Annotated in this window: 199 protein-coding genes, 4 pseudogenes and 1 riboswitch (1 of these 204 running past the window's edge); of the genes and pseudogenes, 96 read left to right on the plus strand and 107 right to left on the minus strand. The window is 60.8% G+C overall.

What is annotated here, in order from left to right:
* The 3 genes in view from rsmD to PFLQ2_RS25565 are tightly spaced (each overlapping or abutting the next) and all read right to left on the minus strand, a layout consistent with a single transcriptional unit that may run on beyond the window.
* A protein-coding gene (gene rsmD, locus PFLQ2_RS25575; RefSeq protein WP_003177469.1) for a 16S rRNA (guanine(966)-N(2))-methyltransferase RsmD crosses the window boundary here: on the minus strand, positions 1-331 show its 5' portion. 281 nt of this gene lie to the left of the window's left edge; only the first 331 of its 612 coding nucleotides appear in the window; it begins with the start codon at positions 329-331; the stop codon falls past the left edge of the window.
* A complete protein-coding gene (locus PFLQ2_RS25570) occupies positions 331-1,821 on the minus strand; it encodes a M16 family metallopeptidase (RefSeq protein WP_003177470.1) in 1,491 nt (496 codons plus the stop codon). The genes rsmD and PFLQ2_RS25570 overlap by 1 nt, the downstream gene beginning before the upstream one ends.
* On the minus strand, positions 1,814-3,169 hold the full coding sequence (locus PFLQ2_RS25565) for a M16 family metallopeptidase (protein ID WP_003177471.1): 1,356 nt from the start codon (positions 3,167-3,169) through the stop codon (positions 1,814-1,816). Before PFLQ2_RS25565 ends, PFLQ2_RS25570 begins: the two co-directional genes overlap by 8 nt.
* A 332-nt stretch (positions 3,170-3,501) precedes the next feature.
* Between PFLQ2_RS25565 and ftsY the strand changes: the two genes are divergently transcribed.
* The 4 genes from ftsY (at position 3,502) to rpoH (ending at position 7,598) form a co-directional block, all read left to right on the plus strand.
* Positions 3,502-4,944 (plus strand): signal recognition particle-docking protein FtsY, encoded by a 1,443-nt coding sequence (ftsY, locus tag PFLQ2_RS25560; RefSeq protein WP_003177473.1) that lies wholly within the window; start codon positions 3,502-3,504, stop codon positions 4,942-4,944.
* Positions 4,941-5,612: a cell division ATP-binding protein FtsE gene (gene ftsE, locus PFLQ2_RS25555; protein ID WP_003177474.1), complete on the plus strand. Its 672-nt coding sequence runs from the start codon at positions 4,941-4,943 to the stop codon at positions 5,610-5,612. Before ftsY ends, ftsE begins: the two co-directional genes overlap by 4 nt.
* On the plus strand, positions 5,609-6,631 hold the full coding sequence (ftsX, locus tag PFLQ2_RS25550) for a permease-like cell division protein FtsX (RefSeq protein ID WP_003177475.1): 1,023 nt from the start codon (positions 5,609-5,611) through the stop codon (positions 6,629-6,631). Before ftsE ends, ftsX begins: the two co-directional genes overlap by 4 nt.
* A 112-nt stretch (positions 6,632-6,743) precedes the next feature.
* On the plus strand, positions 6,744-7,598 hold the full coding sequence (rpoH, locus tag PFLQ2_RS25545; protein WP_003177476.1) for an RNA polymerase sigma factor RpoH: 855 nt from the start codon (positions 6,744-6,746) through the stop codon (positions 7,596-7,598).
* Between the two features lie 197 nt (positions 7,599-7,795).
* On the opposite strand, the gene mtgA is transcribed toward rpoH, so the two are convergent.
* Positions 7,796-8,518: a monofunctional biosynthetic peptidoglycan transglycosylase gene (mtgA, locus tag PFLQ2_RS25540; RefSeq protein WP_003177477.1), complete on the minus strand. Its 723-nt coding sequence runs from the start codon at positions 8,516-8,518 to the stop codon at positions 7,796-7,798.
* A 71-nt stretch (positions 8,519-8,589) separates the two neighbouring features.
* Between mtgA and PFLQ2_RS25535 the strand changes: the two genes are divergently transcribed.
* From PFLQ2_RS25535 to trmB, 4 genes are all read left to right on the plus strand, one after another.
* Positions 8,590-8,970, plus strand: a complete 381-nt coding sequence (locus tag PFLQ2_RS25535) for a DUF423 domain-containing protein (protein ID WP_003177478.1) — start codon at positions 8,590-8,592, stop codon at positions 8,968-8,970.
* 91 nt (positions 8,971-9,061) lie between these two features.
* Entirely contained in the window at positions 9,062-9,262 is a 201-nt protein-coding gene (gene thiS / locus PFLQ2_RS25530) for a sulfur carrier protein ThiS (RefSeq protein WP_033045879.1), read from the plus strand.
* Positions 9,263-9,317: 55 nt separating this feature from the next.
* Positions 9,318-10,112, plus strand: a complete 795-nt coding sequence (locus tag PFLQ2_RS25525; RefSeq protein WP_003177480.1) for a thiazole synthase — start codon at positions 9,318-9,320, stop codon at positions 10,110-10,112.
* 9 nt (positions 10,113-10,121) lie between these two features.
* Positions 10,122-10,847, plus strand: a complete 726-nt coding sequence (gene trmB, locus PFLQ2_RS25520) for a tRNA (guanosine(46)-N7)-methyltransferase TrmB (RefSeq protein WP_003177481.1) — start codon at positions 10,122-10,124, stop codon at positions 10,845-10,847.
* A 129-nt stretch (positions 10,848-10,976) separates the two neighbouring features.
* Here trmB and PFLQ2_RS25515 read toward each other — a convergent pair whose 3' ends face one another.
* The 9 genes from PFLQ2_RS25515 to PFLQ2_RS25475 all read right to left on the minus strand — a co-directional run bounded on the left by PFLQ2_RS25515 (position 10,977) and on the right by PFLQ2_RS25475 (position 17,607).
* On the minus strand, positions 10,977-11,300 hold the full coding sequence (locus PFLQ2_RS25515) for a DUF3392 domain-containing protein (protein ID WP_003177482.1): 324 nt from the start codon (positions 11,298-11,300) through the stop codon (positions 10,977-10,979).
* 19 nt (positions 11,301-11,319) lie between these two features.
* Positions 11,320-12,519 carry a radical SAM family heme chaperone HemW gene (gene hemW, locus PFLQ2_RS25510; protein ID WP_003177483.1) on the minus strand — a complete coding sequence of 400 codons (1,200 nt, stop codon included), beginning with the start codon at positions 12,517-12,519 and terminating at the stop codon, positions 11,320-11,322.
* Positions 12,516-13,112 carry an RdgB/HAM1 family non-canonical purine NTP pyrophosphatase gene (rdgB, locus tag PFLQ2_RS25505; protein ID WP_003177484.1) on the minus strand — a complete coding sequence of 199 codons (597 nt, stop codon included), beginning with the start codon at positions 13,110-13,112 and terminating at the stop codon, positions 12,516-12,518. The genes hemW and rdgB overlap by 4 nt, the downstream gene beginning before the upstream one ends.
* Positions 13,109-13,543 carry a DUF4426 domain-containing protein gene (locus PFLQ2_RS25500; protein WP_003177485.1) on the minus strand — a complete coding sequence of 145 codons (435 nt, stop codon included), beginning with the start codon at positions 13,541-13,543 and terminating at the stop codon, positions 13,109-13,111. Before PFLQ2_RS25500 ends, rdgB begins: the two co-directional genes overlap by 4 nt.
* A 25-nt stretch (positions 13,544-13,568) precedes the next feature.
* Entirely contained in the window at positions 13,569-14,189 is a 621-nt protein-coding gene (gene metW / locus PFLQ2_RS25495; protein ID WP_003177486.1) for a methionine biosynthesis protein MetW, read from the minus strand.
* Positions 14,190-14,196: 7 nt separating this feature from the next.
* Positions 14,197-15,336 (minus strand): homoserine O-succinyltransferase MetX, encoded by a 1,140-nt coding sequence (gene metX, locus PFLQ2_RS25490; RefSeq protein WP_003177487.1) that lies wholly within the window; start codon positions 15,334-15,336, stop codon positions 14,197-14,199.
* Between the two features lie 129 nt (positions 15,337-15,465).
* Positions 15,466-16,056: a YggT family protein gene (locus tag PFLQ2_RS25485; protein WP_003177488.1), complete on the minus strand. Its 591-nt coding sequence runs from the start codon at positions 16,054-16,056 to the stop codon at positions 15,466-15,468.
* A 10-nt stretch (positions 16,057-16,066) separates the two neighbouring features.
* Complete coding sequence (gene proC, locus PFLQ2_RS25480; protein WP_003177489.1) at positions 16,067-16,885, minus strand: pyrroline-5-carboxylate reductase; 819 nt, start codon at positions 16,883-16,885, stop codon at positions 16,067-16,069.
* A gap of 35 nt (positions 16,886-16,920) precedes the next feature.
* The gene (locus tag PFLQ2_RS25475) at positions 16,921-17,607 is read right to left on the minus strand and encodes a YggS family pyridoxal phosphate-dependent enzyme (protein ID WP_003177490.1); all 687 of its coding nucleotides are present in this window, start codon (positions 17,605-17,607) and stop codon (positions 16,921-16,923) included.
* Between the two features lie 53 nt (positions 17,608-17,660).
* On the opposite strand from PFLQ2_RS25475, the gene PFLQ2_RS25470 reads away from it, so the two are divergent.
* Positions 17,661-18,695: a type IV pilus twitching motility protein PilT gene (locus PFLQ2_RS25470; RefSeq protein WP_003177491.1), complete on the plus strand. Its 1,035-nt coding sequence runs from the start codon at positions 17,661-17,663 to the stop codon at positions 18,693-18,695.
* 159 nt (positions 18,696-18,854) lie between these two features.
* Here the strand turns inward: PFLQ2_RS25470 and PFLQ2_RS25465 are convergent, their stop codons facing one another.
* Positions 18,855-19,466 (minus strand): C40 family peptidase, encoded by a 612-nt coding sequence (locus PFLQ2_RS25465; protein ID WP_003177492.1) that lies wholly within the window; start codon positions 19,464-19,466, stop codon positions 18,855-18,857.
* Positions 19,467-19,715: 249 nt separating this feature from the next.
* On the opposite strand from PFLQ2_RS25465, the gene PFLQ2_RS25460 reads away from it, so the two are divergent.
* Positions 19,716-20,144 carry an NINE protein gene (locus PFLQ2_RS25460; protein ID WP_003177493.1) on the plus strand — a complete coding sequence of 143 codons (429 nt, stop codon included), beginning with the start codon at positions 19,716-19,718 and terminating at the stop codon, positions 20,142-20,144.
* Positions 20,145-20,276: 132 nt separating this feature from the next.
* Here the strand turns inward: PFLQ2_RS25460 and PFLQ2_RS25455 are convergent, their stop codons facing one another.
* From PFLQ2_RS25455 to gshB, 7 genes are all read right to left on the minus strand, one after another.
* Positions 20,277-21,548: a dihydroorotase gene (locus PFLQ2_RS25455; protein ID WP_003177494.1), complete on the minus strand. Its 1,272-nt coding sequence runs from the start codon at positions 21,546-21,548 to the stop codon at positions 20,277-20,279.
* A complete protein-coding gene (locus tag PFLQ2_RS25450) occupies positions 21,545-22,549 on the minus strand; it encodes an aspartate carbamoyltransferase catalytic subunit (RefSeq protein ID WP_003177495.1) in 1,005 nt (334 codons plus the stop codon). Before PFLQ2_RS25450 ends, PFLQ2_RS25455 begins: the two co-directional genes overlap by 4 nt.
* 24 nt (positions 22,550-22,573) lie before the next feature.
* Positions 22,574-23,080, minus strand: coding sequence for a bifunctional pyr operon transcriptional regulator/uracil phosphoribosyltransferase PyrR (gene pyrR / locus PFLQ2_RS25445; protein WP_003177496.1), 507 nt, complete (start codon positions 23,078-23,080; stop codon positions 22,574-22,576).
* Positions 23,081-23,162: 82 nt separating this feature from the next.
* Positions 23,163-23,600 carry a Holliday junction resolvase RuvX gene (gene ruvX / locus PFLQ2_RS25440; protein ID WP_003177497.1) on the minus strand — a complete coding sequence of 146 codons (438 nt, stop codon included), beginning with the start codon at positions 23,598-23,600 and terminating at the stop codon, positions 23,163-23,165.
* Positions 23,600-24,169: a YqgE/AlgH family protein gene (locus PFLQ2_RS25435; RefSeq protein ID WP_003177498.1), complete on the minus strand. Its 570-nt coding sequence runs from the start codon at positions 24,167-24,169 to the stop codon at positions 23,600-23,602. Before PFLQ2_RS25435 ends, ruvX begins: the two co-directional genes overlap by 1 nt.
* 213 nt (positions 24,170-24,382) lie before the next feature.
* Positions 24,383-25,279, minus strand: a complete 897-nt coding sequence (locus PFLQ2_RS25430) for an energy transducer TonB (RefSeq protein ID WP_003177499.1) — start codon at positions 25,277-25,279, stop codon at positions 24,383-24,385.
* A gap of 105 nt (positions 25,280-25,384) precedes the next feature.
* Positions 25,385-26,356, minus strand: coding sequence for a glutathione synthase (gene gshB / locus PFLQ2_RS25425; protein WP_003177500.1), 972 nt, complete (start codon positions 26,354-26,356; stop codon positions 25,385-25,387).
* A 224-nt stretch (positions 26,357-26,580) separates the two neighbouring features.
* Here gshB and PFLQ2_RS25420 point away from each other — a divergent pair, with 224 nt between their 5' ends.
* The 18 genes from PFLQ2_RS25420 (at position 26,581) to madM (ending at position 46,761) form a co-directional block, all read left to right on the plus strand.
* A complete protein-coding gene (locus PFLQ2_RS25420) occupies positions 26,581-27,009 on the plus strand; it encodes a response regulator (RefSeq protein WP_003177501.1) in 429 nt (142 codons plus the stop codon).
* 46 nt (positions 27,010-27,055) lie between these two features.
* A complete protein-coding gene (gene pilH, locus PFLQ2_RS25415; protein ID WP_003177502.1) occupies positions 27,056-27,421 on the plus strand; it encodes a twitching motility response regulator PilH in 366 nt (121 codons plus the stop codon).
* Positions 27,422-27,431: 10 nt separating this feature from the next.
* Positions 27,432-27,971 carry a chemotaxis protein CheW gene (locus PFLQ2_RS25410; RefSeq protein WP_003177503.1) on the plus strand — a complete coding sequence of 180 codons (540 nt, stop codon included), beginning with the start codon at positions 27,432-27,434 and terminating at the stop codon, positions 27,969-27,971.
* Between the two features lie 209 nt (positions 27,972-28,180).
* Positions 28,181-30,241, plus strand: a complete 2,061-nt coding sequence (locus PFLQ2_RS25405) for a methyl-accepting chemotaxis protein (RefSeq protein WP_003177504.1) — start codon at positions 28,181-28,183, stop codon at positions 30,239-30,241.
* Positions 30,242-30,419: 178 nt separating this feature from the next.
* Positions 30,420-36,344: an Hpt domain-containing protein gene (locus tag PFLQ2_RS25400; protein WP_003177505.1), complete on the plus strand. Its 5,925-nt coding sequence runs from the start codon at positions 30,420-30,422 to the stop codon at positions 36,342-36,344.
* Complete coding sequence (locus tag PFLQ2_RS25395; RefSeq protein ID WP_003177506.1) at positions 36,337-36,819, plus strand: chemotaxis protein CheW; 483 nt, start codon at positions 36,337-36,339, stop codon at positions 36,817-36,819. Before PFLQ2_RS25400 ends, PFLQ2_RS25395 begins: the two co-directional genes overlap by 8 nt.
* Before the next feature lie 778 nt (positions 36,820-37,597).
* A complete protein-coding gene (locus PFLQ2_RS25390; protein WP_003177507.1) occupies positions 37,598-37,954 on the plus strand; it encodes a DUF6124 family protein in 357 nt (118 codons plus the stop codon).
* 267 nt (positions 37,955-38,221) lie between these two features.
* Positions 38,222-38,851, plus strand: coding sequence for a nucleotidyltransferase domain-containing protein (locus PFLQ2_RS25385; RefSeq protein ID WP_003177508.1), 630 nt, complete (start codon positions 38,222-38,224; stop codon positions 38,849-38,851).
* Complete coding sequence (locus PFLQ2_RS25380; RefSeq protein ID WP_003177510.1) at positions 38,814-39,239, plus strand: hypothetical protein; 426 nt, start codon at positions 38,814-38,816, stop codon at positions 39,237-39,239. The genes PFLQ2_RS25385 and PFLQ2_RS25380 overlap by 38 nt, the downstream gene beginning before the upstream one ends.
* A 249-nt stretch (positions 39,240-39,488) precedes the next feature.
* Positions 39,489-41,159, plus strand: a complete 1,671-nt coding sequence (gene mdcA, locus PFLQ2_RS25375) for a malonate decarboxylase subunit alpha (RefSeq protein WP_003177511.1) — start codon at positions 39,489-39,491, stop codon at positions 41,157-41,159.
* Positions 41,160-42,035 carry a triphosphoribosyl-dephospho-CoA synthase gene (locus tag PFLQ2_RS25370; RefSeq protein ID WP_003177513.1) on the plus strand — a complete coding sequence of 292 codons (876 nt, stop codon included), beginning with the start codon at positions 41,160-41,162 and terminating at the stop codon, positions 42,033-42,035.
* On the plus strand, positions 42,035-42,334 hold the full coding sequence (locus PFLQ2_RS25365; protein WP_003177514.1) for a malonate decarboxylase subunit delta: 300 nt from the start codon (positions 42,035-42,037) through the stop codon (positions 42,332-42,334). Before PFLQ2_RS25370 ends, PFLQ2_RS25365 begins: the two co-directional genes overlap by 1 nt.
* Positions 42,327-43,178 carry a biotin-independent malonate decarboxylase subunit beta gene (locus PFLQ2_RS25360; RefSeq protein ID WP_003177515.1) on the plus strand — a complete coding sequence of 284 codons (852 nt, stop codon included), beginning with the start codon at positions 42,327-42,329 and terminating at the stop codon, positions 43,176-43,178. Before PFLQ2_RS25365 ends, PFLQ2_RS25360 begins: the two co-directional genes overlap by 8 nt.
* Positions 43,175-43,978, plus strand: a complete 804-nt coding sequence (mdcE, locus tag PFLQ2_RS25355) for a biotin-independent malonate decarboxylase subunit gamma (protein WP_003177516.1) — start codon at positions 43,175-43,177, stop codon at positions 43,976-43,978. The genes PFLQ2_RS25360 and mdcE overlap by 4 nt, the downstream gene beginning before the upstream one ends.
* Positions 43,972-44,595 (plus strand): malonate decarboxylase holo-ACP synthase, encoded by a 624-nt coding sequence (locus tag PFLQ2_RS25350; RefSeq protein WP_033045881.1) that lies wholly within the window; start codon positions 43,972-43,974, stop codon positions 44,593-44,595. The genes mdcE and PFLQ2_RS25350 overlap by 7 nt, the downstream gene beginning before the upstream one ends.
* On the plus strand, positions 44,592-45,512 hold the full coding sequence (gene mdcH, locus PFLQ2_RS25345) for a malonate decarboxylase subunit epsilon (RefSeq protein ID WP_003177518.1): 921 nt from the start codon (positions 44,592-44,594) through the stop codon (positions 45,510-45,512). Before PFLQ2_RS25350 ends, mdcH begins: the two co-directional genes overlap by 4 nt.
* Before the next feature lie 66 nt (positions 45,513-45,578).
* Positions 45,579-45,995, plus strand: a complete 417-nt coding sequence (gene madL, locus PFLQ2_RS25340) for a malonate transporter subunit MadL (protein ID WP_033045882.1) — start codon at positions 45,579-45,581, stop codon at positions 45,993-45,995.
* A gap of 1 nt (position 45,996) precedes the next feature.
* A complete protein-coding gene (gene madM, locus PFLQ2_RS25335; RefSeq protein ID WP_003177520.1) occupies positions 45,997-46,761 on the plus strand; it encodes a malonate transporter subunit MadM in 765 nt (254 codons plus the stop codon).
* A gap of 111 nt (positions 46,762-46,872) precedes the next feature.
* Here madM and PFLQ2_RS25330 read toward each other — a convergent pair whose 3' ends face one another.
* Complete coding sequence (locus tag PFLQ2_RS25330) at positions 46,873-47,787, minus strand: LysR family transcriptional regulator (protein WP_003177521.1); 915 nt, start codon at positions 47,785-47,787, stop codon at positions 46,873-46,875.
* Positions 47,788-48,064: 277 nt separating this feature from the next.
* Between PFLQ2_RS25330 and trhA the strand changes: the two genes are divergently transcribed.
* A complete protein-coding gene (trhA, locus tag PFLQ2_RS25325; RefSeq protein WP_003177522.1) occupies positions 48,065-48,682 on the plus strand; it encodes a PAQR family membrane homeostasis protein TrhA in 618 nt (205 codons plus the stop codon).
* On the opposite strand, the gene PFLQ2_RS25320 is transcribed toward trhA, so the two are convergent.
* A complete protein-coding gene (locus tag PFLQ2_RS25320; RefSeq protein ID WP_003177523.1) occupies positions 48,670-49,593 on the minus strand; it encodes a LysR family transcriptional regulator in 924 nt (307 codons plus the stop codon). The two genes, trhA and PFLQ2_RS25320, sit on opposite strands and share 13 nt — an antisense overlap.
* 105 nt (positions 49,594-49,698) lie before the next feature.
* Between PFLQ2_RS25320 and PFLQ2_RS25315 the strand changes: the two genes are divergently transcribed.
* Complete coding sequence (locus PFLQ2_RS25315) at positions 49,699-50,940, plus strand: D-amino acid dehydrogenase (RefSeq protein ID WP_003177524.1); 1,242 nt, start codon at positions 49,699-49,701, stop codon at positions 50,938-50,940.
* A 23-nt stretch (positions 50,941-50,963) separates the two neighbouring features.
* Entirely contained in the window at positions 50,964-51,866 is a 903-nt protein-coding gene (locus PFLQ2_RS25310; protein ID WP_003177525.1) for a transporter substrate-binding domain-containing protein, read from the plus strand.
* Positions 51,867-52,014: 148 nt separating this feature from the next.
* On the opposite strand, the gene PFLQ2_RS25305 is transcribed toward PFLQ2_RS25310, so the two are convergent.
* Positions 52,015-52,734, minus strand: coding sequence for a 16S rRNA (uracil(1498)-N(3))-methyltransferase (locus PFLQ2_RS25305; RefSeq protein WP_003177526.1), 720 nt, complete (start codon positions 52,732-52,734; stop codon positions 52,015-52,017).
* Between the two features lie 171 nt (positions 52,735-52,905).
* On the minus strand, positions 52,906-54,312 hold the full coding sequence (locus tag PFLQ2_RS25300; protein ID WP_003177527.1) for an adenosylmethionine--8-amino-7-oxononanoate transaminase: 1,407 nt from the start codon (positions 54,310-54,312) through the stop codon (positions 52,906-52,908).
* A gap of 224 nt (positions 54,313-54,536) precedes the next feature.
* Between PFLQ2_RS25300 and PFLQ2_RS25295 the strand changes: the two genes are divergently transcribed.
* From PFLQ2_RS25295 to PFLQ2_RS25285, 3 genes are all read left to right on the plus strand, one after another.
* Positions 54,537-56,303: a flavin monoamine oxidase family protein gene (locus tag PFLQ2_RS25295; RefSeq protein WP_003177528.1), complete on the plus strand. Its 1,767-nt coding sequence runs from the start codon at positions 54,537-54,539 to the stop codon at positions 56,301-56,303.
* 301 nt (positions 56,304-56,604) lie between these two features.
* Positions 56,605-57,156, plus strand: a complete 552-nt coding sequence (locus PFLQ2_RS25290; RefSeq protein ID WP_003177529.1) for a cytochrome b — start codon at positions 56,605-56,607, stop codon at positions 57,154-57,156.
* Positions 57,157-57,188: 32 nt separating this feature from the next.
* Positions 57,189-57,785: a YceI family protein gene (locus PFLQ2_RS25285; RefSeq protein ID WP_003177530.1), complete on the plus strand. Its 597-nt coding sequence runs from the start codon at positions 57,189-57,191 to the stop codon at positions 57,783-57,785.
* A gap of 396 nt (positions 57,786-58,181) precedes the next feature.
* On the opposite strand, the gene PFLQ2_RS25280 is transcribed toward PFLQ2_RS25285, so the two are convergent.
* The 5 genes and pseudogenes from PFLQ2_RS25280 to ahcY form a co-directional block, all read right to left on the minus strand.
* On the minus strand, positions 58,182-60,047 hold the full coding sequence (locus PFLQ2_RS25280; RefSeq protein WP_003177531.1) for a DEAD/DEAH box helicase: 1,866 nt from the start codon (positions 60,045-60,047) through the stop codon (positions 58,182-58,184).
* Positions 60,048-60,278: 231 nt separating this feature from the next.
* Positions 60,279-61,089, minus strand: a pseudogene (locus PFLQ2_RS25275) (substrate-binding periplasmic protein); the annotation flags it as partial.
* 55 nt (positions 61,090-61,144) lie between these two features.
* Positions 61,145-62,227: a hypothetical protein gene (locus PFLQ2_RS25270; RefSeq protein WP_003177533.1), complete on the minus strand. Its 1,083-nt coding sequence runs from the start codon at positions 62,225-62,227 to the stop codon at positions 61,145-61,147.
* Positions 62,228-62,310: 83 nt separating this feature from the next.
* Positions 62,311-63,156: a methylenetetrahydrofolate reductase [NAD(P)H] gene (gene metF, locus PFLQ2_RS25265; RefSeq protein WP_003177534.1), complete on the minus strand. Its 846-nt coding sequence runs from the start codon at positions 63,154-63,156 to the stop codon at positions 62,311-62,313.
* A gap of 161 nt (positions 63,157-63,317) precedes the next feature.
* Entirely contained in the window at positions 63,318-64,727 is a 1,410-nt protein-coding gene (gene ahcY / locus PFLQ2_RS25260) for an adenosylhomocysteinase (RefSeq protein WP_003177535.1), read from the minus strand.
* Between the two features lie 23 nt (positions 64,728-64,750).
* Positions 64,751-64,857, minus strand: a riboswitch (S-adenosyl-L-homocysteine riboswitch).
* Between the two features lie 190 nt (positions 64,858-65,047).
* Here ahcY and PFLQ2_RS25255 point away from each other — a divergent pair.
* Positions 65,048-65,452 (plus strand): acyl-CoA thioesterase, encoded by a 405-nt coding sequence (locus PFLQ2_RS25255; RefSeq protein WP_003177536.1) that lies wholly within the window; start codon positions 65,048-65,050, stop codon positions 65,450-65,452.
* Positions 65,453-65,547: 95 nt separating this feature from the next.
* Positions 65,548-66,429, plus strand: coding sequence for a formate/nitrite transporter family protein (locus PFLQ2_RS25250; RefSeq protein ID WP_003177537.1), 882 nt, complete (start codon positions 65,548-65,550; stop codon positions 66,427-66,429).
* 37 nt (positions 66,430-66,466) lie between these two features.
* Here PFLQ2_RS25250 and PFLQ2_RS25245 read toward each other — a convergent pair whose 3' ends face one another.
* A complete protein-coding gene (locus PFLQ2_RS25245; RefSeq protein ID WP_003177538.1) occupies positions 66,467-68,407 on the minus strand; it encodes a patatin-like phospholipase family protein in 1,941 nt (646 codons plus the stop codon).
* Between the two features lie 242 nt (positions 68,408-68,649).
* Positions 68,650-69,810, minus strand: coding sequence for an MFS transporter (locus PFLQ2_RS25240; protein ID WP_003177539.1), 1,161 nt, complete (start codon positions 69,808-69,810; stop codon positions 68,650-68,652).
* A gap of 195 nt (positions 69,811-70,005) precedes the next feature.
* Between PFLQ2_RS25240 and PFLQ2_RS25235 the strand changes: the two genes are divergently transcribed.
* Positions 70,006-70,839, plus strand: a complete 834-nt coding sequence (locus tag PFLQ2_RS25235) for an EamA family transporter (RefSeq protein ID WP_003177540.1) — start codon at positions 70,006-70,008, stop codon at positions 70,837-70,839.
* Between the two features lie 50 nt (positions 70,840-70,889).
* Positions 70,890-71,273, plus strand: coding sequence for an MAPEG family protein (locus PFLQ2_RS25230; RefSeq protein ID WP_003177541.1), 384 nt, complete (start codon positions 70,890-70,892; stop codon positions 71,271-71,273).
* 154 nt (positions 71,274-71,427) lie between these two features.
* Here PFLQ2_RS25230 and mltA read toward each other — a convergent pair whose 3' ends face one another.
* Positions 71,428-72,615 (minus strand): murein transglycosylase A, encoded by a 1,188-nt coding sequence (mltA, locus tag PFLQ2_RS25225; protein ID WP_003177542.1) that lies wholly within the window; start codon positions 72,613-72,615, stop codon positions 71,428-71,430.
* 129 nt (positions 72,616-72,744) lie between these two features.
* Between mltA and PFLQ2_RS25220 the strand changes: the two genes are divergently transcribed.
* Positions 72,745-73,194, plus strand: a complete 450-nt coding sequence (locus tag PFLQ2_RS25220; protein WP_003177543.1) for a c-type cytochrome — start codon at positions 72,745-72,747, stop codon at positions 73,192-73,194.
* A 13-nt stretch (positions 73,195-73,207) separates the two neighbouring features.
* Here the strand turns inward: PFLQ2_RS25220 and PFLQ2_RS25215 are convergent, their stop codons facing one another.
* Positions 73,208-73,603 (minus strand): DUF1090 domain-containing protein, encoded by a 396-nt coding sequence (locus tag PFLQ2_RS25215; RefSeq protein WP_003177544.1) that lies wholly within the window; start codon positions 73,601-73,603, stop codon positions 73,208-73,210.
* 91 nt (positions 73,604-73,694) lie between these two features.
* The gene (gene ligB, locus PFLQ2_RS25210; protein WP_003177545.1) at positions 73,695-75,368 is read right to left on the minus strand and encodes an NAD-dependent DNA ligase LigB; all 1,674 of its coding nucleotides are present in this window, start codon (positions 75,366-75,368) and stop codon (positions 73,695-73,697) included.
* 207 nt (positions 75,369-75,575) lie between these two features.
* On the opposite strand from ligB, the gene PFLQ2_RS25205 reads away from it, so the two are divergent.
* Complete coding sequence (locus tag PFLQ2_RS25205) at positions 75,576-76,196, plus strand: LysE family translocator (RefSeq protein ID WP_003177546.1); 621 nt, start codon at positions 75,576-75,578, stop codon at positions 76,194-76,196.
* Positions 76,197-76,267: 71 nt separating this feature from the next.
* On the opposite strand, the gene metK is transcribed toward PFLQ2_RS25205, so the two are convergent.
* Together metK and PFLQ2_RS25195 are read right to left on the minus strand one after the other, a co-directional pair.
* The gene (metK, locus tag PFLQ2_RS25200) at positions 76,268-77,458 is read right to left on the minus strand and encodes a methionine adenosyltransferase (protein ID WP_003177547.1); all 1,191 of its coding nucleotides are present in this window, start codon (positions 77,456-77,458) and stop codon (positions 76,268-76,270) included.
* A gap of 12 nt (positions 77,459-77,470) precedes the next feature.
* Entirely contained in the window at positions 77,471-78,472 is a 1,002-nt protein-coding gene (locus tag PFLQ2_RS25195) for an ArsR/SmtB family transcription factor (RefSeq protein ID WP_003177548.1), read from the minus strand.
* A gap of 271 nt (positions 78,473-78,743) precedes the next feature.
* On the opposite strand from PFLQ2_RS25195, the gene tkt reads away from it, so the two are divergent.
* The 6 genes from tkt to fba all read left to right on the plus strand — a co-directional run bounded on the left by tkt (position 78,744) and on the right by fba (position 85,107).
* Positions 78,744-80,741 carry a transketolase gene (gene tkt, locus PFLQ2_RS25190; protein ID WP_003177549.1) on the plus strand — a complete coding sequence of 666 codons (1,998 nt, stop codon included), beginning with the start codon at positions 78,744-78,746 and terminating at the stop codon, positions 80,739-80,741.
* Between the two features lie 151 nt (positions 80,742-80,892).
* Positions 80,893-81,963: an erythrose-4-phosphate dehydrogenase gene (epd, locus tag PFLQ2_RS25185; protein WP_003177550.1), complete on the plus strand. Its 1,071-nt coding sequence runs from the start codon at positions 80,893-80,895 to the stop codon at positions 81,961-81,963.
* A 24-nt stretch (positions 81,964-81,987) separates the two neighbouring features.
* Positions 81,988-83,151: a phosphoglycerate kinase gene (locus PFLQ2_RS25180; protein ID WP_003177551.1), complete on the plus strand. Its 1,164-nt coding sequence runs from the start codon at positions 81,988-81,990 to the stop codon at positions 83,149-83,151.
* A gap of 31 nt (positions 83,152-83,182) precedes the next feature.
* Positions 83,183-83,407, plus strand: a complete 225-nt coding sequence (locus PFLQ2_RS25175; protein ID WP_003177552.1) for a hypothetical protein — start codon at positions 83,183-83,185, stop codon at positions 83,405-83,407.
* Between the two features lie 56 nt (positions 83,408-83,463).
* Positions 83,464-83,799 carry an MliC family protein gene (locus PFLQ2_RS25170; RefSeq protein WP_003177553.1) on the plus strand — a complete coding sequence of 112 codons (336 nt, stop codon included), beginning with the start codon at positions 83,464-83,466 and terminating at the stop codon, positions 83,797-83,799.
* 243 nt (positions 83,800-84,042) lie between these two features.
* On the plus strand, positions 84,043-85,107 hold the full coding sequence (fba, locus tag PFLQ2_RS25165) for a class II fructose-bisphosphate aldolase (protein WP_003177554.1): 1,065 nt from the start codon (positions 84,043-84,045) through the stop codon (positions 85,105-85,107).
* A 553-nt stretch (positions 85,108-85,660) separates the two neighbouring features.
* Here fba and PFLQ2_RS25160 read toward each other — a convergent pair.
* From PFLQ2_RS25160 to PFLQ2_RS25150, 3 genes are all read right to left on the minus strand, one after another.
* Positions 85,661-85,942: a hypothetical protein gene (locus PFLQ2_RS25160; protein ID WP_003177555.1), complete on the minus strand. Its 282-nt coding sequence runs from the start codon at positions 85,940-85,942 to the stop codon at positions 85,661-85,663.
* An 816-nt stretch (positions 85,943-86,758) separates the two neighbouring features.
* Positions 86,759-87,427, minus strand: a complete 669-nt coding sequence (locus PFLQ2_RS25155; RefSeq protein ID WP_003177556.1) for a polysaccharide lyase family 7 protein — start codon at positions 87,425-87,427, stop codon at positions 86,759-86,761.
* Positions 87,428-87,713: 286 nt separating this feature from the next.
* Entirely contained in the window at positions 87,714-88,385 is a 672-nt protein-coding gene (locus PFLQ2_RS25150) for a polysaccharide lyase family 7 protein (RefSeq protein WP_003177557.1), read from the minus strand.
* A gap of 322 nt (positions 88,386-88,707) precedes the next feature.
* Between PFLQ2_RS25150 and PFLQ2_RS25145 the strand changes: the two genes are divergently transcribed.
* From PFLQ2_RS25145 to PFLQ2_RS25135, 3 genes are read left to right on the plus strand one after another with little or no spacing between them, the layout of a single operon-like run.
* Positions 88,708-90,831, plus strand: coding sequence for a putative bifunctional diguanylate cyclase/phosphodiesterase (locus PFLQ2_RS25145; protein ID WP_003177558.1), 2,124 nt, complete (start codon positions 88,708-88,710; stop codon positions 90,829-90,831).
* A 41-nt stretch (positions 90,832-90,872) separates the two neighbouring features.
* The gene (locus PFLQ2_RS25140; protein WP_003177559.1) at positions 90,873-91,376 is read left to right on the plus strand and encodes a M48 metallopeptidase family protein; all 504 of its coding nucleotides are present in this window, start codon (positions 90,873-90,875) and stop codon (positions 91,374-91,376) included.
* 4 nt (positions 91,377-91,380) lie between these two features.
* A complete protein-coding gene (locus PFLQ2_RS25135) occupies positions 91,381-91,677 on the plus strand; it encodes a winged helix-turn-helix domain-containing protein (protein ID WP_003177560.1) in 297 nt (98 codons plus the stop codon).
* 95 nt (positions 91,678-91,772) lie between these two features.
* Here PFLQ2_RS25135 and PFLQ2_RS25130 read toward each other — a convergent pair whose 3' ends face one another.
* On the minus strand, positions 91,773-92,225 hold the full coding sequence (locus PFLQ2_RS25130) for a GNAT family N-acetyltransferase (RefSeq protein ID WP_003177561.1): 453 nt from the start codon (positions 92,223-92,225) through the stop codon (positions 91,773-91,775).
* Between the two features lie 258 nt (positions 92,226-92,483).
* On the opposite strand from PFLQ2_RS25130, the gene PFLQ2_RS25125 reads away from it, so the two are divergent.
* A complete protein-coding gene (locus tag PFLQ2_RS25125; protein WP_003177562.1) occupies positions 92,484-93,221 on the plus strand; it encodes a substrate-binding periplasmic protein in 738 nt (245 codons plus the stop codon).
* Positions 93,222-93,341: 120 nt separating this feature from the next.
* Here PFLQ2_RS25125 and yccS read toward each other — a convergent pair whose 3' ends face one another.
* The 12 genes from yccS to PFLQ2_RS25065 form a co-directional block, all read right to left on the minus strand.
* Positions 93,342-95,525 carry a YccS family putative transporter gene (gene yccS / locus PFLQ2_RS25120; protein WP_003177563.1) on the minus strand — a complete coding sequence of 728 codons (2,184 nt, stop codon included), beginning with the start codon at positions 95,523-95,525 and terminating at the stop codon, positions 93,342-93,344.
* A gap of 219 nt (positions 95,526-95,744) precedes the next feature.
* Positions 95,745-96,923, minus strand: coding sequence for an NAD(P)/FAD-dependent oxidoreductase (locus PFLQ2_RS25115; protein WP_003177564.1), 1,179 nt, complete (start codon positions 96,921-96,923; stop codon positions 95,745-95,747).
* A gap of 159 nt (positions 96,924-97,082) precedes the next feature.
* Positions 97,083-98,420, minus strand: a complete 1,338-nt coding sequence (gene dbpA, locus PFLQ2_RS25110) for an ATP-dependent RNA helicase DbpA (RefSeq protein ID WP_256217155.1) — start codon at positions 98,418-98,420, stop codon at positions 97,083-97,085.
* A 148-nt stretch (positions 98,421-98,568) separates the two neighbouring features.
* On the minus strand, positions 98,569-99,996 hold the full coding sequence (gene mdtD, locus PFLQ2_RS25105; RefSeq protein ID WP_003177566.1) for a multidrug transporter subunit MdtD: 1,428 nt from the start codon (positions 99,994-99,996) through the stop codon (positions 98,569-98,571).
* A 195-nt stretch (positions 99,997-100,191) separates the two neighbouring features.
* Complete coding sequence (locus PFLQ2_RS25100) at positions 100,192-101,529, minus strand: TldD/PmbA family protein (RefSeq protein WP_003177567.1); 1,338 nt, start codon at positions 101,527-101,529, stop codon at positions 100,192-100,194.
* Positions 101,529-102,971, minus strand: a complete 1,443-nt coding sequence (locus PFLQ2_RS25095) for a TldD/PmbA family protein (RefSeq protein WP_003177568.1) — start codon at positions 102,969-102,971, stop codon at positions 101,529-101,531. The genes PFLQ2_RS25100 and PFLQ2_RS25095 overlap by 1 nt, the downstream gene beginning before the upstream one ends.
* A 371-nt stretch (positions 102,972-103,342) precedes the next feature.
* Positions 103,343-105,046 (minus strand): choline dehydrogenase, encoded by a 1,704-nt coding sequence (betA, locus tag PFLQ2_RS25090; RefSeq protein WP_003177569.1) that lies wholly within the window; start codon positions 105,044-105,046, stop codon positions 103,343-103,345.
* Positions 105,047-105,259: 213 nt separating this feature from the next.
* The gene (gene betB, locus PFLQ2_RS25085; protein WP_003177570.1) at positions 105,260-106,732 is read right to left on the minus strand and encodes a betaine-aldehyde dehydrogenase; all 1,473 of its coding nucleotides are present in this window, start codon (positions 106,730-106,732) and stop codon (positions 105,260-105,262) included.
* A gap of 79 nt (positions 106,733-106,811) precedes the next feature.
* Positions 106,812-107,432: a transcriptional regulator BetI gene (gene betI, locus PFLQ2_RS25080; RefSeq protein WP_003177571.1), complete on the minus strand. Its 621-nt coding sequence runs from the start codon at positions 107,430-107,432 to the stop codon at positions 106,812-106,814.
* Positions 107,433-107,744: 312 nt separating this feature from the next.
* Positions 107,745-108,923 carry a choline ABC transporter ATP-binding protein gene (gene choV / locus PFLQ2_RS25075; RefSeq protein WP_003177572.1) on the minus strand — a complete coding sequence of 393 codons (1,179 nt, stop codon included), beginning with the start codon at positions 108,921-108,923 and terminating at the stop codon, positions 107,745-107,747.
* Positions 108,920-109,765: a choline ABC transporter permease subunit gene (gene choW, locus PFLQ2_RS25070; protein ID WP_003177573.1), complete on the minus strand. Its 846-nt coding sequence runs from the start codon at positions 109,763-109,765 to the stop codon at positions 108,920-108,922. Before choW ends, choV begins: the two co-directional genes overlap by 4 nt.
* Before the next feature lie 70 nt (positions 109,766-109,835).
* The gene (locus tag PFLQ2_RS25065) at positions 109,836-110,783 is read right to left on the minus strand and encodes a choline ABC transporter substrate-binding protein (protein ID WP_003177574.1); all 948 of its coding nucleotides are present in this window, start codon (positions 110,781-110,783) and stop codon (positions 109,836-109,838) included.
* A 427-nt stretch (positions 110,784-111,210) separates the two neighbouring features.
* Between PFLQ2_RS25065 and PFLQ2_RS25060 the strand changes: the two genes are divergently transcribed.
* Together PFLQ2_RS25060 and PFLQ2_RS25055 are read left to right on the plus strand one after the other, a co-directional pair.
* Entirely contained in the window at positions 111,211-112,587 is a 1,377-nt protein-coding gene (locus PFLQ2_RS25060) for an L-serine ammonia-lyase (RefSeq protein WP_003177575.1), read from the plus strand.
* A gap of 478 nt (positions 112,588-113,065) precedes the next feature.
* Entirely contained in the window at positions 113,066-114,169 is a 1,104-nt protein-coding gene (locus PFLQ2_RS25055) for a GlxA family transcriptional regulator (RefSeq protein ID WP_003177576.1), read from the plus strand.
* A 147-nt stretch (positions 114,170-114,316) separates the two neighbouring features.
* Here PFLQ2_RS25055 and PFLQ2_RS25050 read toward each other — a convergent pair whose 3' ends face one another.
* From PFLQ2_RS25050 to PFLQ2_RS25025, 6 genes are all read right to left on the minus strand, one after another.
* Positions 114,317-114,580 carry a hypothetical protein gene (locus PFLQ2_RS25050; protein ID WP_003177577.1) on the minus strand — a complete coding sequence of 88 codons (264 nt, stop codon included), beginning with the start codon at positions 114,578-114,580 and terminating at the stop codon, positions 114,317-114,319.
* 369 nt (positions 114,581-114,949) lie between these two features.
* The gene (locus PFLQ2_RS25045) at positions 114,950-116,113 is read right to left on the minus strand and encodes a gamma-butyrobetaine dioxygenase (protein ID WP_003177578.1); all 1,164 of its coding nucleotides are present in this window, start codon (positions 116,111-116,113) and stop codon (positions 114,950-114,952) included.
* 20 nt (positions 116,114-116,133) lie between these two features.
* Positions 116,134-116,610, minus strand: a complete 477-nt coding sequence (locus tag PFLQ2_RS25040; RefSeq protein WP_003177579.1) for a thioesterase family protein — start codon at positions 116,608-116,610, stop codon at positions 116,134-116,136.
* 179 nt (positions 116,611-116,789) lie between these two features.
* The gene (locus PFLQ2_RS25035; RefSeq protein ID WP_003177581.1) at positions 116,790-117,755 is read right to left on the minus strand and encodes an L-carnitine dehydrogenase; all 966 of its coding nucleotides are present in this window, start codon (positions 117,753-117,755) and stop codon (positions 116,790-116,792) included.
* Between the two features lie 183 nt (positions 117,756-117,938).
* On the minus strand, positions 117,939-118,826 hold the full coding sequence (locus PFLQ2_RS25030; protein ID WP_003177582.1) for a 3-keto-5-aminohexanoate cleavage protein: 888 nt from the start codon (positions 118,824-118,826) through the stop codon (positions 117,939-117,941).
* A 71-nt stretch (positions 118,827-118,897) separates the two neighbouring features.
* Entirely contained in the window at positions 118,898-119,842 is a 945-nt protein-coding gene (locus tag PFLQ2_RS25025; RefSeq protein WP_003177583.1) for a choline ABC transporter substrate-binding protein, read from the minus strand.
* Positions 119,843-120,011: 169 nt separating this feature from the next.
* On the opposite strand from PFLQ2_RS25025, the gene PFLQ2_RS25020 reads away from it, so the two are divergent.
* Positions 120,012-120,956, plus strand: coding sequence for a GlxA family transcriptional regulator (locus PFLQ2_RS25020; RefSeq protein ID WP_003177584.1), 945 nt, complete (start codon positions 120,012-120,014; stop codon positions 120,954-120,956).
* A gap of 191 nt (positions 120,957-121,147) precedes the next feature.
* Positions 121,148-122,317, plus strand: coding sequence for an alginate lyase family protein (locus PFLQ2_RS25015; RefSeq protein WP_003177585.1), 1,170 nt, complete (start codon positions 121,148-121,150; stop codon positions 122,315-122,317).
* A 273-nt stretch (positions 122,318-122,590) separates the two neighbouring features.
* Here PFLQ2_RS25015 and PFLQ2_RS25010 read toward each other — a convergent pair whose 3' ends face one another.
* A complete protein-coding gene (locus PFLQ2_RS25010; protein ID WP_003177586.1) occupies positions 122,591-123,007 on the minus strand; it encodes a DUF3010 family protein in 417 nt (138 codons plus the stop codon).
* 31 nt (positions 123,008-123,038) lie between these two features.
* Positions 123,039-123,440: a lysozyme inhibitor LprI family protein gene (locus tag PFLQ2_RS25005; RefSeq protein ID WP_003177587.1), complete on the minus strand. Its 402-nt coding sequence runs from the start codon at positions 123,438-123,440 to the stop codon at positions 123,039-123,041.
* A 232-nt stretch (positions 123,441-123,672) separates the two neighbouring features.
* Between PFLQ2_RS25005 and PFLQ2_RS25000 the strand changes: the two genes are divergently transcribed.
* The 9 genes from PFLQ2_RS25000 (at position 123,673) to PFLQ2_RS24960 (ending at position 139,442) form a co-directional block, all read left to right on the plus strand.
* The gene (locus PFLQ2_RS25000; protein WP_003177588.1) at positions 123,673-124,650 is read left to right on the plus strand and encodes a dipeptidase; all 978 of its coding nucleotides are present in this window, start codon (positions 123,673-123,675) and stop codon (positions 124,648-124,650) included.
* Between the two features lie 213 nt (positions 124,651-124,863).
* Positions 124,864-125,394 carry a 4-vinyl reductase gene (locus PFLQ2_RS24995; RefSeq protein ID WP_003177589.1) on the plus strand — a complete coding sequence of 177 codons (531 nt, stop codon included), beginning with the start codon at positions 124,864-124,866 and terminating at the stop codon, positions 125,392-125,394.
* A gap of 15 nt (positions 125,395-125,409) precedes the next feature.
* Positions 125,410-127,470: a dimethylglycine demethylation protein DgcA gene (dgcA, locus tag PFLQ2_RS24990; RefSeq protein ID WP_003177590.1), complete on the plus strand. Its 2,061-nt coding sequence runs from the start codon at positions 125,410-125,412 to the stop codon at positions 127,468-127,470.
* A 162-nt stretch (positions 127,471-127,632) separates the two neighbouring features.
* The gene (dgcB, locus tag PFLQ2_RS24985) at positions 127,633-129,582 is read left to right on the plus strand and encodes a dimethylglycine demethylation protein DgcB (protein WP_003177591.1); all 1,950 of its coding nucleotides are present in this window, start codon (positions 127,633-127,635) and stop codon (positions 129,580-129,582) included.
* Positions 129,582-130,802, plus strand: a complete 1,221-nt coding sequence (locus PFLQ2_RS24980; protein WP_003177592.1) for an electron transfer flavoprotein subunit alpha/FixB family protein — start codon at positions 129,582-129,584, stop codon at positions 130,800-130,802. The genes dgcB and PFLQ2_RS24980 overlap by 1 nt, the downstream gene beginning before the upstream one ends.
* A 15-nt stretch (positions 130,803-130,817) precedes the next feature.
* Complete coding sequence (locus tag PFLQ2_RS24975; protein WP_003177593.1) at positions 130,818-131,588, plus strand: electron transfer flavoprotein subunit beta; 771 nt, start codon at positions 130,818-130,820, stop codon at positions 131,586-131,588.
* A 1,106-nt stretch (positions 131,589-132,694) separates the two neighbouring features.
* Positions 132,695-136,147 carry a GMC oxidoreductase gene (locus tag PFLQ2_RS24970; RefSeq protein WP_003177594.1) on the plus strand — a complete coding sequence of 1,151 codons (3,453 nt, stop codon included), beginning with the start codon at positions 132,695-132,697 and terminating at the stop codon, positions 136,145-136,147.
* A gap of 154 nt (positions 136,148-136,301) precedes the next feature.
* Positions 136,302-138,170, plus strand: a complete 1,869-nt coding sequence (locus tag PFLQ2_RS24965) for a hypothetical protein (RefSeq protein ID WP_003177595.1) — start codon at positions 136,302-136,304, stop codon at positions 138,168-138,170.
* A 27-nt stretch (positions 138,171-138,197) separates the two neighbouring features.
* A complete protein-coding gene (locus tag PFLQ2_RS24960) occupies positions 138,198-139,442 on the plus strand; it encodes a metallophosphoesterase family protein (protein WP_003177596.1) in 1,245 nt (414 codons plus the stop codon).
* Positions 139,443-139,555: 113 nt separating this feature from the next.
* On the opposite strand, the gene gbcA is transcribed toward PFLQ2_RS24960, so the two are convergent.
* Entirely contained in the window at positions 139,556-140,851 is a 1,296-nt protein-coding gene (gbcA, locus tag PFLQ2_RS24955; RefSeq protein WP_003177597.1) for a glycine-betaine demethylase subunit GbcA, read from the minus strand.
* 284 nt (positions 140,852-141,135) lie between these two features.
* Here gbcA and gbcB point away from each other — a divergent pair, with 284 nt between their 5' ends.
* Positions 141,136-142,236, plus strand: coding sequence for a glycine-betaine demethylase subunit GbcB (gbcB, locus tag PFLQ2_RS24950; RefSeq protein ID WP_003177599.1), 1,101 nt, complete (start codon positions 141,136-141,138; stop codon positions 142,234-142,236).
* A 155-nt stretch (positions 142,237-142,391) separates the two neighbouring features.
* On the opposite strand, the gene PFLQ2_RS24945 is transcribed toward gbcB, so the two are convergent.
* On the minus strand, positions 142,392-143,432 hold the full coding sequence (locus PFLQ2_RS24945) for a threonine aldolase family protein (protein WP_003177600.1): 1,041 nt from the start codon (positions 143,430-143,432) through the stop codon (positions 142,392-142,394).
* A 199-nt stretch (positions 143,433-143,631) separates the two neighbouring features.
* Between PFLQ2_RS24945 and PFLQ2_RS24940 the strand changes: the two genes are divergently transcribed.
* The 8 genes from PFLQ2_RS24940 to fdhA all read left to right on the plus strand — a co-directional run bounded on the left by PFLQ2_RS24940 (position 143,632) and on the right by fdhA (position 153,807).
* Positions 143,632-144,336 (plus strand): TraX family protein, encoded by a 705-nt coding sequence (locus PFLQ2_RS24940; RefSeq protein WP_003177601.1) that lies wholly within the window; start codon positions 143,632-143,634, stop codon positions 144,334-144,336.
* A 313-nt stretch (positions 144,337-144,649) separates the two neighbouring features.
* Complete coding sequence (gene glyA, locus PFLQ2_RS24935; RefSeq protein ID WP_003177602.1) at positions 144,650-145,903, plus strand: serine hydroxymethyltransferase; 1,254 nt, start codon at positions 144,650-144,652, stop codon at positions 145,901-145,903.
* Positions 145,904-145,924: 21 nt separating this feature from the next.
* Complete coding sequence (locus PFLQ2_RS24930; RefSeq protein ID WP_003177603.1) at positions 145,925-147,175, plus strand: sarcosine oxidase subunit beta; 1,251 nt, start codon at positions 145,925-145,927, stop codon at positions 147,173-147,175.
* Between the two features lie 14 nt (positions 147,176-147,189).
* The gene (locus PFLQ2_RS24925) at positions 147,190-147,519 is read left to right on the plus strand and encodes a sarcosine oxidase subunit delta (RefSeq protein ID WP_003177604.1); all 330 of its coding nucleotides are present in this window, start codon (positions 147,190-147,192) and stop codon (positions 147,517-147,519) included.
* The gene (locus PFLQ2_RS24920; RefSeq protein ID WP_003177605.1) at positions 147,516-150,533 is read left to right on the plus strand and encodes a sarcosine oxidase subunit alpha; all 3,018 of its coding nucleotides are present in this window, start codon (positions 147,516-147,518) and stop codon (positions 150,531-150,533) included. Before PFLQ2_RS24925 ends, PFLQ2_RS24920 begins: the two co-directional genes overlap by 4 nt.
* A gap of 194 nt (positions 150,534-150,727) precedes the next feature.
* Positions 150,728-151,360, plus strand: a complete 633-nt coding sequence (locus PFLQ2_RS24915) for a sarcosine oxidase subunit gamma (protein ID WP_003177606.1) — start codon at positions 150,728-150,730, stop codon at positions 151,358-151,360.
* Between the two features lie 164 nt (positions 151,361-151,524).
* Positions 151,525-152,382, plus strand: coding sequence for a formyltetrahydrofolate deformylase (gene purU, locus PFLQ2_RS24910; RefSeq protein ID WP_003177607.1), 858 nt, complete (start codon positions 151,525-151,527; stop codon positions 152,380-152,382).
* Between the two features lie 225 nt (positions 152,383-152,607).
* Positions 152,608-153,807 (plus strand): formaldehyde dehydrogenase, glutathione-independent, encoded by a 1,200-nt coding sequence (gene fdhA, locus PFLQ2_RS24905; RefSeq protein WP_003177608.1) that lies wholly within the window; start codon positions 152,608-152,610, stop codon positions 153,805-153,807.
* Positions 153,808-154,385: 578 nt separating this feature from the next.
* Here fdhA and PFLQ2_RS27445 read toward each other — a convergent pair.
* A pseudogene (locus PFLQ2_RS27445) lies at positions 154,386-154,922 on the minus strand (RHS repeat-associated core domain-containing protein); the annotation flags it as partial.
* Between the two features lie 121 nt (positions 154,923-155,043).
* Between PFLQ2_RS27445 and PFLQ2_RS29385 the strand changes: the two are divergent.
* A pseudogene (locus tag PFLQ2_RS29385) lies at positions 155,044-155,174 on the plus strand (formaldehyde dehydrogenase, glutathione-independent); the annotation flags it as partial.
* Positions 155,175-155,295: 121 nt separating this feature from the next.
* Here PFLQ2_RS29385 and PFLQ2_RS28475 read toward each other — a convergent pair.
* The 7 genes from PFLQ2_RS28475 to PFLQ2_RS24885 all read right to left on the minus strand — a co-directional run bounded on the left by PFLQ2_RS28475 (position 155,296) and on the right by PFLQ2_RS24885 (position 161,272).
* A complete protein-coding gene (locus PFLQ2_RS28475; RefSeq protein ID WP_003177610.1) occupies positions 155,296-156,321 on the minus strand; it encodes an RHS repeat-associated core domain-containing protein in 1,026 nt (341 codons plus the stop codon).
* A 144-nt stretch (positions 156,322-156,465) separates the two neighbouring features.
* On the minus strand, positions 156,466-157,557 hold the full coding sequence (locus PFLQ2_RS28480; protein ID WP_003177611.1) for an RHS repeat-associated core domain-containing protein: 1,092 nt from the start codon (positions 157,555-157,557) through the stop codon (positions 156,466-156,468).
* 27 nt (positions 157,558-157,584) lie between these two features.
* The gene (locus tag PFLQ2_RS24900; protein ID WP_003177612.1) at positions 157,585-157,797 is read right to left on the minus strand and encodes a cold-shock protein; all 213 of its coding nucleotides are present in this window, start codon (positions 157,795-157,797) and stop codon (positions 157,585-157,587) included.
* A 179-nt stretch (positions 157,798-157,976) separates the two neighbouring features.
* Positions 157,977-158,249 carry a hypothetical protein gene (locus tag PFLQ2_RS24895; RefSeq protein WP_003177613.1) on the minus strand — a complete coding sequence of 91 codons (273 nt, stop codon included), beginning with the start codon at positions 158,247-158,249 and terminating at the stop codon, positions 157,977-157,979.
* Positions 158,250-159,158: 909 nt separating this feature from the next.
* The gene (locus tag PFLQ2_RS24890) at positions 159,159-159,734 is read right to left on the minus strand and encodes a hypothetical protein (protein WP_003177614.1); all 576 of its coding nucleotides are present in this window, start codon (positions 159,732-159,734) and stop codon (positions 159,159-159,161) included.
* A 106-nt stretch (positions 159,735-159,840) separates the two neighbouring features.
* The gene (locus tag PFLQ2_RS27455; RefSeq protein WP_225970856.1) at positions 159,841-160,314 is read right to left on the minus strand and encodes a DUF3757 domain-containing protein; all 474 of its coding nucleotides are present in this window, start codon (positions 160,312-160,314) and stop codon (positions 159,841-159,843) included.
* A gap of 481 nt (positions 160,315-160,795) precedes the next feature.
* Positions 160,796-161,272, minus strand: a complete 477-nt coding sequence (locus PFLQ2_RS24885; protein WP_003177617.1) for a hypothetical protein — start codon at positions 161,270-161,272, stop codon at positions 160,796-160,798.
* Between the two features lie 245 nt (positions 161,273-161,517).
* Between PFLQ2_RS24885 and PFLQ2_RS24880 the strand changes: the two genes are divergently transcribed.
* The gene (locus tag PFLQ2_RS24880; RefSeq protein WP_003177618.1) at positions 161,518-162,096 is read left to right on the plus strand and encodes a DUF2780 domain-containing protein; all 579 of its coding nucleotides are present in this window, start codon (positions 161,518-161,520) and stop codon (positions 162,094-162,096) included.
* A gap of 244 nt (positions 162,097-162,340) precedes the next feature.
* Here the strand turns inward: PFLQ2_RS24880 and PFLQ2_RS29395 are convergent, their stop codons facing one another.
* From PFLQ2_RS29395 to PFLQ2_RS24875, 3 genes and pseudogenes are all read right to left on the minus strand, one after another.
* Positions 162,341-162,640, minus strand: coding sequence for a hypothetical protein (locus PFLQ2_RS29395; RefSeq protein ID WP_152632653.1), 300 nt, complete (start codon positions 162,638-162,640; stop codon positions 162,341-162,343).
* Between the two features lie 190 nt (positions 162,641-162,830).
* A pseudogene (locus PFLQ2_RS27460) lies at positions 162,831-163,379 on the minus strand (RHS repeat-associated core domain-containing protein); the annotation flags it as partial.
* An 81-nt stretch (positions 163,380-163,460) separates the two neighbouring features.
* Positions 163,461-164,354, minus strand: coding sequence for an acyltransferase (locus tag PFLQ2_RS24875; RefSeq protein WP_003177620.1), 894 nt, complete (start codon positions 164,352-164,354; stop codon positions 163,461-163,463).
* 227 nt (positions 164,355-164,581) lie between these two features.
* On the opposite strand from PFLQ2_RS24875, the gene PFLQ2_RS24870 reads away from it, so the two are divergent.
* Positions 164,582-165,088 (plus strand): ATP-dependent zinc protease family protein, encoded by a 507-nt coding sequence (locus PFLQ2_RS24870; protein ID WP_003177621.1) that lies wholly within the window; start codon positions 164,582-164,584, stop codon positions 165,086-165,088.
* Between the two features lie 164 nt (positions 165,089-165,252).
* Here PFLQ2_RS24870 and PFLQ2_RS30550 read toward each other — a convergent pair whose 3' ends face one another.
* Complete coding sequence (locus PFLQ2_RS30550; RefSeq protein WP_003177622.1) at positions 165,253-166,335, minus strand: RHS repeat-associated core domain-containing protein; 1,083 nt, start codon at positions 166,333-166,335, stop codon at positions 165,253-165,255.
* A 179-nt stretch (positions 166,336-166,514) separates the two neighbouring features.
* Here PFLQ2_RS30550 and creB point away from each other — a divergent pair, with 179 nt between their 5' ends.
* The 3 genes from creB (at position 166,515) to creD (ending at position 170,079) form a co-directional block, all read left to right on the plus strand.
* A complete protein-coding gene (gene creB, locus PFLQ2_RS24865; protein ID WP_003177623.1) occupies positions 166,515-167,195 on the plus strand; it encodes a two-component system response regulator CreB in 681 nt (226 codons plus the stop codon).
* Positions 167,195-168,613 carry a two-component system sensor histidine kinase CreC gene (creC, locus tag PFLQ2_RS24860; RefSeq protein ID WP_003177624.1) on the plus strand — a complete coding sequence of 473 codons (1,419 nt, stop codon included), beginning with the start codon at positions 167,195-167,197 and terminating at the stop codon, positions 168,611-168,613. Before creB ends, creC begins: the two co-directional genes overlap by 1 nt.
* Positions 168,614-168,705: 92 nt before the next feature.
* Entirely contained in the window at positions 168,706-170,079 is a 1,374-nt protein-coding gene (gene creD / locus PFLQ2_RS24855; protein ID WP_003177625.1) for a cell envelope integrity protein CreD, read from the plus strand.
* Positions 170,080-170,260: 181 nt separating this feature from the next.
* Here creD and PFLQ2_RS24850 read toward each other — a convergent pair whose 3' ends face one another.
* From PFLQ2_RS24850 to PFLQ2_RS24810, 9 genes are all read right to left on the minus strand, one after another.
* Positions 170,261-170,890, minus strand: coding sequence for a glutathione S-transferase (locus PFLQ2_RS24850; protein ID WP_003177626.1), 630 nt, complete (start codon positions 170,888-170,890; stop codon positions 170,261-170,263).
* 98 nt (positions 170,891-170,988) lie between these two features.
* Positions 170,989-172,287 carry an MFS transporter gene (locus PFLQ2_RS24845; RefSeq protein ID WP_003177627.1) on the minus strand — a complete coding sequence of 433 codons (1,299 nt, stop codon included), beginning with the start codon at positions 172,285-172,287 and terminating at the stop codon, positions 170,989-170,991.
* A 203-nt stretch (positions 172,288-172,490) separates the two neighbouring features.
* Complete coding sequence (locus PFLQ2_RS24840) at positions 172,491-172,670, minus strand: hypothetical protein (RefSeq protein WP_003177628.1); 180 nt, start codon at positions 172,668-172,670, stop codon at positions 172,491-172,493.
* Positions 172,667-173,797, minus strand: a complete 1,131-nt coding sequence (locus tag PFLQ2_RS24835; protein ID WP_003177629.1) for a PepSY-associated TM helix domain-containing protein — start codon at positions 173,795-173,797, stop codon at positions 172,667-172,669. Before PFLQ2_RS24835 ends, PFLQ2_RS24840 begins: the two co-directional genes overlap by 4 nt.
* 217 nt (positions 173,798-174,014) lie before the next feature.
* On the minus strand, positions 174,015-176,453 hold the full coding sequence (locus PFLQ2_RS24830; protein WP_003177630.1) for a TonB-dependent siderophore receptor: 2,439 nt from the start codon (positions 176,451-176,453) through the stop codon (positions 174,015-174,017).
* 233 nt (positions 176,454-176,686) lie between these two features.
* Positions 176,687-177,661, minus strand: a complete 975-nt coding sequence (locus PFLQ2_RS24825; RefSeq protein WP_003177631.1) for a FecR domain-containing protein — start codon at positions 177,659-177,661, stop codon at positions 176,687-176,689.
* Positions 177,658-178,176, minus strand: a complete 519-nt coding sequence (locus PFLQ2_RS24820; protein WP_003177632.1) for an RNA polymerase sigma factor — start codon at positions 178,174-178,176, stop codon at positions 177,658-177,660. The genes PFLQ2_RS24825 and PFLQ2_RS24820 overlap by 4 nt, the downstream gene beginning before the upstream one ends.
* Positions 178,177-178,401: 225 nt before the next feature.
* Positions 178,402-179,109 (minus strand): 3'-5' exonuclease, encoded by a 708-nt coding sequence (locus PFLQ2_RS24815; protein WP_003177633.1) that lies wholly within the window; start codon positions 179,107-179,109, stop codon positions 178,402-178,404.
* Positions 179,106-181,040 carry a putative nucleotidyltransferase substrate binding domain-containing protein gene (locus PFLQ2_RS24810; RefSeq protein WP_003177634.1) on the minus strand — a complete coding sequence of 645 codons (1,935 nt, stop codon included), beginning with the start codon at positions 181,038-181,040 and terminating at the stop codon, positions 179,106-179,108. Before PFLQ2_RS24810 ends, PFLQ2_RS24815 begins: the two co-directional genes overlap by 4 nt.
* Before the next feature lie 258 nt (positions 181,041-181,298).
* On the opposite strand from PFLQ2_RS24810, the gene PFLQ2_RS24805 reads away from it, so the two are divergent.
* The gene (locus tag PFLQ2_RS24805) at positions 181,299-181,745 is read left to right on the plus strand and encodes a response regulator (protein ID WP_003177635.1); all 447 of its coding nucleotides are present in this window, start codon (positions 181,299-181,301) and stop codon (positions 181,743-181,745) included.
* Positions 181,746-181,967: 222 nt separating this feature from the next.
* Here the strand turns inward: PFLQ2_RS24805 and PFLQ2_RS24800 are convergent, their stop codons facing one another.
* The gene (locus PFLQ2_RS24800; protein WP_003177636.1) at positions 181,968-184,145 is read right to left on the minus strand and encodes a malate synthase G; all 2,178 of its coding nucleotides are present in this window, start codon (positions 184,143-184,145) and stop codon (positions 181,968-181,970) included.
* A gap of 526 nt (positions 184,146-184,671) precedes the next feature.
* On the opposite strand from PFLQ2_RS24800, the gene PFLQ2_RS24795 reads away from it, so the two are divergent.
* Positions 184,672-185,190 (plus strand): glycine cleavage system protein R, encoded by a 519-nt coding sequence (locus tag PFLQ2_RS24795; protein ID WP_003177637.1) that lies wholly within the window; start codon positions 184,672-184,674, stop codon positions 185,188-185,190.
* Between the two features lie 216 nt (positions 185,191-185,406).
* Here PFLQ2_RS24795 and rarD read toward each other — a convergent pair whose 3' ends face one another.
* From rarD to PFLQ2_RS24770, 5 genes are all read right to left on the minus strand, one after another.
* A complete protein-coding gene (rarD, locus tag PFLQ2_RS24790; protein ID WP_003177638.1) occupies positions 185,407-186,294 on the minus strand; it encodes an EamA family transporter RarD in 888 nt (295 codons plus the stop codon).
* A gap of 213 nt (positions 186,295-186,507) precedes the next feature.
* Positions 186,508-187,482, minus strand: a complete 975-nt coding sequence (locus PFLQ2_RS24785; RefSeq protein ID WP_003177639.1) for a serine/threonine protein kinase — start codon at positions 187,480-187,482, stop codon at positions 186,508-186,510.
* A 214-nt stretch (positions 187,483-187,696) separates the two neighbouring features.
* On the minus strand, positions 187,697-189,598 hold the full coding sequence (locus tag PFLQ2_RS24780) for a PhoX family protein (protein ID WP_003177640.1): 1,902 nt from the start codon (positions 189,596-189,598) through the stop codon (positions 187,697-187,699).
* A 66-nt stretch (positions 189,599-189,664) separates the two neighbouring features.
* Positions 189,665-190,429, minus strand: coding sequence for a TOBE domain-containing protein (locus PFLQ2_RS24775; RefSeq protein ID WP_003177641.1), 765 nt, complete (start codon positions 190,427-190,429; stop codon positions 189,665-189,667).
* 57 nt (positions 190,430-190,486) lie between these two features.
* Positions 190,487-191,227: a ComF family protein gene (locus tag PFLQ2_RS24770; protein ID WP_003177642.1), complete on the minus strand. Its 741-nt coding sequence runs from the start codon at positions 191,225-191,227 to the stop codon at positions 190,487-190,489.
* A 90-nt stretch (positions 191,228-191,317) separates the two neighbouring features.
* Here PFLQ2_RS24770 and bioB point away from each other — a divergent pair, with 90 nt between their 5' ends.
* The 11 genes from bioB to PFLQ2_RS28490 all read left to right on the plus strand — a co-directional run bounded on the left by bioB (position 191,318) and on the right by PFLQ2_RS28490 (position 204,365).
* Positions 191,318-192,373: a biotin synthase BioB gene (gene bioB, locus PFLQ2_RS24765; RefSeq protein ID WP_003177643.1), complete on the plus strand. Its 1,056-nt coding sequence runs from the start codon at positions 191,318-191,320 to the stop codon at positions 192,371-192,373.
* 152 nt (positions 192,374-192,525) lie between these two features.
* Entirely contained in the window at positions 192,526-193,704 is a 1,179-nt protein-coding gene (gene bioF, locus PFLQ2_RS24760) for an 8-amino-7-oxononanoate synthase (RefSeq protein WP_003177644.1), read from the plus strand.
* A complete protein-coding gene (locus PFLQ2_RS24755) occupies positions 193,697-194,428 on the plus strand; it encodes an alpha/beta fold hydrolase (RefSeq protein WP_003177646.1) in 732 nt (243 codons plus the stop codon). The genes bioF and PFLQ2_RS24755 overlap by 8 nt, the downstream gene beginning before the upstream one ends.
* Complete coding sequence (gene bioC / locus PFLQ2_RS24750; RefSeq protein ID WP_003177647.1) at positions 194,421-195,233, plus strand: malonyl-ACP O-methyltransferase BioC; 813 nt, start codon at positions 194,421-194,423, stop codon at positions 195,231-195,233. Before PFLQ2_RS24755 ends, bioC begins: the two co-directional genes overlap by 8 nt.
* Entirely contained in the window at positions 195,230-195,910 is a 681-nt protein-coding gene (gene bioD, locus PFLQ2_RS24745) for a dethiobiotin synthase (protein ID WP_003177648.1), read from the plus strand. The genes bioC and bioD overlap by 4 nt, the downstream gene beginning before the upstream one ends.
* Positions 195,911-196,032: 122 nt before the next feature.
* Positions 196,033-196,329 (plus strand): hypothetical protein, encoded by a 297-nt coding sequence (locus tag PFLQ2_RS24740; protein ID WP_003177649.1) that lies wholly within the window; start codon positions 196,033-196,035, stop codon positions 196,327-196,329.
* Between the two features lie 277 nt (positions 196,330-196,606).
* Positions 196,607-198,412: a phenylacyl-CoA dehydrogenase gene (locus tag PFLQ2_RS24735; protein WP_003177650.1), complete on the plus strand. Its 1,806-nt coding sequence runs from the start codon at positions 196,607-196,609 to the stop codon at positions 198,410-198,412.
* Between the two features lie 253 nt (positions 198,413-198,665).
* Positions 198,666-199,955: a GGDEF domain-containing protein gene (locus tag PFLQ2_RS24730; RefSeq protein ID WP_003177651.1), complete on the plus strand. Its 1,290-nt coding sequence runs from the start codon at positions 198,666-198,668 to the stop codon at positions 199,953-199,955.
* Positions 199,956-200,046: 91 nt separating this feature from the next.
* A complete protein-coding gene (locus tag PFLQ2_RS24725) occupies positions 200,047-201,843 on the plus strand; it encodes an acyl-CoA dehydrogenase C-terminal domain-containing protein (RefSeq protein ID WP_003177652.1) in 1,797 nt (598 codons plus the stop codon).
* Between the two features lie 240 nt (positions 201,844-202,083).
* Positions 202,084-203,862: an acyl-CoA dehydrogenase C-terminal domain-containing protein gene (locus tag PFLQ2_RS24720; RefSeq protein WP_003177653.1), complete on the plus strand. Its 1,779-nt coding sequence runs from the start codon at positions 202,084-202,086 to the stop codon at positions 203,860-203,862.
* 344 nt (positions 203,863-204,206) lie between these two features.
* Positions 204,207-204,365: a YqaE/Pmp3 family membrane protein gene (locus PFLQ2_RS28490; protein ID WP_003177654.1), complete on the plus strand. Its 159-nt coding sequence runs from the start codon at positions 204,207-204,209 to the stop codon at positions 204,363-204,365.
* A 131-nt stretch (positions 204,366-204,496) separates the two neighbouring features.
* On the opposite strand, the gene PFLQ2_RS24710 is transcribed toward PFLQ2_RS28490, so the two are convergent.
* The 17 genes from PFLQ2_RS24710 to PFLQ2_RS28510 form a co-directional block, all read right to left on the minus strand.
* Positions 204,497-206,323 (minus strand): S9 family peptidase, encoded by a 1,827-nt coding sequence (locus PFLQ2_RS24710; protein WP_003177655.1) that lies wholly within the window; start codon positions 206,321-206,323, stop codon positions 204,497-204,499.
* Positions 206,289-207,458, minus strand: a complete 1,170-nt coding sequence (gene pqqE / locus PFLQ2_RS24705; RefSeq protein WP_003177656.1) for a pyrroloquinoline quinone biosynthesis protein PqqE — start codon at positions 207,456-207,458, stop codon at positions 206,289-206,291. The genes PFLQ2_RS24710 and pqqE overlap by 35 nt, the downstream gene beginning before the upstream one ends.
* Entirely contained in the window at positions 207,430-207,705 is a 276-nt protein-coding gene (pqqD, locus tag PFLQ2_RS24700) for a pyrroloquinoline quinone biosynthesis peptide chaperone PqqD (RefSeq protein WP_003177657.1), read from the minus strand. Before pqqD ends, pqqE begins: the two co-directional genes overlap by 29 nt.
* Positions 207,702-208,454: a pyrroloquinoline-quinone synthase PqqC gene (pqqC, locus tag PFLQ2_RS24695; protein ID WP_003177658.1), complete on the minus strand. Its 753-nt coding sequence runs from the start codon at positions 208,452-208,454 to the stop codon at positions 207,702-207,704. The genes pqqD and pqqC overlap by 4 nt, the downstream gene beginning before the upstream one ends.
* Before the next feature lie 11 nt (positions 208,455-208,465).
* A complete protein-coding gene (gene pqqB, locus PFLQ2_RS24690) occupies positions 208,466-209,377 on the minus strand; it encodes a pyrroloquinoline quinone biosynthesis protein PqqB (RefSeq protein WP_003177659.1) in 912 nt (303 codons plus the stop codon).
* Positions 209,378-209,457: 80 nt separating this feature from the next.
* Positions 209,458-209,532 (minus strand): pyrroloquinoline quinone precursor peptide PqqA, encoded by a 75-nt coding sequence (gene pqqA / locus PFLQ2_RS28495; RefSeq protein WP_003177660.1) that lies wholly within the window; start codon positions 209,530-209,532, stop codon positions 209,458-209,460.
* A 157-nt stretch (positions 209,533-209,689) separates the two neighbouring features.
* Complete coding sequence (pqqF, locus tag PFLQ2_RS24685) at positions 209,690-212,113, minus strand: pyrroloquinoline quinone biosynthesis protein PqqF (RefSeq protein WP_003177661.1); 2,424 nt, start codon at positions 212,111-212,113, stop codon at positions 209,690-209,692.
* A gap of 48 nt (positions 212,114-212,161) precedes the next feature.
* A complete protein-coding gene (locus PFLQ2_RS24680; RefSeq protein WP_003177662.1) occupies positions 212,162-212,956 on the minus strand; it encodes a carbon-nitrogen hydrolase family protein in 795 nt (264 codons plus the stop codon).
* A gap of 12 nt (positions 212,957-212,968) precedes the next feature.
* A complete protein-coding gene (locus PFLQ2_RS24675) occupies positions 212,969-214,651 on the minus strand; it encodes a flavin monoamine oxidase family protein (RefSeq protein WP_003177663.1) in 1,683 nt (560 codons plus the stop codon).
* Positions 214,652-214,922: 271 nt separating this feature from the next.
* Positions 214,923-215,384 carry an Lrp/AsnC family transcriptional regulator gene (locus PFLQ2_RS24670; protein ID WP_003177664.1) on the minus strand — a complete coding sequence of 154 codons (462 nt, stop codon included), beginning with the start codon at positions 215,382-215,384 and terminating at the stop codon, positions 214,923-214,925.
* A 35-nt stretch (positions 215,385-215,419) separates the two neighbouring features.
* Positions 215,420-217,747, minus strand: coding sequence for a hypothetical protein (locus PFLQ2_RS24665; protein ID WP_003177665.1), 2,328 nt, complete (start codon positions 217,745-217,747; stop codon positions 215,420-215,422).
* Between the two features lie 537 nt (positions 217,748-218,284).
* Positions 218,285-218,992 (minus strand): DarT1-associated NADAR antitoxin family protein, encoded by a 708-nt coding sequence (locus tag PFLQ2_RS27470; RefSeq protein WP_033045890.1) that lies wholly within the window; start codon positions 218,990-218,992, stop codon positions 218,285-218,287.
* A gap of 18 nt (positions 218,993-219,010) precedes the next feature.
* On the minus strand, positions 219,011-219,649 hold the full coding sequence (locus PFLQ2_RS27475) for a DarT ssDNA thymidine ADP-ribosyltransferase family protein (protein WP_033045891.1): 639 nt from the start codon (positions 219,647-219,649) through the stop codon (positions 219,011-219,013).
* A 216-nt stretch (positions 219,650-219,865) separates the two neighbouring features.
* Positions 219,866-222,052 carry a S8 family peptidase gene (locus PFLQ2_RS30800; protein ID WP_225970867.1) on the minus strand — a complete coding sequence of 729 codons (2,187 nt, stop codon included), beginning with the start codon at positions 222,050-222,052 and terminating at the stop codon, positions 219,866-219,868.
* On the minus strand, positions 221,937-223,139 hold the full coding sequence (locus PFLQ2_RS28505) for an AAA family ATPase (RefSeq protein WP_003177670.1): 1,203 nt from the start codon (positions 223,137-223,139) through the stop codon (positions 221,937-221,939). The genes PFLQ2_RS30800 and PFLQ2_RS28505 overlap by 116 nt, the downstream gene beginning before the upstream one ends.
* A gap of 452 nt (positions 223,140-223,591) precedes the next feature.
* Positions 223,592-224,578: a hypothetical protein gene (locus PFLQ2_RS27485; protein ID WP_192814251.1), complete on the minus strand. Its 987-nt coding sequence runs from the start codon at positions 224,576-224,578 to the stop codon at positions 223,592-223,594.
* 133 nt (positions 224,579-224,711) lie between these two features.
* Positions 224,712-225,269 carry a plasmid mobilization relaxosome protein MobC gene (locus PFLQ2_RS28510; RefSeq protein ID WP_003177672.1) on the minus strand — a complete coding sequence of 186 codons (558 nt, stop codon included), beginning with the start codon at positions 225,267-225,269 and terminating at the stop codon, positions 224,712-224,714.
* 448 nt (positions 225,270-225,717) lie between these two features.
* On the opposite strand from PFLQ2_RS28510, the gene virB5 reads away from it, so the two are divergent.
* The 5 genes from virB5 (at position 225,718) to PFLQ2_RS29410 (ending at position 228,861) form a co-directional block, all read left to right on the plus strand.
* Positions 225,718-226,449, plus strand: coding sequence for a P-type DNA transfer protein VirB5 (gene virB5 / locus PFLQ2_RS24660; protein WP_003177673.1), 732 nt, complete (start codon positions 225,718-225,720; stop codon positions 226,447-226,449).
* Between the two features lie 12 nt (positions 226,450-226,461).
* The gene (locus PFLQ2_RS27495) at positions 226,462-226,947 is read left to right on the plus strand and encodes a hypothetical protein (RefSeq protein WP_033045893.1); all 486 of its coding nucleotides are present in this window, start codon (positions 226,462-226,464) and stop codon (positions 226,945-226,947) included.
* A complete protein-coding gene (locus PFLQ2_RS24655) occupies positions 226,944-227,204 on the plus strand; it encodes an EexN family lipoprotein (RefSeq protein ID WP_003177675.1) in 261 nt (86 codons plus the stop codon). The genes PFLQ2_RS27495 and PFLQ2_RS24655 overlap by 4 nt, the downstream gene beginning before the upstream one ends.
* A gap of 2 nt (positions 227,205-227,206) precedes the next feature.
* Positions 227,207-228,292 (plus strand): type IV secretion system protein, encoded by a 1,086-nt coding sequence (locus PFLQ2_RS24650; RefSeq protein ID WP_003177676.1) that lies wholly within the window; start codon positions 227,207-227,209, stop codon positions 228,290-228,292.
* 302 nt (positions 228,293-228,594) lie between these two features.
* Positions 228,595-228,861, plus strand: coding sequence for an antitoxin VbhA family protein (locus PFLQ2_RS29410; protein WP_152632659.1), 267 nt, complete (start codon positions 228,595-228,597; stop codon positions 228,859-228,861).
* Positions 228,862-228,868: the final 7 nt, after the last annotated feature.

Below are 228,868 nucleotides of genomic sequence, written 5' to 3' on the forward strand. Positions count from 1 at the left end.
GGCCGACGGTGCAGCGCAGGGTGCCCAGATGCTCCTTCAGGCTCGAGACCGCCAGGCCGCTGGCGTCCAGGGCCTGGCCCATGGCCGCGCCACGGGACAGCGCTTCGAGAAACAACGCGCCGCTGCCGGCGAACGGGTCGAGCACCCTCGCGCCCGCCACGTAAGGTGCGAGCCAGTTGAAGAGGGTCTCCCGCACCCGGTCCGGCGTCGGCCGCAAGCCCGGGGCGTCGGGGAAACTCAGGCGCCGGCTGCGCCATTGTCCGCCAATGATGCGCAATTGGTTCACACCGTTGTGAACGGGTTTCTTGCTGGAATTCGATGGACGGGCCATTAATGCTCCGGTACCCCGAGCGGTTGCTCGGCAGGTTTGTCAGTGGGGGCCGGTAGCGGCTTCTGCGGCACGGTCGGGCCGGCGGTGACGATGACCATTTTGTCCGTGCTCAGGTGTTTGTTCAGTGCAGCCTTGACCTGCTCGACCGTCAGCGCCTGGGACTGGCGCATGAAGTCTTCCAGGTAGCTGAGTGGCAAGTCGTAGAAACCCATGGCGCCGAGCTGGCCGACGATGTCTGCGTTGCTGGCGGTGGACAATGGGAAACTGCCCGCCAGCTCGCGTTTGGCGTCATCGAGTTCTTTCTGGGTGGGGCCGTTCTTGAGGTAATCGGCGAATACCTCCTGCACCAGTTTCAAGGTGCCTTCGCTCATCTCGGCACGGGTTTGCAGGTTGATCATGAACGGGCCGCGGGCCTGCATCGGCGTAAAGCCCGAATAAACGCCGTAGGTCAGGCCGCGCTTCTCCCGGACCTCGGTCATCAGCCGCGTGCCGAAACCACCGCCGCCCAGGATCTGGTTGCCCAGGGACACGGCGGCGAAATCCGGATCGTCCCGGTCGATGCCCAGTTGCGCGAGCATCAGGTTGGTTTGCTTGGACGGGAATTCGATATGGCCAACGCTGGCCTTGGGTTCCACCGGTGCGGGAGTTTTCACCAGGGCGGGACCCTTGGGCAGCGCCACGGATACTTGGCTGGCAATGGCCTCGGCTTCGGCGCGGGACAAATCGCCCACCAAAGCAATCACGGCGTTGCCGGCGGTATAGGCCTTGGCGTGGAATGCCCGGGCCTGGGCCAGTGTGATCGGTGGAATGCTCTCGGCTGTGCCGTCACTGGAATGGGCGTAGGGGTGTTCGCCGTACAAGCGCTTCATCAGCTCCAGCCCCGCCAGCTTGCCGGGGTTCTGTTTCTGGTACTCGAAACCGGAGAGCATTTGGTTCTTGATGCGGGCGAAGGAATCGGCGGGGAAGGTCGGTTTGCCGACCACCTCGGCGAACAGCTTCAACGCCGGCTCGCGTTTGTCCAGCGCGCTGAGGCTGCGCAGGGACGCCACGGCCATGTCGCGGTAGGCGCCGTTGCCGAAGTCCGCGCCGAGGCTTTCGAACCCTTGGGCAATGGCACCGACATCCTTGCCGGCCACGCCTTCGTTGAGCATGGCATTGGTCAGCAGCGCCAGGCCGGGAGCATCGCCGTCCTGGCTGCTGCCGGCGGCGAACGTCAGGCGCAGGTCGAACATCGGCAATTCCCGGGCTTCGACGAACAGTACCTTGGCGCCCTCGGCGGTTTTCCAGCTTTGCACGTCGAGCTGGCGGTGGCTGGGCGCTTTACCGTCGAGTTCCGCCAGTGATTGCAGCTTGTTACCGGATTGGGCGTTGTCCAGGGCCTGGCTCGCGGTGACGCCAGTGGACGGCGTCAGGTAGAAGGCCACGGCACCGACCAGGGCGATGAGTACCAGGCCAACCAGCACCAGGCGCGGTGATTTGCGCTCACTCATGAGCTTTCTCCTCGGGCAGGACGTGCGCAACGCTCAGGCGCGAGCGGGTGAAATACAGCTGGGCTGCCTTCTGGATATCTTGCGGGGTCACGCTTTGCAGCTCGGCGAGCTCGGTGTCCATCAGCTTCCAGGACAGGCCGACGGTTTCCAGCTGGCCGATGGCGGTGGCCTGGCTGGTGATCGAGTCGCGTTCGTACACCAGGCCGGCAATGACCTGGGCGCGCACGCGTTCCAGTTCGTCGGCAGCCGGGGCGGTGGTTTTCAACTGATCGAGCAGGCGCCACAGGCCGGCTTCGGTCTGGGCGAGGGTTTTGTTTTTCTGGGTGTTGGGCGTCGCCGACAAGGTGAACAGCGTGTCGCCACGGGTGAAGGCGTCGTAGTTCGACGAGCCGCCGGACACCAGTTCTTCACCGCGCTCGAGCTGGGCTGGGATCCGCCCGCTGTAGCCGCCGTCCAGCAAGGCCGAGATCAACCGCAGGGCGTTGACCGAACGTTTGTCCGTCGTGGTGGCGATGCTGGGCACGTTGAAGGCCAGCATCAGGCTCGGCAGTTGGGTCTGCACATGCAGGGTGATCTGGCGTTCGCCGGGTTCGGCCAGCTCCAGGGGAATTTTCGCCACCGGCACGTCGCGCCGCGCAATCGGGCCGAAATACCGCTGGGCCAGGGCCTTGACCTCGTCCGGCGTCACGTCGCCGACCACCACCAGGGTGGCGTTGTTCGGGGTGTACCAGGATTCGTACCAGTGCCGCAGCTCCTGCACGGTCATGCGGTCCAGGTCAGCCATCCAGCCAATGGTCGGCGTGTGGTAGCCGCTGGCCGGGTAAGCCATGGCCTTGAAGCGCTCGAAAGCCTTGGACATGGGCTTGTCGTCGGTGCGCATGCGGCGTTCTTCCTTGATTACCTCGATCTCGCGGCTGAACTCCTCCGGCGGCAGGCGCAGGCTGGCCATGCGGTCGGCTTCCAATTCGAAGGCCACGCCCAGGCGGTCACGGGCCAGCACCTGATAGTAGGCAGTGAAATCATCGCTGGTGAACGCGTTTTCTTCGGCGCCCAGGTCCCGCAGGATCAGCGACGCTTCGCCGGGGCCGACTTTTTCGCTGCCCTTGAACATCATGTGCTCCAAGGCGTGGGACAGACCGGTCTGGCCCGGCGTTTCATAGCTGGAGCCAACCTTGTACCAGACCTGTGAGACCACCACCGGCGCACGATGATCTTCACGAACCACGACCTTCAGGCCATTGTCGAGGGTGAATTCGTGGGTGGGTTGTGGGTCGGCAGCCAAGGCTGAAAAGGGCAGACAAACTGTGCTGAGCAGCAGGCCTGCGGCGCGGCGGGCAAGAGCATTCATTCGTGTTTAAACCTGTTGGGCTGCCTGCTAGGTCTTAGCCTCAGCAGGCGAGGAGGTGCTAGGATACTGATCCGTTTTACTGGCGGCCACGCCTATCGGGCGTTTTGTCGGCCCAGGGTGGTCCGCGAGTGTTGGGTTTTTTCGTGGTTCCCTGCGTTTTCGCCGATGATGCCCTGCCAGTCCTTCGTAAAATCGACGATGGGGTGTCCTTGGGACATTTCGACAATCTGTTGCGCGTGAACGAGCTGGATGAAACGCAGTCTGTTCAGCATCGAATATTTATCACCGAGGCGCCCTCGTGGCGCGTCGCTACCGTGAGATAGCCGTCCTCCATGTTTGGTTCCAACGACGACAAGAAGACCCCAGCTGCGGCTGGCGAGAAAAAAGGCCTGTTCGGATGGCTGCGCAAGAAACCGCAGGAATCCGCCGTCGAACAGCCGCAACCGCTGCCAGAGCCTGCCGTCGAGGCGGTGGCCGAGCAAGCGGAGCCGATCGTCCTGCCGATCGCCGAGCCGGTGCTGCAACCGGTCGAGCCTGAGCCCGAACCTGCGCCAGAACCCGTGGCCGAACAGCCGCTGCCCCCGCCCGTCGAGCAGGCCCCCTGGTTGACCCTGCCAGTGGCGGAAGAGCCAGTGGCGTTTGTCGAGGATGAACAGGCCCCGCACATCACCCCGCCGATTCCTGCCCCGACGCATGCTGTCGAGGCACCAGTCGTCGAACCTGTCGTTGAGCCGCCGGTCGCCGCCATTATGCCCGTGGTTGCGCAAGCAGCGCCCGAGGCGCAACCGGCTGCGCCGGACACGACCGCTCCCATCGAACCCCTAGCTGTTGCCGAGGAAAGCAAAGTCGGCTTCTTCGCCCGCCTCAAGCAAGGCCTGTCCAAGACCAGCGCCAGTATCGGCGAAGGCATGGCCAGCCTGTTCCTGGGCAAGAAAGTCATCGACGACGAATTGCTTGAAGACATCGAAACCCGCCTGCTGACCGCCGATGTTGGCGTCGAGGCGACATCGGTGATCATCCAGAGCCTGACCCAGAAGGTCGCGCGCAAGCAGTTGACCGACGCCGACGCGTTGTACAAATCCTTGCAGGGCGAGCTGACCAATATGCTCAAGCCAGTGGAAAAGCCGCTGGTGATCGCCTCGCAGAACAAGCCGTTCGTCATTCTGGTGGTAGGCGTCAATGGTGCCGGCAAGACCACCACCATCGGCAAGCTGGCGAAGAAGCTGCAGTTGGAAGGCAAGAAAGTCATGCTCGCCGCCGGCGACACCTTCCGCGCTGCCGCCGTCGAGCAACTGCAAGTGTGGGGCGAGCGCAACAAGATCCCGGTCATCGCCCAGCACACCGGCGCCGATTCCGCTTCGGTGATCTTCGACGCCGTGCAGGCCGCCAAGGCCCGGGGCATTGACGTGCTGATCGCCGACACGGCCGGTCGCCTGCACACCAAAGACAACCTGATGGAAGAGTTGAAGAAGGTTCGCCGGGTCATCGGCAAGCTCGATGCCGATGCACCCCACGAGGTGTTGTTGGTGCTGGACGCCGGTACCGGCCAGAACGCCATCAACCAGGCCAAGCAATTCAACCAGACCGTCGAACTGACTGGCCTGGCCCTCACCAAGCTCGACGGCACCGCCAAGGGCGGAGTGATTTTCGCCCTGGCCAAGCAATTCGGCCTGCCCATTCGTTATATCGGCGTGGGTGAAAGCATCGACGACTTGCGCACCTTTGAAGCCGAGCCCTTTGTCCAGGCACTGTTTGCCGAGCGGGAGCATTCATGATTCGTTTCGAACAGGTCGGTAAACGCTATCCGAACGGTCACGTCGGCTTGCATGAGCTGAGCTTTCGGGTCCGTCGGGGCGAGTTTCTGTTTGTCACTGGCCATTCCGGGGCCGGTAAAAGTACCTTGTTGCGCCTGTTGCTGGCGATGGAGCGGCCGTCCACCGGCAAACTGCTGCTGGCCGGGCAGGACCTGAGCACCATCAGCAATGCGCAGATCCCCTACCTGCGTCGGCAGATCGGCGTGGTGTTCCAGAATCACCAGCTGCTGTTCGATCGCACCGTGTTCAACAACGTGGCGCTGCCGTTGCAGATCCTTGGCCTGTCCAAGGCCGAGATCATCAAGCGCGTGGATTCGGCCCTGGAGCGGGTGGCCCTGTCGGACAAGACCGATCTGTACCCGGGCGACCTGTCCACCGGTCAGCAACAGCGCGTCGGCATTGCGCGGGCCATCGTCCACCGTCCAGCCTTGCTGCTGGCGGACGAACCCACCGGTAACCTCGATCCACGCCTGGCGGCGGAAATCATGGGCGTATTCGAAGACATCAACCGTCTGGGCACCAGCGTGCTGATCGCCAGTCACGACTTGGCCCTGATCGCCCGCATGCGTCACCGCATGCTCACGTTGCAGCGCGGTCGATTGATCGGTGACGGGGAGGCTGGCGTATGAGTGCGACTCGCAGTCCAAAAGTGGCCGAACGCGTGGCCCCGAAGGCCACCGACCCACAGCCGCAAAAGAAAAAGCGTGACGATGATGACGGTCCGGACTTTCCTACGCTGCTGCGTGCCTGGATCGAAAGCCATCGCGCCAGCCTGCTGGACAGCCTGCGACGCCTGGGCAAGCAGCCCATCGGCAGCTTCTTTACCTGCATGGTGATGGCGGTTGCCCTGAGCCTGCCCATGGGCCTGTCATTATTGCTTAACAACGTGGAGCGTCTGGGCGGTTCCTGGCAGCGCGCGGCGCAGATATCCCTGTACCTGCAACTGGACGCGACGCCAGGCGAAGGCGAGGCGTTGCGCGAGCAGATAAAAGTAATGCCAGGCGTGGCCGATGCCGAATACATCAGCCGCGAGCAGGCACTGGAAGAGTTCCAACAGCAGTCCGGCCTGGGCGAAGCCCTGAAGGAACTGCCGGAGAACCCTCTGCCAGGCGTCGTACTGGTAACGCCCAACGAGGTCGACAAGCCGGCCCTGGAAGCATTGAGACAAAGACTTTCCGAACTGCCCAAGGTACAACAGGCGCAGCTTGATTTAGTCTGGGTCGAGCGTCTTGCGGCGATCCTCAAGCTCGGCGACCGGTTTGTCTTCGGTCTGACGGTGCTGTTGGTTTCTGCATTACTTTTGGTGATAGGCAATACCATTCGTCTTCATATTGAAAACCGCCGCACCGAGATAGAAGTGATTAAACTCGTTGGCGGTACGGACAGCTATGTACGCAGGCCTTTCCTTTATATGGGGGCTTTGTACGGCTTCGGCGCCGGGATTCTGTCCTGGGGCGTATTGGCGTTCGGCCTGGATTGGCTGAACGATGCGGTAGTGGGACTGGCCGGTTTGTACGGCAGCGATTTCGCGTTGGCCGGCGTGCCAGTCGCCGACGGTCTGTCGCTCTTGCTTGGCGCGGTGCTGTTGGGTTATATCGGTGCATGGATTGCGGTCGCACGCCACTTGCGTGAGCTGGCGCCAAAATAGGTTTTTTTGCGCGTATTGACCTTTCAGTTTTTGTGGGAACTTGTCCTACGGTTCCCGGTCAATTTTCGCAGTGCTGAACTGCACGAGTTATGTGAGTCGGAGGTTTTTTCGTATGACCACTTCTTTGCAACCTGCTTATGCTCTGGTCCCGGGTGCGAACCTGGAGGCCTATGTGCACACGGTGAACAGCATTCCATTGCTGACACCTGAGCAGGAGCGTGAACTGGCCGAGAGTCTCTATTATGAGCAGGATCTTGAGGCGGCTCGGCAGATGGTGCTCGCCCACCTGCGTTTTGTCGTACATATCGCCCGCAGCTATTCCGGCTACGGGCTGGCCCAGGCCGACCTGATCCAGGAAGGCAACGTCGGCCTGATGAAGGCGGTCAAGCGTTTCAACCCGGAAATGGGTGTGCGCCTGGTGTCGTTTGCGGTGCACTGGATCAAGGCGGAAATCCACGAGTTCATCCTGCGCAACTGGCGCATCGTGAAAGTCGCGACCACCAAGGCCCAGCGCAAGCTGTTCTTCAACCTGCGCAGCCAGAAGAAGCGCCTGGCCTGGTTGAACAACGAGGAAGTCCATCGCGTGGCCGAAAGCCTGGGCGTAGAGCCTCGGGAAGTGCGCGAGATGGAAAGTCGCCTGACCGGCCATGACATGGCGTTCGACCCGGCTGCCGAAGCGGACGACGACAGCGCGTTCCAATCGCCGGCCAACTACCTGGAAGACCACCGGTACGACCCGGCGCGTCAGCTGGAAGACGCCGACTGGAGCGACAACTCCAACACCAACCTGCACGAAGCCCTGGAAGTGCTGGACGAGCGCAGCCGCGACATTCTCTACCAGCGCTGGTTGGCTGAGGAAAAAGCCACGCTGCACGACCTGGCGCAGAAGTACAACGTGTCGGCCGAGCGGATTCGCCAGCTTGAGAAAAGCGCGATGAACAAGCTCAAGGTGTCGATTGCGGCCTGACCGGCGGCAACGCTAATACAAAAACGCCCCGACCGGTGATGGTCGGGGCGTTTTTGTTTGTGCTCAATGTCGGACCCGAGACTCCACCTGTGGGAGCGGGCTTGCTCGCGAATTCGGTACACCGGATACATCGATGTGGACTGACACACCGCATTCGCGAGCAAGCCCGCTCCCACAGGGGGTCTTCAGTGTTTGGGCTATTGGGCCCACGGTGCCCGTCGCGAATCATTGAGCCCCAGCAAATAACTATCGCCGCCCAACTGGCTCATCTGCTGGCGGATCCAGCTCGCCCGCCGCAATACATAGGGGCTCGGTCGGCTGGCGCTCCACACCCGCGGGTTGGGCAACACCGCCGCCAGCAGGCTGGCCTGTTGCCGGGACAAGGCGTCAGCGCTGGTGCGGAAGTGATGCCGTGCCGCCGCTTCTGCCCCGAACACACCGTCATCCCACTCGACGCTGTTGAGATACACCTCGAGGATCCGTTGCTTGGGCCAGAACACCTCGATCAGCGCCGTGAACCAGGCTTCCAGCCCTTTGCGCAGCCAACTGCGGCCCGACCACAAAAACAGATTCTTGGACACTTGCTGGCTGAGGGTACTGGCGCCGCGAATCGAACCGCCACGCCCGTTGTGAGCGAACGCGGCCTGGATGGCGCTGATGTCGAAGCCCCAATGCTCGGGGAATTTCTGGTCTTCACCAGCAATCACCGCAATTTTGAGGTTGTCGGAAATCCGCTCCCAAGGCTGCCAGGTGCGCTGCAGGTCGATCGGTTCACCGCCAAACCAGGATTCAACCTTGCGCTCGATCATCAACGCGGTGAACGGCGGCGGCACCACACGAAACAGCAGCACCAGCACAACGCTGCCGACGGCGAACCAGAGCAGGGCTTTAAGGAATCGTCGAAACAATGTACGCAGCATAGAGATGGCTTGGCCGAACCCGTCGAGCGGGCCATTATACAGACCCTGTCCACCGAGTCTGAGGAGTTCTCATGCTGCGTAGCTTTCTGATGCTGGCTGCTTTTTTCGGCTTCACGGGCGTAGCACTGGGGGCGTTTGCCGCCCACGGCCTGAAAAACCGCCTGAGCGCCGATTACCTGGCGATTTTCCACACCGGCGTCACCTACCAACTGGTGCACACCCTGGCGTTGTTGGGCGTGGCGTTGCTGGCCACGCACATTCCCGGTCGCATCGTCACCTGGGCCGGGATTTCATTCGTGATTGGCATCCTGCTGTTCTCAGGCAGTCTGTATCTGTTGACGATGACCGGCATCACCAAGCTGGGCATCATCACACCGTTTGGCGGACTGGCGTTCCTGATTGGCTGGCTCTGCCTGGGCCTCGCGGCGTGGCGCTTGCAGCTTGCCGCTTGAAGCTCGCCGCTTATAGCTGACCAAGGGACTTGGGTCACCCTGACTGATCGGGCTAGAATGCCAGCCCCTAAAAATGATGGCGGCATCCGGCATGCGCATTCAGTTGAACGGCGAACCCCTTGAACTGCCCGATGGCGAAACCGTCGCGGCCCTGCTGACCCGTCTGGAACTCACCGGACGCCGCGTCGCGGTGGAGCTCAATCTGGATATCGTCCCGCGTAGCCAGCATGCCGACACGACTCTCAACGAGGGTGACCAGGTTGAAGTCGTGCACGCCATTGGCGGCGGCTGAACCCCCTCGGCTTCGCAGTATTTCGCAAGAACCTCACCCCTACAGAGGATTTCCCATGAGCATCGTTCGTAGCGACAAGCCCTTCGTCCTGGCCGGTCGTACCTACCAGTCGCGCTTGCTGGTAGGCACCGGCAAATACCGCGACATGGAAGAAACCCGCTTGGCCATCGAAGCCTCGGGCGCCGAAATCGTGACCGTCGCCGTGCGCCGCACCAACATTGGCCAGAACCCGGGCGAACCGAACCTGCTGGATATCCTCCCGCCGGACCGCTACACCATCCTGCCGAACACCGCCGGTTGCTTCGACGCCATCGAGGCCGTGCGCACTTGCCGACTGGCCCGTGAGCTGCTTGACGGCCACAACCTGGTGAAGCTGGAAGTGCTGGCGGACCAGAAGACCCTGTTCCCCAACGTGATCGAAACCCTCAAGGCCGCAGAAACATTGGTCAAGGAAGGTTTCGACGTGATGGTCTACACCAGCGATGACCCGATCATTGCCCGTCAACTGGCGGAAATCGGCTGCATTGCGGTCATGCCGCTGGCCGGCCTGATCGGCACGGGCCTGGGGATCTGCAACCCGTACAACCTGCAGATCATCCTCGAAGAAGCCAAGATCCCGGTGTTGGTGGATGCCGGTGTCGGCACTGCCTCCGACGCCACCATCGCCATGGAACTGGGTTGCGAAGCGGTGCTGATGAACTCCGCCATCGCCCACGCCCAACAGCCGATCCTGATGGCTGAAGCCATGAAGCACGCCATTGTGGCGGGTCGCCTGGCCTATCTGGCCGGCCGCATGCCGAAAAAACTCTACGCCAGCGCCTCCTCGCCGCTGGATGGTCTGATCAAGTAAGAGCCATTGATGACTGAATCGAACGACACGCCTGTCCTGCCGGAAGAAGGCGAAGAGCGCCAACACCGCCGCATCAAGAGTTTCGTGATGCGCGCCGGGCGCATGACCGAAGGCCAACAACGCGGTCTGGAACAGGGCGCGCCGCTGTTCGTGCTGCCCCTGGCCGATGAACCGGTGGATTTCGACCAGGTGTTCGGCCGTTCGGCCCCGCGCTCGCTGGAAATCGGCTTCGGCATGGGCCACTCGCTGCTGGAAATGGCCGCCGCTTCGCCGGAACAGGATTTCATTGGCGTGGAAGTGCATCGCCCTGGCGTCGGTGCGCTGCTCAACGGCGTGCTGACCCAAGGATTGACCAACCTGCGGGTCTACGATTGCGACGCCATCGAAGTGCTCAACCGCTGCGTGGCCGATAACAGTCTCGACCGGCTGATGCTGTTCTTCCCCGATCCGTGGCACAAAAGCCGCCATCACAAGCGCCGTATCGTCCAGGCTTCATTCGCTGAGCTGGTGCGTAGCAAGTTGAAGGTCGGTGGCGTGCTGCACATGGCCACCGATTGGGAGCCCTACGCCGAATACATGCTGGAAGTGATGAACGTCGCACCGGGTTATCGCAACCTGGCCGAAGACGGCAAATGCGTCCCGCGCCCGGCCGAACGACCGATCACCAAGTTCGAGCGCCGTGGCGAACGGCTCGGGCATGGGGTTTGGGATTTGAAGTTCGAGAAGCTGGCGTAAGCATCACGCAATACCCAATGTGGGAGCGGGCTTGCTCGCGAATGCGGTGTATCAGGCAAATTATTGTCGTCTGACACACCGCATTCGCGAGCAAGCCCGCTCCCACAGTTGTTTAGGGGGGGCGCTAAATCAGCGTCGATCCGCCACCACGCCAATCAACACCAGCACCACCAACAGCACCGGTGCCAGGCTGTAGTTGTTGAACTGGCTCAACCCCCTGACGACCCATGGCGTGGCGTAGATCAGTGCCGCGCCGCTGCCGATCATGCACAGCAGGGCGATCAGCGGGACGCGCAGGGCGCCGGCGATGCTGCCCAGGCGTTGTTCGACCCAGCCCTTGATGTCCGCGCCAAACAGCACCAGCAGGCAGCCCACCAGCGCCAGGGAGATTTCCGACAGGTTGCTGCGGCTCCAGCGGGACACGGTGGCGAGCAGGTCGAGTACCAGATCCATTCGATTTCCTTTGTGTTGATCAGCTCAAGAATGTTTGCAGCAAGTCGTTGAGAAACAATTGTCCGCGCTCGGTGGCTGCCAGACGTGTCGGTTCGACCTGCAACAAACCGCTTTGTTCGGCCTCGCGCCGGCCTTCGGCCAGGCTTTCCAGGGGCAGCCCGGTGCGCTCGGGGTAGAGCCGCGCTTCCACGCCTTCGGTCAGGCGCAGGGCGTTCATCAAGAACTCGAATGGCAGCTCTTCGTTGGCCAGGGCTTTCTCGCCGGCCAGGAAACGTTTGGCCGGGTTGAGGTAATCCTTGGGCAGGCGGGTCTTCCAGGTGCGAACGATGCGTCCGTCCGGATGACTGAGCTTGCCATGGGCGCCGGCACCGATGCCGATGAAGTCGCCGAAGCTCCAGTAATTGAGGTTATGCCGCGCCGGCCTGCCGGGCTGGGCATACGCCGAGACTTCGTACTGGGCGTAGCCGTGCTCGGCCAGCAGCGCTTGACCGGCTTCCTGGATGTCCCAGAGCGTGTCGTCTTCGGGCAGGGTCGGCGGTTGGTTCCAGAACACCGTATTCGGCTCCAGCGTCAGCTGGTACCAGGACAGGTGCGTTGGCTTCAAGGCGATGGCCTGGCGCAGATCGCCCAGGGCATCGTCGAGGGACTGATCGGGCAGGCCATGCATCAAGTCCAGGTTGAAGTTATCGAAGCCGGCCTGGCGAGCCATGCCGGCGGCGCGTATCGCCTCGTCACCGTTATGGATCCGGCCCAGGGCCTCGAGCTTGGCCTGCTGGAAACTCTGGATGCCGATGGACAGGCGGTTGATCCCCAGCGCCCGGTAGGCCACGAATTTTTCCTGCTCGAAGGTGCCGGGGTTGGCTTCCAGGGTGATTTCGATATCCGGGGCGAAGGCGATTCGTGCCTCGACACCTTTGAGCAACCGGCCCAGGGCCTGGGCGCTGAACAGGCTGGGGGTGCCGCCGCCGAAGAAGATCGAGCTCAACGCGCGTCCATGCACCCCGTGCAGGTCCTGGTCAAGGTCGGCCAGCAAGGCGTCGACGTACTCCTCTTCCGGCAGTTGCGCGCTGGCGGTGTGGGAATTGAAGTCGCAATACGGGCATTTGCGCACGCACCAGGGGATGTGGACATACAGCGCCAGGGGCGGCAGCACCGGCAGCGGCGCCCGAGGCGTTTGTGCTCCGCCGTGAATCAGCGGGGCTGGAGCGTCATCGGTCATTGCAGACCCAGGCGCTGACGCAGCAGGACCATGGCCCGGGCGCGGTGGCTCAGCTGGTTTTTTTCCACCGGGCCGAGCTCGGCGCTGGAGCAATTGCGTTCCGGCACCCAGAACAGCGGGTCGTAGCCGAAACCGTGCTCGCCACTGGCCTCGGTGAGGATGCGCCCGTGCCACAAACCTTCGCAGAGGATCGGCAGCGGATCATCGGCATGCCGCACCAGGGCCAGGACGCACACGAACTGCGCGCCGCGTTCGGCTTCAGGCACGTCCTTGAGGGCTTCGAGCAGCTTGGCATTGTTCGCCGCGTCACCTTTGCCGTCGGCGTAGCGGGCCGAATAAATGCCCGGCGCGCCACCCAGGAAGTCCACCGCCAGCCCGGAGTCGTCGGCCAACGCCGGCAGGCCCGAGATGCGCGCAGCGTTGCGCGCCTTGAGGATGGCATTCTCGACGAATGACAGACCGGTCTCTTCAGGTTCGACCTGGCTGAATTCGCCAATCGAGCGCAACTGCACCGAGCCACCGAGCATGGCCTGGAGTTCCTTGAGTTTGCCGCCGTTGTGGCTGGCGAGTACGAGTTGGGTGAAGTTCATCATTCGCCGGGGAACAGTTCCTGGTTGAAGTTGAGGGTGTTGATCTTGTCGCCGGTCTGCACCTTGATCTCGAAGGTGCGGGTTTCCTGCTGGTTCACCGGGTATTGGGCGATGTAGTAGATCGCGTCTTGCTCCACCACCTGCTTGAATTTCAATGGCACGCTCTGGCTGGTGAGGTCTTTCACCGTGCCGCTGACGTCAGCGACCAATGGCTTGCCGGACTTGATCACCGAAACGTTGATAACGCCCTGGCTCTTGCTGCGGATCAGCTCGGCGGCCTTGGCGATATCCGGCGTCAGGTAAGTGGAATTGAAGGTGTTGTAGTGCACGGTGACGTCGCCGAACACTTCCTTGCGCTCGCCCTTGATGGCATCGGCGGCCATGACGCCGGCGCCCAGGCAAGCGGTGATGAGAAACAACGCTAGACGTTTCATGTCGTGCTCCTGATGAGGCCGGGGTTCACACCGCGACCTGGTAATCGCTGAGGCCTGGGCTGCTGACCCGATAGATGCCTATCTCACCTAACAGGTTAGGCCAAAGCTTGCTGGCCCACCCGTGGCGATGCTGCTGGTCCACCGCCAGGCGGTCGATGACCTTGGCTTCCCGCTCGCGGCACAGCGCCTCGAAGTCCTCAAACGTACAGAAGTGGATGTTTGGCGTGTTGTACCAGGTATAGGGCAGGAATTCCGATACCGGCATGCGGCCCTTGCTCGCCAGGTACCAGCGGCAGCGCCAATGCCCGAAGTTGGGAAAGGTGATGATGCACTGGCGCCCGACCCGCAGCATTTCGTCGAGGATCTTGTCCGGATAATGCACCGCTTGCAGGGCCTGGGTCATGACCACGATGTCGAAGCTGTTGCTGGCGAAGTTGCCCAGGCCCTTGTCCAGGTCCTGCTCGATGACGTTGATGCCCTTGGCGACGCACTCGGCAATGTTCTGCGGGTCGTTTTCCAGGCCATAGCCGCTGACCTGCTTGTTATCGCGCAGCCAGGTCAGCAGTTCGCCGTTGCCGCAACCCAGGTCGAGCACGCGGCTGCCGGCGGGGATCCATTCCTGGATGATGTCCAGATCGGCTCTCATGGCGTCCTCACAGCGTTATACGGTTCATGTAGTTGCCGAACGCCTGCAGGTAGCGCGGGATCGGGATCAAAAAGGCGTCGTGGCCCTGGGGCGCGTCGATTTCCAGGTAGCAGACATCCTTGCGCGCAGCCATCAGCGCATCCACCAGTTCCCGCGAGCGGGCCGGGGAGAAGCGCCAATCGGTGGTAAACGACATCACGCAGAACTTGGCCGTGGCATTGGCGAAGGTTTTCGCCAGGTTATCGTCGAAGTTCGCCGCCGGGTCGAAGTAGTCCAGGGCCTTGGTCATCAGCAGGTAGGTGTTGGCGTCGAACCGCCCGGAGAACTCCTCGCCCTGATAACGCAGGTAGCTTTCCACCTGGAACTCGACGCTGTGGAAGTCGTAGTTGAGCTTTTCGCTCTTGAGACCACGGCCGAATTTTTCGCCCATGGAATCATCGGACAGGTAGGTGATGTGCCCGACCATCCGCGCCAGCATCAAGCCGCGCTTGGGGATCACGCCATGTTCCTGGAACGAACCGCCGTGGAATTCGGGATCGGTGAGAATCGCCTGGCGTGCCACTTCGTTGAACGCAATGTTCTGCGCCGACAACTTGGGGGCCGAGGCAATGGCTAGGCAATGACGCACGCGGTCCGGGTAGGTGATGGTCCATTGCAGCGCCTGCATGCCGCCCAGGCTGCCACCGATCACTGCCGCCCATTGCCCGATGCCGAGGCGATCGGCCAGGCGAGCCTGGCTGTGGACCCAGTCTTCCACCGTCAGCACCGGGAAATCGGCGCCAAAGGGCTTGCCGGTGTCCGGGTTGAGGCTGCTGGGGCCGGTGGAGCCGTTGCAGCCGCCGAGGTTGTTCAGGCTGACCACGAAAAATCTGCTGGTGTCGATGGGCTTGCCCGGGCCGATGCAACTGTCCCACCAGCCCGGCTTGCGGTCGTCGATGCTGTGGTAGCCGGCGGCGTGGTGATGGCCCGACAAGGCGTGGCAAATCAGCACGGCATTGCTCGCCGTGGCATTGAGGGTGCCGTAGGTTTCGTAGATCAGGTCATAGGCTGGCAACGAACGGCCGCAGGCCAGGGCCAGGGGCTCGCTGAAATGCGCCATTTGCGGCGTCACCAGACCAACGGAATCGGGGGGAAAGGCAGCTGGCATCGACCCTGCTCGCGTTGAAATGAGGCGTAAGTCTAAAGACCGCTGTGGCGGGGGGCAAGCAAACGGCTGCGCTGTCGTTTTTGTGGTGAGGGAGCTTGCTCCCTCACCACAGGGATCAGGCAGCCTGGGTCAGATCAGCAGGCGCAGGATTTCCGGCATCATGGTCATCGCCGCCAGGTTGTTGATCACCAGCATGTCGATCAGCTTGAGCACCATGAACGCCAGGATTGGCGAGATATCCAGGCCGCCGAGGTTCGGCACGATGCGGCGGAACGGCGCCAGGGCCGGCTCGCAGATCTGGTTCACCAGTTCGGCACCCGGGTTATGGCTGCCTTGGGCGACCCACGACAGGATCACGCTGATGATCAGGGCAAAGAAGAAAATCTTCAGGAACAGTGCAGTCACGCCAATGATCGACCAGATCAGCAGTTGCAGCGGGTTGCCGGTGGTGCCGTAGGTCAGCAGCAGGGTCAGGGCCATCAGCGCCAATTGCACGAGGATCGCCAGGACCAGCGACGACATGTCCAGGCCGAACAGGCTGGGGATGATCCGGCGCAGGGGCTTGAGCAGCGGTTGGGTGGCCTTGACGATGAACTGGCACAGCGGGTTGTAGAAGTTGGCGCGCACCAGTTGCAGCACGAAACGCAGCAGCACGATCAGCAGGTACAGGCTGCCGAGGGTTTGCAGCACGTAGACCGCTGCAGTGTTCAATCCAATCATGAATGGCTCCTTATTGGCCCAGTTGTTCGGCCATCTCGGCCGAGCGGTGCGCGGCGGCGCCGAGTGCTTTTTCCACCAGGGCTTCGAAGCCCCCGGCCTGGAACGATTTGATGGCCGCTTCGGTGGTGCCGGCCGGCGAAGTCACGCGGCGACGCAGCTCGGCCGCGTCGACATCGCTGGAGACTGCCATGTGCGCGGCGCCGAGAGCGGTCTGCAAGGTCAGCTTCGCAGCGATGTCCCGTGGCAGGCCGAGCTTCTCGCCGGCGGCGGTCATGGCTTCGATCAGCAGGAAGAAATACGCCGGGCCCGAGCCGGAAACCGCGGTTACCGCATCCAGCTGTTGCTCGGTTTCCAGCCAGAGCGCCAGGCCCACGGCCGACAGCAGCGTTTCGGCTTGCTGGCGTTGTTCGCGGGTCACCTGTTCGGTGGCAAACAGGCCGCTGACGCCCTGGCGCAGCAGTGCCGGGGTGTTGGGCATGCAGCGCACGATGGGTTGCGCGCCGAGCCAGTTGTTCATGCTGGCACAGGTGATGCCCGCTGCAATCGATACCACCAGTTGATGAGGCTTGAGGCTTGGGCGAAGGGCTTGGCACACGGTCTTCATGGCTTGTGGCTTGACCGCCAGCACAATGACATCCGCGCCATCGATGGCCTGGGCGTTGTCGGCGAAGGTTTCGATGCCGTGCTCGGCGCTCACCCGGGTGCGGGTCTCTTCGCCCGGATCGCTGGCGCGGATCTGCAAGGCGGCCAGGCCCTTGGCCCGCAGGCCGCCGATCAGGCTGGCGGCCATGTTGCCGGCGCCGATGAAGGCAATACGCGTGTTGCTCATGACAGGTCCTTATAAAGAGATGAGTGGGCCATGTTTCAAGATTGTCCGTAGTCGCGGGCGCCGAACAGGGCGGTGCCGATGCGTACCCAGGTGGCGCCCTGGGCAATCGCCGACTCGAGGTCATGGCTCATGCCCATCGACAGCGTGTCCAGTGGCAGTCCGAGGCTGGCTTGCAGGCGTTGAACCGCGGCGAAGGCCGCATCCTGGGCGGCGCGGTCTTCGGTGGGTTCGGGAATCGCCATCAACCCACGCAACTTCAGGCGCGGCAGGGCGCAGATGGCGTTGGCCAATGCTGGCAGGTCTGCCGGGGTGCAGCCGGATTTGCTGGCTTCACCGCTGACATTGACCTGTATGCAGATATTCAGCGGCGCCAGGTCGGCCGGCCGTTGTTCGGACAGGCGCTGTGCAATTTTCAAGCGATCCACGGAGTGCACCCAGTCGAAATGTTCAGCGATCGCGCGCGTCTTGTTCGATTGAATGGGGCCGATGAAGTGCCAGATCAAGGGCAGGTCGGTCAGTTCGACCTGTTTGCCAAGCGCCTCTTGCAGGTAGTTCTCACCGAAGTCCCGCAAGCCGGCGGCATAGGCTTCGCGCAGGGCCTGGGCGGGTTTGGTCTTGCTCACGGCCAGCAGCTGGACACTGTGTTCGGCACGCTGGGCGGCCTGCTCCGCAGCGCGGATGCGGGATCTAACCTGAACGATGTTGTCTGCTATGGTGGACATAAAGAAGCGCCAGCGGTGAGGTTCGCGGCATTCTACTGGAATTGAGGAGCGCTATGGATATCACTGAACTGCTGGCGTTCAGCGCCAAACAGGGGGCGTCGGACCTGCACCTGTCCGCCGGGCTGCCGCCCATGATCCGCGTGGATGGCGATGTGCGGCGGATCAACCTGCCGGCGCTGGACCACAAGCAGGTCCATGAGTTGATCTTCGACATCATGAACGACCGGCAACGGGTAGATTACGAGAAGTTTCTTGAAACCGATTTTTCTTTTGACGTACCGGGCATCGCGCGGTTTCGGGTCAACGCCTTCAATCAGAATCGCGGTGCGGGTGCCGTGTTCCGGACCATTCCCTCGAAGGTCCTGACCATGGAAGACCTGGGGATGGGCGAGGTATTTCGCAAGGTGACCGAAGCAGCTCGCGGCCTTGTGCTGGTGACCGGGCCAACCGGCTCAGGCAAGTCCACCACCCTCGCGGCGATGATCGATCACCTGAACAGCCATAAACACCACCACATCCTCACCATTGAAGACCCGATCGAATTTGTCCACGAGCCGCGCAAATGCCTGATCAATCAGCGCGAAGTGCACCGCGACACGCAAAGCTTCTCCACCGCCTTGCGCTCGGCCCTGCGGGAGGATCCCGACGTAATCCTGGTGGGGGAAATGCGCGACCTGGAGACTATCCGCCTGGCGTTGACCGCTGCCGAAACCGGCCACTTGGTATTTGGCACCCTGCATACCACGTCGGCGGCCAAGACCATCGACCGGGTGGTGGACGTGTTCCCGGGCGATGAGAAGTCGATGGTGCGCTCGATGCTGTCGGAGTCGTTGCAGGCGGTGATTTCCCAGACGCTGGTCAAGAAGATCGGCGGCGGGCGGGTCGCGGCCCATGAAATCATGTTGGGCACCTCGGCCATCCGCAATCTGATCCGCGAAGACAAGATCGCGCAGATGTATTCATCGATCCAGACCGGTGGCTCGCTGGGGATGCAGACCCTGGACATGTGCTTGAAGGACCTGGTGAACAAGGGCCTGATCAGCCGCGAACATGCGCGGGAGAAGGCGCGGACGCCGGATAACTTTTAGCGGGAAAGAGGGAGCTCTTGTGGCGAGGGAGCTTGCTCCCGCTGGGCCGCGAAGCGGACCCAAAATGATTGGGTCCAGGGAGATCATTGGTCTGTTTGGGGCGGCTGCGCCACCCGGCGGGAGCAAGCTCCCTCGCCACAAGGCCGTGTACGGTTCGGATCAGCGCTGCACAACCCGCATCGCCGCCGGTTCTTTCGGCAAGACCCGCTTGGCAACCACGTAATGGGTGTCCCAGTACGGTTTGTTCAAGGTGTCGATGGTCACCGACTTGCCACGGCGCGGGGCGTGGATGAAACGGTCGTTGCCCAGGTAGATGGCTACGTGGTTGACCCGGCGGCTCTTGAGCTTGAAGAAGATCAGGTCGCCGGGCTTGAGATCCTTGCGCTCGACCTTCTCGCCGTGGCCGGCGGCCATGGCGTTGGAGGTGCGCGGCAGATCGAAAGTCGCATCATTGAAGGCGTATTTCACCAGTCCGCTGCAATCGAAGCCTTTACTTGGGCTGCTGCCGCCCCAACGATAGGGTGTACCGAGGACGTTCACCGCGCGGCTCAATACGTTGCTGCTCGCTTTGGTCGCCATCGGCGCAACCAGCGCGCTGTTGGCAGTACCCGAGCGCTGGGTGTTTTGCTTGTTCTTGCTCGAAGGAGCAGAAACGTGGGATTTAGGGGTAAAGCCGTTGACGTTGGGAAGACGTTGCTCACGATTGGTGGCGTGGGCGGCCAGTGGCAATAATAGGCAAATGGTTAGCCATGTCTTGAAAAATGGACGCATTAGGCAGGGCTCTTAAAGGTTAGCGCGCAACTTTATAACAGCTTTTTTTGCCTTTCCGAGGCCGTTTGTCGATTCGAAACCCAGCGTCAAATCCCTATAAATGCGACAAATTGCCCCGATTGTCCGACACAGCCCCTGTGTCACGGGGCTTTCATCGATTCGGTTGGTCCAGGACCGCTTGTCGGCGAGACACAAAAAAGTCACAAAAAGTCCGAAAAAATTTATCTATCGAGGCAAAAGAGACTCTCCATGAACAGCTATCAACAGGACACGAGCTCCGATACCCACAGCAAAGTCATCGGGTATCTGCTCTGGATTTTCGGTTTCACCGGTGCCCATCGTTTTTATTACGGCAAGCCCGTCACCGGCACGATCTGGTTCTTCACCTTCGGCCTGTTGGGCATTGGCTGGCTGATCGACCTGTTCCTGATCCCGGCCATGGACCGCGAAGCCGATCTGCGCTTCACTCCGGGGCCGATCGAATACACCGTGGCGTGGATCCTGCTGACGTTTCTCGGCGTGCTGGGCGTGCACCGCATGTACCAGGGCAAATGGCTCAGCGGGATTATTTACCTGCTGACCGGCGGGGTGTTTTTCCTGGGGGTGCTGTATGACTTCTGGACGCTGAACGATCAGGTCTCGATTCGCAATGCGCAGAAGCGGGGGGCTTTTCGGTAAGACGGGGCGATCCAGTCGCCTGCATTCGCGAGCAAGCCCGCTCCCACATTTGATCCGAGGCGTTCACAAAACATGTGATCACTGAAGATCCAGTGTGGGAGCGGGCTTGCTCGCGAAGCAGTCGCCGAGGTATCAAGCCTGGTGAGTGATCCGCCCGTCCATCAAGGTGTAGCGCACCACACCCGGCAAGCTGTGGCCCAGGAACGGGCAGTTGTCGCCCTTGGAGCGCCAGGTTTCACCCGCGACGGTGGAAGCTGAGGGATCGAACAGCACCAGGTCCGCCGCTGCGCCAACCGCCAGTTTCCCAGCGGGTAGTTGCAGCGCCTGGGCCGGGCCGGCGCTCAGGCGTGCCAGCAGGGTCGGCAAGTCCAGCAAACCGTCTTCCACCAGCGTCAGCGCCAGCGGCAGCAGCAGCTCGACACTACTGATGCCCGGCTCGGTGGCCCCGAACGGTGCCAGCTTGGCATCGCGCTCGTGGGGTTGGTGATGGCTGGAGATGGCTGAGATCACCCCGGACTTCACGGCTGCGCGCAAGCCATCGCGGTCGGCGCGGGTGCGCAGTGGCGGCTGGACGTGATAGACGCTGTTGAAATCGATCAGCGCTTCGTCGGTCAGGATCAGTTGGTACAGCGCTACGTCGGCGGTCACCGGCAACCCGCGGGCCTGGGCCTGGGCAATCAGTGCCGCACCGCGGGCGCTGGTCAGTTGGCTGAAATGCGCGCGCACGCCGCTTTGCTCTACCAGCAGCAGATCCCGCGCCAGGGCCACGGTCTCGGCGGTTTCCGGAATGCCCGGCAGACCGAGGAAACTGGCGGTGGGGCCTTCGTGGGCCAGGCCACCTTCGGCTAGATCGTGATCCTGGGAGTTGAAGATCACCGTGAGGCCGAAGGTCGCTGCGTATTCCAGGGCGCGGCACAGGGTACGGGTGTTGCGAAAGCTGTTGAGGCCGTTGCCGAACGCCACGCACCCGGCGTCACGCAGGGCGATGAGCTCGGCCAGCTGCTCGCCATCGAGGCCTTTGCTCAAGGCACCGATCGGGAAGACCTTGGTGTTGCCGGCTTCACGGGCGCGGTCGAGGATCAGTTCGGCCACGGCCGAGGTATCCAGCACCGGTTTGGTCTGTGGCGGGCAGCACAGGCTGGTCACGCCACCGGCAGCGGCGGCGCGGGTTTCGCTGACGATGCTGCCTTTGCGGCTGTAGCCGGGTTCGCGCAGCGCAACGTTCAGGTCCACTAGGCCGGGGGCGGCCACGAGCCCTTGGGCGTCGAGGACTTCGGCAGCTACGAAACCGGTCGGTGCGGCGCCCAGGGCGACGATTTTGCAGGCATCGATATGAATGTCGGTCACTTGATCCAGGCCACTGGCTGGATCGATCACGCGTGCGCCGAGAATGCTGAGCTTCACTGGGCGTTCTCCTGGTCGAATTGGCGCTGGGCCGTTTGCCCGCTCATGGCCATGGACAGCACGGCCATGCGGATGGCGATGCCGTAGGTGACCTGGTTGAGGATCACCGAATGCGGCCCGTCGGCCACCGCCGATTCGATCTCCACGCCGCGGTTGATCGGCCCGGGGTGCATGACAATGGCATCCGGCTTGGCGCCGGCCAGGCGGGCGGTGGTCAGGCCGAACAGGCGGTAGAACTCGCCTTCGCTGGGCAGCAGGCCGCCGGTCATGCGTTCGCGCTGCAGGCGCAGCATGATCACCACGTCCACATCTTTCAGGCCTTCGGTCATGTCGGTGTAGACCTTCACCCCGTATTGCTCGACGCCGATGGGCAGCAGGGTTTTCGGCGCGATCACGCGGATGTCGGGGCAGCCGAGGGTCTTGAGGGCCAGCATGTTCGAACGGGCTACCCGCGAGTGCAGGATGTCGCCGACGATGGCCACCGAGAGGTTTTCGAAGCTGCCCTTGTGCCGACGGATGGTCAGCATGTCGAGCATGCCCTGGGTCGGGTGGGCGTGACGGCCGTCGCCACCGTTGATGATCGCCACTTGCGGGCACACATGCTCGGCGATGAAGTGCGCCGCGCCGGAATCACCGTGACGCACGACGAACATGTCGGCGGCCATGGCTTCGAGGTTGCGCAGGGTGTCGAGCAGGGTTTCACCCTTGCTTGCCGAGGATGTGGACACGTTGAGGGTGATCACGTCCGCCGACAGGCGCTGGGCCGCCAGTTCGAAGGTGGTGCGGGTGCGGGTGGAGTTTTCGAAGAACACGTTGCACACGGTCTTGCCGCGCAGCAACGGGACTTTCTTCACCGCCCGGGCACCGACTTCGAGGAACGAGTCGGCGGTGTCGAGGATTTCCGTCAGCAGCTCGCGGCGCAGGCCGTCGAGGGACAGGAAGTGCCGCAGCTGGCCCTGATCGTTGAGCTGCAGCGGGCGCTTGGTTTCGAGAGGCGTCATCGCGATGGACTCTTACAAGGGCAGTTAAAGGGCAAGGTCTTGCAGTTCGAGTTGCAGCGGCGACGGTCCGGAGAGCTTGACCCGCTCATGGGCGGCCAGCGTCAAGGTTGCGCCGACCACGTTCGGGCGGATCGGCAGCTCGGCGGCGTCCAGGTCCAGCAGGCAGACCAGCGTCACGCTGGCCGGGCGGCCGTAGTCGAACAGTTCGTTCATGGCGGCGCGGATGGTCCGGCCGCTCATCAGTACGTCGTCGATCAGCACCAGGTGCTGGCCTTCGATCTCGAAAGGCAGGGCCGACGGGCGTACTTGCGGGTGCAGGCCGTTCTGGCTGAAGTCGTCGCGGTAGAAAGACACGTCCAGGGTGCCCAACGGCGATGGGCTGCCCAATTCTTCGAGCAAGGCCTGGGCGACCCAGACGCCACCGGTGCGAATGCCGATGTAGCGCGGTTCGCTGATGCCGCGTTGTTCCAGGTGTGCCGTAAGACGAATCGCCATCTGGCTGATCAGTTCGGCAGGATTGGGCAGGCTCATGCTGGCTCCTTCAGGTTCCCGGGCCGGGGTGGGTGGCGCGGTCTATCGCTAAGAGAAAGCGCCTTGCGGCGCTTTCAAAAAATCAGGTTTCGAACAGGGCGGCGTTGGCATCGAGCCAGCCTTGCAGCAGCAGGGCGGCGGCGATGGCGTCCACCGGGTTATCGCGGTAACTGCCTTTCTGCCCGCCACGCACCAGGCGCTCGCCCTTGGCCTCGAAGGTGGTCAGGCGTTCGTCATGGGTATAGAAGGGCAGGTTGTAGCGGCCGTTGAGCCGGCGGGCGAATTTTTCAGCGCGCAGGCACATGTCGCTGGGTGTGCCGTCCATATTCAATGGCAGGCCGACCACCACGGCATCGGGTTTCCATTCCTTGATCAGCGCTTCGACCTGGTTCCAGTCCGGAACGCCGTTCTGCGCCTTCAATGTGCACAATTCGCGGGCCTGGCCAGTAATGACCTGGCCGACCGCCACGCCGATCTGTTTGGTGCCGTAGTCGAAGCCCAGCAGCAGGCGCAGGGCCATCAGGCGTGTCCCGCCTGGCTGGTGAGCAGGCTGAGGTTGACCCCCAACCGACTGGCCGCAGCTTCCAGGCGCAGTTCGCTGCTGGTGTTGAACAGGATGTCGGCGTCGAACGGGCAGGTCAGCCAGGCGTTGTCGGCCAGTTCGGCTTCCAGTTGCCCAGGTTCCCAGCCGGCATAGCCGAGGGCAATCAGGCTTTTTTCCGGGCCGACACCGTCGGCGATGGCGAACAGCACGTCCTGCGAAGTCGACAGCGACACGCCGTTGAGGTCTACCGTGGCTTGGTATTTAGGGCCCGACGGATGGAGAACGAAGCCGCGATCGGTCTGCACCGGGCCGCCAATGAAGATCGGTACGTGCTGGCACAGGAGTGGCGGTTCTACATCGGGGCGCAGTTGCTCAAGAATGTCCGCCAGGTTCAGTTCCTGCGGGCGATTGACCACCAGCCCCATGGCCCCATTGGCCGTGTGCTCGACGATGTAGGTCAAGGTGTGGGCAAAGTTCGGATCGGCCATGTGCGGCATGGCAATCAGGAATTGATGCTTGAGGTAGGTGGGGCTGACGTTTTTCATAGGCGCTAGTGTGGCGGCGCAGGGCCGAACTGACAAGCTGGGGATGCGCAGGAAATGCCTCGATCTGGTGGGCGACACCGATCAAATGTGGGAGCGAGCTTGCTCGCGAAGGCGCCAGCACATCCGATGGATCTCCTGTGGCAGGACCGCCGCCTTCGCGGGCAAGCCCACTCCCACAGGGGATCCGCGGCAGGCTCAGGCTATCTACATGGCTCAGTTACTGGACAGCCGATCGCCCCGGGCAAACTTCCAGGTGCGGATGATTTCCAGTCGGTCGATGTCCGACAAGTCCCCGGTAAACGGCGCGAATGGGGCCGCCAGACGCACGATCCGCTGGGCGGCCTGGTCCAGCAGTGGCTGGCCGGAGGATTCGAGCACCAGCACTTCATACAGCGAGCCGTCGCGGTTGATCGAGACCATTAGCCGCAGGTTGCCGTAGATCTGCTTGCGGCGTGCTTCGTCGGGGTAATTGAGGTTGCCGATGCGCTCGACTTTCTTGCGCCACTCATCTTTGTACCAGGCACCCTTGTCGCGCATGGTCGAAGCGGCGCTCAGGCGATGGATGCGCGGGCGCTTGGCGTAGAGCTGTTGCTCCTGGGCCAGTTCGGCTTCCAGGCTGGCGATGTCGCTGGACAATTGTGAGCTGTCGAAGCTCGGGGCAGGCGCCTTGGGCTTGGGGTCGGGCTTGACCTCTTCCTTGACCGGGGCTTTTTTCGGCTTCGGCGCCACAGTGGTCACGGCCGCCTTGGGCGCCGTTTCCTGGACCTCGGGCTTGGCTGCCGGCGGCGGGGTGACTTTCTGTACCGTGTTGTCCTGGAATGGCGCGATCTCGGTGGTCTTGGGGATCGCCTTCTTTTCCAGGGTGCCACTGCCTTGCTGGTTGTCCTGGGCCAGGAAATCCGCCTTTGCCGGCTTGGTTTCGCTCTTGAAGGTCGCCAGGGTGATTTCCAGGGTCTGGCTGATCTGCTTGGGTTCGACCGTGGCAAACCCGACGCCCAGCAGCAAGGCCAGGTGGATCAAAGCCGCCAGGAACAGGGTAAAACCGAGGCGATCAGCCGGGCGCACGCCACGATGGGCGAGCTCTAGAGGCAGATCGGACGGGAGTGTCATGGCAGCAAAACCAACATCGCGTTTTTCAGGCCCGGCATGATAACGCAATGTTGGTTTTTAGCTGCAAGCTTCAAGCTGCAAGTGACAAGCTGTATGTCGTCCGTATCAAACTTGCCGCTTGAAGCTTATAGCTTGCAGCTGCTTCTCTATCGCATCCATCAGCATGCCGCCAATGTCGGTGCCAAAGGCGTTGTCGATCTCGCGGATGCACGTCGGGCTGGTGACGTTGATTTCCGTCAGGTGCTCGCCAATCACGTCCAGGCCCACGAACAACAGGCCTTTCTCACGCAGGGTCGGGCCGACCTGGGCGGCGATCCAGCGGTCCTTGTCGGTCAACGGACGCGCTTCGCCACGGCCACCCGCCGCCAGGTTGCCGCGGGTTTCGCCGGCGGCCGGGATGCGCGCCAGGCAATAGTCCACTGGCTCACCGTCGATCATCAGGATGCGCTTGTCGCCATCGACGATGGCCGGCAGGTAACCCTGGATCATGATTTGCTGCTTGCCATGCAGGGTCAGGGTTTCCAGGATCACGGACAGGTTCGGGTGGCCGGCGGTGTGCCGGAAGATCGAGGAACCGCCCATGCCGTCCAGGGGCTTGAGGATCACGTCGCCGTGATGGTCGGCGAATTCGCGCAACACGTCCGGGCGACGGCTGACGATGGTCGGCGGCGTGCACTGCGGGAACAGCGTGGCGAACAGCTTTTCATTGCAGTCGCGCAGGCTCTGGGGTTTGTTGACCACCAGCACGCCGGCGTTTTCAGCCTGCTCCAGCAGGTAGGTGGAGTACACGAATTCCATGTCGAACGGCGGATCCTTGCGCATCAGGATCACATCCAGATCGCTCAGCAGCGCATCGCTTTCCTCGCCCAGCTCGAACCACTTCTCGGGGTTGGCGAAGACCTTCAATGGTTTCATCCGCGCCCGCGCCTGGCCTTCGGCCTGGTAGAGGTCGCGCTGCTCCATGTAGAACAGCTCCCAGCCGCGCTTTTGAGCGGCCAGCAGCATGGCCAGCGAGCTATCCTTTTTATAGGAAATGCTGGCGATAGGGTCCATGACAATGCCGACGCGTACGCTCATGGCTTGGTTCCTCGAAAATGTGGTGGGCACAAATGGCGTGAAAAAGTGGCGTCAGAGTGGCGCCCGGAAGATTGGCGGTCAAGGAAAAACCGCCGCGCCGAGCGGCCGATAGATCGGCGATGGAGACTGTGCTAAAAAGGCTGCCATGTGACGTGCGGGCCTTGAACATCAAGGGTTTGCGCTGTCGTTCACTCTTAAGCGATAAAAACCGGTCCGCAGCGGCAATGGCAGAGCATCCTACGCAACAGCAACCCAGCGCCTTGAAGGTCATGGTCATCGACGACTCGAAGACCATCCGCCGCACCGCCGAAACCTTGCTGCGCAACGTGGGCTGCGAGGTGATCACGGCGGTCGACGGCTTCGATGCCCTGGCCAAGATTGCCGACCATCAGCCGGGCATCATCTTTGTCGACATCATGATGCCGCGCCTGGACGGCTACCAGACCTGTGCCCTGATCAAGAACAACAGCGCATTCAAGGCCACGCCGGTGATCATGCTGTCGTCCCGGGACGGCCTGTTCGACAAGGCCAAGGGGCGCATCGTCGGCTCCGATCAGTTTTTGACCAAACCGTTCAGCAAGGAAGAACTGCTGGGGGCGATACAGGCCCATGTCCCGGGCTTTGCCGCTGTCCAGCCGCACCAGGCATATTAATGACGCTCGGCCAATGGGCCTGGGGTCAAGAAAAATGGGGAACACCATGGCACGTATCCTGATCGTCGATGACTCACCGACCGAAATGTACAAACTGACCGGCATGCTGGAAAAGCACGGCCACCAGGTCCTTAAGGCCGAAAATGGCGCCGATGGCGTGGCCCTGGCTCGCCAGGAAAAACCCGACGCCGTGCTGATGGATATCGTCATGCCGGGCCTCAACGGTTTCCAGGCCACACGCCAGTTGACCAAGGACCCGGACACCGGGCACATCCCGGTGATCATCATCACCACCAAGGATCAGGAAACCGACAAGGTCTGGGGCACGCGCCAGGGTGCGAAGGATTACCTGACCAAACCGGTGGACGAAGAAACCCTGATCGCGACCCTGAACAAAGTGCTGGCGGGTTGACGGCGCGGCCATGAGCCAGTCCCTGACCGCATTCGAGCTGCTGCTGCAGATCGATCGGCGTTGCCGGTTGCTGGGGGCGGACCTGCCTTCGCAGCCGACCCACCGCGACAGTTGGAGCGGCATCGGCTTTCGCCTGGGCGAACACTGGTACGTGGCGCCCATGGGCGAAGTCAGCGAAGTGCTGCACGAGCCACGTTACACACAGTTGCCCGGGGTCAAGCCATGGGTCCGTGGCGTGGCTAACCTGCGGGGGCGATTGTTGCCGTTGATGGACCTGTGCGGTTTTTTCGGCCATGAACTGTCGACGGTGCGCAAACAGCGACGCGTGTTGGTGGTGGATCGCGACGAGGTGTTCGCCGGATTGCTGGTGGACGAAGTCCTCGGGCTGCAGCATTTCGCCCAGGATAGCCTGGAGCCGACGCTGGTCGACGACCTCGACGGCCCGGAGTCAGCCTTCGTCAAAGGGCAGTTCCGGGGTGAGCAGGCGTGGCAGGTATTCAGCCCGTTTGCGTTGACGCGGTCACCGGGGTTCATGGATGTAGCTGTTTGACGAAAAAGCTCGAGTGAACGGGCTGGCCTCTTCGCGGGCAAGCCCGCTCCCACATTGGATCTGTGGTGCTCACAAGGTTTGAGTTCACCGCAGATAGATGTGGGAGCGGGCTTGCTCGCGAAGGCGGCGACTCGGTCTGACAGGTAAGCAAGGCAGTGGCCCCCCACTGTTAACGCAGTGAGTTGATTGGGCAGTACAGGCGAGAATCGATGATCAAGGCAAAAACAGGCAAGCCACTGGAAGCGTCGCGCAGTCGTTCGCAGATCATCGTGCTGTTCGTCGCATTGATCATCTTCATCGTGCTGCTGTTCGCCAACTTCGCTTACCTCAACACCCAGTCCACTTACGACAAACAGTACATCGGTCACGCCGGTGAATTGCGGGTGCTTTCCCAGCGCATCGCCAAGAACGCCACCGAGGCCGCCGCCGGCAAGCCTGCGGCCTTCAAGTTGCTGAGCGACGCGCGCAATGATTTTGCCCAGCGTTGGGGCTACCTGAAGCAGGGTGACCCGGTGACCGGCCTGCCACCGGCGCCCGCCACCCTGCGCCCGCAAATGCGCGCGGTGCAATTGGATTGGGAACGGCTGCTGCAGAACACCGATGCGATCCTGTCCAGCGAACAAACCGTGCTGTCGCTGCACCAGGTGGCGGCCACCCTGGCCGAAACCGTGCCGCAATTGCAGGTCGAATACGAAAAAGTCGTCGAGATCCTCCTGCAACGCGGCGCGCCTGCCGCCCAGGTCGCCATGGCCCAGCGCCAGTCGCTGCTGGCCGAGCGGATTCTAGGCGCGGTGAATACCGTGCTGGCCGGCGATGAAAACGCCAGCCAGGCCGCCGACACCTTTGGCCGCGACGCCGCCCGGTTCGGCCAGGTGCTCAACGGCATGCTGCAAGGTGACCCGACCTTGAAGATCTCCCAGGTCCAGGACCGCGATGCCCGGGCGCGCCTGACTGAAATCAGCGAGCTTTTCGAATTCGTCTCCGGTTCGGTGGATGAAATCCTCGAAACCTCCCCGGAGCTGTTCAAGGTTCGTGAGTCGGCCGGCAATATCTTCAACCTGTCGCAGACCCTGCTCGACGAGGCTTCGCACCTGGCCACGGCCTTCGAGAACCTGGCCGGCGGACGCTCCGTCAACACCATCGGCGGCTACGTACTGGGCCTGCTGGCGCTGATGTCGATCATCCTGATCGGCTTGGTGATGGTCCGTGAAACCAATCGCCAACTGCGCGAAACCGCAGAGAAGAACGAGCGCAACCAGAACGCGATCATGCGGCTCCTGGACGAAATCGAAGACCTGGCCGACGGCGACCTGACCGTTACCGCTTCGGTCACCGAGGACTTCACCGGCACCATCGCCGACTCCATCAACTACTCGGTGGATCAATTGCGCGACCTGGTGGCGACCATCAACCTCACCGCCGGCCAGGTCGCCGCTGCCGTGCAGGAAACCCAGGCCACGGCGATGCACCTGGCCCAGGCATCCGAGCATCAGGCCCAGCAAATTTCCGAAGCATCGGCTTCAATCAATGAGATGGCCCAGTCCATCGACCAGGTATCGGCCAATGCCGCCGAGTCGTCGGCGGTGGCCGAGCGTTCGGTGGAGATCGCCAACAAGGGCAACGAGGTGGTGCACAACACCATTCATGGCATGGACAACATTCGCGAGCAGATCCAGGACACCGCCAAGCGCATCAAGCGCCTGGGCGAGTCGTCCCAGGAAATTGGCGACATTGTCAGCCTGATCGACGACATCGCCGACCAGACCAACATCCTGGCCCTCAATGCCGCCATTCAGGCGTCCATGGCCGGTGATGCCGGGCGCGGGTTCGCAGTGGTGGCCGATGAAGTGCAGCGGCTGGCGGAGCGCTCTTCAGCGGCGACCCGGCAGATCGAAACCCTGGTGCGGGCGATCCAGGCCGACACCAACGAGGCGGTGATTTCCATGGAGCAGACCACCACGGAAGTGGTGCGCGGTGCTCGCCTGGCCCAGGACGCCGGCGTCGCCCTGGAAGAAATCGAAGGCGTGTCCAAGACCCTGGCGGCGCTGATCCAGAGCATCTCCAACGCGGCGCAGCGACAGACCAGCTCGGCGGGGCAGATTTCGTTGACCATGAATGTGATCCAGCAAATCACCACGCAGACCTCGTCCGGCTCCACCGCCACCGCCGAAAGCATTGGCAACCTGGCAAAAATGGCCAGCCAGCTACGCCGCTCGGTGTCCGGGTTTACCTTGCCGGCGGGGCCGGTGGTTGAAGAGAACAAAGGGTGACTGACCGGCAGGAAGGGGATTTACCTGGTGCAAGCGTGTGGCGAGGGAGCTTGCTCCCGCTGGGTGGCGCAGCCGCCCCAGAGATTGTGTGAGCGCTGCGCGCTCAAACGGGAGCAAGCTCCCTCGCCACGGGGTTCTCGTCCGTGCCCCAGGCATACGACTTTGATTTGGAGTGGTTATGGGTGATCGGCACGACTATGTGGCCCTGGAATGGGTCAAGGGCGAGATTGCCGAAACGCTGAAGCAGGCCCATCTGGCCCTCAACCGCCTGCTGGACGATCCGCAGGCAGCGGATGCCCTTGGGCAATGCCTGGCCTGCATTCACCAGGTGCACGGCGGCCTGCAGATGATCGAATTCTACGGCGCGGCGTTGCTGGCCGAGGAAATGGAGCAACTGTGCGCTGCCCTGCAAGACAACCGCATCGCCCATCGTGACGAAGCCATCAGCCTGTTGAGCCAGGCCCTGGGCCAGTTGCCGATCTACCTGGACCGCATACAAAGCGCCCGTCGTGACCTGCCGCTGGTGGTGCTGCCGCTGATCAACGACCTGCGCAGTGCCCGGGGCGAGAGCCTGTTGTCGGAGACCAGCCTGTTCAGTCCCGAGCTGCCCGACATTGCGCCGCTCCAGGACGAGGCCCTAAAGCGCCTCGAACCGCCGGATCTGCCGAACACGTTGCGCAAATTGCGCCAGACCCTGCAAGTGGCACTGGCGGGCCTGCTGCGCGAACAGGACGATGCGACCCATCTCGGTTACCTGGCCAAGGTCTTCCACCGCCTCGAGGGCCTGTGCGCCGCAGCGCCGCTCAATGAGCTGTGGCAGGTGGCTTCGGCACTGGTCGAAGGCATGCGTGAAGGGCGCATCGCCAACAGCCCGGCGCTGCGCAGCCTGTTCAAGGAAGCCGACAAGGAACTCAAGCGCTTGCTCGACCAGGGCATGTCAGGCATCAATCAACCGGCACCGCCCCACCTGCTCAAGAGCTTGTTGTTCTATATTGCCAAGGCCGAACATCCCAGCGGGCAGATGCACATCATGAAAGAACGCTACTCACTGGACGACGCGCTGCCTGACAGCGCCATGGTCGACGAAGAACGCGCGCGCCTGGCCGGGCCCGACCGCGATGCCATGCGCTCGGTGCTCACCGCGCTCTGTGAAGAACTGGTGCGGGTCAAGGAACGCCTCGACCTGTTCGTGCGCAGCGACCGTCAGCACGCCTCGGAGCTGGACAGCCTGCTGGCGCCCTTGCGGCAGATCGCCGATACCCTGGCGGTGCTCGGTTTCGGCCAGCCGCGCAAAGTCATCATCGACCAATTGGCGGTGGTGCTGAGCCTCGCCCAGGGCCAGCGCGAGCCGGATGACGCGACCCTGATGGATGTCGCCGGCGCCTTGCTGTATGTCGAGGCGACCCTGGCCGGCATGGTCGGCACCGTCGAGCCCGAAAGCCGCGAAGACACCCAACTGCCCACCACCGACCTGACCCAGATCCACCAGATCGTCATCAAGGAGGCCCACACCTGCTTGCAGCAGGCCAAGGACATGATCGTCGATTACATCGACGCTGACTGGAACAGCGAACAGTTGGAGCCCTTGCCGGCACTGCTGACCCAGGTCCGTGGCGCGTTGGCGATGATCCCGCTGGGCCGCGCCGCCGGGCTGGTGGAGGCTTGCAACGGTTTCATCCGCGAGCATCTGCTGCTGGAACATGCCCAGCCAGGCTGGGAGGAACTCGATCATCTGGCCGATGTGATTACCGGCCTCGAATATTACCTGGAACGGCTGAGCGAGGATCCGGAAACCCCCGGTGAGCCTTTGCTCGATGGCGTCGAACGGAGCCTGGCGGCCCTCGGTTATTTCCCTGACGAAGCGCGGGTTCCGTTGCTCGACGATGTGCTGAGCCCCAATGAGGCCCAGGTCATGCACGACTTGCAGGAGCTGAATGACCCGCAGACGGTGCAGTCCCTCGCCCAAGTGCTGGCCAGTCCGGTCTCGGCGGTGAACCCGCCGGCCCGCAATACCCCGGGCAGCCTGCTGCCGCCACCGACGGATGAGCACCCGGTGGACGATGAGTTGCGCGAAGTCTTCCTCGAGGAAACCGCCGAGGTGCTGGACGTCCTGCGTGAGTACCTGCCGCGCTGGAACGCCCATCCCGACGATCATGACGCCCTGGGCGAGCTGCGCCGGGCGTTCCACACCCTCAAGGGCAGTGGCCGGATGGTGCGCGCATTGGTGCTGGGTGAACTGGCCTGGGCCATGGAAAACCTGCTCAACCGGGTGCTGGAGCACAGCGTCGAAGCGGGCGCGACGGTTCGCCAGTTGATCGCGGACACGGTGCAATTGCTGCCGGCCCTGGTGGCCGAATTCGCCGACAGCCAGCAGCGCCAACGCGACGACGTCGATCGGCTGGCCGCCCGCGCCCATGCCCTCGCCAAGGGCAACGATGAAGAGGATGACGACGAGCAGGATGTCGCCGCCCTCGATCCCTTGTTATTGAAAATCTTCGGCAACGAAGCCCAGGGCCACCTGGCCAGTCTCAATCATTTTCTTGAGCAGGCCGCCGACCACTTGCCGCTGCAGGCCAGCGATGAGTTGCAGCGGGCCTTGCACACCCTCAAGGGCAGTGCATCGATGGCCGGGGTGCTACCGATCGCCGAGTTGGCCGGGGCGATGGACGACCTGGCCCGGGAGTACAAGGCGCACCTGATCGCCCTCGATCTGGATGAAATCGACCTGCTACTGGAAGCCGAGGGTCTGCTGCGGCTGGGGCTGCGGCAACTGCACAACGAGCCACTGGCAGCGATCCCCGGCGCCGAGGACCTGATTCGCCGCGCCCAGGCTCAGTTGGCCGAGCGTCTGCAAGCGGCCCTCAGCACACCGGACAAAGGGCTGCGGACCAAGCGTGATCCGCAACTGATCAACAACTTCCTCGCCCAGGGCATGGACATCCTGCTGGACGCCGAAAGCCTGTTGCAGCGCTGGCAGCAGCATCCCGGCGAAGGCCAGGAATTGAGTGCGCTGCTGGATGAGCTGACCACCCTGGGTGAAGGCGCGCATTTGGCCGACTTGCATCCGGTGGACGAGCTTTGCGAAGCCTTGCTGGATCTCTACGGCGCGGTGGAAGAAAGCAGCCTGGCGGTCAGCGACGGGTTTTTCCAAGAGGCGCAGCGCGCCCATGAAGCACTTATCGACATGCTCGATGAACTGGCAGCCGGGCAGCATGTGCGCCCGCAGCCCGAACGGGTACAAGCCTTGCGCAGCCTGCTTGAGGCCAGTCTCGATCCGGCGGCCACCGGTCTGATCCGCAGCGACGGCAGCCGCACCCTGAGTATCCGCGAGCTGGGCAATGCCACCGCTGAGCTTGAACGTGAAGCCCCCGCCGACACGTCGGTGGACGATGATATTGCCGCGATCTTCCTCGAAGAAGCCCAGGACATTCTCGAAAGCGCTGCCCAGGCGTTGCAACGTTGGCTGGCCGATCCGGACAACGGCGCGCCGCTGTCTTCGTTGCAGCGGGATTTGCACACCCTCAAGGGCGGGGCGCGGATGGCGGGCGTGCGCCCCGTGAGCGACCTGGCCCAGGAACTGGAAAACCTCTACGAAGGCCTGGTGGATCGCCGTTACAGCCACAGCGAGGAACTGGCGCAACTGCTCAACAGCAGCCACGAGCGCCTGGACCTGCTGCTTGGGCAATTGCAGCAGGGCCAGCCGTTGGGCGATCCCGTTGCATTGATCGATGCCATACGCCGGTTTCGTCAGGACCAACCCAGTGCCATCGACGCCGCCGGGACGGCCCAGGGCGATGCGGCCGGTCACGACCCGGAGCTGCTTGAAATCTTCCTCGAAGAGGGCTTCGACATCCTCGACAGCTCCAGTGCGGCGTTGCTGCGCTGGCAGGCGGAACCGTCGAATCGCCAGGCCGTGGAAACCCTCCTGCGAGATTTGCACACGCTCAAGGGCGGTGCGCGAATGGTGGAAATCGGGCCCATCGGTGACCTCGCCCATGAACTGGAGAACCTTTACGAAGGCCTGTCGGCGGGGCTGCTGCAACCGAGTCCGGCATTGTTCACCTTGCTGCAAAGCAGCCATGACCGATTGGCGCAGATGCTCGACGCGGTGCGCGCCGGGCAACCGTGCCCGTTGGCTGATCGGCTGATCACGCAGATCCAGGCGGTGAATCATCCGCAGGAGCCTGAAACGCCTCAAGCCGTCGCGGTCCCTGAACCGGTCTCTGCGCCCCCGACGCCGACGCCCGCCAGAACCGAGCCGGCGGTTCCCAGCGACGGTGCCGACATGGTCAAGGTCTCCGCCGAGCTGCTCGACGACCTGGTGAACCTGGCCGGCGAGACGTCGATCTTCCGTGGGCGTATCGAACAGCAGGTCAACGACGCCCGTGTGGCCCTGAGCGAGATGGAAACCACCATCGAGCGTATGCGCGACCAGTTGCGGCGCCTGGATACCGAAACCCAGGGGCGGATTCTCAGCCGCCAGCAGGTTGAGGCCGAGCGCCTGGGCTACGAAGAGTTCGACCCGTTGGAGATGGACCGGCATTCCCAGTTGCAGCAGTTGTCCCGGGCGCTGTTCGAGTCCGCCTCGGACCTGCTCGACCTGAAGGAAACCCTCGATCGCGGCAACCACGACGCCGAGAACCTGCTGCAACAGCAAGGACGCATCAACACCGAGCTCCAGGAAGGGCTGATGCGTACGCGCATGGTTCCGTTCGAGCGCATGCTCCCGCGCCTCAAGCGTATCGTCCGGCAGGTGGCGCAGGAGCTTGGCAAGGACGTGGAATTCGTGGTCGGCAATGCCGAGGGCGAGATGGATCGCAACGTGCTCGAACGCATGGCCGCGCCGTTGGAACACATGCTGCGCAACGCCGTCGACCACGGCCTGGAGCCGGCCGATGTGCGTATCGCCGCCGGCAAGCCGGCCCGGGGACGCATCAGCCTTGACCTGTCCCGGGAAGGCGGCGACATCATTTTCGACATCCGCGACGACGGCGCCGGTGTGCCCTTGGAGGCGGTGCGGCGCAAGGCGATCAAGCGCGGCCTGCTGACGCCGGACAGCGACATCAGCGACCGTGATGTGTTGCAGTTCATCCTCCAGCCGGGGTTCTCCACGGCGGAAAAAATCACTCAGATATCCGGGCGCGGCGTTGGCATGGACGTGGTCCATGAAGAGGTGCGGCAACTGGGCGGCAGCATGGTCATCGACTCGACGCCCGGGCAGGGCGTGCATTTTCGCATTCGCCTGCCGTTCACCGTGGCGGTCAACCGGGCATTGATGGTGCAGTGTCATGACGACCTGTACGCGATCCCGTTGAACACCATCGACAGCATCGTCCGGGTATTGCCCGCCGAACTGGACGGTTATTACCAGCTCGATCCGCCGACCTACAGCTATGCCGGCCAGCGTTATGAACTGTGCTACCTGGGCGAACTGCTGAAGACCGGCGCCCGCCCGAAACTGCTGGGCCAGAGCCAACCCTTGCCGGTGCTGCTGATCCAGTGCAACGAGCGGCATGTCGCGGTGCAAGTAGACGCGACCGCCGGGACCCGCGAGATTGTGGTCAAGAGCCTCGGCCCGCAATTTTCCTCGGTGCAGGGCCTATCCGGCGCGACCATCCTGGGGGATGGCCGGGTGGTATTGATCCTCGACCTGCTGGCGCCGATCCGCGCCTTGCCTCACCAGGTCCCGCGCCGTCCGTTGGCGGCGCAAGGTGAGGGCGAGCACCAGCGGCCGTTGCTGGTGCTGGTGGTGGACGACTCGGTGACGGTGCGCAAGGTCACCAGCCGCCTGCTGGAACGCCATGGCATGCACGTCCTCACCGCCAAGGACGGCGTGGACGCGATGGCACTGCTGGCTGAGCACTCCCCGGATCTGATGCTGCTGGACATCGAGATGCCGCGCATGGACGGCTTCGAAGTGGCCACGCAAGTGCGCAACGACCCGCGCCTGGCGCACCTGCCGATCATCATGATCACCTCCCGTACCGGCCAGAAACACCGCGACCGCGCCATGGCCATCGGCGTCAACGACTACCTGGGCAAGCCGTACCAGGAATCGGTGCTGCTCGACAGCATCGCCCGCTGGAGCAAGACCCATGCATGACCTGCATTTTCACCAGCGCACCAGCCACCTCACCGGCCTGCTGCTGCCCTTGGCCGACCGGCACCTGATCCTGCCCAACGTGGCCGTGGCCGAACTGATCGACTACCAGAGCAGCGCCTTTGATATGGACACCCCGCCGTGGTTCCTCGGCTGGGTGAGCTGGCGCGAACGGCAAATACCGCTGCTGAGCTTCGAGTCGGCCTGCGGCCAGAAAACCGTGCTCGGCGAGCGGGCCCGCATCGTCATCCTCAACGCACTGGGCGGGCGCCCGGAACTGCGCTTCATCGCACTGCTGGTGCAAGGCATCCCGCGCTCCTACAAACTCGACAGCCAATTGAGCTACGTCGACGTGCCACTGTGCGGGTTGGAGCAGGCGGCGGTGCAGGTGGGGGAACATGTGGCGAAAGTGCCGGACTTGTTGGCGTTGGAGGAGTTGGTGGTGGCCGCGGGGTTGGTTCGGCAGCACAAATCCTGAGACATACGAAGTTCCAATGAGCTTGCCCGCGAGGTGGCCTGATAGTCGTTGACCGGGTGCATATCCATTTCTTCGGTAACGGCCACTTAGGATTCCGCCCTGACGGCGGGTCACTTTCGAAAAAGCGCGAAAGTAACCAAAGCGCTTCTGCCCCACCACTCGGTGCCTCGCCTAGGCTCGGCCAGCGTGGTTAACGGGGCGCCGAGATCAACGTCCGGCGCGAGGCGGCCTTATAGCCGGCCTGTTTCGCCCGGGTGTACTCAATTCCAATGTGGGAGCGGGCTTGCCCGCGAAGGCGGCACATTCAGTATTGATGTAAGCAGAGCCGCTATCGCGACCAAGCTTTGCTCCCATAAGATTGGCGGTGGACACTGATCTTATAAACGACCAAAAACCTTTGTGGGAGCGAGCTTGCTCGCGATGGCGGCCTGACAGCCGACCAAGGTTGTGGGAATGGTCGGACAAACTTCCTGACTCAAGCAGATTTTTCCGACGAACTCTGGCGGTTGCCGGGTGGGAAGGGCTGTCGCTAACCTTTTCCTGTCGCTGCAAATTCAGCGATCGGGCTTGGAAACCCGAAGTAGACGGCGCAAAAGCGCCCTTCATAACGTATGCTGACGGCCGTTTTTTGACCTTGCTTTCGTTATGGCGGCTGTGCGCGGGAGACCTTCGGGTCTGCCGGGCTCGTTTACCCCGGTTTTCCAACCTGCGTACGGCTGCCACCCATTCGCTTGGAAACGAAAGTGGCAGCTCCAACCAGTAAACGGAGTGTCACCCTATGTTCAAGGTCACCCCCAATCCCCCCGAAACCGACCCCTCATCAGCCCACGCCGGCCTTGATCCGCAAAAGCTTGATGAAGCCGCCGAACGTGCCCTGAGCTTCTATCTCGACCCCAAACCTCAAACCCAAAAGAAACAACCTCCAGGCCAACTGTTCACTGTCGTGGATGACCTCGACAGCGAATGCCTCCTGGCCAACCTCAGCGAAACCCTCGCCTCCGCCAATGTCATGCTCAACGAGCTGGCTTTCGACCTTGAGGGTTCGCCCCGGCATTTTGCCCTGGGCATCCAGCAGATGATCGAACTCAGTCAGTTGCTGGCCAATCGGGCGCTGGATATTGTCGACCCGCGCTAAAGTTGAACGCGTTTTTGTGGCGAGGGGATTTATCCCCGTTGGGCCGCGCAGCGGCCCCCAAGCCTGAGTTCTCGGAATGTCGGACTGCTCAGGGTACGGCTGCTGCGCAGCCCAACGGGGATAAATCCCCTCGCTACAGAATTCGAACCCAACCACATACCCCTGTCTCTCCCAAAAAGGCCGGGCGCTACGTTTAATGCCAATCCCAACTTGATAAGTCCCAAAAAGGGACCTATCGTTCCCTTTTTGGGACTTATAGCCTTTGCCATGAATCACCTCTCTCTAAGCGATGCCTTGTTCACGGCCACTCAGCAACGGGTCCTGGGCCTATTGTTCGGTAAACCGGATCGAAGTTTCTATGCCAATGAAATTGCTCGCTGGGCTCAAGTTGGCAAGGGCAGTCTCATGCGGGAGCTGGAGCGTTTGCAAAACTCAGGGATTTTGCTGATGACTCGTCAGGGCAATCAAACCCATTACCAAGCCAATATGCACTGCCCGATCTACGCGGAACTGTTGGGCATCGTTCAAAAAACCATGGGGATAGCCGAGCCGTTACGCCAAGCCTTGGAGCCGTTTTCCAGGCAGTTGAGTTGGGCGTTCGTCTACGGCTCCATCGCCAAAGGCCAGGCGAACGCATCCAGTGACATAGATCTCATGCTGATCGGCGAAGGCCTGCATTACAGTGAAGTGATGGAGCGGCTTATGCCTCTGGAAGAGCAACTGGGCCGTCCTCTTAACCCTACGCTCTACACGCCCCAGGACTGGGCTGCAAAATTTGCGGCGGGTAACAGCTTCGTGGTGCGGGTAGCGCGGCAGGACAAGATCAACTTGCTGGGTGAAGACCCTTTGGAGTCCAAGGATGGGCAAGCAGGAAAGTCTGGAAAATCTGTTACGTAGCGGCAGCCTCAAAGCAGAACCGCCGGATCGCCAGGAATGCGAGGGCTTGATGCGTTCTGCAATGGACCGCCTGAAAGATGCGCAAACAGTGTCTCTTTCGTTTGCCAGTCGATTCGACCTGGCGTACAACGCCGCTCATGCCGCCGCCCTTACGGCGCTACGGTTGAGCGGCTATCGTTCGGACAAACGTTATCTGGTCTTTCAGTGTCTGGTTCATACGGCGGATGTCACCAAAGTGCAGGTCCGGCTATTCGCCCTATGCCATGAGCGGCGCAACCTTGCCGAGTACGAGGGGTACATGGATGAAGATGATGCGCTTCTTACCCAACTGATTGAGAGTGCGGTAGAACTGCTCGAACGGGTCCGGCAATTGATGATGTTGAGTTGACCCATGGTGGCCGCCGCAAACTTCCAATCCATCCCCCTGTGGGAGCGAGCTTGCTCTCGATAGCAGTGTGTCAGCCAACATCATATCGATTGATCAAACGCCATCGCGAGCAAGCTCGCTCCCACAGGGGGCTGGGTCCGTTTTTCCAACCATTACTCCAACCGTAACGATTCGCCTCCGAGCTTGATTGATGCATCTGCCACGACGCTCCTAAGGTAACCCCCACGACAGCGAACCCGTGGAGTGGTCATGACAACAACAATATCCCCCGACTCGCGCTGGACGCGGCGGCGCGGCGAGAAGCAGCGGCGTCTCGAGCTGGTGAAGGGGCTTGCCGACGGTGTGGTGTTGCCCACCGACAAGATCGTTGCGGCGCTGGAGGCGTTGATCCTGCCTGGCGATCGTGTGGTGCTGGAGGGCAACAACCAGAAGCAGGCGGATTTTCTCTCCCGCTCACTGGCGAAAGCCGACCCTTCGAAGCTGCACGATTTACACATGATCATGCCCAGTGTCGGCCGGTCCGAGCACCTGGATCTGTTCGAACGCGGCATCGCCCGCAAGCTGGATTTCTCCTTCGCCGGTACCCAGAGCCTGCGCATCAGCCAGTTGCTGGAAGATGGCCTGCTGGAAGTCGGCGCGATCCACACTTACATCGAGCTCTATGCCCGGTTGGTGGTGGACCTGATTCCCAACGTGGTGCTCTCGGCCGGGTTCATGGCCGACCGCGCCGGCAATATCTACACCGGCCCCAGCACCGAAGACACCCCGGCACTGATCGAACCGGCGGCCTTCAGCGACGGCATCGTCATCGTCCAGGTCAACCAGTTGGTGGATGACGTCAGTGACTTGCCCCGGGTGGATATCCCGGCGTCCTGGGTCGATTTCGTGGTGGTGGCCGACAGGCCGTTCTACATCGAACCGTTGTTCACCCGCGACCCGCGCCACATCAAGCCTGTGCATGTGCTGATGGCGATGATGGCGATCCGTGGGATCTACGAAAAACACAACGTCCAGTCTCTCAACCACGGCATCGGTTTCAACACCGCCGCCATCGAACTGATCCTGCCGACCTACGGCGAATCTCTCGGTTTGAAGGGCAAGATCTGCCGCAACTGGACGCTCAACCCGCACCCGACCTTGATCCCGGCCATCGAAAGCGGCTGGGTGGAAAGCGTGCATTGCTTCGGCACCGAATTGGGCATGGAACACTACATCGCCGCCCGGCCGGACGTGTTCTTCACGGGGCGCGACGGCTCGCTGCGTTCCAACCGCATGGTCTGCCAATTGGCGGGGCAATACGCGGTGGACCTGTTCATTGGGGCGACGCTGCAAGTGGATGGCGACGGTCATTCCTCCACCGTGACCCGTGGCCGACTGGCCGGTTTCGGTGGTGCGCCGAACATGGGCCACGACCCACGCGGTCGCCGTCATGGCACGCCGGCGTGGCTCGACATGCGCCACGGTGACGGCGAGGCGCCCTTGCTGGAGCGTGGCAAGAAACTGGTGGTGCAGATGGTCGAGACCTTCCAGGAGGGCGGCAAACCGACCTTCGTCGAGACCCTCGATGCGGTGGAGGTGGCGAAGAAAGCCGGCATGCCCCTGGCGCCGATCATGATCTACGGCGATGACGTCACCCATTTGCTCACCGAAGAAGGCATCGCTTATTTGTACAAGGCTCGTTCCCTGGAGGAACGCCAGGCGATGATCGCGGCGGTGGCCGGTGTCACCGCTATCGGCCTGCGCCACGACCCGAAAGACACCGCGCGCATGCGCCGCGAAGGGCTGATCGCCTTGCCCGAAGACCTCGGCATCCGCCGCACCGACGCCACCCGCGAGCTGCTTGCCGCCAAAAGTGTGGCCGACCTGGTGGAATGGTCCGGTGGCCTCTACAACCCGCCCGCCAAGTTCAGGAGTTGGTAAATGCACGCCTACAACCTGCAACCTGCAAAACTGTCCCTGGCCGAGCGCCTGGCTGACGTAGCGGTGGACGCGCTGATCGACGAAGCCGACCTCTCGCCCAAACCGGCGCTGGTGGATCGGCGTGGCAGCGGCGCCCATACGGATTTGCACCTGGGCCTGATGCACGCCTCGGCGCTGTCGCTGTGGCCGGCGTTCAAGGCAATGGCCGAAGCGGCTGTCGAGTGCGCTGAGATCGGCTTGCCGTTGCGCGAAGCCCTCGGACGGATCGGCCGCGAGGGTGAGGCCGCAATGCTCGTCACCACGGGCGGCGTGAATACTCACCGTGGCGCGATTTGGGCCTTGGGCTTGCTGGTGGCGGCGGTGGCGCTGGAACCTCAATCCTGCGGCGCCGGCGCAGTCACTGTTCGTGCTGCGCGCCTGGCCTTGCTCAACGACCGCTATGCGCCGCAACCCATGAGCCATGGCGCCCAGGTCACGCAGCGCTACGGCGTGCGCGGCGCCCGTGAAGAAGCGCAGCTGGCTTTTCCGGCAGTCACCGGCCTGGGCCTGCCGCAGCTCAAGCGCAGCCGCGCGGCGGGTGCCGGTGAGCAGAACGCCCGGCTCGATGCCTTGCTGGCGATCATGACCACCCTGGCCGATACCTGTGTGCTCTACCGCGCCGGCGAGCCGGGCTTGCAGGCCATGCAACAAGGCGCCAAAGCGGTGCTCGATGCCGGTGGCAGTGCGAGCCTGGGCGGTCGTCGCCAACTGCATGCGCTGGACCAACAACTGATTGCCTTGAACGCCTCGCCCGGTGGCGCCGCCGACCTGCTCGCCGCCTGCCTGTTTCTCGACCGCATAGAACGCGGCGATGGCCTCTTCCCTGGAGTGTGCTGATGGAAACCTTATCCTTTGAATTCCCCGCCGGGCAGCCGCCACGGGGTCGGGCGCTGGTGGGCTGTGTTGGCTCGGGCGACCTGGAAGTGCTGATCGAACCCGGGCTGGCAGGCAAGCTGACCATCCAGGTGCAAACCTCGGTCAACGGCAGCCAACAACGTTGGGAACATCTGTTCGCCCGCATGTTCGATGGCCAGACGCCGCCGGCCCTGGCCATCGACATCCACGACTTCGGCGCGACCCCTGGCGTGGTGCGTTTGCGCCTGGAGCAAGGCTTCGAGGAGATCGGCCATGACTGACAGTGCAGCGCTGCTCAACAAGCACAGCTTTGTCGAACTCGGTGCCCGGCAACGGGCCAAGGCCCTGCTCGACGAGGGTACGTTTCGCGAACTGCTCGACCCGTTCCAGCGAATCATCTCGCCGTGGCTGTTGCGCCAGGGCGTGGTGCCGCAAAGCGACGACGGTGTGGTGATTGCCAAGGGCCGCATCGATGGCCTGCCGGTGGTGATCGCCGCCATTGAAGGCGCATTCCAGGGCGGCAGCCTCGGCGAAGTCGGCGGGGCAAAGATTGCCGGCGCGCTGGAACTGGCCGCCGAGGACAACCGCAACGGCGTTCCGACCCGTGCCGTATTGCTGCTGGAAACCGGCGGGGTGCGCTTGCAAGAGGCCAATCTCGGGCTGGCTGCCATCGCCGACATTCATTCGGCGATTGTCGATCTGCGCCAGTATCAGCCAGTGGTTGGCGTAGTGGCCGGCAGCGTCGGCTGCTTTGGCGGCATGTCCATCGCCGCCGGGTTGTGCAGTTATCTGCTGGTGACCCAGGAAGCGCGGCTGGGCCTGAACGGCCCGCAAGTGATCGAACAGGAGGCCGGGCTCGACGAATACGATTCTCGCGACCGGCCATTCATCTGGAGCCTGACCGGCGGCGAACAGCGCTTTGCCACCGGTCTGGTGGACCGTTATTCGGCTGACGATGTGGCGCAGATCCGCACGCAGGTCAGCCAGTTGCTGCATGCGGGCGTTCCGGCCGAACACCGCAGCGGCCAAGCCGAACTGTTCTTGCAGCGCTTGGCGCGGTTGGACACAAAGGTGCAAATCGAACCGGCCGCGGTTCGCCAGCTGTATCAGGGAGAACGCCCATGACTTCATATTCGTTGAGAGGCTTGCGCTGGTTTGAGGCCTTGAGCGGCGGCGCCAAACCGCTGGAAGGATTGCCCGCTTCGTTGAAAGTCGCTGACCTCGAATTGGCTGGGCTGAACGTGCGCCTACTGGCGGTGGTGGCTGATCCCGACGGCCGCTTTCCTCGTGCGCGCAATGGCGAAGTCGGTTTGCTCGAAGGCTGGGGCCTGGCCAAAGCCGTGGACGACGCCATCGAGGCCGACCGCGATGCCCCCCACAAGCGGGCATTGGTGGCCATTGTCGATGTGCCGAGCCAGGCCTATGGCCGCCGGGAGGAAGCCCTCGGCATTCACCAGGCACTGGCCGGCGCGGCAGACAGCTATGCCCGTGCGCGGCTTGCCGGGCATCCGGTGATCGGTTTGCTGGTGGGCAAGGCGATGTCCGGGGCGTTCCTGGCCCACGGCTACCAGGCCAATCGATTGATCGCATTGCGCGACCCGGGTGTGATGGTCCATGCCATGGGCAAGGCCTCGGCGGCGCGGGTGACCTTGCGCAGCGTCGAGGAACTGGAAGCCCTGGCCACCAGCGTGCCGCCGATGGCCTATGACATCGACAGCTTTGCCAGCCTGGGGCTGCTCTGGGAAACCCTGTCGGTGGAGCAGATCGAGCAGCCGACGATGGCGGACTTGGCGCGAGTGACCGATTGTCTGCACCAGGCCATCGATGAGATTGCCGGGGCGCCGCGGGACTTGAGCAGCCGACTGGGCGCGTCCCATCGCGCCGCGTCGAGCCAGGTTCGCCAACTGTTGAGGGAACAATGGTGAGCAGATTCCTGGCCCATGACCTGCTCTGGGGCATGACCGCGCAGCAGTTGCCGGCGGATGCGCCGGTGTGGGCGGTGGAGTCGATCCGCGCCGGGCAGCCTGTGGTGGTCCGCCGCGCGCTGGCGGCGCCGGGCCATGTGGCGGTCGGGATACGCGGGCGCCAGCGCGAGCAACGTTATGCCACGACGATGTCGATGGCTGTGGTGTCGCGCCGCGTAGCGCCGGAAGCGCTTGGTCATGTCGAGTCGACACGCAATTTGCCGGCGTTGCAGGCGTTGGCCCGGCTGCGGCCATTGCTCGACGCCAGCGGCTGGGCCTGGGGTGTCAGCGGCAGCGCCGGTTTTGAGCTCGCCAGCGGCAGCGAGGCACTGCATGAACACAGCGACCTGGACCTGATCCTGCGCACGCCACAGCCGTTGGGCCGCGACCGGGCCCGGGAACTGCTAGCGCAACTGGACGCCGTGGGGTGTGCTGTGGATATGCAATTGCAGACGCCTTTGGGCGCCGTTGCCCTTCGCGAGTGGGCAGGATCGTCGCACCAGGTCTTGCTCAAGGATGATGTATGCGCCCGGCTGGTGATCGATCCCTGGCAGTCGTCGTTGGAGTCGGTGGCGTGAGCAGCCTGTTCGTGTTTCCCGGCCAGGGCGCGCAGCGAGCGGGCATGCTCCATGGCTTGGCGCCGCAGATCCTGGCCGAGGCAAGTGATGTGCTTGGCGAAGATGTATTGCAGCTGGACAGCGCCAAGGCGTTGCAATCGACCCGTGCCGTGCAGTTATGTCTGTTGATCGCCGGTGTCGCCGGGGCCCGTCGATTGTTGGAGCAGGCACCTGCGCCGGACTACGTCACGGGCCTGTCCATCGGGGCGTATCCGGCGGCGGTAGTGGCCGGTGCGCTGGGGTTCGATGATGCGTTGCGATTGGTGAGCCTGCGTGGCGAGCTGATGCAGCAGGCGTATCCCAACGGCTATGGCATGACCGCGATCATCGGCCTCGATCTCGCGACTGTAGAGAGCTTGCTGGCGCAGGTGCACAGCGACAGGACGCCGGTCTACCTGGCCAACATCAACGCGGACAACCAGATCGTCATTGCCGGCAGCGACGAGGCGATGGGTATCGTTGCCGGGCAGGCACGAAACCAGGGCGCGGCCAGGGCGTGCCGTCTGGCGGTGAGCGTGCCGTCCCATTGTCCGTTACTGCAAGCGCCGGCCCGGGCATTGGCCCAAGCCTTTGCCAGCGTGCCGATGGCGAGGCCCACGCTGGGCTACCTCAGTGGCAGCCGCGCCCGGCCGGTGGTTGACGTCGAAGCCTTGCGCGACGACCTGGCATTCAACATGTGCCGTGTCGTCGATTGGCGCGGCACGGTACAAAGCGCCTACGAGCGAGGTGTGCGGCTACAAATCGAACTGCCGCCCGGTGCGGTACTCACCGGGCTGGCGCGCCGGGTGTTCGAGCAGGGCACCGTGATTGCCTTCGACGGTGCGCGGCTCGACACCTTGCAAACGCTGTTGCGTGAGGAGGGAAACCGCCAACCCTAGACACCGACTCAAGCTGGCGAAGCACAAAAACAACAACTTCGACGATGCACTTTGAGGACTACGACAATGATTATTTACGGTGTGGCGCTGTTGGCGATTTGTACGCTGACAGGGGTGATCCTGGGCGACATGCTCGGGGTATTGCTGGGCGTCAAATCCAATGTGGGTGGGGTCGGCATCGCGATGATCCTGCTGATCTGCGCGCGGCTATGGACACAAAAGCGCGGCGGCATGACCAAGGACTGCGAAATGGGCGTCGCCTTCTGGGGCGCCATGTACATCCCCGTGGTGGTTGCGATGGCCGCGCAACAGAACGTCGTTACCGCCCTGCATGGCGGCCCGGTGGCGGTGTTGGCGGCCATCGGTTCGGTGGTGCTCTGTGGCTGCACCATCGCGCTGATCAGCCGGACGCACAAAGGCGAACCCTTGCCCGATGAGCCAGCTGAAGTCACGCCGCTTGGCACGCCAGTAGGAGGCCGCTGATATGTGGGATCTCATAAAGAGCGGCCTGGAACATAACGGCCTGGTCACGGCGTTTGCCTTCGTCGGCATAATCATGTGGGTGTCGGTGGTGCTGTCCAAGCGCCTGACCTATGGGCGGGTCCATGGCTCGGCAATTGCCATTGTCATCGGCCTGGTGCTGGCCTGGGTGGGCGGAACCATGACTGGCGGGCAGAAAGGCCTGGCGGACCTGTCGCTGTTTTCCGGCATTGGCTTGATGGGCGGCGCCATGCTGCGGGACTTCGCCATCGTCGCCACGGCGTTCGAGGTGCAGGCCACCGAAGCGAAAAAGGCCGGGATGATCGGGGCCATCGCGCTGCTGCTGGGCACGATCCTGCCGTTCATCGTCGGCGCAAGCATTGCCTGGGTGTTCGGGTATCGCGATGCGGTCAGCATGACCACCATCGGCGCGGGCGCGGTGACCTACATTGTCGGGCCTGTGACTGGTGCGGCGATTGGCGCCACGTCGGATGTGATGGCGCTGTCCATTGCGACCGGCTTGATCAAGGCGATCATCGTCATGGTCGGCACTCCCATGGCGGCTCGCTGGATGGGCCTGGATAACCCACGCTCGGCCATGGTGTTCGGTGGTCTGGCCGGTACGGTGAGCGGCGTGACGGCAGGCTTGGCGGCGACGGATCGGCGGCTGGTGCCGTATGGCGCGTTGACGGCGACCTTCCATACCGGGCTTGGGTGCCTGCTGGGGCCGTCGTTGCTCTACTTCATTGTTCGCGGAATTGTCGGTTAAGCGGCATTGCTTAGGGTGGCGAGGGAGCTTGCTCCCGCTCGGGTGCGCAGCGCCCGCTCTTTTGGGGCTGCTGCGCAGCCCAGCGGGAGCAAGCTCCCTCGCCACAAGATCTCAAGCCTGGCGATTGGCATACATTCGGCACTCGGCCAACAGCGCCAGCAGGTTCGGATCGCGCTCCTTGGCCTTCAGGAATACCACGCCGATGTGCTGTTGCAGCCGGTACTTTTCCTGCAACGGGATCAGTTTCACCCGGTTTTCATACACCGCCGCAATCCGCCCCGGCAGTAACGCATAACCGACCCCGGAGCTGACCATGCTCAGCAGGGTGAAGATATCGTTGACCTGCATCGCCACTTTCGGCTCGAACCCTGCCTGTTTGAAAACACGGACGCCGTCCTGGTGCGTGGCGAAGCCCTGGGTCAGGGTGATGAACGTCTCGTCCCGCACTTCGGCCAGGTCCACTTCGGTCCGCTGGGCGAAGGGTGAATCGGCTGGCGTGGCAAGGAAAATATCATCGGAAAACAGCGCAATGTGCTCGCAGTCAGGGTCGTTGACGCTGTCGTCCAGCGACACCAGGATCGCGTCGACTTCCATGTTCTTGAGCTTGTACAACAGGTCGATGTTCGAGCCCATGATCAGGTCGATATTGAGTTCGCTGCGGCGAATCTTCAGGCCCATGATCAATTGGGGTACGGTCTTGACCGTCAGCGAATACAGCGAGCCGAGCTTGAAGCGCTCGGCGGAAAAACCGGCGGCTTCGCGGGTCAGGCGCACGCTTTCGACCACGTCCTGGATCAGTTTCTGCGCCCGTTCCTCCAGCACATAGGCGCTTTCCAGCGGCGTGAGGTTGCGGCCTTCGTGCTTGAACAGCGGACAACGCAGGGCGCTTTCCAGCGAATGGATGGCCCGGTGCACGCTGACGTTGCTGGTCTGCAACTCCGCCGCCGCCCGCGCCAGGTTGCCGGTGCGCATGAAAGCCAGGAACACCTCGAGTTTCTTCAGGGTCAATTCTTCGTCGATCAACATGGGGCAGGCTCTTATTCGTATGGCCTGATTGTGCCCCAACCGACTCTTGCGGTGAGGAAATAACCGTGGCGAGGGAGCTTGCTCCCGCTTGAGTGCGCAGCGCTCACAGATTTTTAGGGCGGCTGCGCCCGAAACGTCGGACCGACCCAGCGGGAGCAAGCTCCCTCGCCACAGAGACCTCACGCTCTTGAATGTTAGGTAGCTTGAGCAAACCATTGCACTTTGCAGCGCCAAGCCTGAGCCTTGGCGCCTGTTTCGCAAATTGAGGTGGGATGGGATGTATCACGGGGAACGACTCAACGCCTGGACGCACCTGGTCGGGGCGGTGGCGGCTTTTATCGGCGCGGTGTGGTTGCTGGTGATTGCCGGGATGGCCGGCGATCCATGGAAGATCGTCAGTGTGGCGATTTACGGGTTCACTTTGCTGGTGCTGTACAGCGCTTCGACGGTTTACCACAGCGTGCGCGGGCGCAAAAAGGCGATCATGCAAAAGGTCGATCACTTTTCGATCTACCTGCTGATCGCCGGCAGCTACACGCCGTTCTGCCTGGTAACGTTGCGCGGGCCCTGGGGCTGGACCTTGTTCGGGATCGTCTGGGGCCTGGCGCTGATCGGAATCTTGCAGGAGATCAAGCCGCGTTCCGAAGCGCGAATCCTGTCGATCGTGATCTACGCCGTGATGGGCTGGATCGTGCTGGTGGCGGTCAAGCCCTTGCTGGCGGCCCTGGGCAGTGCCGGGTTTGCCTGGCTGGCCTCGGGCGGCGTGCTGTACACCGTGGGCATCATCTTTTTTGCCCTCGACCATCGGCTGCGCCACGCCCATGGCATCTGGCACCTGTTTGTCATGGCCGGCAGTTTGCTGCACTTCGTGGCGATTCTGTTCTACGTGCTCTGAGCGGTCGCGAACAGGCGATCAAGTTGCGCCTGGGCCTGGCTGGCGAAGATTTCCAGCAACGCGCCCACGGTATGGGCGGGTGCCTCGTTGGCCCGGGTCACGGCGTACAGGGTAATGGGCAACGGCGGCGACAACGGCCGGATCGCCGTGAGGGTGTCCGAGGCGCCCAGGGCCGTGAACGGGTCGATCACCGCCAGCCCGGCACCCGACTCGACCATCGCCCTGGCCAATGAATACGTCTGCACGGAGATGCTGATGCGCGGCGGCGGTTCCACAGACTTCAGATAACCGTCCAGCTTGGCCGACAGTGGGTCGGCGCTGGACAGACCGATCAACGGTGCTCCGGCCAGCTCCTGTAACGGCATCGGCTGACCCACTGCCGCGTCCCCCCAGTAACCGCTCGGCGCCAGGGCCACCAGCACGCCGTTGGCCAGGGCCTGGGCCTTGAGCCCGGGGTGTTCGGGCGGTTGCAGGGTCAGGGCGACGTCGATTTCGCGCATCAACAGGTTTTGCACCAGCTCGCGGCTGTGAGCGCTGGACAGTTCACAGGCGATGTCCGGGTAGCGGCGGGTCCATTGGTGGATCGCTGCCGGCATCAACGACAAGGCCAGGGCCGGTGTCGCGCCGATCCGCAGGCTGTGCCCCGGCTCGCGGCGCAGGCTCTGGGCCAACCGTCGCACGCCTTGCAGGCTTTCGCTAACCTTGTCGACTTCACGCTCCAGCTCCAGCGCTTCCGGCGTGGCCTGCAACTTGCCGCGCACCCGCAGGAACAGCGCGAACCCCAGCTGTTGCTCGGCATGCTGCAACACTTTGCTTACCGCCGGTTGCGAGACGTGCAGCAGTTGCGCGGCGCCGCTGATGGAGCCGGTCTGGCGGATGGCCTGGAAAATCTCGATGTGGCGAAGGCGCATGACGGGCCCATAACCTTTGTTTATAGGAGGGCTATCTTTATTCATTGTTCGAGCACTGTCACCTGCTCCTAATCTGCGCCTATCGGAAACAGATGTGAGGCGGACATGGTTCAGCGGGTATGCATCATTGGCGGCGGCGTGGTCGGCTTGGCGACGGCTTATGCGCTGGTTCGCGACGGCATCGACGTGACGTTGGTGGAGGCCCGGGCTGCGCTGGGCAGCGAAACCAGTTTCGCCAATGGCGGGCAGTTGTCCTACCGCTATGTCGCCCCATTGGCGGATGCCGGCGTGCCCTGGCAAGCGCTGGGCTGGATGCTGCGCACGGACTCGCCGCTCAAGCTGCGCCCGCGCCTGGACCCGGCGCAGTGGCGCTGGATGGCCGCGTTCATCGGTGCCTGCCGGACCTCGGTGAACCGGCGCAACGGCAGCCACCTGCTGCGCCTGGCACTGTTGAGCCAAGCCACCTTGCAGGGTTGGCGTGAAGACGACGGCCTCGACGGTTTCGACTGGCGGCGCAACGGCAAGCTGGTGATGTTCCGCGACGCCGGGCATTTCCAGCGGGCGCGGCAAGGGCTGGCGGACAGCGCTCATCAACAAGTGCTTGGCCCCGCTGAATGCGCGAGCCTGGAACCGGCCCTGGCTGATGTACCGTTCGTGGGCGGGATCTATACGCCGGATGAAGAAGTCGCCGATTGTCACGCCTTTTGTCAGCGATTGGCGGCCCGCCTGCGCGCGTCGGGGCGTTGCGAATTTCTGTTGGGACATCCGGTGACTGCCATTGACCATGCCGCTGGAACGGTCCGGGCCGTTGAATTGAACGGACAACAGTTGCCGGTCGAGCACTTGGTGATCGCCGCCGGCCACCGCAGCGCCGCGCTCGCGTTGCCCGATTTGCGCATGCCGCTTTACCCGCTCAAAGGCTACAGCCTGAGCGTGCCCATCGGCGCGCAGCATCGGGCGCCGGAGCTGAGCATCACCGACTACGACCGCAAGATGGTCTACGCGCGCATCGGCGAACAGCTGCGTGTCGCGGCGATGGTGGACATCGTTGGTTTCGACCCGTCACCGGACCCCAAGCGCCTGGCCCTGATCAAACGCCAGGCCGTGGAGACCTTTCCCCTGGCCGGGGATTATGCCCATGCGATCGAATGGGCCGGCATGCGCCCGGCCACTCCCAGCGGCGTACCGCTGATCGGCGCCACCGGCTACCGTAACCTATGGCTCAACCTCGGCCATGGCGCCTTGGGTTTTACCCTGGCCTGCGGCAGCGCCCGCTTGCTCAGCGAGCTGATCCGCCGACGCCCGCCTTCCATCGATTTGCAGGGCCTCACGCCCCGCGTTGCCTGACCCACCCCCAACGGAGAATAACAATGCAAAAAATCACGTTGATCGGCTGCACCCTGAGCCTGCTGTTGACTGTCCAGGCCCACGCCAATGAGGCGCCCCAGAGCGGCACGCTGGAGAAAATCGCCAGCTCCCATAGCATTACCTTGGGTTATCGCGATGCTTCGGTGCCGTTTTCCTATGTGGGTGACAGCAGCGGCAAGCCGATGGGTTACTCGGTGGACCTGGCGAGCAAGATCGTCGAGCGTATCCAGAAACAACTGGCGCTGCCGCAACTGCAAGTCAAATACAACCTGGTCACTTCCCAGACCCGCATCCCGCTGGTGCAAAACGGCACCGTGGACCTGGAGTGTGGCTCTACCGGGGTGACCGCCGAGCGGCAGAAACAGGTGGCGTTTTCCTACGGCTTCATCTATGTGAAGGGCCAACTGCTGACGGCCAAGGACAGTGGCATCAATAGCTTCGCCGACCTGCGCGGCAAGAACGTGGTAACCACCGCCGGGACCACCAATGAACGCTTCCTGAAAAGCTACAACCAGGACAACAAGCTCGACATGTTCGTCATCAGCGCCAAGGACCACGGCGAGGCCTTCCAGATGCTCGAAACCGGGCGTGCGGCGGCGTTCTACATGGACGATGCGCTGCTCTATGGCGAGCGGGCCAAGGCCCGTGATCCGCACAAATGGGTGGTGGTAGGCCAAGAGCAGTCGCGGGAAATCTACAGCTGCATGGTGCGCAAGGACGACCCGCAATTGCTGGCGCTGGTCAACGCGACCCTGGCGGATCTGTACAAGTCGGGAGAGATCAACGACATCTACGACCGTTGGTTCCAGAAACCGATCCCGCCCAAGGGCTTGAACCTGGAATTCCCGATGACCAGCGAGTTGAAGGCGATCATTGCCAAGCCGACGAGTGATCCGGTGCAGTAAGTCATCCGGATATCCACGGGGCCACTGTGGGAGCGGGCTTGCTCGCGAAAGCGGTGCGTCAGTCACTATTTATGCTGGCTGACACACCGCGTTCGCGAGCAAGCCCGCTCCCACGAGTGATCTTCGGCGGCTGCGAAGCCTGCGATGACTAGAAATCCCCCCACAACTGCTGCGCCACTGCCAACGCCACCACAGGCGCGGTTTCGGTGCGCAGTACGCGGGGGCCGAGTCGGGCGGCGTGGTAGCCAGCAGTCTTGGCCTGTTCGACTTCGGCATCCGACAGGCCGCCCTCGGGGCCGATCAGGAACGCCAGCGTCGACGGCTTGGCGTGGCTGACCAGCGGTTCGGCGACGGGGTGCAGCACCAGCTTCAGCTCGGCCTCGGTCTGCTTCAGCCAATCGGCCAACAGCAGCGGCGGATGGATCAGCGGCACGGTGGAGCGCCCGCACTGCTCGCAGGCGCTGATTGCCACCTGGCGCCAGTGCAGCAGGCGTTTATCGGCGCGCTCGTCCTTGAGGCGTACTTCGCAGCGCTCGCTGAATATTGGCGTGATCTCGCTGACGCCCAGTTCGGTGGCTTTCTGAATGGCCCAATCCATGCGCTCGCCCCGCGACAAACCCTGGCCGAGGTGGATATGCAGCGGCGACTCAACCTGCCCCGCGAACTGCTCGTCCAGTTGCACCCGCACGCGTTTCTTGCCGACCTCGGCCAGCGTGCCGCGAAACTCCTGGCCGGAGCCGTCGAATACCTGCACCGCATCGCCTTCGGCCATGCGCAGCACACGGCCGATGTAATGGGCCTGGGCTTCGGGCAACTCGTGATCGCCGAGGCTCAGCGGGGCGTCGATGAAGAAGCGGGACAGTCTCATGCTTAGTTCTCTATTGAATCTGAATTCGACATTGCGGCGAGGGTGCTTTTGTGGCGAGGGAGCTTGCTCCCGCTCGGCCGGGCTGGCGCTCCAGGGCGCAGCGCCCGCTCTTCTTTAGGGCCGCTTCGCAGCCCAGCGGGAGCAAGCTCCCTCGCCACAGAGAATTGCCTGTCAGCCTGGATCACGGAACCCCGGATGGAAGTCCTTCGGCACCGCCACGCTGACCTTGTCCCGGGTCGCGATGTCGATGCCTTCGCTGGCCACTTCGGCGAGGAAGTCGATCTGCTCGGGCGTGATGACATACGGCGGCAGGAAATACACCACGCTGCCCAGCGGGCGCAGCAACGCACCGCGCTCCAGGGCATGCTGGAACACCGTCAGGCCACGTCGCTCCTGCCACGGATAGGCGGTCTTGCTGGCCTTGTCCTTGACCATCTCGATGGCCAGGACCATGCCGGTCTGGCGCACTTCGGACACCTTCGGATGGTCGGCCAGGTGCGCGGTGGCGCTGGCCATGCGCTGGGCCAGGGCCTTGTTGTTTGCGATGACGTTGTCTTCTTCGAAGATATCCAGCGTCGCCAGGGCCGCCGCGCAGGCCAGCGGGTTGCCCGTGTAGCTATGGGAATGCAGGAAGGCGCGCAGGGTCGGATAGTCATCGTAGAAGGCGTTGTAGACCTCATCGGTGGTCACGCACGCCGCCAGCGGCAGATAGCCGCCGGTCAGGGCCTTGGACAGGCAGAGGAAGTCCGGCGTGATGCCGGCCTGCTCACAGGCGAACATCGTTCCGGTGCGGCCGAAGCCCACGGCGATTTCGTCATGGATCAGGTGCACGCCGTAGCGATCGCAGGCCTCGCGCAGCAGCTTCAGGTACACCGGGTGATACATGCGCATACCGCCCGCGCCCTGGATCAGCGGCTCGACGATCACTGCCGCGACGGTGTCGTGGTGTTCGGCCAGGGTCTGCTCCATGGCGGCGAACATCGTGCGCGAGTGTTCCTCCCAGCTCATGCCCTCGGGGCGGTGGTAGCAGTCGGGGCTAGGCACCTTGAGGGTATCGAGCAGCAGCGCCTTGTAGGTTTCGGTAAACAGCGGCACGTCGCCCACCGACATCGCCGCGATGGTTTCGCCGTGGTAGCTGTTGCTCAGGGTGACGAAGCGCTTCTTGTCCGGCCGGCCGCGATTGATCCAGTAGTGGAAGCTCATCTTCATCGCCACTTCGATGCAGGACGAGCCGTTATCGGCGTAGAAGCATCGGGTCAGGCCATCGGGCGTCATCCTCACCAGGCGCTCGGACAGTTCGATCACCGGCTGATGGCTGAATCCGGCGAGGATCACATGTTCCAACTGATCGACCTGATCCTTGATCCGCTGGTTGATGCGCGGGTTGGCGTGGCCAAACACGTTGACCCACCAGGAGCTGACGGCATCGAGGTAGCGCTTGCCTTCGAAGTCTTCCAGCCACACGCCTTCGCCGCGCTTGATGGGGATCAGCGGCAGCTGTTCGTGATCTTTCATCTGGGTGCAGGGATGCCACAGCACTGCGAGATCCCGTTGCATCCATTGGTTATTCAGGCCCATTTACAGTCTCCTCGAGGCGGCTCGCGGCGGGCGCGGGCAAAACAATCGCGCAAGCCTATGCAATGGCGGCCGTGGGGACAACCCATTGTGTCGTACCAGCTACTTTGGGCGAGGCGATAGACGTCGCTGGCGGCGTTTTGATGGCTGACGTATTCTTCGCCGTTCTCTGAGCCGCCTGGCTCCAATAACTGAAATTTCCTACGTTTTATTCCGGAGTTCGTTGAATGTCTGCTGGTTGGCTGCGCGCCTGTGCGCTGGTGATGATAGGGCTGTTCAGCGTTTCGGCGCTGGCCAAGGACAAACAACCGACGGCCATCGTCATCGGCGGTGGACTGGCGGGGCTCACGGCAGCCTACGAGTTGCAGAACAAGGGCTGGATGGTGACGCTGCTCGAAGCCAAGCCTGACCTGGGCGGCCGCTCTGGCATGGCCACCAGCGAGTGGATCGGCAATGACAAGACCCAGCCGGTGCTGAACAAATACGTTTCCACATTCAAGCTGAGCACCACGCCGGCACCGGAATTCGTGCGTACCCCCAGCTACCTGATCGACGGCACCTACTTCACCGCCGCCGACCTGGCGACCAAGCAGCCAGCCACCGCCGAAGCCATCAAGCGCTACGAAACTACCCTGGACGACCTGGCGCGCTCCATCGAGGACCCGCAGAACCCGGCTGCCAACAGCACCTTGCATGCCTTGGACCAGATCACCGTGTCCAACTGGCTCGACCGCCTGCAACTGCCGGCCACTGCGCGACAACTGGTCAACCAGGAAATCCGCACCCGCTACGACGAACCTTCGCGCCTGTCGCTGCTGTATTTCGCACAGCAGAGCCGGGTCTATCGTGGCGTGGCCGACCGCGACCTGCGGGCCTCGCGCCTGCTCGGTGGCAGCCCGGTATTGGCCCAGGCGTTCGTCAAGCAACTGAAAACCATCAAGACCAATTCGCCGGTATCGGCCATTAACCAGGACAAGGACGGCGTGACCGTCAAGGTCGGCAGCGTTGGCTATCAGGCCGACTATGTGGTGCTGGCCGTGCCTTTGCGGGCCCTGAACAAGATCCAACTGACGCCGGCCCTGGATGCCCAGCATCAAGGCGCGATCAAGGGCACCAACTACGGTTGGCGCGACCAGATCATGCTCAAGTTCAAGACCCCGGTCTGGGACAGCAAGGCGCGCATGTCGGGCGAGATCTACAGCAACGCAGGCCTGGGCATGATGTGGATCGAGCCGGCCATGAAGGGCGGCGCCAACGTCGTCATCAACCTGTCCGGCGACAATGCCCGGGTGATGCAGGCCTTCGGCGACAAGCAGATGGTCGACCAGGTGCTGATCCGCCTGCACGCGTTTTATCCACAGGCCCGTGGCGCCTTTACCGGCTATGAAATCCGCCGCTACAGCACCGATCCCTCCATGGGCGGCGCCTACCTGGCCTTTGGTCCCGGCCAGATCAGCAAATACTGGCGCCTGTGGGAAAAACCATTGCAGCGCGTAGCCTTTGCCGGCGAGCACACCGACACCCTCTACCCTGGCACCCTTGAAGGCGCCCTGCGCAGTGGTCAGCGGGCAGCCAGCCAGGTTGAAGACCTGGCCGCGGGCAAGTCGTTCGAACCAGCCAAGGTCGTTCCGGCCGCGACGGCGGCAGCGGCCGGTGCAGTGGCGGCGAAGAAAGGCAACTTCTTCACCAATCTGTTCGGTGGCTCGGATGACGACAAGAAGCCGGAGCCGGTCAAGGCCCCCGAGCCGGTCGCGCCCACTCCGGCCCCAGCCCCAGCGCCGGTACCCGCTCCAGCGCCGGTTGCGCCACCTGCACCTGCGGCACCGGTAAAAGCCGAGCCGACCAAAAAGGCAGCGGCCAAAGCCACGCCGAAGAAATCGACAGCCAAGACCCCGGCTAAAAAAGCCCCGGCAAAGGCCCCGGTGAAAAAGGCAGAGCCAGCGAAGAAGCCAGCGGCGAAACCGGCAGCGACCCCTGAGACCCAGGCTCAATAACGTTCAGGCGTAAAAAAAAAAGCGCGGCCCTGAGGTCGCGCTTTTTTTGCCTATTCATCAGCGTGAAATATCCGACCTGCTTGGGCAGTGCTCTACCTGAGCTTGCTCGCGATGAGGTCCCTACGGACCCCAACGGCTGTCTGTGCCCTCGCCATCACCCATCATTTATTCTTTAATCTTTCCTTAACCCACCCCCACCAGACTGATGATCGTATTTCTCGATATTTCAAAGCGAAATTTTCCGCTTTAAATCGATAGATAACTCGCTAGTCTTGGTCGCAGTTTTTACAGGATATGAGCAATGCAGCTACGCAACTCTGCTTCTCGTTATGGCTGGGTCAGCCTCGTTCTGCACTGGGGCGTCGCGCTGGCGGTGTACGGGCTATTCGCCCTGGGCTTGTGGATGGTCGGTCTGGATTACTACAGCACTTGGCGAAAAGACGCGCCGGACCTGCACAAGAGCATTGGCCTGGTGCTGCTCGCGGTCATGTTGCTGCGAGTGATCTGGCGTTTTGTCAGCCCGCCGCCCTCGACCCTGCAAAGCTATGGCCGCCTGACGCGTATCAGCGCCAAGCTTGGTCATAGCGCACTGTATCTCGGGTTGTTCGCCGTGATGATCGCTGGTTACCTGATTTCCACCGCAGACGGTGTCGGGATTCCGGTGTTTGGCCTGTTTGAAGTACCCGCGCTGGTGTCCGGACTGCCCGATCAGGCAGACGTCGCTGGCGAGATTCACCTGTACCTGGCGTGGGCGTTGGTCATTTTTTCCGGCCTTCATGCGTTGGCAGCACTGAAACACCACTTTATTGACCGTGACGCGACCCTCAAGCGAATGCTGGGGCGCCAAGCCTGATGTTCAACCTCGACTCCAAAGGAATATAAAGCATGTTGAAAAAGACGCTCGCCGCCCTGGCAATCGGTTCTGCACTGTTGTCGGCCGGCCAGGCCATGGCCGCCGACTACGTCGTCGACAAGGAAGGCCAGCACGCCTTCGTCGACTTCAAGATCAGCCACTTGGGCTACAGCTACATCACCGGTACCTTCAAGGACATCGACGGCAAGTTCAGCTTCGACGCCGCCAAGCCTGAAGACAGCAAGATCGAGTTCAACGTGCGCACCGCCAGCGTGTTCACCAACCACGCCGAACGCGACAAGCACATCGCCAGCAAAGACTTCCTGGAAGTTTCCAAGTACGCCGATGCCAAGTTCGTGTCGACCAGCGTCAAGCCTACCGGTAAGAATGCTGCCGGCAAGGACACTGCCGACGTGACCGGCGACCTGACCCTGCACGGTGTGACCAAGCCAATCGTGGTCAAGGCCACTTTCCTGGGTGAAGGCAAGGATCCATGGGGCGGCTACCGTGCCGGCTTCGAGGGCACCACCAGCATCAAGCGTTCCGATTTCGGCAAAATGATGGACCTGGGTCCACAATCCGACTCCGTTGAACTGTACGTGTCGTTTGAAGGTGTCAAAGCGAAGTAATCTTCGCACTGACAAAAAACGGCCCTGGTCTTGCGATCAGGGGCGTTTTTTATTGCCACGAGAAAATCAAACAAACAGCGCAATCCCCTGTGGGAGCTAATGCTGTTCATTTAAGAAAGATGATGGACCTGTGGCCAGAGATTGCTCCCGCTCGGCTGCGAAGCAGTCGTAAACCGGCGGGTGCGGTGTGTCTGATGCTCCGCATTTGGCCGGTTTTGGGGCCGCTTCGCGGCCCAGCGGGAGCAAGCTTCCTCGCCACGGGTTTGTCGATTGCCTTAAGTGAACAGCATTACCCTATGGGAGCGGGCTTGCTCGCTCCCGCATTCAGGTTAGTGGCGCCCGAATGAAAATGCCCCAGGTCGCAAGACCTGGGGCATTTTTCAAGGCTTGGAAAACTCAGCGATTGCGGGTCAGCAACGCTGGCTTCTCGCCCCGTGGGCGGCTAGGCAGTTGATCCAGTTGCTCAGGCGTCGGGAAGCGATCGGCTTTCGATTCCTTGTGCATGATCTTGGGCTGGTTGCCACGCGGGTTCTGTACGGCCGGTTCCGGGCGAGGCTGCTCGTCACGGGCCGGGCGGCGAGGGCGAGTGTCGTCGCGACGAGCCTGGCCGTCACGGGGTGCGCCGTTACGTGGGCCGCTGCGCTTGGCCGGCGGGGTGCCGGTGGACGAGCCGTTGCTGTTGCGTGGCCCGTTCTGGCGACCTTGTGGCTGGCCGCCGCGCGGGGCGCCTGCACCTGCTGCGCCTGCCGCCGGGGCACCTGGGCGGCGACCGCGACCTTGGGCCGGTTTCTGCTGCGGTACGTAGTCGACGCGGTTACCAAAGTTATCGACATCGTCGTCCAGGAACTCGTCCGGGGCACGATCAGCCGCGGGGCGTGGTGCCGGACGCTGTTGTTCACGAGCCGGGGTACCTTCGCGGGGCTTCTGTTCGCGAGCCGGGCGTTCGCCACGGCTGTTGCTGGCAGGTTTTTCCTTGCCCTTGTCCTTGCCTTTGTCTTTGCGACCGCCGCCACCGCCGGTGCCATTCGGACCGTCACCGCGTGGACCGCGAGCATTGCGTGGGTTACGCACGTCCGGACGTTCACGCACTTCAGGCTTTTCGGCCTCGATAGTGCTGGCGTCGAAGCCCATCAGGTCGCCGTCGGCGATTTTCTGCTTGGTCATGCGCTCGATGCTTTTGAGCAGTTTTTCTTCGTCCGGCGCGACCAGCGAGATCGCTTCGCCCGAACGACCGGCCCGGCCGGTGCGGCCGATACGGTGCACATAGTCTTCATCGACGTTTGGCAGCTCGAAGTTGACCACGTGAGGCAACTGATCGATGTCCAGGCCACGGGCGGCGATGTCGGTGGCAACCAGGATGCGCACTTCGCCGGCCTTGAAATCAGCCAGGGCCTTGGTGCGAGCGTTCTGGCTCTTGTTGCCATGGATCGCCACGGCCGGCAGGCCATGCTTGTCCAGGTATTCGGCCAGGCGGTTGGCGCCATGCTTGGTGCGCGTGAACACCAGGACCTGTTCCCAGGCGCCAGCGGTGATCAGGTGTGCCAGCAGTGCACGCTTGTGGCTGGCTGGCAGGCGGAATACGCGCTGCTCGATGCGCTCGACCGTGGTGTTGGGCGGCGTCACCTCGATGCGTTCCGGGTTGTGCAGCAGCTTGCCGGCCAAGTCCGTGATGTCCTTGGAGAACGTCGCCGAAAACAGCAGGTTCTGGCGCTTGGCAGGCAGGCGGGCGAGGACTTTCTTCACGTCATGGACGAAGCCCATGTCGAGCATGCGGTCGGCTTCGTCCAGCACGAGGATTTCAACGTGGGACAAGTCGACACTGCCCTGGCCGGCCAGGTCGAGCAGGCGGCCGGGGCAGGCCACGAGCACATCGACGCCACGGGCCATGGCCTGAACCTGGGGGTTCATGCCGACACCGCCGAAAATGCAGGCGCTGACGAATTTCAGGTCGCGAGCATAGATCTTGAAGCTCTCGTGCACCTGGGCAGCCAGTTCGCGGGTGGGGGTCAGGACCAGCACGCGCGGTTGGCGCGGGCCATGACGCTGGGATTTGTCTGGGTGACCGTTGGGAAACAACCGCTCCAGGATCGGAAGGGCGAAACCGCCGGTTTTACCAGTACCTGTCTGTGCCGCGACCATCAGGTCGCGACCTTGCAACACGGCGGGAATGGCCCGCTGTTGCACTGGGGTAGGCTGGGTGTAGCCGGCGGCTTCGATGGCGCCGACTAAAGCCTCGGAGAGACCGAGGGAAGCAAAGGACATGAGTAATCCTGTTCTAGTGAGGGCCTGGCCCAATGGGATAGTCTTGCCCGGCGCGAATGACGTTCAATTAAAAGACGTCATCCCGTCCGGTCCTGCCGGGTCTGAAAAGCGAGTCCGGACAAGGCTCGCGCGGGCTGGAAGCTGCGCTGTAGCGGTGTCGGGATGCCTTTTGCAAGACCGGGCGTCCGGGCGTGAGCCTGGCGGGAAGGCCCGAGTATAACAGAGCAAACGCCGCGCGCCGCTTTCCTGCTGCTCAACGGTTTATTTCAGTCTGGGCCGGGTCGGGTGGCGCAGCCTTGGCAATCGGGCCGGCGCCATAGCGGGCGCTCAGCTCGGCATAGCCCGGTTCGCGCTTGAACCGCTTGAGCTCGGCGCCAAAACGCTGCACCAGCAAATCCATCCCGGCGTTGCGCCGCACCGCCAGGTACTGGCTCTGACGGCTGACCACCAGCGGGTTTTCGGTAATTTGGTCGCCCAGTCGCATTTGCTCAAGCAGATGCCGGCCCACCCTGCGGTCGGTGATGAGCAGGTCGATGCGGCCCAATTGCAACTTCCCGAAATTGGCTTCGTGGGTCGGTGCTGTTTCACGCTCGAACAGCGGCGACTCACTGAATGCCTGGCTGTACAAGTAACCGGGCGACGTCCCGACAGTCAGGCCTCGCAGGTCATCGAGGGTACGAAACGGGTGGGGCCGGGCATTGGCATAGAACATCACGAACTCCACATCCGACAGCGGCTCGCTGGGGTAGAGCAGCGTGGCTTCGCGCTCGTCACTGTGAAAAATGTCCAGCGCACCGTCCGCGAGGCCTTGCTCCAGCATCGCCAGGCAACGCTTCCATGGCAGGAACTGCCATTCCACGTCGATACCCAGGCGCTTGAACACAATGGCGGTGGTTTCGTAGTCCAATCCCAGGGCCTTGCCGTTCTCTTCGTAGACGTATGGCGCCCAGGGTTCAGTGACGATGCGCAACTTCTCGGCCCGGGCAACCATGCTCAGGCACAAGAGGAAAATAATAGTCAGTAGGTGGGCAATGACGGGCATGGCCTGAGGTTACGACGAGAGCTCATCAAATAGCTAGAGCGCTCTGGCCTGCGCCTCAGTTGTCCTTTGCCTGCATCAGGTGTTGGTAGATGGCTGTGCGGCGTTCACCGAGTACCAGGCGGATCAGTGGATGATCGAGCCAGTGTTTGAGCTCGTGATCCGGTAATGGCTTTTTCAGGCGATTTTCGAGGTTTTCCAGGGCTTTTTCCCACCAGACCGGGGCGCACGCCTGATCGAACTGATTGGTGTGGCGGTAGCAACCATAGAGAATCTCACGCATGAATTGCCGCTTATGACGAGGTAGCGCCAGGGTGATCAATTTATAAGCCAGTCGCTGAAATGTCGGGGGCCTGGGCAGCGTAGCGGTGACTTGTCCGGTTTCATCCAATGCTTGCTGGCAGAGGGGCGCGGCACCGTGTTTGTCGAGCCAGGCCTTGGTCTTGGCGCGAAACAGTTGCTTGCGACTCCAGTAATGATGGATCAGGTCGGGGCATTCGCGCACCTGCACCGAGCGATAGGCGGCCACCGACAGGCAGAATTCCTCCAGGGTGTAGGCACCCTTCGCCAGCGGGTAAAGCTCATCCATCAAGGCGATCGAGCGATCCAGTACGGACGCGTCCACGTAGGTGAGGCCGATCACTCCAGAGTTCAGCAAGGGCATGTGGTCGTCGGCCAACTGCCGTTGGCGCAATGTGTCTGCCAACGTCAGGTAGAGCACCGAGTCCTTGTTGGCGCCATAAGGCAGACCAAAGGCGTTGCACAGCAACGTGCCCGGCCGGATACGGCGGAACAGATCGAGGGGGGAGCTGTGGAAGAACGTATCGGTGTCGATCAGCAGTGCTAACTCGACCTCTTCCAGCACTTTTTGCATCACCACATGCTTGGCACGGAAGTGATATCCGTGGGGCTCGATCCAGGCCTGGCGGGTTTCGTGATCCAAGGGGCGCAATCGTACCGGCAGCCCTTCGTACGGCGCGGGGTTATCGGTGAACACCTGGATATCCAGCGCTTCGCCCGGGGTCTTGCGCAGACCGGCCAACGCACTGGCTATGCTGAACAGCGCTTCCTGGTGATAGGTCTCGGCCCCGTAGACCAGATAAATGAGTTGGGGGGTCGTTAGCCTGTGACCATTGGGCATCTACTGCATTCCTCCAGCTTTCTTGGGTAGAAAAAAAGGCCTTGGTGTTCGCCAAGGCCTTCTTGTACCTGCGAATTAAGTCATTAACGTGGCAGTTTAAGATTGTTCCAGACGGCGAGGCTGGGTTCGGCCTGATTAAGGGTATAGAAATGCAGCCCCGGCGCACCGCCCTGCAACAAACGCTCACACATTTGCGTGATGACTTCCTCGCCGAAGCTTTGGATGCTGGAACTGTCATCACCGTAGGCTTCCAGCTGCTTGCGGATCCAGCGCGGGATTTCTGCACCGCACGCGTCGGAAAAGCGCGCAAGCTTGCTGTAATTGGTGATCGGCATGATTCCCGGCACCACAGGAATATCGACACCCATCTTGCGGATACGCTCAACAAAATAGAAATAACTGTCGGCATTGAAGAAATATTGCGTGATCGCACTATTGGCGCCGGCTTTGGCCTTGCGCACGAAATTGAGCAGATCGTCTTCGAAATTACGCGCCTGGGGGTGCATTTCCGGGTAGGCGGCCACTTCGATGTGGAAATGCTCCCCGGTTTCTTCTCGAATGAAGCTCACCAGTTCGTTGGCATGGCGCAGCTCGCCGCTGGCCATGCCCATGCCGGAGGGCAGGTCACCGCGCAGGGCGACGATGCGATTGATGCCCGCGGCCTTGTATTGCGTCAGCAGGCTGCGCAGGTCTTCCTTGCTGTCACCCACACAGGACAGGTGAGGTGCGGCCGGGACTTTGACTTCGCTTTCGAGCTGCAACACGGTGTTCATCGTGCGGTCACGGGTCGAACCGCCGGCGCCATAGGTGCAGGAGAAGAAGTCGGGGTTGTAGCTGGCCAACTGACGGGCAGTGGCGATGAGTTTTTCATGCCCAGCATCGGTCTTCGTCGGGAAGAACTCGAAGCTGTAGCGACGGTCTTGGGACATGGTCATATCCTTGGAAACTCGTAGGGCTGAAAGCCTGGCGCATCCCAATGTGGGAGCGGGCTTGCTCGCGAAGGCGGTTCATCATTCAACATTGATGTCGCCTGATCCTCCGCCTTCGCGAGCAAGCCCGCTCCCACAGGGAGAGCAGGCAATAGAGCCGATCAGTAGCGGTAAGCGTGCGGCTTGAACGGGCCTTCGACGGTGACGCCGATGTAGTCAGCCTGTTGCTTGGTCAGTTGGGTGACCACGCCGCCGAAACCGCGGACCATTTCCAGGGCCACTTCTTCGTCGAGTTTCTTGGGCAGTACTTCCACGGTCAGGCGCTCGGCTTTCTGGGCTGGCGACAGGTCGGCGTATTTCTGGCCGAACAGGAAGATCTGGGCCAGGACCTGGTTGGCGAACGAGCCGTCCATGATGCGGCTTGGGTGGCCGGTGGCATTGCCCAGGTTAACCAGGCGGCCTTCGGCCAGCAGGATCAGGTAGTCGTCGTTCTGTGGATCGAAGCTGCCGGTGCCGGTGCGGTGAACCTTGTGGACCTGTGGCTTCACTTCTTCCCACGCCCAATTCTTGCGCATGAAAGCGGTGTCGATTTCATTGTCGAAGTGGCCGATGTTGCAAACCACGGCGCGCTTCTTCAGGGCCTTGAGCATGTTCGCATCGCAGACATTGACGTTACCGGTGGTGGTCACGATCAGGTCGATCTTGCCCAGCAGCGCCTTGTCGATGCTGGCTTCGGTGCCGTCGTTGATCCCGTCGACGAACGGCGAAACCAGTTCGAAACCGTCCATGCAGGCTTGCATGGCGCAGATCGGATCGACTTCCGATACCTTGACGATCATGCCTTCCTGGCGCAGGGACTGGGCCGAGCCCTTGCCCACGTCACCGTAGCCGATCACCAGCGCCTGCTTGCCCGACAACAGGTGGTCGGTGCCGCGCTTGATGGCGTCGTTGAGGCTGTGACGGCAGCCGTACTTGTTGTCGTTCTTGCTCTTGGTCACCGAGTCGTTGACGTTGATGGCCGGGATCTTCAGCTCACCCTTGGCCAGCATGTCCAACAGACGGTGTACGCCGGTGGTGGTCTCTTCGGTGACGCCGTGAACCTTGTCCAGCACGGCTGCGTACTTCTTGTGCAGCAGCTCGGTGAGGTCGCCGCCGTCGTCGAGGATCATGTTGGCATCCCACGGCTGGCCATCCTTGAGGATGGTCTGCTCCAGGCACCACTCGTACTCCTGCTCGGTCTCGCCTTTCCAGGCGAACACTGGGACACCGGCGGCGGCGATGGCGGCAGCGGCCTGGTCCTGGGTCGAGAAGATGTTGCAGGACGACCAACGTACTTCGGCACCCAGGGCAACCAGGGTTTCGATCAGCACGGCGGTCTGGATGGTCATGTGGATGCAGCCGAGGATCTTCGCGCCCTTGAGCGGCTGCTCGCCGGCGTATTTGCGGCGCAGGCCCATCAGGGCTGGCATTTCGGATTCGGCGATGATGATTTCGCGACGGCCCCAGGCGGCGAGGGACATGTCGGCGACTTTGTAGTCGGTAAAATCTGCAGGCGTGATAACAGCGCTCATGAAGAGCCTCCATTCGTAATGTATGCGAATGGGCGCCGTTGTGCGTTTAGTGTCGGTGCGGGTAGCCCCGTACAGACAACGCCCCATCCGAGCCTGACAGGTCGAACCTGCTGCAGCGCCCCTCGGACAGGTGGCGGGAACGGCCCAAAGCGTGGGCCGAAGTAAAGCGGGGCGATTATAACGGGCTAATCGGATCTTCCAAAGGGTTTCTGTCGGCAAATCAAAACTGCCGATAGCTGTCATAGGGCTCGCGACCTAGAGCCTGACCGCCCGGTCTGCCATGATGCGGCTATTCATCGGCCAGACGCTCAGGAGTGAACATGAATTTCCACACCCGCAAATGGGTCAAGCCCGAAGACCTCAACCCCAACGGCACGCTATTCGGCGGCAGCCTGTTGCGCTGGATCGACGAAGAGGCGGCGATCTACGCCATCGTCCAGTTGGGCAACCAGCGCGTAGTCACCAAGTACATCTCGGAAATCAATTTCGTCAGCGCCTCGCGCCAGGGCGACATCATCGAGCTGGGTATCACCGCTACCGAATTTGGCCGCACGTCCATCACCCTGACCTGTGAAGTGCGCAACAAGATCACCCGCAAAAGCATCCTGACGGTGGAAAAAATGGTCTTCGTCAATCTCGGCGAAGACGGCTTGCCCGCGCCCCATGGCCGGACGGAGATCAAGTACGTCAAGGATCAGTTCCAGGACGGCATCACCAGCGAGTGAGAGGCGGCTTCAGGCCCCCGTGAACATTGGCCCACACTGAACAGCTCCGGACGCCGCGTGTCGTAGGTACATCACGCCACCGGTTCAGGAGCTGTATGGATACCCACGAAGAAGGCAAGACCCCTGACCTTTCGGCCCAGGAGCAACACGAAGTCGACCGCAACCAGCCGCCGCGGGCGGCGGTGCTGCATGAAATCATCCGCACCCAGGGCAATCAGGAATTGGAGCGCAGTATTGCCGCGCTCTGGTGGTCGGCCCTGGCGGCGGGGTTGACCATGGGCCTGTCGCTGATGGCGATGGGGTTGCTCAACTCGCGGTTGCCGGATCACGAAGGCTTCAAGGTGATCGCCAGTTTTGGCTACTGCGCCGGTTTTCTCGCGGTGATCCTGGCTCGACAGCAATTGTTCACCGAAAACACCCTGACTGCCGTGTTGCCGGTCATGAGCAACCCCACGCTGGCCAATTTCGGCCGGCTGCTGCGGCTGTGGGGCGTGGTGCTGGTGGGCAACCTCTGCGGAACCTTGCTGGTGGCGTACGTGATGCTGCACCTGCCGATTTTCGACAAGCCCACCGACCAGGCATTCCTGGAGATCGGCCGCAAGGTCATGGAAAACGACACCGGCCAGATGTTCGCCAAGGGCATCATTTCTGGCTGGATGATCGCCACCATGGTCTGGATGATCCCGTCGATGGAAAGCGCCAAGATGTGGATCATCACGCTCATCACCTACTTGATGGCGCTGGGCGATTTCACCCACATCGTGGTCGGCTCGGCCGAGGTGTCGTATCTGGTCTTTGCCGGGCAACTGTCGTGGGAGGACTTCTGGCTGGTGTTCGCCGGGCCGACGTTGGCGGGGAATATCATCGGTGGCAGCTTTATTTTTGCGCTGATCAGCCATGCGCAGATTCGTAGCGAAGTGAGCCTGCCCAGAGGTAAGCCATCTGCTGCGCCAGCGCGGCGCAGCGACTCGGAGTAGGGGGAGCCGATTTATAGGCTCCCGGTGGGCGTGGCGGTTATTTGAATCGCATGTTGCGCAGTGTCGTGCGGGTTTTTGACTCCGGATCGAGCAGCCCCGTGTAGCGCGACCTGTAGTTCGCGATGACCCGTTCAAGTGAATTGTTGAACGCGATCTTCTGTTCCAGTGAATTTTTGGACGCCTTTGGATCTTGCACCTCTTGCAATTCCCGAATGGCCCCGTTGATCAGCTTGATGTTCGCATCGGGCTGGCCGCCGAGAAAGCGCGCGGGATTCAGTACGTGTTGCACGACGTTATGGGCGCGGGTGGCAACGTCTTGCAGATGCATTTTCTCGACGGCGTGCTGGGTCACCACGGAAATGGCGCTGGGCGCGCCTTTGTCCCACTCGGCGGCGGCCTGCAGGAACTGCATGAAGTCCGGGTCATTGCCGTGATTGAGGCGTTTTGCCAGCCATTCCAACTGGTCGGGCTGATCCGCAAGCTGGTCGAGGGCCCAGATAGGCATGTGCATCTCTTGGGTGGGTTCAAGCTTGGAGGACGTTTTGTTTGCTGTCTTGATCGATTCCTTTAATTCTTTCAGCGCCAGTTGTGCGTGCCGCCTGAAGGCGATCACCTCGGCGCAGGCTTCGTCGTGCTCCAGCTCTGCGCTTAGCTGCTCTAACGTGTTGTCGTCAAACGCCAGCAGGGCCTCCCTGATTGAGGCAAACGAATAGGTTAGCTGAGTGGCGTTGCGCTCGTCCAGATGGGCTTGGACAGCCTTGCGCAGTTCTTCCTGAAGAAAATTCTTTGTCTTCTTGGGCATATTGAAATCGACCGTTCCCCTCAGGCCGGAGTGATCGCCTTCTTTGAATTTCAGCGGTACGACGACGGTATGTTCGTCAAAACGCTTCAGTTGCTCGGCATTCCACACAGAGCTGGCCGTATGGGGGGCCTTGAGAAGTCTATCGATCAGGGCTGACATACCCGTCCCCCGCTGGGTTTCCTGGCCTGATTTTTCAGTGTCGAATACCAGTATCAAGTGCTCGCCGTTCGGGATCGGGCTCGTCGAGGCAGTCGGGTTATAGATAGCAGGTACCGGTGTGTTGTTCAGGATGCCGCCATCGGCAAATGCCGTGGTGGTGCCCATGGGTTGGAACGGCTGCCCTTGCAGGGTCGGCTTGCTGAACACCACCGGCAGCGACGCGGAGATACGTGCTGCCACGGCAATGTCCATGTTCGGGGTCAGGTTCGCGTTGAAGAACACTGATTGCGTACCTTCCTCGAACATGGCGGTGCCGGTGATTTCTAGCGTCTTGATCTGCGGGATATCTTTGCTCAGCGCTGCCAGGTCGGCAAAGGTGACGTGCTGGTTTATTTCCACGTTGGCAACGGCTTTTTGCGCTTCTGTGGAAAGAGGTGTGGGGTGCTTTTCGCAGCATTGCAAAAGCGCCGCGCAGGATTCCTTTCTGATCAGTTCCTCCAGCGGCATCCCCTTGGAGCCCAGGCGTGGCAACAGATCACAGAGCAATTGCGCCAGGGGAATGCTTTTCAATTGCTCGCCCAATTTCGACAACCTGTCCTGCCAGATTGAAACCTCGTCCTTGCTGCTGTTGAGCAACTTAACGAGGGAGATGTCGTCGGAGATCCTGTCGAAGCCGGCATGAGTCATACCGCAGGCGAGTAAAGCGGCCGCTAGGGCCCCCGCAGAGGCACCTAAGAACGTTTCGATAAAGTCCATGAGGCCGTTGGCTTCGAGCGTATCGACGAGGCCGGAATAAGCCACCCCCTTGGCGCCACCGCCGCTCAGGACCACTTCTGTGATGGGCGGCCGATTCATACTGACCTGGACGCTACCGTCCTCATTTCGAACGAGAGTGATCGACCGGTCTGTCGCGCCGCAGAGCAATTGTTGGGGGCCTTCAGGGGGGGCTTGTTTGGCAAGCGGGTCTACGTGTTCACAAGCGTGAAGGGAAGGATTGTATTGCGAAATTTCTAGCATTCGGGTTCGTTCCGTGTGCCCAAGAGGGGGACCGAACTGTAAGCATTATCTGAAGACTAATTGCGTTGTGACTCAACTGGACAAATATCCGCTGGCTGCAAACGGCAGTCGGCGAATCTCAATGGAAAGCGCTCTAGAACAAGGCTCCTAGACGGTCGGTAAAACAGCTCGCACGCATGAGGACAAAATCCTACTGAAAGTGTTGCCCATTCGCTCGCGGGCCGGGCAGGTTTCTCAGATGATCAAACAGCCACTGCCGCCAAGCGTCGTTGCCGATGAATAAAGAACAAGGCTGTCAATACCGTAAGGCCGCCGACAGCTGCCCCCGTCCATGGCAAGTCGGCCAAATCAGCCCCGCTGGCCACCACCAACCCGCCAATCCACGCCCCGGCCGCATTACCGAGGTTGAACGCGCTCTGGTTCAGGGTCGAGCCGAGATTCGGGGCTTCGTGGGCCTGGTCAATGATCAGCAGTTGCAAGATCGGGCACAGGGCGAAGGCGAAGATGCCCCACAGCACGAGGGTGATGGCGGCGGGTATCACCGACTGGCTGGTCTGGCTGAACGCGGCGAGCACCAGCACCACGGCCAGGGCCATGGCCACCAGCGACGGTAGCAGGCGCCGGTCGGCCAGCCGTCCGCCAAGGAAGCTGCCCGCCGTCAGGCCGACACCGAACAACAGCAGCATGATCGTCACGCCGTGCGGACTGACGCCGGTGATGTCCTGCAGGATCGGTGCGATGTAGGTGAACACGCTGAACAGGCTGGTGGAGGCCAGCACACTCATGCCCAGGGCCAGCAACACGTTGACCTTGCCCAGGACCTTGAACTCGCTCGCCAGGTTGGCTTTTTCCATGGGGATGTCCTTGGGCAGCCAGACCCATTGGGCAATGGCTGCGATCACGCCGATGACCGACACCGCCCAGAAGGTCGAGCGCCAGCCGGCGTATTGCCCCAGGGCCGTGCCCAACGGCACGCCCAACACGTTGGCCAGGGTCAGGCCGGTGAACATCATTGCGATCGCTTGGGCCCGTTTGTTCGGCGCCACCAACCCGGCGGCCACCACCGAACCGATGCCAAAGAACGCCCCGTGACACAGGGCAGTGATGACCCGGGCGGCCATTAGCGTGGTGTAGTTCGGCGCCAGGGCGCAGAGCACGTTGCCCAGGATGAACATCAGCGTCATGCCCAGCAGCGTTGCCTTGCGCGGCATGTTCGCGGTGCCGATGGCCAGGATCGGTGCGCCGAACACCACGCCCAGGGCGTAGCCGGTGATCAACAGCCCGGCCTGGGGAATGCTCACCGCCAGGTCACGGGCGACATCGGGCAGCAGGCCCATGATGACGAATTCAGTCGTGCCGATGCCGAAAGCGGCGACGGCCAAAGCAAGCAAGGCGAGTGGCATGCGCAGGGTCTCTGTCTGTAGTCTTGACGCTCTGATCAGGCATACGCATGCCGGCGCCCCGGTTCGAACGAACAGGGCAGCGACGGAATTATTGGAATTGGCTTATGCGCAACTGAATGCGGCGTGGTCGCCAGCAGTATAAACCGCTGCCGATGGATCGCGAATCAATTCTCTGGATGGAATAAGGAGCGTGCCGTGCTTGCGACGGCCTTGGTGTTGGTTGCGGCGCTGTTGCATGCGGCGTGGAATACGCTGATCAAGTTCAGTGGCGAGCGTCTGTTGGTGGTGGCGTGCATGGACAGCGTCGCGTTGCTGTTCGTCGCCCTGGCCCTGGGCTTCGTGGCCCTGCCGCCCGTGGACATCTGGCCGTGGATCCTGGCGTCGGCGGCGTTCGAGTTGCTGTATCGCTATTTGCTGATCCAGGCGTATCGGGTCGGTGACCTGGGGCTGGTCTATCCGCTGATGCGAGGGTTGTCGCCGCTGGTGGTGCTGGTCCTGACTTTTATCTTCGCCGGTGAAGCGCTGACAACCCAGCAGATCGTCGGCATCCTGCTGATCCCGTTCGGCATGCTCTGCCTGTTGTGGCAGGGCGGTGGCGGGGCGCGGCTGCCCTGGTCGATGCTGCCGGTGGTGGCGCTGATCGGCTTGTGCATTGGCTGCTACACCTTTATCGACGGCCACGCCCTGCGGCGCTGGTCCCATCCGCTGGATTACCTGGTCTGGGTCACGTTGCTCAGCGCCTGGCCGTTCCCGCTGCTGACGTTGGTCGCCAAGCGGCCGGCGTTCATGCGGTTCTGGCGTGAGCAGTGGCGGCTGGGGCTGGCGGTCGGGTTCTGTGTATTGTTCAGCTACGCTCTGGTGCTCTGGGCCATGCAATTGGGGTCGATCGCCGAAGCGGCGGCGCTGCGGGAGATCAGTGTGATCCTGGTGGTGTTGTTCGGCATGCGTTACCTGAAAGAACCTTTCGGCCGGCCGCGGCTCTTAGCTTGCGGGCTGGTGCTGGCGGGCATGCTGGTGATGAAATTCTGACCGGCGCCCTGACTCGTGATTTCTCTAAAACTCAAAGAAGGAACTGCTTCATGACGGTTGCCCTGTGGTGCGTGTTGATTGCCTTTCTCTTGCCTTACCTCTGTATTGCAATCGCCAAGGTCGGTGGGAAATACCGGTTGCGGGATAATTACGACCCTCGGGATTTCCTCGAAACGCTTGAAGGCGCACCTCGACGCGCATACGCCGCGCAATTGAACAGCTTTGAAATCACCCCGTTTTTTGCCGCCGCCGTGATCGTCGCGCACCTGGCCGGCAATGCCGAGCTGGTGACCATCAATGTGTTGTCCGTGTTGTTCATCACCAGCCGCCTGTTGTACATCATCTGCTACCTGGCGGACTGGGCGATCCTGCGCTCGCTGGTGTGGTTCGTGGGCGTAGGGTTGGTGTTGAGTTTCTTCTTCGTTTCGGTCTGAGGCTGGCGGTTGAATCGGCGGCGTCTGTACTGGCCCTGTCGCGAGCAGGCTCGCTCCCACATTGGATCTAGCCGTACACAAAATATGTGTCCACTGGAGATCAACTGTGGGAGCGAGCCTGTTCGCGATGGGGCCGGACAAAGCACCTCATTCCTTAGGGATTGGCGCTAACCGCATTCGCCACCTGTGGCACTTGGGGCAACGCCATGCCCTTGGGCCAGAGCATCCAGATCTGCCCCTGTTGCTTCATGTCCCCGGCCAGTTGCCCTGCCGCCTCGCCCGTGCCCCAGAACAGGTCCGCCCGTACTTCGCCGGTAATTGCGCCGCCGGTGTCCTGGGCGGCGACGGGGCGATTCAGGGCGCTGCCGTCGGGGCGCGTGGTGGACAGCCACAGCAGGCTGCCCAGCGGAATCACCTTGCGGTCCACCGCCACGCTGTAGCCCGCGGTCAACGGTACGTTCAGCGAGCCGCGCGGGCCTTCGTTGCTGTCAGGGTTGCGATTGAAAAACACGTAGCTGGGGTTGCTGCCCAGCAGCTCAGGAATGCGGTTCGGGTTGGCCTTGGCCCAGGCACTGATGGTGCCCATGGTGACGTCTTCTTTTTTCAGTTCCCCCTGTTCCACCAGCCAGCGGCCAATGGGGCGATAAGGATGACCATTCTGGTCGGCATAGCCGATACGCAATAGGCGGCCATCGTCGAGGCGGATGCGACCCGAGCCCTGGATTTGCAGGAATTGCAGGTTCATCGGGTCTGTCAGCCAGGCGATGACGGGGGCCTTCACTCCATTGTTTTCGATGGTGGCTGCGTCGTCATAGGGCTTGAGCACTCGGCCTTCGAGGCGACCGCGCAGGCGTTTACCCTTGAGTTCGGGGTAAATGCTGTCCAGTGACACAATGATCATGTCCTCCGGCACCCCGTACACCGGGATATTCGCGGTAGCGGTCCGGGTGAGACTGCCGGGGTAGACCGGCTCGTAGTAACCGGTGATCAGGCCGTTGGGGCTGTTGTCGCCCGAACGCAGGCCATAGACGTCCAGGTTCTGTTTCAGAAAGCTGCGAACGGCCTGTGCGGTCTGCGGCACATTGGCCGCTGCCGCGCAGGTGGGCCCCCACGTCGCATCGGCCTTGAGCCGGGTACAAGCGCTGCGCCAAGAGCCGAAACCGGCCAGCAAATCCTTGTCGGACACCGACGGTAAGGCTTCCCACGGCGCGCTGGCATACGTGGCGAGCGCGTGGGTCTGCGGCGCTTCGACCTTTTCGCCGCGATTGCAGCCGGCCAGCAGCGCGATCAGCGGTAGGGTCAACGCCAGGCCTTTGTGCCAGGTCTTGAAGCGGCTGTTCATGAAGATTTCCTTTGCAGCCATTCGAGCGCTTTATGGGGCGCCCAAACAACCCGTATTGTTGATAGGGGCATTGGTCTTTACCGGTGACCCGAGGATACTAACCGCCGTTTCCTGCCCCCCGAGGCCAAGATGTTTGTAAAACGATTTTCCATGGCCGTACTGGCGTGCCTGATGTTGTCCGCTTGTGGCGGTGTCGATCCCAATTCCCCGCTGGGCCAACGCAAGGCGATCTTCAAGCAGATGCTCAAGACCAACGAAGAGTTGGGCGGCATGTTGCGCGGCCGAGTCCCGTTCGACGGTGCGCGTTTCGCCGAAGGCGCGGTGAAGCTTGATCAACTGTCCCATGAGCCGTGGAAGCACTTCCCGCCAGTACGCGAGCAGGACCACACCAGCGCCCTGGATGATGTCTGGCAAAAGCAGGCACATTTCCAAGACCTGGCCCGCAATCTTGAAGCCGCCACCGGCGAGTTGGTGATCGCCAGCAAGGTGCAGCCCTACAAGGCCAGCTACTTGGCGCCGGCGGTGCAGAAAGTCGAGGATGCTTGCAGCGCCTGTCATAAGAAGTTTCGGGATCATTGAATAAAGGCAGCTACTACTGATCTAGCTCATCGACCGCTTCCTGCAGTTCCTTGCGGGAGGCGGCCAGCTTGTCCTTGCGTTTGTTGATGCGTTCGGCGTCGCCTTTCTTCATGGCTTTTTCCAGGTCGGCCTGGCGCCGGCTGACTTCGTGCTTGGCGTCGAGCACCTTGTTTTCCCGCTCTTTGCGCAAGGAGGCGTCGGTGCAATGCGTGGTGACTTCGTTCAGCGCGGTTTCCAGGCCTTCTTGCTGATCCTTGTTGCCACGGGACTTGGCCAGCTCGATCTGGTTGATGATGCCCTGGCGCTTGGCCGCGCAGCCGGTAAGCTCCGGTGCTTGCTCGTCCGCCATCGAGGGGGCGGCCATGGCGCTGCATAAGACCAGCAGGGCAACGGGGGACAGGAAATTCATAGCAACTCCGTAAAAAAATCGCGAGCGGGTCGACACAGATGCGCTGTTGGAACGCATGTTGGCCCCTTGGGTTCAACCGCACGGGCCCGGATTAAAAACCGTCGACTCCGGCGGCGCGTAATACGTCGCTCAAGGCCAGCACCTGCGGGTCGCGAAAAAACGCGCTCAATTGCGCGGCGCGACCCGCTCCGATGCCGGCCTCGGCTTGCCATTGTTCGGTGCTGCGCTCGGCCAGCGCCTGCCACGGTCCTTCCAGCCGGGCCTCGCCGGCGGGCGGAAGGCCAAGTGCCTTGAGCCATTGCCCGAAAGGACGTTGCCGGGCTTCACCCAGGCTGTCGAGCAGGCGCGCGCTACTGCGTTCGCCGAAGCCGGCAATGGTAGCAAGCCCGGCAGCATCGAGGGTCAACCAATCGAGCAATCCGTCGAGTCGACCGGCGGCCAACAATTTTTTCCAGGTGCCCGGGCCGACATGGGGCAGGGCAAGACCGTGCTTGCCGCTGAGCCAGTCCAGGCGTGCCAGGAACTGGCTCTCGCAGCCAGCTGTAGGTTGCCAGCAACTCAATAAGTGATGATCGGCTGCCCGCGGGACACTGAGGTCCTGGCGGACCACGCTGCGCAGGACGACGCCATCGAGCCGCGGGATGGTCAACCCGGCGAGGCTGATGGCGATCCGGTCGCCGGGGCGGATATCCATGTCCTCCCAATACTTGAGGGAGCTGACGCTCACCCGGCGGATCCAGCGGTCGTCGAGCTTGATGGGTTCAAGTTCCAGCACCGGGGTAATGCGCCCGGTGCGGCCGATCTTGAAGCGTACCTTGCGCACTTCGGCCAAGGCCTGGGCATACGGGTATTTCCAGGCCACGCTCCAGAACGGCACCCGGGCCCGCCAGCGATCACTGGGTGGACGGCGGCTCTGGCGCAGGACAATTCCGTCACTGGCGAATGGCAGCGGCGTGCGATACCAGTGGTCGCGCCAGTGTTCGGCATCGGCCAGTGCCTGGACCGGCTGGTTGTAGTCGAGCGTGTCGGCGAAACCCAGCGCCGTCAGCGCGGCCATTCGCTCGGGCAGGGTGTCCGGTCCTTCAGGCCACTCCCAGACAAACAGGCCGATGTCCGATGCCTCTTGCGCCGTCATGTTCGTGCGCGCCATCAGGCCCGCCACGGTCCCGCGGGCGTTGAGACTGCCGCTGCTGGCCTGTACATGGCTGAGCAGGCGCCAGTACAACTCGCCCTGAACGAGCAGGTCGAGGGGCTGGCTCAGCTGTTGGGGGATGGCGCCGATCTTGCGCGCATTAGGGGTCCAGTCATGGCCCTGGACACCATCGCCGCGGCTGATCGCCTGGTGCAAGCGACCCGCGCGATAGACCAGGGTGACCGCCACGCCATCGACTTTCGGCTGGGCCCAGACGTCCGCTCGTCCGTGCAGCCAGGCCCGCACGGCCTCGACGTCCTTGAGCTTTTCAAGACCCGTATGCACGACAGGGTGCGGCACCTTCCCGCGCGCTGTGCGCAATGGGCTGGCCGACTTCTGCAAGTCGAAACAGCTGCGCCACTGATCCAGTTGCGTGCGGGACTGATCATAGAGTTCGTCGGCCACCCGCGAGCGACCGAGGCGGTGGTAACTGTCGTCCCAGCTATCGATTTGCTGTTGCAGGGCGGAGATTTCTGCCCGGGCGCGTTCGATCGGCCAGTCGGGGCAGGTCGCCGCAACGGCCGGGGCTGAAAGAAATAAAAGGAAGGTGAGTGTGAACAATAACGCTGGCATCAAAGCATCCTTGCTTGGTTGAGTCTTTGAAGGCTAGACGTCGGTGCACGGGCTGCGAGTCCCGTTGCGTTACCGGGTTTTACGAAGCCTGATGGCACAATCACGGCGGTACAGTGCGGTGTGATTTAGCCGCGCAACTGTCCCTTGAACCCAGCCGTGGCCGGCGCAGAATGGATGTTCGATCCACCCCGGCCGGGAGCTCTCACAATGGACCTGACGACACTTGCCGTTTTCATTCCGGCCTGCTTTGCGCTGAACATGGCACCGGGACCCAATAACCTGTTGTCCATCAGCAATGCCTCGCGCTATGGCTTCGTCCGGGCATGCAGCGGCGGGGTCGGTCGGCTGGTGGCTTTTGCGATCATGATCGCCTTGGCGGCAGTGGGGCTGACGGCGGTGCTGCACACCTCGGAGTTGCTGTTCCTGGGAATCAAGCTTGTCGGGGCCGGCTACCTGTTCTACCTGGCCGTGCAGTTGTGGCGAGCCCGGCCCGAGGCCGACAGCGACGCCGCAGTCGTCTCGATGAGCATGAGCAGCCTGGCGCGTCAGGAATTCCTGGTGGCGATTGGCAACCCCAAGGCAATCCTGCTGTTCACCGCGTTCCTGCCGCAATTCGTCGACCGCGCGGGCACCGTCACCCAGCAGTTCGCAATACTGGGCGGGTTATTCCTGGCGCTGGAATGCGTCGCCATCGGCTTGTATTGCTACATGGGCATCCATGCGCGGCGGTTGTTCGCCCGGCCCAGCGGCAAGCGCCTGTTCAACCGGATGTGTGCGGGATTACTGGCCAGTGCGGCTTCGTTTTTGCTGGTGGCACGGCGAGCCTAGATTCACTGAAGGTCCCCCGTGGTGAGGGAGCAAGCTCTCTCACCACGGGGGACTTTTCGTCTCCGGCGGTCTTACAGGCCGGCAGCGGCGCGCAGGGCGTCGGCGCGGTCGGTTTTTTCCCAGGTGAACGTGGTGAAGGTATCGTCGCCCACGGTCTTGGTCTGCGGCGTACGACCGAAGTGGCCATAGGCTGCGGTGTCCTGGTACATCGGGTGCAGCAGGTCGAGCATGGTGGTGATGGCGTACGGGCGCAGGTCGAACACTTCACGGACCAGGTTGATGATCTTGTCATCGCCGATCTTGCCGGTGCCGAAGGTGTTCAACGAGATCGACGTAGGTTGGGCGACGCCGATGGCGTAGGACACCTGGATCTCGCAGCGCTCGGCCAGGCCGGCGGCCACGATGTTCTTGGCCACATAGCGGCCGGCGTAGGCTGCCGAACGGTCGACCTTCGATGGGTCCTTGCCGGAGAACGCGCCGCCACCGTGACGGGCCATGCCGCCATAGCTGTCGACGATGATCTTGCGACCGGTCAGGCCGCAATCGCCCACTGGGCCACCGATGATGAATTGGCCAGTGGGGTTGATATGGAATTGGGTGTCCTTGGACAGCAACTCGGCAGGCAGCACGTGCTTGACGATCAGCTCCATCACGCCTTCGCGCAGGTCTTTGTAGGACACATCAGGGTTGTGCTGGGTCGACAGTACGACGGCGTCGATACCGACCACTTTGCCGCCTTCGTAACGGCACGTCACCTGGGACTTGGCGTCCGGGCGCAGCCACGGCAGCAAGCCGGATTTACGGGCCTCGGCCTGGCGTTGCACCAACTGGTGCGAGAAAGTGATCGGGGCCGGCATCAGCACGTCGGTTTCGTTGCTGGCATAGCCGAACATCAGGCCCTGGTCGCCGGCGCCCTGGTCTTCAGGCTTGGCACGGTCAACGCCTTGGTTGATGTCGGGGGATTGCTTGCCAATGATGTTCATCACGCCGCAGGTCGCGCCGTCGAAGCCAACGTCGGAGCTGTTGTAGCCAATGCCCAGGATGACATCGCGAACGATCTGTTCCAGGTCGACCCAGGCCGAAGTGGTGACTTCGCCGGCAATGATCGCCACGCCCGTTTTCACCAGCGTCTCGCACGCCACGCGGGCGAACTTGTCTTCAGCAATGATGGCGTCCAGCACCGCATCAGAAATCTGGTCGGCGATTTTGTCCGGATGCCCTTCAGACACGGACTCGGAGGTGAAAAGGGAGTATTCGCTCATCTCGATGTATTCCTACAAGTTACCGTTGGTGAGTGTGCCAGTCGGTCGCTGAAAGTGGCGAACCTGGATCTGGAAACCATTACGTAAGCCAATATAGAGGCTTTCTCCGGGCACGAGGCCCGCGGCGGTGGCCCAGCGGGCCAGGTCGTCCTGTTCAAACCCGAGCCAGAGATCCCCGCAGGCCTCCCTGGCCCAGCTCTGGTTGTGGCTGCATAACTCTGTTACCAGCAGGCTGCCGCCTGGTTGCAGCAGGCCGGCCATGTGCCGAAGCGCATCGGCCGGTGCGGCGAAATGGTGAAGCACCATGTTCAATACGACGCAGTCGGCCTGCAGGCCCACACCGTCCAAGGCGTCGGCCAACTGCAGGCTTACATTAGCCAGCGTTTCGCGTTCGCACACCTGGCGTGCCAGTTCGAGCATGGCCGGGCTGTTGTCCAGCGCCGTGACCTGGCTGAAACGCCGTGCCAGCTCCGGCAGGAATGCGCCGTCGCCAGGGCCGACCTCAATCGCCGTCGCCGTGGAATCGAAACCCAATTTGTCGAGCAACGCCACGACACTCTCGCGGTACTGCGGCAGGCCGGCGATCAGGTCCTGCTGGGCGCGAAACTTTTCGGCCACCCGGGCGAAAAAATCCTGGCTGGCGGCGGCCCGTTGCCGGTGGACCTGGGCGATGCGCGCCTGCACGTCGCTCGGCAGGTTCAGCGCATCCACCTCATCCAGCAGGGCGGCGTGCAGCATGCCGCCCAGAAGGTCGGTGTGGGGCAGGGCGCGGCGATAGAAGATCGCGTTTCCTTCGCGGCGTGTCGCCACCAGGTCGGCCTGGGCCAGTACCTTCAGGTGATGGCTCATGCCGGACTGACCGATGCCGAAGATCTGCGCCAGCTCCAGCACGCCGAACGAATCGTTGGCCAGGGCGCGCAATACATTGAGCCGCAGCGGATCGCCGCCGGCCTTGCAAAGGGCCGCCAGCTCATCGCAATCGTCATGGCGGATGGAGGGCGCGGGTAAATTCATAGTGCCGCAGTCTAGAGAGGGGGTTGAATCCCTGCAAGTTCAATATCAAAAAGTTTTGATATTGCACGATAAAAGGCACTTCCCGGGATGTGCTTGACTCTACCGACCATGAGCGGAAAGGTTTCATCTGGCGAATGCGGCCTTATCCACCGGAAAAACGCTTCAGGATGACTATCTGTCATTGCCCGGAGCGGGTGGGTGAGGGAAAATGCTCGCCTTTTTTCAGTTTCGTTTTATTCATTCTCGATTCAATTCCCGCAGGAGATCAGCGATGCCCAGCCGTCGTGAGCGTGCCAATGCCATTCGTGCCCTCAGCATGGATGCCGTGCAGAAAGCCAACAGCGGCCATCCCGGTGCCCCTATGGGTATGGCGGATATCGCCGAGGTGCTTTGGCGCGATTACCTCAAGCACAGCCCGAGCAACCCAGCCTTCGCCGATCGTGACCGCTTCGTGCTGTCCAACGGCCACGGCTCGATGTTGATCTACTCGCTGCTGCACCTGACCGGCTATGACCTGTCCATCGATGACCTGAAGAACTTCCGCCAGTTGCACAGCCGCACCCCAGGCCACCCGGAATATGGCTACACCCCAGGCGTGGAAACCACCACCGGTCCGCTGGGCCAAGGCTTGGCCAACGCCGTCGGCTTTGCCCTGGCAGAAAAAGTATTGGCTGCGCAGTTCAACCGCCCGGGCCATAACGTTGTCGATCACCACACCTACGTATTCCTGGGTGATGGCTGCATGATGGAAGGCATTTCCCATGAAGTCGCCTCCCTGGCCGGCACCTTGGGCCTGGACAAGCTGATCGCCTTCTATGACGACAACGGCATTTCCATCGACGGCGAAGTCGAAGGCTGGTTCACCGACGACACCCCCAAGCGCTTCGAGGCCTACAACTGGCTGGTGATCCGCAACGTCGACGGCCATGATCCGGAAGAGATCAAGACCGCCATCGAGACCGCGCGCAAGAGCGCCCAGCCGACCCTGATCTGCTGCAAGACCACCATCGGCTTCGGTTCGCCGAACAAGCAGGGCAAGGAAGACTGCCACGGCGCGCCGCTGGGTGCCGAGGAAATCGCCCTGACCCGCGCTGCCCTGAAGTGGAACCACGGCCCGTTCGAAATCCCGGCCGACATCTATGCCGAGTGGGATGCCAAGGAAAAAGGTCGTGCGCTCGAAGCCGAGTGGGACCAGCGTTTCGCGGCTTATTCCGCTGAATTCCCTGAGCTGGCCAATGAACTGGTCCGTCGCCTCAGCGGTGAGCTGCCCGCCGATTTCGCTGAAAAAGCCTCGGCTTACATCGCTGAAGTCGCCGCCAAGGGCGAAACCATCGCCAGCCGCAAGGCCAGCCAGAACACCCTGAACGCGTTCGGCCCGCTGCTGCCGGAACTGCTGGGCGGCTCGGCCGACCTGGCCGGTTCCAACCTGACCCTGTGGAAAGGCTGCAAGGGCGTGACGGCTGAAGACGCCAGCGGTAACTACATGTACTACGGCGTTCGCGAGTTCGGCATGAGCGCGATCATGAACGGCGTCGCGCTGCACGGCGGCCTGGTGCCTTACGGCGCGACCTTCCTGATGTTCATGGAATACGCCCGCAACGCCGTGCGCATGTCGGCACTGATGAAAAAACGCATCCTGTACGTGTTCACCCACGACTCCATCGGCCTGGGCGAAGATGGCCCGACTCACCAGCCGATCGAGCAACTGGCGAGCCTGCGCTGCACCCCGAACCTCGATACCTGGCGCCCATGCGACGCCGTGGAGTCGGCGGTGGCCTGGAAGCACGCCATCGAGCGTAACGACGGCCCATCGGCGCTGATTTTCTCCCGCCAGAACCTGCAGCACCAAACCCGCGATGCCGGCCAGATCGGCGATATCTCCCGCGGTGGCTACGTGCTCAAGGATTGCATCGGTGAGCCTGAGCTGATCCTGATCGCCACCGGTTCCGAGGTCGGCCTGGCCGTCCAGGCCTATGACAAGCTGACCGAGCAAGGTCGCAACGTGCGCGTTGTGTCCATGCCATGCACCAGCGTGTTCGATGCCCAGGACGCCGGCTACAAGCAAGCCGTGTTGCCGCTGCAAGTCAGCGCACGGATCGCCATCGAAGCCGCTCACGCCGATTACTGGTACAAGTACGTGGGCCTGGAAGGCCGCGTCATCGGCATGACCACTTACGGCGAATCGGCGCCTGCGCCGGCGCTGTTCGAGGAATTCGGCTTCACCCTGGAAAACATCCTGGGCCAGGCTGAAGAGCTGCTGGAAGACTGATCCGAAAGTTGCGTCGTCTGGACTGACGCCTTCGCGAGCAAGCCCGCTCCCACATGAGATTGCATTCCAAATGTGGGAGCGGGCTTGCTCGCGAAAGCGCCGGCCCAGGCAATACTGAGCTGAAGGATTCACCACGCTAATCGAGAACCCCATGCCCCAACCGCGTCCCTACAAAGTTGCACTCAACGGCTACGGCCGGATTGGTCGTTGCGTCTTGCGTGCGTTGTTCGAGCGAGGAAGCAAGGCTGGGTTCGAAATCGTGGCCATCAACGACCTGGCCGACATGGCTAGCATCGAATACCTGACACGCTTTGACTCCACCCATGGCCGATTTCCCGGCGAAGTGCGGGTCGAGGGCGATTGTCTGCATATCAATGGCGATTGCGTGAAAGTCCTGCGCAGTGCCACCCCCGAAGGCATCGATTGGGCATCCCTGGATGTCGACCTGGTGCTCGAATGCTCCGGTGCCTACCACACGCGTGACGACGGCCAGCGTTTCCTCGCGGCCGGCGCGCCACGGGTACTGTTCTCCCAGCCGATGGCCAGCGAAGCGGATGTCGACGCCACCATCGTCTACGGTGTGAACCAGGATTGCCTGACCGGTGAAGAGCTGCTGGTGTCCAACGCGTCCTGCACCACCAATTGCGGCGTGCCGCTGTTGCGCCTGCTGGACCAGGCCATTGGCCTGGAATACGTATCGATCACCACCATCCACTCGGCGATGAACGACCAGCCGGTGATCGACGCCTATCATCATGAAGACCTGCGCCGTACCCGTTCGGCGTTCCAGTCGGTGATTCCGGTGTCCACTGGTCTGGCGCGCGGTATCGAGCGGCTGTTGCCGGAACTTGCGGGGCGAATTCAGGCCAAAGCCGTGCGGGTGCCGACGGTCAACGTGTCCTGCCTCGATATTACGATGCAGACCGTGAGCGATACCGACGCCACCGAGGTCAACCGGATCTTGCGCGAAGCCGCCACCAGCGGCCCGCTCAAAGGCTTGCTGGCCTATACCGAGTTGCCTCATGCCAGTTGTGATTTTAATCATGACCCGCATTCGGCCATCGTCGATGCCAGCCAGACCCGGGTTTCCGGGCCACGGCTCGTGAACATCCTGGCCTGGTTCGACAACGAATGGGGTTTTGCCAATCGAATGCTGGACGTTGCTGAACATTATCTGCAAACAGCGACTTCGCTTGCTGCTTCCAACAAACCTGCTCTCTAAACAGTTATCCAGGAATTGCGACCCATGACCGTGTTGAAGATGTCCGACCTCGATCTGCAAGGTAAGCGCGTACTGATCCGCGAAGACCTCAACGTCCCCGTCAAGGACGGTGTTGTCACCAGCGACGCGCGCATCCTGGCTTCGCTGCCGACCATCAAGCTGGCCCTGGAAAAAGGCGCGGCCGTGATGGTTTGCTCGCACTTGGGCCGTCCGACCGAGGGTGAGTTCTCGGCCGAGAATAGCCTCAAGCCTGTCGCCGACTACCTGAGCAAGGCCTTGGGCCGCGACGTGCCATTGGTTGCCGATTACCTGGGCGGCGTGGACGTGAAGGCCGGCGACGTCGTGCTGTTCGAAAACGTGCGCTTCAACAAGGGCGAGAAAAAGAACGCCGACGAACTGGCCCAGCAATACGCGGCCCTGTGCGACGTGTTCGTGATGGACGCCTTCGGCACCGCCCACCGCGCCGAGGGCTCGACCCATGGCGTGGCGAAGTTCGCCAAGGTCGCCGCGGCCGGTCCGCTGCTGGCTGCTGAACTGGACGCGCTGGGCAAGGCCCTGGGCTCCCCGGCCCAGCCGATGGCTGCCATCGTTGCCGGCTCCAAGGTGTCCACCAAGCTTGATGTACTGAACAGCCTGAGCCAGGTGTGCAACCAATTGATCGTCGGTGGTGGCATTGCCAACACGTTCCTGGCCGCTGCCGGTCACCCGGTTGGTAAATCCCTGTACGAGCCGGACCTGCTGGACACCGCCCGTGAAATCGCCGCCAAGGTCAGCGTGCCATTGCCGGTGGACGTGGTGGTCGCCAAGGAATTCGCCGAAAGCGCGACCGCGACCGTCAAGCTGATCGCAGACGTGGCCGAAGATGACATGATCCTCGACATCGGCCCGCAAACCGCGGCCCATTTCGCCGAACTGCTGAAATCGTCCCAGACCATCCTGTGGAACGGTCCGGTGGGGGTGTTCGAGTTCGACCAGTTCGGCAACGGCACCAAGGTGTTGGCCCAGGCCATCGCCGACAGCGCTGCGTTTTCGATTGCGGGCGGCGGCGATACCCTGGCGGCCATCGACAAATATGGCGTAGCCGATCAGATCTCCTACATTTCTACCGGTGGCGGTGCGTTCCTCGAATTCGTCGAAGGCAAGGTGCTGCCCGCCGTGGAAGTCCTGGAAAGCCGGGCCAAGGCCTGAAGCTGCGTTGACCAGGCAAAGGAGTGTTCCGATGGTCAAGACGTTAACGTTGCTGTTGGCGACGACAATGCTGGTGGCTTGCTCAAGCAGCCCGGAGGCCCCGGCCCCGCAAACAGGCACGTCGATGCCCGAGGATGGCTGTTCCCAGGCCGACTGGCAGGCCGAGACCAACCCGGTGCTGAACAAGCGTTCCGGGCCGGACGGCCTGGACAAATACGAGACGCAAACCCCGGCCAAGGAACATGGTTGTCCTTGACGGGTCTGACTCTTAACTCATGGCTGGCGGCGCGCGTCGTCAGTCGAGGAACACGGATGAAAGGCTTGATCACCGTAATGGCGTTGGCATTGCTGGGCGGCTGTGCGCAACTGGGTTTTTTGCATTCGTCCGAGCCTGTTGCAGAGGGCTGGACAAGCTGGACCTGTGACAGCGGGGCCAAAGTGCTCTGGCGCTACACCGATGCCGCCCGCCAGGAAGTCGACGTGCGCCTTGGCGGCGCCGATCAGGTTTATCACCTGAAGCAGGAGCCGGGCGCCTCGGGTTCGCTGTACAGCGATGACATGCTGGCTTTTCACGTCAAGGGTGACGAAGGCCTGGTGTATTGGGTCGCCACCAATGACTTGATTGGGCGGGGTTGCAAGGCCAATTGATCCACAGAGGTCCAATGTGGGAGCGGGCTTGCTCGCGAATACGGTGGGTCAGCTTGCATATCTGCTGAATGTGAAACTGCATTCGCGAGCAAGCCCGCTCCCACAGGGCCTCTATAAAATTTGAGATTTTGTTTCACCGAACACGCAGACCGGGACCACCCCCCGATCTGCAATGACTTGAATAGCCGCCGCCGCTCCGGCAGGCTGGCACGATTAACGACCCTCGACCGGGAGAGACACACAATGGCACTTATCAGCATGCGTCAGATGCTGGACCACGCAGCCGAGTTCGGCTACGGCGTTCCAGCCTTTAACGTCAACAACCTTGAGCAGATGCGCGCCATCATGGAAGCCGCTGACAAGACTGACTCTCCGGTGATCGTCCAGGCTTCGGCCGGTGCCCGCAAATATGCCGGTGCGCCGTTCCTGCGCCACCTGATCCTGGCCGCTATCGAAGAATTCCCGCACATTCCGGTGTGCATGCACCAGGACCACGGCACCAGCCCGGACGTCTGCCAGCGTTCCATCCAACTGGGCTTCAGCTCGGTGATGATGGATGGCTCCCTGGGCGAAGACGGCAAGACCCCGACCGACTACGAGTACAACGTGCGTGTCACCCAGCAAACCGTGGCCATGGCCCACGCTTGCGGCGTTTCGGTGGAAGGTGAGCTGGGTTGCCTGGGCTCCCTGGAAACCGGCATGGCCGGCGAAGAAGATGGCATTGGCGCCGAAGGTGTGCTGGATCACAGCCAAATGCTGACCGACCCGGAAGAAGCCGCCGATTTCGTCAAGAAAACCCAGGTCGACGCCCTGGCCATCGCCATCGGCACCAGCCACGGCGCCTACAAGTTCACCAAGCCACCTACCGGCGACGTGCTGGCGATCGACCGCATCAAGGAAATCCACAAGCGCATCCCCAACACCCACTTGGTGATGCACGGTTCTTCCTCCGTGCCGCAAGAGTGGTTGGCGATCATCAATCAGTACGGCGGCGACATTAAAGAAACCTACGGCGTGCCGGTTGAAGAAATCGTTGAAGGCATCAAGTACGGCGTGCGCAAGGTCAATATCGATACTGACCTGCGTTTGGCGTCCACGGGTGCCATGCGTCGTTTGATGGCGACCAATCCGAGTGAGTTTGATCCGCGTAAGTTCTTTGGTGCGACCGTGACTGCGATGCGTGATGTGTGCATTGCGCGTTATGAGGCGTTTGGGACTGCTGGGAATGCTTCGAAGATCAAGCCGATTTCGTTGGAAGCGATGTATCAGCGGTATTTGAAGGGTGAGTTGAACGCTAAGGTTAACTGAGGCTTTAGTGGTGTGAAAAAACCCGCAGTGATGCGGGTTTTTTGTTTGTGCGGTGTCATGGTTGTGTGTGTATATCCGTTGCTGCGGTAACGGCCACTTAGGGTTCCGCCCTCACTCCGGCATTGCTCCGTGGGCCGCCGCGAAGGGTCATCCATGACCCAGCGCGGCTACCTCGGCATCCATGCCGAGGTGCCCACTGCGCAATGCCTGCGTTCGGCCAGCGTGGTTTAACGGGGCGCCCAAGATCAAAAGCCAGCGCGAGGCGGCCTTATAGCCGGCCTGGTTCCAGGTGGCACCACGCTTCCCCTGTGGGAGCGGGCTTGCTCGCGAAGGGCATGTCACCGTTGATGAAGATGCTGGATTTGCTGGCTTCTTCGCGAGCAAGCTCGCTCCCACAGGGTTTTGTGTGGTGCATCATTTTCTGCGTCTGCTGAAGATCCAATGTGAGAGCGAGCTTGCTCGCGATGACGGCAGCAGATTCAACCCCTAACTATCTCGCCCGCTACTGATCCAGTGCTATCGAGAGCGGGCTCGCTCCCACCAAAACGGAGCGTTATTGACCTTCGAGCCCGCGTTGTTCAATTACCCCAAACACATCCACATCCTGGACCATGATCCGGGCGATGTTGGTGATGGTATTGATGTCGTTTTCGCCTGAGTCACGCAGGGAGCTGCAGGCCATGAGCGTCAGGTAGTCGAGGGTGGCGTGCAGGCGTTCGCTAACGCAGGCGTGGAGTTCGGGCAGTGCGGCCGTTTTGTCGATGAACAGGACGGGCTGAGTGGTGGCGATCGGGGTAAGTGGGGTGAAGCGGCGGAACGATTGTTCGGTAGACATAATAAATCTCTAACTCAAGGGAAAATTTGGCCACCGTTTTGCTGCGAAACAATTGGGGGGCAGCCATGTGCGGGTTCGCAGACCGAGGAGTTAGCACCCGGCAGACCCGAAGATCTCCCACACACAGCCGCCATGAAAGCCGAACACAGGCGCGTATGCCTATGCCGATTTTTGACGGTTGTGATTCTAACTCACCAGGGCTGCGAAACCCTCCCACTGATCAAAGCCAGCGGGCAGACCCAACTATAGAGCAGATTTTCCAAGCAAAAATCGACCTGTAGGACGCACCGGCCCCCCGTGGCGAGGGAGCTTGCTCCCGCTCGGTGGCGCAGCCGCCGTAAAACCTGGGCATGAGGTCGGTCTGACGAAAAGAGGGGGCTGCTTCGCCGCCCAGCGGGAGCAAGCTCCCTCGCCACGGTGAGTAAATTCCTACGAGAATTTCAGAAGGGCAGGATAAGCAGAAAATGCGCACCCAAGCGAAGCGCCGAACAACCCACCATCACCGCAACCTGCCCCACCGCCTTCGCGAGCAAGCCCGCTCCCACAGGAGAAACGCGATCCCTCCAACAACCAGGCCGGCTATAAGGCCGCCTCGAGGGGGACGTTGATCTCGGGCCCACGGAGCAATGCCGGAGTTGAGGGCATGCCGAGCCTAGGCGAGGCACCGAGTGGTGGGGCAAGAGCGTTTTGCTTACTTTTGCGCTTCTCAAAAGTGAGACGCCGTAAGGGCGTAACCCTAAGTGGCCGTTACCGCAGGAACGGATATACACACGGTATCCCTAGATACATCCCCACGAGACTTTCGAAAACACACAGTTAAGTGTTGTGATCAATATCCAACTTGCTGAACGTCACCTTCCCACCTTCGCTGGTATACCCACTGTTGTCCTGAACATACACCCCAGCCTTGAAATACAACGGTTTGACCCGCCACGTAGAACTGATGGTGGTATACCAACTACGACCCGCCGCAGTAATGCCCAGGTCACCCGTACGATCAAGGTGGAGCCGATAACTGAAGGACTGGGAAAGCTTCACGCCAGTGGCGACGGTGACAACCCGGCCCTCGTCGTCGTTGGGGCGCATGCGGACCTTGGCAACGATGTCGCCGGTCTTGCCATCATCCTTGTACTGGTATTCCAGTTTCACCAAGGGCTTGCTGCTGTCCTTGGCATGAATCTGCCCGATCACAATCTTGCCGCTGCTGGGGACCTGATTGACGACCAGCGTCGCGCTCAATTTATTGTCGGCGTCGGGATACAGCCAATTGCGCAAGGTGCCGTCCTTGTACGTCTCGCGTAATTCGCTACGGGGGTAAATCGCGTTTTCCGTCTTGGTGCCGGTCACCGGTGACCAGAAATACACGGTGCTGCCTTCGGAGTTGAAGTATTTATCCTTGAACCCATCCACCAGCCGGGGCGTTTCAATGGTTTTTGGAGGGCTGCCCTCAGGGATGCTCAAGTTCCAGGTTGCAAGATCGACCATGTTCGGGTCCTTTATACGAGTGAAAATACTGCATGACGCAACCAGAGGCTCTGGCCCGGACTTATCGAGTCGATTCGACAAGGCCTGGGTCGGCCTTTTCTCATGCCAGTACGGCGGAGGGTTGGCGTCAACTGACCGTCAGAGTGGTCATCGCAGTGTTTGTGCCCGAGATAGTTGGCCGTTGGTCGGTTAGTTCGGTTTTTGGCTGAACTATGGCGCTATGGCATCTGTATAGGCGGGGGGCACCGGAGCAGCGATCCTTGCTGCACCGGTGCTCTTGATACCCTTAAAGGGTGGTGTGCTTGATTTCCAGCAGGCTGAACGTCACTTTTCCGCCTTCGGTGGTGTAGCCAGTGTTGTCCTGCACATAGACGCCCGCCTTGAAATACAGAGGTTTGGTCTTCCAGGTCGGGTCCACCGAGGTTCTCCAGTTGAAGCCCGCCGCGCTGATCCCCAGCGCACCACCTGGGCTGAGGTGGATCATGTAGGAAAAATTGCGGTCGAGCTTGACGCCGGTGGCGACTGTAATCACCTGGCCCGATTCGTCATCCGGACGCATGCGGACCTTGGCGACAATGTTGCCGGTGGAGCTAGAGGTCTTGTACTGGAACTCCAGCTTCACCATGGGGCTGGTGCTGTCCTTGGTGTGGATCTGGCCGATCACGATCTTGCCGGAGCTGGGTACCTGATTGACTGTCAGGGTCGCACGCAAGGTGTTATCCGCCGCCGGATAGAGCCAGTTGCGCAGGGTGCCATCGGCGTAGGTCTCACGCAGTTCGCTGCGTGGGTATATCGCGTTGGCGGTCTTGGTGCCGGTTACCGGGGCCCAGAAGAACAGGGTGCCGGTTTCGGCGTTGAAGTATTGGTCCTTGAACCCTTGGGCCAGTCGAGGGGTCTCGATGGTCATCGCTGGGGTGCCTTCGGGTACGCTCAAATTCCAAGTAGTGAGATCGATCATGTTGAGGTCCTGCATAACGTAGTGAAATGAATGAACGCCACAGCGTGAGGCTCTAACCCGCGCTTGAGGGGCGTCCTGATAACACCGGGATTTGAGCTTTTAGTTGTTTTGTCGGCGGATGTTTGACGTCAATTGAACGTCATGAGGGGTATTGCAGTTTTTATGCCTGACCAGGGTGACCGTTAGTCGGCTATTTCGGGCTTTGTCTGGATGATGGCGCGATGACACCTACTGCTTTTCAAAATCCCGGTCTAGAGTGAGTTCACAGTATTTGTCCGCTTTGCCACGGAAAACGGACATGGCGCCTGATAAGAGAAGCAGCATGGAATGCGCGCAACCCACGATTGGCGACGACAGCTCCGTCCTTTTGATTGTTGATGACTACCCCGAAAACCTGCTCAGCATGCGAGCGTTGTTGCAGCGTCCGGATTGGCGAGTGATGACCGCTGCCTCGGGTGTCGAGGCGCTTAACCTGCTGCTCGAACATGACATCGACCTGGTCCTGCTGGACGTGCAGATGCCCGACATGGACGGTTTCGAAGTGGCTCGCCTGATGCGTGGCAGCCAGCGCACGCGGCTGACGCCGATCATCTTCCTGACCGCCAACGAACAGTCCCAGGATGCGGTGATCAAGGGCTACGCCAATGGCGCAGTGGATTACCTGTTCAAACCTTTCGACCCGCAGATCCTCAAGCCCAAGGTGCAGGCGTTGCTCGAGCATCAGCGCAATCGCCGGGCCTTGCAGCGCCTGAGCCAGGATCTGGAAGCGGCCCGGGCCTTTAACGCCTCGGTGCTGGACAACGCCGCCGAAGGCATTCTGGTGGTGGACGAGGCAGGCGGTATCCGCTTCGCCAACCCGTCCACCTGCCGTTTGCTCAATGCCACCGCCGAGCAGTTGCAAGGGCGGCCGTTCCTCGATTTCCTGCAGAAACCGCACATCGCCGAGTGGGCCGATTGTGATATCCACACGGCCTATCGTCGTGGCGAGACCTTCCGCCTGCACGACGCCGTCATGCGCACCGCGCCTGGCCAACAGGTTTCGGTAGCCTTGTCCTGCGCACCGTTGCCCGCCGAGCAGAAGGCGATGGTGGTGACGCTCCAGGACATGTCGGTGGTTCGCCATCTGCATCAGCAACTCGAATACCAGGCGGTTACGGACCCGCTGACCGGTTTGCTCAACCGTCGCGGGTTCTACCAGACCGCCGAAAACCTGCTGATGCGCAGCGAGCGACAGGAAAGCAACTGGGTGCTGTTGTACCTGGACCTCGACGGTTTCAAGCGGGTCAACGACTCTCTAGGGCATGACGCCGGGGACCGGGTGTTGCGCTGGGTGTCGGAACAACTGAAGGCGTGCCTGCGCCCGTTCGACATCCTGGCGCGCCTGGGCGGTGATGAGTTCACGGCGCTGCTGGACCTGGAATTCCCGGAGCAAGCCGCCAAGATCGCCGAGAAACTCATCGAGCGTGTCGCGATCTGCCAGCAGATCGAGGGCATGGATGTGGCGCTGGGAGCCAGCATCGGCATCGCCACGTATCCCGATTGTGGCGCCAACCTGGATGGGCTGTTGCGTGCGTCGGACATCGCCATGTACGAAGCCAAGCGCGCGGGACGCCAGCAATACCGTTTCTACGATCAGGAAATGAACGGGCGAGCCCGTTCACGGCTGATGCTTGAAGAAAGCGTGCGTTCGGCCATCGAGAACCGCGACTTCAATATGGTCTATCAACCCCAGGTGGGAATCAGCGATGGACGAATCCGCGGCTTCGAAGCCTTGCTGCGTTGGCAGCACCCCAGCGTCGGCGATGTGCCGCCGGGCCTGTTCCTGCCGTTGCTGGAGGAGGCTCGGCTGATCAGCCGGCTGGGCAGTTGGATTTACCATCGCAGCGCGGCCCAGCGCAAAATCTGGGAACGGTTGTTCGCCGACGATCTGGTACTGGGGGTGAGCTTGAGCAGCACCCAATTCGGTATGCCGAACCTGGTGACTGAACTGCGCCAGGTCCTGGAGCGCCACGCCTTGGAACCCCGGCAACTGGAGGTTGAGGTGACTGAGGATGCGCTGATGCGCAACCCTGATGAAACCCAGAAGCAATTGCACCTGCTACGTCACCTCGGTGTGCGGGTGGCGCTGGATGACTTCGGTTCGGGGCCATGTTCGCTGGCGCATCTGCGTGACCTTGAACTCGATACCCTCAAGCTCGACCGTCACTTGATCGCCCGCTTGCCAGGGTCGCCCCGGGATGCCGCGCTGGCCGCCTCGGTGATCGAGTTGTGCAAGCAATTGGGCTTGCGGGTCATCGCCGAAGGGGTGGAAACCCTGGAGCAATATCAGTGGTTGCAAGCCCATGGGTGCGAGTATGTGCAGGGGTTCCTGGTGGCACGTCCCTTGGTAGCCGACGACACGGGCGCCTTCGCCACACCGTTCGACTGGAGCGCGGTGCGGGCCTGAATTCGCTACACTGGCGACCTTTTGCAACTGTTGCCGCCCCGATGACCGCGCTCAAATACCTCCAGGCCTATCCCGCCGCCCTGCAAGCCCAGGTGCAGCAAATGATCGTTCAGGATCGACTGGGCGATTACCTGCACCAGCGCTATCCCGGCCGCCATCCGATCCAGAGCGACAAGGCCTTGTACGCTTATGCCCTGGATCTCAAGCAGCAATACCTGCGTAATGCGCCGGCCATCGACAAGGTGTTGTTCGACAATCGCCTCGACCTGACCCACCGTGCCCTCGGTCTGCACACGGCGATTTCGCGGGTGCAGGGAGGCAAGCTCAAGGCCAAGAAGGAAATTCGCATCGCGTCGCTGTTCAAGGAGGCGGCGCCGGAGTTCTTGAAGATGATTGTGGTGCACGAGTTGGCGCACTTCAGGGAGTCGGACCACAACAAGGCGTTCTACCAGCTTTGCGAGCACATGCTGCCGGGGTACCACCAGTTGGAATTCGATCTCAGGGTGTACCTGACCTGGCGCGATCTGCCATCCCAAAAGGAATGACCGAATGGACGTCAGCAAGACCAAGACCAGTTTTTATCGTCGCTTGTATGTGGCTTACCTGATCGACAGCGGCGCCGCCAGCAATGTCCCGGCCCTCACCGAGGTCACCGGCATGCCGCGACGCACCGCCCAGGACACCGTCGCGGCCCTGGCCGACCTGGATATCCTGTGTGAGTTCGAACAGGAGCAGGGCGCGCGCAATCACGCCGGACGTTATCGGATTCGTGATTGGGGTGCGATTGACCGGGGCTGGATCGAGGGCAATTTGCAGCGGATCAAGGCGGTGCTTGAGTATCCCTGAGATGTGGCTGTGCCTGGGCTGGCCTCATCGCGAGCAGGGATCTTCAAGGGCTACGTAGATCAAATGTGGGAGCGAGCCTGCTCGCGATGGCGCCTTCAAGGGCGATGCATGCCTATATGTGGAATCCCATCCTCCAGATACTCCACCCCCACCACCTCAAACCCATACCGCCCATAGTACCCCTGCAGATGCGCCTGGGCTGACAGCGAGATCGACGTCCCGGGCCAATGCTTTTCGGCCTGTTTGAGCGCCTGTTCCATCAGCGTGTGGCCCAGCCCCTGGCCCCGTGCTTGCGGCGCAATGATGACGCGGCCGATCACCACGTCGCTGTTTTGTGAATGCGGGTCCAGCAAGCGCAGGTAGGCCACCAGGTGGTCGTCCTGCCAGGCCATCAGGTGACAGGTGTCGCCTTCCAGGTCCAGGCCGTCAACGTCCGGGTAGGCGCAGTTCTGCTCGACGACGAACACATCGGCGCGCAATTTGAGGATGGCGTACAGCTGTTCCTTGCTCAGGTCACTGTGATGTTTGCAGACCCAGTCGATGTCCATTTTTTGAATTTCCTGAAGAACCTGATGCCGATATTAAGCGGGCCGTCGCTGGAAGTCTCGTTCCCGGTCGACCGGAAAATGGCAAAAAAATCAAAATGCCATCATTCACTTGTCGCAGCGCTGTCTTCTTTGTGTAATCTTCGCTGCAGCACTGCGCAGCAATTTCGATGAGCTAATGTTAGGACCGGATACCTGAGGAAATCCCTTGAGTTTCGGCTAAAAACAAACCGGGCTTTGAACCCGTCAAGGATGTCTGGCATGCCTCGATTGCATCGAACTCTTGCTTTGGTCGGGTTGCTGTTGCTGAGCTACAGCGCCTGCGCGCAGAAGTTGCGTCTGGTCGCCGATGGCTGGCCACCGTTCACTGATTCCACGTTGGTCAACGGCGGCTTGGCGACCGACATTGTCAGTACGGCCCTGGCGCGAGCCGGCTATGCCACGGACTTCGAGCAGGTGCCCTGGGCCCGGGCGATGCTGGGCATTGGCGAGGGGCGTTATGACGTATTGATCAATGCTTGGTACAGCGAAGAGCGCACGCAGGTGGGGCAGTTCTCGGCCGAGTACCTGGTCAACCGAGTGCGTTTCATCAAGCGCAAGGACGACGATATCCAGTTCGATCAATTGCCACAGTTGCATGCCTATCCCATCGCCGTGGTCCGGGGGTATGCCTACTCCAAGGAATTCGATGAAGATCTGCAAATGCAAAAGATCCCTGTGCATAACTTCGCCATGGCCGTGCGCATGCTGGTCGCCGAGCGGGTGAAACTGACCGTGGAGGATGAATACGTGGCCCGCTATTACCTGGCCCGTGAATCCGCCAAAGTACGCAGCGCCGTGGAGTTCCTGCCCAAGCCGTTGAGCGAAAACAGCCTGCACATCCTGGTCAGCCTGAAGAACCCGGAGCACCAGGAAATCATCGCGAAGTTCGATCAGGAGATCGCGGCGATGAAGGCGGATGGGAGTTATGCGCGGTTACTCAAGCAACATGGAATGTGAGCTTGGAGGGTAAGTACCTGGACTGGCCCCTTCGCGAGCAAGCCCGCTCCCACGTTTGGAATGCATACCCCTGTGGGAGCGAGCTTGCTCGCGAAGAGGCCCGCCCATTCACCGCAGTATTCAGACCTCGCTGGGGTCCTTGATCAAATGCGCCGCCAGTGTCCGCAACGGTCCCAGCTGACGGCAGATCAACGCCAGTTGCGTCTGCACCAGCCGCTGGCCCTCATCGATTTCATCGGGCATCTGCTCGAGTTCATTGGCCAAGGCTTCTTCTTCATCGCTCTGGATCGCAATCGCTTGCTTGCTCGCCAACCCCTGGGCGATTTCATCGATGCTCGTTGCCAGTTTCACACCGGCGCCGTTGATCAACTGTTCATGCACGTGCGCTGGCAGCTCGGTGCCCCGGTGCGCGCCCAGGCCTGACAAGTAACTGAGCAGAGTGTGGGACAGCACGAGGAAGCGGAACCCCACATCGGCTTCCTTACGGAAATGCCCCGGTTCCATCAGCATATTGGCCAGCGTGGTGGACAGCGCGGCATCGGCGTTGTGGGCGTTGCGTCGGGCCAGGCGATAGGCCAGGTCATCGCTTTTGCCGGTGGCGTATTGCTGCATGATCTGGCGCAGGTAAATGCTGTTGCAGGTCAGCGTGTTGGCCAGCACCTTGTTCAGCCGCCGACCTTGCCAGTCCGGCAGGAACAGGAACACCGCAAGCCCGGCGATCAGGCTGCCGAGCAGCGTATCGAACAGCCGCGGCAGCAGCAGCCCGTAGCCGTCGCCCACCTGGTTGAAGCAGAACAGCACCATGATGGTGATCGCCGCTGTCGCCAGGGTGTAGCGGGTGGTGCGGTTGGTAAAGAACACCACCCCGGCGGCGATCGCGAAGCACGATTGCACCAGCGGGTTGGGGAACAGATCGAACAGCGCCCAAGCCACCGTGAGGCCGATGGCGGTGCCGATGATCCTTTGGCCGAGCTTGCGCCGGGTGGCGCCGTAGTTGGGCTGGCAGACGAACAGTGTGGTGAGGATGATCCAGTAGCCCTGGGACGGGTGGATCATGTGCACCACGGCGTAGCCCACACTAAGGGCCAGGGGCAGGCGCAGGGCATGGCGGAACAGCAGCGAGGTGGGCGTGAGTTGTGTGCGCAGGCGCAGCCAGACGTCCTTGAGGTTGCGCGGCGAGCGGTCCAGCAGGCTGCTGTCGGTGGCATCGGCCAGTGCGTCAGGGTTGCTCGCGTCGCTGAGCAGCCGGTCCATAGTGCCAAGGTTCGCCGCCAATGCCCGCAATGACCGCAGCAAGCCGCGCCAGGCCGGGTTGCTCTGGATGCGCAAGTGTTCCAGCGACGCGTGCAGGTCGTTGAGGGCTTCAGCGAAGGTATGGTCGTAGACGAACGGCTGGCGCAGCTGGATCGACTCGGCCAGCGCCTGACAGGCCTTGCCTTGCTGGCGCAGCAGGCGTTGGCAGCGGAACAGCACGTCGCTGTGGAAGAAGGCTTCGGCCAGTGCGTTATAGGGGTAATGAGACGAGCTGGCGCGTTCATGGATGTCCTGGGCCAGGAAATACAGCTTCAGGTAGCGGCTGACTTTCGACCCCGGCCGGCCATTGCCCACCCGGTGCAGGATGATTTCCTTCGCGCTGTTGAGCGCCGCCACCACCCGGCCGTTCTGCTGGGCCAGTTCCAGGCGGCGGGCTTCGATGTCCAGCTGACGGATCGGCTCCAGCAACGATGATTTGAGTTTCAGGTAACGCCCCAGTTCGCGAAACAGCCGCGCCAGGCTCTGCTGCACCGGCTGGTTGGAAAACAGCGCGTGCCACAACACCGAGAGCAGGCCGTACCACGCCGCGCCCGCCACCAGCAGCAGGGGCTCGTGCCAGAAATCAGTGACAGCGCCGCCGCGCTGATCCACGCCGATCACCGTGTAGACCGACAGAATCAACGTGGCCGAGGCAATCGCGCCATAGCGTTCGCCCAGGGCACCCAGCATGGTCAGGCCGAAACTCGCCAGGGCCAGGGCAACGATGAACACGATGGGGTATGGGAACAGCAACTCCACCGACAGTGCCGCGACGGTGAAGCACACCAGGGTCACAGCCAGCGCAGTGAGGCGGCCCTGCCAACTGTCGTCGGTCTCGGCCAGGGCGCTGGCGATGATGCCCAGGAACAGGGGGATCAGCAGCGCCATCTCGTCCAGGTACCAGCACAGCCCCATGCTGCCGGTCAGGGCGATGAACACCCGCACGCTATAACTGAACTTATCCAACGCCCAAAGGCGACGCAGAGACTGGCTAAACGAGGTCGATGACATGAAGTGCACGGGCCTGACGGGCAATGACGCTAAATTGAGGCAGTAATGACGCCGATGCAATGGCGGCGAGCACATCTGGCAGCAAAAAGTGTTCCGGGATGCACCACCAACCTACTGTGGGAGCGGGCTTGCCCGCGAATACGGTGTGTCAGCAGCATCGAATTGACTGACTCACCGCATTCGCGAGCAAGCCCGCTCCCACATTTGATGTGTGCTGTGTCATACGTACTGCGCAGCCGCATAACCCGACGCCCAGGCCCATTGGAAGTTGAACCCGCCCAGATGGCCGGTGACGTCCAGCACTTCGCCGATGAAATACAAGCCAGGGCTTTTCAGCGACTCCATGGTCTTGGACGAGACTTCCCGGGTGTCGACGCCGCCCAGGGTGACTTCGGCGGTGCGGTAGCCTTCGGTGCCGGCCGGGACCACGTTCCAGCTCGCCAGTTTTTCGGCGATGTCCGCCAACTCAGCGTGGGTGTATTGCTTCATGGGCTTGGACACGAACCAGCTGTCGGCCAACAGGTTGGCCATCTTCTTGGTGAACAGTTCGCCCAACAGGGTTTTCAATTCGCTGTTGGGGCGCTCGGCCTGTTGCTGTTGCAGCCACTGCGGCACGTCGTGATCCGGCAGCAGGTTGATCTGCACCGTATCGCCCGGCTCCCAGAACGACGAAATCTGCAAGATCGCCGGGCCGCTCAGGCCGCGGTGGGTGAACAGGATGTTCTCGCGAAAGCTCTGGTCGTTGCAGCTCACCAGGCAGTCCACCGATGTGCCGGAGAGTTCGGTACACAATGCCTTGAGCTGGTCGGTGATGGTGAACGGCACCAGCCCGGCGCGGGTGGGCAGCAGTTGGTGGCCGAATTGCTGGGCGACTTGGTAGCCGAAGCCGGTGGCGCCCAAGGTCGGGATCGACAGCCCGCCCGTGGCGATCACCAAGGACTGGCAGGCGATGGCGCCGAGGGTGGTTTGCAGCAGGTAGCCGCTGTCGGTTTTTTCGATGTGGGTGATCGAGGTGTCCAGGTGCAGGCTGACGCCGGCCTGGTCGCATTCATCCAGCAACAGGCCGAGGATGTCGCTGGACTTGTTATCGCAGAACAACTGGCCGAGCTTTTTCTCGTGATAGGGCACGCCGTGCTTGGCCACCAGGGCAATGAAATCCCACTGGGTGTAGCGCGCCAGGGCCGATTTGCAAAAATGCGGGTTCTGCGAGAGGAAGTTGCCCGGCTCGGTGTACATGTTGGTGAAATTGCAACGCCCACCGCCCGACATGAGGATTTTCTTGCCGGCCTTGTTGGCGTGGTCCAGCAACAGCACCTGGCGCCCGCGCGCGGCGGCGGTCAATGCGCACATCAATCCGGCGGCGCCAGCGCCAATGATCACGACTTCGGTAGAGCGCAAAACGGTGTCCTCTCACAAATTTTAATTTCACCGACAAACCAATGTGGGAGCGGGCTTGCCCGCGAAGACGGTGTGTCAGTCAACATTGAATCGACTGATACACCGCCTTCGCGAGCAAGCCCGCTCCCACAAGGGGATCTTCGTTGGATGGAAGATCGCTTACAGGATCCGCACCCGCAGCGAGCGCCCCTTGATCTTGCCATCGTTCAGGCGTTGCAAGGCCTGTTTGGCGATGCCGCGTTCCACGGCCACATAGGCCTGGAAGTCGAAAATCGCAATCTTGCCGACCTGGGCACCAGGGATACCGGCCTCGCCGGTCAGGGCGCCGAGGATATCGCCGGGGCGGACCTTGTCCTTGCGCCCGGCGCCGATGCACAGGGTACTCATGGCCGGCAGCAGCGGACCACCGCCCTGGGGCTTGAGGTTGTCCAACTGGTCCCAGCTCAGCGGCGATTTCTGCAGTTGCTCGATGGCCTGGGCGCGGTGGGCTTCGGACGGTGCGACGAGGCTGATGGCGATGCCTTTTTCCCCGGCGCGCCCGGTGCGGCCGACGCGGTGGATATGAATCTCCGAATCCCGCGCCAACTCAACGTTGATCACCATGTCCAGGGCATCGATGTCCAGGCCACGGGCCGCCACGTCGGTGGCTACCAGCACGGAGGTGCTGCGGTTGGCGAACATCGCCAGCACCTGATCACGGTCACGTTGTTCCAGGTCCCCGTGCAGGCCCACGGCGGAGATGCCTTTGGCTGTCAGGTGGTCGACGGTTTCCTGGACCTGCTGCTTGGTGAAGCAGAACGCCACGCAGGAAGCCGGGCGGAAATGCGCCAGCACCTTGACCACCGCGTCCATGCGCTCCTCGGGCGATATCTCGTAGAAGCGCTGCTCGATCTGCGCGTCGGAGTGAAACGCCTCGGCCTTCACTTGCTGCGGGTTGCGCATGAACTTGGACGACAGTTGCTTGATGCCCACCGGGTAGGTGGCCGAGAACAGCAGCGTCTGGCGGCGTTCCGGGGTCTGTTGGATGATGTCTTCGATGGCGTCGTAGAAACCCATGTCGAGCATGCGGTCGGCTTCGTCGAGGATCAGCGTGTTGAGGCCGTCCAGCACCAGCGAGCCCTTGCGCAGGTGTTGCTGGATGCGCCCTGGCGTGCCGACGATGATGTGGGCGCCGTGTTCAAGGGAGGCGATCTGCGGGCCGAAGGACACGCCGCCGCACAGGGTCAGGACCTTGATGTTGTCTTCGGCACGGGCCAGTCGACGGATTTCCTTGGCGACCTGGTCGGCCAGCTCGCGGGTCGGGCACATCACCAGTGCCTGGCAACCGAAGAAGCGCGGGTTGATCGGGTTCAGCAGGCCGATGCCGAAGGCCGCGGTCTTGCCGCTACCGGTCTTGGCCTGGGCGATCAGGTCCATGCCCTTGAGAATCACCGGCAAGCTCTGCGCCTGGATCGGCGTCATCTGGGCATAACCGAGTGATTCGAGGTTAGCCAGCATGGCGGCGGACAGCGGTAGAGTATTAAAAGCGGTGGCAATGGTGGTCACGGGACTGGCCTGCAAAACAAAATGTCGCGCAGTGTAGCAGCCTCGTGCCACTTTCTTCGAAAGTTATGGACGAGCTGTTGTGGTCAGGCAGCCAATGCCGTTAGTGCTCGATATGCTCATCCGGCCGCTTGACCCGTCGCCCATCCTGCTTGGATAACTGGGAGAAAATCGTCGCCGCCAGCATCGCCATGATCCCCACTGTCACGAATGTTAGCTGGAACGCGCCCAGGACGGTGTCGACCCCGTCATTGCCTACCTGGGCCGTGAAGCCGCCGAGCAGCGCACCGGCGCACGCCACGCCGAGGCTCAGGGACAATTGCGCCACCACCGACAGCAGGCTGTTGCCGCTGCTGGCGCTGGCATCGTCGAGGTCGATCAGGGTTACGGTATTCATCGCGGTGAATTGCAGTGAGTTGATCGCCCCCAGCACCGCCAATTGCGCGAGCAGCAGCCAGTACGGCGTCTGTTCACTGACCAGACCCATGCTCGCCAACATCAGGCCCAAGGCCACAGTGTTGCCAGTCAGGACGATGCGATAGCCCAGGCGTTCGATCAACGGCCGGGCCACGGACTTGGCGACCATCGCGGCGGCCGCCAGCGGCAACATGCTCATCCCGGCCTGGGACGGCGAATAACCCAGGGCGACTTGCAGCAGCAACGGCACCAGGAACGGCAGGGCGCCGCTGCCCAGGCGCGCGAACAGGTTACCGAGGATGCCGACGGCGAAGGTCCGGGTCTTGAACAGCGACGGCGGGAACAGCGCGTTCTCAACGTGCCCGGCCCGCAGCCAATAGGCCGCCAGGCACGCCATGCCGCCGAACAACAACAGCATCACCCGCAGGTGCGGCAGGTGCAGCTCACCCAGGCCTTCCATGGCGATGGTGATCAGCACCATCGCCGCGCCGAACAGCAGGAAGCCTAGCCCATCGAAACGGGTGCGCTCGCTGCCGCGAAGGTCGGGGATGAACTTCCACACCGCATAACAACCGATCATGCCCACCGGCAGGTTGATGATGAAGATCCAGTGCCAAGTCAGGTATTCCACCATCCAGCCGCCCATGGTCGGGCCGATCAACGGGCCGAGCAGGCCGGGGATGGTGATGAAACCCATGATCCGTACCAGTTCCGAGCGCGGATACGCCCGCAGCACCACCAGCCTGCCGACCGGCAACATCAATGCGCCGCCCAAGCCCTGGATCACCCGTGCGCCAATCAGCATGCTCAACGAACTGGACAAGGCGCACAGCAGCGAGCCGAAACTGAACAACAGGATCGCGCCGAAGAAAATCTTCTTGGTGCCGAAACGGTCGGCGATCCAGCCCGAGGCCGGGATCAGCAGCGCCACGGTGAGCATGTAGGCGATGATCACGCCTTGCATGCGCAATGGGTTTTCCGCCAGGTCACTGGCCATGGCGGGCAGGGCGGTGTTGAGGATGGTCCCGTCCAGGGACTGCATGAAGAAGGCGATTGCCACCACCCACGGAAGCCAGCGGGCGGTGACGGCGTCGAGCGGTGCGCGGTTGGGCATGGGACCTCTTGTATGAACAGTGAATAAATAACTGTGGCGAGGCAGCTCTTGTGGCGAGGGAGCTTGCTCCCGCTCGGCTGCGAAGCAGTCGTAATCCAGACGACGCGATCTTTCAGGTACACCGTGTTGGTCGGTTTGGGGGCGCTTCGCGCCCCAGCGGGAGCAAGCTCCCTCGCCACCGGGAAAGCCCTCGGTTTACAGTGTCAACGTCAACCGCTTGACCAGCGCCCCCGGCAACAGCATCGAGGCCGTGGCCCGCTGGCTGTAGGTGCTGGCCGAGAGTAGAAGTTCCCGCTCCTGGGTCAGGCTTTCGAGTTGTGAACCGAGCAGGCTGTAGACGCTGTCGTCGAAGCGCATGGTGCTGACCGGCGCCACGATCTGGCCGTTCTCGACCCAGAACGTGGCGAAGCGGGTCATGCCGGTCAGGCGCGCAGCCGGTTGGTCCGAGTAGTTCAGGTACCAGAGGTTGCTGATATACAGCCCGGTGCCGAGGGCCTCGAGGATGTGCTTTTGCTCCAGCAGACCTTCCTGCATGACCAGCGCCGTGGGGTATTCATAGCTGCTGGCGCCGTTGGCGGTGAGGCCATATTCGGCGGCGCTGCGGGAATTGACCAGCCGCGCATTGGCCATGCCCTTGGCGATCAGCCCCAGGTCATCGCGGGGATAACCTTCATCGGAGAATGCCGGGCTCAAGGAGCTGCTGACCTGTTCGCTCAGCCATACAGTGGGGCTGAAACAAGCTTCGCTGGCGTAGAATTTCTGCAACGGGCTCTGCTTGCTGGCAATTGCCCGGGCCGAGAACCCGCCCCAACTGAGCATGCCCATGATCTCTTCCAGGGCCGCCGGCGCCAGGTAGGCCCGGTATTCGCCGGGCGGCAGCGTGCGCAAGGGGCGACCGAGAAACTCAAGCTGCTCGCGGGCCTGCTCGAAGCGCCGGGCAAACCCCTCGTCGCTCCATTCATGCCCGGCGTAGCTGGCTTTCACCGCCTGGCCGTTCTCATGGAACAGGCTGAAATCGAAGTTGAAACTGTTGGCCTGATGCCAGCCGAACGCCCCCGACGAGCTGGCGAAACCACGGCTGATGGGGCCCGCCGCGTAGAACCCCACCAGGTCCAGGCCTTCGGCGGCGCGGGTGATTTCGGCCACGGCGTGCTCGGTTTCCGGCAGGGGATGGTCCTGCACATTGTTGCTCTGCCAGTGGTTTTGGTTGAGCAGCAAATACGGATCCGGGGGCAGCAGCGGCAAGGTTTCGCGCAGTTGCTGCAGACCCTCGGCCAGGCGTTGCAGGTCGGTCTCGGCGTCGCCGGACAACGTGATCTGCAAGTCGGCGTGGCGACCCTCGTCGATCAGTTTGAAACTGACACTGGCCTGTTGCACGTGTCCGGCCTGGCGGACCTTGCCGTGGTTGAACCGCACAAAGGCCGAGGACTCGGCGGCGTAGCCGAGGGTGAACTGTTCAGGCGTATGCAGGGCTTCGCGCAGCCAGTCGACCAACGCCTTGAACGCCCCGGCCTGATTATTGACGGTACTCATCAGGCATCTCCCCCAAACACATCGACATTGCTGAACACGCAGGCCGGCGAGGCATGGCCGACGCGGATGACCTGGTTCGGTTCGCCCTTGCCACAGTTGGGCGTGCCCAGGACTTGTGAGGTGCTGGCATCGCCCACGGCGCGCAGGCTCTTCCAGAAGTGCGCGGAAATGCCCCGGTAGTTGGGGTTCTTCACCACGCCCTTGAGCTCACCGTTCTCGATCAGTTGGCCCCACTCGCAGCCGAACTGGAATTTGTTGCGGGCGTCGTCGATGGACCAGGAGCGGTTGGTGCGCATCAGCACGCCGCGCTCGATACCCTGGATCAGTTGCTCCAGGGGTTGGTCGCCGGGTTCGATGTTGAGGTTCGCCATGCGGTCGATGGGCGGGCGATTCCAACCGCAGGCACGGCTGTTGGCGACACCGTCCAGGCCCGCGCGAAACTGCGACAACGCTCCGCCCAACGGCCGCAGCAAACGGCCCTCGCGGATCAAGAACTGTTTGCTGGCGGCGGTGCCTTCGTCGTCATGGCTGTAGCTCGCCAATTCCTCGGGGATGTCCGGGTCGAAGGTCACGTTCAGCAGGCTGGAACCGTATTGCAGGTGGCCGAAGTCGCTGGCCTTGACGAAGCTGGTGCCGGCGTAATTGCGCTCGTCGCCGAGGATGCGGTCCAGCTCCAGTGGATGGCCGATGGACTCGTGGATCTGCAGCATCATCTGGTCGGGCATCAGCAGCAGGTCGCGCGGACCCTGCGGGGTGTTCGGCGCCATCAGCAACTGCAGGGCCTGGTCGGCGATTTTCGGCCCGGCGCCGATCAGGCCGCAGCGGCTGATCACATCGAAGCCGCCTTGCTGGCCAAAATTTTCCCGGCCGAGGGTACGAGTCTGGCTGTCATGGCCGTCGAAGGCGGTGACGTCCAGGGCCGGGTAGATGAAACGTTGGGCCTGGCGCAGTTCGGCGCCAGCGCTGTTGAGGTAGATCTGTTCGACTTGGGTCAGGCCGATGCTGACTTGCCAGTTCACCAAACGCTCGTCCCGGGGCACCGCCGCCGATTCGTCGCCGAGCAGTTGGTAGCAATCGCTCAGGGCCGGGAACGCCTGGTCGAAATGAGGTGAGTAGTAATCGGCGCGGTCGCTGGACACCGGTTGCTCGCGCAGGTCCAGCAGGGCATGGGGCTTGAGCCGCCGGGCTTGTTGCTCGGCCCGCTCCAGCGCCGCTTGCAGACCGGCCTGGGACAGGTCGTTGGTGGAGGCATATGCCTCGACGCCATTGACCCGCGCGGTAAGCATCGCGCCTTCGTCGCGGCCCAGGCTGGGCGGTTCGGCAACGTTCTTGCGCACCGACAGATGCTGGCCGGACTCGCGCACGTAGCGCAGGGAAAAAAATTCAGCGCCCGTGCGCAAGGCAGCAAAACGCTGCTTGAGCTGGGGGTGGAAGTCGAACATGGAACCTCCTTGTCTGGAGTGGCGGTGCAGCGGCATGCGGCGCATTGACGCGGCGGCTCTAGATTAGGCCTGGGCGGGGGAGGGATCAAGGCAGATGGGAATTTGGCGTGTCAGATTGGACGCAATCGCGAGCAAGCTCGCTCCCAGTGGATTTTCGGCGGTCACAAAATCTGTGTTCACCACCAATCCCTGTGGGAGCGAGCTTGCTCGCGAAGACGGCGGCACATCCAACATTGATGCAAGTTGACCCACTGCTTTCGCGAGCAAGCCCGCTCCCACAAGGGATCTTAGTGGTCACAAAATGTATGTCCGCTGCAGATCCCAATGTGGGAGCGAGCCTGCTCGCGAAGGCCGCGCCGCGGTTCCGAGCCTTACTGGGCGGTAGGCCCTACTTCACGCAGCGGCTTGCCGCGCACTGGCGCGTCGCCGGCGACGTAGTACGGCGCGGTGCTGCGAGGCAGTGGCTTGCGACCACGGATCTTGTCGGCGATCTTCTCGGCGATCATGATCGTCGGCGCGTTCAAGTTGCCGGTGGTGATGATCGGCATGATCGAGGCATCGACCACTCGCAGCCCCTGCAGGCCATGTACGCGGCCTTCGCCATCCACCACGGCCATGTCGTCGGTGCCCATCTTGCACGAGCAGGACGGGTGGAACGCGGTTTCGGCGTGCTCGCGGATGAACTGGTCCAGTTGCTCGTCCGTCTGCACCTCGATGCCCGGGCTGATTTCACGACCGCGGAACGGATCGAGCGCAGGTTGCTGCATGATCTCGCGGGTCAGGCGGATGCCATCGCGAAATTCCTGCCAGTCCTGCTCGGTGGCCATGTAGTTGAACAGGATGCTCGGATGCTGGCGCGGGTCCTTGGACTTGGCCTGGATCCGGCCACGGCTTGGCGAACGCATGGAACCCATGTGCGCCTGGAAGCCATGTTCCTTCACGCCGTTGCTGCCGTTGTAGTTAATCGCCACCGGCAGGAAGTGGTACTGGATGTTCGGCCAATCGAAATCCGGACGGGTGCGGATGAAACCGCCGGCCTCGAACTGGTTGCTGGCGCCGATGCCGGTGCCATTGAACAGCCACTCGGCACCGATGGCCGGTTGGTTGTACCAGAGCAGCGATGGGTACAGCGAAACCGGTTGGGTGCAGGCGTATTGCAGGTACAGTTCGAGGTGGTCCTGCAGGTTTTCGCCGACGCCTGGCAGCTCGTGGACCACCGGGATGTCGAGGCTTTCCAGCAGCTTGGCCGGGCCGACGCCGGAACGCTGGAGAATCTGCGGCGAGGCGATGGCGCCGGAGCACAGCAGCACTTCCTTGCGTGCCCGGGCTTCGACGCGCTCTTCGGCGGCGCCCACCAGGTAGCGCACGCCCACGGCACGCTTGCCTTCGAACAGAATCTTGTCGGTCAGGGCATGGGTGACGATCGTCAGCGTCGAACGCTTCTTCGCAACGTCCAGGTAGCCACGGGCGGTGCTGGCGCGACGGCCGTTCGGCGTGACGGTGCGGTCCATCGGGCCGAAACCTTCCTGTTGGTAGCCGTTGAGGTCTTCGGTACGCGGATAGCCTGCCTGTACGCCCGCTTCGACCATGGCGTTGAACAGCGGATTGTTGCTGGGTTTGGGCGTGGTCACGCTGACCGGGCCGTCGCCACCGTGGTAATCGTTCGGGCCGATGTCGCGGGTTTCGGCCTTGCGGAAATACGGCAGGCAGTCCAGGTAGGCCCAGTCTTCCAGACCGGGCAGCTTGGACCAGTTGTCATAGTCCAGGGCGTTGCCGCGGATGTAGCACATGCCGTTGATCAGGGAGGAGCCGCCCAGGCCCTTGCCGCGACCGCACTCCATCCGGCGGCCGTTCATGTGTGGCTCCGGGTCGGTCTCATAGGCCCAGTTGTAGCGCCGGCCTTGCAGCGGAAACGCCAGTGCGGCGGGCATTTGCGTGCGGAAATCCAGGCGATAGTCCGGACCGCCGGCTTCGAGCAGCAGGACGGTGACGCCTTCGTCTTCGGTCAGGCGGGTGGCCAGGGTGTTACCGGCCGAGCCTGCGCCGATGATGATGTAATCGAATTCTTGGGACATTGAATGCACCCTCTTCTGGAATTGGGTTCAGGTCGCGGCAGCCGAGTGCCCTTGTGGCGAGGGAGCTTGCTCCCGCTCGGCTGCGCAGCAGTCGCAAAATCTACGACTGTGGTCTGTCTGAATGACTGTGGTGCCTGAAATTGGGGCTGCTTCGCAGCCCAGCGGGAGCAAGCTCCCTCGCCACAACAGCGTTCACTCAGGCCTCGTGCCAGATCAGAACACCGACGCGTAATCGCCCAGTTCGACCTGTACCGATTTGATGCGCGTGAAGTTGTTCAGCGAGCTGATGCCGTTCTCACGGCCCACGCCCGATTGCTTGTAGCCACCGACCGGCATCTCCGCCGCCGACTCGCCCCAGGCGTTGATCCAGCAGATGCCCGCTTCGAGCTGATGGATGACACGGTGGGCGCGGTTCAGGTCGCGGGTCACGACGCCGGCGGCCAGGCCGAACTCGGTGTCGTTGGCGCGGCGGATCACTTCTTCTTCGGTTTCATAGGTGAGGATGCTCATCACCGGGCCGAAGATTTCTTCGCGCACGATGGTCATTTCGTCAGTGCAGTCGGTGAACACGGTCGGGGCGACGAATGCGCCCTTGGCGAATTCGCCGTCGGTCAGGCGACCGCCGCCGCACAGCAGGCGCGCGCCCTCGGCCTTGCCTTTCTCGATGTAGCCCAACACGCTTTCCATGTGGGCGAAGCTCACCAGCGGCCCGAAGTTGGTGTTTTCGTCCTCCGGGTTGCCGATCCGAATGCGTGCCACGCGCTCGGCGATCTTGGCTTCGAAGGCCGCCTTGAGGTGGCTCGGCACGAATACGCGGGTGCCGTTGGTGCAGACCTGGCCGGAGCTATAGAAGTTGGCCATCATCGCGGTGTCGGCGGCGCGATCCAGGTCGGCGTCATCGAAGATGATCAGCGGCGACTTGCCGCCCAGTTCCATGGTCACGTCCTTGAGCGAAGAGCTCGAAGCGCTGGCCATGACTTTCTTGCCGGTGTCGGTGCCGCCGGTGAAGGAAATCTTCTCGATGCGCGGGTGCTCGGTCAGCCAGGTGCCGACTTCACGGCCGCTGCCGGTCAGTACGTTGAACACGCCCGCTGGAAGACCGGCCTCGGTGTAGATCTCGGCCAGTTTCAGGGTGGTCAGCGAGGTGACTTCGCTCGGCTTGAAGATCATCGCGTTGCCCGCCGCCAGGGCCGGTGCGGATTTCCACAGGGCGATCTGGATCGGGTAGTTCCACGCGCCGATACCCGCTACCACGCCCAGGGGCTCGCGACGGGTATAGACGAACGAAGTGGTGCGCAGCGGAACCTGCTCGCCTTCGATGGCGGGCACCAGGCCGGCGTAGTATTCCAGCACGTCGGCGCCAGTGACGATGTCGACGTATTTGGTTTCGGAGAACGATTTGCCGGTGTCCAGGGTTTCCAGGGCGGCCAGTTCATCGTTGCGCTCGCGCAGGATGTCGACGGCGCGGCGCAGGATGCGCGAACGCTGCATGGCGGTCATCGCGGCCCAGATTTTCTGGCCCTTTTCGGCGCTGACCACGGCGCGCTCGACATCTTCCTTGGTCGCGCGCTGCACTTGGGCAAGGACTTCACCGTTGGCAGGGTTGATGGCTTCGAAGGTGGCGTCGCCGCTGGCATCGCTGTACGCGCCATCGATGTAGAGTTTTTGCAGTTCGAAACGGGCCATAAAGTCCTCGCAAGTGCATAAGTGGTTGGCTGGCCACCGGGCGTGTCGTCTATAGCTGACTGCGCGGGTCGGTGGCGGTTCAGGAGCCGAGCGGTTCTGTGTGCTCTGGCACGCCTGCTTTGGTCAGTTGGAAATCCATGTATTCGTAAGCGATCCGGTGTGCCTGGGCGGTGTCGAACGCGTCTCCCGACAGCGCGCCGCGCAGCCACAAACCATCAATCAGGGCGGCCAGGCCCCGTGCCGCGCTGCGTGCCTGATGAACGGGCAACACACGGCGGAACTGGCAGCACAGGTTGGAATACAGACGGTGATCGTTGATCCGCTGCAACCTGTGCAAAGACGGGTGATGCATGCTGGTGGCCCAGAAGGCCAGCCAGGTTTTCATTGCCGGGCCATTGACCTGGCTGGCGTCGAAGTTGCCTTCGATGATCACCTTCAGGTGAGCCCGTGGGCTCGAATCCTGGAGCGCCTGGCGGCGCGCGGTGACGTTCTCGCTCAGGACACTCATCAGGTACTGGGCCGTAGCCGCGATCAGGCCATTCTTGTCCCGAAAGTAGTGACTGATGATGCCGTTCGAGACACCGGCCAAACGAGCGATCAGCGCAATGCTGGCGTCCCCCATCCCGACCTGGTCGACGGCCTGCAACGTGGCTTCGATCAATTGCTGGCGGCGGATGGGTTGCATACCGACCTTGGGCATCTAGCACATCTCCTTAGGCCCGCCGGCGAACGAGTTGGGTCTGCCGTGGCGAAGGCCAGTCTATTTTGTTTTGATTGAACGTTCAATCAACAAAAACAAAGTTCTATACGCAAGTCATCGCTGTTTGTCGGGAATTTCATGTATGAAAACCCGTAGTACAGGGGCGGGGACTTTTTCGGGATGTCTTTATAACACTCGGGGGGCGGTTGGATGCCGAGCAAACGGTTGTGTGGCGAGGGCAATGTCAGGGCTGAGTATCTACACAAACAAAAACGCCGCGATCATCTCGCGGCGTTTTTGTGTGCGGGGGGCTTAGCCCAGGTTTTTGCCGAGCAATGCGTGATACAGCTCGCTGTCGCCCAGGATCCCGACGACTTTCTGGTCATCGTGAAGCACCAGCTTGTTGCCGGTCTGGTAGCGGATCTGCAACGCGTCGCGCATGCCGATGTTGGAGTCCACCAGCGTCGGGCGACGGCCGAGGCCTTCGACGGCCTGGCCCGGTGCCCAGTTTTGCAGGTCCAGCGCCGCGCCGTTCTGCCGGGCGCCCTTGATGGTGTTGCCCTCGGCCAGGTCAAGCCAGGAGTCGCCGCCCGGGTCCAGGCACACCGAACCGTTGATGCGCTTGCAGTTGTCCAGGGTGCGCATCAGGCTGCGCCCGCAGAGAACGTTGAGTGGGTTGGTGTGGGCGACGAAGGTGCGCACATAATCGTCCGCCGGGTTCAATACGATCTCTTCCGGCTTGCTGTACTGGATGATGCGGCCGTCTTTCATGATCGCGATACGGCTGCCCAGCTTCAGGGCTTCGTCGAGGTCGTGGCTGACGAACACAATGGTCTTGCTCAGCTTGCGTTGCAGCTCCAGCAGTTCGTCCTGCAGGCCTTGGCGGATCAGCGGGTCGAGGGCCGAGAACGGTTCGTCCATCAGCAGGATGTCGGCGTCCATCGCCAGGGCGCGGGCCAGGCCGACTCGTTGCTGCATGCCGCCGGACAACTCGTCGGGCTTCTTGTTGCGCCATTGGGTCAGGCCCACCAGCTCAAGCTTCTCATCCACCAGCTTGCGGCGTTCCTTTTCCGGTCGGCCCTGCATTTCCAGGCCGAAGCTGATGTTTTCGCGCACGGTCAGCCAAGGCATCAGGGCGAACTTCTGGAACACCATGGCGATGCGCTTGGTGCGCATCATCTTCAGTTCGGCTGGGGTACAGGAAGCGATGTCGATCTGGCGGCCTTCGTGCTCGACGAACAGCTTGCCGCGGCTCACGGTGTTCAGGCCATTGATACAGCGCAGCAGGCTGGACTTGCCCGAGCCGGACAGGCCCATCAGTACGCAGATTTCACCTTTCTCGATGTCCAGGCTGGCTTTTTCCACGCCGACGATTTGCCCGGTCTTCTTCAGGATTTCGTTTCGGGTCAGGCCTTTGTCGAGCAGCTTGAGGGCTTCGCGTGGATCTTTGGCAAAGATCACGTCGACCTCTTCGAAGCGGATTATGCTCATGCGTCACCCCCTACTTTAGCGTCGGGTTGTTTGCAGATTCGGTCGAGCATGATCGCCAGCAATACAATCGCCAGGCCGGCTTCGAAGCCCAGGGCGATATCGGCGGTGTTCAGTGCGTTGACCACGGGTTTGCCCAGGCCATCGGCACCCACCAGCGCGGCGATCACCACCATCGACAACGACAGCATGATGCACTGGGTGATACCGGCCGCGATGCTGGGCATCGCGTGGGGCAGTTCGATGCGCGACAGAAGTTGACGGCGGGAACAGCCGAAGGCTTTGCCGGCGTCCATCAGTTCTTCCGGAACGTCGCGGATGCCCAGGTAGGTCAGACGGATGGGCGCGGCAATCGCGAACACCACCGTGGAGATCAAGCCCGGGACCACACCCAGACCGAAAAGGGTCAGGGTAGGAATGAGGTAAACGAAGGTCGGTACGGTCTGCATCAGATCGAGTACCGGACGCATCAGGGTGTAGAACATCGGCTTGTGCGCGGCAACAATGCCCAGCGGCACGCCGATCAGTACGCAGACCAGGGTGGCGAACAGCACCTGGGCGAGGGTTTCCATGGTTTCCTGCCAATAACCCAGGTTGAGGATCAGCAGGAAGGAGGCGATGACGAATACGGTCAGGCCCCATTTGCGCTGGATGAAGTGCGCCAATAGCGCGATGAGGCCGATCAAGGCCAGTGGGTTGAACCAGGTCAGCGCAAACGTCACGCCGTGAATCATCGTTTCCAGGAACAGCGCGATTGCGTCGAATGTGCTGGCGCCGTGTTGCGTCAACCATTCGACAAAGCCGGCTATGTACTGGCCCAAGGGTATTTTCTGATCAATGAGCATGGTAGTGAACGTCCGCATGCAAGGGATAAACAGCCCGGGCGAGCGAACCCGCCCGGCATAACATGAGCAATTACTGCGCGAGCTTGGCTTTCACGGCGTCCAGGCCTGGTTTACCGTCAATGGTGGTGACGCCAGCGAGCCAGGTATCGAGTACCTGTGGGTTTTTCTTCAGCCAGGCCTTGGCCGCGGCTTCAGGCTTCATCTTGTCGTCAAGCACGTTGCCCATCAGCGAGCTTTCCATGTCGACCGTGAATTCCAGGTTTTTCAACAGCTGGCCCACATTGCTGCATTCCTGGCTGTAGCCCTTGCGGGTGTTGGTCGCGACGGTCGCAGCGCCGAAATCCGGGCCGAAGAAGTCGTCGCCACCGGTCAGGTACTGAATTTTGAAGCGCGTGTTCATCGGGTGTGGCGCCCAGCCGAGGAACACCACGTCGGTATTGCGTTTGGAGGCGCGGTCGACCTGGGAGAGCATGCCCGCTTCACTCGACTCGACGACCTTGAAGCCTGCGTCCTTCAGGCCGAAGGCGTTCTTCTCGATCATGCTCTGGATCAGGCGGTTGCCGTCGTTGCCGGGCTCGATCCCGTAGATCTTGCCGTCCAGTTCCTTCTTGAATTTGGGGATGTCGGCGAAATCGTGCAGGCCTTTGTCATACAGGGCCTGAGGCACGGCGAGGGTGTACTTGGCACCCTTGAGGTTGGTGCGCACGGTTTCCACTGTGCCGGCGTCGCGGTAAGCCTTGATGTCGTTTTCCATGGTCGGCATCCAATTGCCGAGGAAAACGTCCATGTTCTTGCCGTCGGCCAGGGACTTGTAGGTCACCGGCACGGAAATCATGGTGGTCTTGGTCTTGTAGCCCAGCGCGTCGAGTACAACGCTGGTGGTGGCGGTGGTCACGGTGATGTCGGTCCAGCCGACATCGGAGAAGTTGACGGTGCTGCACTGTGCGGGTTCTGCAGCGTTGGCCAGCATCGGAAGACTCAGCATGGCGGCCAACAACAACGGCGTGGAACCTTTCATGGGTGGACTCCTGGTGTTTTATCGGCAGTGTCCGGTCAGGACAACCGCGCTTATTGGATGTTGCGGTTGGTGGCGCGTGAGCACTCTTCTGACACGCGGCCTTGCAATCGAGCCGTAACCGATCATGTACCAGTGCAAATCCGACGCCTACAGGGTGGGTCGTATCCAGTACAGGGATGGTCGCATCCAGTGCGGGTAACGTCGTTTACAGATTTTTTCCGCCCTTGGCAGGCTTCTGAACCGCAAAAAAACGGCGCAAAACCGGGGCAAACGCCAGGCGGCGTTGGCGGGCATGATTGCGTCGGTGTCAGACGTCGGGCCTCAAGACAAAAGCCGGATGATGCGGCCATCCCCGGCGTTGAGCGTAGCAGCTCCGCCACCGGACGCTCCTGCGCCCGGATGTGCCTGTTCTCGGAGGTTCTCGGCAATGGCAATCAGCGTTTTCGACCTGTTCAAGATTGGTATCGGCCCGTCCAGCTCCCACACGGTAGGCCCCATGCGCGCCGCGGCTTTGTTTGTAGAGGCGCTGCGGGCCAAAGCGATGCTGCACGATGTGCGACGGGTCGAGGTGCAGTTGTTCGGTTCACTGTCGGCCACCGGCATTGGCCACGGCAGCGACAACGCAGTGATCATGGGCTTGATGGGGGAGTGGCCGGATTCGATCGATCCGTCGCAGATCGGCACGCGTATCGAACTGCTGCGCGAGACCGGGACGCTGCTGCTGGACAGTCGCTTGCCGGTGCCTTTCATCTGGTCGCGGGACATGCGCCTGATCGACGAGAACCTGCCGTTCCACCCCAATGCGATGACGCTGGTGGCCGAGGGTGATAGCGGCGAGCTGCACCGTGATACCTATTATTCTGTCGGCGGCGGTTTTGTCGTCGATCAGGCCCAGGCGTCCAGCGGCGTGGTGGACCTGGACCGCACCGAACTGCCTTACGATTTTTCCAGCGCCGAAGAATTGCTCGATCTGTGTCGCACCCACAACCTGCGGGTGGCCGAGTTGATGATGGCCAACGAAAAGGTCTGGCGCTCGGAAGAAGAGATTCGCAGCGGCCTGATGAAACTCTGGCGCGCCATGCAGGATTGCGTCGAGCAGGGTCTCAAGCATGAGGGCATCCTGCCTGGCGGTCTGAATGTACGCCGGCGTGCGGCCAAATTGCACCGCAGCCTGCAAGAGCTGAACAAGCCCAATGTCATCGGCTCGACCCTGAGCGCCATGGAGTGGGTCAATCTTTTCGCCCTGGCGGTCAACGAAGAAAACGCCGCCGGCGGGCGCATGGTCACGGCGCCGACCAATGGCGCGGCGGGAATCATTCCGGCGGTGCTGCATTACTTCATGAAATTCAGCGAAGCGGTCACCGACGCCAACGTCGTGGATTATTTCCTCAGCGCGGCGGCAGTAGGGATCCTGTGCAAGAAAAACGCTTCGATCTCCGGCGCCGAAGTCGGTTGCCAGGGCGAGGTGGGGTCGGCCTGCGCCATGGCGGCGGCGGGTTTGGCGGAGATTCTCGGAGCCACGCCGGAACAACTGTGCAACGCGGCGGAAATCGGCCTGGAACACAACCTTGGCCTGACCTGCGATCCGGTGGGTGGCCTGGTGCAAGTGCCGTGCATCGAGCGCAATGCGATTGCCGCGGTGAAAGCCATCAACGCCGCGCAAATGGCGTTGCGGGGCGACGGCCAACACTTCATCTCCCTGGACCGGGTGATCCGCACCATGCGCGATACCGGCGCCGACATGCATGACAAATACAAGGAAACCTCCCGGGGTGGCTTGGCGGTCAGTGCGGTGGAGTGCTGATTAAGGCGCTGTGAATAATCCTGTGGCGAGGGAGCAAGCTCCCTCGCCACGGGTATCGAGAAAACCGCTCGTTAAATGAACACTCATGCGCAAACACGCCACGTTTTGGCGCGTCGCAAACAGATAAGACGTGACTTGTCGGTCACTCCTTTGCACACCGCCCGACCATCCGTCCCCGCGCTTGCGGTGACATCCGCCGCACAAGCGCCGCAGCCCAGTTCCCACAAGTGCTACCGATCTGCTCACAGCCCGCTGTGACAGGTACCTGCGGCCTGGATGGCGCTTATAACCCCCACATCACGCATGCCTTATATAGACAGGCCGCGATGTCGTTTTCAGGATTTATTGAACACCCATTCAATTTTAGGCACGGCAATTGCTCTATCCCGATAAAGCCCCGTCTCACGCAAGAGAACGATGGCAATAACAAGAGCCTCCGCCTGAGGCCATCACCCGCTTTGTGTGAGGAGATACCGCGATGACGACGTCCAACTCCGGGGCCCAACCCCAGAACCGTGCGCCTCAATCCATCGGCTTTCTGCTGCTGGACAATTTCACGCTGATTTCCCTGGCGTCCGCGGTAGAACCGCTACGCATGGCTAACCAGTTATCCGGTCGCGAGCTATATCGTTGGACCACCCTCACCGTTGACGGCGGGCAAGTCTGGGCCAGCGATGGTTTACAGATCACCCCGGATGCCTCCATGCACAAGGCCCCGGCACTGGACACGGTCATCGTCTGTGGCGGCATCGGTATCCAGCGCACCGTCACCCGCGAACATGTGTCATGGCTGCAAAGCCAGGCCCGTCAGTCCCGTCGCCTCGGTGCGGTCTGCACCGGCAGTTGGGCCCTGGCCTGCGCCGGCCTGCTGGACGGTTTCGATTGCAGCGTGCATTGGGAATGCCTGGCCGCGATGCAGGAAGCCTTTCCACGGGTATCGATGAGCACCCGTCTGTTCACCCTCGACCGCAACCGTTTCACCAGCTCCGGCGGCACCGCACCGCTGGACATGATGCTGCACCTGATCAGCCGTGATCACGGCCGCGAACTGTCGGCGGCGATCTCCGAAATGTTTGTCTACGAGCGTATCCGCAACGAGCAGGACCACCAGCGTGTGCCACTCAAGCACATGCTTGGCACCAACCAGCCGAAGTTGCAGGAAATCGTCGCGCTGATGGAAGCCAATCTCGAAGAGCCGATCGACCTGGACGAACTGGCGGTGTACGTCGCCGTGTCCCGGCGTCAGCTGGAGCGGTTGTTCCAGAAGTACCTGCACTGCTCGCCGTCGCGCTATTACCTCAAGCTGCGGCTGATTCGTGCACGGCAGTTGCTCAAGCAGACGCCGATGTCGATCATCGAAGTGGCGTCGGTATGCGGTTTCGTCTCCACGCCGCACTTCTCCAAGTGCTATCGCGAGTACTTCGGCATTCCGCCACGGGACGAGCGTGTAGGTTCCAATACCACGCAGCAAGTGGCGATGATGCCGCTGCCACAGGCACTGGTGCTGTCGCCGCTGTCCGGCCCGCTGTCGGCGCTGAGCCAGGCGCGCAATGAGTCGACGTTTGCCAGCGTAAGGCTCTAGCGCAACAGCTTTTGTGGCGAGGGAGCTTGCTCCCGCTGGACTGCGAAGCAGTCCCAAAACCGGACTATGCGGTGTCTCGGACATATAGCGTAGCCAGGTTTACGACCGCTTCGCGGCCGAGCGGGAGCAAGCTCCCTCGCCACAGGGTCAGGCGCTATGGTTTTGCTGATATTCGGTCAATGCCGGCAGCAACTGCTTATCGATCGCCTGGCGCACGGCTGGCAGGATGGTGGCGCTGCTGGTGTACATGTCCTTGACCATCCGCCGCAGCTCATTGGCGCGGGCCCGGTCCAAGCCCCGCACGGCGCACTCACACGCCTGCTCGGCCGTAGAGCCGCTGGGTATCTGGAGCCCCAGGGCCTTGAGCTGGCCCAGCAGGTCTTCCTGGTCGATCAAATCGGCGTACATCATGACGCTTTTCCTTGTTCAGGGATTGGGGTCGTGCCTCGATTCTGGTAGCCGTCCGAAGCGGCGGCAAGGGCAAACTGTCGCAATGGCCCGGATACCTATGAACAGGTCGTTTTCGGCTAACTCTCGCGAACCCGTACTGGGCACACTGAACTCAAGCTGAATCACGATGGTTTGGTCACCCTCGCGCGACGGCTCCTCCAGTAACGCACCTGCCCCGATCCAGTCACGGCTTGATCGGGGATTTTTTGCCTGGGTGAAACAGGGGGAGATGGGCTGCCGGACAGACCGCTATCGCGAGCAAGCCCGCTCCCACATGGGAACCCGGACTCCTGTGGGAGCGGGCTTGCTCGCGAATGGCCGTTACGCGGTCTAGCGTTGTAGAACCAGAATCCGCGACAACAACTCATCCCGATCCACATAACAACCCTGGAAATGCCGTGCCCCGGAAGCCGGGTCGAAGGCGTTGCGGGCGTGGAGGGTGCGGCGGTTGTCGAAGCACCAGAGTTGGCCGGGTTCGAGACGCTGTACCAGACGAAATTGTGGCTCGCGGGTCAGGGCGATGAAGCGACGGTACGCGCGGTACAGCCGGGGCATCTGCTCGACCGAGGTGTCGAACGGCCCGCGCAGGAAGTTCGCCATGCGGATCTCCGAGACATGCCCGAGGGCATCCAGCGCAATGATCGGCGCCAGGCAACGGTAATCGCTGTGACGATCCTTGTTGCGAAACTCCACCGGGATCTGGCACAGCGCGTCGAAGGCTTCGGGATCTTCCTGGCGCAGCGTCTCGGCGATGGCAAAGCCGTCGACAAAAATACTCTCGCCACCCTCAGCGTCATTCACCAGGCAATGCAAGAACTGAAGCCCCGGCTGCAACTCCCGCGTCGGCAAATCGCTGTGCAGTGGCAAGTTGAAAGCGGTGTAGGCGTTGCTGTCGGCATTGGCCTTGGATTGCACGTTGAACAGCACGCCGAAGTTGCTTTCGCGGATAAAGGAAATGCGCTGGGCAATCTGTTTCAGCGACCCGGGTTCGGTGGGCACGCCGCGTACTTGCGTCAGGCCGATGTCGCGCACCGCCAGCAGCCAGTGCAGCAACGCATCGGCGTCTTCCATCAGCGTCGGGTAATCGAACACCGGTAGTTGTAGATCGTGCTGCCATAGCTGGGGCCGAGGTTTGTTCGCCAGGCGCTCGGCCCTGGATTGATCATCGTAGGCGTGGGCGCGCAACCAGCCTGGATCGAAACGGCTCTGGTGACCGTCCTGCCAACTGACGCACAGGCAACCTTCGTCGTCGAGGCCGACGGTAGCGGGGGCAAGGTGTTCGGGGACGTCGACGATTTCCAGCACCTGTTCCCGAGTGACGCTGTAGACGCATTCAGGGCAAGGGCAGTTGTCCCGCAGCCATTGATGGTGGAAGGGGCTGACCCGGCTGTCGGCCCAGGTGACCTGTAGCCGGTCGGCCATGGGCGTCACCGCGCCCAGTGCGCAGATCCGAGGATATCGGCGGAAGTCGGCAAAAGCGGCGGCGGTGTTCATGGCGATCTCCTGTTGCGGACTTATCGGGCGGCTGGCAGCGCGATGACCCGCCCGATGTAGGCCGGGGATGGCAGGTCGGACTGTTCATCGAGCAGGGCGGTGAGTCTGCCCAAGGTCTGCTCCGTGAAAGGCGCCGAACGCGGGCCGGCCAGGTCGACGTGCAGCAGCATTTGCTCATTACCGGCCAGCTCTTTATCGCCGCCCGCCAAGTGCAGGCTGTGGTAGAGGTGCAGGCGCTTGGCGTCATGGCCGATGATGTGCGTGCGCACTTCCACGGCGGCGTCGAGTTTTACTTCGTGCAGGTAGTTGAGGTGCAGTTCGAGGGTGAACAGAGAGTGACCGCTGGCCTCGCGGTTCTGGCTGTCCAGGCCGAGCCGGTCCATCAACGCATCGGTGGCATAACTGAAGATCAGCAGGTAGAAGGCGTCGCGCAGGTGGCCGTTGTAATCGACCCATTCCGGGAGGATGCGGGTTTGGTAGGTGGTTAGAGTGGGCATGGCGGAACTCCACAAACAGTCGCTGATGTACACCTTTTGTGGCGAGGGAGCTTGCTCCCGCTCGGCCGCGAAGCGGTCGTAAAACCGGCGAATGCAATTTGACTGACACCGCATTTGCCGGTTTTGGGACTGCTTCGCAGTCCAGCGGGAGCAAGCTCCCTCGCCACATGGGGTTGTGATTATTCAGTGAACGCCATCCCATGCTTGGCTTTGGTCGTCTTCACCGCCTCCAGCACCGCCAGCAGGCAATCATCACGATAGCGCTCCAGGGCCGAAATGCTGTGGCTGCCCAGTTGCTCGCTCGTCCCGTCCACCACGTCGTCGATGAGTTTTTCAGTCAGTTCCGGCGCTGGCAGGTAGGTCCATGGCAATTGCAGCGCCGGGCCGAACTGGGCCATGAAGTGACGCATCCCGGCATCGCCGCCAGCCAGGGTATAGGTCAGGAACGTGCCCATGAATGACCAGCGCAACCCGGCCCCAAAACGAATGGCGTCGTCGATTTCACCGGTGGTGGCCACGCCGTCGTTGACCAGGTGCAAGGCTTCGCGCCACAGCGCTTCGAGCAACCGGTCGGCGATGAAACCGGGCACTTCCTTGCGCACATGCAGCGGCCGCATGCCGAGGGATTCATATACCTGCATGGCCGCCTGCACCGCTTCTGGCGCGGTGTGTTTGCCGCCCACCACTTCCACCAGCGGCAACAGATAAACCGGGTTGAACGGGTGCCCGACCACGCAGCGTTCCGGGTGCGTGCAACCTTCATAGAATTCGCTGGGCAAAAGCCCCGAAGTGCTGGAACCGATCAGCGCGTTCGGCTTGGCGGCGGCGCTGATCTGGCCGTGCAGTTCCAGTTTCAGTTCCAGGCGCTCGGGGGCGCTTTCCTGGATGAAGTCGGCGTCGCGTACACACTCTTCGATGGTCGCGACAAAGCGCAGCCGATCCTGCGACGCCCCAGGGGCCAGGCCCTGTTTCTCCAGCGCGCCCCAGGCGTTGGCGACGCGCTTGCGCAATGCCGCCTCGGCGCCCGGCGCTGGGTCCCAGGCCACGACGTCCAGGCCATGGGCCAGGGCGCGGCTGACCCAGCCGCTGCCGATCACACCGCTGCCCAGGGCGGCGAAGATTTTGATGTCAGTGATAAAGCTCATGGTGATTTCCTGAATGGTTCGCCGATTCCTAATGTGGGAGCGGGCTTGCTCGCGAAGACGGAATTCCTTTCACAGAAGATCCATCGGAGGTACCGGCCCCTTCGCGAGCAAGCCCGCTCCCACACTCGATCTGTGGTGGTCTTGGGATCTGCGGTCAGTGCAGATCCTATGTGCGCGTTTGGTTTAGCTGCGTTTGGTCAGGCCCATTTTCTTGCGACCCTCTGCGGGCGTCAGCACGCGGGCACCGAGGCGATTGAGAATTTCTCCGGCGCGTTCCACCAACTGGCCATTCGTGGCGAGCACGCCTTTGTCCAGCCACAAGTTATCTTCCAGGCCGACCCGCACGTTGCCGCCCAGCAACACGGCCTGGGCCGCCATCGGCATTTGCATGCGGCCAATGCCGAAGCCGGCCCACACCGCGTCGGCCGGCAGGTTGTCGACCATGGCTTTCATCGTCGTGGTGTCGGCCGGTGCGCCCCATGGGATGCCCAGGCAGAGCTGGAACAGCGGGTTGTCCAGCAGGCCTTCCTTGATCAGTTGCTTGGCGAACCACAGATGGCCGGTGTCGAAGATTTCCAGCTCGGCCTTGACCCCCAGCTCGGTGATGCGCTTGGCGCCGGCTCGCAGTTGCGTCGGGGTGGACACATAAATGGTGTCGCCATCGCCGAAGTTCAGGGTGCCGCAATCCAGCGTGCAAATCTCCGGCAGTAGCGCTTCGACGTGGGCCAGGCGGGTCAGCGGGCCCACGAGGTCGGTGTTGGGGCCGAACTCCATCGGCCGTTCACCGGCACCGATCTCCAGGTCGCCGCCCATGCCGGCGGTGAGATTGACGATGATGTCCACGTCTGCCTCACGGATGCGTTCCATCACTTCGCGGTACAGCGTCACGTCCCGGCTGAACTTGCCGGTCTGCGGGTCGCGAACATGGCAGTGGACCACCGTGGCTCCGGCCTTGGCGGCCTCGACGGCGGCCTCGGCGATCTGTTTCGGGGTGACCGGCACGTGGGGGCTCTTGGCGGTCGTGTCGCCAGCACCGGTGAGTGCGCAGGTGATGATGACGTCGTGGTTCATGGTGCGGATTCCTTCAGGCGTGGTCGGTCACTGCGCAGCCGTCGGGCGCTGCGCAGATAGGTAGTGGTGGGTCAGTTGCTGGTCAGTTTCAGGTTGTCGGCGGCCGGCTTGCCGTCGAAGGTGGTTACGCCTTCGAGCCAACGCTGTTTGTCTTGCGGGTGATCCTTGAGCCATTGCCGGGCCGATTCGAGCGGGTCCTTGTGATCGAGCAGTGGCTGCATCATCCGGCTCTCGTCATCGGCGGTGAATGTCAGGTTGCTCAACAACCGCCCGACGTTCGGGCATTGCTGGGCATAGTCCGGAGCGGTGACGGTCCACACGGTGGCCATGCCTTCGTTCGGACCGAGGGCGTCTTCGCTGCCGGTGAGGTAGGTCATTTGCACATTGACGTTCATCGGGTGCGGTGCCCAGCCAAAGAACACCACGGCTTCCTTGCGCCGCACGGCGCGGTCCACAGCGGCGAGCATGCCGGCCTCGCTGGACTCGACCAGTTGGAATTTGCCCAGACCGAACTGGTTCTTGGCGATCATCGCCTTGATCTGGGTGTTGGCGCCGGAGCCTGGCTCGATGCCATAGATCTTGCCGCCCAGTTCTTTTTCGAACTTGGCGATGTCGGCGAACGTCTTCAGGCCCTTGTCGGCCAGGTAGGTGGGCACGGCCAGGGTGGCGCGCGCATCCTTGAGGCTTGGCTCCGTCAGCACTTTGACCTGCTTGGCCTCGACGAACGGGGTGATGGTCTGGGTCATCAGCGGATTCCAGTAGCCGAGGAACAGGTCCAGGCGCTGGTCGCGGATGCCGGCAAAGATGATTTGCTGGGAGGCGCTGGTCTGTTTGGTCTTGTAGCCGAGGCCATCGAGCATCACCTGGGTCAGGGCGCTGGTGGCGATGACGTCGGTCCAGTTGACCACGCCCAGGCGCACGTTCTGGCACGCGGCGGGCTCGGCTGCCAGGGCGGCGCCATTCAACAAAGTGGTACCGCTCAGGGCAAGAACGCAGTAGCTGATCAATCGTTTCATGACGGGGTCCTCGGCAGCTTATTGTTATGGGTTCCGGTGTCTGCGCGCCGGTGATGCCAAGTTACGCAGCCCGCAGCCTTGCAAAACGCACAGCGGCGACGCGCTCTTGCACTGCAGCGACCTGTGGCGTATCAAGGTCGGCACGCTACCCGCCAACCGAGTGCGCTCCATGTCCCAGGATTTCTACTTCTTGTTGATGCCGGGTTTCTCGGCCATCGGTTTCATTTCGGCTATCGAGCCGTTGCGGGTCGCCAATCGTTTTCGCGGCGAGCTGTACCGCTGGCATGTGTTGAGTGCCGATGGTGGAGCGGTGCTGGCGAGCAACGGTATGTCGGTCAACGCCGATGCCGCGCTGGAGCCACTGAAAAAGGGCGCGACCCTTTGGGTGGTGGCGGGGTTCGAACCGCTGAAGTTCGCCACCCCGGCATTGGAGCGCTGGCTGCATCGGCTGGACAACGAAGGCGTGAGCCTGGGCGGTATCGACACGGGCAGTGTGGTCCTGGCCGAAGCGGGTCTGCTGGAAGGGCATCGCGTGACCCTGCACTGGGAAGCGATCGAGGCGTTCAAAGAGTCTTATCCACAGCTCAGCGTGACCCAGGAATTGTTCGAAATCGACCGTCGCCGTATCACCTGCGCCGGCGGCACCGCTTCCATCGACCTGATGCTCGACCTGATCGGCCAGGCCCACGGTCCCGAGCTGGCGATTCAAGTGAGCGAGCAATTCGTGCTTGGCCGCATTCGCCCGCGCAAAGACCATCAGCGCATGGAAATCGCCAGTCGCTACGGCATTCGCAACAAGAAACTGGTGCATGTCATCGGCGAGATGGAAACCCACAGCGAACCGCCCCTGAGCACTTTGGCCCTGGCCGAATCCATCAGCGTCACACGTCGCCAGCTCGAAAGGCTGTTCCGCCTGCACTTGAACGACACCCCGAGCAACTTCTACCTGCGCTTGCGCCTGGAAAAGGCCCGGCAACTGCTGCGCCAGACCGACATGAGCGTGTTGGAAGTGAGCATTGCCTGCGGTTTCGAATCACCGTCGTACTTCACCCGCAGTTACCGGGCACGGTTCGAACGCTGCCCGCGGGAGGATCGGCGGCGGCAGTTGGTTTGAAAGCAAAACACCTCTAGGGCACCTGCACCAAAAACGGTATTTAAATTTTTTGATTTAAATTATTCCTGGCGATCGTCTTGGTTTTTTTAAAGACTGGTGCTGTTAGTTCTGATGGCGGCTAAAGGATTTTCTGCCGATCCAAGAAACGTGTTTTAACGGACCGCTGAATAGGGCCAAGGGAGGTGCTGTGCATGAAGAGAAATATTTGGCTTTTTTTTGTATTGCTATTAGTTAGTCGTTTGGTACAAGCAAATCTCGCCCATCCTGGAATTCTGGTGGACTTCAAGCAATTACAGTACGTGAAGGAAAATATACATCGAGAGCCTTGGAGGAGCGCTTATGAAAAAGCCCTGCAAGACCCCTTGGGCGATAGAAATTACGAGCCGACGCCTTGGACGACGGTAGAGTGTGGCTCGTATTCCAATCCCAATAACGGCTGTTCGGACGAGACCAGAGACGCCCGGGCAGCCTACACGCAGGCTTTATTATGGCGGCTGAGCGGTGACCCTCGGTATGCAGAGAATGTACGAAAAATCCTCAATGCTTGGGCCGACACACTGATCGGTGGTCACACCAATAGTAATGGTCCCTTGCAAGCTGCATGGACGGCAGCGTTGTTTACCAGAGCCGCTGAAATTGTCAAATATTCCTACGATGGTTGGCCCCAGCCGGAAAAAGACAAAGTGACCAGGTTATTTGCCAGGCAGTATTATCCTGACGTGCTGCGTGCTTTTTCCGGGAGTTATAGTTGCTATAACAAGAACTGGCATGCAAGTGCCATTGAAGCAATGTTTAATATTGCTGTATTCAATAAAAAACAGGCGTGGTTGGATGACGCCGTTGCGAAGTGGCGTGGCCTTGTTCCGTCCTATATTTATCTCTCCTCCGATGGCGCACGTCCGAAGAATGCTCCGTGGTGCTCGCGTAGCAACGCACAAGTTAATGCGCACTGGAGTAGCCCTGAAGTCTACGTGGAAGGTTTGTCGCAAGAAAGTTGCCGGGACTTTGAGCATGCGGCTTATGGTCTGGCGGCAATAATCAACGTTGCGGAGAGCGCACGTTTACAAGGGATTGATTTATATGGGGATCAAACCAGCCAGGCCGCGTTACGCATTGCGGCGGCGATGGAGTTGCACAGTGCCTATCAAAATGGTGATCAGGCAAAACTATGCAAGTCCTATGATGGATACAGGAACGATACGGTCGGCACGTTCGAAATAGGATTCAATCACTACGCGTTGCGTCAAGGCGCTTCCCTGCCGCAGACGTCGCTGTTCCTGCAAAAGCACCGCCCAGTCAAAGGAAAATTTCATTACCTTTGGGAAACGCTGACCCATGGATCCACGGGGATCATCCCATAGAACCAGTCGTATCTGGTTTGAGAAGACCCGGCGGTGATTGGGGACGGGCGGGAGCTGGTTTGAGAGGCTTTTATACTCAATTATTCCCGCGACTATAAATTATACCTGTCGCCATAAACGGGGATAAAAGCCTGATGTCCGCCTACACCTGTGGCGAGGGAGCTTGCTCCCGCTGGGCTGCGTAGCAGCCCCAAAAAAGCGAGGGCCGCTGCGCGCCCCAGCGGGAGCAAGCTCCCTCGCCACGGGGGGGCGCATTCCACAGGGGAAACGCATTTATTTTTTCAGCAACGCCGAACACGCTGCCTTGTAGGCCTCATGCTGATATTTGTTCAGCGTCGCTGGCAAGGCGAAGTCATGTTTCTTGTGCTGCGCGTTGATGGTCTGCGGTGACAGCAGCGTCACCTCGCAATCCTCCAGCAATTGAAAAACCCCTTCAATCTTGAACGTGGTCGGTCCGCCGGCGAACTCGCCTTTCTTGCTGCGCTTCTTGATGGCGATGCGTTCGATACCATGCTCAGCCACGAATGCCCGCACCTGAGCGGCAAACGCCTTGACGTTGGCGGCTTCGTCATCGTCGTCCAGGGCGATTTTCTTGGTGTTCAGCGCGACGTGGGTCAAGGCCAGCTGATCCAGCGAGGCAACGGCGATGATCGCTTCGCTGCCTTTGATTTCGATGCCGCAGGTTTTCATGTGAATCTCTTTGCTTGAGGGGGTGTGCAGCTTACTCCTGCCCAATCGACTCCAAAAACTCCGACCGATCATCGCTCACCTGGGCCATGCAGTCGTTTTCGGCGATTTTGTAGGCTTCGCTGCCGGGTTTGGCCGGGAAGGCGGCGATGGCGCAGTCGGCTTCGCGCTGTTTTAGCCACAGTTGCTGGGCGGCCTTGATCTTGGCGGTGATGTCGTTGAGTTGCGCCTTGTCGCTGGCGTAGCGGGTTTGCAGGCGTTCGTTGAGGCTTTGCAGGTTCTCATTGAGCAGTTGTTCGGCGGCGGTCTTGCCATAGGCCGAGCAGGCCAGGGTCTGGACGTCGTTTTCCACCGCGTCGCAGGGGTTTTGTTCGGTGTCTTCGGTGGCGTGGGCCACGGTGCTGATCAATGCCAAAGCCAGGAAAAGTGATTTCATCGCGTCGCCGCTCAGTCCAGTGAAAACCAGTGATGCGGCGGATTCTGGCGCAAGCGACGGGTAAAGAACAGACGGGCAGGGTGGAGCGGCCATGACCCTTTGTCGCGGATTGACGCTTTCGGCAATTCCCCTGTCGTTTTTGCACCCGGTCGCCACGGCCCTCAGGCATATGCTGGCCCCAAAGCGCCGGCACACGATTCGGCGCGTGGATCTGACAAAAGGGGACTGCCTGATGAGCCCAGCCGAATTGCACGCCGACAGCATCGTTATCGACGGGCTGATCATTGCCAAGTGGAACCGTGAACTGTTCGAAGATATGCGCAAGGGTGGGCTGACCGCCGCCAACTGCACCGTGTCGGTGTGGGAAGGCTTCCAGGCGACCATCAACAATATCGTCGCCAGCCAGAAGCTGATCCGCGAGAACAGCGACCTGGTGATCCCGGTGAAAACCACCGCCGATATCCGCCGCGCCAAGGAACAGGGCAAGACCGGCATCATCTTCGGCTTCCAGAACGCCCACGCGTTCGAAGACCAACTCGGCTACGTCGAGATCTTCAAGCAGCTTGGCGTTGGCGTGGTGCAGATGTGCTACAACACCCAGAACCTGGTGGGCACCGGTTGCTATGAGCGTGACGGTGGCCTGTCGGGCTTCGGTCGCGAAATCGTTGCCGAGATGAACCGGGTCGGCGTCATGTGCGACCTCTCCCATGTCGGTTCCAAGACTTCCGAAGAAGTCATCCTCGAATCGAAGAAACCGGTCTGCTATTCCCACTGCCTGCCGTCCGGCCTGAAAGAACATCCGCGCAACAAGTCCGATGAAGAGCTGAAGTTCATCGCCGACCACGGCGGCTTTGTCGGCGTGACCATGTTCGCGCCGTTCCTGGCCAAGGGCATCGATTCGACCATCGACGACTACGCCGAAGCCATCGAATACACCATGAACATCGTCGGCGAAGACGCCATCGGCATCGGCACCGACTTCACCCAGGGCCACGGCCAGGACTTCTTCGAAATGCTGACCCACGACAAGGGCTATGCCCGTCGTCTGACCAGCTTCGGCAAGATCATCAACCCCCTGGGCATCCGCACCGTGGGCGAGTTCCCGAACCTCACCGAAACGCTGCTCAAGCGCGGCCATCCAGAGCGGGTGGTGCGCAAGATCATGGGTGAAAACTGGGTAAGCGTCCTGAAAGACGTCTGGGGCGAATGAATAACTCAGGAGCCTACTCCGCTCGCCGATAGCTGCGTCAGGTCCTCGCGCCAAGCTCGCCGTACGTCCCGTACTGTCTCGCTTGTCGCTCCGGTCCTTCCTTGCTCTCGACGTGCTCGCTACGGCTCCAAAGTCATTCACACGGCTGGTTTATAAGAGCGAAGCAAAAGCATTGCTAAGCACTGACTACGAATTTTCTGGAGTTAACGTTTCATGGCCAAGATCGCCCCGCAACTGCCTATCGAAGTCGACAGCGAAACCGGTGTCTGGACCTCCGACGCCCTGCCGATGCTCTACGTGCCGCGTCACTTCTTCGTCAACAACCACATGGGCATCGAGGAAGTGCTGGGCGCCGACGCCTACGCCGAGATTCTCTACAAGGCTGGCTACAAGTCCGCCTGGCACTGGTGTGAAAAAGAAGCCGAATGCCACGGCCTGGAAGGCGTCGCGGTGTTCGAGCACTACATGAAGCGCCTGTCGCAACGCGGCTGGGGCCTGTTCAAAATCCAGGACATCGACCTCGACAAAGGCACCGCCAGCGTCAAGCTCGAGCACTCGGCGTTCGTCTATGTTTACGGCAAGGTCGGGCGCAAGGTCGACTATATGTTCACCGGCTGGTTTGCCGGCGCCATGGACCAGATCCTCGCCGCTCGCGGCAGCAAGATCCGCACTGTGGCCGAGCAGGTCTACGGCGGTTCCGAAGAAGGCCACGACGACGGCCTGTTCATCGTCAAGCCGTTGTAAGTCGAGGATCGCGCCATGGCTTTTGAAGCAATGTTCCAGCCGATCCAGATCGGCAAACTGACCATCCGTAACCGCGTGCTCAGCACCGCCCACGCCGAGGTCTATGCCACCGACGGCGGGATGACCACCGACCGGTACGTGAAGTATTACGAAGAGAAGGCCAAGGGTGGCATCGGCCTGGCCATTTGCGGGGGCTCGTCGGTGGTTGCCATCGACAGCCCGCAGGAATGGTGGAGCTCGGTGAACCTGTCCACCGACCGCATCATCCCGCACTTCCAGAACCTGGCCGATGCCATGCACAAGCATGGCGCCAAGATCATGATCCAGATTACCCACATGGGCCGTCGCTCGCGCTGGGACGGCTTCAACTGGCCGACCTTGATGTCGCCGTCCGGCGTGCGTGAGCCGGTGCATCGCGCCACCTGCAAGACCATCGAGCCGGAAGAAATCTGGCGGGTGATCGGCAACTACGCCAGCGCCGCCAAGCGGGCCAAGGCCGGTGGCCTGGACGGCGTCGAGCTGTCCGCCGTGCACCAGCACATGATCGACCAGTTCTGGAGCCCGCGGGTCAACAAGCGTACCGACGAATGGGGCGGCAGCTTCGAAGGCCGGATGAAATTCGGCCTGGAAGTGCTCAAGGCCGTGCGCGCCGAAGTGGGTGACGATTTCTGCGTGGGCATGCGCCTGTGCGGTGACGAATTCCACCCGGACGGCTTGTCCCACGAGGACATGAAGCAGATCGCCAAGTACTACGACGACACCGGCATGCTGGATTTCATCGGCGTGGTGGGCTCGGGTTGCGACACCCACAACACCCTGGCCAACGTTATCCCGAACATGAGTTATCCACCGGAGCCGTTCCTGCACTTGGCCGCCGGTATCAAGGAAGTGGTCAAGGTCCCGGTGCTGCACGCGCAGAACATCAAGGACCCGAACCAGGCCACGCGGATCCTCGAGGGCGGTTACGTCGACATGGTCGGCATGACTCGTGCGCACATCGCCGACCCGCACCTGATCGCCAAGATCAAGATGGGCCAGATCGACCAGATCAAGCAGTGCGTCGGCGCCAACTACTGCATCGACCGTCAGTACCAGGGCCTGGACGTGCTGTGCATCCAGAACGCCGCGACGTCCCGTGAATACATGGGCGTGCCGCACATCATCGAGAAGTCCACCGGGCCGAAACGCAAGGTGGTGGTCGTGGGTGCCGGCCCGGCCGGGATGGAAGCAGCACGCGTGGCCGCCGAACGTGGGCACGAGGTGACCCTGTTCGAGAAGAAAGAATTCATCGGTGGGCAGATCACCACGGCCTCGAAAGCCCCGCAACGGGACCAGATCGCCGGTATCACCCGCTGGTTCCAGCTGGAGCTGGCGCGGCTGAAAGTCGACCTGCGCCTGGGCGTGGCGGCGGATGCGGCGACCATCATGGACTTGCGTCCGGACGTGGTGGTGCTGGCCGTCGGCGGGCATCCGTTCCTGGAGCAGAACGAGCACTGGGGCGCCGCCGAAGGGCTGGTGGTCAGCAGCTGGGACGTGCTCGACGGCAAGGTTGCACCGGGCAAGAACGTGTTGGTCTACGACACCATCTGCGAATTCACCGGTATGTCGGTGGCCGATTTCCTCGCCGACAAGGGCAGCCAGGTCGAGATCGTCACCGACGACATCAAGCCGGGCGTGGCGATTGGCGGGACCTCGTTCCCTACCTATTACCGCAGCATGTACCCCAAGGAAGTGATCATGACCGGGGACATGATGCTGGAGAAGGTCTACCGCGAAGGCGACAAGCTGGTGGCGGTGCTGGAGAACGAATACACCGGGGCCAAGGAAGAACGCGTGGTCGACCAGGTTGTGGTGGAGAACGGTGTGCGGCCGGACGAAGAAATCTACTACGCACTCAAGGAAGGTTCGCGCAACAAGGGCCAGATCGACGTCGAAGCCCTGTTCGCGATCAAGCCCCAACCGTGCCTGGAGCAGAGCGGTGATGGCTACCTGCTGTTCCGCATCGGCGACTGCGTGGCCCAGCGTAATACCCACGCGGCCATCTACGACGCCCTGCGGTTGTGCAAGGATTTCTAAAGCTTGCACATGACCCTGTGGGAGCGAGCTTGCTCGCGAAAGCGGTGGGTCAGTCAATCCTGATGTGACTGACAAAATGCATTCGCGAGCAAGCTCGCTCCCACAGGAACCGAGTAAGGCATCTCGACCTGCAAGACCCTGAGGTCTTTGGGAGCAACACCTATGTTGAACACCCTTCTCCCCATCCTGCTGTTTGCTGCCCTGGGCCTCGCGGTCCTTGGCGCCTTGCGGCGGGTGAACATGTGGCGCCGGGGCCGACCGGCCAAGGTCGACCTGATCGGCGGTCTCTTCGCCATGCCCAAGCGCTACATGGTGGATTTGCACCATGTGGTCGCGCGGGACAAGTACATCGCCAACACCCACGTCGCCACGGCGGGTGGTTTTGTGCTGGCGGCAGTGCTGGCAATCCTGGTGCACGGCTTCGGCCTGCAGAACCGCATCCTGGGCTATGCATTGTTGTTCGCCACCCTGCTGATGTTCAGCGGTGCGATCTTCATTGCCCTGCGTCGCCGCAATCCACCGGCACGGCTGTCGAAAGGCCCCTGGATGCGTCTGCCCAAGAGCCTGTTCGCGTTTTCCATCAGCTTCTTCCTGGTGACCTTGCCGGTGGCCGGGATCCTGCCGGCGGACTTCGGCGGTTGGGTGTTGGTGACATTGCTGGGCCTGGGCGTGCTGTGGGGCGTGTCGGAAATGTTCTTCGGCATGACCTGGGGCGGGCCGATGAAGCATGCCTTCGCCGGTGCCCTGCACCTGGCCTGGCATCGCCGCGCCGAGCGCTTTGGCGGCGGCCGTTCCACGGGCCTCAAGCCGCTGGACCTGAACGATCCGGCGGCGCCGCTGGGCGTTGAGAAACCCAAGGATTTCACTTGGAACCAACTGCTCGGTTTCGATGCTTGCGTGCAGTGTGGCAAGTGCGAAGCCGCTTGCCCGGCCTTCGCCGCCGGCCAGCCGCTGAACCCGAAAAAACTCATCCAGGACATGGTCGTTGGCCTGGCCGGCGGCACCGACGCGAAGTTTGCCGGCAGTCCGTACCCTGGCAAGGCGGTGGGCGAACACAGCGGTAATCCGCATCAGCCAATCGTCAACGGCCTGGTGGACGCCGAGACGCTGTGGTCCTGCACCACCTGCCGGGCGTGCGTCGAGGAATGTCCGATGATGATCGAGCACGTCGATGCCATCGTCGACATGCGTCGCCACCTGACCCTGGAAAAAGGCGCCACGCCGAACAAGGGCGCCGAGGTGCTGGAAAACCTCATCGCCACCGACAACCCGGGCGGCTTTGCCCCGGGTGGGCGGATGAACTGGGCGGCGGACCTGAACCTGAACCTGCTCAGCGAGAAGAAATCCACCGACGTGCTGTTCTGGGTCGGCGACGGCGCCTTCGACATGCGTAACCAACGCACCCTGCGCGCGTTCGTCAAAGTGCTCAAGGCGGCGAAAATCGACTTCGCCGTGCTCGGCCTCGAAGAGCGTGACAGCGGTGACGTGGCTCGCCGCCTGGGCGATGAAGCGACGTTCCAACTGTTGGCCAAGCGCAACATCCAGACCCTGGCCAAATACAGTTTCAACCGCATCGTCACCTGCGATCCCCACAGCTTCCACGTGTTGAAAAACGAATACGGCGCCTTCGATGGCAACTACCGGGTGCAACACCACAGCACCTATATGGCAGAAATCATCGAGGCCGGCGGGCTTAATCTGGGTCAGCACAAAGGCGACAGCGTGACCTATCACGATCCTTGCTACCTGGGTCGCTACAACGGCGAATACGAGGCGCCGCGCCAGGTGCTGCGTGCGCTGGGTATCGAGGTCAAGGAGATGCAGCGTTCCGGTTTCCGTTCGCGTTGCTGCGGCGGTGGCGGCGGTGCGCCGATCACCGACATCCCTGGCAAACAGCGGATTCCCGACATGCGTATGGAAGACATCCGCGAAACCGGCGCCGAACTGGTGGCCGTGGGTTGTCCACAATGCACCGCGATGCTTGAGGGCGTGGTCGAACCACGGCCGCTGATCAAGGACATCGCCGAGTTGGTGGCCGATGCCCTGCTCGAAGACACCGCCCCGAGCAAGCCCGTGACTCCAGCCAAACGTGAACCCGCGGAGGTGCATTAATGAGCGACATTATCCGCCGCGACCCTCGCGCCGAGTGGATCGCCCGCAACCGCTTGCACCCGCTGCACGCGGCCATGCAACCGGTACAACAAAGCTGGATGGGCCCTAACGGCGTTATCCGCAAGAATGTCCATGGCGTCGGTTTCATCGGCCCCAACGGCATCAAACGCATCGACCGCAGCGGTGCCCAACAGGGTGGCGCGAGCAAGCGCACCGCCGCCGTTGAAGTGCAATTGCCGCTGCATCAGGTGCCGCAACCGGCGTTCTACATCAGCGTGGTACCCGACATGGTCGGTGGCCGCCTCAGCAGCCACGACCGCGACCTGCTCGGCCTGGCGCATCAGTTGGCCGGTAGCGATGGTGCGGTGCTGGCGGTGGTCTTCGGCGAGCACAAGGAAAACGCCTTCGCCACGGCCGGCGTCGACCGCTTGCTGGTACTCGAAGGCGAGGCGTTCAGCGGTTATGCACCGGAACAACGGGTGCAAGGCCTGCGGGCTGTGGATAACCAATTCAACCCACGTCATTGGTTGCTGCCCGACAGCCGCACCGGTGGTGGCGAATTGGGCCGACGTTTTGCTGCGGCCCTGGGCGAACGCCCGGCCACCCGGGTCTGGCAGGTCAAGGGCGAGGAGTGCATCGGGCGTGCCGGTGCAGGCCTGCAAGACCTGGCGCGGCCATTGGCGCGCTTGATCCTGGCGGCGGCTGAGTGCGCTGAGCCGGTCAGCGAAACCCGTCACGAAGCGTTGCCTGTGGAGTTATCCACAAGCGTGGCGCGCAGCCTGTCGCGTATCGAAGACCTGGGCGCAGTCGCGGTGGACCCGGGGGCGATCCCGATGGCCGAAGCCGAATTCATTTTCTCTGGCGGCAATGGTGTCAAAGACTGGGCGCTGTTCCACCAGACCGCGGCGGCCCTGGGAGCTACCGAAGGTGCATCGCGGGTAGCGGTGGACGATGGTTTCATGGCCCGTGACCGCCAGGTCGGTGCGTCTGGCACCTGGGTCACGGCGCGAGTCTATGTGGCCGTGGGAATTTCCGGGGCGATCCAGCATCTGCAAGGCATCGGTGCCTGCGACAAGGTGGTGGCGATCAACCTCGACCCGGGCTGCGACATGATCAAGCGGGCAGACCTGTCGGTGATCGGTGACAGCGCGGCGATTCTCCAGGCCTTGATCGCGGCGGTAGAGGCTTACCGCAACGAAGCCAAGCGCGAAGCGGCTTAAGAGAAGGATGAGTTGATGAGTACCCAAGTGATCAGCCTCGTGTCCATCGGCGCCCATCCGACCTCCGGTCGGCCGCGCCGTGCTGAGCAGGACGCCCGGGCCGTGGAGCTGGGCCTGCAACTGGCTGGCAGCGAGCTGCAAGTGCTGCACGCCGGCGACGTGGCCGAACCGGCCTTGCGCGCCTACCTGGGCATGGGCCTGGACGAACTTCATGTGCTGGATAACCCCGTTGGTGCCGACGCATTGCCGGCCCTGACTGACTACCTGCGTGACGCCGGTGCCCAGGTTGTGCTCACCGGCAGCCAGGCGGAAACCGGTGAAGGTTCAGGGATGCTCCCATTCCTGCTGGCGGAAAACCTCGGCTGGCCGCTGGTGGTGGGGCTGGCCCAGGTCGAATCCATCGACAACGGCGTGGCGCTGGTGCTGCAAGCGTTGCCCCGGGGCCAGCGGCGTCGACTGAAAGTACGCCTGCCGTTTCTGGCCACTGTGGATAACGCTGCGCCCAAGCCTCGGCAAAGCGCCTTCGGCCCGGCCCGGCGCGGGGCCTTGCACGCTGAAGAGGTGGAGGTGATCGACGACACCTTGTTGGCGGTGGCGACCCTGCAACCGGCCAAACCACGCCCCAAACGCTTGAAAGTGATCAAGGCCAAGAGCGGCGCCGACCGCATGAAAGCCGCCACGGCCAAGGCCAGCGGCGGAGGCGGCCAGGTGCTCAAGGGCGTGAGCCCGGAAGCCGGGGCCGAGGCGATTCTCAAGTTGTTGGTCGAGGAAGGGGTGGTTCGCTGAATCCAGGAACACCCGCGAGACCCTTGTGGGAGCGGGCTTGCTCGCGAAAGCGGAGTGTCAGGCGATTTTGCCCTAGCTGACACACCGCTTTCGCGAGCAAGCCCGCTCCCACAGTAAGTTCCATGGTTACTCACAATCCCTGTGCGTCCGCCTGTGGATAAGCTGTTCGCCCATCGCTGTACGCCACGCCAATCAGGCCCTGCAAGCCTGCGATCAAAAAATAGCCAGCCTAACCTGCGGTTTTTACTGGCTTTTCTCTGTGAACAAAGACCGAATTGAAATCACAGTTGCCCCCAATCTCTGTTGGCGCTTCTGTGGATAAGATGTTCGCTATCCTCTGCAAGCCATACGGAACGGGGTCTGCGCAAGATTGATCATTAAATGATCTATTCGTTGTTTTTATCTGAGTTATCACGTGAAAACCCCGATTTATACGCTCCGGAGGCGGTTTTCCACAGAACAGTCAAAATTACCCCCAAACGCTGTTGGTCCTTCTGTGGATAAGGTGTTCGCTTACCACTACAGCCCTTTATTAACGGGCCCTGCAACGATTCGATCAAAAAACAACCTATGTGCCTGGGAAATCGACTTTATTCATAAGTCACGGTTTTTATTCGCTTTGTCGCTGAATAAATGTCGGCAGTAGGCACACTTGTCCCCATTTGCTGTGGGTGGCCATGTGGATAACTTGTTCGTTGAATGCTGCAAGCCTCGGTGCGTATAGCCCAAATCGCGATAGATCAAATTTCATACAGTTCTAAAGAACTGCCTTGACGATGGGCTGTCGGCTGTCTTCACTCCATGGCACAAGGACATCGCAACTTTATCCACATCAGGTTCAGGGAGAACACAGGATGGATGGCAAGGATCCCCGCTCGCATCCGCTTTCACCCGTAACCTGCGTCCCGACACCTCCCACCTCGTTGCACAAGCGTATCCACCGTCGCGCCGCTAACCAGCGTGCGCGTCTATAGCGTTCGGCTTTTCCCCCTGTAGCACCGCTGACTGCCGCTCGAACCTGTACGGGAAGAGTGGCCAGGCGTTCGTGCGCCTGTCGATTCGCAGGCAACCGCAGAGTTGCCCCTTCTGCCTGAGAGGACTTGAACATGACACGGATATCGACCCCCATCAGCCAAATCCAGGAACACTACGACGTTATCGTCATCGGTTCCGGCTATGGCGGCGGCATTGCCGCCTCGCGCCTCTCCCGGGCCGGACGCAAGGTGTGCCTGCTGGAGCGTGGCCGGGAAATCCAACCCGGCGAATACCCCAACACCATGCTCGCGGCGACCGAGGAGTTGCAGGTGCACGATCCGGACGGCCACATCGGTTCGCGCACCGGGTTGTTCGACTTGCACGTCAACGCCCAGCAGAACGTGGTGGTCGGTTGTGGCCTGGGCGGCACTTCGCTGATCAACGCCAACGTTGCGCTGGAACCGGAACCCGGGGTCTTCGACGATCCGCGCTGGCCACTGGCGGTACGTGAGCACCGCGACACCCTGCTCAAGGACGGTTATGCGCGGGCCCGGGAAATGCTCAAGCCCAACCCTTATCCAGCCTCCGGGCCGAACCTGCCCAAGCTCGACGCCCATAAAAAGTCGGCGGACTATCTCAAGCAAGGTGCGCACTTCTACAAGCCGCCGATCAACGTGACTTTCGACAAGCTGGACAACAACCTCAACCACGTCGGCGTCGAACAACTGCCCTGCAACGGGTGCGGCGATTGCGTCTCGGGCTGTAACAACAAGGCCAAGAACACCACGCTGATGAATTACCTGCCCGATGCCTGGAACCACGGTGCGGAGATTTTCTGCCAGGCCCAGGTGCGGCACCTGGAGCGCGACGGCAACGGTTGGATCGTGCATTTCCAATACCTGGACAGCGGCCGCGAGATGTTCTCGGCACCCACGCTGTTCGTGCGCGCCGACATCGTGGTGGTGTCCGCCGGGACCCTGGGTTCCACCGAGATCCTGTTGCGTTCCCGGGATAAAGGCCTGCCGATGTCCGGCCAACTGGGCGAGAACATGAGCGGCAACGGCGACATCCTCGGGTTCGGCCATAACTGCGACCAGACCATCAACGGGATTGGCTTCGGCGCCCATTCGGCCAAGGAACTCGAAGCGGTGGGGCCGTGCATTACCTCGGTCATCGACATGCGCACCGAGGGCGACTGGCGCAGCCGCATGGTCATCGAGGAAGGCTCGATCCCCGGGGCCCTCGGTCGGCCGATGGTGCCGAGCATGGCCGCGTTCTCGGAAATGATCGGCGTGCCCACCGACACGGGCTTCGGCGCCAGCCTCAAATACAAGGGCCGCGAAGCCGAGAGTTTTCTGCGAGGTCCTTACTACGGCGCGCTGCATAACATGCAGACCTACCTCATCATGAGCCACGACGATGGCAAGGGCCGCATGCTGCTCGACAACAAGGATCAGTTGCGCATCGATTGGCCCGGCGTCGGCGAACAGGAAAACGTCACCCTCGGCAACGAGCGCTTGCACCAGAGCACCAAGGCGTTGGGCGGGATCTGGGTCGAGAACCCGATCTGGACCAAGCTGCTCAAGCACAGCATCGTCTCGGTCCACCCGTTGGGCGGTTGTGTGATGGGCGAAGATGCGACGCAAGGCGTGGTCAACCACAAGGGCCAAGTGTTCAGTGGCGCCAGCGGAACCGACGTCTACCCTGGCCTGTATGTCACCGATGGTGCGGTGATCCCGACGTCGCTGGCGGTCAATCCGCTGCTGACCATCTCGGCGGTGAGTGAGCGCAACATGGGGCTGCTGGCGGCCGACCGGGGTTGGATCATCGACTACACGCTGCCGTCGGCCCCGCGCAAACCGGTGGCCGCGCCGACCCTCGGCGTGCAGTTCACCGAAACCATGAAGGGTTATTTTTCCACAGCCTTCACCCAGCCCCAGGGCACCGATCTCACGTTATACGAAGCGGCGGCCAAGCGTGGCAAGGCTGAAAACTCGCCTATCGAATTCACCCTGACCATCACCGCCGACGACCTCAACCGCCTGATCAAGGAGCCGGAGCACGCCGCGACCCTGGTGGGCACGCTGGATGCGCCGCTGCTCTCGCCGCAACCGCTGGTCGCCAGCAACGGCGTGTTCAATCTGTTCGAGCAGTACCAGGAACAGGTTGGCGTGCGGCACATGAACTACGACATGAAGCTGAGCGCCGAAGACGGCAATGACTACTACTTCAGCGCCTTCAAGACCGTGCCCGAGGATAACGGCGTGCTGAACATCTGGCACGACACCAGCACGCTGTATGTCACCCTGTATCGCGGGCCGGACAAGACCGGTGCGGTGATTGGCTCGGGGGTGATGCACATTCTGCCGGCCGACTTCGCCAAGCAGATGACCACCATGAAAGTGCTCAACGCCCGCAATGAACGCGAGCGCGTCGAGGCATTGGCGCGGTTCGGAAAATTCTTCGCCGGTATCTTGTGGGAAAGTTACGGCGGGGTGTTTGCCGGTGATGTCTACTTCAATCCGGATGCGCCACCTCGCATCAAGCGGCCCTTGGACGCGCCAGCGCCGACCGTGCATTTCTTCCAGACCGAAGACAACGTCGAGCTGCGCCTGACCCGTTACCAGGCGGGCAGCAAGGGCCCGGTGATGCTGGTGCACGGCCTGGGCGTTGGCTCGAATATTTTCTCCACCGACACCATCCATACCAACCTGCTGGAGTACTTGTGCAAGCACGACTACGACGTCTGGTTGTTGGATCTGCGTGTGAGCATTTTGCTGCCGGCCAGCAAGAATGAATGGAATGGCGACCAGGTGGCCCAATACGATTTCAAGGCCGCCATCGAGCAGATCCAGCAGGCGACCCTGGCCCGCGACGTGCAATGCGTGGTGCATTGCTACGGTGCGACGACCTTCTTCATGTCGATGCTGGCGGGCTTGCAAGGGGTGCGCTCGGTGGTCTGCTCGCAGATAGCCACCGATGTGGTAGTGGCCACTGCGACGGGTTTGAAGGCCGGCCTGCACCTGCCGGGGATGCTCGATGCCATTGGCATCAAGTCGCTTACCGCCTACGCCGACACCAAGGAAACCTGGTTCAACAAACTCTACGACAAGGCCCTCAACGGCTATGCCCGGATCGAGGCCCAGGGCTACTGCACCAACCCGGTCTGCCACCGCATCACGTTCATGTACGCCTCGCTGTACCGCCACGACACCCTCAACGAAACCCTGCACGACAACCTGCATGAGCTGTTCGGCGAATCGAACATGCACACCTTCGAGCACCTGGCGCTGATCGTGCGCAAGGGGCACTTGGTGGACTTCAAGGGCAACGACGTCTACATGCCGCACTTCGACCGGCTGAAGTTGCCGATCTGCTTCATCAGCGGCGCCGATAACCAGTGCTACCTGCCGCAGAGCACCCTCAAGACCTATGAGCGACTGTGCGACATGCACGGCCCGCAACTGTTCAGCCGCCACGAGGTGCCGGGCTACGGCCACATCGACTGCATGTTTGGCAAGGATGCGGTGATGGATGTGTATCCGATCATTCTCGGGCATCTGGAGAAGACGGCGCTCGGCTAGGAGAACAGCGGACCCGTGGCGAGGGAGCTTGCTCCCGCTCGGCTGCGAAGCAGTCGTCGCTTTTGAATCTTGGGGGCCGCTACGCGGCCCAGCGGGAGCAAGCTCCCTCGCCACATGGGTTTTGTGGTGAGTCAAGAATAAGGAAACGGACGTCATGAACACTTACATCCGCTGGTTCCAACGCATCATCTGGGTCGGGATTGTCATGAACATGGTCTTCGCGATCCCGGCGCTGTTCGCCCCGGCGTTGCTGACGTCCATGCTCGGCCTGCCGCCCGTGTTGTCCGATCCCTGGCTGGAGAACAGCGGCATGTTGCTGGTGGGGATCAGCCTTTTCTACATGCCCTCGGGGTTCGATGCGCCGCGTTTCGTGGTGCATTCATGGTTGTGCGTGCTGTCGCGGCTGGTGGCGGTGGTGTTCTGGATCTACCTGATCAACACCAACAACCAGGGCTCGTTGTTCGAGCCGATGTTGATGGGTGACTTGAGCATGTTCCTGATCCTGGGCGTGCTGCTGTACCTGGGCAGCCCGGCCGCCAATCGTCCGCTGGCCTTGCTCTGCGCCGGTTGGCGGGAATGGCGCGCCGGCTGGGCGCTGCGCTGGCAGAACCATGGTTTCAAGGTCGGTACGCTGGTGGTGGTATTGCTGCTGGGTTTCATCGGCTATCAGACCTGGTACCAGATGATCCGCGAGGTGCCGCAAGCGGACTTCGCCTCCGATGAGGACCACTACAAATATGCCGCCATCGGCCTGGGTATCGAGGCGCGCATCCCGTACTACCTGTTCGCTGTGCTGCCGCAGATGTGCCCGGAAAAACTGCCCAAGCCTGGCGGTTATGAGGTGTTCGGTTTCCTCTACGAGAACGGCAACGACCTGCCCATCGGCATGGCCAAGCGGCAGCTCGGCTACCCCACGGTCGAGCCCAACTGCGCCCTTTGCCACACCGGTTCCTATCGGGCCAATGCCACCGATGTCGCGGTTCCGGTCGCCACCGCGCCGGCCAATACCCTGCAGCTGCAAGCCTTCCAGTGGTTCGCCTACGATTGTGCCAGCGATCCGAAATTCACCCCCGATGCGGTGATGACGGCGATCAACAGTAAATTCCAACTGGGTTTCTTTGAAAAGCTCTACAACCGCTACCTGATCATCCCGATGGCCAAGAGCGCGCTGCTCAAGCAGAAGCAGGCCTATGCCTGGCAGAAGTTGCGTCCAGCCCAAGGGCCAGGACGGACCGACACCTTCAACCCGACCAAAATGGTGGTGTTCGGATTCCCGGATGATTCAACCATCGGCACCGTGGACCTGCCGCAAGTCTGGAACCAGAAGCCCCGCGAGTCCTTGTATCTGCACTGGGATGGCAATAACAACGACATCCACGAGCGCAACTACGCAGCGGCGATGGCCGTGGGCGCGACGCCGCAATCGGTGTTGCCACCGAGTTTCAACCGCGTGACCAACTGGCTGCTGGGCCACAAGGCGCCCACGTGGCCGTTCGCCCTGGACCAGGCGAAAGTCGCCCAGGGCAAACCGATCTGGGACCAGAACTGCGCCGGTTGCCACGATTTCGGCCGCACCGACACCGGCCAGGTCACCACCCACATCGACCAGTTGGGCACCGATCCCCATCGACTCAACTCTTTCACTGAAGGTTTGGTGACAGCATTCCACGGCTTCAAGAAACCACCGTTCGACTTCAACGCGTACCGCAAGACCCAAAGCTATAGCAACACCCCCACCGATGGCGTCTGGCTGCGCGCGCCGTACCTGCACAACGGCTCGGTGCCGACCCTGTGGGATCTGCTGCAACCGCCGGAACAGCGTCCGCAGGTGTTCTACACCGGCTCCGACGTCTACGACCAACAGAAGGTCGGCTTCGTCACCAGCGGCGCGCAGATGAAGGCGTCGGCGGACTTCAAGTATGACACCCGCCTGGAAGGCAACCACAACGGCGGCCACTTGTATGGCACGCAGCTGTCGGACGTCGACAAACGGGCCCTGATCGAATTCATGAAAACCCTGTAGCCCAGGGCAATGCGAAGGAGCGTCCACATGTCATTACTGCATCATTGGGAACATGAGTTCGACAAGGTCAAGGTCCGCCTGCACGGGTTGGTCACGCGGCTGGAGATGTCCTGGAAGAAACTCGTCAACGACCTGGAGCCCGAGGAGTTCCAAGCCATCGTCGCGCTGCTGCAACGAGGCCACGACCAGGCGCAGCATGTCATCGAGCATGGCGACTTGCCGGACGACGAACCGGCGGTGCCTTGGGAGCTGGCCCACGGCTTGTCGATCCTGAAGATCGGCAACGCCACGCCGTTGCCGCAAAGCGAAGACGAGTTGCCAACCCGGGTGCTCAAGGACGGCACATTGCTGGGCTGTCGCAAATGGGAGCTGCTGGATCTGTTGTGGAGCGAGGCGTTGCTCAAGTGGATCGAGAACCTGCGCCACCACGCGCCGTTTGCCACGACTCCGGCGCTGGTGAAAATGGACAGCGACGTCGTCCTGGCCATCGCTGGCGACTGGGGCACCGGGCCCTTCGACAGTCACGCACCGGCGGTGGCCGTAGCCAACCAGATGCAACTGGCCCTGGCCGATTTCACCATCCATCTGGGTGATGTCTATTACGCCGGCACTCATTCCCAGGAAGACGTCGACATGGTCGGCTGGCCCCAGGGCAAGCATGGCTCGTTCACCCTCAACTCCAACCATGAGATGTACAGCGGCGCCCACGGTTACTTCAAGGAGCTGGCCAAGCGCTTCCCGGTGCAGCAGGGCACCAGTTACTTTGCCTTGTACAGCGACGACTGGCTGGTGGTCGGCCTCGACAGCGCCTACGCCTCGGACGCCATGAACCTGTACATGGACGGCACCCTCAATACGCAACAGATCGAGTGGATGAAGAGCCTGCCCAAGCGCAAGAAGCTGATGGTGCTCAGTCATCACCAGGGCTTCGATATTTCCGGGCACAACAAGACCGCGCTTTACCAACCGGTATGCGATGCCCTGGGGCGTGAACCGGACTATTGGTACTGGGGCCATTTGCACAACGGTATCTGCTACGCCACCCAGGGCGGCTTGCATGCACGCTGCGCCGGGCACGGGGCGATACCCTACGGCACCACCAGCGAACTGAACGGGCATGCCCGGGTGTTGTGGTCAGAGACTCAGCTGGCGGGGGACGTGGTGTATCCGGAGCGGGTGTTGAATGGGTATGTGAAGGTGCGGCTGGTGGGAGAGAACATCGAAGAGACGTTTTATGGGGAGGATGGGTCGGTGCGGTGGTCTTCCAAGTAATGGGTGAATGCTAGACCGCTTTCGCGAGCAAGCCCGCTCCCACATTCGACCGCATTTCTTCTGAAGAAACCGGGCCAACTGTGGGAGCGAGCCTGCTCGCGAAGCTTTTGCTGTCAGCCCTGGACCGGAACGCCCTTGAGGTACGGCGCGGGCTCGGCCCCCAGGTTGTTGAGCAGACGCTCGCTGTACCAGTCCACGAAGTTCACCACACCGAACTCATAAGTCTTGGAATACGGACCCGGCTGGTAGGCAGTGGAGTTGATGCCGCGCTGGTTTTCTTCGGCCAGGCGACGGTCCTGGTCATTGGTGGCGTCCCAGACCTCACGCATGCGCGCCACGTCGTAATCCACGCCTTCGACCGCGTCCTTATGCACGATCCACTTGGTGGTGACCATGGTTTCCTGGGCGCTGATCGGCCACACGGTGAACACGATGATGTGGTCGCCCATGCAGTGGTTCCACGAATGTGGCAAGTGCAGGATGCGCATCGAGCCCAGGTCCGGGTTCTTGATGCGGCCCATCAGCTTGGCGCAGCCTTGCTTGCCGTCCAGGGTCATCGACACGGTGCCCTTGAGCAGCGGCATGCGCACGATACGGTTGCGCAGGCCGAAACTGGCGTGGGCGTAAGGGATCTTCTCGGCTTCCCAGGCAGCAGCGGAGGCGGCTACGTGGTCCTTGAACGCCTGGTCGGCGCGCGGGTCGGTGACGTCGTCCCACTCCAGCAGAGTCTTGAGCAGTTCAGGGTGCGAGGCGTTGCAGTGGTAGCACTCGCGGTTGTTCTCCAGCACCAGTTTCCAGTTGGCCTTTTCCATCAAGGTGGTTTGCACCGCCACCTTGGTGTTCTCCATGTCGTACGGTTCCATGTAATGGTTCAGCGTCGACAGGAAATCATCGATGGCTGGCGGGTTCTCGGCCAGGCTGATGAAGATGTAGCCGCCAGCGGTCTTCACGTTCACAGGCTTCAGGCCGTACTGCTTCATGTCGAAGTCGGCGCCCATCTCGGTGCCGGCGAACAGCAGGCGACCGTCCAGTTCGTAGGTCCATTGGTGATAATGGCAGACCAGCTTGGCGACCTTGCCTTTCTCGCTGGTGCACAGGCGCGAACCGCGGTGGCGGCAGACGTTATGGAACGCGTGCACCACACCTTCGGCGCCGCGAATCACGATGATCGGGTTCTTGCCGACTTGCAGGGTCAGGTAGTTGCCCTTGGCCGGGATCTCGCAGGTCATGCCGGCGATCAACCATTCCTTCTGGAAGATTTCCTGCATGTCGATATCAAACAGGCGCTCATCGCTGTAGAACGGTTGCGGCAACGAGTAGGTGCGTTCGCGCTCTTGCAGCATTTGCGCGGTGGCCTTGCGTGCGGGTTCCAGCGGATCGCCCAGGCTCAGGGTAGTGGTGACGTCCATCGTTTTATCCTCGTGGCCCTCTAAGCGGAGCCGGTGAAAATGACTAATCGGTTGTGCTACGCAAGGCAGAAAAACTTCGTTATCTGTTGTGGCGAGTGTGGGGCCGCGCAGGTGCAGAACCTTATCCATGGGCGACATGGCCCAATCTGTTCCCGACGCCCAAGACCCGGTGGTTGGGGGCTGGTCGCGATAAGTATGTCAATGTCGCGAATAGGTAAACGGTGGTGCCAGCGCCTGCGCACAATCGCCATCATGAAGGCCGGCAGTCGGCCGTGGAGATCAGCATGTCCAATAACTTCCTGAACCCGGTCACGACCCAGACCTGGGCCAATGGCCGACATATCGTGCGTTGCGTCAAAGTCATCCAGGAAACCTGGGATGTGCGCACGTTCTGCTTTATGGCCGACCAGCCGATCATGTTCTTTTTCAAGCCCGGGCAGTTTGTCACCCTGGAGCTGGAAATCGAAGGCCAGCCGATCATGCGTTCCTACACCATCTCCAGCTCGCCGTCGGTGCCCTACAGTTTCTCGGTGACCATCAAGCGCGTGCCGGGGGGCAAGGTTTCCAACTGGCTGCATGACACCCTGCATGAAGGCCAGGAGCTGGCGGTTCACGGGCCGGTGGGCTTGTTCAACGCAATGGATTTCCCCAGCCCCAAAGTCCTGTACCTGAGTGGTGGCGTGGGGATCACCCCGTGCATGTCCATGGCGCGCTGGTTCTACGACACCAACGCCAACGTCGACATGACCTTCGTCCACAGCGCCCGGTCCCCCAAGGACATCATTTACCACCGCGAGCTGGAGCACATGGCGTCGCGGATCGACAACTTCAGCTTGCACCTGATCTGTGAAAAACACGGCCTGGGCGAGCCTTGGGCCGGGTATCGCGGATACCTGAACCACAAGATGCTGGAATTGATGGTGCCCGATTTCCTCGAGCGCGAAGTGTTCTGCTGCGGCCCGACGCCGTACATGAGCGCGGTCAAGCGCCTGTTGGAAGCCGCCGGCTACGACATGAAGCGTTACCACGAGGAGTCCTTCGGCGCCACGCCAGCGGAAGCCCGTGCCGATGCGGTGGAACAGGCCGAGCAGGCGGCGGATGCGCCTGAAGTCGATAAAGCGGATTTGCACCAGGTCGAATTCGTCGCCTCGGGCAAGAGCATCGCCGTGGCACCGGGCGAAACCGTCCATGCCGCGGCCGCCAAGCTCGGCCTGCTGATTCCCAAGGCCTGCGGCATGGGCATCTGCGGCACCTGCAAGGTCATGAAGCTGGGTGGGGAAGTGGAGATGGAGCACAACGGCGGCATCACCGAGGACGACGAGGCCGAGGGGTACATCCTGTCGTGCTGCAGCGTGCCGAAAGGGGATGTGCGGATCGAGTTTTGATCGGCGATGAGCCCCCTGTGGCGAGGGAGCTTGCTCCCGCTCGGCTGCGCAGCAGTCGTCGCTTTTGAAATCTTGGGGCCGCTGCGCGACCCAGCGGGAGCAAGCTCCCTCGCCACAAAAAGCCTCCCAAAGCCACGCAGGCTTTGGGAGTCGCCTTAAAGACTCATCACTTCTCGAATATCCGCCGCCAATTCCCGCACCCGCGCTTCTTCGGTGTCCCACGAGCACATGAAGCGTGCGCCGCCCTTGCCGATGAAGGTGTAGAAACGCCAGCCCTTGTTGGTAAGCGCGGCAATGGCCGGTTCCGACAGTTGCAGGAACACGCCGTTGGCCTGGACCGGGAACATCAGTTCCACACCAGGAATGTCGCTGACCAGTTGCGCCAGCAATTGCGCGCAGTGGTTGGCGTGGCGGGCGTGCTTGAGCCAGGCCTCGTTCTGCAGCAGGCCGACCCAAGGCGCGGAAAGAAAGCGCATTTTCGAGGCCAGTTGCCCGGCCTGCTTGCAGCGGTAGTCGAAGTCTTCGGCCAGGTCGTGGTTGAAGAACAGGATCGCTTCACCCACCGCCATGCCGTTTTTCGTACCGCCGAAGCACAACACGTCCACGCCGGCCTTCCAGGTCAGGTCCGCCGGGGTGCAGCCGAGGAAGGCGCAGGCGTTGGAGAACCGCGCGCCGTCCATGTGCAGGTTCAGCCCCAATTCCTTGCAGGTGACGCTGATGGCGCGGATTTCTTCCGGCGTGTAGACGCTGCCGACTTCCGTGGCCTGGGTGAGGGTCACGACCCGTGGCTTGGGGTAATGGATGTCCTGGCGCTTGAGGGCGACCTCGCGGATGGCGTCGGGGGTCAGCTTGCCGTTTTCCGTGCGGGCCACCAACAGCTTGGATCCGTTGGAGAAGAACTCCGGCGCGCCACATTCGTCGGTTTCGACGTGGGCGGTTTCCGAGCAGATCACGCTGTGGTAACTCTGGCACAGCGAAGACAGCGCCAGGGAGTTGGCCGCGGTGCCATTGAACGCGAAGAACACTTCGCAGTCGGTTTCGAACAAGGCCCGGAAATCATCCGCCGCGCGGTGGGTCCATTCATCGTCACCGTAGGCGCGCTGGTGGCCCTGGTTGGCCTCTGCCATGGCGGCCCAGGCTTCGGGGCAAATGCCGGAATAGTTGTCGCTGGCGAACTGTTGACTCTTGTCGGTCATGGCCTTGCTCCTGAGATAGAGAGTCCTGGGTAAGAGATCCCTGGCGGAATTCCCGGGTGGGGGATTCCATGGTTCGGCGCGCTTGAGTGCGCAACGCCGTGGTCGATCATGGTTTGGTGCGCACTTTACCCAAGATTAGCGGGGGAACACACCGGATGTTTCTGTCAGGAATTCACAAAATCATCGGGCCATTATCTACATGAGCCGGCGCGACGGGGCGCTGGACCTGCTCAAGTGGCTGGCTCTGTTGGCGATGATTCTCGATCATCTGCGATATGTCGGTTACTCCGTCGATTGGCTGTACGTGCCGGGGCGCTTGGCGTTTCCGTGGTTCTGCCTGGCGATGGCGGCAAACCTTGGACGCTCCGGGACCGGTGCCAGCTCGTGGCGCTACCTGGGTTGGTTGCTGTTGTTCAGTGCGGTGAGTGAAATTCCCTATCGGCTGTTCTTTCCCGACGCGTCCACCCTGAACGTGATGCCGACTTTGGTCCTGGGCCTGCTGGTAGCACGCGGCTGGCAGACATCGACCCTGAAAGCGCGAGGCCTGGCGGCAAGCGCGTTGCTGCTGGCGGCGCTGTTTTCATCGCAACTGATGTTCGGTTTTTTCGGTGTGCTGTTGCCCCTGGCGATGTTGCTGGTGTTGCGCCGGCCTTGGTATTTCGCGGTCTTGCCCGCAGGGGTATGTGTGGCGGCCAATCAATGGCGGGTGTTGTATGGCGCGGCGTGGCTGGGAGATGCGGTGGCGTTGTGGGGGCTGCTGGCTTGCCTGATTGCGCCAGGGCTTGGGTTGTTTCTTTTGCGACGGGCCGGTCGTTTTCGTCCGCTGGCGATGCGGCGCTGGGCTTATGGGCTTTATCCGGCGCATTTCCTGGTTTTGCTTGTGGTTCGCCAGATCGCCGCGTAACCCCCCGTGGCGAGGGAGCTTGCTCCCGCTGGGCTACGCAGTAGCCCCAAACCTGAGGGTGCGCTTTATCAGGTACACCGCGTTTGCCGGTTTTACGACTGCTTCGCAGTCGAGCGGGAGCAAGCTCCCTCGCCACGGAGGTTGGCGCCGGCCCTCCTTTGCTGTGCATGTCGTAAACGCACCTTTGCGTGGCGTCCATAGGCATTTGACCTGCCTGCGCCAGCCATACCATCGCATCCAAAGGGCACGACCGAAACGGTGGTCAGTGCCTCACCGAGACGAATGGCGCACCGTCGCCGCTGGGAGAGATGCAATGTTCAGCAAGCAAGACCAAATCCAAGGTTACGACGATGCACTGCTGGCGGCGATGAACGCCGAGGAGCAACGCCAGGAAGATCACATCGAGCTGATTGCGTCAGAGAACTACACCAGCAAGCGCGTGATGCAGGCCCAGGGCAGCGGCCTGACCAACAAGTACGCCGAAGGTTATCCAGGCAAGCGCTACTACGGTGGCTGCGAGCACGTCGACAAAGTCGAAGCCCTGGCGATCGAACGCGCCAAGCAGCTGTTCGGTGCCGATTACGCCAACGTCCAGCCGCACTCCGGTTCTTCGGCCAACAGCGCCGTATACCTGGCTTTGCTGCAGGCCGGCGACACCATCCTGGGCATGAGCCTGGCCCACGGCGGTCACCTGACCCACGGCGCCAAGGTGTCGTCCTCGGGCAAGCTCTATAACGCGGTGCAGTACGGCATCGACACCACCACTGGCCTGATCGACTACGACGAAGTCGAGCGCCTGGCGGTCGAGCACAAGCCGAAAATGATCGTGGCCGGTTTCTCGGCGTACTCCAAGACCCTGGATTTCCCACGTTTCCGCCAGATCGCCGACAAGGTCGGTGCCCTGTTGTTCGTCGACATGGCCCACGTCGCCGGCCTGGTCGCCGCCGGCCTGTACCCGAACCCGCTGCCTTACGCCGATGTGGTCACCACCACGACCCACAAAACCCTGCGCGGTCCACGCGGTGGCTTGATCCTGGCCAAGTCCAACGAAGAGATCGAGAAGAAGCTCAACGCCGCGGTATTCCCCGGTGCCCAGGGCGGCCCGCTGATGCACGTGATCGCCGGCAAGGCGGTGTGCTTCAAGGAAGCGGCGGAGCCAGGTTTCAAGGCTTATCAGCAGCAAGTGATCGATAACGCCCAGGCCATGGCTGGCGTGTTCATCAAGCGCGGCTACGATGTAGTGTCCGGTGGCACCGATAACCACCTGTTCCTGGTCAGCCTGATCCGTCAGGGCCTGACCGGCAAGGACGCCGATGCCGCCCTGGGCCGCGCCCACATCACCGTGAACAAGAACGCCGTGCCGAACGACCCGCAATCGCCATTCGTGACGTCGGGCCTGCGCATCGGCACCCCGGCGGTGACCACGCGCGGTTTCAAGGTCTCCCAGTGCGTCACGTTGGCCGGCTGGATCTGCGACATTCTCGACAACCTCGGCGACGCCGATGTCGAGGCCAACGTCGCCCAGCAAGTGTCGGCCCTGTGCGCGGATTTCCCGGTTTATCGCTGAGTCGGTTTTGGAGTAATGACTATGCAACGCTATTCGGGCTTCGGCCTCTTCAAACACTCACTCAGCCATCACGAAAACTGGCAGCGGATGTGGCGCACGCCGACCCCGAAAAAAGTCTACGACGTGGTCATCGTCGGCGGTGGCGGGCATGGCCTGGCAACCGCTTACTACCTGGCCAAGGAGCACGGCATCACCAACGTGGCCGTGGTCGAGAAGGGCTGGCTGGGCGGCGGTAACACCGCGCGCAACACCACCATCGTGCGCTCCAACTACCTGTGGGACGAATCGGCCCATCTGTACGAACATGCGATGAAGCTGTGGGAAGGCCTGTCCCAGGACCTGAACTACAACGTGATGTTCTCCCAGCGTGGCGTCTACAATCTGTGCCACACCCTGCAAGACATCCGTGATTCCGAGCGCCGGGTCAGCGCCAACCGCCTCAACGGCGTCGACGGTGAGCTGCTCAACGCCAAGCAAGTAGCAGACGAGATTCCTTACCTGGACTGCTCGAAAAACACCCGCTACCCGGTGATGGGCGCCACCGTCCAGCGTCGCGGCGGCGTGGCCCGTCACGATGCCGTGGCCTGGGGCTTTGCCCGGGCGGCGGACGCGTTGGGCGTGGACCTGATCCAGCAGACCGAAGTGATCGGTTTCCGCAAGGAAAACGGCGTGTGCATCGGTGTGGAAACCAACAAGGGCTTCATCGGCGCCAAGCGCGTCGGCGTGGTGACCGCCGGTAACTCCGGGCACATGGCCAAGCTCGCGGGCTTCCGCCTGCCGATCGAATCCCACCCGCTGCAAGCACTGGTGTCCGAGCCGATCAAGCCGATTATCGACAGCGTGATCATGTCCAACGCCGTGCACGGCTACATCAGCCAGTCCGACAAGGGCGACCTGGTGATCGGCGCCGGTATCGACGGCTACAACGGCTACGGCCAGCGTGGCTCGTACCCGGTGATCGAGCACACCGTCCAAGCCATCGTCGAGATGTTCCCGGTGCTGTCGCGGGTGCGCATGAACCGCCAGTGGGGCGGCATCGTCGATACCACGCCGGACGCCTGCCCGATCATCTCCAAGACGCCGGTGCCGAACATGTTCTTCAACTGCGGTTGGGGCACCGGCGGCTTCAAGGCCACCCCGGGCTCGGGCAACGTCTTCGCTGCAAGCCTGGCCAAGGGTGAAATGCACCCACTGGCCGCGCCGTTTTCCATCGACCGTTTCCACAACGGCGCTCTGATCGACGAACACGGCGCTGCTGCCGTCGCCCACTAACAGGAGAAATCCCTATGTTGCACATCTTCTGTCCTCACTGCGGCGAACTGCGCTCCGAAGAGGAATTCCATGCATCCGGCCAGGCGCATATCCCGCGTCCGCTGGATCCGAATGCCTGCACCGACGCGGAGTGGGGCGACTACATGTTCTTCCGTGACAACCCACGCGGGTTGCACCATGAACTCTGGGACCACGTCGCCGGCTGCCGCCAGTATTTCAACGCGACCCGTGACACCGTGACCTACGAGATTCTCGAAACCTACAAGATCGGCCAAAAGCCGCAGTTCACCGACAAGGCTGACAGTCCGAAAGCGGCTGCACAGGCTCTGGGAGAGAAGGTATGAGCCAGATCAATCGCCTGTCCAACGGCGGACGGATCGACCGCAACAAAGTGCTGAGCTTCACCTTCAACGGCCAGACCTACAAAGGTTTTGAAGGCGATTCCCTGGCCGCTGCACTGCTGGCCAACGGCGTCGACATCATTGGCCGCAGCTTCAAGTATTCCCGCCCGCGCGGCATCTTCGCCGCCGGCGCCGAAGAACCGAATGCGGTGCTGCAGATCGGTGCCACCGAAGCCACGCAGATCCCGAACGTGCGCGCCACGCAACAGGCGCTGTATCAAGGTTTGGTCGCCACCAGCACCAACGGCTGGCCGAACGTGAACAACGACATGATGGGCATTCTCGGCAAAGTCGGCGGCAAGCTGATGCCACCGGGTTTCTACTACAAAACCTTCATGTACCCGCAATCGTTCTGGATGACTTATGAGAAGTACATCCGCAAGGCCGCAGGGTTGGGTCGCTCTCCGACCGAGAACGATCCGGACACCTACGACTACATGAACCGTCACTGCGACGTGCTCATCGTCGGCGCCGGCCCTGCCGGCCTGGCCGCTGCATTGGCAGCCGCCCGCAGCGGTGCGCGAGTGATCCTGGCCGATGAGCAGGAAGAGTTCGGCGGCAGCCTGCTCGACTCCCGCGAAAGCCTGGACGGCAAGCCGGCGACCGAATGGGTCGCGGCGGTGATCGCCGAGTTGAAATCGATGCCCGAAGTGGTGCTGCTGCCTCGTGCCACGGTGAACGGTTACCACGACCACAACTTCCTGACTATCCACGAGCGCCTCACCGACCACCTCGGTGATCGTGCGCCGATTGGCCAGGTGCGCCAGCGCATCCACCGGGTCCGCGCCAAGCGCGTGGTCCTGGCCACCGGCGCCTGCGAGCGTCCGCTGGTCTACGGCAACAACGACGTGCCGGGCAACATGCTGGCCGGCGCAGTGTCCACCTACGTGCGCCGCTACGGCGTGGCACCGGGCAAGAAACTGGTGCTGAGCACCAACAACGACCATGCCTATCGCGTCGCGCTGGACTGGTTCGATGCCGGCCTGCAAGTGGTCGCCGTGGCCGATGCCCGCACCAATCCACGTGGTGCGCTGGTGGAAGAGGCGCGTGCCAAAGGCATTCGCATCCTCACCGGCAGCGCGGTAATCGAGGCCCGTGGTAGCAAGCGCGTTACCGCAGCGCGCATCGCCGCCATCGATGTCAGGGCGCACAAAGTCACCAGTCCCGGCGAATGGCTGGACTGCGACCTGGTGGCCAGCTCCGGCGGCTACAGCCCAGTGGTTCACCTGGCTTCGCACCTGGGCGGCAAGCCGACCTGGCGTGAAGACATCCTCGGTTTCGTACCCGGCGAAGCGCCGCAGAAGCGTGTCTGCGTCGGTGGTGTGAATGGTGTCTACAGTCTCGGCGATACCTTGGCCGATGGCTTCGAGGGCGGCGTGCGCGCAGCCACTGAAGCCGGTTTCAAGGCGGTTGAGGGTGTATTGCCCAAAGCCCTGAGCCGTCATGAGGAGCCAACCCTGGCGCTGTTCCAGGTGCCCCACGAAAAATCCACGGCACGGGCGCCGAAGCAATTCGTCGACCTGCAGAACGACGTCACCGCTGCCGCCATCGAGCTCGCCACCCGCGAAGGCTTCGAGTCGGTGGAGCACGTCAAGCGCTACACCGCACTGGGCTTCGGCACCGACCAGGGCAAACTGGGCAACGTCAACGGCCTGGCCATCGCGGCCCGCTCGCTGAACGTGAGCATCCCGCAGATGGGCACCACCATGTTCCGTCCGAACTACACGCCGGTGACTTTCGGCGCGGTGGCGGGTCGTCACTGTGGGCACATCTTCGAACCGGTGCGTTTCACCGCGCTGCATGCCTGGCATGTGAAGAACGGTGCTGAGTTTGAAGATGTCGGCCAATGGAAGCGCCCATGGTACTTCCCGAAGAATGGCGAAGACATGCACGCCGCAGTCAAGCGCGAATGCAAGGCCGTGCGCGACAGCGTTGGCCTGCTGGACGCCTCGACCCTGGGCAAGATCGACATCCAGGGCCCGGACGCCCGCGAGTTTCTCAACCGCGTCTACACCAACGCCTGGACCAAGCTCGACGTGGGCAAGGCCCGCTACGGCCTGATGTGCAAGGAAGACGGCATGGTCTTCGACGATGGTGTGACCGCTTGTATGGCGGACAACCATTTCATCATGACCACCACCACTGGCGGCGCGGCCCGTGTGCTGCAATGGCTGGAGATCTATCACCAGACCGAATGGCCGGATCTGAAGGTGTACTTCACCTCGGTCACCGACCATTGGGCGACCATGACCCTGTCCGGTCCCAACAGCCGCAAGCTGCTGAGCGAAGTCACCGACATCGACCTGGACAAGGACGCGTTCCCGTTCATGACCTGGAAAGAAGGCCAGGTGGGCGGCGTGCCGGCGCGGGTGTTCCGGATTTCGTTTACCGGTGAGCTGTCGTACGAAGTCAACGTGCAAGCCGACTACGCCATGGGCGTGCTGGAAAAAATCGTCGAGGCCGGCAAAAAGTACAACCTGACCCCGTACGGCACCGAGACCATGCACGTACTGCGGGCCGAGAAGGGCTTCATCATTGTCGGTCAGGACACCGACAGCTCGATGACCCCGGACGACTTGAACATGGGCTGGTGCGTAGGCCGTACCAAACCGTTCTCGTGGATCGGCTGGCGTGGCATGAACCGCGAAGATTGCGTGCGTGAAGAGCGCAAGCAACTGGTGGGCCTCAAGCCGATCGACCCGAATGTCTGGCTGCCGGAAGGTGCGCAACTGGTGTTCAACACCAAGCAGGCGATCCCTATGACCATGGTCGGCCACGTGACCTCCAGCTATGCCCACAACTCCCTGGGTTATTCATTTGCCATGGGCGTGGTCAAGGGCGGGCTCAAGCGGATGGGCGAGCGAGTCTTCGCCCCCCTGGCCGACGGCAGCGTGATCGAGGCAGAGATTGTTTCTTCGGTGTTCTTCGATCCGAAGGGGGATCGGCAGAATATCTAAAGGGACTTTGGTCCTGTGGGTGGGCAGTTACACCGCGTCGCCTCATTCGCGAGCAAGCCCGCTCCCACAGGATTGAAGTCGCCAAAGGAATTTGAGCCAGGCATCAATCCAATGTGGGAGCGGGCTTGCTCGCGAAGGCGGCAGGACAGTCACCACAAATGCCGGAACAACAGAATTCAAGACAGGTGCTCCATATGACCGCAGTCAACGTGTACCAACAACGCCCAACCACCGGGGCCAAGGCCGAGTCGTCGCTGCACCATGCCGACCTCGCCAGCCTGGTGGGCAAGGGTCGCAAGAACGCCGGCGTGACCGTGCGCGAGAAAAAACTCCTGGGCCACCTGACGATTCGTGGCGATGGCCACGACCCAGCGTTCGCCGCCGGCGTGCACAAGGCCTTGGGCCTGGAGTTGCCGGGTGCACTGGCCGTCATCATCAAGGGTGAAACCAGCCTGCAGTGGCTTGGCCCGGATGAGTGGCTGCTGGTGGTGCCGAGCGGTGAAGAGTTCGCCGCCGAGAAAAAACTTCGCGAAGCCCTGGGCGAGCTGCACATCCAGATCGTCAACGTCAGCGGCGGCCAGCAGATCCTCGAACTGTCCGGCCCGAACGTGCGCGACGTGCTGATGAAATCCACCAGCTACGATGTCCACCCAAGCAACTTCCCGGTGGGCAAGGCCGTGGGCACGGTGTTCGCCAAGTCGCAACTGGTGATCCGCCATACCGCCGAAGACACTTGGGAGCTGGTGATCCGCCGCAGCTTCTCCGATTACTGGTGGCTGTGGTTGCAGGATGCGGCGGCTGAGTATGGGTTGAGTGTGCAGGCCTGATTGATGGCCTTGGACTGCTTTTGTGGCGAGGGAGCTTGCTCCCGCTGGGCTGCGAAGCGGCCCTCGCTTTTGGCGGTTGCTACGCAACCGAGCGGGAGCAAGCTCCCTCGCCACAGAGTTCTGTGTTCGGCGGGGCTTATCCATAACGAACAGGAGTCACCGCAATGAGCCGCGCCCCGGATACATGGATTCTCACCGCCGACTGCCCCAGCATGCTCGGCACGGTGGACGCGGTGACCCGCTTTCTGTTCGAGCAGGGCTGCTACGTCACCGAACACCATTCTTTTGATGACCGGCTCTCGGGGCGTTTTTTCATTCGCGTGGAGTTTCGTCAGCCGGATGGCTTCGACGAGCAAAACTTTCGCGCCGGCCTGGCCGAGCGCGCCGAAGCCTTTGGCATGGTCTTCGAACTGACGCCGCCTAACTACCGGCCCAAAGTCGTGATCATGGTGTCCAAGGCCGATCACTGCCTGAACGACTTGCTCTATCGCCAGCGCATCGGCCAGTTGTCCATGGATGTGGTCGCCGTGGTGTCCAATCACCCGGATCTCAAGCCGTTGGCCGACTGGCACCAGATTCCCTACTACCATTTCCCCCTGGACCCGAACGACAAGCCAGGCCAGGAACGGCAGGTGTGGCAGGTCATCGAGGACACCGGCGCCGAGCTGGTGATCCTCGCGCGCTACATGCAGGTGCTGTCGCCGGAGCTGTGCCGCAAGCTCGACGGCAAGGCCATCAACATCCACCACTCCCTGCTGCCGGGGTTCAAGGGCGCCAAGCCGTATCACCAGGCCTACAACAAAGGGGTGAAGCTGGTCGGCGCCACGGCGCACTACATCAACAACGACCTGGACGAAGGCCCGATCATCGCCCAGGGCGTGGAAGTGGTGGACCACAGCCACTATCCCGAGGACCTGATCGCCAAGGGCCGGGACATCGAAGGCCTGACGTTGGCGCGGGCGGTGGGGTATCACATTGAAAGAAGGGTGTTCTTGAACGCCAATCGCACGGTCGTTCTTTAGATTTTTGGGGCCGCTTCGCAGCCCATTCGCGAGCAAGCCCGCTCCCACAGGAGTTGTGTCGGTACACAGATCGCGGTTCAACCAAAATCCAATGTGGGAGCGGGCTTGCTCGCGAAGAGGCCCTTACAGACGACAAAGTAACAAGACACAAGCACCAACCCGAGCACTCAACGCGCTGCCTGTCTGGGCAACGCGGTTCCATAAAAACAACAGCGAGGTGAAAGCATGTCTGGCAATCGTGGTGTCGTGTATCTGGGCAACGGCAAGGTCGAAGTACAGAAAATCGACTATCCAAAAATGCAGGACCCGCGCGGCAGGAAGATCGAGCACGGCGTCATCCTGCGCGTGGTCTCCACCAACATCTGCGGCTCCGACCAACACATGGTGCGTGGCCGTACCACCGCTCAGACCGGTCTGGTCCTGGGTCACGAAATCACCGGTGAAGTGATCGAAAAGGGCAGCGATGTCGAGAACCTGAAAATCGGTGATCTGGTGTCGGTGCCGTTCAACGTGGCGTGTGGGCGCTGCCGTTCCTGCAAAGAGCAACACACCGGCGTCTGCCTGACCGTCAACCCGGCCCGTGCCGGCGGTGCCTACGGTTACGTGGACATGGGCGACTGGACCGGCGGCCAGGCCGAATACGTGCTGGTGCCGTACGCCGACTTCAACCTCTTGAAGCTGCCGGACCGCGACAAGGCCATGGAGAAAATCCGTGACCTGACCTGCCTGTCCGACATCCTGCCGACCGGCTACCACGGCGCCGTGACAGCAGGTGTTGGCCCTGGCAGCACCGTGTACATCGCCGGTGCCGGCCCGGTTGGCCTGGCGGCTGCCGCTTCCGCACGCCTGCTGGGCGCGGCAGTGGTCATCATCGGCGACGTCAACTCGATCCGCCTGGCCCATGCCAAGGCCCAGGGTTTCGAAATCGTCGACCTGTCCACCGACACCCCGCTGCACGAGCAAATCGCCGCACTGCTGGGCGAGCCGGAAGTGGATTGCGCCGTCGACTGCGTCGGCTTCGAAGCCCGTGGTCACGGTCATGACGGCGTCAAGCACGAGGCCCCGGCCACCGTGCTCAACTCGTTGATGGGCGTGGTCCGTGTCGCCGGCAAGATCGGCATCCCTGGCCTCTACGTCACCGAAGACCCGGGCGCCGTCGATGCCGCAGCCAAAATGGGCAGCCTGAGCATCCGCTTCGGCCTCGGCTGGGCCAAATCCCACAGCTTCCACACCGGCCAGACCCCAGTGATGAAGTACAACCGCCAGCTGATGCAGGCGATCATGTGGGACCGTATCAACATTGCCGAAATCGTCGGTGTACAGGTGATCAGCCTGGATGATGCGCCGAAGGGGTATGGCGAGTTCGATGCGGGCGTGCCGAAGAAGTTTGTGATTGATCCGCATAAGTTGTTTAGTGCGGCGTAAGGTTGGAAGCAAGACGGAAAAAAGGGCGACAGTGATGTCGCCCTTTTTTATTAGTCGTTATTTTCATTGCTCGCCGCATGCATGCACCGAAGGTCCGAAGCCTATTCATTGGCGGACCTGATTGACTTGAACAGTCATAGGGTTGCGCCTGAAAGAACCATGGTATTTAAATGAAATATCCTCATAAATATGAGGGCGCAAAGACTTTATCCCCTCGCTCATCCCCTCGCCTCGGTAATAGTCAATGTCGAGTGCTTTTGAAGGCATATCGGTTACGTATACTTTTAGTACGATTGTGCGTTCGCTTTTTGAGAGCAATGAACGAGCGTATTCCTCTGCCACTCCGGGATCTGTGGCTATGTAGAATCCTTCACCCAGTACCAAGTCTTCCGGTTTGCTGTTGGCCCCTGCATATCCATCCAGAACTCCGCGGTTGAGCAAATTTTGTGCGCTGCTATCCGTAGTGCCATGGTAACCCACAGCATATTGTTTGGTCGGCGAGGGGGCTTCAGCTTTATGGGGGGATTTTTTTGGCCCAACAAGTTTCTGAGCCCTTTGAGAGGATTAAACCCTTTAGGAAAAAAGAAGTGTCCTGTTGGATCCCGCCTATTAAGCGGATCCCCGTCGCAATAGGTATACGCATTCAGCCCACCCTTCCCAAACGGACTCAAACTGTCCGGACTGTTAAATCGCATCAACCCCGGATTGAACACCCGATAACCATTGCCTAACAAATAATGCCCCGTCACCGGGTCCGGCCGTTCGCCGTTGAAGCCGAGCAGGCTTAGTAAGCCGTTCTCGGCAGGGCGGTGGCCGTACGGGGTATAGGCGAGGGGATGAGGCTGCGTGGCATCGAGCGCGTGTAGCACCGAGCGTTGCTGATCGGTGGCGAGCAAAGTGGTTCCGACGGCGCCATCCTGGCGCTGTTGTTGCGCCAGGAGTTGCTCGTCCTGTTGGAAAATCGACCGCTCTACCGAGCCCTGGATTTCGCTGGTCAGGCGCTCCTTCAGGTAGAAGCGCTGGGCGCGGGCCTGGGTCGGTGGTGTGCAGTCGGTCAAGCGATCCAGTGGGTCGTAGTGGTAACGGCAGAGCACGGTTTCATCTGCGGAGGACATGGGCTTTGCTCTATGGAAAATACAGATAGCAACATCATGTTCAGGTAGAAGGTCGGCTGTCTAGCTAGCAAAAGTGTTAGGTTTAGCTGCCCGCAGCAGCCAGTCCTCACTCATGAAATGAAACCGCCAACTGGTGCAGGCGATCATTTGGGGCCGTATCAACATTGCTGAAATCGTGTACAGGTGATCAGCCTGGATGACGCACCGAAGAAGTTTGTGATTGATCCGCACACGTTGTTTAGCGCGACGTAAGCGGCAAAGGGCAAGATGGAAAAGAAGGACGACAGTGATGTCGCCCTTTTTTAGGGGGGGTCTCCAGTGGAAACGTAGCAACTAATAAATTTCGATTCTATTTTGCTTGGTAAGATAAGATTTAAGTTTGATTGCGTATTTGTCGTGAGTGCTGCTCTGCCCACTCGTAAGTTGGAGGGCCACCAGGATAGGTAAAAAAGAACGATGTTGGTTGGAAGACCTCGTCAGTCATCTGCTTGATTCCCGCTTCATACCTGTGCAGATTAGCTTTGTGAGTCGTTCTAGATTCTAGTGTTTTTTGAATGATTTCGTGAAGGTCTTCTATTTCGGATGTGAGGTTGGCGGAGTTTTTTAGTTGATGGGCTAAGAATCTTTCTTGTTTGATTATTTTGTTGCTGTCTTTCCATAGTTTGAATTCGAATCGGGAAATGCGTGGAACTTCATGTTCAGGGCCTATAGGTAATATTAAAAATTCCTCTGTAGGGGATATGAATATATCTATATTTTTTATGTCGTTCGTTGCAGGAAGTGTTATGCCATGAACGTCTATGATCGTAGCCGGATTCGGTCTTTTTATGATTTTTAGGTGTCTTAGTACAGGCTTTAAAAAGTTAGGTAAATGTCCCGTCGGATCGCTTCGATTCACAGGGTCCCCAACGCAGTATCCATACGCATTCAATCCACCCTTTCCAAATGGACTCAAACTGTCTGGGCTGTTGAACCGCATCAACATCGGATTGAACGCTCGATAACCATTGCCCAATAAATAATGCCCCGTCACCGGGTCCGATCGTTCGCCGTTGAAGCCGAGCAGGCTGAGTAGACCGTTTTCCAGGGCTCGGTGACCATAAGGCGCATAAGCGATAGGGTGAAGCTGCGTTGCGGCGAGCGTCTGTAATACCGACCGGTGGTGATCGGTGGCGAGAAAAGTGGTTTGGACAGTGTCTTCCTGGCGTTGTTGCTGCGCCATGAGTTGGTCCTCCAGTTGAAAAATGGAGCACTGCGCCGTCCCCCGAACTTCTGTGGCTAGACGATCCTTGAGGTAGAAACGTTGGGAGCTGACTTGGGCTGTTGGCGTGCAATCGGCCAAGCGATCCAACGGGTCGTAGCGGTATCGACAGAGTACGTTTTCGCGTTCGAATGGCATCGGCAGTACTCCCTGGAGGGTACGCGTATTTCAAAAGTTACTGTGGCACAATTGGTTAAAGTCGTCGACTAGTAACTCTGTTAGGGCCGAGGGGGAAAAACGTCACTCACGTTAACTTACTCAGGGATTTAAATTGACGCTGCTTTATTTACCAGTCGTATCGAATTCTTTTTCCTCTTTCAATAATTTTCCGGGCCTTTTGTTGCCGAAGCCGAAGGTCTTTTGGTGACTCAAATATTGTTTCCATGGGTGAGAAGCGCTCAGTCGGAATAGGTATATACAAATCTTGACGCGTTGTAGGAGGTGCTTTAGGGGCCATAACGCTGGGTGAGTGATAAATATTTGTAGGCCGTTCTGTAGCCCGAGGGAACGACCAATAAGTGTGCAGTCGTGCATTGGCAGGCAATGGTGGTAACGGTCCAATTTTTGGAAGTCTCTGCTCTGGCATAGAACTGCTAGGAGCCCCAGCACTGATTGAGTCTTGGAAGCCGGGCGATGTGGCATTTTTTGGGGGGCTGGGGTGGGAATAGGCCCGCGCAATGGTTTGGACGAAGCTGAAGCCATCGAACCCGAATTTACGATCCGGGAAGCACTGTTTGCTGCGTTTACAGTCGTGGCTTGAAACGAAGTCGCGGGTGACGGGGAATTTGGCGTCCGAGGTCTTAAGAAGTTTAAAAAGGCTTTCCAAAGACTGGAAAAGCTAATGTAGTGCCCCGAAGGGTCAGTGCTGTTAACAGGGTCGCCTATACAATAGACGTAGGCGTTCAACCCACCTGCCCCAAACGGACTGAAACTGTCTGGGCTGTTGAACCGCATCAACATCGGGTTGAATGCCCGATAACCATTACCCAGCAAATAGTGACCCGTCACCAGGTCCGGCCGTTCGCCATTGAAGCCGAGCAAGCTAAGCAAATCGTTTTCCGGCGGGCGGTGGCCGTAAGGCGTATAGACAAGGGCACAAGGCTGCGTTGCATTGAGCGCGTGCAATACCGAGCGTTGTTGATCGGTGGTAAGCAAAGTGGTTTCGACGGCGCCGTTCTGGCGCTGTTGTTGCGCTAGGAGTTGATCGGCCTGCTGGAAAATCGAGCGCCCTATAGAACCTTGTAGCTCGCAGGTCAGGCGCTTTTGCAGATAAAAGCGCTGGGTACTGGCCTGGGTCGATGGTGAGCAGTTGGCCAGACGATCCAATGGGTCGTAATGGTACCGACAGAGCGGTGTTTCACGGTTAACAGACATGGGTTGGCTCCCGGGATGGACCGGTTTTTATTCCGGCGTAACTCTCGTGGCCTGCATTCCCTTGCTTCCCTGCTCGATTTCAAAGGAGACGGTCTGTCTCTCCTTCAAGGTTTTATAACCTTCGCCGGATATCGCAGAGTAGTGAACGAACAGTTCCTCGCCACCCTTGCGGCAAGAAATGAAGCCATAGCCCTTTGCATCGTTAAACCATTTAACGGTTCCCTTGATTCGGTCTTTCATTTTTATTGTCCTGCTTGCCCGAATGGATAAAGGCGTGGTTGCCCATGGCCTTGTTTTCGTTAACACAACGGGAGCTTAGGGTCGGGGTGAATCGTTGCCTACTGTCAGAGTTGACAGTAGGCAATACCGAGAGGGAATAACCGATTGCAGGTGATATTCAGATGACTGTCATGAGGCGGTCATGCCATGGCCTGCGCCTGTAAGCGGCGGCCGATCACGTCCAGTACATCGCAGCCATCGCGCAAGGGAATCGCCAGGAGCAGGGCGAAGTCGTGGAGGACGACGGCGTCGGAACTGATCTCCTCGCGGAAGGCGATGTTTTCCAGTAGTTGGGTGACGGCGCGGATGCGGTAGGCGGCGGTTTCGTAGAGGACGTCGAGGGGGGCTTGGGTGTCGATGAGCAGGGTGGCGGGGGTGCAGTCGATGCCGGTGATGGGGATGTATCGGTTCATTTGGTAGATCTCCATGGGGTTCGATGATGCCGCCACTCACTCGTCGCCAAACGAATGGGTGGCAGCTGTACGCAGGTTGGCGAACCGGACACCATGGAAGCCGGCAGACCCGAAGGCCTCCCGCGTACAACTGCCATTGAGCAATTCTGCGAGTGCAAAAACCCGTGCCAAAAAGCAGGGCTTCTGACCATAGTGTATCGAGTCGCCAAACCCGAGTCGCCATGTGGACGACGGGAAGAACTATAGGCATCGCCTACTGGGCTGAGCAAGGCTCGCTGTTGCGGGGGATTTCCCAAGTATTTGTGGGATTTTTAGTCGTGAGTATTCAAGCAGGAACACCGCTCCCATTGTGGCGAGGGGATTTATCCCCGCTGGGATGCGAAGCGGCCCCAAACCAGACAACTCGGTGTGTCAGGAGGATTGAGTTCGCTGCTTTAGGGTTGCTGCGCAGCCCAGCGGGGATAAATCCCCTCGCCACAAAGGGAGAGCAGCCCCTGCTTCTCAGATACCCACGGCGAGCGCTTCGCACTCGAGCGGGAGCAAGCTCCCTCGCCACGGGTTATTGATGAGCAGTCGCGGCCTCGACCCGGTCGCAGAATTCAGGGTAGAAACCCCGGGCGCTGGGGCCTTGGCAATAGTCTTGCGTAGTTGTTGGATTTTTGGTCGCGAGTATTCAGGCAGGAACACCGTTCCCATTGTGGCGAGGGAGCTTGCTCCCGTTGGGCTGCGCAGCAGCCCCCAAACCAGGCAACTCGGTGTGTCAGCAGGATTGAGTTCGCTGCTTTAGGACTGCTGCGCAGCCCAGCGGGGATAAATCCCCTCGCCACAAAGGGACAGCAACCCCCTGCTTTTCAGATACCGGCGGCGAGCGCTTCGCACTCGGGCGGGAGCAAGCTCCCTCGCCACGGGTTATTGATGGGCAGTTGCGGCCTCGACCCGTTCGCAGAATTCAGGGTAGAAACCTTTGGCGCTTGGGCCTTGGCAATAGGCTTGTGCCTGGGCCAGGGCGTCGCCGCTGAATTTCAGGCTACGGGGCATGCCAGCAAAGGTTTCGTAGCCACCCTGTTGGGTCTTGATGGCGTCAAAGCCTGGCATGTCGTAGACCAGTTCCACATCATCGTCGGCCAGCAGTCGTGCCATGACCGTTACTTGCGTGTATTGCTTGCCCCCTGGCGCGCCATTGAGTGCCGCCAGTCCGTGGCCGACGATCCGTAGTAGGTCTGGGATCCCAGGTTCGCAGTTTTCCATACAGGCAGCGGGGCGGTAGAACACGGTCAACGCTTGCTGATCGCGGCTCACTTCGGTCAGGGCTGGGTCGGAGCGTTTGATGCGATGCTCGATGGTCAGCCAGGTCTTCTGCGCTTCGCTGACGTCATCGCCAAGCTCCGGATTCAGCGGACCCCGCTGGCATTCGGTGACGCCAAAGACAATGAGCATGCCCGTCAGGATGACCGCGAGGGTCGCTCCGCCAATTTTTACATTCATAGGCAAACTCTGCTGGAGGATGCGGCACTGTACGGCAACCGTGCAGCCAATGGCAGGGCGTTCTAGAGGCGCAGCGCTGGGGCCATCAACGCATTCTGATCAACCGTCAAAAGCTGACGCGAAAGTCGTCGGCACTGGTCAACCTGCAGGTTTTGATGTCCAGACTTTCGCAGCGATTGTCCGCCCACGGCAATAGGGTCGGCTCTTGGACTTGGAGGTATTCCAGCGTCAGGTTTATCGCGCCGTACTTGCAAGTAATGGTTGCTCTCGTCGGGGCATGGTCATCTGCATCAGGTTCATGGATAGCGAATTCGGCACCGTTGAATTGCAACAAGGCAGTGTTGGCCACTTCCATGACGCTGTGGCTTTCCCATTCGTGATCATCCTGAACTTCTATCGATCCAGTGTCCGTATGGATTTGCGTGACGGCAGGACAGGTTATTTCGCCGGCGTGGACATGGCCGATGATCAACAAGAGCATTCCGGCGCCGCCAACAGTCAGTATGTTTCGCATTTGCCAGTCTCCACTTTTCGTGTCGGCGACATGTTTGCGGCTCAGCGTGGTGAGGGCTACTGTCAAGGCTGACAGTCGTTTATGTTGATTTGGAATTAGCTAGTAGTAGTTTTCAAAGTTTGGCGATAAAAAACTCAAAACTTCATGAAAAGCGGAAATGACTGAAGGATTGAAAGGTTCCAGCCACCCACGGGAGGACCGAGACGAACTATAGGTTTCGTCTGTAGAACGGTGCAAAATTCGTGGTTGCGGGGGATTTCCCAAGTAGTCGTGGGATCTTTGGTCGTGAGCATTCAGCCACGAACACCGCGTCCACTGTGGCGAGGGAGCTTGCTCCCGCCGGGCTGCGCAGCAGCCCTAGCTTTTCAGGCACCAGCGGTGAGCGCTTCGCACTCGAGCGGGAGCAAGCTCCCTCGCCACGGGTTATCGATGTGCAGTTGCGGCCTCGACCCGTTCGCCAGGAAGGAGCCGCACTGGACGATACCTGTGCACAATGGCGGGGTCTCTCAAAGGTGGGTTGGAACGGTACTTCGGCGCGGGTTGACGATCAAAAACTCACGTTGAAATAGTCAGCACTCATCAGCATGCACATCTTGGTGTTCGGGCTTTCGCAACGATTTTCCGTCCACCTTGAAAAGCCCGGTTGCAAGATCCGCGGGTACTCCGACTTCAGGTTTATATCACCGTATCGACAAGTAACAGTTGCCGTGGGCTCGCGTCTATCGCTGTCAGCTTCGTGAATTACATATTCGGCACCGTCAAATTGCAGCTTCAGTGGGTCTACCACATCCACCAGACTTTCGCTTTTCCATTCGCGGTCCTCCGGTGTGTCGACTAGGAAAATGTCTTCCATTGCTTCAATGTTTCTGTATATATCGGTGACGGCCGGACATGTTATTTCACCTGCATTGACATGGCGGATGATCAGCATGAGCAGTACCGCACCTCCAGCCAGCGCTTTTCGCAATTGCCAGGCTCCATGGTTCAGTTCAAAGATGGTCGCAGCCTTGTCCGGGCGGGCCACTGTCAATGCTGACAGTTATTTATGTCAATTTAGAACTGTGAGGGGATATTTGGTAACTTTTGGCGATAACGCATCGGCTGCTTTTGATTGAATCAGTCGTTTCCGACAAACTTGAAGGATTTTTCCGAAATAACGTTCGCAAGCAAGCGGACTCGCTGGGAACATTCCCATCGCCTCTCAGTCCAACCGACGATTTTACGCCGCCCTCGATGGGCGGGGTTTTTGTGCTCAATAGGATCGTCTCGATGAAAGCTTCTCGTGGTTTTGCCCTGTCTTGCTTGTTGACGCTGGCAGCCAGCCCGGTCTTCGCGCAGTTCAGCCTCAGCGATGCGGCCAATGTGGTGTCGGCAATGCAAGGCAATCAGGCTGGACAGGGGGAGGGCGCCGTGGCTGCCGCACCGAAAGCCGCCGGGTTGCTCAACACCCTGGGCTCGGAACTCAAGATCACGCCGGAACAGGCCATCGGCGGTGCCGGTGCGATGCTGGGGCTGGCGAAGAATCGGCTCAGCGAACCGCAGTTTTCCGAGTTGAGTAAAAGTGTGCCGGGTCTTGATCAGATTGCTGGTAACAGTGCCATTGGCGGGCTTAATGGTCTGGGTGGTTTGCTCGGTGGTGGGGCGGATAAAAATGCTTTGCTCGATGGCTTGCTGGGGAACGTCAAGGACACCAATGACTTGAACAACGCCTTCAGTGCGCTGGGTATGGACAGTGGGATGATTGGGCAGTTTGCTCCGGTGATTCTTCAATATCTCGGACAGCAGGGTGTGGGCAGTTCGTTGCTACAAAACCTGGGCGGTATCTGGGGCGCTGGTGCTGGTGCCTGATCATTGGATGCTATTTGAGTCCCCTTATGAGGGTTGATCTGGAGACCGGTACCTGGAGTGCTAGCGGGAGAGGCATACGTCAGGCTGCGGCCAAGGGCCCAAAATCCGGACGGCCAGCATCGAAGATCTCGCCACCGCTGCCTACTATCAGACCTGTTAGGTATAGCAGCTCCGACCACCGGGACCCAACCGTTGACCCGTATCAAGGCGATGAGAAGTTTGGGGAGTTATCGCCGGATGCGCATTAGATCGATGCCGGTATGTTTTTTATGTATATGGCTCGTAATATCTTTAGCTGCCTCACCATGTCGGTAGTTGCGCGGAGTTCGGGGCGCCTTCGTTTTTCACGAACCATATTTTTGAAATGAGATATTGTTATGTCAAAATGAGCTAGATCTAGAATGGTTTTGGCATTAGGGTCTTTGGGATCTTTCCAAAGATGTTCTACATTAGGGTCTGGATATTTTTCAAACTCATATTTGTCTTTTGCAAATTCATAACCTTCTGTGCTTTTTTTAAAGTCAGTGATGTCATCTGTAATCATGTATGTTTTTTTATGTTTGGAAGCTCAGTCTCATTTTTTTGATGAGATCTGTAAGCTCTTTCATTTCGATGCGTCGGATGCGGCTATATTCTGTAGAATATTGTTTGACATTTGCTTTACTGTAATTTGCTGCTTTTGAGATGGAGGTTGAGGCTGTGGAGATGCCTCTCAACTGCCTGAATGCCTCTAACGCCTTTATTATAGGGCTATGGCCTGTTGAATCCACCCGGTTCCTCGGATCCCCTCCACAATACGCATACGCATTCAACCCTCCATCCCCAAACGGACTCCAACTGTCCGGACTGTTAAACCGCATCAACACCGGATTGAACGCCCGATACCCATTCCCCAACAAATAATGCCCCGTCACCGGATCCGGCCGTTCGCCGTTAAACCCAAGCAAACTGAGCAAGCCGTTTTCCGCCGGGCGATGACCGTAAGGCGTATAGGCGAGGGAATGCGGTCGGGTTGCATCAAGCGCATTCAATACCGAACGCTGCTGATCAGTCGCCAGCAGCGTGGGTTCGACCCTGGCATCCTCGCGCCGCAGTTGCGCCAGCAGTTGGTCGTCGTGCTGGAAGACGCTGTGCTGCACCGCACCCTGTATTTCGGTCGCCAATCGGCTCTTGCAATAAAAACGCTGGGTGCGGGCCTCGGCGCCGGGCGCACAATCGGTCAGGCGATCGAGTGGATCGTAGCGATAGCGGCACAATACGGTTTCGCGAGGGGAGGTAGGCATGCACCGGGCTCCGTGCAAGGGTCCAAAAATCCGGACCTCCAGCATCGGAGTTTTCGCCGCCGCTGCCTACTATCAGAACTGTTAGGAACCCATTGTTTCACTGCGCAACACCGCAATGCGCCGATCCTTCTCAGCCCACAACCGATTAACCCAATCCTGCACATACTGGCGAAACACCGGATCGTTCTCGTAATCCCCTTGCCACAGCGCCGGGTCCAGCTCGCGGGTCTGGATGTCGATGATGACCCGGGGCACCGCGCCGCTGATCAAATCCCAGAACCCGGGAATCCGCTCCTGCGGATACACCACCGTAACGTCCAGCACCGCGTCCAGTTGTTCACCCATCGCCGCCAGCACGAACGCCACGCCGCCGGCCTTGGGCTTGAGCAAGTGGGTGAAGGGTGACTGCTGCTGTTGGCGTTTGGCGGCGGTGAAGCGCGTGCCTTCGAGGTAGTTCACCACGGTGACCGGTTGGCGCTTGAACAGCTCGCAAGCGGCCTTGGTGATTTCCAGGTCTTTGCCGGCCAGCTCCGGATTCTTGGCCAGGAAGGCCTTGGTGTAGCGCTTCATGAACGGGTAATCCAGCGCCCACCAGGCCAGGCCGAGGAAGGGCACCCAGATCAGTTCTTTCTTGAGGAAGAACTTGAAGAACGGCGTGCGTCGGTTGAGGGTCTGGACCAGGGCGGGAATGTCTACCCAGGACTGATGATTGCTGACCACCAGATAAGACGTATCACCACGCAGGTCGGCGCCGCCGCGAATGTCCCAGCGGGTGGGGATGCACAGGGCGAAGATCAGTTTGTCGATCTCGGCCCAGGTCTCGGCGATCCACATCACCGCCCACGAGGCGTAGTCGCGAAAGCGTCCGGGCAGGACCAGTTTGAGCAGGGCGAACACCATCAGCGGCCCGAACAACACCAGGGTGTTGAGCAACAGCAACAACGTGACGAAACAGCCGGTGAGCGGGCGGCGCATAGATGACTCTTGCAAACGGGTGGGCGCGCCATGATAAGCAGCTTCGGGCGACAGGCCAAATTGGTGTGGACGAATGTTTCACCTTTTGGCCGGTATGCTGGGTTTGCTTTTGTGGTCACAAGGGCAGTGCTTGGTTGGGTTTTCTTTTAGCCATGGCTATTGAGATCAACCGAACGAATTCACCGCCCACGGTCTAAAATCCCACCCCACACAGGAAGCCCCATTGCATGAAATCCATTCTCGCCCTGCTTTCCTTGGTGGCCCTTCCAGCGCTGGCCGCCGAGCCGACCCTGTACGGGCGCTACGAATACATCGCGCTGCCGGAAATCGGTGGCGAAGTGCTCAAGGCCAAGATGGACACCGGCGCCCTGACCGCCTCGCTGTCGGCCAAGGACATCGAAACATTTACCCGCGACGGTGACGACTGGGTACGGTTCCGCCTGGCGACCAAGGATGCGAGCAATAAGGTCTACGAACACAAGATCGCGCGCATCAGCAAGATCAAGACCCGTTCCGAAGAAGATGAAGAGGACGACGAAAAAATCGCGCCGACCAAGCGCCCCGTGGTTGATCTGGAGCTGTGCCTGGGTAACGTCAAGCGCACCGTGGAGGTCAACCTGACCGACCGCAGCAGCTTCAATTACCCGCTGCTGATCGGCGCCAAGGCGTTGCGTGAGTTCGGCGCGGCGGTGAACCCGGCGCGACGGTTTACGGCGGATAAGCCGGACTGCTGATAGTCTGGTTCAGAAATGCCGATCAAGGCTCCGAAAAGATAGGTGATTTTTCGGAGCCTGGGCAACGTGAAGTTTTTATAGTGTTGTGTATAAGTTCGTGATGTTTTAATGCGTTCGAGGTTAGCTGGTCTTTTGCCTTAAGTCGAGTCCGGTAAAGTAGTATATTAAGTCGAGTTCGGTAAGGTTGCGTGTAAAATCGAGTCCGATAGAGTTGTGTATATAGTTGAAACGAGCGATTTTTGCGTCGATAACCCCCTTCCCGTGAGTCGACTTTGCTGTTTGAGTAACCCGTTCTCGCGAAGGAAATTGTTTACCATTCTAACGTTTGCTGTGTAACTTAAGCTTTCCGCAAGGTTGATCCTTGTATCAAAAGGTAGAGTGCTAAGTATTTCGGTCCCGTCAGGTCGTAGGCCAGTTAACTTTTTATATATACTTGGATTTTTATTAAAGCCTTGTGCTGTTTGAAGGGCCTGATATAGATGCCAAAGTAGTGTTGGGTTGTCGGTTGGAAGTTTGTTAGGGGTAAAGAAATCGTGCCTCCCTAATTTTTTCTCATTGGCTTCTGCGATTTTCACTATGGCTCGTTTTTCTGCATAGGTTCCTCCCGTTATAACTGGCTTTGGATTTGGAATACGTTTGGTGACTCGTCCACCCCGCGCTTTGGTAAGTGTTGAGGTAGCTGCCCCGAGTGTAGGCGGTTTGTGAAAGGGTGGGATGTGCCCTGTCGGATCGCTCCGATTAATAGGGTCCCCTATACCATAGCCATACGTATTCAATCCCCCCTCCCCAAACGGGCTCAAACTGTCCGGACTGTTAAACCGCATCAACACCGGATTGAAAGCCCTATACCCGTTACCCAATAAATAATGCCCTGTCACCGGATCGGGCGGTTCACCATTGAACCCAAGCAAACTGAGCAAACCATTTTCCGCCGGGCGGTGACCGTAAGGGGTATAGGCAAGGGGATGAAACCGGCTTGCATCGAGGGCGTTCAATACCGAGCGCTGTTGATCGGTTGCGAGTAGGGTGGTTTCGATCTTTGCATCTTCGCGTCGTAGTTGCGCCAACAGCTGTTCGTCGTGTTGGAAGACGCTGTGTTGCACCGCGCCCTGTATCTCAGTAGCCAATCGGCTCTTGCAGTAAAAGCGCTGAATGCTGGCCTCGGTGGACGGTGCACAATCGGCCAGGCGATCGAGCGGGTCGTAGCGGTAGCGGCACAATACGGTTTCACGAGGGGAGGCAGGCATCGACTGAGCTCCATCCGAAGTCCGAAAATAACTGGCCTTAGCATCAGCCGCTTTTCAGCGGTTGGCCACTATCAGAACTGTTAGGCACAACGACCATCCACCGACAAACTCAACTACCATTGACGTGCCCCAAGCCTTGCGGCACCGTTCCGGCAACTTTATTGCCGGGCTCGCAAGCCATGCCTCATATCCTGATTGTCGAAGACGAAGCCGCCATCGCCGATACGCTGGTGTTTGCCCTGCAAGGGGAGGGGTTCGACACCACGTGGCTGAGCCTTGGCGCCGCTGCCCTCGATCACCAGAAAAACACCCCGGCCGACCTGATCATCCTCGATGTGGGCCTGCCGGATATCAGCGGATTCGAAACTTGTAAAAATCTCAGACGTTTCAGCGACGTTCCGGTCATCTTTCTTACAGCTCGGGATGGCGAGATCGACCGGATCGTTGGCCTGGAGATCGGTGCCGACGATTATGTGGTCAAGCCCTTCAGCCCCCGCGAGGTGGCGGCCAGGGTCCGTGCGATCCTCAAGCGCGTGGCGCCGCGTCCGGCGGCGGACTTGGGTACGGCGTTGTTCCAGGTGGACAGCGACCGGGTGCAGATCAACTATCGCGGCAAGCCACTGAACCTCACCCGCCACGAGTTCCGCCTGCTCACCTGCCTGCTGGAGCAACCGGAACGGGTCTTCAGCCGCGAACAACTGCTCGACGCCCTGGGCGTGGCCAGTGATGCCGGCTATGAGCGCAGCATCGATAGCCACATCAAGAGCGTGCGCGCCAAGCTGCGCCTGGTCCGGGCCGAGGCGGAGCCGATCCAGACGCATCGAGGCCTGGGCTATAGCTACAGCCCGGGGCACAGCTGATGTCGCTGGGGATTCGGATTTTCCTGGTGTATGTGCTGTTCATTGGTTTGACCGGGTATTTCGTGCTCAACACAGTCATGGAGGAAATCCGTCCCGGCGTGCGCCAGTCCACCGAGGAAACCCTGGTGGACACGGCCAACCTGATGGCCGAGATCTTGCGGGACGATTTCAAGGCCGGCACGCTCAGCCAGAATCGCTGGCCGCAATTGCTCCATGCCTACGGCGAGCGTCAGCCGGCGGCGACCATCTGGGGCTTGCCGAAAAACCAGGTCAGCCATCGCATCTACGTGACGGACGCCAACGGTATCGTGGTGCTCGATTCCAGTGGCGTGGCGGTGGGCCAGGATTATTCGCGCTGGAATGACGTTTATCTAACCTTGCGAGGCCATTACGGCGCCCGTTCAAGTCGCAGCGATCCGGACGATCCGGCTTCCTCGGTGATGCACGTTGGCGCACCGATCCGCGACAATGGCCGGATCATCGGCGTGGTCACCGTCGCCAAGCCCAACAGTTCGTTGCAGCCGTATGTCGACCGCACGGAGCGCCGTCTCTTGGTGTATGGCGCGGTGCTGGTTGCCTTGGGCTTGTTGCTCGGGGGCGCGCTGTCTTGGTGGCTCAGTGCGGCGTTGCGCCGTTTGACCGCCTACGCACAGGCAGTCAGCCAAGGCCGGCGGGTAGAAGTGCCGCATTATCGCGGCGGCGAATTCGAACAATTGGCGGGCGCGGTGGAACACATGCGCACCCAACTCGAAGGCAAGGCTTACGTCGAGCGCTACGTGCATACCTTGACCCACGAACTCAAGAGTCCGCTGGCGGCGATTCGCGGTGCCGCCGAACTGCTGCAAAGCGACATGCCAGCCGCCCAGCACCAGCGCTTCGTCAGCAACATCGACAGCGAAAGCGTGCGCATGCAACAGTTGATCGAGCGGCTGCTCAACCTGGCCCAGGTCGAACAGCGGCAAGGGTTGGAGGAAGTGGTCGCCGTGCCGCTGGCGGCGCTGTGGGACGAACTGCTGGAGACTCGCGGTGGCTGGATCGAGCATCGACAGTTGCGGGTCGAACGGCACCTCGCCGCTGACCTTACGTTGATGGGCGAGCCGTTCCTGTTGCGCCAGGCCTTGGGCAACCTGCTGGAAAACGCCCTGGACTTCACCCCCGAGAACGGGCTGCTGCGCATCAGTGCCGAGCGCAGCGGGAACCGCGTCGAGGTTCGCCTGTTCAATCAGGCCGAGCCGATTCCCGACTACGCCCTGCCGCGCCTGAGCGAACGCTTCTACTCCCTGCCGCGCCCGGGCAGCGGCCGCAAGAGCACCGGTTTGGGGCTTAACTTCGTGGAAGAAGTGGTGCAGTTGCATGGCGGCGAGTTCGGCATCGGCAATGTCGAGGGTGGCGTGGAAGTGGTGTTGCGGTTGCCCTGAAACCGCTTCTCCACACAATCTCCACACTTCTCCCATAAACATCCCATACAGCCACCCCAGACTCTCTCTCATTCGAACAGGGAGAGCCCCACATGAACCGCAGCCTCGCATTAAAACTGGGCATGATTGCCCTATTGATCCTCCTGCTGATGATTCCGCTGTTGATGATCAACGGCCTCATCGACGAGCGCCAGGAGCTGCGCGACGGTGTGTTGCAGGACATCGCCCGCAGTTCCAGCCACAGCCAGCAACTGATCGGGCCGATGATCGTGGTGCCGTTTCGCAAGAACGTGAAGGTCTGGAATACCAACGAGAAAACCGGGGTACGGTTCCTGGAAACCGTTGAGCAAAGTGGCGAATTGTATTTTTTACCGGAAGAATTCGAGCTCGACGGCCAGGTCCGCACTGAAACTCGTGCCCGGGGCATCTACGAAGCGCGGCTGTTCCATGCCGACAGCCGGATCGATGGCCGCTTCAAGGTGCCTGAACACTACGGTGTCGCCACCAAGGACTTTGCCGATTACCGCTTCGATGAACCGTACCTGAGCGTCGGCATCAGCGACATCCGCGGCATCGAGAACGCGCTGACCCTGACGCTCAACCAGCAGACCGTCGACTTCCTGCCTGGCTCGCGGCTCGGCTGGCTGGGGCAGGGCGTGCACGTACCGCTGCCGATGGTCACTGCCCAGGGCAGCCCCGAGCTGACCTTCGGTTTCGACCTGCGCCTGCAAGGCACTGGCGAGCTGCAGATTCTGCCGGTGGGTAAATCCACCAAGGTGCATCTGGCCGCCGACTGGCCGCACCCTAGTTTTATCGGCAACTTCCTGCCCATCAAACGCGACATCAATGAGCAGGGCTTCAGTGCCGACTGGCAGACGTCGTTTTTCTCCACCAACCTCTTGGAAACACTGCAAGCCTGTGAGCCGAGCGATGGCTGTGAAGCGTTCCGCAGCCGTGCCTTCGGTGTGAGCTTCATCGACCCGGTGGACCAATACCTCAAGACCGACCGGGCGATCAAATATGCGCTGTTGTTCGTCGCGTTGACGTTTGCCGGTTTCTTCCTTTTCGAGGTGCTCAAGAGCCTGGCGGTGCACCCGGTCCAGTACGCCTTGGTGGGCGTGGCGCTGGCGTTCTTTTACCTGCTGCTGTTGTCACTCTCGGAGCACATCGGCTTCACCCTGGCGTATCTGGTATCGGCGAGTGCCTGTGTGGTGTTGATCGGGTTTTATGTTTGCCATGTGCTGCGCAGCGTGAGCCATGGGTTGGGGTTTTCGGCGGGGCTGGCGGGGTTGTACGGCTTGCTCTACGGCTTGTTGAGTGCTGAAGATTACGCACTGCTGATGGGCTCGCTGTTGCTGTTCGGCCTGTTGGGCGTGTTCATGGTGCTGACCCGTAAATTGGATTGGTATGGGGTCGGGGCGAAGCCGGCGGCAGCGATGAGCTTCGACTTGGGAGAGGTGAAATGAGCCGGTCGCTGGGGTTGCGTGAGGATCAGCGGGAGGGGGCAATATTGGTGGCGCTGATTGTTGATTTGTTTCCTTCGGATTTGTATTGGCCCATTCGCGAGCAAGCCCGCTCCCACAAATATTGCGCAGAACCTGTGGGAGCGGGCTTGCCCGCGAAGAGGCCGGTGCAGTCAGCGCAGAACTAGACCCGGGGCACTGTCTCAAGCATTGAAGGCCGCAAGCTCACCTCGGCAAACCACGCCGCCAATTGCGGGTTGGCCTTGCGCCATTCCAGATCGGGATGGCGCAAGTCCAGGTAGCCCAAGGCGCAGCCCACGCTGATGGACGCCACATCGAAATGGCACGCCAATTCGGCAATCGCCTCGGCTTCGAGCATGCCCAAGGCGCGGCGGATCTTGTCCCGCTGCGCATCGAGCCACTCGTCCCAATGTTTTTCCGCCGGGCGCAGCGCGGTTTCGTAGCGGATCATCACCGCCGCATCCATGACCCCGTCGGCCAAGGAGGCCAGGGTCAGGCGCCGCCAGCGAGCCGCGCCATCCCGAGGGATCAGCGGGTTGCCGACGTGCTGGTGGTCGAGGTAATCGAGAATCACCCGGCTGTCATGGATGACACTGCCGTTAGCCAGGCGCAGGGCCGGGATTTTGCTCAGGGGGTTGTCGTCGATGAGGACCTGATCGGGTTTGACCGGCGTGAGCAGGCTGAGCTGCAACGCCACGCGGTCCTGCTGACCGGTTTCGTGCAGCAGGACCAGCACTTTGCGAACGAAGGGCGAAGCGGGGTTGTGGAACAGCGTCATGCTGGGGGTGGACATGGCAACGTCTCGGTCAGGGGCTTGCTGCGCAGCATAGCGCGTTCATCCATGCGCAAGGCAGGCGCGACCGAGGCGAACAAGCCCGGTCGCGCGGCGCTTTAGGCGACGGGTTGAAGCACCTGTGGTGCTGGCGCCGAGGTGGTTGGTTGCTGCTTGAGCTCCCGGGCGACGGTCCAGACGATGAACGCTGCGATTACGTCGAAGATGGCCAGCAGCACGAACAGCGGGCTGTAGCCGATCTTGGTGACCATCACGCCAAACAGCAGGGTGAACGCCGCAGCGCCCAAGTAACCGAACATCCCGCCCATGCCGGTGGCGGTGGCGACTTCATTCTTGCCGAACGAGTCGGACGTGATGGCGTACAGCGCACCGGACAAGGTCTGGTGGGCAAAACCACCGACGCACAGCAGGGCGATCGCGGTGTATGGGCTGGCGACCAGGCCGATGCAGGCCGGACCGATCATGCACGAGGCGCCGAACAGCAGGACCATCTTGCGCGAGGTGAACAACGACACCTTGCAGTACTTGTGGAAGAACGGGCTCAGGTAGCCGCCCAGCACGCAGCCCAGGTCGGCGGCCAGGAACGGCAGCCAGGCGAACATCGCGATTTCCTTGATGTTCATGTGCCGCTCGGTCATCAGGTACAGCGGGATCCAGGCGTTGAACGTCTGCCAGGCCGGCTCGGAGAGGATCCGCGCACTGGCGATGGCGTAGAAGTTGCGGCTGGCGATGATGCGTTTCCAGCTGCCTTTCTTCGGCGTCGGGTCTTGAAAGTGAGCTTCCTGGCCGCTGAGGATGTAGTCACGCTCGGTGTCGCCCAGGAGCTTCTGGTCGCGTGGATGCTTGTAAAAGATCAGCCAGAGGAACGTCCAGGCCACGCCCAGGCCGCCAACGATCAGGAACGCCAATTCCCAACCACTGTTCAGGATCGCCCAGACCACGAGCGGCGGAGCCAGCACGGCGCCGATCGACGAACCGATGTTGAACCAGCCGATGGCCACCGAGCGTTCCTTGGCCGGGAACCATTCGGTTGAGGTCTTTACCGCAGCCGGCAGCCCAGCGGCTTCCGTCAGGCCGAGCAGGCCACGGAAAAACGCCAGGCCTTGCCAGCCCGAAGCCATGGCCGCTGCGGCGCAGGCGATGGACCAGGCGAAAGCGAAAATGGCGAAGCCCATTTTGGTGCCGATGGCATCGATGATGTACCCGGCCACTGGCTGCATCAGGGCATAGCAGATTTGCCACGCCACGACGATGTGGGAGTACTGCTCGGTGGAGATGTTCATTTCACTCATCAGGGTGGGCGCAGCCACCGAGAGGGTATTGCGAGCCAGGTAGTTGACCATCAGGCCGGCCGTGACCAGGCCGACCATCCACCAGCGGATGCCTTTGATTTTCATCACTTCACCATCAATTATTTTTGGATTTGGCGTCGCATGTCATGTTGTAGGTTGTCGTACAACGTGTGCATTTATAGTGGCGCAATGATTAAATTGTCAACAAATATGTCAAAGCTTCGGCGATGTGTAACAACCGGCGTATCGATGGTTATCGTATGAGGAGAGAAAAGGCTGCCCCATCAGGCGAAAGGCAGCCGGATGGCTCAGCGGCGCGGGATCAACCCGCGCACCGCCAACAACGAAGGTAGGCCCAGCCCCAGCCAGCTGACGGCGTCCCACAAGCCGTCACCCAGCAGTGCGCTGAAAAGCCCGGCGGCACAGAGAACGCCGATCACCACGGGCACGCCAAATACTTTCCAGAAACTCGACTGACGTGGCTTCACGAGGCGACTCCCGCCGCGGCGGTTGCACGCTTGGCCGCTTTGCGCCGCACCAGCCACAGGTAAACGCCACTGCCCAGGACGATGATGGTCAGCACATCGAGCGTGGCCCAGAAGATCTGCATCGGCCGGCCGCCGTAGTCGCCGAAGTGCAGCGGCAGCGAGAGGCTCATGACGTCCATGTACCACGGCCGTTCGGCCACGGCGGTGACCTGGAGCGTGCTGGCATCGATCAGTACCGGTGTGAGCAAATGCGAGGTCAGGTGGGTGCTGCCTTTCATGAACACGCCGTAGTGATGCTGACTGGAAAACAGCGTGCCGGGGAAGGCGATGAAACTGGGCTCCATGCCCGGCGTGACGTCCTTGGCGATGTCGAGCAAACGGCTCGCCGGTGCCAATTGCGTCAGCGGCGGGGCGTTGCGGTAGGGTTCGACCATGGCGCTGAGGCTGTCGTTGCGCCAGGCGGCAATGATCAGGTCGGCGCATGCGGCAATGACGCCGGTAACGCCTACGGTCAGTGCCCAGACTAGCGTGACAACGCCAATCAGGTTGTGCAGATCGAGCCAGCGCAGGCGCGTGGATTTGTCCTGGCGCACCGTGGCGAACTTCAAGCGCCGCATGAACGGCAGGTACAAGACCACGCCGGAGACGATGGCAACCACGAACAACAGGCCCATGAATGCCAGCAATAACTTGCCCGGCAAACCGGCGAACATGTCCACGTGCAGGCGCAGCATGACCATCATGAAGCCGCCGTTGGCCGAGGGCATCTCCAGGGCTTCGCCGGTGCGTGCGTCGAGCATGAAGGTGTGGGAGGCGTTGGGCTCGGTGCCGGGTGTTGGCGCCATGATGGTGATGACACCGTTGGGCTCGTCCTCGTCCCAGCCAAAATACTGCACCACTTCACCCGGACGATGGGCCTTGGCTTTTTCCACCAGTTGTTGCAGGTCGAGCGGTGGCGTGTCGGCTGGCAGTTGCCGAAACTCCGGGGCGTCGCCGAGCAGGTGTTCGATTTCATGATGGAAAATCAATGGCAGCCCGGTGATTGCCAGCATCAGCAGGAACACCGTGCAGATCAGGCTGGTCCAGGTGTGGACGAAGGACCAGCGGCGGATGGTTTTGCTTTTCATGAGCGATCCGAATGCAAGAGGGCCTCGATGCCTGAGCCCCGTCAGTCAAGCCGCGAAACCTGTGGGAGCGAGCTTGCTCGCGAAAGCGGTGTGCCAGACAACATCAATGTTGACTGTTACGCCGTCTTCGCGAGCAAGCTCGCTCCCACAGGGATTTCATTTGACTGACAGGTCTCGGGTACAGATGTCCTCAAAAGGTTTTGCAAATGCTAACCGTTTACCATTTGTAATTCACACTGGCGACGACGTTGCGCTGGTCGCCGTAGTAGCAATAGAAACCGTCGCAGGTGGACAGGTAGTCCTTGTTGAAAACGTTCTTCGCGTCCACCGCCACCGTGACGCCCTGGAGCGTCTTGTTCAAACGGCCCAGGTCGTAATGGGCCGAGGCGTCGTACACGGTGTATGAGCCGACATGGCCCCAATCGGTGTTGGTGGTGTTGCCGTAGGTGTCGCCGACGTATCGCACACCGGCACCCACACCGAAGCCATCCAGCGGACCGTTGTGCCAGGTGTAGTCGGCCCAGGCGGTGGCTTGGTTGCGTGGCACCTGGGCCATGCGCTTGCCTTTCTCTGCCGCGGTACCCTTGGTGATTTCGCTGTCGTTGTAGGTGTAGGAACCGATGAGCTTCAGGTTGTCGGTCACGTCGCCCGAGGCTTCCAGCTCCAGGCCGCGCACTTGAACCTCACCCACTTGGCGGGTGACGTTGTTTTCGGTCACCGAGTTGTTTTTCTGGGTCAGGTCGAACACTGCTGCTGTCAGCAAAGTCTTGGTGCCTGGAGGCTGGTACTTGATGCCGGCCTCGTACTGTTCGCCTTCGGTCGGCTTGAATGCTTCGGTGCTGGTGACAACCGAGCCTGCCGCTGCCTGGAACGACTGGGCGAAGGAAATGTAAGGCGTCACACCATTGTCGAAGACGTAGCTCAGCGCGGCGTTACCGCTGAATTTCTTGTCGCGCTGGGTGTTGGTCGCATCGTTCTGGTTGTGGAACACGGTGCCGGTGTGAATCCAATCTTCACGGCCGCCCAGGGTCAGGCGCCAGTTGTCCAAGGCGATCTGATCCTGGATATACAGGCCGGTCTGGTTGGTTTTCTGGTTGTAGTCATACATGTCGAAGAACTGGACGTTGGAGAAGTCCTGGCCGTAGCTCGGGTTATTGACGTTGCTGGTTGGCACGCCGCCCGACCCCCACCGCCAACGGGCGTTGCTGTTGGAGCGCTGGTGGTCCAGGCCCAGCAACAACGTATGGTCCAAGGCCCCGGTTTCAAAATCGGCCTGGAAGTTGTTATCCACCGCGAACTGGCTGATGTCCTCATCAACGATGCTGGCGCTGCGTTTCACGGTGCCATCGGCGCTCACGGATTCGTCCGGACCGTCCGGCCAGAACGAGCCGCCGGCGGAGATGCCCTGGAACGACAGATCGCTCTTGGTATAACGCAAGTTCTGGCGGAACTGCCAGGTGTCGTTCAAGCGATGCTCGAAGTTGTAGCCCAGTGCGTAATAGGTGCGGTCGTAGTATTCCCAATCCGGATCACCCAGGTTCTTGTGATGGGAAATCTTGCCGGCCGGCGAGGACAGCTTGGTGCCTTGCAACGGCAGGAATTGGCCGGTGATACCGGTGTCGTCGCGGGTGTACTGGGACAGGAAGGTCAGGCGGGTGTCTTCGTTGATATTCCAGGTCAGGCTCGGGGCGATGTTGTAGCGCTTGTCCGGAATGTGGTCGACCTGGGAATTGCTGTCGCGCACGGTGCCGCTGATTCGATAGAGGAACTGGCCTTCGTCATCGACCTTGCCGGTGCTGTCGAAATTGATCTGCTTGTGCTCGTAGCTGCCGGCCTGCAGTTCGACTTCGTTGCTGCTTTCGACTTGTGGGCGACGACTGACCATGTCGAGCATGCCGCCCGGTGGCGTCTGGCCGTAGACCGAAGACGCCGGGCCGCGCAGCACGGCGATGCGCTCAAGGTTCCAGGGCTCGATTTTCGGCGTGATGTAGTTGCCCCTGGGCAATGGCAGGCCATCGAGGAACTGGGTCGGCACGAAACCACGCACCAACAGCCAGTCATTACGTGAGTCCGAGCCGTAGCCGCTGCTCTGCACGCCGGCGGTGTAGCGCAGGGCGTCATTGAGGTTGAGGACGGAGCGGTCTTCCATCTGCTGGCGCGTGACCACGGAAACCGAGCGGGGCAGTTCGACGATCGGCGTATCGGTCTTGGTGCCGGCGGCAGTGCGGGTGGCGGCGTAACCTTCGGACGGGCTCCACGCGGTTTCGCTGACGCCAGCGCCGATCACGCTGGTTTCCGGCAAGGCCATCACGCCTTCCGGTACTGCCACCAGGCTGTAGGTGCCGGCGCTGCTTTGTTCCAGTTGCAGGCCGGTACCGCGCAGGGCCTGGCGCAACGCGCCCGTGGCGTCGAACTGACCTTGGACCGGCGCCGAGGTTTTACCCGAAGCCAGGGACGGGTTCAGGCTCAGGGCGAGGCCGGCCTGGCTGGCGATCTGGTTCAAGGTGCTGGCCAGTGGCGCGGCGGGTAGGTTGTAGGCGTGTACGCTGGAAGCCTGTTCGGCAGCCACCAGCGGGCTGCTGGCGAGCGGAACGGCAAAAGCAATGGCTACGGCCAATAGGCTGGGGCGCAACAGGTTGTCTAGCGGACGGGACATATGGCGGCTCCTGAATGGAAATATTTCTCAATTGCCTCAGTGCCGGACGAAAATTGAAAAGTGATAGGGCTGGATGAAAATAATTTAGATTTAGTTTTTGGATCGGCTTGGGTTTTGTTTTGTGTGGGGTGGCCTCTTCGCGAGCAAGCTCGCTCCCACACTGACCGAGCCGCCCGCAATTCCCTGTGGGAGCGAGCCTGCTCGCGAAGGCTGACTGCCTGACACAACATTGCTCAGCGCTTGGCCTCGGTCCTGGGCCCCACCACCACCCACCACCGTGTGTGATGCTCGACCTGCACTGGCAAGGTCGGCAGCAGCGCCATCAGGGCCAGGTCGGTGTCGTGCAACGGAAAGCTGCCGGTGATCCGTAAATCCGCCACTTGCGGCTCGACGCCCAGGTATCCGCGCCGATAGCGCCCCAATTCGTGAACCAGATCTTCAAGGCGCGCGTTGTCCACCACCAACATGCCGCGGGTCCAGGCATCGGCGCCGGGGTTCAAGGCAAGGGTCGGGCCGAGACCGTCGTGGCGCATCAGCACCTGTTGGCCTTCGCGCAGGATCTGCTCGGCGTCGGTCGCCTGCGGGTGTGCCGCCACCGCCGATTTCAATACGCTCAGGCGTGTGCCTTCCTCCTCGCGCTTGACCAGGAACCGCGTGCCCAGGGCACGCATGCTGCCGTCGCGAGTCTCGACGATAAAGGGACGCGGGTCGTTGTGACCGGTCTCCACAAGAATCTCGCCTTCTTGCAGGACGATGCGCCGCTGCTTGTCATCGAAGCGCACATCCAAGGCACTGTGGGTATTGAGGTTGATCAGCGTGCCGTCGGCCAAGCGCAAGGTGCGTTGCTCGCCCGTGGCGGTGCGCTGATCGGCCAGCCAGTATTCCAATGGCACGTAGCGGTCCCCGGCAAACAGCGCCAAGCCGATGACTGCAACCATAGTGGCCAGGCCGCTGCCGACCTTGCGCACCCGGCGCCTGATGCTCGCCCGCGATTGCAGCAACGCGGCCCGCGCCGGCCCGCTGGCGACGCTGAAACGCTGGTCAAGCATGCCCAGCTGCCGCCAGGCCCGGGCGTGCTCTTCATCGGCGGCGTGCCAGCGGGCGAACGCTTCACGCTCCTGGGCGCTGCCAGAGTCAAGCGATAGCTGCCAGGCAATCGCGGCCTCCAGGACGCTGGCCGAGACCGGTTTGGCGTGGGCGGGGTTCATGTGGGCTCACCGTAGAGGGCGATGTAGCACTGACGAATGCCCTGGGCCAGGTATTGCCGTACCCGCGGCACCGAGACCCCCAGGCGCTCGGCAATTTCGGCGTGGCCGAGGCCGTCGAGGCGGTTATAGAGGAAGGCTGCGCGGGCTTTGCTGGACAATTTTCCGAGCAAGCGATCGATCGCCTTGAGGTCTTCGAGGATCAGTTGCTGTTCTTCCACGGACGGCTGTTCGCTTTCAGGGATCAGCATCAGTTCGGTGAGATAAGCCTGCTCCAACGCTGCCCGACGGAAATGGTCGAACAACAACCCTTTGGCGATCGCCACCAGGAACGCGCGGGGCTCGCGGGGCGCCGTCAGTTCTTGCCGGCCGAGCAGGCGCACGAAGGTGTCCTGGCTCAGGTCTTCGGCCCGCTGTGCACACGCCACATTGCGCCGCAACCATGCCAATAGCCAACCGCGATGGTCACGGTACAACGCACCAACCAGATCACTGTGGGGGCTAGGGATTGACGACACGGAGCATCACCGACGTTTTAAGTAACGAGAATTGTTCGCGATTGTGGCAGAGGCGGGGGAAAGAAAGCAATTGGCGCTGGTCGGGCGGTGTTGCATGACGCTGTGCTCATGTGGGAGCGGGCTTGCTCGCGAAGACGGCTGCACACTCACCATCGACGCAAGCTGACCCACCGCTTTCGCGAGCAAGCCCGCTCCCACAAAAGCTCGGTATTCGTAAATTTCAGGTTAAAGCGAAGGCGCCTGCTGTCGGCGTTTCCATTGGCCCAGCCGCTGTTGCAGCTCAAGCGGGCTCTGGATTTGCTGCTGGCGCGCGCGGCTGAACAGGATCAGCGCCAGTTCGGCGGTGGCCAGGGCGTCGGCGCTGGCGTTGTGACGGTCGAAGACTTGCAGCTTGAACCAGTCGATCCACTCATCCAGGCCAGCCTTGCGCAGGTTGGCCTGGGGGCAAAGCATCGGGGCCAGGTCAGCCACGTCCAGGAACGGATGCTGCAAGCGGTAACCCAAATAATCCTTCAATGCCCGCCCGAGCATGTGAGAGTCGAACGGCGCATGGAACGCCAGCAGCGGGCTATCGCCCACAAACGCCATGAACGCCAACAGCGCCTCGGCCGGATTGCTGCCGGCGGCGATGGCGCTGGGCGCCAGGCCGTGGATCAACACACTGGGCCCCAGTTTCTGCTTGTCGCACTGCAAGGTGCGTTCGAATTGCTGGCTGAAATCGATGGCGCCGTCCTCGATGACCACTGCGCCGATGGACAGCACTTGATCCTTGTTCAGGTTCAGCCCGGTGGTTTCCAGGTCCAGCACCACCCAGCGCTGTTCCCGCAGGCTGCACTCACCCAGCGGCGTGGGCGCGGGCAGACGCTCCAGGTGCTGCTGCAAGCCGTCGGGCAGCGTCGGCTGGGCCGGGCGCAGCCAGGAAAACAGGCTCACAGCTGGTACCTCAGCGTCAGGCTGCTTTGCAGGCGTTGGGCCTGGCGCAGGGATTCGCGCAGGATACGTCGATCCAAGTGATTGAGGCTCTCGGGGTCGACGCGATTGGAATAGGGCAGGTTCTCGCGGGTCTGCAGCTGATGTTGCTGCATGCGGGTCTGCTGGATGAAGTGATAGGCCTCTTCGTAAGCCGCGCCGTCCAGGGGCTCGATCACTTCCTTGATGACCAGTTGCCGCAAACGTTCCAGGGTGTTGTTGGCTTCGATGCCATTGGCCAGCGCCAACAGGCGAGCCCCGTCGACGAAGGGCGTCAGGCCTTGCACTTTCAGGTCGAGGGTTGCCTTCTCGCCGTTCTTGCGACTCAGCACGAAATCCCTGAAGCGTCCCACCGGTGGGCGATGACGCAGCGCGTTTTCAGCCATCATGCGCTGGAACAAACGGTTATCGGCGACTTGTTCAAGAAGCTGCTGGCGCAATTGCTCACAGCCCTGTTCGTCGCCCCAGACCACTCGCAAGTCGAAATAGATGCTTGAGCCCAGCAGGTTTTCCGGCGTCGCTTCACGGATGAATGCCGCAAAGCGCCGGGCCCATTCGGCACGGGACAGGCACAGCTCGGGATTGCCGGCCATGATGTTGCCCTTGCACAAGGTGAAGCCGCACAAAGCCAGGCTCTGGTTGATCTGCTGAGCGATGGGCAACAAAACACCACGGATCTGCGCCGCATGGGCCGCGTCTCGTGCCTCGAAAATGATGCCGTTGTCCTGATCGGTGTGAAGGGTTTGCTCGCGCCGGCCTTCGCTGCCGAAACACAGCCAACTGAAGGGCACGCCCGGGTCGCCCTTGTCGGCCAGGGTCAACTCGATGACCCGGCATACGGTGTGGTCGTTGAGCAGTGTGATGATGTGGGTGATCTGGGTCGACGACGCCCCGTGGGCCAGCATGCGCTCCACCAATTGACCGATCTCGCCGCGCAGGGCCACGAGGTTTTCCACCCGTGGGGCGCTGCGGATGGTCCGGGCCAGGTGCACCAGGTCGACACGCTGCAGGGAAAACAGATCGCGCTCCGACACCACGCCACACAGGCGCTGTTCCTTGACCAGGCAGACGTGGGCGATATGACGCTCGGTCATGGCGATGGCCGCATCAAAAGCGCTGTGGTCCGGCGAGAGGAAAAAGGGTGCCTGGGTCATGTGCTCGGCAATGGCCTGGGAAAAATCCCCCGAGCCGTCGGCCACCACCTGCCGCAAGTCGCGCAGGGTAAAAATCCCCACCGGTGCTTTCTGTTCATTGACCACGACGATGCTGCCGACTTGTTGTTCATGCATCAGTTTCACGGCTTCACGCAGGGGCGTTTCGGGGCTGCAACTCACCGGGTGACGCATCGCCAGCTCACCCAATCGGGTATTGAGCGAGTACTGCGTGCCCAAGGTTTGGGCCGATTTCTGCTGAACCTGTTGGTTGACCTGGTCGAGCAGGCTGCTGACCCCGCGCAGGGCGAAGTCGCGGAAGGGGCCGGACAATGCGAACAGCTTGATGAAGGCCGGCTTGTTCAGTTGCAGGCAGAAGGTATCTTCGCCAGCCAGGTGCTCGGTGCGTGTGGCGCGCTCGCCCAGCAGCGCGGCAAGAGGGAAACATTCGCCGGTGGTGATCTCGAAGGTGGTCTCGGTGCCACCCTTGGCCGTATGGGGACGCTCGCCCACCACGCGGCCCTGCTTGACGATGTAAAAGTGTTCCACCGGGCCGTCGGCCGGTTTGATGATGCTTTCACCCGTGGCGTAGAAGCGCAGCAGGCATTGCTCCACCAGATAAGCCAAGTGGGCATTTTCCATTTGATTGAACGGGGGGAACCGCTGGAGAAATTGCAGCGTGCCCTGGATGTTTTGCAACACCGCAGTTTTTCCTGCCTGGATGAAGGCGTCCGCTTTTTTCATAACCTGCGCAGTCTTTTTCGAATTTTTGTGGTCGGATCTGTTCGCTCATGGTCGGCTCCTGAGCGCGGGGTGCCCATTGGACGTAAGTCTAGGTCGCCGCAAAGAGCCGCCACCGCGGAAAAAACCCAGGTTTGAACGTGGAAAAAACTTCATTGATTGTTCTTGGAAAAAAATCCGACGAAGTGCACATTGAAGCGCCGCAGAACGATGTCTGACCACTGTGCCAGGGGATCGATTTTATAGAACGTAGAGAGCACCATGCCCGACCACGATATTTTGAGTGACGCCGAGCGCGAGGCGCTGAGTGCCGTCATGCTGGAACCTGACCTGCTGCCACAGCGCGTCTTGATCGTCGATGACGACAAGGACGCCCGCGAGCTGCTGTCAGAGATTCTGGCGCTGGACGGTATTCACTGCATGACCGCCGCCAGCGGTGAAACAGCACTCAAGATGCTGGAAACCAAGCCTTCGATCGGCCTGCTGATCACCGATTTACGCATGGGCAATGTCGATGGCCTGGAACTGGTGCGGCTGGTGCGCGAATCCGAACGGGCCGCGCTGCCGATCATCATCGTGTCCGGCGATGCCGACGTGAAGGACGCCATCGAGGCCATGCACCTGAGCGTGGTGGACTTTTTGCTCAAGCCGATCGATACCGAGAAGCTGCTCGGGTTGGTCAAGCATGAGTTGGGGATGGATCTGTAGCCTGCATCCCATTGTGCAAGGCTGTTGTGGCGAGGGAGCTTGCTCCCGCTCGACTGCGCAGCAGTCGCAAGTCAGTCAATGAGGTTTCGGATGCTGGGGAAAGGGGGCTGCTTCGCAGCCCAGCGGGAGCAAGCTCCCTCGCCACAAAAAGCACTATTGCCCAATAAAAAAAAGCCCTGATCTTTCGATCAGGGCTTTTTGCGTTTCATCACTACCGCTCAATCACAACCCATTGGCTGCCTTGAACTCGCGACGACGACGGTGCAGCACCGGCTCGGTGTAGCCGTTAGGCTGCTTCGTGCCTTCGATCACCAGTTCGACCGCCGCCTGGAAGGCGATATTGCTGTCGAAGTCTGGCGCCAGCGGACGATATAGCGGGTCGCTGGCGTTCTGGCGGTCCACCACCGGCGCCATGCGCTTGAGGCTTTCCATAACCTGGTCCTGCGTGACGATGCCGTGGCGCAGCCAGTTGGCGATGTGCTGGCTGGAAATACGTAGCGTCGCACGGTCCTCCATCAAGCCGACGTCATTGATGTCCGGCACTTTCGAACAACCGACGCCCTGGTCGATCCAGCGCACCACATAGCCAAGGATGCCCTGGGCATTGTTGTCCAGTTCGTTCTTGATCTGCTCGGGCGTCCAGTTCGGATTGACGGCCAGCGGGATGGTCAGGATGTCGTCCACCGAAGCGCGGGTGCGCTTGGCCAGTTCGGCCTGGCGGGCGAACACGTCGACCTTGTGGTAGTGCAACGCGTGCAGCGCGGCGGCGGTGGGCGAAGGAACCCAGGCCGTATTGGCGCCGGCCAGCGGATGAGCGATTTTCTGTTCGAGCATCGCCGCCATCAAATCCGGCATGGCCCACATGCCCTTGCCGATTTGTGCGCGACCTTGCAGGCCAGTGCTCAAGCCGATGTCGACGTTCAAGTTCTCGTAGGCGCCGATCCACTTCTCGGCCTTCATGTCGGCCTTGCGCACCATCGGGCCGGCTTCCATGGAGGTGTGGATCTCATCGCCGGTACGGTCGAGGAAGCCAGTGTTGATGAACACCACGCGCTCGCTGGCGGCCTTGATGCAAGCCTTGAGGTTGACCGTGGTACGGCGCTCCTCGTCCATGATCCCGACCTTGAGGGTGTTGCGTGGCAGGTTCAACACGTCTTCGACGCGGCCGAACAGCTCGTTGGTGAACGCGGCTTCTTCCGGCCCGTGCATCTTCGGCTTGACGATGTACACCGAGCCGGTGCGGCTGTTGCGCCGGGTGGTGTTGCCGTTGAGGCTGTGGATGGCTGCCAGGCTGGTGATCAAGCCGTCGAGAATGCCTTCCGGCACTTCGTTGCCCTGCTTGTCCAAGATGGCGTCGATGGTCATCAGGTGGCCGACGTTGCGCACGAACAGCAGCGAACGGCCGTGCAGTGTCACGCTCGAACCGTCGGCTGCGGTGTATACGCGGTCGGCGTTCATGGTGCGGGTAAAGGTCTGGCCGCCCTTGGCGACTTGTTCCGAGAGGTCGCCCTTCATCAGGCCGAGCCAGTTGCGGTAGATCACCACTTTGTCATCGGCATCGACGGCGGCGACCGAGTCTTCGCAGTCCATGATGGTGGTCAGCGCGGCCTCCATCAGGATGTCTTTGACGCCGGCGGCATCGGTCTGGCCGACTGGGGTGCTGGCATCGACCTGGATTTCGAAGTGCAAGCCGTTGTGCTTCAGCAGCACCGCGCTCGGGGCCGAGGCATCGCCCTGGAAACCGATCAGTTGGGCATCGTCGCGCAGACCGCTGTTGCTGCCGCCCTTGAGGGTGACCACCAGTTTGCCGTCGACGATTTTGTAAGCGCTGGAGTCGACATGGGAGCCGGCTGCCAGGGGCGCCGCTTCATCGAGGAAGGCGCGGGCGAAGGCGATGACCTTGTCGCCGCGAACCTTGTTGTAGCCTTTGCCTTTCTCCGCACCATCGGCTTCGCTGATGGCATCGGTGCCGTACAGGGCGTCGTACAGCGAACCCCAGCGGGCGTTCGAGGCGTTGAGGGCGAAGCGGGCATTCATCACCGGCACCACCAACTGCGGGCCGGCCATGCGGGCGATCTCGTCATCGACGTTTTGGGTCGAGGCCTGGAAGTCCGCCGCTTCTGGCAGCAGGTATCCGATGTCTTGCAGGAAGGCTTTGTAAGCCACGGCGTCGTGGGCCTGGCCGGCACGGGCCTGGTGCCAGGCATCGATGCGCGCCTGGAAGTCGTCGCGTTTGGCGAGTAGGGCTTTGTTCTTCGGCGCCAGGTCGTGGATGACCTTGTCGGCACCGGCCCAGAACGCGTCGGCGGTCAGGCCGGTTCCGGGGATGGCTTCGTTATTCACGAAGTCGAACAGGACTTTGGCGACCTGCAGGCCACCGACTTGAACGTGTTCAGTCATTGCTTGCCTCACTCTGCTCAGCTATTTCGCTTTTCAGCTCTTCGATTTTGACAATGAAGCCTCGGGACATTTAAACCACAAACCCCGGAACCAGTACATGCCATCGCTGGCGGCTGGGTGGGTCCTATCACGGCGTTAAGCCTTGCTGACGGGGCTTTTCAGGGATGCGACTGCGCCTTGGCAGACATCGGTCCAACGTTATGTAGTGCGCGCTGCGGCATACTACATGATCAGTTGCGGTTGTGAAAATTAGACTAATTGCGTCGTTCCGCGACCGACTAAAGCAGTACAGTCACGACGCGGTAGCGGATGTTCTCAAAAAAACGGATCATTGTTCCAGATAAATCTAATTAATGTACACATTTACCGTGGCGAGGGAGCTTGCTCCCGCTGGAGTGCGAAGCGCTCCCCTATTTAGGGGGGCTACTGCGTAGCCCAGCGGGAGCAAGCTCCTCGCCACGAAAGCAGGGCGGTGCCGATTCATGGCTTGCCTATACTGTTTCTTCCACAACGAGAGGGCTATGCCATGGACCATCTGGTCATCACTGTTTTCGCCCCGGACCGGCCCGGGCAGGTCGAGCGCATCGCTGATTGCATCGCCGAGCACGGCGGTAACTGGCTGGAAAGTCGCATGTCGCGCCTGGCTGGGCAGTTTGCCGGGATCTTGCGCCTGAGCGCCCCGGCCGAATCCCATGAAGAGTTGATTGAAGCCTTGCAGGGGCTATCGGCCCACGGCATTCGCGTGTTGATTGCCGAAAGCGCAGTGGCAGAATCCTGCAGTTGGAAACCCATCACTATGGAATTGGTGGGTAACGATCGTCCTGGCATCGTGCGTGACATAACTCGTTTGCTGAGCGAGCAGGGCGTGAACGTCGAGCGGTTGGTGACTCATGTTCGGCCGGCACCGATGAGCAGTGAGTTGCTGTTTCACGCCGAAGCGATCCTGGGCGTGCCGTTGACTCTTTCGCTGGACACCTTGCAGGAGCGCCTGGAAACCCTGGCCGATGAATTGATGGTGGAGCTCAAGATCAGCGACGAAGCGTGACCCAGGTTATCCAAGGAAAACCATCGCCTGCCTGTGGATAACCTGTAGAGACTCCGCGCCAGCCCACGTCCGCCGGGCCTCAGCGAGCGATGATCAAAAAACATCAGTTTTCAAGGGCTTGTGCACAAACGGCGGGGATCAGGTTGTGGATAACCTTGGGAAGGATCGATGCAGGCCACGCTAGCCGTTGCCTGCAGAGGGTTGGGTGTTTTTTGATCAGCTGCGGCGGCGCATGCTGATCACCGCGTCGATGCTGTACACCGCAAGCCCGGCCCAGATAAACAGGAACGCCACCAACGTGCTGGACGACAAATGCTCGCCGAACAGCATCACGGCGAGCAGCAGCACCAGCGTCGGCGCGATGTACTGGAGAAAGCCGATGGTAGTGTAGGGTAAATGCCGTGTTGCGGCGTTGAAACACACCAACGGCACCAGCGTCACGGGGCCGGCCGCCACCAGCCACCAGGCTTCGGAAGTGGTCCAGAAAGCTGCCTGGGCACTGGTGGCCGTCGGGTTGAACAGCAACCAGGCAATGGCGATAGGCACCAGCATCCAGGTTTCCACCACCAGCCCCGGCAAAGCCTTGACCGGCGCCTGCTTGCGGATCAAGCCATAGAAACCGAAGGTCAGCGCCAACACCAGCGACACCCACGGCAGGCTGCCCACTTGCCAGACCTGCTGCGCCACGCCGACCGCCGCCAACACGACCGCCAGCCATTGCATGCGTCGCAGCCGCTCGCCCAGCAGCAGCATGCCCAACAATACGTTCACCAGCGGGTTGATGTAGTAACCCAGGCTGGCTTCGAGCATGCGTTCGTTATTCACCGCCCAGACGTAGGTCAGCCAGTTGGCGGCGATCAGCGTGCCGCTCAAGGCCAGGATCGCCAGGCGACGCGGATTGTCCCGCAGCTCGCGCCACCAGCCCGGGTGCTTCCAGACCATCAGCAACGCCGCGCCGAACAGCGCCGACCACAGCACCCGATGGATGATGATTTCCACGGAGGGCACGCTGGCGATGGCTTTGAAATAGATCGGGAACAGGCCCCAGATGATATAGGCGCTCAGGCCCAGGATGTACCCGCGACGCGGGTTGGCGGCTTGCATGCAGAGTCCTTGCTTAGGCAGCTAACAAAGGTGTGATTGTAAGGAGATTTGTCAGGTTGTGCTGCGAACCTTTGTAGGCATCTTGGCCCACCGAGGATTCATCTGTGGGAGCGGGCTTGCTCGCGAAGGCGGTGGGTCAGTCGACATGAGTTCTGAATGTCACTCCGCCTTCGCGAGCAAGCCCGCTCCCACAAGGGGCTTGCTGCAGCTTGATCAAAACAACTTCAACGGCTCTTCATTCAGCGCCGCCAATTGTTCGCGCAGCGCCAATACCTGGTCGCCCCAGTACCGTTCGCTGCCGAACCACGGGAAGCTGCGGGGGAAGGCCGGGTCATCCCAGCGCCGCGCTAGCCAGGCGCTGTAATGCATCAGGCGTAGGGCCCGCAGCGGTTCGATCAATGCCAGTTCCCGCGGGTCGAAGTCGTGGAACTCTTGATAACCGTCCATCAGTTCCGACAATTGCCCAAGGCATTCCTGACGATCACCCGCAAGCATCATCCACAAATCCTGCACCGCCGGACCCATGCGGCAATCGTCGAGGTCGACGATGTGGAACACCTCGTCGCGGCACATCATGTTGCCGGGATGGCAGTCGCCGTGCATGCGGATGTTTTTGTGGGGCGTGGCGGCGTAGACCTCCTCGACACGCTTGAGCAGGTCCCGTGCCACTGACTCGTAGGCTGGCAGCAGGCTGCGCGGTACGAAACCGCTTTCGAGCACGGTGGCAAGCGAGTCGTGGCCGAAATTTTTAACGCCCAGTGCCTCGCGATGCTCGAACGGGCGACTGGCGCCCACCGCGTGCAGGCGCCCGAGCAATTGCCCGAGGCGATAGAGCTGGTCAAGGTTGCCCGGTTCCGGCGCGCGGCCACCGCGACGGGGAAACAGCGTGAATCGAAACCCGGCATGTTCGTGCAGGCTGGCGCCGTTATGAATCAATGGCGCGACTACCGGCACTTCGCAATCGGCCAGCTCGAAGGTAAAGCGGTGCTCTTCCAGGATCGCTTCGTTGGTCCAGCGCTGCGGGCGATAGAACTTTGCAATCAGCGGCTCGGCGTCTTCGATGCCGACCTGATAGACGCGGTTCTCGTAGCTGTTGAGAGCCAGCACACGGGCGTCGCTCAGGAAACCAATGCTTTCAACGGCATCGAGCACCAGGTCGGGCGTGAGGGTTTCAAACGGATGGGACATGCTGACTCCTGCGCAGCGGCAGGGCTGCCGCGTCCGGCCCAGCATGGTAGCGCAAAGCAGACTGGATTGATTGGTGTGACTTGCACAGGACTATGTGGCGAGGGAGCTTGCTCCCGCTTGGGTGCGTAGCGCCCATAAAGATGGGGTCGCTGCACAACCCAGCGGGAGCAAGCTCCCTCGCCACAAAGTGTCATGCCCCCGGCCCAAACCAGTATCAGGCGCCGATGACCCCGCCATCTTCCCGAGTAATCACCATCACCGAAGACCGCGGCTTGCCGTTGGGCAGATGCTCGGGGAAGGTCGAACCGCCGTTTTCCCCAGGATGCTGGATCCCGACGAACAAGGCCTTCTGGTCCGGCGCGAAACTGATCCCGGTCACTTCACAACCCACCGGCCCGACCATGAAGCGGCGGATCTCACCGCTGTTGGGGTCGGCACACAGCATCTGGTTGTTGCCCATGCCGGCAAAGTCCCCGGCATTGCTGACGTCGCCGTCGGTGAGGATCCACAGCCGGCCGGCCTTGTCGAAGCCCAGGCCGTCCGGGCTGTTGAACATGTTCTGCGGGTTGATGTTGGACGAACCGGCCTTCGGCGTGCCGGCGTGTACCGTCGGGTTGCCGGCGACCACGAACAGGTCCCAGTCGAAGGTCTTGGCTGCGTGATCGTCGCGGTCGGTGCGCCAGCGCAGGATCTGGCCGTAGACGTTCTTGGCCCGGGGGTTCGGCCCGCCCACCGGCTGGCCGTCTTCGCCGCGCTTGGCGTTGTTGGTCAGGGTGCAGTAGACCTGGCCGTCTTTCGGGCTGACCACGATCCATTCCGGACGGTCCATGCGCGTGGCGCCCACGGCGCTGGCGGCCAGGCGTGCATGAATCAATATCTGCGCCTGGTCGGCGAAACCGCTGCTGGCGTCCAGGCCATTCTTGCCGTGGGTCAGCTCGATCCACTGGCCCTTGCCCTTGGGGTGGTCCGGGTTGCTGTCACCGGCGTCGAAGCGCGCCACGTACAAGGTGCCATGGTCCAAGAGGTTGCGATTGGCCTTGGCATTGCGGTGGTTGATGCGCTCGCGGCTGACGAATTTGTAGATGAATTCACCGCGTTCGTCGTCGCCCATGTACACCACGGCACGACCGTCATTGGTCTGGGCCAGCGCTGCGTTTTCATGTTTGAAACGGCCCAGGGCGGTGCGTTTGACAGGTGTGGATTCCGGATCGAACGGATCGATCTCCACCACCCAGCCGTGGCGATTGAGTTCGTTGGGGTTCTTTGCCAGGTCGAAGCGCGGGTCGAACAAATGCCAATTGATGTCGCGGCTGGTGACGGTGGCGCCGTAGCGTTTCTGCGCCTCGTCGAACTGCAGGTCGGCCTTGCTGCTGCCGAAGCAGTCGGTGAAATTTTCTTCGCAGGTCAGGTAAGTGCCCCACGGTGTCATGCCGTTGGCGCAGTTCTGAAAGGTCCCCAGCACTTTCTTGCCACTCTTGTCGGCGCTGGTTTTCAGCAGCTCGTGACCGGCCGCCGGGCCCCGCAGGCGAATCGGCGTGTTGCCGTGGATCCTGCGGTTGTAGCGCGATTGCTGGACGAACTGCCACTGGCCGCGACGACGCTCGACCTCGATCACCGACACGCCTTCACTGGCCTGGGCCTTGCGCACGTCTTCAGCTGACTGCGGCTGGCCGCCATGGGCAAAGAGGTAGCGGTAATTGGTGTATTCGTTGTTGATCGCCATCAGCGCCCGGTTGTTGTCACCGGGGAACGGGAACAGGCTCATGCCGTCGTTGTTGTCGCCGAATTGCATCTCCTGCGCGCGTGCCGTGCCGTTGCCGCTGGGGTCGAACGCCGGTGCGTTTTTTTGCAGCGGCTGGCCCCAACTGATCAGCACCGAGGATTTATAACCTGGCGGCAGCGTGAGGGTGTCGGTCGTGGCGGCGGCGATGCCGTCGAAGCCCAGCAGCCTGCTGTTGCCCTCGCTCACGGCGGCGGCCAGCACGCTGCGACTCAGCAGGTTGCCGCCGAGGAACATCGCCGCGCCGCACAGGGCGCCGGCGCTGATGAATCCACGGCGGCTCAGGCCGACGATTTTTTCCAGGTCGGTGGATTGGTTTTCTTCTAATAGGCTCATCTCAGGCTCCCTGCAGGTTTTGGCAGTCACCATAAAGCGGGTCGATGAAACTATTGTTGCAGCGCGCTACAGCGGCGTGCCGAGCAGCACATTCGTGGGGGAAAACTCCACTTGCACCGCCGAACCGTCGCGCAGTTTTCGTTCGCGCAGTTCAAGCGGGTCCGCCAGGGCGCACAGCGTCTGGCCATTGGGCAGGCCGATACGCACTTCGCTGGGGCCATTTTCGGCGGCGCAGACTTGCTCGATCGTTCCTCGCAGCGAATTGATGGCCGATCTTGCCGACGGTTCGGCGGGGTGCAACTCCAGCCAGCCGGCCTTGATCAGTGCCACCACTTCGGTACCGATGGTCAGTTCCAGGCGCACGGTGCTGTCGTGGGTGATCTGGGCTTCGATGATCAAGCCCCGAGCCAGCTCCAGGCGTACCCGGTCGTTGTGTCCCTGTGCCTCGATGGCGAGGATTTTGCCGTGCAATTGATTGCGCGCGCTGGTGCGCAGCATGAGGCGGCCTAGCAGGCCCAGGTCATTGGCATCTTCACTGGCCTCCAGCAGCTGGGCCTGCAAGGTTTGCAAGCGTTGATACAGGCGCAGGACGCGTTGCCCTTCTTCCGACAGCTTGGCGCCGCCACCCCCCTTGCCGCCGACGCTGCGCTCCACCAAGGGTTGGTCCGCCAGGTTGTTCAACTCATCGATGGCATCCCAAGCGGCCTTATAGCTCAAGCCCGCGCTCTTGGCGGCGCGAGTGATGGAGCCCTGTTCGGCGATGTGCTGCAACAGGGCGATGCGTTGTGGACGCCGGACGATGTGTTGGGTCAGGAGCGTGGGCAATGACATGACGGACAACTGCGGCAAGGGACGATGAGCGGACGTTGGCGCCTTGGACGCGGCGCGTCAAGCCGGCTCGCCGGGTTTTGGCGTGCGTGCCAGGCAATACACGTCGACCCGCGCGGCACCGGCTTCGCGCAGCAAACGGGCCAGCGCCTGGGCGGTGGCGCCGGTGGTGAGCACATCGTCCACCAGCGCCAAGTGTAGATTTTGCGCCGACGCGTTCGGGGCCAAGGCGAAGGCCTGGCACAGGTTCCGCTGCCGGGCTTTGGCATCGAGTGCCTGTTGGGCAGGGGTGTCCTGGGTACGTCGCAGCAGGGTCTCTTCGCAAGGTATTTGCAGCGAAGTGCTGAGCCAGCGGGCGAGCAGCGTGGCTTGGTTGAACCCGCGCTGGCGCAACCGCCGGGCGGCCAGGGGCACCGGTACCAGCGCGTCGGGCCGCTCCAGCCCTTCGTCGAAATGATGTTGCAGCGACTGCGCCAACAGCTCGCCCATGAGCCGGCCGAGGGGCCATTTCGCCTGGTGCTTGAAACGGGTGATCAGGCTGTCCACCGGAAAGTCATAGGCCCAGGGCGCCAGGACCCGCTCGAACGCCGGCGGCCGTGCCGCGCATTGTCCACAGCGCAGCCCGGCCATGGGCAACGGCAGGGCGCACACTTCGCATTGGTCGCCGAGCCAGGGCAATTCGCTTTCACAAGGGGTGCAGAGCGGTTGTGGCGTATCGGTGGCGTCCCCGCAGAGCAGGCAGAATTGTTTGTTTTTTAACCAGATGTAAACCGGTCCTTCGTATCGTGGTTGACAGCGCATGACTCTTCCTTAAATATGCCGAACATCCGTGTCGCGCCTGTGGGTATTACGCATCCCAGGCGCCTGCCAAGCATAATCAAGGAAATGCCCATGAGCGCCAGCATCACTGCCAACCTGCGTCATGACTGGTCTTTGGCCGAAGTCAAAGCACTCTTCGTCCAGCCCTTCAATGACTTGCTGTTCCAGGCGCAGACCGTGCACCGCGCGCATTTCGACGCCAACCGCGTGCAGGTTTCCACGCTGTTGTCGATCAAGACCGGCGCCTGCCCGGAAGATTGCAAATATTGTCCGCAGTCCGGTCACTACAACACCGGCCTGGATAAAGAGAAGTTGCTGGAAGTGCAGAAAGTCCTCGAAGAGGCTGCGCGCGCCAAGGCCATCGGGTCGACCCGTTTCTGCATGGGCGCGGCGTGGAAGCACCCGTCGGCCAAGGACATGCCTTACGTGCTGGAGATGGTCAAGGGCGTGAAGGCCATGGGCCTGGAAACCTGCATGACCCTCGGTCGACTCGACCAGGACCAGACCGCAGCGCTGGCCGAGGCCGGCCTGGATTACTACAACCACAACCTCGATACCTCGCCAGAGTTCTACGGCAGCATCATCACCACCCGCACCTACAGCGAGCGCTTGCAAACCCTGGCTTACGTGCGCGATTCGGGGATGAAGATCTGCTCCGGCGGCATCCTGGGCATGGGCGAGTCTCTGGACGATCGCGCCAACTTGTTGATCCAGCTGGCCAACCTGCCGGAGCATCCAGAGTCGGTGCCGATCAACATGCTGGTCAAGATTGCCGGCACGCCGCTGGAGAATGCCGAGGACATCGATCCGTTCGATTTCATCCGCATGCTCGCCGTGGCGCGGATCATGATGCCTCAGTCCCACGTGCGCCTCTCCGCCGGCCGCGAAGCGATGAACGAACAGATGCAGGCCCTGGCGTTCCTGGCCGGTGCGAACTCGATTTTCTACGGCGACAAGCTGCTGACCACCGCCAACCCGCAAGCCGACAAGGACATGCAGCTGTTCGCACGCCTGGGCATCCAGCCTGAAGCCCGTGAGGAACATGCCGATGAAGTGCATCAGGCAGCGATTGAACAGGCGTTGGTGGAGCAGAAGAGCAGCGCGCAGTTCTATAACGCGGCTGTTTGAGTCAATGCAAAACCAAGTGTGGGAGCGGGCTTGCTCGCGAAGGCGGCGCAACAGTCAATACACATGTTGAATGTGATGACCCCTTCGCGAGCAAGCCCGCTCCCACATTGGATTTCATTGTTTTCAGAATAATGATTCATCCCGAGGCCTGCATGCCCTTTGATCTCGCCGCACGCCTGGCTGCCCGTCGTGCCGAAAACCTCTACCGCCAGCGCCCGTTGCTTGAAAGCCCGCAGGGGCCGGAAGTTGTGGTGGATGGCCAGCCGTTGCTGGCGTTCTGCAACAACGACTACCTGGGCCTGGCCAATCATCCGCAGGTGATCGAAGCCTGGCGCGCCGGGGCGGCCCGCTGGGGCGTCGGTGGTGGCGCTTCGCATTTGGTCATCGGCCACAGCGGCCCCCATCACGCCTTGGAAGAAGCCTTGGCTGATTTGACTGGCCGCCCGCGGGCGTTGCTGTTCACCACGGGCTACATGGCCAACCTCGGTGCGGTCACGGCGCTGGTCGGGCAGGGCGACACGGTTTTGGAAGACCGGCTCAATCATGCCTCGTTGCTCGATGCCGGGTTGTTGTCCGGGGCGCGCTTCAACCGTTACCTGCATAACGATGCCCAAAGCCTGGCCAACCGTCTTGAGAAAGCCACCGGCAATACCCTGGTCGTTACCGATGGTGTGTTCAGCATGGACGGCGATCTTGCCGACCTGCCGGCCCTGGCCCGCGAAGCCAAGGCCAAGGGCGCCTGGTTGATGGTCGATGATGCTCACGGCTTTGGTCCACTGGGGGCCAATGGCGGCGGTATCGTCGAGCATTTCGGCTTGAACCAGGACGATGTGCCGGTGCTGGTGGGCACCCTGGGCAAGGCGTTCGGCACTGCCGGTGCGTTTGTCGCCGGGAGTGAGGAGTTGATTGAGAGCTTGATCCAGTTCGCGCGCCCCTACATCTATACCACCAGCCAACCACCGGCGCTGGCCTGCGCGACGCTCAAGAGTCTTGAACTGCTGCGCAGCGAGCATTGGCGGCGCGAGCATCTGCAATTGTTGATCCGCCAGTTCCGCCACGGCGCCGAACAGATCGGCCTGCAATTGATGGACAGTTTCACGCCGATCCAGCCGATTGTGATCGGCGACGCGGGGCGGGCAATGCGGATGTCACAAATGTTGCGCGAGCGAGGGCTGATGGTTACCGCCATTCGCCCGCCTACCGTGCCGGCTGGCAGTGCCCGGTTGCGTGTGACCCTGACGGCTGCCCACAGCGAAGCCCAGGTGCAACGACTGTTAGCGGCATTGTCCGATTGTTTTGCCCTGTTGGGGCCGGAGCCATGTCATGCGTGATCGACTGATACTGCTGCCCGGTTGGGGCTTGGGGGTCTCACCGCTGGAGCCGCTGGCGGCGGCGTTGCAGGGGCTGGACGAACACCTGCGGGTGGAAATCGAGCCGCTTCCGGCCCTGGCATCGAGCGACCCGCAAGAATGGCTCGAAGAGCTGGATGCGTGCGTGCCCCAGGACGCCTGGCTGGGTGGCTGGTCCCTGGGCGGCATGTTGGCCTCGGCGCTGGCGGCACGGCGCGCAGAGCGCTGCTGTGGCCTGCTGACTCTGGCCAGCAATCCGTGCTTCGTGGCTCATGAGCAGTGGCCGAGCGCGATGGCGGGCGAAACGTTCGACGGCTTTCTCGCCGGCTGCGCTGGCGACCCACGCCTGACGCTCAAGCGGTTCAGTTTGTTGTGCGCCCAGGGCGGCAGCGATCCGCGCGGGTTGTCGCGGTTGCTGCTGGCCGGGGCGCCAAGTACATCCCCCGACGTGTTGATGGCAGGGCTGGAACTGCTGGCGCAATTGGATACTCGCGCCGCGTTGCAGAGTTTTCGAGGGCCGCAACTGCATTTGTTTGCCGGCCTCGACGCCTTGGTGCCGGCCGAAGCCGCGAGTCAATTGCTGGTCTTGCTGCCAGATGTCGAAATCGGCCTGATCGAACAGGCCGGCCACGGATTCCTACTGGAAGACCCCCACGGTGTGGCAGGGGCGATCCAGGCTTTTTTGCATGAGTCCGGTGATGACTGATTTGTCCGCTCCTAAATGGCCCGGCGCCTTGCCCGACAAGCGTCAGGTTGCCGCCTCGTTTTCCAGGGCCGCGTCCAGCTATGACAGCGTGGCTGAATTGCAGCGCGATGTGGGGCTGCGATTGCTCGAGCGGTTGCCGGCTTCACTGCAGCCCGCGCGCTGGATGGATCTGGGCTGCGGCACTGGTTATTTCACCCGGGCCCTGGGTGCGCGCTTCGGCGAGGCGACCGGCCTGGCGTTGGATATTGCCCAGGGCATGCTTGACCATGCGCGTCCAAAAGGTGGCGCTGCGTATTTCATCGCCGGGGACGCGGAGCGGTTGCCTTTGCAGGCGTCGAGTTGCGACCTGGTGTTCTCCAGCCTGGCGGTGCAGTGGTGTGCGGATTTTGCCTCGGTGCTGAGCGAGGCCCACCGTGTCTTGAAGCCGGGCGGAGTGTTTGCCTTTGCCAGCCTCTGCGTCGGTACGTTGTACGAATTGCGCGACAGCTGGCGTCAGGTAGATGGCCTGGTGCACGTCAACCGTTTCCGTGGGTTCGAGACGTATCAACAGCTGTGCGCGGCCAGCGGCCTGGATGTCGTCAGTCTTGAACAGCGGCCCCATGTATTGCATTACCCCGACGTGCGCAGCCTGACCCACGAATTGAAAGCCTTGGGCGCGCATAATCTGAACCCCGGTCGACCGGGTGGGTTGACGGGCAGGGCGCGGATCCTGGAGCTGGTCGAGGCTTATGAACAATTCCGCCAGGCCCAGGGCCTGCCGGCGACTTATCAAGTGGTCTACGCCGTCTTGGAGAAACCGCTATGAGCCAGGCCTATTTCATTACCGGCACTGACACGGATGTGGGCAAGACCACGGTCGCGGCCGGTCTGTTGCATGCTGCTCGGCAGGCCGGCATGAGCACCGCCGCCGGCAAACCCGTGGCCTCCGGTTGCGAGGTTACCCCCAAGGGCCTGCGCAACGCCGATGCCCTGGCGTTGCTGGCTGAGTGCTCGGTGCCGCTTGAATACGCGCAGGTCAATCCGCTGGCATTTGAGCCGGCTATTGCGCCTCACTTGGCGGCGCGGGAAGCCGGCGTGGCCTTGACGGTGCAATCGTTGCTGATGCCGATGCGTGACGTGCTTGCCCTGAAGGCCGATTTCACTCTGATTGAAGGCGCAGGAGGATGGCGGGTACCGTTGGCCGATCAGGATAACCTGTCGGATCTGGCCATGGCCCTGGGCCTGCCGGTGATTCTGGTGGTGGGTGTACGCCTGGGGTGCATCAGCCATGCCCTGCTGACCGCCGAAGCCATCGCCCGGGACGGTCTGCAACTGGCCGGGTGGGTCGCCAATATCATCGATCCCAAGACCTCGCGCCTGGAAGAAAACCTCGCCACCCTGGCCGAGCGCCTCCCGGCGCCGTGTCTGGGGCGAGTACCGAGGATCAAGGGCATCACTGCTGACATCGTGGCTGAGCATCTGCACCTGGATCTGCTGGATTAATCGTTCAGGGCCAAGGTTTTGGCTATGACAAGGCACTGTGCCATTAGGGTTTTTGTCGGGCCTTTTCCCAGGGCTTCTGATTCAATGACCGCTGTCGACCCTTCAAGATGACGAGCCCTGCCATGGAAATCTCAGGAAACACCGCGTTCTATGCCGGTCTGAGCACGATTCAGACAGGGCAGAACCGTGTCGATCAGGCGGCTGGCCAGATCGCCAACACCACGATCGAGCGTTCGGTCACCAGTCAGTCGTCCGATATACAGGCTGATCGACTGCGCTCGGTGGATCGCAGCCAGCAATCGGACCTGGCCAGTAGCATGGTCGAAATGTCCCAAGGCAAGTTCCAGGTGCAACTGGGCGTGAACGTGGCCAAGGCATCCGACGAAATGCTCGGGACGTTGATCGATACGTTTGCCTGATCTTGTATTTCCAGATTTGCAAAAACGCCGCGATTATCCGCGGCGTTTTGGTCTCTAACGTCCTGTTGCTCAACTAATCTTTTCCTACGCGCATTGCGGATCCTTCACCGTGGTGGATTTCCTGTGTCTGACATTTTTTGCCAGTCGATGACGAACGGCAAAAGATCGGCGCTTGACAAGATTTGGGCGTAAACGTATGTTTCAAACAACTGTTTGACCGCTACAACAAATCCACGCGGTCGTTCATTCCCGGTTACATCAGCAGAGGTTTATCGCTATGCCTGACTACAAGGCCCCCTTGCGTGATATTCGCTTCGTTCGTGACGAACTGCTCGGCTACGAAGCGCATTATCAGAGCCTTCCGGCTTGCCAGGACGCAACTCCGGACATGGTTGACGCCATTCTCGAAGAAGGCGCCAAGTTTTGTGAGCAGGTGCTGGCTCCGCTGAACCGCGTGGGTGATATCGAAGGCTGCACCTGGAGTGAATCCGGCGTGAAGACTCCGACCGGCTTCAAGGAAGCCTACAAGCAATTCGTCGAAGGCGGCTGGCCAAGCCTGGCCCACGATGTGGAACATGGCGGCCAAGGCCTGCCGGAGTCCCTGGGCCTGGCGGTCAGCGAGATGGTCGGCGAAGCCAACTGGTCGTGGGGCATGTATCCGGGCCTGTCCCATGGCGCGATGAATACGATTTCCGAACACGGTACGCCCGAACAACAAGAGGCTTACCTGACCAAGCTGGTCTCCGGTGAATGGACCGGCACCATGTGCCTGACCGAACCGCACTGTGGCACCGACCTGGGCATGCTGCGCACCAAGGCCGAGCCTCAGGCCGACGGTTCCTACAAAGTCTCCGGCACCAAGATTTTCATTTCGGCCGGCGAACACGACATGGCCGACAACATTGTCCATATCGTCCTGGCGCGCCTGCCGGACGCACCGGCCGGCACCAAGGGCATTTCGCTGTTCATCGTTCCAAAGTTCCTGCCTAACGCCGACGGCACCATCGGTCAGCGCAACGCGGTGAGCTGCGGTTCCCTGGAACACAAGATGGGCATCCACGGTAACGCCACCTGCGTGATGAACTTCGACGCGGCCACCGGTTTCCTGATCGGCCCGGCGAACAAGGGCCTGAACTGCATGTTCACCTTCATGAACACCGCACGCCTGGGCACCGCGCTGCAAGGCCTTGCCCACGCCGAGATCGGTTTCCAGGGCGGCCTGAAATATGCCCGTGACCGCCTGCAAATGCGTTCCCTGACCGGCCCGAAAGCTCCGGACAAGGCCGCCGACCCGATCATCGTGCACCCTGACGTGCGCCGCATGCTGCTGACCATGAAGGCTTTCGCCGAAGGTAACCGGGCGATGGTGTACTTCACTGCCAAGCAGGTCGACATCGTCAAGTACGGCGTGGACGAGGAAGAGAAGAAGAAAGCTGATGCGCTGCTGGCGTTCATGACGCCGATCGCCAAGGCTTTCATGACTGAAGTCGGTTTCGAATCGGCCAACCATGGCGTGCAAATCTATGGCGGCCACGGTTTCATCGCCGAGTGGGGCATGGAGCAGAACGTTCGCGACAGCCGCATCTCGATGCTGTACGAAGGCACCACTGGTATCCAGGCCCTCGACCTGCTGGGCCGCAAAGTGCTGATGACCCAAGGCGAGGCTCTCAAAGGCTTCACCAAGATCGTTCACAAGTTCTGCCAGAGCAATGAAGGCAACGACGCGGTCAAGGAGTTCGTAGAACCCCTGGCTGCGCTGAACAAGGAATGGGGCGAACTGACCATGAAGGTCGGGATGGCGGCCATGAAGGATCGCGAAGAAGTCGGCGCGGCGTCGGTGGACTACCTGATGTACTCCGGTTACGCCTGCCTGGCCTATTTCTGGGCCGACATGGCGCGCCTGGCAGCGGAAAAACTCGCGGCCGGCACCACCGAGGAGGCGTTCTACACCGCCAAGCTGCAGACCGCGCGCTTCTACTTCCAGCGCATCCTGCCGCGTACCCGCACTCACGTAGCAACCATGCTGTCGGGCGCCAACAACCTGATGGACATGAAAGAAGAAAACTTCGCGCTGGGCTATTAAGCCTTAAGCGATTGTTCGAAAAAGCCGCCGCTTCTTCGGAAGCGGCGGCTTTTTCATGCCCGCCACAAATCCCCTCGCTCCCACAGAGGTCAGTGGTGATCCTGAAACAATATTCATCAAGCTCCACCCTAAGAAAACCTGTCCCTCGGCCGTTACAGCGATGGCAGTGTGACATCTGTCACATCGCCCGTGCGTAACTGCGCCAATAGCAGGCACAATGCCATCTTTGATCAGCCGGGTCGGAGCTTTACCCTTGCCGCGTTCTTCCGCTGTACGTTTCAGCCATTTCCTACCTTCATTGCTGCTGTTGCTGGCGGGGCTTGCGGCTGCCTACGTCAAAGATCTCAACGTGTTCTTCACCTCGCTGTTCAACGTCCTCCCTACGCTGGTGTTGTTGCTGGGCGGTGCGTATTGCGCGGTCTATCGGCGCCAACGCGAGCTGTTTCTGATGGTGACGGTGTACATCGCCTATTACCTGCTGGACACCCAGACCGATTTTTACCGCGACAACGGCAAGGTGCGCGAAGACGCGGCGGTGGTGTTCCATCTGGTTTGTCTGCTGTTGCCGCTGTTGTTCGGTCTGTTCGCGGCATGGCAGGAGCGCACCCATTTGTTCCAGGACATGGTGGCGCGGTTCGCGGTGCTGCTGGTCTTCGGCAGCGTGGCCCTTGCCCTGGAGCAAAGTTTTCCCCAGGCATTGCTGCTGTGGCTTTCGGAGATCCGCTGGCCGGCGTTGCACGGCGCCTGGATGAGCCTGATCCAATTGTCCTACCCGATGTTCGCCGCCGCGTTTTTGTTGCTGGCCTGGCAATATTGGCGCAACCCCCGACCACTGCACGCGGCGCAACTGGTGGGGTTGCTGGGGTTGTTCTGGATGCTGCCTAAAACCTTCATCCTGCCGTTCACCCTCAACATCATGTGCAGCCAGGTGATGCTGATGATCGCAGCGGCAGTCGCTCATGAGGCCTATCAGATGGCCTTCCGGGACGAGTTGACCGGTCTGCCGGGCCGACGGGCACTGAATGAGCGCATGCAACGCCTGGGACGCAACTATGTGCTGGCGATGAGCGACGTGGACCACTTCAAGAAATTCAACGACACCCACGGTCACGACGTGGGTGACCAAGTGCTGCGCCTGGTGGCCAGCAAACTGTCGAAAATCGGCGGCGGCGGTAGGGCATATCGCTACGGCGGTGAGGAATTCGCGTTGGTGTTTGCAGGCAAGACCATTGATGAGTGCATGCCTCACCTGGAGGTCATCCGCCAGTCCATCGAGACCTACAGCATTCAGCTACGCAACCCCGACAACCGGCCCCAGGATGATCAACAAGGACGCCAGCGTCGCGGTGGGGCCGGTGCGTCCAGCGTCTCGGTGACGGTCAGCATCGGCGTCGCGGAACGCCTCGAGCAGCGCACGCCCGAAGAAGTGCTCAAATCCGCCGACCAGGCGCTCTACAACGCCAAGGGCGCGGGGCGTAACTGCGTAGTTGCCTTTGGGCAGAACCGCCGCGGTGCGGTGCGCATGGAAGCCGCCGCGGGTTGAGTGATGATGGCGCATTCAGCGTCTGGACTGTGATTGTGGGCCTCGGTGACCGGCAGTAGGTTGGAACGATCTGCTACCGGAGAAAACCACCATGCCCGAGTACAAAGCCCCCCTGCGCGACATGCGCTTTTTGATCGATCATGTCTTTGACTTTCATGGCCGTTACGCCGCCCTGGGCGCCAGCGATGCCAGCCCGGACATGATCAACGCGATCCTGGAGGAAGGCGCCAGGTTCTGCGAGAACGTGCTGGCGCCGCTCAATCGCTCCGGTGACGAGGAGGGTTGCCACTTCGATAACGGTGTCGTGACCACGCCTACCGGTTTCAAGCAGGCTTTCGCCCAATACGTGGAAGGCGGCTGGCACGGGCTGGCGGCGGATCCGGCCTATGGCGGCCAGGGCTTGCCCAGTTCCCTGGGCCTGGTCATCAGCGAGATGGTCGGTTCCAGCAATACTTCTTGGGGCATGTACCCGGGCCTGACCCATGGCGCCATGTCGGCCATCCACGCCCATGGCACCGAAGAGCAGAAACAGACCTACCTGAACAAACTCACCGCCGGCCAGTGGACCGGCACCATGTGCCTGACCGAAGCCCATTGCGGCACGGACCTGGGCATCATCAAGACACGCGCCGTGCCCCAGGCCGACGGCAGCTATGCGATCTCCGGCAGCAAGATTTTCATCTCTGCCGGTGAGCACGACATGAGCGACAATATCATCCACTTGTTGCTGGCCAAGCTGCCGGATGCTCCGGCCGGGACCAAAGGCATCTCGTTGTTCATCGTGCCCAAATTCCTGCCCGACGCGCGCGGCGAGGCAGGGGAGCGCAATGGCGTTTCCTGTGGCTCGATCGAGCACAAGATGGGCATCAAGGCGTCGGCCACTTGCGTGTTGAACTTCGACGACGCCAGGGGCTTTCTCATCGGCGAGCCGAACAAGGGCCTGAACTGCATGTTCACCATGATGAACCATGCCCGGCTCGGCACCGGCATGCAGGGCCTGTGCCTGGGGGAAGCGAGTTTCCAGGGCGCGATCAAGTATGCCCATGACCGTTTGCAGATGCGCTCGCTGACTGGCCCCAAGGCGCCGGAAAAAGCCGCCGACCCGATCATCGTCCATCCCGATGTGCGCAGGATGTTGCTGACCATGAAGGCTTTCAATGAAGGCAACCGGGCGCTGACGTACTTCACCGCGCAGTTGCTGGACACCGCGCACCTGGACGCGAACGAGGCGGCCCGTCAGGAGGCGGAAGATCTGTTGGCGTTCCTCACACCGATCTGCAAGGCCTTCATGACCGACACCGGGCTTGAGGTGACCAACCACGGCATGCAGGTGTTCGGTGGCCACGGTTTCATTCGCGAATGGGGCATGGAGCAACTGGTGCGCGACTGCCGCATCGCGCCAATCTATGAAGGCACCAACGGGATCCAGGCCCTCGACCTGCTGGGACGCAAGGTGCTGGGCAGCCAGGGCAAGTTGCTGCGTGGCTTTACCAAAATCGTCCATAAATTCTGCGCGGCGAATGCCGGACATCCGCAGCTCAAGGATTACGTCGCGCAACTCAACGAGCTCAACCAGCAATGGGGCGAGCTGACCACACGGGTGGGCATGGCTGCCATGAAGAATCCCGATGAGGTCGGCGCCGCTTCCGTGGATTATTTGATGTACAGCGGCTACATCATCCTGGCCTACCTGTGGTTGCGCATGGCCTTGGTGGCCCAGTCGCAACTCGACGGTGGCCAAGGCGACGAAGATCTATGCCGCGGTAAATTGGCGACCTGTGAGTTTTACTTCAAGCGCCTGCTCCCACGCACGAGCGCCCATCGGGCTGCGGTCGAAGCTGGAAGCGATTGTCTGATGAAACTGCCGGCGGAGTTGTTTGCGCTCTGAAGCGTGGCGAGGGAGCTTGCTCCCGCTTGAGTGTGCGCATCATTCATAAAAAGGGCTGCTACGCAGCCCAGCGAGAGCAAGCTCCCTCGCCACGATGGATCTCTAAAACCTGGTTGTGACTAAAAATAACAAAATGGTCACTGGCTGACCCTATGTGTCGCAAAAGTTGTTGATGTACACTCGGGCCCATGCGAAAACCGTATCTTACGAACCAACTGTTTAGATCCTGCGAGGTTTGCCATGGCTGACTACAAAGCGCCCCTGCGCGATATGCGCTTCGTCCTCAATGAAGTGTTCGAGGTTGCGAAGCTCTGGGCCCAACTGCCAGCGTTGGCCGATACCGTAGACGCGGAAACCGTCGAGGCGATCCTCGAAGAAGCCGGCAAAGTCACCAGCAAGAGCATCGCCCCCCTCAGCCGCGCGGCTGACGAAGAAGGTTGTCATTGGGCCGACGGTGCCGTCACCACGCCGGCAGGTTTCCCACAGGCCTATAAGACTTACGCTGAAGGCGGTTGGGTCGGTGTCGGCGGCGATCCGGTGTACGGCGGCATGGGCATGCCCAAGGCCGTTTCGGCCCAGGTCGAGGAAATGGTCAATTCGGCCAGCCTGTCCTTCGGCCTGTACCCGATGCTCACCGCCGGGGCTTGCCTGTCGATCAATGCCCACGCCAGCGAAGAACTGAAGGCCGCGTACCTGCCGAATATGTACGCTGGCGTCTGGGCCGGCTCCATGTGCCTGACCGAACCCCACGCCGGTACGGACCTGGGGATCATTCGCACCAAGGCCGAGCCCCAGGCCGACGGTTCCTATAAGGTCAGCGGCACGAAGATCTTTATCACCGGTGGTGAGCACGACCTTACCGAAAATATCATTCATTTGGTGCTGGCAAAGCTGCCGGACGCACCGGCCGGCCCGAAAGGCATCTCGTTGTTCCTGGTGCCCAAGTTCATGGTCAATGCCGATGGCAGCCTGGGTGCGCGAAATGCGGCCAACTGCGGCTCGATCGAACACAAGATGGGTATCCAGGCGTCCGCCACCTGCGTCATGAACTTCGACGAAGCCGTGGGTTACTTGGTGGGTGAGCCGAACAAAGGCCTCGCGGCGATGTTCACGATGATGAACTACGAGCGCCTGGGCGTCGGTATCCAAGGCCTGGCGACCGGTGAGCGCTCCTACCAGAACGCTATCGAATACGCCCGTGACCGCTTGCAGAGCCGTTCCCCAACCGGCGCGCAGAACAAGGATAAGGTCGCGGACCCGATCATCGTCCACCCCGACGTGCGCCGGATGTTGCTGACCATGAAAGCATCGAACGAGGGTGGCCGCGCATTCTCCACCTACGTGGCGATGCAACTGGACACCGCGAAATTCAGCGAAGACCCGGCGACCCGCAAGCGCGCCGAAGACCTGGTGGCCTTGCTGACCCCGGTGGCAAAGGCTTTCCTGACCGACCTAGGCCTGGAAACCACTGTTCATGGCCAGCAGATTTTCGGCGGTCATGGTTACATCCGTGAATGGGGCCAGGAGCAACTGGTGCGTGATGTGCGCATCACCCAGATCTACGAAGGGACCAACGGCATCCAGGCCCTGGACTTGGTCGGGCGCAAGATCGTCGGCAGCGGCGGTGCGTTCTATAGGTTGTTTGCCGATGAAATTCGTCACTTCACTGCCACTGCGGGCTGCGACCTGGCCGAGTTCACCAAACCCCTGAACGATGCTGTCAGTACGCTGGATCAACTGACCGAGTGGCTGCTGGACCGGGCCAAAAACAACCCGAATGAAATCGGCGCGGCTTCAGTGGAATACCTCCAAGTGTTCGGCTACACCGCCTATGCCTACATGTGGGCGCTGATGGCCAGGGCGGCCTTGGGCAAGGAGAACCAGGATGATTTCTACGCCAGCAAATTGGGCACCGCACGGTTCTACTTCGCACGCCTGCTGCCGCGTATTCATTCCCTGAGCGCTTCGGTAAGGGCGGGCAGTGAATCGCTGTTCCTGCTGGAAGCTGGCCAATTCTGAGACAAGAGCGCTGTGTAAGCATTTGCTTACACAGCGTGCTGGCATTTTCCCTCTACCGGCGGATTGGATCCAGGGCTAATCTACTTTCCATGGACGTAGCGCAGGACGCGCAAAGTAAACAACACGGACACGTAGGATTCTGCCAGGACGGCGGAGTGAAATGGATGTCAGGGAAACAGTCTGCAAAACCCCGCTTCGGCGGGGTTTTCTTTTGTGTGCGTTTTTTATTTGCCCACGGCCTCGCCCGGTTGGGCAGTTTCCTGCGGATGTGCCACTGAACCCTGGCGAGCGGTCAGGTGTCCATCAGCTAAGGCAACTTAGCCATCGGCCATCAGGAGTCATCCATGGATTTCATTCGTATCATCATCGCCATCTTGCTACCGCCGCTGGGTGTGTTCCTGCAAGTGGGTTTCGGCGGGGCTTTCTGGCTGAATATTCTGCTGACGCTGTTGGGCTACATCCCAGGCATCGTGCATGCGGTGTATATCATCGCCAAGCGCTGATCGTGCAATGCGGGGATTTATCTGTGGCGAGGGAGCTTGCTCCCGCTGGATCGCGCAGCGGTCCCAATGTGCTTTGCGATTGCTGCGCAATCGAGCGGGAGCAAGCTCCCTCGCCACAGTGACCGCTGTTGTTAGAGATCGCTATCAATCACCCTGCGATAAAACAGCCACTCATGCTCCAGGGCATGCGCTTGGTTCGCCGCCTTGCGAAAGCCATGGCGCTCATCAGGGTAGTAGTGCGCCTCGACCGTAACGCCATTCGCCTCCAACGCCTCGACCATATCCCGGGTCTGCTGCGGCACGACCACGGCGTCCAATTCCCCTTGGAAAAAGATCATCGGTGTGCGAATCCGGTCTGCATGCAACAGCGGCGTACGGGCGCGGTAGCGTTCGGCGTCCTGCTGTGGGTCGCCGATCAGCCAGTCCAGGTAATCGCCTTCGAACTTGTGCGTAGCACGGCCCAGGGCGACGGGGTCGCTGACACCGTAAAGACTGGCGCCGGCGCGGAATACATCGTGGAACGCCAGGGCGCACAGGGTGGTATAGCCGCCGGCACTGCCGCCACGAATGAATGTCCGACGGCCATCGATCAGGTGTTGCTCGTCCAGGTAAGCGACCACCGCACAGGCATCTTCGACATCCACCACGCCCCAGCTCAGATGCAGCGCCTGCCGATACGCCCGTCCATAGCCGCTGCTGCCACGGTAGTTGAGGTCGGCAACGGCAAAGCCGCGCTGGGTCCAGTATTGGATGCGCGGATCAAACACCGGGTAGCAGGCCGAGGTGGGGCCACCATGGATGAAGACCACCAAGGGCGGTTTCTCTTCGGTGTTCATCGCCGGGTAAAAGAACCCATGGGCTTCACCCGACGCCGAGGGGTAGCGCAGCGTACGCGCACGGCTGATCTGTTCGACGGGCAGCGGCGCGAGGCCGCCGGCCAGGACTGTTACAGCGTGGCTTTGTCGTTTAATCGCAATCACCGCCGATGGGCTCGTCGGCGAAGCGGCGATGGCATAGATGAAGGAGTCATCGAGCGCGAGGCTGCGCAAACGCGTGTAAGTACCGGTGTAGTCCTCGCTGGCATCCTGGCGGCACACGCCCAGGCGACCAAAGCCTGCCTCGGTCCAGCTCGCCAGATAAGTGCGTGAATCCAGGGGCAGCCAAGTACAGCCGCCCAGTTGCCACGGAGCGGACGCATGATCGGCTTCGGCGGCGGGCAGCGGCTCAAGACCTTGGGCCGATTCCACCCAGGGTTGCCAATAACCGGCGCGATCCGTCAGGCAATACAACCGGTTCGAGTCATCGAAACGCGGTTGCTGGATCGACTCTTCTTCAGCATTACCCGCCACGCAGCGCGGTTCGCCCCAACCGCTCACGTTGCGCTCGGCCAGCATCAATCGCGTTGCCGTCCACGGCTGATGCGGACGACTCCACTCAATCCATGCCAACCGCTGGCCGTCCGGGCTCACCGTCGGCGAAGCATAAAAATCCGTGCCTTCAGCCAGCACATGCCGCTGATGATCGGCCAATCCGATCGACACCAGGCGATGCTGGTTGGCCTGTTCTTCCACCGCCAGCACCTGGCCGTCGGCGAAACCTAGATCCCCGTATCGACAGTCGCCCGAGGTCAGCGCCACCGGACGTTCGCCAGCCAGGGTTTGGTGATAAATCTGCTGATCGGCCTCATTGACGAACAGCACGCCGTCATCGCTCAAACAGAACGCACCGCCGCCGTATTCATAGACCCGGCTGCGTGCGCTGAATCCATTTGGCGTCAGGCAGCGGGCCTTGGCGTCCTGCCAATGCCAGATCCGGCAGGCGCTGTCTTCGGGGCGGTATTCGTTCCAGAACAGGCCCAGGGGGCCGACGCGCAATTCAGCGAAGTCGGTACCGGCGGCAACGGCCTGGGCGGCGCTGAAAGGATCAGCCTTTGGCGATGAGGCGCGAGTTTCGTTCATTGCGAAAAGCCAGTTGTTCAATGGTTTGCGTGGCGTGCTCGGCATCTTCGCGAGCCTGCAGAATGATCCCGTGATGCTCGGACTTGCTGCACACCGGGTCGGCGTTGCTGGCGTCGCCCGTCAGCATGAACGCCTGGCAGCGGCAGCCACCGAAGTCCTTCTCTTTTTCATCGCAGGAACGGCAGGGTTCGGGCATCCAATCATAGCCGCGAAAGCGGTTGAAGCCGAACGAGTCGTACCAGATGTGCTGCATGCTGTGCTCGCGCACGTTGGGAAATTGCACGGGCATCTGTCGTGCGCCGTGGCAGGGCAGTGCAGTGCCGTCCGGCGTGACGGTCAGGAAGATGCTGCCCCAACCATTCATGCAGCCCTTGGGGCGTTCTTCGTAGTAGTCCGGGGTGACGAAGATCAGCTTGCACGGATTGCCTTCGGCTTCCAGCTTGGCACGATATTCGTTGGTGATGCGCTCGGCGCGGACCAGTTGCTCACGGGTGGGTAACAGGCCGACGCGATTGAGCTGCGCCCAGCCGTAGAACTGGCAGGTGGCGAGCTCGACGAAGTCGGCTTCAAGGGCGATGCACAGCTCGATGATGCGGTCGATCTTGTCGATGTTGTGCCGATGGGTGACGAAGTTCAGCACCATCGGATAACCGTGGGCCTTGACCGCCCGGGCCATTTCCAGTTTTTGCGCGAAGGCCTTCTTTGACCCGGCGAGCAGGTTGTTGACTTGCTCGTCGCTGGCCTGGAAGCTGATCTGGATATGATCAAGGCCGGCTTTCTTGAAGTCGCTGATTTTCTGCTCGGTCAGGCCGATGCCGGAGGTGATCAGGTTGGTATAGAAACCCAGCCTGCGCGCTTCGCCAATCAGTTCGGCCAGGTCCTGGCGCACCAACGGCTCGCCACCGGAAAAGCCCAATTGCGCGGCGCCCATCTCCCGGGCCTCGCGAAACACCTTGAACCACTGCTCGGTGCTCAGCTCCTTGCCTTGCTCGGCAAAGTCCAGCGGGTTGGAGCAGTACGGGCATTGCAGCGGGCACCGGTAGGTCAGCTCCGCCAGCAACCACAGCGGCAGGCCGACTTCAGGCTTTGGCGGCAGGCCGGTGGTGTCAGGCAAGTTCGATCCAGTGCTCTGCACGGGCGACCTCCATGAATTGCTCGATGTCGTCACCGAGTTCCGGCACGTCGGGGAATTGCTTCGCCAACTCACCGATGATCGCTGCGACGTCCCGTTCACCATCGATCAGGCCACCGATCAGCGAAGCGCTGTCGTTGAGCTTGATCATGCCTTCAGGATAGAGCAGCACGTGGCCTTTCTGGGCGGGTTCGTACTGGAAACGATAGCCGGGGCGCCAGCGCGGGGTCTTGCCGCGGTCGAAACTCATAGAGTGATCCCTTTGTGCCAAACCCGTTGCCCAGTCACGCTGTGATAGGGCGGGCGGTTCAATTCGTAGGCCATGGTCATGGCATCGAGCATGCTCCAGAGAATATCCAGCTTGAACTGGAGAATCTCCAACATGCGCTCCTGGCCCGCGCGGGTGGTGTAGTGCTGCAAAGTGATCGCCAGGCCATGCTCCACATCACGCCGGGCCTGACCCAGGCGGGTGCGGAAATATTCATAACCGGCCGGGTCGATCCATGGGTAATGCTGCGGCCAGCTGTCCAGGCGCGACTGGTGGATCTGCGGGGCAAAGAGCTCGGTCAGCGAACTGCTGGCGGCTTCTTGCCAACTGGCCCGGCGGGCAAAGTTGACGTAGGCATCCACCGCGAAACGCACGCCGGGCAACACCAATTCCTGGGAGCGCAACTGATCGGGGTCCAGCCCCACGGCTTGTCCCAGTCGCAGCCACGCTTCGATACCGCCGTCTTCGCCGGGCGCGCCGTCATGATCGAGCAAACGCTGGATCCACTCGCGGCGGATCTCCCGGTCCGGGCAGTTGGCGAGGATCGCCGCATCCTTGAGCGGGATGTTCACTTGATAGTAAAAGCGGTTGGCGACCCAGCCCTGGATCTGCTCGCGGGTGGCGCGGCCTTCATACATCGCTACGTGGTAAGGGTGATGGATGTGGTAATACGCACCCTTGGCACGCAGGGCCGCTTCGAACTCGGCGAGGGACAGGGGGATGTCAGTCATTTCAGTTGCTCCTACAGTTCAATACTCATGCCGTCGTAAGCCACTTCGACATTGCGCCGCACCAGCTCGGCCCGTTCGGCGGAGTCTTCATCGAGGATCGGGTTGGTGTTGTTGATGTGAATAAGGACCTTGCGCTGTTCGGGCAGTTGTCCCAGCACTTCCAGCATGCCGCCGGGGCCGTTCTGCGCGAGGTGGCCCATTTCCCGGCCAGTGCGAGTGCCGACGCCACGGCGCTGCATTTCATCGTCGTCCCACATAGTGCCGTCCACCAGCAGGCAATCGCTACCGGCCATGATCTCCAGCAACGGCCCGTCGACCTTGCCCAGGCCCGGGGCGTAGAACAGCTTGCCGCCGGTGCGCAGGTCTTCGACGATCAGCCCGATATTGTCGCCCGGGTGCGGGTCGAAGCGGTGCGGCGAATAGGGCGGCGCGGCACTGCGCAACGGCAGCGGGGTGAAGCGCAGGTTCGGGCAGGCAGCGATGGTAAAGCTGCGGTCGAGTTCGATGCGGTTCCAGCTCAGCCCACCGTTCCAATGGGTCAGCATGTTGAACAACGGGAAGCCGGTGCTCAGGTCTTCATGGACCATGTCGGTGCACCAGACTTGATGGGGGCAACCTTCGCGCAGGCTGAGCAGGCCGGTGGTGTGGTCGATCTGCGAGTCCATCAGGATGATGGCGCCGATGCCGGTGTCCCGCAGCGCCCGGCCAGGTTGCATCGGGGCGAAACCCTGGAGCTGGGCGCGAATGTCCGGCGAGGCATTGCACAGTACCCAGTTCACACCGTCATCGGAAATTGCGATGGACGATTGGGTGCGCGCCAAGGCCCGCAGGCTGCCGTCGCGAAAACCTGCGCAATTGGCGCAGTTGCAGTTCCATTGGGGGAAACCGCCACCGGCGGCGGAACCTAGAATCTGGACAAACATGGCCGCTCCATCTGCAAACCGAAATAAAAACGCCCCGGCTGACCGAGGCGTTGTGCTGCGTGCTTAACCGCCTGCAGCAATCAACGGCTGGCGAAGTACATGGTGACTTCGAAACCGATACGCAGGTCGATATATGCGGGTTTGGACCAAGACATGGGAATACTCCTTTGGTTGGGGTGGGGCGGTTGGAATCTATACATATAGTCCACCTCCGTTCGGAGATGTTCAGATGCTTAGGCGGCTATGTTACTAAATCTGACAAATTCGTTCGCCGCGATTCTCCGAGAAAGCTCATTGCAGCGATTGCAATGATCAATCCGCTGCATGCCAGGGAGCGCCCGGACAGGCTCCGTTGCTCAGGCAAATCCGCCCACCGTGTGCGTCGATCAAACGCCGGGCGGCCGCCAGTAGCTGCTCGCGGTCCAGACGCATAATCGCTGCGGATAACTGCTCAAGGTAATCCGACGGCCGGTCCGCCAGCTTGCCCTGCCAGAGCAGTTCGGCCGCCTCGGCGCAGGGCAGGGCGGCGCTTTCGAATTGGGCGGCAAGGGCCCGCTGCCGATGAGCCAGGGTTGAATCATCGATTTGCTGGATCAGCGCCGGCAAACCGCTGAGGAACTCCTCTATATGGGCAATCAACTGCCCCGCCGAGACATCGGGCGATTGCACGCCAAACAGCACGCCGGTTTCCCCATCAACTTGCTTCAACCCGCTGAACACGGCGTAACCCAACTGCAACTCGACCCGCAGGCGCTGGTAGAGCGGGGTCTGGCACAGCTGCGCCAGCAGCCGCCATGCCGCCTCGTCGGGCAAGGCCTGGGTCGGCGTTGGGCAAAACAGCAGCACGGCCTGTTCGTCGCCCTGGGCCTGGAGCTGGTGCCAGACACGATGCGTGGACGGCGTCCTCGGTTCGGCTTCCTGGCTGGCGATGCCGGGCACTTGGGCCAAAACTGGGCCCATGGCCGCCTGGGTGGCCGTCGACAAGCCGATGGCCAGGCCATCCCACCGGGCACTTGCCCACGGGCTGTCCGTCAGTGGCAGTGCCGAAGCTTGCCGGTCGCGTTGGCAGTAGTCCGACAAGTGCTTCAACAAATGTCTGATCGGCATCAGCGGCGTTTCGTTGCGGGGCGGGACAGCCGGCAGCGGCTGGCTCAGCATGGACAAGATGTGCTCCAGCACCAACGGTAACGGAGCTTGCAGCCCTACCAGCCTCAACAGGCATTGATCGCCGGCGCAATCGAAGGACACCTCCACGCCAGCCTGGCGAGCATCTTCACGCAAGTCCCGCAGGTGCCAATCGAGTCTGGCTTGAAGATCGAGCGAGGCCGCCAACCGCCAACGCAGGTACACCGCACCTTCGCGGCTGTCATCGGCAAATGCCTGGCTGAATTGCATGGGCGAGCGCTCCCGCCGGCCCCGGGAGCGGTCCTGGGCGAAGGTGCGCAAACCGCGATGGGCGCTGGTCTGGCCACGTATCAGCCCGGCGCGGGCTGGTTCGCTGGCCGTTTGCAGGAACGGATTGGGCGTGGGCAGTTGCCATGGGCCCGTCACGTTATCCACAGGCTCAAGTTGCCTGAGGATTGTCCTGAGTCTGACAAGGTCGCTTTCCGACAGCGGACCGTCACGTTTCTCACAGTCCCAGCGCGCCAGTTGCAGGGCAGATGCTGTCTCCTGTCGACGCTTCAGGCGTGCGGTGAATTCCTGGCGCAACGGTGCCCAGTCGTCCTGGGCTGCGAAAAAACCCAGCCAATCGTGCAGCAATGCCTGGATTTCATCCGGGGCCCGAGCATTGTCGCGCTTGAATTCGATGTGCAGCAGCGCCTGCCCGGCAAATTCATACAGCACGGTGGCCTGGAGGCTGTCAGCCAAACCGCGCTGACGTAAGGTGGCGAGCAAACCGCCTGGTTTGCTGGCGTTCAGCCACGTGCAGAGGAAATCCAGGGCTTGCGGTGAAGCTTCAGGCAGATTTTCGAGGGCATACAGCAGATCGAAATGTTCTTCGCCGACCTGTTGATAACTGGCCTGGGGCGCCGCCATCAGCTTCGGTGGCAAAGGCCTGGCAACCGCGTCGCCCGCCGGCACGCTGTCGCCGAACTGCCGGGCCAGTGCGCTCAACGCATCGATGCTCTGCGGGCCGGCCAGGCTCAATGTCATTTGGCCGCTCTGGTAGAACCTGCGGTAAAAGTCATGCAATGCCGCCTGGAATTCAGGCTGCGTGACTTCGAGACTGTCGCGATTGCCCGCATGAAAGCCCCGTAGCGGATGATTCGCCGCGAGGCCTTCGTGCAGCGCAACCTGGCGCTGGGCTGCCGCGTCCTGGGACCAGGCGACGTATTCGGCTTGCAGCACTTCTCGCTCGCGCAGTTGATCGGCTTCGTCCAGTCGCGGGTGAGCGAGCATGTCTGCCAGCCGCTCCAATCCGCCGGCGAAGGCGGCAGGTGGCAATTCGAAGAAATAATCGGTGGTGCGTTCACTGGTACGAGCGTTGATCTGGCCGCCGTGCCGCTGCACGTAAGCCATCAGGTTGTCTGTTGTGGGAAACCGCTCGGTGCCAAGGAAGAAAAGATGTTCAAGCAGGTGCGCCAACCCAGGCCAGGCCAGGGGGGCATCATGGCTGCCGGCCGCTACGCGCAACACTGCGGCGCTGCGCTTGAGTCCGGGGACATGACGAACTGTCACCCCGATGCCATTGGCCAGGGTTTGAGTATGAGGGCGTAGGGAATCAGGGACCGGCATGAGCGCTTCCAGAACAGGGATGCGCTCATGCTAGCGGATTAGCCCGGCTCAGTGCTTGAGCAAGTCGTTATAAAGGGCGGGGCGGCGGTCGTGCAGGTAGTTGTAGGCCGCACGGGAGGCGTCCATCAACTGTCGATCCAGGTCGCCGACGATCAGCGCCTCGTCGAGCCCCGCCAGGGCGGGGCGGCTGCCATCTGGAGCGGCGATGCTGCTTTGTCCGCAATACTGCAATTCACCTTCGTGACCGCAATAATTGGCGTAGGCCACGAAGCATTGGTTCTCGATGGCCCGCGCACGCACGGTGACATCGGCAATGAATTCGTAGGGCTGCATGTTGGCGGTTGGCACCAGGATCAGCTCGGCCCCGGCCAGGGCCAAGCGCCGGGCATTTTCCGGGAATTCCAGGTCGTAGCAGATCAGCAGGCCGAGTTTCCAGCCGTTGAGTTCCACGACAGGCAGCGTTGAATCACCGGCGCTGAACATCGAATGATCCAGATCGCCGAACAAATGGCTCTTGCGGTAATTGGCGAGGCGTTCGCCCTGGGCGTCGATGAGCTGGACCGAGTTGTAGATCTGCCCATCTTCACTGCGTTCGGGATAGCCATAGACGATCGCCAGTTGGCTTGCCTTGGCGATACGGCCGATCTGCTGCGCCCATTCGCCGTTATAGACCTCGGCCAAGACATTCACCGCGTCGACGCCGATGTTGTAGCCGGTCATGAACATCTCCGGCAGCACCAATACATCGGCGCCCCTGGCCTCCAGCGCGACTTGATGCAAGCGCTGCAGGTTGCCTGCCGGATCCAGTGGCAGCGGTGGGCATTGGTAAAGGGCTACACGCATCGACAACTCCTTTTATTCGGGCAGGGCGATCGGACCGATCTCATGGAATACATCACCTGGACCCGGGTTCTCGGCGTGAGTTTCACCGCCGAAGTGCTTCATGATTCCCCACACGGCATTGAGTGAGGTTTGTACCGCGCCTTCAACCCAGGCGGGTGTCCATGAGACGTCATCGCCGGCGATAAAGATCCCTCGGTGTTCGGCCGGCATCTCGTCCTGCATGAAATGGGCGTACATGCGCTGGTTGTAGCGATAGTGGCCGGGCAGGGCACCCTTGAATGCACCGAGGAAATGCGGGTCGGCCTCCCAGGACACGGTGATCGGGTCGCCGATGATCCGGGCGGCGATGTCCACCTTCGGGTAGATTTTCTTCAAGGCGTCGAGGGCCAGCTTCACGCGTTTTTCCACCGGATGCGGGAGCATTTTCAGCGCATCGCTCATCCAGGAATACGACAGGCAAATCACTCCTGGCTTATCGTCGCCGTTGTCGAACAGGTAGGTGCCCCGGGTCAGGCGGTCAGTGAGGGTCATGCTCATCAGGTCGCGACCGGTTTCGGGATCCTTGTCTTTCCAGAACGGCCGGTCGACCATCACGAATGTCTTGGACGCCTGCATGTAGCGGGTGCGGTCCAGGGCCATCCACATCTTTTGCGAGAACAGCGCTTCTTCACATTCGATCTGGGTGGTCAGCAGCCAGCTCTGGCAGGTCACCAGCACGGCGGCATATTCGCGGGTGTTATCCCAGACATCGGTCACGCTGAAGTTGCCGTTGTCGGCACGGGCGATTCGCTTCACCCCGCTACGCGGCGCGCCCAGGTGCAACGAATTCAAACTGGTGCCTTCTGGCCAATGCACGCAACGCTCCGGCACATGTTTCCAGATCCCGTGAGGGACCTGCTCCACGCCGCCTACCACCAGGTGCTGATGATCGTCGCAGTTGGTCATCACCACGCGGAAGATTTCCAGCATCGAGTTGGGGAAGTCCGAATCCCAGCCGCCGGTGCCGAAACCGACCTGGCCGAATATCTCGCGGTGTTGGAACGAAAGTTTTGCGAAGGCTTTCGAGGTGGCGACAAAATCATAGAAGGTGCGGTCGTCCCACAGCGGCACCAGGGTGTTCCATAGCGCCTTGAGGCGCGGCACATCACGGTCGCGGATCGCTTGCTGGATCTCGCCGAAGCGCGAGCCGGCCTCCAGCGCGTCGGCCCAGGCGTCGGCCACTTCTTGGAACAACGCCGGCAAGTCAGTCATGCTTTCTGCGTAATAGGTCTGGCCTTCCAGGTCGATGACGGTGCTGCCCGACGCCGAGGTGAGCGGGTTAGGGAACGGCTTGGTCTCCAGGCCCAGCTTGTCGACATAGTGATAGAACGCAGTGGACGACACCGGGAAACGCATGCCCCCCAGCTCGGCAATCACGCCTTCGGCGCCATTGAAGGCCTGCGAGCGCAGGCGCCCGCCCATTTTCGAGGCCTCGTAGACCACAGGCTTGAGGCCCAGCTTCATCAGCTCGTAGGCCGCCACAAGACCGGCGATCCCAGCCCCGACAATTGCCACCTCCGTGCCATGGTTGTGCTCCGGGATCGAGCCCAGGCCGGCCGGGTGTTCGATCCAGTCGTCAAAGGCGAAAGGAAAGTCCGGTCCAAAAATGGTGATGGGCTTCTTACCGTCTGCGGGGTGGCGATTGTTCTTGTTCATGGCTGACCTTGTTAGGCGACTCGACGCGGTGTTCGCGTCTGAGTATAGGAAAAGATGCCAGCCATTCTAGGGAGCATAGAGCACGTTAATAAGACGCAATGTGTCGTCGTTTTGCTCTGTCGTCAGTCATTTCGCCGTAGAAATAAATCTAAATGACGAAACGTTCTTGTGGGAGCGAGCTTGCTCGCGAATACGACAGCACATTCAACATTTATGGCGATTGATGCACCGCTTTCGCGAGCAAGCCCGCTCCCACAGATTCAGATAGGCCCTAGACCGGCTGCCCCCGATCGATCTTGCTGCTGAGAATGATCGAGGTGGTGGTCTTGTCCACGCCGTCCACGCTGCCAATCTGGTCCAGCAGTTGATCCAGCTGTTCGGGCGAGTCGGTGCGCAGCCAGGCGACGTAATCGAATTCACCACTGACCGCACACAACTGCTGCACCTGGGCCATGGCGCTCAAGCGCCGCAGCACATCTTTTCCGGAGCGCGGCTGGACCTTGATACCGACGTAGGCCTGCAAACCGCCGTCAATCAACCGCTGCCCCAGGCGCACGCCGTATCCGGTAATCACTTTGGTTTTTTCCAGCCGCGCCAACCGCGAGGTCACGGTCGTGCGGGCAATGCCCAACTGCCGGGCAAGCATGGCGACGCTTTCCCGCGCATTGATTTGCAGGGCCGCGATCAGTTGGCGATCGATTTCATCAAGGACGCAAGGACGGGAATCAGGCAAGGTCGGCTCCGGCGCGGGCATCAGTGGCAGGCATGTTACAGGCTCTCTCGCTTGAAATAGTGGATGTCAGGTAAAGCCAGTGCGCGCCAGGCAGGTGCCAAGTGCGCCTGTGAAGACTTGAGCCAGAGCCCGTCTTGGCAAATGAGCTGCTCAGCGGGCAATTGCAACAGCAAGTCCAATGAGAACGGCTGCACTGAACCTGGATCCTCATCGTCTTCAGCTTCCCAATCGCGTTCGTAACACCGGATCCGTAGCTGGCTTGCATCGAAGCCTTCGAAGAGGGGTCTGTTGCCCAGCCATTGGGGATGCTCGCGCAGTGTGTGCTCTTGGGTATCGAGGAGTAGCAATTGCCAGCCGCGGTAGCTTCCGCACAGCTCTGTCACGTCGGTCGCCATACGGGTCAAGGCAAGATAGCGGCCCTGCGCTGACCAGATCATCGAGGGCGCCAAGTTGTCCAGCGCACAGCCCGATGCCGTCAGTAAATGGCCTCCAAGCCGTGGTGTGCCGGTGCGTACCCAGCTGTCGGCATATTCCGTCTCGCTGCCGAACAGCCAGGCCGCATCACGCTGGGTCGGTGAGGGCTGGATGAAGTCACCATCGGCAGTCGCCGCTTGCGGGCCGTCCACCCGGCGCCAAGGGGCGATTGCGCTTAGCTGGGCGTCTTCTGGTTGCAGCTGTACGGTGGTGTAGTACAACCGATATTGATCGCTGGGACGGCAGAAGGACGCGTCATCACCGACCGGTGGCGCGGCGACGTTGAAACGTTGCAGAGGACTGCTTTCCAGCTCGTTATCCAGGCGACCTGCGACCACCGCCAGGCTCAACCGGCCATCACGGAAATCGAGTATCCGCTCTACCCACAAATCAGGCCCTTGCAGCAGGCGCCGATGTTGCAGATCAGCAACCACCGCATGGGTGGTGACGGTCGTTGAGTTTTCAAAGGGCAGCAGCGCCAGGTAGCGCCCGCAATCGGAGACTCGATGATCCAGTAGCCAAGCCCCAGGCAAAAGCCAGTCGCCGATCTGGCAGCGATAACCGCCAAGCCCTTCGCGGTTGTCGCCCAGCCAGGTCAGACGAGCACATGTCCCATCCTGCAGCGGTTGCGTCTCGATGCCAGAGTCGCCTCGTCGGCCCTGGCTGTCCAGGGGCATCACAATAGCCGTGCGGGTCAGTTTGAACTCATCGACCTGCACCCGACCTTGGGCGTCATGACCGGTCTGGGTCTCGGTATCGCTGTGGATGCTGTCCAGGCGGTAGCCGTAGCGGCCGGCGCTCGGTCGGGGATAGTCGAGGTACGCACCGACATGGACATGGCTTGCATCGAGGCTGAGCAATTCGTGCCAGTAGAAAGAGGGTTCAGCGGCGGTCTTCACCCAAGGCGAGGGCAGTGCGCGCCAGCCGTGGTCCGATTGCCAGAACCAATACTGGTCGCCTTCGGCATCGTTGGCCTGCTCGCGGGCCAGGCACACCAAGGCGCAATGATCCGCCCCCCAAACCAATGGCGCATCGGCGGCCATGATCAGCCCTGACGGCTGGTCGTTGACGCTGATGGCATAACGCGGGGCATACAGCGGTTCCAGTGGCTGGGCCAGATCACGGAGGGTCGCGGGTAAAATGATCTGGCCCGCCAACTGCTGTCGGCCATCGGCGCTGGGTCGTGCGAAGGTGTGCGGCATATTGTCAGGATGCCAGCCAGGCTCGAGCCAGAGGTCCGCGACAGGAATCAGCTCGATCATTTCTGCTGTTTTCATCAACTCATCCAGCCGGAGCTGGCGAACGCTGTCGTCTATCAGCGGGCTATGGCGGCCGCTCAATACGTCCTGCTCAAAAGTGTCCAGCTCCCAGAATTCACTGTCGGCACAGCGATACAGCCGGCGTTGCTGACGGTCGAGAACAACCAGCCCCCATTCCTGCCGAGAAGGCACCGTCGCCGCGAAATAGCGCCCATCGCGGGAAAACAGTGCCGAGGAACCCAGGCCTTGCACAAGCACGCCATCGGGGAACAGGTAGTCGCAATAAGTGGGACCCCCCATGGCGATTTCACTGTGGTTGAACACCCGGATCGGCTCGCCTTCAGGCGTCAGTTGCGGCTCGCTTCCACCCCAGGCGCTGGCGCCCTTGCTGGACACGGCCGCCAAGCCCAGACGCCGCTCCCATTTACTGACGCACGCCAGTCCGCCGACGATGCTGGCAATGGCCGCGAAAATCCCCCACCACTCAGGCAACGCCCTGCCCACGCTGAAACCCAGGCCGAACACGGCGCCGACGATCAATCTGCCACAGACCCTTGCGGCCGATGGAAAACCGAATCGCGTGGCAAGCCCCATCAACAAGCCGAAGAACAATACGGCCAACAAAGCCAACGGGGGAGGCAATATCGTGACGAAAAAAGCCGGCACCAGCAGGAGGCCGAGTTGCCAGAACAAATCGAGAAACAGGCGGGGAAGGCTGGGGCTGGCGATGATAGGGAATCTCGCTGGAGAAGGTTGAACGGCTTGGGCGAAGGGGGTAGCCCGTCGTTTATTCTTCAAAGTATTACTTCAGGCGAGTCCAGGAACAAGGAAAGGGGAAAACACGAAAGCCGCGCAATGCGCGGCTTTTTTGTTTGGTGGGCCCACACGGACTCGAACCGTGGACCAAAGGATTATGAGTTGCTGGGCGAGCTGATATGCCTAGAGAAACCGTCCGAAACTGAACGTAGCTTGGCATAGCTGGAGGCCCCGTATTACTTGGCGTTGAGCGTAGTCTTGAGAAGGTTGTTCAAGCTGGGCACTGTACCGCAAAGGTACTGTTTTTGCAGCTTGTACACATTTGTAAGCAAGGATCGACTCCAAGGCAAACTCGCAGGCGGTGACGCTCTCTTTTTCTATGACGGTGGGGTCGAACCGGGCCTTTACAGCCTAACTCAGCAAATCGCCTTGAATGGTGTCGTCGCGATGCGTATTGCTGACCTTTGCGCTTTCTACGATCTCCAGAAATGCATCTTTCGAACTGGCGGCCTGTTCAAGTAGGCCGCGCTGCTCAAGCGCTATGAACAGCGCTACAGAGTACGCCTGGCAATTTATTGAGCGCTCAGGATTAAACTCAATATCTGTAAACGCTGAATATAACGTTAGCTGAGTTGCGATCAATGGATGCTTTTTGAGCGCGTTGATGTATAGCCAATCATAGAATGCGGTTCTTGGCTCGAGTGGCCATTCAGTGCCGAAAAACTGAAACGCTGTGAGCCTTCCCGACGATTTTAGCCTCTCATCTTTCTTGGCTTCCCGGGAGGTTAGGGAAAAAATATCGCGATAAGGTCCGCCATGCTCAAAAACCTTGCTGCCTTGAAATGCACATTCAACACTAAATGTCAGATTGTTTTTGAGCGTGGTAATGGTGAGGTTGAAAGCACTTAGAGCGATTCCAAGGTCGAGCTTCGATTTGCTGGACACCTCAAGGACGTCGGTGAGTGAGGAGATCTGTTCCTTTGCAGCTTGGTGCAGCGACTCAACAGATTTCTGTTTTTGAGATGCTGATAATCCTGGAAACCATTTGAATTCGACATGCCTAGTGTCTACTAGCGTAGGTCCTGTGCTGTTCGGGATAAAAATCGGTCTAGATGCCATAAAAATCCTAATTTTTTCTCAGCCCCATGTGCGAGCATATTTACGGTTTGCGAACATGCCTTTGTTGTTCGAATGCACATACGGCTTTCGATCGCCTAGCAAATGTGCATGGGCATCACGGACAAGGGCTTTCTCGTAAATAACTCCGACGATGTACTGCGGCTCGATTACATCGAAAACCAAAACCTCCGCTTGAACGTCTGTAGGGTCTGATATTTTCAACCGTTGCTCAACCCGCGGCAAGCATCCGTCGATTTCCTCGAACATACCCAAGAGCGATTCAGGAGTCATCAGTTCGGGGAGCGGGCAGCAACTGATTCGGCCATCAGCAGCATTGTGCTTGCAGAATGCGCAATCTTTTACCCATAAAATGCTGGGGTGCAGGACCAGAATGACCCAGTCGACGAGGGGCTCGGCCATTCTGTACTTGTACAGCATCTGGCTGTTTGGAAATCCGATTGAAACCGAGTTGCTATCTTTGTGACCGTCAAGGCGCAGTTGATCGTTGATCTGGGGAGCTAAGCCGACCTCATGGGTCCTTCCTATCGGGTATAGCCCATGTTGAAGGATTGTAGGAAGGTTCGATGCTCGTGTGAAATGGAGTAGGTAAGGGATACCACGAGCGGTGGAGTGAGCTTGAATCGCCTGCCTTGGCATAATTTTTCTCCGTGATGGCTATTCGACATTGCCTGTATGTCGAGGCTAGTCCAATTCAGAGCAAACGTCCATGGCGTTGAGTCGTCATAAAAAAGTGGCCCGGGGCACGAGCCAAGAAGCGATCGATTATGAGTTGCAAACAACTAGTCTTCGCTAAGCTAGGTGGGCAATGAGCAACCCTGTTGGGTTGCTCATTGTTTATAGAACTCAATCAATCTAGGGTTTAATCTCAATTCTGGTTCTTACATTTATAGCCTGTAACGTTTGGTTTTCTTGCAGTATCTTGTTGTAGATACTGTTGTCACCTTCTGCGCGTATTGTAAGTATCAATGTATAGCGAATGGCAGGTAGATCTTCGCTAATTGTTCCGCCTTGCTCGCGGGCGTGATATTTAACATCAAAAACTGGGGATTGAAGCGTAGATCGTTTAAAGCGTTGATGTCTAGAAAGAGTGGTTTCCCATTTGTGTGCATCCTCTCTCAACTCATACTCACTCGGGTATAGTTTTCCTAGCGAAAAAAATGGCTTGGTGTCAGCATTAGCTCCGTCCAACGTAAACCGATCTTCATTCGCCCGAAAAGAAATTTCAAGACCGGATCTGGTGTAGTGCAATGGATGTTCAGGATCCACGATGGCACTTATACAGAATGTAGCACTTAAATGTACCCATGTTGAATCAGTTGATGCCGGAAGAGGTACTGGGATTCGGAGATGCTTTGAGTTCTCAAGCTCGCCTTGGAACACGATAGTCGCCTCATCATCAAGGCATGTAATTACCGATTCAGGTGAGGTAGGGAATCTACCCCAACCTACATTTTTCAGATCATGCTCATCCGGTTTCGCAGAGTGCACCATCAGAGCTTTAACTGTGTTTGTGGATAGATTGAAGTCTGTGATGGCGTCAATGCCGGCAGCCACACGTAATGCGTATGGAGCAGCATAGCTTGTGCCCATAGTGTCTACGAAAGAATGGATCCTTGGTGAGTAGACTCTGAACAGGTTGTGAGGCGCGCCACCGAACATCACGCCATCAGGTTTTACCACTCCAGGACTGCGGCCTGGCCCCACGCAGCTATAAGGCGCTCTTGCCCACCCTTGGAGCTCCCCATCACTTGCCCCAACTGAAAGACTGTTGACCATATCACTAGGTGGTTGTACACGACCATAATCGCCTGGTAGGTCACCGTCGTTCCCTACTGCGACGACTGCGAGGCAGTCACCGTCCTGAAGAAGCGCATCGATAACGGATGTCCACACGTGAACTTCGTCATCGTCAATCGCAATATTAGGTCCGAGGCTCAGGTTTACATATTTATAAGTTTTGAGCTTCAGGGTGTCTTCAATGCGAGTGAGTACATCAAATAGGTCAGGGTCGTCGTCACCCTGGGAAATAACTCTGACTATGTCGACTGTAGTGTACGGAGATCCGAGCGTACAGTCCGAACCCAACGCTGGTCCGAATAAGTATGCAGAGCAAACTTCGCTACCGTGAGCAAGATACTCTGGATGGGAACCTTCCATTCCTGCTGGTACGATCTCGGTCACCCAGTTAGATATATGATTTCCGTCTCCTAAGCCTCCATCGAAAATGCAAACCTTGAAGTCACGATTCAAGATGTCTGGATTCCAGTTAGGAAGAATTACCGGGTTGCTCACAGGGCTGCGTAGTGTTTCCGGTTTATTCATCCTCAACTTTGGAATGCTTCTGAGTACTCTGAGTTGAGCAAATTTTGCCAGAATTTGTTCCTTGCCATGTGGAATGCTTACAGGCAAAAATGTCAATCCACCTACGACTTTGGCTTTTTCTCGTCTTACTGCTCCGCCGTTGAGAGAAGCATAGTCGTCGAAAGCGCGAACAACATACTCGTCGTCAGCGGATGCGTGTATAACCACTTCAAGATTCAAACTGTCGCCAGACGTGTCGATGCTTTTTATCTTTTCGGCTGCATCAAAATATTCGATACGTTCAAGAGTTCTTAGAACGTCTTCGGATGCTCTTGTTAAAGAGTTTGATGTTAGATCAGTTAATAATTTCCTGTATTGACTTTTTTCACCAGATACAAACACACAGCTAGCCAATCCAGCTTCCGGGTGCTTTTTGACACCCCATTGCTCAGGTTTTACGGTTACCGCCCGGGACCCAATATCTTCCATTCCGTAGGCAGAGAACAGTTTCCTTGGATAATAAGACTTTGCTAGATAGGAAGGGTGCTGAATAAATTTTATGACTACCTTGCCGCCAGCGCACTCTGTATCTGGTTTGTTTTCTATTTTAGATATTATCTCTTCAAGCTGAGAACCAATGCGCTTTATTGCCTCGGATATTGAGTATGGATGTTTTTTGTCGCCACCACCACCACCGATATCTACCTTTGTTGTAAGTGTTTCGCCATATCCGACTATAAAATTGTTCATTAGGTTTCCTTACATTCGACGTGTTGGTCCATAATTTTTTTACGGTTGGTCTGCTTATTTCCAGCGCGATAGATATGGCTCTCTGAGACATTCCTTCTGCTGCTAATCTAATGACATCTTTCTTTTTTAACTCAACTTTATTGCCTGGTTTGTTCTCGATGGCTCCAGTGATACAGGTGATAAAATTGCACTCATTTAATATGCTTTTCTTCTTGGCTTTCCTTAGGCTTCGATCAATATCACTGTAGGAGATTTCACCAAAAAAATGTGCGAGATTATCCGCGTGTTTAGTTAGTTCTGGCCAGTAGCTAATGATATAAGCTTTTCGCATTTGTTCGCTTGGAAGATCAAATGATATTTCCAGATCAAACCGACGCCAGATGGCAGGGTCCAAGAGGTCGCCGTGATTTGTTGCAGCTATTAATACTGACGATTCAGGCCATTCATCAATAGCCTGTAACAGTACAGTTACCAACCGTTTAAGTTCTCCTAGCTCCCTGTCGTCATCTCGCCGCTTAGCTACCGCATCAAACTCGTCAAGAAGCAACACGCAGGGAAATGAAGACGCATGATCAATCACTGCCTTGATATTATTTCCGGTTTTGCCTAGAAAGCTGCTCATGACAGTTGCTAGGTCTAGCGTTAAAAACGGGAGGCCTAGTCTTGATGCAAGCCACCGTGCCGTCATCGTTTTACCGACTCCAGGTGGCCCTTGGAATAATAGTGATTTAGCAGGAGACAAACCTTCGGCTAATAGCTTTGATGCCGACTTTCGCTCAAGAACGACCTGGTCTAGCAGTGCCAGGATTTCTTCGGAGTAAATGGGGGCGTCATCCATGACGACCGGATTTTCGACCCTGACTAAATTTAGTCGGCTGTCTGAATCCACTGGGATAGGTTTCGCTGGCTGAGCTGATCTAAGGCCGTTGGTCGATAGTCGTGACAGGATTTTTTCAGATAGCTCTGGATCCCGGTGGCCGGTTTTGACCGCCATTTTGTGAAGATGCATGCGTAGAGTGCGCGGATCTCCGCCTAGCGCCAGGTCTATGAGGCTTAGAATTGCTTTGCTGTCCATGTGTGCTCCGGAAGCGCACGGCTCTGACCTATAGATGAGATGCCGTAAAATTTACCATTTCTCGGTCTGAGCTTACCATAATTGGTAAATTTTCTAGATTTTTTGGTTTTTGTTTACCATTTTAGAAGTGCGCTTCGGTTCCGGATTGGCTTGAGGATCGACCAGCAGTGGTCGAACCGAAAAGGGAGAGGGCTTCGTTTATCTAGGGTCAACGAAAAGAACTGGGGCACACGTCCGGGGCAGACATGCGGCGCATTCCTAGAGACCGCGAAGCTCAAGATCGACAGCAGGGGGTTGGGGGCGGCGCAGAATTTGATCAGCGAACTCGATGGCATCGAGTTAGGTCAGTGGGCGATAGGCAATTTTCCGGGTGCTTAAGCGAGTTAATGCTGGTGGTCTTTCTGTCAGCATTAAGCAATTTGAGAGAAATCTTCAGTGTTGACTAAACGGCTTCAGAGCTCCACTGGCTCTCCCAATAACACTTCTTCGCCTGCGAGGCTAAGAGAGAAGTTGTGTCGATGGTTCACTGGCACTTGCCTGGAATAGAGATGCCAGTATTCAGTAGGCGTCGCCGCCTGGATATAGTAAGTAACAGACTCAATTTTGTAATTGGCAGAAAGTCGTCTTAGACCCTCTCTTAGTCTTCCGTACTCCAGAGTTTTGCTTTTTTCCTGGCTTTTAGTTCCGAAATAATGAATGAGTCCGTGCTCTAGCAGTATGCCTTCCTCCATCTTTTGTACTTCATCTATTGCAGAGTTGCTAACTGCGAAGCTAATTAGATATGGGTTTGACTGTGTAACTGAAGTCGCTTTAAATAGGTTGTAATAGACAAAAATGTCTCTTTCATCGGTGGGCGTGTCATATAGCGAATCACTGTAGCCTCGGTGGTCTCGCTTCAACGGGCGGGTTGCGGGGGCATCGGTGGAGCCAACGTATAATATTTCGGTATCGATTCCAATATTGATATTCTCCCCCATTAAAAACTCGTGCACCGATACTCCTACAGGCTTACTCTGATCGCTGCCCCAAATTGAAATGAATCGTCCATTATCAACGATAATGGGCAGTCGTCTGCCGCTAAGAGATGGCGATGCCAGGAAGCGCAGTTTTCTAACTGTTCGCTTCTTGCCTATTTCTAGATAAATTATTATCTCTCGCTTTGTTAGACTGTATTTCGGGGACTTTCTAGTGCTAAATCGAACTTTTTGTCTGGCGGCTATGAAATACACAAAACGTTTGTCATTGCTCTCTTTTACTGCGTCGCGATAGTCCTTCAGGTATTCAGCGGCTACTTTCTGAAAGTCGATTCCTGGGGGCGAATTGATCATGAGATCGAACCAAAAGACCGTATAGTCGGCTAGTTCGACGTACCAGTTTTTTTCAGAGTCTTTGTAGGCTGGGGTGTCTTTAATGAAGCTGAAAAAACCACGTGATTTCATAGCGCCATCCATTGGATATTGAACTGATCATCGGTGCAGCATGAGCGCGCTCTCATTGCGAGGCATACGTGGCCTGACTCGATGGGGTGAAGATGGCTTGTGTGTGGTAAGCAGTACTCCATCGGAGAAATTATCACTCGACATTCCATCGCTCTAGGCTTGCCCTTATAGCTCTGTTGACGATGTCTGTATGGTTATCAACGATGCGGGTTAGCGCTTCGATCCGCTCGACAGTTACCGGCTCGTATGCACCTTCGTTCAGGCGACGAGAGATCTGGTTCAGATTGCGGCCAAGGGCCAAAAGCTGATAGTTCGACTCACCCAGTGCGTCGATCTCACTCATTCCAAATTGCGGCTCATGAGTCAGTCCAGCTCGGATGGCATCGACAATCCACCGGCGCATTGAACACCTTTCCATCTGCGCCCGTTCTTTTATTGCCGCTTTTTCAGAAGCCGTCAGTAGGACTTCAAATCGTTGTTTAGGCTCGGCGGCAGGTGCTTCGTGGATCTGATGGTAAATCTTCGGCTGCGGATTTGCGGCCGCCTTCGCCAGCTGCTGCTCGATAGCCTCTTTGATTGCCGCGCCGGGCTTCTTACCGAGAGCCTTGCAGTAATCGCCCCATGGCTCTTTGAGCGCCCCCAAGTAAACGTCCAGGTACTGAGCCGACTTCGGCATCTTCGCTTTCTCCATATGTGACTAGCGCCTCAATGAATAAAGCCCCGGCAGGGCGATCAGAAACTACCGGGGTAGTTTACCGGCGGTTAGCCTATCCTGCACTAGTCTTCATACCTTTGCATTTCTTCGTCATGACGAAATTTGCGATCAGGGAGTGCGCTCATTAAAACTGCGAGCAAATTGCTGGTTGAACATTTTTGCATCATCGACATCTTCTAGCCAAAATGGGAAAATGTCGCACGCCAGAATGAATAGTTTTGGTCTTCTAACGAACGTTGCTCTACCCCAAGAACGCCTCGCGCGTACCGGGTGCCGGCCTGAGAAGAAGGGCCTGACCGCCAAGAACAGAATGGCCGCCTAGTCGCCCCAAGAACGCTCAGCGTGCCGGGCGCGGTTCCTAAACAGACCGACAGATCGGAACAGTACGATCCTGCGTTCGCCCCCAACCTTTGGAGTGGCGAATATGAAAAATCCCCTACCTTCTTGGTTCTTGGCTGTAGGCATTGCAATGCCTTCAGCAGCCTTCGCGCAAATACCTGTAACAGTAACTACCCAGGCAAGTGACTCGCCGATGACCATGGCCGAGTTCTCGGCCAACACTGCGCGCTGGGCGCAGCAAGTCGAGCAGATGACGTCGCAGATTGACCAGATGAAGCAGCAGTACCAGTCGATCACCGGATCGCGTGGAATGGGCAGCATCATGGACAACCCGGCTCTGCGTGATTACCTGCCGCGAGACTGGCAACAGGTCTACGACTCCGTGAGGGACGGTGGCTATGCCGGCCTGAGTGGTCGCGGTAAACAGGTCTATGCCGCCAACAAGACATTTGATAGCTGCAACTTCATCAACTCCCGCGACGCGCAACGGGCGTGTGAAGCGCGGGCGGTCAAACCATCGCAAGACAAAGCGGTTGCCCTTGATGCCTACGACGCGGCTAAAAGCCGGCTTTCGCAAATAGATGGGCTCATGTCGCGTATCAATACGACGCAAGATCCGAAGGCCATTGCGGAATTACAAGGCCGGATTGCGATTGAACAGGCGAAAATCCAGAACGAGCAAACCAAGCTTCAGATGTTTCAGATGGTGGCGCAGGCAGAGGACCGTTTGCAGCTACAACGGCAGCGGGAGCTCAACGCCCAGGCCAATGCCCGACGCGGTTGGATACAACCGGATGCATCGAACAACTTGAACTGAGGGGGACGCGTCATGATTTCATTCATTCAGCTTCCTATTCTGGCAGTCTGTTTTTTCCTCTTGCTAGCCATGCGCCGTTTCTGGATCTGCATCGACAAGATGGGCTTCCTTCGGGAGGTGGGCCGTCGCGCACCTGCGTTGGTTCACACCGACATCCTCGTTGCATCGCTCGCATTTTTGCCCTTCGTAATTGCAGCGGTCGATTGGTTCGGGATTCCACTGCCGTACCAGGAAGGACCGGTTTCACCGGTGCTAGCTGCCTTTCTTTCAGTTGGGTGTTTAGGTGGTGCGGTGCTGTCATTACGCGATTCTGGAAATCGCTTCGCTGGGCATTGGGCTGGCACTCGGGAAAGCGCCCTGCGCACTGTCGCGACGCTCCGCATCATCGATGCTGCTGAGCTTGCTTACGCTTTGGATTTTGCGCAGCAACATGAGGCTCGTCATGGGTCGAGTCGAGGTGTTGTGATCGATGTAGAAAAGCAGGAGGTGCGGAAATGAGAGGTTTTTTCCTAACTCTGCTGATCGCCGTAGGACTGGCTGGATGTGGCGAAAACACCCCCGTGCAAACTGTCGACTGGTACAAACAGCACGACTCGGAAAGAAAGGCGATGGTTGCCAGATGTAAAGCCAGTCCTGGTGAACTGGCCGCCTCGCCGAACTGCGTTAATGCGCAGCAGGCCGACAACGAAAAAGCCAATGCCCGACGCGGATGGCTCACCCCGGGTGCAGTCGATCTCGACAAGAAGGGAGAGTGAACATGGAAGGGCCAATGATTTTTCAGTTCATCGGGACTTTTCTCGATACCGCATTGAATGCATTCGTGAGCCAAACCGCCGGCAACGTCATTACGATGTTTACGCTGTTCGCGCTTGGGGGCACCACGCTTTACCTGACTGTCATGGGTTACATGATCGGCTGGGGGTATATCGAAGCGCCGATGTCCACCTTTCTGAAAACCTGCGCCAAGCTCATTTTGATCGCAGCATTTGCGCTGAATGCTGACATGTATACGGAATGGATTGTTGGGGGCATTCGGTCCTTGGAGGTGGGCTTCACTTCGGCCTTTGCCGGCACGGGTTCCTCTGGCGGGGAGGCCACTTCCGTGTATCAAGTAGTAGATCACGCCTTAGGTCGAGGATGGGGAATCGCTGGTGACCTTTGGGAGCGGGCGGCCAATCGTGATTGGTCGGAAATCGGCATGGCATTTGGTGAGTATTTCAATGCTGGCATCATTGCGGTAGCAACCGGCTTGCTGGGTATCCCGGCTGGCGGAATGATCGTTGTTGCTAAGGCGGGCTTAACGATCATGCTCGGTATAGGCCCTTTCTTTCTCATCGCTTTGATGTGGCCCGCCACTGCTCGTTTCTTCGATAGCTGGTTTGGCCAGGTTATGACCTATGTATTGCGTATCGCCCTCATGGCGGCTGTTGTAGGCCTGGCATTCAAAGGGTTCGATGCGCTGATAAACAGCGTTGACCTGGATAGCGAGCAAAATCCGCTGTTCACGTCTCTGGTTCTGATCACCTTCACTATTGTCATGTTCTGGCTGCTCGGTGAGGCGAACTCAGTTGCAGGGCAGCTTGCCGGTGGAGTCAGCAGTGCGGCAGTCACACTGCGCGCGATGGCTCAGGGCGCTGCCTCGCCTATTCGAGCTGCTGCTCGGTTGATGAATGCTCCGAGTACGCGGCGTGATATGGAGTCCGGCATGATGGTGACAGCTGGACGTACAAATCATTTGGTGGCGGGTAATACCCTCTGGAATCCAGCTTACCGGCAACACGTAATGCAAAACTTAGGCAAGAATTGGGGACATGCGAAAGGTGGAAGGATTGGACAAGGCTAATCGTCCTCCATCGACTTCCTCTGGCTGCATGTGTGTTTGCCCTGCGCGCCCTGGCGGGCTTACCCAAAGGGGCTCTGCCCCTCTGGACTTCCTGCCCCTCGCCGGGTGGCAGGGCTGCGGGGATAACCCCTCCCGCAACCCAGCCAATAGGGTCATCGTGAGAAGCGCGTCAAGGGTTCGCTTCGCCGGCATCCTCACCCGGTCCCGCTTCGCGGGCTGCGGCTTGTGGTGCCGCCCTTGACCCACTGAGTCCGCGCTGAATTTGTCTTGTTATTAATCTGTCGGTGTTTCGGAGTGTTCAAATGAAGCTACGCAATACCATTACCGACGAAGAGCGGAAGCGCAGGCAGGAAGCGGTCGATTATGCTCGAGCATCGACCGAGCTTTCGGGTTACAGCCTAAGTACCGAAGATGAAGCTCGCGCTCAGGCTTTTGTAGACGGCGATCTGGATTTGAGTGATTTTGTACGCTCTACAGCGCCGTCTGAGCTGGAAGATGTGTCAAGGGCATCACCGGAGGCCGCAGCGGAGCGGAGCCCTTCAGGGCGAGCACCGAACGGGCGAGGATGATGGGCGC

Origin of the sequence: Pseudomonas fluorescens Q2-87, assembly GCF_000281895.1 — a bacterium.
In the GTDB taxonomy this organism is placed as follows: Bacteria; Pseudomonadota; Gammaproteobacteria; order Pseudomonadales; family Pseudomonadaceae; genus Aquipseudomonas; species Aquipseudomonas fluorescens_S.

What these genes read in the sequence shown, in the direction of transcription:
- PFLQ2_RS25570 (WP_003177470.1), bottom strand. Translation starts at nt 1,821, where the DNA reads ATGAGTGAGCGCAAATCACCGCGCCTGGTGCTGGTTGGCCTGGTACTC.
- PFLQ2_RS25565 (WP_003177471.1), bottom strand. Translation starts at nt 3,169, where the DNA reads ATGAATGCTCTTGCCCGCCGCGCCGCAGGCCTGCTGCTCAGCACAGTT.
- ftsY (WP_003177473.1), top strand. Translation starts at nt 3,502, where the DNA reads ATGTTTGGTTCCAACGACGACAAGAAGACCCCAGCTGCGGCTGGCGAG.
- ftsE (WP_003177474.1), top strand. Translation starts at nt 4,941, where the DNA reads ATGATTCGTTTCGAACAGGTCGGTAAACGCTATCCGAACGGTCACGTC.
- ftsX (WP_003177475.1), top strand. Translation starts at nt 5,609, where the DNA reads ATGAGTGCGACTCGCAGTCCAAAAGTGGCCGAACGCGTGGCCCCGAAG.
- rpoH (WP_003177476.1), top strand. Translation starts at nt 6,744, where the DNA reads ATGACCACTTCTTTGCAACCTGCTTATGCTCTGGTCCCGGGTGCGAAC.
- mtgA (WP_003177477.1), bottom strand. Translation starts at nt 8,518, where the DNA reads ATGCTGCGTACATTGTTTCGACGATTCCTTAAAGCCCTGCTCTGGTTC.
- PFLQ2_RS25535 (WP_003177478.1), top strand. Translation starts at nt 8,590, where the DNA reads ATGCTGCGTAGCTTTCTGATGCTGGCTGCTTTTTTCGGCTTCACGGGC.
- thiS (WP_033045879.1), top strand. Translation starts at nt 9,062, where the DNA reads ATGCGCATTCAGTTGAACGGCGAACCCCTTGAACTGCCCGATGGCGAA.
- PFLQ2_RS25525 (WP_003177480.1), top strand. Translation starts at nt 9,318, where the DNA reads ATGAGCATCGTTCGTAGCGACAAGCCCTTCGTCCTGGCCGGTCGTACC.
- trmB (WP_003177481.1), top strand. Translation starts at nt 10,122, where the DNA reads ATGACTGAATCGAACGACACGCCTGTCCTGCCGGAAGAAGGCGAAGAG.
- PFLQ2_RS25515 (WP_003177482.1), bottom strand. Translation starts at nt 11,300, where the DNA reads ATGGATCTGGTACTCGACCTGCTCGCCACCGTGTCCCGCTGGAGCCGC.
- hemW (WP_003177483.1), bottom strand. Translation starts at nt 12,519, where the DNA reads ATGACCGATGACGCTCCAGCCCCGCTGATTCACGGCGGAGCACAAACG.
- rdgB (WP_003177484.1), bottom strand. Translation starts at nt 13,112, where the DNA reads ATGATGAACTTCACCCAACTCGTACTCGCCAGCCACAACGGCGGCAAA.
- PFLQ2_RS25500 (WP_003177485.1), bottom strand. Translation starts at nt 13,543, where the DNA reads ATGAAACGTCTAGCGTTGTTTCTCATCACCGCTTGCCTGGGCGCCGGC.
- metW (WP_003177486.1), bottom strand. Translation starts at nt 14,189, where the DNA reads ATGAGAGCCGATCTGGACATCATCCAGGAATGGATCCCCGCCGGCAGC.
- metX (WP_003177487.1), bottom strand. Translation starts at nt 15,336, where the DNA reads ATGCCAGCTGCCTTTCCCCCCGATTCCGTTGGTCTGGTGACGCCGCAA.
- PFLQ2_RS25485 (WP_003177488.1), bottom strand. Translation starts at nt 16,056, where the DNA reads ATGATTGGATTGAACACTGCAGCGGTCTACGTGCTGCAAACCCTCGGC.
- proC (WP_003177489.1), bottom strand. Translation starts at nt 16,885, where the DNA reads ATGAGCAACACGCGTATTGCCTTCATCGGCGCCGGCAACATGGCCGCC.
- PFLQ2_RS25475 (WP_003177490.1), bottom strand. Translation starts at nt 17,607, where the DNA reads ATGTCCACCATAGCAGACAACATCGTTCAGGTTAGATCCCGCATCCGC.
- PFLQ2_RS25470 (WP_003177491.1), top strand. Translation starts at nt 17,661, where the DNA reads ATGGATATCACTGAACTGCTGGCGTTCAGCGCCAAACAGGGGGCGTCG.
- PFLQ2_RS25465 (WP_003177492.1), bottom strand. Translation starts at nt 19,466, where the DNA reads ATGCGTCCATTTTTCAAGACATGGCTAACCATTTGCCTATTATTGCCA.
- PFLQ2_RS25460 (WP_003177493.1), top strand. Translation starts at nt 19,716, where the DNA reads ATGAACAGCTATCAACAGGACACGAGCTCCGATACCCACAGCAAAGTC.
- PFLQ2_RS25450 (WP_003177495.1), bottom strand. Translation starts at nt 22,549, where the DNA reads ATGACGCCTCTCGAAACCAAGCGCCCGCTGCAGCTCAACGATCAGGGC.
- pyrR (WP_003177496.1), bottom strand. Translation starts at nt 23,080, where the DNA reads ATGAGCCTGCCCAATCCTGCCGAACTGATCAGCCAGATGGCGATTCGT.
- ruvX (WP_003177497.1), bottom strand. Translation starts at nt 23,600, where the DNA reads ATGGCCCTGCGCCTGCTGCTGGGCTTCGACTACGGCACCAAACAGATC.
- PFLQ2_RS25435 (WP_003177498.1), bottom strand. Translation starts at nt 24,169, where the DNA reads ATGAAAAACGTCAGCCCCACCTACCTCAAGCATCAATTCCTGATTGCC.
- PFLQ2_RS25430 (WP_003177499.1), bottom strand. Translation starts at nt 25,279, where the DNA reads ATGACACTCCCGTCCGATCTGCCTCTAGAGCTCGCCCATCGTGGCGTG.
- gshB (WP_003177500.1), bottom strand. Translation starts at nt 26,356, where the DNA reads ATGAGCGTACGCGTCGGCATTGTCATGGACCCTATCGCCAGCATTTCC.
- PFLQ2_RS25420 (WP_003177501.1), top strand. Translation starts at nt 26,581, where the DNA reads ATGGCAGAGCATCCTACGCAACAGCAACCCAGCGCCTTGAAGGTCATG.
- pilH (WP_003177502.1), top strand. Translation starts at nt 27,056, where the DNA reads ATGGCACGTATCCTGATCGTCGATGACTCACCGACCGAAATGTACAAA.
- PFLQ2_RS25410 (WP_003177503.1), top strand. Translation starts at nt 27,432, where the DNA reads ATGAGCCAGTCCCTGACCGCATTCGAGCTGCTGCTGCAGATCGATCGG.
- PFLQ2_RS25405 (WP_003177504.1), top strand. Translation starts at nt 28,181, where the DNA reads ATGATCAAGGCAAAAACAGGCAAGCCACTGGAAGCGTCGCGCAGTCGT.
- PFLQ2_RS25400 (WP_003177505.1), top strand. Translation starts at nt 30,420, where the DNA reads ATGGGTGATCGGCACGACTATGTGGCCCTGGAATGGGTCAAGGGCGAG.
- PFLQ2_RS25395 (WP_003177506.1), top strand. Translation starts at nt 36,337, where the DNA reads ATGCATGACCTGCATTTTCACCAGCGCACCAGCCACCTCACCGGCCTG.
- PFLQ2_RS25390 (WP_003177507.1), top strand. Translation starts at nt 37,598, where the DNA reads ATGTTCAAGGTCACCCCCAATCCCCCCGAAACCGACCCCTCATCAGCC.
- PFLQ2_RS25385 (WP_003177508.1), top strand. Translation starts at nt 38,222, where the DNA reads ATGAATCACCTCTCTCTAAGCGATGCCTTGTTCACGGCCACTCAGCAA.
- PFLQ2_RS25380 (WP_003177510.1), top strand. Translation starts at nt 38,814, where the DNA reads ATGGGCAAGCAGGAAAGTCTGGAAAATCTGTTACGTAGCGGCAGCCTC.
- mdcA (WP_003177511.1), top strand. Translation starts at nt 39,489, where the DNA reads ATGACAACAACAATATCCCCCGACTCGCGCTGGACGCGGCGGCGCGGC.
- PFLQ2_RS25370 (WP_003177513.1), top strand. Translation starts at nt 41,160, where the DNA reads ATGCACGCCTACAACCTGCAACCTGCAAAACTGTCCCTGGCCGAGCGC.
- PFLQ2_RS25365 (WP_003177514.1), top strand. Translation starts at nt 42,035, where the DNA reads ATGGAAACCTTATCCTTTGAATTCCCCGCCGGGCAGCCGCCACGGGGT.
- PFLQ2_RS25360 (WP_003177515.1), top strand. Translation starts at nt 42,327, where the DNA reads ATGACTGACAGTGCAGCGCTGCTCAACAAGCACAGCTTTGTCGAACTC.
- mdcE (WP_003177516.1), top strand. Translation starts at nt 43,175, where the DNA reads ATGACTTCATATTCGTTGAGAGGCTTGCGCTGGTTTGAGGCCTTGAGC.
- PFLQ2_RS25350 (WP_033045881.1), top strand. Translation starts at nt 43,972, where the DNA reads ATGGTGAGCAGATTCCTGGCCCATGACCTGCTCTGGGGCATGACCGCG.
- madL (WP_033045882.1), top strand. Translation starts at nt 45,579, where the DNA reads ATGATTATTTACGGTGTGGCGCTGTTGGCGATTTGTACGCTGACAGGG.
- madM (WP_003177520.1), top strand. Translation starts at nt 45,997, where the DNA reads ATGTGGGATCTCATAAAGAGCGGCCTGGAACATAACGGCCTGGTCACG.
- PFLQ2_RS25330 (WP_003177521.1), bottom strand. Translation starts at nt 47,787, where the DNA reads ATGTTGATCGACGAAGAATTGACCCTGAAGAAACTCGAGGTGTTCCTG.
- trhA (WP_003177522.1), top strand. Translation starts at nt 48,065, where the DNA reads ATGTATCACGGGGAACGACTCAACGCCTGGACGCACCTGGTCGGGGCG.
- PFLQ2_RS25320 (WP_003177523.1), bottom strand. Translation starts at nt 49,593, where the DNA reads ATGCGCCTTCGCCACATCGAGATTTTCCAGGCCATCCGCCAGACCGGC.
- PFLQ2_RS25315 (WP_003177524.1), top strand. Translation starts at nt 49,699, where the DNA reads ATGGTTCAGCGGGTATGCATCATTGGCGGCGGCGTGGTCGGCTTGGCG.
- PFLQ2_RS25310 (WP_003177525.1), top strand. Translation starts at nt 50,964, where the DNA reads ATGCAAAAAATCACGTTGATCGGCTGCACCCTGAGCCTGCTGTTGACT.
- PFLQ2_RS25305 (WP_003177526.1), bottom strand. Translation starts at nt 52,734, where the DNA reads ATGAGACTGTCCCGCTTCTTCATCGACGCCCCGCTGAGCCTCGGCGAT.
- PFLQ2_RS25300 (WP_003177527.1), bottom strand. Translation starts at nt 54,312, where the DNA reads ATGGGCCTGAATAACCAATGGATGCAACGGGATCTCGCAGTGCTGTGG.
- PFLQ2_RS25295 (WP_003177528.1), top strand. Translation starts at nt 54,537, where the DNA reads ATGTCTGCTGGTTGGCTGCGCGCCTGTGCGCTGGTGATGATAGGGCTG.
- PFLQ2_RS25290 (WP_003177529.1), top strand. Translation starts at nt 56,605, where the DNA reads ATGCAGCTACGCAACTCTGCTTCTCGTTATGGCTGGGTCAGCCTCGTT.
- PFLQ2_RS25285 (WP_003177530.1), top strand. Translation starts at nt 57,189, where the DNA reads ATGTTGAAAAAGACGCTCGCCGCCCTGGCAATCGGTTCTGCACTGTTG.
- PFLQ2_RS25280 (WP_003177531.1), bottom strand. Translation starts at nt 60,047, where the DNA reads ATGTCCTTTGCTTCCCTCGGTCTCTCCGAGGCTTTAGTCGGCGCCATC.
- PFLQ2_RS25270 (WP_003177533.1), bottom strand. Translation starts at nt 62,227, where the DNA reads ATGCCCAATGGTCACAGGCTAACGACCCCCCAACTCATTTATCTGGTC.
- metF (WP_003177534.1), bottom strand. Translation starts at nt 63,156, where the DNA reads ATGTCCCAAGACCGTCGCTACAGCTTCGAGTTCTTCCCGACGAAGACC.
- ahcY (WP_003177535.1), bottom strand. Translation starts at nt 64,727, where the DNA reads ATGAGCGCTGTTATCACGCCTGCAGATTTTACCGACTACAAAGTCGCC.
- PFLQ2_RS25255 (WP_003177536.1), top strand. Translation starts at nt 65,048, where the DNA reads ATGAATTTCCACACCCGCAAATGGGTCAAGCCCGAAGACCTCAACCCC.
- PFLQ2_RS25250 (WP_003177537.1), top strand. Translation starts at nt 65,548, where the DNA reads ATGGATACCCACGAAGAAGGCAAGACCCCTGACCTTTCGGCCCAGGAG.
- PFLQ2_RS25245 (WP_003177538.1), bottom strand. Translation starts at nt 68,407, where the DNA reads ATGCTAGAAATTTCGCAATACAATCCTTCCCTTCACGCTTGTGAACAC.
- PFLQ2_RS25240 (WP_003177539.1), bottom strand. Translation starts at nt 69,810, where the DNA reads ATGCCACTCGCCTTGCTTGCTTTGGCCGTCGCCGCTTTCGGCATCGGC.
- PFLQ2_RS25230 (WP_003177541.1), top strand. Translation starts at nt 70,890, where the DNA reads ATGACGGTTGCCCTGTGGTGCGTGTTGATTGCCTTTCTCTTGCCTTAC.
- mltA (WP_003177542.1), bottom strand. Translation starts at nt 72,615, where the DNA reads ATGAACAGCCGCTTCAAGACCTGGCACAAAGGCCTGGCGTTGACCCTA.
- PFLQ2_RS25220 (WP_003177543.1), top strand. Translation starts at nt 72,745, where the DNA reads ATGTTTGTAAAACGATTTTCCATGGCCGTACTGGCGTGCCTGATGTTG.
- PFLQ2_RS25215 (WP_003177544.1), bottom strand. Translation starts at nt 73,603, where the DNA reads ATGAATTTCCTGTCCCCCGTTGCCCTGCTGGTCTTATGCAGCGCCATG.
- ligB (WP_003177545.1), bottom strand. Translation starts at nt 75,368, where the DNA reads ATGCCAGCGTTATTGTTCACACTCACCTTCCTTTTATTTCTTTCAGCC.
- PFLQ2_RS25205 (WP_003177546.1), top strand. Translation starts at nt 75,576, where the DNA reads ATGGACCTGACGACACTTGCCGTTTTCATTCCGGCCTGCTTTGCGCTG.
- metK (WP_003177547.1), bottom strand. Translation starts at nt 77,458, where the DNA reads ATGAGCGAATACTCCCTTTTCACCTCCGAGTCCGTGTCTGAAGGGCAT.
- PFLQ2_RS25195 (WP_003177548.1), bottom strand. Translation starts at nt 78,472, where the DNA reads ATGAATTTACCCGCGCCCTCCATCCGCCATGACGATTGCGATGAGCTG.
- tkt (WP_003177549.1), top strand. Translation starts at nt 78,744, where the DNA reads ATGCCCAGCCGTCGTGAGCGTGCCAATGCCATTCGTGCCCTCAGCATG.
- epd (WP_003177550.1), top strand. Translation starts at nt 80,893, where the DNA reads ATGCCCCAACCGCGTCCCTACAAAGTTGCACTCAACGGCTACGGCCGG.
- PFLQ2_RS25180 (WP_003177551.1), top strand. Translation starts at nt 81,988, where the DNA reads ATGACCGTGTTGAAGATGTCCGACCTCGATCTGCAAGGTAAGCGCGTA.
- PFLQ2_RS25175 (WP_003177552.1), top strand. Translation starts at nt 83,183, where the DNA reads ATGGTCAAGACGTTAACGTTGCTGTTGGCGACGACAATGCTGGTGGCT.
- PFLQ2_RS25170 (WP_003177553.1), top strand. Translation starts at nt 83,464, where the DNA reads ATGAAAGGCTTGATCACCGTAATGGCGTTGGCATTGCTGGGCGGCTGT.
- fba (WP_003177554.1), top strand. Translation starts at nt 84,043, where the DNA reads ATGGCACTTATCAGCATGCGTCAGATGCTGGACCACGCAGCCGAGTTC.
- PFLQ2_RS25160 (WP_003177555.1), bottom strand. Translation starts at nt 85,942, where the DNA reads ATGTCTACCGAACAATCGTTCCGCCGCTTCACCCCACTTACCCCGATC.
- PFLQ2_RS25155 (WP_003177556.1), bottom strand. Translation starts at nt 87,427, where the DNA reads ATGGTCGATCTTGCAACCTGGAACTTGAGCATCCCTGAGGGCAGCCCT.
- PFLQ2_RS25150 (WP_003177557.1), bottom strand. Translation starts at nt 88,385, where the DNA reads ATGATCGATCTCACTACTTGGAATTTGAGCGTACCCGAAGGCACCCCA.
- PFLQ2_RS25145 (WP_003177558.1), top strand. Translation starts at nt 88,708, where the DNA reads ATGGAATGCGCGCAACCCACGATTGGCGACGACAGCTCCGTCCTTTTG.
- PFLQ2_RS25140 (WP_003177559.1), top strand. Translation starts at nt 90,873, where the DNA reads ATGACCGCGCTCAAATACCTCCAGGCCTATCCCGCCGCCCTGCAAGCC.
- PFLQ2_RS25135 (WP_003177560.1), top strand. Translation starts at nt 91,381, where the DNA reads ATGGACGTCAGCAAGACCAAGACCAGTTTTTATCGTCGCTTGTATGTG.
- PFLQ2_RS25130 (WP_003177561.1), bottom strand. Translation starts at nt 92,225, where the DNA reads ATGGACATCGACTGGGTCTGCAAACATCACAGTGACCTGAGCAAGGAA.
- PFLQ2_RS25125 (WP_003177562.1), top strand. Translation starts at nt 92,484, where the DNA reads ATGCCTCGATTGCATCGAACTCTTGCTTTGGTCGGGTTGCTGTTGCTG.
- yccS (WP_003177563.1), bottom strand. Translation starts at nt 95,525, where the DNA reads ATGTCATCGACCTCGTTTAGCCAGTCTCTGCGTCGCCTTTGGGCGTTG.
- dbpA (WP_256217155.1), bottom strand. Translation starts at nt 98,420, where the DNA reads ATGCTGGCTAACCTCGAATCACTCGGTTATGCCCAGATGACGCCGATC.
- mdtD (WP_003177566.1), bottom strand. Translation starts at nt 99,996, where the DNA reads ATGCCCAACCGCGCACCGCTCGACGCCGTCACCGCCCGCTGGCTTCCG.
- PFLQ2_RS25100 (WP_003177567.1), bottom strand. Translation starts at nt 101,529, where the DNA reads ATGAGTACCGTCAATAATCAGGCCGGGGCGTTCAAGGCGTTGGTCGAC.
- PFLQ2_RS25095 (WP_003177568.1), bottom strand. Translation starts at nt 102,971, where the DNA reads ATGTTCGACTTCCACCCCCAGCTCAAGCAGCGTTTTGCTGCCTTGCGC.
- betA (WP_003177569.1), bottom strand. Translation starts at nt 105,046, where the DNA reads ATGTCCCAAGAATTCGATTACATCATCATCGGCGCAGGCTCGGCCGGT.
- betB (WP_003177570.1), bottom strand. Translation starts at nt 106,732, where the DNA reads ATGGCCCGTTTCGAACTGCAAAAACTCTACATCGATGGCGCGTACAGC.
- betI (WP_003177571.1), bottom strand. Translation starts at nt 107,432, where the DNA reads ATGCCCAAGGTCGGTATGCAACCCATCCGCCGCCAGCAATTGATCGAA.
- choV (WP_003177572.1), bottom strand. Translation starts at nt 108,923, where the DNA reads ATGAGCATAATCCGCTTCGAAGAGGTCGACGTGATCTTTGCCAAAGAT.
- choW (WP_003177573.1), bottom strand. Translation starts at nt 109,765, where the DNA reads ATGCTCATTGATCAGAAAATACCCTTGGGCCAGTACATAGCCGGCTTT.
- PFLQ2_RS25065 (WP_003177574.1), bottom strand. Translation starts at nt 110,783, where the DNA reads ATGAAAGGTTCCACGCCGTTGTTGTTGGCCGCCATGCTGAGTCTTCCG.
- PFLQ2_RS25060 (WP_003177575.1), top strand. Translation starts at nt 111,211, where the DNA reads ATGGCAATCAGCGTTTTCGACCTGTTCAAGATTGGTATCGGCCCGTCC.
- PFLQ2_RS25055 (WP_003177576.1), top strand. Translation starts at nt 113,066, where the DNA reads ATGACGACGTCCAACTCCGGGGCCCAACCCCAGAACCGTGCGCCTCAA.
- PFLQ2_RS25050 (WP_003177577.1), bottom strand. Translation starts at nt 114,580, where the DNA reads ATGATGTACGCCGATTTGATCGACCAGGAAGACCTGCTGGGCCAGCTC.
- PFLQ2_RS25045 (WP_003177578.1), bottom strand. Translation starts at nt 116,113, where the DNA reads ATGAACACCGCCGCCGCTTTTGCCGACTTCCGCCGATATCCTCGGATC.
- PFLQ2_RS25040 (WP_003177579.1), bottom strand. Translation starts at nt 116,610, where the DNA reads ATGCCCACTCTAACCACCTACCAAACCCGCATCCTCCCGGAATGGGTC.
- PFLQ2_RS25035 (WP_003177581.1), bottom strand. Translation starts at nt 117,755, where the DNA reads ATGAGCTTTATCACTGACATCAAAATCTTCGCCGCCCTGGGCAGCGGT.
- PFLQ2_RS25030 (WP_003177582.1), bottom strand. Translation starts at nt 118,826, where the DNA reads ATGAACCACGACGTCATCATCACCTGCGCACTCACCGGTGCTGGCGAC.
- PFLQ2_RS25025 (WP_003177583.1), bottom strand. Translation starts at nt 119,842, where the DNA reads ATGAAACGATTGATCAGCTACTGCGTTCTTGCCCTGAGCGGTACCACT.
- PFLQ2_RS25020 (WP_003177584.1), top strand. Translation starts at nt 120,012, where the DNA reads ATGTCCCAGGATTTCTACTTCTTGTTGATGCCGGGTTTCTCGGCCATC.
- PFLQ2_RS25015 (WP_003177585.1), top strand. Translation starts at nt 121,148, where the DNA reads ATGAAGAGAAATATTTGGCTTTTTTTTGTATTGCTATTAGTTAGTCGT.
- PFLQ2_RS25010 (WP_003177586.1), bottom strand. Translation starts at nt 123,007, where the DNA reads ATGAAAACCTGCGGCATCGAAATCAAAGGCAGCGAAGCGATCATCGCC.
- PFLQ2_RS25005 (WP_003177587.1), bottom strand. Translation starts at nt 123,440, where the DNA reads ATGAAATCACTTTTCCTGGCTTTGGCATTGATCAGCACCGTGGCCCAC.
- PFLQ2_RS25000 (WP_003177588.1), top strand. Translation starts at nt 123,673, where the DNA reads ATGAGCCCAGCCGAATTGCACGCCGACAGCATCGTTATCGACGGGCTG.
- PFLQ2_RS24995 (WP_003177589.1), top strand. Translation starts at nt 124,864, where the DNA reads ATGGCCAAGATCGCCCCGCAACTGCCTATCGAAGTCGACAGCGAAACC.
- dgcA (WP_003177590.1), top strand. Translation starts at nt 125,410, where the DNA reads ATGGCTTTTGAAGCAATGTTCCAGCCGATCCAGATCGGCAAACTGACC.
- dgcB (WP_003177591.1), top strand. Translation starts at nt 127,633, where the DNA reads ATGTTGAACACCCTTCTCCCCATCCTGCTGTTTGCTGCCCTGGGCCTC.
- PFLQ2_RS24980 (WP_003177592.1), top strand. Translation starts at nt 129,582, where the DNA reads ATGAGCGACATTATCCGCCGCGACCCTCGCGCCGAGTGGATCGCCCGC.
- PFLQ2_RS24975 (WP_003177593.1), top strand. Translation starts at nt 130,818, where the DNA reads ATGAGTACCCAAGTGATCAGCCTCGTGTCCATCGGCGCCCATCCGACC.
- PFLQ2_RS24970 (WP_003177594.1), top strand. Translation starts at nt 132,695, where the DNA reads ATGACACGGATATCGACCCCCATCAGCCAAATCCAGGAACACTACGAC.
- PFLQ2_RS24965 (WP_003177595.1), top strand. Translation starts at nt 136,302, where the DNA reads ATGAACACTTACATCCGCTGGTTCCAACGCATCATCTGGGTCGGGATT.
- PFLQ2_RS24960 (WP_003177596.1), top strand. Translation starts at nt 138,198, where the DNA reads ATGTCATTACTGCATCATTGGGAACATGAGTTCGACAAGGTCAAGGTC.
- gbcA (WP_003177597.1), bottom strand. Translation starts at nt 140,851, where the DNA reads ATGGACGTCACCACTACCCTGAGCCTGGGCGATCCGCTGGAACCCGCA.
- gbcB (WP_003177599.1), top strand. Translation starts at nt 141,136, where the DNA reads ATGTCCAATAACTTCCTGAACCCGGTCACGACCCAGACCTGGGCCAAT.
- PFLQ2_RS24945 (WP_003177600.1), bottom strand. Translation starts at nt 143,432, where the DNA reads ATGACCGACAAGAGTCAACAGTTCGCCAGCGACAACTATTCCGGCATT.
- PFLQ2_RS24940 (WP_003177601.1), top strand. Translation starts at nt 143,632, where the DNA reads ATGAGCCGGCGCGACGGGGCGCTGGACCTGCTCAAGTGGCTGGCTCTG.
- glyA (WP_003177602.1), top strand. Translation starts at nt 144,650, where the DNA reads ATGTTCAGCAAGCAAGACCAAATCCAAGGTTACGACGATGCACTGCTG.
- PFLQ2_RS24930 (WP_003177603.1), top strand. Translation starts at nt 145,925, where the DNA reads ATGCAACGCTATTCGGGCTTCGGCCTCTTCAAACACTCACTCAGCCAT.
- PFLQ2_RS24925 (WP_003177604.1), top strand. Translation starts at nt 147,190, where the DNA reads ATGTTGCACATCTTCTGTCCTCACTGCGGCGAACTGCGCTCCGAAGAG.
- PFLQ2_RS24920 (WP_003177605.1), top strand. Translation starts at nt 147,516, where the DNA reads ATGAGCCAGATCAATCGCCTGTCCAACGGCGGACGGATCGACCGCAAC.
- PFLQ2_RS24915 (WP_003177606.1), top strand. Translation starts at nt 150,728, where the DNA reads ATGACCGCAGTCAACGTGTACCAACAACGCCCAACCACCGGGGCCAAG.
- purU (WP_003177607.1), top strand. Translation starts at nt 151,525, where the DNA reads ATGAGCCGCGCCCCGGATACATGGATTCTCACCGCCGACTGCCCCAGC.
- fdhA (WP_003177608.1), top strand. Translation starts at nt 152,608, where the DNA reads ATGTCTGGCAATCGTGGTGTCGTGTATCTGGGCAACGGCAAGGTCGAA.
- PFLQ2_RS28475 (WP_003177610.1), bottom strand. Translation starts at nt 156,321, where the DNA reads ATGCCATTCGAACGCGAAAACGTACTCTGTCGATACCGCTACGACCCG.
- PFLQ2_RS28480 (WP_003177611.1), bottom strand. Translation starts at nt 157,557, where the DNA reads ATGTCTGTTAACCGTGAAACACCGCTCTGTCGGTACCATTACGACCCA.
- PFLQ2_RS24900 (WP_003177612.1), bottom strand. Translation starts at nt 157,797, where the DNA reads ATGAAAGACCGAATCAAGGGAACCGTTAAATGGTTTAACGATGCAAAG.
- PFLQ2_RS24895 (WP_003177613.1), bottom strand. Translation starts at nt 158,249, where the DNA reads ATGAACCGATACATCCCCATCACCGGCATCGACTGCACCCCCGCCACC.
- PFLQ2_RS24890 (WP_003177614.1), bottom strand. Translation starts at nt 159,734, where the DNA reads ATGAATGTAAAAATTGGCGGAGCGACCCTCGCGGTCATCCTGACGGGC.
- PFLQ2_RS24880 (WP_003177618.1), top strand. Translation starts at nt 161,518, where the DNA reads ATGAAAGCTTCTCGTGGTTTTGCCCTGTCTTGCTTGTTGACGCTGGCA.
- PFLQ2_RS29395 (WP_152632653.1), bottom strand. Translation starts at nt 162,640, where the DNA reads ATGATTACAGATGACATCACTGACTTTAAAAAAAGCACAGAAGGTTAT.
- PFLQ2_RS24875 (WP_003177620.1), bottom strand. Translation starts at nt 164,354, where the DNA reads ATGCGCCGCCCGCTCACCGGCTGTTTCGTCACGTTGTTGCTGTTGCTC.
- PFLQ2_RS24870 (WP_003177621.1), top strand. Translation starts at nt 164,582, where the DNA reads ATGAAATCCATTCTCGCCCTGCTTTCCTTGGTGGCCCTTCCAGCGCTG.
- PFLQ2_RS30550 (WP_003177622.1), bottom strand. Translation starts at nt 166,335, where the DNA reads ATGCCTGCCTCCCCTCGTGAAACCGTATTGTGCCGCTACCGCTACGAC.
- creB (WP_003177623.1), top strand. Translation starts at nt 166,515, where the DNA reads ATGCCTCATATCCTGATTGTCGAAGACGAAGCCGCCATCGCCGATACG.
- creC (WP_003177624.1), top strand. Translation starts at nt 167,195, where the DNA reads ATGTCGCTGGGGATTCGGATTTTCCTGGTGTATGTGCTGTTCATTGGT.
- creD (WP_003177625.1), top strand. Translation starts at nt 168,706, where the DNA reads ATGAACCGCAGCCTCGCATTAAAACTGGGCATGATTGCCCTATTGATC.
- PFLQ2_RS24850 (WP_003177626.1), bottom strand. Translation starts at nt 170,890, where the DNA reads ATGTCCACCCCCAGCATGACGCTGTTCCACAACCCCGCTTCGCCCTTC.
- PFLQ2_RS24845 (WP_003177627.1), bottom strand. Translation starts at nt 172,287, where the DNA reads ATGAAAATCAAAGGCATCCGCTGGTGGATGGTCGGCCTGGTCACGGCC.
- PFLQ2_RS24835 (WP_003177629.1), bottom strand. Translation starts at nt 173,797, where the DNA reads ATGAAAAGCAAAACCATCCGCCGCTGGTCCTTCGTCCACACCTGGACC.
- PFLQ2_RS24830 (WP_003177630.1), bottom strand. Translation starts at nt 176,453, where the DNA reads ATGTCCCGTCCGCTAGACAACCTGTTGCGCCCCAGCCTATTGGCCGTA.
- PFLQ2_RS24825 (WP_003177631.1), bottom strand. Translation starts at nt 177,661, where the DNA reads ATGAACCCCGCCCACGCCAAACCGGTCTCGGCCAGCGTCCTGGAGGCC.
- PFLQ2_RS24810 (WP_003177634.1), bottom strand. Translation starts at nt 181,040, where the DNA reads ATGAAAAAAGCGGACGCCTTCATCCAGGCAGGAAAAACTGCGGTGTTG.
- PFLQ2_RS24805 (WP_003177635.1), top strand. Translation starts at nt 181,299, where the DNA reads ATGCCCGACCACGATATTTTGAGTGACGCCGAGCGCGAGGCGCTGAGT.
- PFLQ2_RS24800 (WP_003177636.1), bottom strand. Translation starts at nt 184,145, where the DNA reads ATGACTGAACACGTTCAAGTCGGTGGCCTGCAGGTCGCCAAAGTCCTG.
- PFLQ2_RS24795 (WP_003177637.1), top strand. Translation starts at nt 184,672, where the DNA reads ATGGACCATCTGGTCATCACTGTTTTCGCCCCGGACCGGCCCGGGCAG.
- rarD (WP_003177638.1), bottom strand. Translation starts at nt 186,294, where the DNA reads ATGCAAGCCGCCAACCCGCGTCGCGGGTACATCCTGGGCCTGAGCGCC.
- PFLQ2_RS24785 (WP_003177639.1), bottom strand. Translation starts at nt 187,482, where the DNA reads ATGTCCCATCCGTTTGAAACCCTCACGCCCGACCTGGTGCTCGATGCC.
- PFLQ2_RS24780 (WP_003177640.1), bottom strand. Translation starts at nt 189,598, where the DNA reads ATGAGCCTATTAGAAGAAAACCAATCCACCGACCTGGAAAAAATCGTC.
- PFLQ2_RS24775 (WP_003177641.1), bottom strand. Translation starts at nt 190,429, where the DNA reads ATGTCATTGCCCACGCTCCTGACCCAACACATCGTCCGGCGTCCACAA.
- PFLQ2_RS24770 (WP_003177642.1), bottom strand. Translation starts at nt 191,227, where the DNA reads ATGCGCTGTCAACCACGATACGAAGGACCGGTTTACATCTGGTTAAAA.
- bioB (WP_003177643.1), top strand. Translation starts at nt 191,318, where the DNA reads ATGAGCGCCAGCATCACTGCCAACCTGCGTCATGACTGGTCTTTGGCC.
- bioF (WP_003177644.1), top strand. Translation starts at nt 192,526, where the DNA reads ATGCCCTTTGATCTCGCCGCACGCCTGGCTGCCCGTCGTGCCGAAAAC.
- PFLQ2_RS24755 (WP_003177646.1), top strand. Translation starts at nt 193,697, where the DNA reads ATGCGTGATCGACTGATACTGCTGCCCGGTTGGGGCTTGGGGGTCTCA.
- bioC (WP_003177647.1), top strand. Translation starts at nt 194,421, where the DNA reads ATGACTGATTTGTCCGCTCCTAAATGGCCCGGCGCCTTGCCCGACAAG.
- bioD (WP_003177648.1), top strand. Translation starts at nt 195,230, where the DNA reads ATGAGCCAGGCCTATTTCATTACCGGCACTGACACGGATGTGGGCAAG.
- PFLQ2_RS24740 (WP_003177649.1), top strand. Translation starts at nt 196,033, where the DNA reads ATGGAAATCTCAGGAAACACCGCGTTCTATGCCGGTCTGAGCACGATT.
- PFLQ2_RS24735 (WP_003177650.1), top strand. Translation starts at nt 196,607, where the DNA reads ATGCCTGACTACAAGGCCCCCTTGCGTGATATTCGCTTCGTTCGTGAC.
- PFLQ2_RS24725 (WP_003177652.1), top strand. Translation starts at nt 200,047, where the DNA reads ATGCCCGAGTACAAAGCCCCCCTGCGCGACATGCGCTTTTTGATCGAT.
- PFLQ2_RS24720 (WP_003177653.1), top strand. Translation starts at nt 202,084, where the DNA reads ATGGCTGACTACAAAGCGCCCCTGCGCGATATGCGCTTCGTCCTCAAT.
- PFLQ2_RS28490 (WP_003177654.1), top strand. Translation starts at nt 204,207, where the DNA reads ATGGATTTCATTCGTATCATCATCGCCATCTTGCTACCGCCGCTGGGT.
- PFLQ2_RS24710 (WP_003177655.1), bottom strand. Translation starts at nt 206,323, where the DNA reads ATGAACGAAACTCGCGCCTCATCGCCAAAGGCTGATCCTTTCAGCGCC.
- pqqD (WP_003177657.1), bottom strand. Translation starts at nt 207,705, where the DNA reads ATGAGTTTCGACCGCGGCAAGACCCCGCGCTGGCGCCCCGGCTATCGT.
- pqqC (WP_003177658.1), bottom strand. Translation starts at nt 208,454, where the DNA reads ATGACTGACATCCCCCTGTCCCTCGCCGAGTTCGAAGCGGCCCTGCGT.
- pqqB (WP_003177659.1), bottom strand. Translation starts at nt 209,377, where the DNA reads ATGTTTGTCCAGATTCTAGGTTCCGCCGCCGGTGGCGGTTTCCCCCAA.
- pqqF (WP_003177661.1), bottom strand. Translation starts at nt 212,113, where the DNA reads ATGCCGGTCCCTGATTCCCTACGCCCTCATACTCAAACCCTGGCCAAT.
- PFLQ2_RS24680 (WP_003177662.1), bottom strand. Translation starts at nt 212,956, where the DNA reads ATGCGTGTAGCCCTTTACCAATGCCCACCGCTGCCACTGGATCCGGCA.
- PFLQ2_RS24675 (WP_003177663.1), bottom strand. Translation starts at nt 214,651, where the DNA reads ATGAACAAGAACAATCGCCACCCCGCAGACGGTAAGAAGCCCATCACC.
- PFLQ2_RS27470 (WP_033045890.1), bottom strand. Translation starts at nt 218,992, where the DNA reads ATGGCATCTAGACCGATTTTTATCCCGAACAGCACAGGACCTACGCTA.
- PFLQ2_RS27475 (WP_033045891.1), bottom strand. Translation starts at nt 219,649, where the DNA reads ATGCCAAGGCAGGCGATTCAAGCTCACTCCACCGCTCGTGGTATCCCT.
- PFLQ2_RS28505 (WP_003177670.1), bottom strand. Translation starts at nt 223,139, where the DNA reads ATGGACAGCAAAGCAATTCTAAGCCTCATAGACCTGGCGCTAGGCGGA.
- PFLQ2_RS27485 (WP_192814251.1), bottom strand. Translation starts at nt 224,578, where the DNA reads ATGAAATCACGTGGTTTTTTCAGCTTCATTAAAGACACCCCAGCCTAC.
- PFLQ2_RS28510 (WP_003177672.1), bottom strand. Translation starts at nt 225,269, where the DNA reads ATGGAGAAAGCGAAGATGCCGAAGTCGGCTCAGTACCTGGACGTTTAC.
- virB5 (WP_003177673.1), top strand. Translation starts at nt 225,718, where the DNA reads ATGAAAAATCCCCTACCTTCTTGGTTCTTGGCTGTAGGCATTGCAATG.
- PFLQ2_RS27495 (WP_033045893.1), top strand. Translation starts at nt 226,462, where the DNA reads ATGATTTCATTCATTCAGCTTCCTATTCTGGCAGTCTGTTTTTTCCTC.
- PFLQ2_RS24655 (WP_003177675.1), top strand. Translation starts at nt 226,944, where the DNA reads ATGAGAGGTTTTTTCCTAACTCTGCTGATCGCCGTAGGACTGGCTGGA.
- PFLQ2_RS24650 (WP_003177676.1), top strand. Translation starts at nt 227,207, where the DNA reads ATGGAAGGGCCAATGATTTTTCAGTTCATCGGGACTTTTCTCGATACC.
- PFLQ2_RS29410 (WP_152632659.1), top strand. Translation starts at nt 228,595, where the DNA reads ATGAAGCTACGCAATACCATTACCGACGAAGAGCGGAAGCGCAGGCAG.